The organism is Caballeronia sp. BCC1704, assembly GCF_902833455.1.
GTDB lineage: Bacteria > Pseudomonadota > Gammaproteobacteria > Burkholderiales > Burkholderiaceae > Caballeronia.
This window is the reverse complement of record NZ_CADFFT010000001.1, coordinates 1-230,686: the sequence shown is the minus strand read 5'-3', so window position 1 is coordinate 230,686 and position 230,686 is coordinate 1. Positions and strand designations below refer to the sequence as shown.

At 62.2% G+C, this 230,686-nt stretch carries 209 protein-coding genes, 1 tRNA gene, 2 pseudogenes and 3 riboswitches (1 of these 215 cut by a window edge); of the genes and pseudogenes, 113 read left to right on the top strand and 99 right to left on the bottom strand.

The window, feature by feature from the left end; all coding sequences use genetic code 11:
• Positions 1-134, top strand: the end of a protein-coding gene (locus tag HWX53_RS01070) for a primosomal protein N' (protein ID WP_175938641.1). The gene continues 2,110 nt to the left of window position 1, outside the view; 134 of the gene's 2,244 nt are visible here — the last part of the coding sequence; the start codon falls outside the window, past its left edge; its stop codon occupies positions 132-134.
• Between the two features lie 25 nt (positions 135-159).
• Here HWX53_RS01070 and HWX53_RS01065 read toward each other — a convergent pair whose 3' ends face one another.
• On the bottom strand, positions 160-321 hold the full coding sequence (locus HWX53_RS01065; protein ID WP_175938639.1) for a hypothetical protein: 162 nt from the start codon (positions 319-321) through the stop codon (positions 160-162).
• A 296-nt stretch (positions 322-617) separates the two neighbouring features.
• On the opposite strand from HWX53_RS01065, the gene putA reads away from it, so the two are divergent.
• Complete coding sequence (putA, locus tag HWX53_RS01060; protein WP_175938637.1) at positions 618-4,547, top strand: trifunctional transcriptional regulator/proline dehydrogenase/L-glutamate gamma-semialdehyde dehydrogenase; 3,930 nt, start codon at positions 618-620, stop codon at positions 4,545-4,547.
• Between the two features lie 98 nt (positions 4,548-4,645).
• The gene (locus tag HWX53_RS01055) at positions 4,646-5,794 is read left to right on the top strand and encodes a branched-chain amino acid ABC transporter substrate-binding protein (RefSeq protein ID WP_175938635.1); all 1,149 of its coding nucleotides are present in this window, start codon (positions 4,646-4,648) and stop codon (positions 5,792-5,794) included.
• Positions 5,795-6,248: 454 nt separating this feature from the next.
• On the opposite strand, the gene HWX53_RS01050 is transcribed toward HWX53_RS01055, so the two are convergent.
• On the bottom strand, positions 6,249-7,943 hold the full coding sequence (locus HWX53_RS01050) for a thiamine pyrophosphate-binding protein (RefSeq protein ID WP_175938634.1): 1,695 nt from the start codon (positions 7,941-7,943) through the stop codon (positions 6,249-6,251).
• Between the two features lie 309 nt (positions 7,944-8,252).
• On the opposite strand from HWX53_RS01050, the gene flhF reads away from it, so the two are divergent.
• The 3 genes from flhF to HWX53_RS01035 are packed head-to-tail and all read left to right on the top strand — an operon-like array spanning position 8,253 to position 11,684.
• On the top strand, positions 8,253-10,022 hold the full coding sequence (gene flhF, locus HWX53_RS01045) for a flagellar biosynthesis protein FlhF (RefSeq protein ID WP_175938631.1): 1,770 nt from the start codon (positions 8,253-8,255) through the stop codon (positions 10,020-10,022).
• A complete protein-coding gene (locus HWX53_RS01040) occupies positions 10,015-10,932 on the top strand; it encodes a MinD/ParA family protein (protein WP_175940553.1) in 918 nt (305 codons plus the stop codon). Before flhF ends, HWX53_RS01040 begins: the two co-directional genes overlap by 8 nt.
• Positions 10,933-10,952: 20 nt before the next feature.
• Positions 10,953-11,684, top strand: coding sequence for an RNA polymerase sigma factor FliA (locus HWX53_RS01035; protein WP_175938629.1), 732 nt, complete (start codon positions 10,953-10,955; stop codon positions 11,682-11,684).
• Between the two features lie 4 nt (positions 11,685-11,688).
• Here the strand turns inward: HWX53_RS01035 and HWX53_RS01030 are convergent, their stop codons facing one another.
• Positions 11,689-12,771 (bottom strand): GGDEF domain-containing protein, encoded by a 1,083-nt coding sequence (locus tag HWX53_RS01030; protein WP_175938627.1) that lies wholly within the window; start codon positions 12,769-12,771, stop codon positions 11,689-11,691.
• Between the two features lie 199 nt (positions 12,772-12,970).
• The gene (locus HWX53_RS01025; protein ID WP_175938626.1) at positions 12,971-13,201 is read right to left on the bottom strand and encodes a histidine kinase dimerization/phospho-acceptor domain-containing protein; all 231 of its coding nucleotides are present in this window, start codon (positions 13,199-13,201) and stop codon (positions 12,971-12,973) included.
• A 106-nt stretch (positions 13,202-13,307) separates the two neighbouring features.
• On the opposite strand from HWX53_RS01025, the pseudogene HWX53_RS27525 reads away from it, so the two are divergent.
• Positions 13,308-14,005, top strand: a pseudogene (locus tag HWX53_RS27525) (transposase); the annotation flags it as partial.
• A 31-nt stretch (positions 14,006-14,036) separates the two neighbouring features.
• Here the strand turns inward: HWX53_RS27525 and HWX53_RS01015 are convergent.
• Together HWX53_RS01015 and HWX53_RS27520 are read right to left on the bottom strand one after the other, a co-directional pair.
• On the bottom strand, positions 14,037-15,890 hold the full coding sequence (locus tag HWX53_RS01015; protein ID WP_244140032.1) for a tetratricopeptide repeat protein: 1,854 nt from the start codon (positions 15,888-15,890) through the stop codon (positions 14,037-14,039).
• A gap of 564 nt (positions 15,891-16,454) precedes the next feature.
• Positions 16,455-16,817: pseudogene (locus tag HWX53_RS27520) on the bottom strand (glycosyltransferase family 2 protein); the annotation flags it as partial.
• 345 nt (positions 16,818-17,162) lie between these two features.
• Between HWX53_RS27520 and HWX53_RS01010 the strand changes: the two are divergent.
• A complete protein-coding gene (locus tag HWX53_RS01010; protein WP_175938622.1) occupies positions 17,163-18,308 on the top strand; it encodes a DegT/DnrJ/EryC1/StrS family aminotransferase in 1,146 nt (381 codons plus the stop codon).
• A gap of 65 nt (positions 18,309-18,373) precedes the next feature.
• Positions 18,374-19,366 (top strand): ketoacyl-ACP synthase III, encoded by a 993-nt coding sequence (locus tag HWX53_RS01005; RefSeq protein ID WP_175938620.1) that lies wholly within the window; start codon positions 18,374-18,376, stop codon positions 19,364-19,366.
• 111 nt (positions 19,367-19,477) lie between these two features.
• Here HWX53_RS01005 and HWX53_RS01000 read toward each other — a convergent pair whose 3' ends face one another.
• The 6 genes from HWX53_RS01000 to HWX53_RS00975 form a co-directional block, all read right to left on the bottom strand.
• A complete protein-coding gene (locus HWX53_RS01000; protein WP_175938618.1) occupies positions 19,478-20,017 on the bottom strand; it encodes a hypothetical protein in 540 nt (179 codons plus the stop codon).
• Positions 20,018-20,103: 86 nt separating this feature from the next.
• Positions 20,104-21,276 (bottom strand): aromatic ring-hydroxylating dioxygenase subunit alpha, encoded by a 1,173-nt coding sequence (locus HWX53_RS00995; RefSeq protein ID WP_175938616.1) that lies wholly within the window; start codon positions 21,274-21,276, stop codon positions 20,104-20,106.
• 150 nt (positions 21,277-21,426) lie between these two features.
• Entirely contained in the window at positions 21,427-22,056 is a 630-nt protein-coding gene (locus HWX53_RS00990) for an acetyltransferase (RefSeq protein WP_279612482.1), read from the bottom strand.
• Between the two features lie 7 nt (positions 22,057-22,063).
• The gene (locus HWX53_RS00985) at positions 22,064-22,810 is read right to left on the bottom strand and encodes an SDR family oxidoreductase (protein ID WP_175938612.1); all 747 of its coding nucleotides are present in this window, start codon (positions 22,808-22,810) and stop codon (positions 22,064-22,066) included.
• Positions 22,807-23,844, bottom strand: a complete 1,038-nt coding sequence (locus HWX53_RS00980; RefSeq protein WP_175938610.1) for a ketoacyl-ACP synthase III — start codon at positions 23,842-23,844, stop codon at positions 22,807-22,809. Before HWX53_RS00980 ends, HWX53_RS00985 begins: the two co-directional genes overlap by 4 nt.
• Before the next feature lie 8 nt (positions 23,845-23,852).
• A complete protein-coding gene (locus tag HWX53_RS00975; protein WP_241269808.1) occupies positions 23,853-24,212 on the bottom strand; it encodes an acyl carrier protein in 360 nt (119 codons plus the stop codon).
• A 769-nt stretch (positions 24,213-24,981) separates the two neighbouring features.
• Between HWX53_RS00975 and HWX53_RS00970 the strand changes: the two genes are divergently transcribed.
• Both HWX53_RS00970 and HWX53_RS00965 read left to right on the top strand, forming a co-directional pair.
• Positions 24,982-26,313 carry an ATP-binding protein gene (locus HWX53_RS00970; protein WP_175938609.1) on the top strand — a complete coding sequence of 444 codons (1,332 nt, stop codon included), beginning with the start codon at positions 24,982-24,984 and terminating at the stop codon, positions 26,311-26,313.
• On the top strand, positions 26,313-26,963 hold the full coding sequence (locus HWX53_RS00965) for an RloB family protein (protein ID WP_175938607.1): 651 nt from the start codon (positions 26,313-26,315) through the stop codon (positions 26,961-26,963). Before HWX53_RS00970 ends, HWX53_RS00965 begins: the two co-directional genes overlap by 1 nt.
• A gap of 1,129 nt (positions 26,964-28,092) precedes the next feature.
• Here the strand turns inward: HWX53_RS00965 and HWX53_RS00950 are convergent.
• Positions 28,093-28,168: transfer RNA gene (locus HWX53_RS00950), tRNA-Arg, on the bottom strand.
• Between the two features lie 291 nt (positions 28,169-28,459).
• Between HWX53_RS00950 and HWX53_RS00945 the strand changes: the two genes are divergently transcribed.
• The gene (locus HWX53_RS00945; protein ID WP_175938601.1) at positions 28,460-29,365 is read left to right on the top strand and encodes a c-type cytochrome; all 906 of its coding nucleotides are present in this window, start codon (positions 28,460-28,462) and stop codon (positions 29,363-29,365) included.
• An 18-nt stretch (positions 29,366-29,383) separates the two neighbouring features.
• On the opposite strand, the gene HWX53_RS00940 is transcribed toward HWX53_RS00945, so the two are convergent.
• Complete coding sequence (locus tag HWX53_RS00940) at positions 29,384-31,471, bottom strand: UvrD-helicase domain-containing protein (RefSeq protein WP_175938599.1); 2,088 nt, start codon at positions 31,469-31,471, stop codon at positions 29,384-29,386.
• Between the two features lie 231 nt (positions 31,472-31,702).
• Here HWX53_RS00940 and HWX53_RS00935 point away from each other — a divergent pair, with 231 nt between their 5' ends.
• Positions 31,703-32,746: an oxidoreductase gene (locus tag HWX53_RS00935; RefSeq protein WP_175938597.1), complete on the top strand. Its 1,044-nt coding sequence runs from the start codon at positions 31,703-31,705 to the stop codon at positions 32,744-32,746.
• Positions 32,747-32,749: 3 nt separating this feature from the next.
• Here the strand turns inward: HWX53_RS00935 and HWX53_RS00930 are convergent, their stop codons facing one another.
• A complete protein-coding gene (locus HWX53_RS00930) occupies positions 32,750-33,076 on the bottom strand; it encodes a hypothetical protein (RefSeq protein ID WP_175938596.1) in 327 nt (108 codons plus the stop codon).
• A 151-nt stretch (positions 33,077-33,227) separates the two neighbouring features.
• A riboswitch (glycine riboswitch) is annotated at positions 33,228-33,331 on the top strand.
• A gap of 7 nt (positions 33,332-33,338) precedes the next feature.
• Positions 33,339-33,468: riboswitch (glycine riboswitch) on the top strand.
• A gap of 119 nt (positions 33,469-33,587) precedes the next feature.
• Between HWX53_RS00930 and gcvT the strand changes: the two genes are divergently transcribed.
• The 5 genes from gcvT (at position 33,588) to HWX53_RS00905 (ending at position 40,781) form a co-directional block, all read left to right on the top strand.
• On the top strand, positions 33,588-34,712 hold the full coding sequence (gene gcvT / locus HWX53_RS00925) for a glycine cleavage system aminomethyltransferase GcvT (protein ID WP_175938594.1): 1,125 nt from the start codon (positions 33,588-33,590) through the stop codon (positions 34,710-34,712).
• Positions 34,713-34,784: 72 nt separating this feature from the next.
• Complete coding sequence (gcvH, locus tag HWX53_RS00920; RefSeq protein WP_175938591.1) at positions 34,785-35,165, top strand: glycine cleavage system protein GcvH; 381 nt, start codon at positions 34,785-34,787, stop codon at positions 35,163-35,165.
• Between the two features lie 52 nt (positions 35,166-35,217).
• Positions 35,218-38,148, top strand: coding sequence for an aminomethyl-transferring glycine dehydrogenase (gene gcvP / locus HWX53_RS00915; protein WP_175938589.1), 2,931 nt, complete (start codon positions 35,218-35,220; stop codon positions 38,146-38,148).
• 194 nt (positions 38,149-38,342) lie between these two features.
• Entirely contained in the window at positions 38,343-39,371 is a 1,029-nt protein-coding gene (locus tag HWX53_RS00910) for an alginate lyase family protein (RefSeq protein WP_241269910.1), read from the top strand.
• 21 nt (positions 39,372-39,392) lie between these two features.
• A complete protein-coding gene (locus tag HWX53_RS00905; RefSeq protein WP_175938585.1) occupies positions 39,393-40,781 on the top strand; it encodes an L-serine ammonia-lyase in 1,389 nt (462 codons plus the stop codon).
• A gap of 338 nt (positions 40,782-41,119) precedes the next feature.
• Here HWX53_RS00905 and HWX53_RS00900 read toward each other — a convergent pair whose 3' ends face one another.
• Positions 41,120-41,449: a hypothetical protein gene (locus HWX53_RS00900; protein ID WP_175938583.1), complete on the bottom strand. Its 330-nt coding sequence runs from the start codon at positions 41,447-41,449 to the stop codon at positions 41,120-41,122.
• 56 nt (positions 41,450-41,505) lie between these two features.
• On the opposite strand from HWX53_RS00900, the gene HWX53_RS00895 reads away from it, so the two are divergent.
• Positions 41,506-42,213 carry a hypothetical protein gene (locus tag HWX53_RS00895; RefSeq protein WP_244140031.1) on the top strand — a complete coding sequence of 236 codons (708 nt, stop codon included), beginning with the start codon at positions 41,506-41,508 and terminating at the stop codon, positions 42,211-42,213.
• A 9-nt stretch (positions 42,214-42,222) separates the two neighbouring features.
• Here HWX53_RS00895 and flhA read toward each other — a convergent pair whose 3' ends face one another.
• From flhA to flgM, 4 genes are all read right to left on the bottom strand, one after another.
• A complete protein-coding gene (gene flhA, locus HWX53_RS00890) occupies positions 42,223-44,325 on the bottom strand; it encodes a flagellar biosynthesis protein FlhA (protein ID WP_175938579.1) in 2,103 nt (700 codons plus the stop codon).
• The gene (gene flhB, locus HWX53_RS00885) at positions 44,322-45,530 is read right to left on the bottom strand and encodes a flagellar biosynthesis protein FlhB (protein WP_175940551.1); all 1,209 of its coding nucleotides are present in this window, start codon (positions 45,528-45,530) and stop codon (positions 44,322-44,324) included. Before flhB ends, flhA begins: the two co-directional genes overlap by 4 nt.
• Positions 45,531-45,720: 190 nt before the next feature.
• Positions 45,721-46,155, bottom strand: a complete 435-nt coding sequence (locus HWX53_RS00880) for a flagellar protein FlgN (RefSeq protein ID WP_175938577.1) — start codon at positions 46,153-46,155, stop codon at positions 45,721-45,723.
• 84 nt (positions 46,156-46,239) lie between these two features.
• Complete coding sequence (gene flgM, locus HWX53_RS00875; RefSeq protein ID WP_175940550.1) at positions 46,240-46,560, bottom strand: flagellar biosynthesis anti-sigma factor FlgM; 321 nt, start codon at positions 46,558-46,560, stop codon at positions 46,240-46,242.
• A 1-nt stretch (position 46,561) separates the two neighbouring features.
• Between flgM and HWX53_RS00870 the strand changes: the two genes are divergently transcribed.
• On the top strand, positions 46,562-46,765 hold the full coding sequence (locus HWX53_RS00870) for a hypothetical protein (protein WP_175938574.1): 204 nt from the start codon (positions 46,562-46,564) through the stop codon (positions 46,763-46,765).
• On the opposite strand, the gene flgA is transcribed toward HWX53_RS00870, so the two are convergent.
• On the bottom strand, positions 46,741-48,090 hold the full coding sequence (gene flgA / locus HWX53_RS00865; RefSeq protein ID WP_175938572.1) for a flagellar basal body P-ring formation chaperone FlgA: 1,350 nt from the start codon (positions 48,088-48,090) through the stop codon (positions 46,741-46,743). The genes HWX53_RS00870 and flgA overlap by 25 nt on opposite strands.
• 289 nt (positions 48,091-48,379) lie before the next feature.
• Between flgA and flgB the strand changes: the two genes are divergently transcribed.
• The 12 genes from flgB (at position 48,380) to flgL (ending at position 61,228) form a co-directional block, all read left to right on the top strand.
• Positions 48,380-48,868 carry a flagellar basal body rod protein FlgB gene (gene flgB / locus HWX53_RS00860; protein WP_175938570.1) on the top strand — a complete coding sequence of 163 codons (489 nt, stop codon included), beginning with the start codon at positions 48,380-48,382 and terminating at the stop codon, positions 48,866-48,868.
• A 7-nt stretch (positions 48,869-48,875) separates the two neighbouring features.
• Positions 48,876-49,301 (top strand): flagellar basal body rod protein FlgC, encoded by a 426-nt coding sequence (gene flgC, locus HWX53_RS00855; RefSeq protein ID WP_175938568.1) that lies wholly within the window; start codon positions 48,876-48,878, stop codon positions 49,299-49,301.
• An 11-nt stretch (positions 49,302-49,312) separates the two neighbouring features.
• Complete coding sequence (locus tag HWX53_RS00850; protein ID WP_175938567.1) at positions 49,313-50,038, top strand: flagellar hook assembly protein FlgD; 726 nt, start codon at positions 49,313-49,315, stop codon at positions 50,036-50,038.
• Positions 50,039-50,085: 47 nt separating this feature from the next.
• Positions 50,086-51,303: a flagellar hook protein FlgE gene (gene flgE / locus HWX53_RS00845; protein WP_175938565.1), complete on the top strand. Its 1,218-nt coding sequence runs from the start codon at positions 50,086-50,088 to the stop codon at positions 51,301-51,303.
• A 47-nt stretch (positions 51,304-51,350) separates the two neighbouring features.
• Entirely contained in the window at positions 51,351-52,103 is a 753-nt protein-coding gene (gene flgF / locus HWX53_RS00840; protein ID WP_175938563.1) for a flagellar basal-body rod protein FlgF, read from the top strand.
• Positions 52,104-52,134: 31 nt separating this feature from the next.
• Positions 52,135-52,923, top strand: a complete 789-nt coding sequence (flgG, locus tag HWX53_RS00835) for a flagellar basal-body rod protein FlgG (RefSeq protein WP_175938561.1) — start codon at positions 52,135-52,137, stop codon at positions 52,921-52,923.
• A gap of 76 nt (positions 52,924-52,999) precedes the next feature.
• The gene (locus tag HWX53_RS00830; protein ID WP_175938559.1) at positions 53,000-53,683 is read left to right on the top strand and encodes a flagellar basal body L-ring protein FlgH; all 684 of its coding nucleotides are present in this window, start codon (positions 53,000-53,002) and stop codon (positions 53,681-53,683) included.
• Between the two features lie 2 nt (positions 53,684-53,685).
• Positions 53,686-54,813, top strand: a complete 1,128-nt coding sequence (locus HWX53_RS00825; RefSeq protein ID WP_175938557.1) for a flagellar basal body P-ring protein FlgI — start codon at positions 53,686-53,688, stop codon at positions 54,811-54,813.
• A 12-nt stretch (positions 54,814-54,825) separates the two neighbouring features.
• Positions 54,826-55,884 carry a flagellar assembly peptidoglycan hydrolase FlgJ gene (gene flgJ, locus HWX53_RS00820; RefSeq protein WP_175938555.1) on the top strand — a complete coding sequence of 353 codons (1,059 nt, stop codon included), beginning with the start codon at positions 54,826-54,828 and terminating at the stop codon, positions 55,882-55,884.
• A 228-nt stretch (positions 55,885-56,112) separates the two neighbouring features.
• Positions 56,113-56,865: a flagellar brake protein gene (locus HWX53_RS00815; protein ID WP_175938554.1), complete on the top strand. Its 753-nt coding sequence runs from the start codon at positions 56,113-56,115 to the stop codon at positions 56,863-56,865.
• A gap of 1,175 nt (positions 56,866-58,040) precedes the next feature.
• On the top strand, positions 58,041-59,978 hold the full coding sequence (flgK, locus tag HWX53_RS00810) for a flagellar hook-associated protein FlgK (RefSeq protein ID WP_175938552.1): 1,938 nt from the start codon (positions 58,041-58,043) through the stop codon (positions 59,976-59,978).
• A gap of 11 nt (positions 59,979-59,989) precedes the next feature.
• Positions 59,990-61,228 (top strand): flagellar hook-associated protein FlgL, encoded by a 1,239-nt coding sequence (flgL, locus tag HWX53_RS00805; protein ID WP_175938550.1) that lies wholly within the window; start codon positions 59,990-59,992, stop codon positions 61,226-61,228.
• Between the two features lie 759 nt (positions 61,229-61,987).
• On the opposite strand, the gene fliR is transcribed toward flgL, so the two are convergent.
• The 13 genes from fliR to fliF all read right to left on the bottom strand — a co-directional run bounded on the left by fliR (position 61,988) and on the right by fliF (position 74,756).
• The gene (gene fliR, locus HWX53_RS00800) at positions 61,988-62,782 is read right to left on the bottom strand and encodes a flagellar biosynthetic protein FliR (RefSeq protein WP_175938547.1); all 795 of its coding nucleotides are present in this window, start codon (positions 62,780-62,782) and stop codon (positions 61,988-61,990) included.
• Between the two features lie 7 nt (positions 62,783-62,789).
• Entirely contained in the window at positions 62,790-63,059 is a 270-nt protein-coding gene (gene fliQ, locus HWX53_RS00795; RefSeq protein ID WP_175938546.1) for a flagellar biosynthesis protein FliQ, read from the bottom strand.
• Between the two features lie 10 nt (positions 63,060-63,069).
• Positions 63,070-63,840, bottom strand: coding sequence for a flagellar type III secretion system pore protein FliP (gene fliP / locus HWX53_RS00790; protein ID WP_175938544.1), 771 nt, complete (start codon positions 63,838-63,840; stop codon positions 63,070-63,072).
• Positions 63,841-64,102: 262 nt separating this feature from the next.
• Positions 64,103-64,618, bottom strand: coding sequence for a flagellar biosynthetic protein FliO (gene fliO / locus HWX53_RS00785; protein WP_175938542.1), 516 nt, complete (start codon positions 64,616-64,618; stop codon positions 64,103-64,105).
• A complete protein-coding gene (gene fliN / locus HWX53_RS00780) occupies positions 64,615-65,049 on the bottom strand; it encodes a flagellar motor switch protein FliN (protein WP_175938540.1) in 435 nt (144 codons plus the stop codon). The genes fliO and fliN overlap by 4 nt, the downstream gene beginning before the upstream one ends.
• A complete protein-coding gene (fliM, locus tag HWX53_RS00775; RefSeq protein ID WP_175938539.1) occupies positions 65,042-66,043 on the bottom strand; it encodes a flagellar motor switch protein FliM in 1,002 nt (333 codons plus the stop codon). The genes fliN and fliM overlap by 8 nt, the downstream gene beginning before the upstream one ends.
• A gap of 33 nt (positions 66,044-66,076) precedes the next feature.
• Positions 66,077-66,568 (bottom strand): flagellar basal body-associated protein FliL, encoded by a 492-nt coding sequence (fliL, locus tag HWX53_RS00770; RefSeq protein ID WP_175938537.1) that lies wholly within the window; start codon positions 66,566-66,568, stop codon positions 66,077-66,079.
• Positions 66,569-67,801: 1,233 nt separating this feature from the next.
• On the bottom strand, positions 67,802-69,229 hold the full coding sequence (locus HWX53_RS00765) for a flagellar hook-length control protein FliK (protein ID WP_175938535.1): 1,428 nt from the start codon (positions 69,227-69,229) through the stop codon (positions 67,802-67,804).
• A 74-nt stretch (positions 69,230-69,303) separates the two neighbouring features.
• A complete protein-coding gene (gene fliJ, locus HWX53_RS00760) occupies positions 69,304-69,753 on the bottom strand; it encodes a flagellar export protein FliJ (RefSeq protein ID WP_175938533.1) in 450 nt (149 codons plus the stop codon).
• A 61-nt stretch (positions 69,754-69,814) separates the two neighbouring features.
• On the bottom strand, positions 69,815-71,341 hold the full coding sequence (fliI, locus tag HWX53_RS00755) for a flagellar protein export ATPase FliI (protein WP_175938531.1): 1,527 nt from the start codon (positions 71,339-71,341) through the stop codon (positions 69,815-69,817).
• Complete coding sequence (gene fliH / locus HWX53_RS00750; RefSeq protein WP_175938529.1) at positions 71,335-72,015, bottom strand: flagellar assembly protein FliH; 681 nt, start codon at positions 72,013-72,015, stop codon at positions 71,335-71,337. Before fliH ends, fliI begins: the two co-directional genes overlap by 7 nt.
• Positions 72,008-73,003, bottom strand: coding sequence for a flagellar motor switch protein FliG (gene fliG, locus HWX53_RS00745; protein ID WP_175938527.1), 996 nt, complete (start codon positions 73,001-73,003; stop codon positions 72,008-72,010). Before fliG ends, fliH begins: the two co-directional genes overlap by 8 nt.
• On the bottom strand, positions 72,993-74,756 hold the full coding sequence (gene fliF, locus HWX53_RS00740) for a flagellar basal-body MS-ring/collar protein FliF (RefSeq protein WP_175938525.1): 1,764 nt from the start codon (positions 74,754-74,756) through the stop codon (positions 72,993-72,995). Before fliF ends, fliG begins: the two co-directional genes overlap by 11 nt.
• A gap of 271 nt (positions 74,757-75,027) precedes the next feature.
• Between fliF and fliE the strand changes: the two genes are divergently transcribed.
• The 5 genes from fliE to HWX53_RS00715 all read left to right on the top strand — a co-directional run bounded on the left by fliE (position 75,028) and on the right by HWX53_RS00715 (position 78,304).
• Positions 75,028-75,396 carry a flagellar hook-basal body complex protein FliE gene (fliE, locus tag HWX53_RS00735; protein ID WP_175938523.1) on the top strand — a complete coding sequence of 123 codons (369 nt, stop codon included), beginning with the start codon at positions 75,028-75,030 and terminating at the stop codon, positions 75,394-75,396.
• 426 nt (positions 75,397-75,822) lie between these two features.
• Positions 75,823-76,242: a flagellar export chaperone FliS gene (gene fliS / locus HWX53_RS00730; RefSeq protein ID WP_175938522.1), complete on the top strand. Its 420-nt coding sequence runs from the start codon at positions 75,823-75,825 to the stop codon at positions 76,240-76,242.
• Positions 76,243-76,273: 31 nt separating this feature from the next.
• Positions 76,274-76,603, top strand: coding sequence for a flagellar protein FliT (locus HWX53_RS00725; RefSeq protein WP_175938520.1), 330 nt, complete (start codon positions 76,274-76,276; stop codon positions 76,601-76,603).
• A gap of 46 nt (positions 76,604-76,649) precedes the next feature.
• Positions 76,650-78,005: a flagellar hook-length control protein FliK gene (locus HWX53_RS00720; protein ID WP_175938518.1), complete on the top strand. Its 1,356-nt coding sequence runs from the start codon at positions 76,650-76,652 to the stop codon at positions 78,003-78,005.
• On the top strand, positions 78,002-78,304 hold the full coding sequence (locus HWX53_RS00715) for an EscU/YscU/HrcU family type III secretion system export apparatus switch protein (RefSeq protein WP_175938516.1): 303 nt from the start codon (positions 78,002-78,004) through the stop codon (positions 78,302-78,304). Before HWX53_RS00720 ends, HWX53_RS00715 begins: the two co-directional genes overlap by 4 nt.
• Positions 78,305-78,760: 456 nt before the next feature.
• Here HWX53_RS00715 and HWX53_RS00710 read toward each other — a convergent pair whose 3' ends face one another.
• On the bottom strand, positions 78,761-80,470 hold the full coding sequence (locus HWX53_RS00710) for an isovaleryl-CoA dehydrogenase (protein WP_175938514.1): 1,710 nt from the start codon (positions 80,468-80,470) through the stop codon (positions 78,761-78,763).
• 294 nt (positions 80,471-80,764) lie between these two features.
• Between HWX53_RS00710 and HWX53_RS00705 the strand changes: the two genes are divergently transcribed.
• Positions 80,765-82,495 (top strand): OmpA family protein, encoded by a 1,731-nt coding sequence (locus HWX53_RS00705; protein WP_175938512.1) that lies wholly within the window; start codon positions 80,765-80,767, stop codon positions 82,493-82,495.
• Between the two features lie 40 nt (positions 82,496-82,535).
• Here the strand turns inward: HWX53_RS00705 and HWX53_RS00700 are convergent, their stop codons facing one another.
• Positions 82,536-83,486, bottom strand: coding sequence for a LysR family transcriptional regulator (locus HWX53_RS00700; RefSeq protein ID WP_175938510.1), 951 nt, complete (start codon positions 83,484-83,486; stop codon positions 82,536-82,538).
• A gap of 112 nt (positions 83,487-83,598) precedes the next feature.
• On the opposite strand from HWX53_RS00700, the gene HWX53_RS00695 reads away from it, so the two are divergent.
• The 12 genes from HWX53_RS00695 to HWX53_RS00640 all read left to right on the top strand — a co-directional run bounded on the left by HWX53_RS00695 (position 83,599) and on the right by HWX53_RS00640 (position 96,037).
• A complete protein-coding gene (locus HWX53_RS00695; protein ID WP_175938509.1) occupies positions 83,599-84,069 on the top strand; it encodes a CidA/LrgA family protein in 471 nt (156 codons plus the stop codon).
• 8 nt (positions 84,070-84,077) lie between these two features.
• Complete coding sequence (locus HWX53_RS00690) at positions 84,078-84,800, top strand: LrgB family protein (RefSeq protein WP_175938507.1); 723 nt, start codon at positions 84,078-84,080, stop codon at positions 84,798-84,800.
• Between the two features lie 102 nt (positions 84,801-84,902).
• Positions 84,903-85,042: riboswitch (S-adenosyl-L-homocysteine riboswitch) on the top strand.
• Between the two features lie 32 nt (positions 85,043-85,074).
• Positions 85,075-86,496 (top strand): adenosylhomocysteinase, encoded by a 1,422-nt coding sequence (gene ahcY, locus HWX53_RS00685; protein WP_175938505.1) that lies wholly within the window; start codon positions 85,075-85,077, stop codon positions 86,494-86,496.
• Between the two features lie 84 nt (positions 86,497-86,580).
• Positions 86,581-86,934, top strand: a complete 354-nt coding sequence (locus HWX53_RS00680) for a phage holin family protein (protein WP_175938503.1) — start codon at positions 86,581-86,583, stop codon at positions 86,932-86,934.
• A gap of 27 nt (positions 86,935-86,961) precedes the next feature.
• Positions 86,962-87,801: a methylenetetrahydrofolate reductase [NAD(P)H] gene (gene metF / locus HWX53_RS00675; RefSeq protein ID WP_175938501.1), complete on the top strand. Its 840-nt coding sequence runs from the start codon at positions 86,962-86,964 to the stop codon at positions 87,799-87,801.
• A gap of 209 nt (positions 87,802-88,010) precedes the next feature.
• Positions 88,011-88,826 (top strand): glycosyltransferase family 2 protein, encoded by an 816-nt coding sequence (locus HWX53_RS00670; protein WP_175938499.1) that lies wholly within the window; start codon positions 88,011-88,013, stop codon positions 88,824-88,826.
• A 247-nt stretch (positions 88,827-89,073) separates the two neighbouring features.
• A complete protein-coding gene (locus HWX53_RS00665; RefSeq protein WP_175938497.1) occupies positions 89,074-90,705 on the top strand; it encodes an ABC transporter substrate-binding protein in 1,632 nt (543 codons plus the stop codon).
• 123 nt (positions 90,706-90,828) lie between these two features.
• Complete coding sequence (locus HWX53_RS00660; protein WP_175938496.1) at positions 90,829-91,839, top strand: ABC transporter permease subunit; 1,011 nt, start codon at positions 90,829-90,831, stop codon at positions 91,837-91,839.
• A 90-nt stretch (positions 91,840-91,929) separates the two neighbouring features.
• Positions 91,930-92,847, top strand: a complete 918-nt coding sequence (locus HWX53_RS00655; protein ID WP_175938494.1) for an ABC transporter permease subunit — start codon at positions 91,930-91,932, stop codon at positions 92,845-92,847.
• A 1-nt stretch (position 92,848) separates the two neighbouring features.
• Positions 92,849-93,880, top strand: coding sequence for an ABC transporter ATP-binding protein (locus tag HWX53_RS00650; RefSeq protein WP_175938492.1), 1,032 nt, complete (start codon positions 92,849-92,851; stop codon positions 93,878-93,880).
• Entirely contained in the window at positions 93,877-94,881 is a 1,005-nt protein-coding gene (locus HWX53_RS00645; protein ID WP_175938490.1) for a peptide ABC transporter ATP-binding protein, read from the top strand. Before HWX53_RS00650 ends, HWX53_RS00645 begins: the two co-directional genes overlap by 4 nt.
• On the top strand, positions 94,826-96,037 hold the full coding sequence (locus HWX53_RS00640) for a TraB/GumN family protein (RefSeq protein WP_175938488.1): 1,212 nt from the start codon (positions 94,826-94,828) through the stop codon (positions 96,035-96,037). The genes HWX53_RS00645 and HWX53_RS00640 overlap by 56 nt, the downstream gene beginning before the upstream one ends.
• A 21-nt stretch (positions 96,038-96,058) precedes the next feature.
• Here the strand turns inward: HWX53_RS00640 and HWX53_RS00635 are convergent, their stop codons facing one another.
• The 5 genes from HWX53_RS00635 to pxpB all read right to left on the bottom strand — a co-directional run bounded on the left by HWX53_RS00635 (position 96,059) and on the right by pxpB (position 100,337).
• Positions 96,059-97,015 (bottom strand): DUF979 domain-containing protein, encoded by a 957-nt coding sequence (locus HWX53_RS00635; RefSeq protein WP_175938486.1) that lies wholly within the window; start codon positions 97,013-97,015, stop codon positions 96,059-96,061.
• On the bottom strand, positions 97,012-97,731 hold the full coding sequence (locus HWX53_RS00630) for a DUF969 domain-containing protein (protein ID WP_175938485.1): 720 nt from the start codon (positions 97,729-97,731) through the stop codon (positions 97,012-97,014). The genes HWX53_RS00635 and HWX53_RS00630 overlap by 4 nt, the downstream gene beginning before the upstream one ends.
• Before the next feature lie 137 nt (positions 97,732-97,868).
• Positions 97,869-98,615 carry a 5-oxoprolinase subunit PxpA gene (gene pxpA / locus HWX53_RS00625; RefSeq protein ID WP_175938483.1) on the bottom strand — a complete coding sequence of 249 codons (747 nt, stop codon included), beginning with the start codon at positions 98,613-98,615 and terminating at the stop codon, positions 97,869-97,871.
• Between the two features lie 40 nt (positions 98,616-98,655).
• On the bottom strand, positions 98,656-99,687 hold the full coding sequence (locus HWX53_RS00620; protein WP_175938481.1) for a biotin-dependent carboxyltransferase family protein: 1,032 nt from the start codon (positions 99,685-99,687) through the stop codon (positions 98,656-98,658).
• Positions 99,684-100,337 (bottom strand): 5-oxoprolinase subunit PxpB, encoded by a 654-nt coding sequence (gene pxpB / locus HWX53_RS00615; RefSeq protein WP_175938479.1) that lies wholly within the window; start codon positions 100,335-100,337, stop codon positions 99,684-99,686. Before pxpB ends, HWX53_RS00620 begins: the two co-directional genes overlap by 4 nt.
• A 177-nt stretch (positions 100,338-100,514) precedes the next feature.
• Here pxpB and HWX53_RS00610 point away from each other — a divergent pair, with 177 nt between their 5' ends.
• The gene (locus tag HWX53_RS00610) at positions 100,515-101,027 is read left to right on the top strand and encodes a winged helix DNA-binding protein (protein ID WP_175938477.1); all 513 of its coding nucleotides are present in this window, start codon (positions 100,515-100,517) and stop codon (positions 101,025-101,027) included.
• 7 nt (positions 101,028-101,034) lie between these two features.
• Here the strand turns inward: HWX53_RS00610 and HWX53_RS00605 are convergent, their stop codons facing one another.
• Positions 101,035-101,655, bottom strand: a complete 621-nt coding sequence (locus HWX53_RS00605; protein WP_175938475.1) for a 5-formyltetrahydrofolate cyclo-ligase — start codon at positions 101,653-101,655, stop codon at positions 101,035-101,037.
• Positions 101,656-101,675: 20 nt separating this feature from the next.
• Between HWX53_RS00605 and HWX53_RS00600 the strand changes: the two genes are divergently transcribed.
• The 4 genes from HWX53_RS00600 (at position 101,676) to HWX53_RS00585 (ending at position 106,618) form a co-directional block, all read left to right on the top strand.
• On the top strand, positions 101,676-103,643 hold the full coding sequence (locus HWX53_RS00600; RefSeq protein WP_175938473.1) for a lytic transglycosylase domain-containing protein: 1,968 nt from the start codon (positions 101,676-101,678) through the stop codon (positions 103,641-103,643).
• A gap of 123 nt (positions 103,644-103,766) precedes the next feature.
• The gene (locus tag HWX53_RS00595) at positions 103,767-104,723 is read left to right on the top strand and encodes a complex I NDUFA9 subunit family protein (RefSeq protein ID WP_175938471.1); all 957 of its coding nucleotides are present in this window, start codon (positions 103,767-103,769) and stop codon (positions 104,721-104,723) included.
• A gap of 12 nt (positions 104,724-104,735) precedes the next feature.
• Positions 104,736-105,359: a glutathione S-transferase family protein gene (locus HWX53_RS00590; RefSeq protein ID WP_175938469.1), complete on the top strand. Its 624-nt coding sequence runs from the start codon at positions 104,736-104,738 to the stop codon at positions 105,357-105,359.
• Positions 105,356-106,618 (top strand): multifunctional CCA addition/repair protein, encoded by a 1,263-nt coding sequence (locus HWX53_RS00585; protein ID WP_175938467.1) that lies wholly within the window; start codon positions 105,356-105,358, stop codon positions 106,616-106,618. The genes HWX53_RS00590 and HWX53_RS00585 overlap by 4 nt, the downstream gene beginning before the upstream one ends.
• Positions 106,619-106,731: 113 nt before the next feature.
• On the opposite strand, the gene HWX53_RS00580 is transcribed toward HWX53_RS00585, so the two are convergent.
• Entirely contained in the window at positions 106,732-106,926 is a 195-nt protein-coding gene (locus HWX53_RS00580; RefSeq protein ID WP_175940549.1) for a DUF2905 domain-containing protein, read from the bottom strand.
• Positions 106,927-106,936: 10 nt separating this feature from the next.
• Complete coding sequence (locus HWX53_RS00575; protein ID WP_175938465.1) at positions 106,937-108,142, bottom strand: SAM-dependent methyltransferase; 1,206 nt, start codon at positions 108,140-108,142, stop codon at positions 106,937-106,939.
• Between the two features lie 13 nt (positions 108,143-108,155).
• Here HWX53_RS00575 and HWX53_RS00570 point away from each other — a divergent pair, with 13 nt between their 5' ends.
• From HWX53_RS00570 to HWX53_RS00540, 7 genes are all read left to right on the top strand, one after another.
• Positions 108,156-109,025 (top strand): SDR family oxidoreductase, encoded by an 870-nt coding sequence (locus HWX53_RS00570; RefSeq protein ID WP_175938463.1) that lies wholly within the window; start codon positions 108,156-108,158, stop codon positions 109,023-109,025.
• A 30-nt stretch (positions 109,026-109,055) separates the two neighbouring features.
• The gene (locus tag HWX53_RS00565) at positions 109,056-109,457 is read left to right on the top strand and encodes a dihydroneopterin aldolase (protein WP_175938461.1); all 402 of its coding nucleotides are present in this window, start codon (positions 109,056-109,058) and stop codon (positions 109,455-109,457) included.
• A complete protein-coding gene (gene ttcA, locus HWX53_RS00560) occupies positions 109,454-110,413 on the top strand; it encodes a tRNA 2-thiocytidine(32) synthetase TtcA (protein ID WP_175938459.1) in 960 nt (319 codons plus the stop codon). The genes HWX53_RS00565 and ttcA overlap by 4 nt, the downstream gene beginning before the upstream one ends.
• Positions 110,414-110,510: 97 nt before the next feature.
• Complete coding sequence (gene glmU / locus HWX53_RS00555; protein ID WP_175938457.1) at positions 110,511-111,872, top strand: bifunctional UDP-N-acetylglucosamine diphosphorylase/glucosamine-1-phosphate N-acetyltransferase GlmU; 1,362 nt, start codon at positions 110,511-110,513, stop codon at positions 111,870-111,872.
• A gap of 75 nt (positions 111,873-111,947) precedes the next feature.
• On the top strand, positions 111,948-113,765 hold the full coding sequence (gene glmS / locus HWX53_RS00550; protein WP_175938455.1) for a glutamine--fructose-6-phosphate transaminase (isomerizing): 1,818 nt from the start codon (positions 111,948-111,950) through the stop codon (positions 113,763-113,765).
• A 256-nt stretch (positions 113,766-114,021) separates the two neighbouring features.
• On the top strand, positions 114,022-114,864 hold the full coding sequence (locus HWX53_RS00545) for a hypothetical protein (RefSeq protein ID WP_244139976.1): 843 nt from the start codon (positions 114,022-114,024) through the stop codon (positions 114,862-114,864).
• A gap of 135 nt (positions 114,865-114,999) precedes the next feature.
• Entirely contained in the window at positions 115,000-115,344 is a 345-nt protein-coding gene (locus HWX53_RS00540; RefSeq protein ID WP_175938453.1) for a helix-turn-helix domain-containing protein, read from the top strand.
• Positions 115,345-115,372: 28 nt separating this feature from the next.
• Here HWX53_RS00540 and HWX53_RS00535 read toward each other — a convergent pair whose 3' ends face one another.
• A complete protein-coding gene (locus tag HWX53_RS00535; protein WP_347879138.1) occupies positions 115,373-116,257 on the bottom strand; it encodes a restriction endonuclease in 885 nt (294 codons plus the stop codon).
• A gap of 284 nt (positions 116,258-116,541) precedes the next feature.
• On the opposite strand from HWX53_RS00535, the gene HWX53_RS00530 reads away from it, so the two are divergent.
• On the top strand, positions 116,542-117,822 hold the full coding sequence (locus HWX53_RS00530) for an RES family NAD+ phosphorylase (protein ID WP_175938451.1): 1,281 nt from the start codon (positions 116,542-116,544) through the stop codon (positions 117,820-117,822).
• 212 nt (positions 117,823-118,034) lie between these two features.
• Here HWX53_RS00530 and HWX53_RS00525 read toward each other — a convergent pair whose 3' ends face one another.
• Entirely contained in the window at positions 118,035-118,649 is a 615-nt protein-coding gene (locus HWX53_RS00525; protein ID WP_175938449.1) for a class I SAM-dependent methyltransferase, read from the bottom strand.
• Positions 118,650-118,805: 156 nt separating this feature from the next.
• Positions 118,806-120,890, bottom strand: a complete 2,085-nt coding sequence (locus HWX53_RS00520; protein ID WP_244140030.1) for a heavy metal translocating P-type ATPase — start codon at positions 120,888-120,890, stop codon at positions 118,806-118,808.
• Positions 120,891-121,291: 401 nt separating this feature from the next.
• Here HWX53_RS00520 and cadR point away from each other — a divergent pair, with 401 nt between their 5' ends.
• Positions 121,292-121,723, top strand: a complete 432-nt coding sequence (cadR, locus tag HWX53_RS00515; protein WP_175940545.1) for a Cd(II)/Pb(II)-responsive transcriptional regulator — start codon at positions 121,292-121,294, stop codon at positions 121,721-121,723.
• Positions 121,724-121,789: 66 nt separating this feature from the next.
• Here the strand turns inward: cadR and HWX53_RS00510 are convergent, their stop codons facing one another.
• From HWX53_RS00510 to HWX53_RS00440, 15 genes are all read right to left on the bottom strand, one after another.
• On the bottom strand, positions 121,790-122,647 hold the full coding sequence (locus tag HWX53_RS00510; protein WP_244140029.1) for an MxaL protein: 858 nt from the start codon (positions 122,645-122,647) through the stop codon (positions 121,790-121,792).
• Between the two features lie 86 nt (positions 122,648-122,733).
• On the bottom strand, positions 122,734-123,288 hold the full coding sequence (locus tag HWX53_RS00505; protein ID WP_175938445.1) for an MxaL protein: 555 nt from the start codon (positions 123,286-123,288) through the stop codon (positions 122,734-122,736).
• Entirely contained in the window at positions 123,285-124,265 is a 981-nt protein-coding gene (locus tag HWX53_RS00500) for a vWA domain-containing protein (RefSeq protein ID WP_175940544.1), read from the bottom strand. Before HWX53_RS00500 ends, HWX53_RS00505 begins: the two co-directional genes overlap by 4 nt.
• 5 nt (positions 124,266-124,270) lie before the next feature.
• Positions 124,271-124,882, bottom strand: a complete 612-nt coding sequence (locus HWX53_RS00495; RefSeq protein ID WP_244139975.1) for a hypothetical protein — start codon at positions 124,880-124,882, stop codon at positions 124,271-124,273.
• 302 nt (positions 124,883-125,184) lie between these two features.
• Positions 125,185-126,048 (bottom strand): VWA domain-containing protein, encoded by an 864-nt coding sequence (locus tag HWX53_RS00490; RefSeq protein ID WP_175938444.1) that lies wholly within the window; start codon positions 126,046-126,048, stop codon positions 125,185-125,187.
• 4 nt (positions 126,049-126,052) lie between these two features.
• Positions 126,053-127,072: a MoxR family ATPase gene (locus HWX53_RS00485; RefSeq protein WP_175938442.1), complete on the bottom strand. Its 1,020-nt coding sequence runs from the start codon at positions 127,070-127,072 to the stop codon at positions 126,053-126,055.
• A gap of 469 nt (positions 127,073-127,541) precedes the next feature.
• Positions 127,542-127,847 (bottom strand): P-II family nitrogen regulator, encoded by a 306-nt coding sequence (locus HWX53_RS00480; protein ID WP_175938439.1) that lies wholly within the window; start codon positions 127,845-127,847, stop codon positions 127,542-127,544.
• 229 nt (positions 127,848-128,076) lie between these two features.
• On the bottom strand, positions 128,077-128,379 hold the full coding sequence (locus HWX53_RS00475) for a hypothetical protein (RefSeq protein ID WP_175938437.1): 303 nt from the start codon (positions 128,377-128,379) through the stop codon (positions 128,077-128,079).
• A gap of 127 nt (positions 128,380-128,506) precedes the next feature.
• The gene (locus tag HWX53_RS00470; protein ID WP_175938435.1) at positions 128,507-128,866 is read right to left on the bottom strand and encodes a hypothetical protein; all 360 of its coding nucleotides are present in this window, start codon (positions 128,864-128,866) and stop codon (positions 128,507-128,509) included.
• 68 nt (positions 128,867-128,934) lie between these two features.
• A complete protein-coding gene (dsbD, locus tag HWX53_RS00465; protein ID WP_175938433.1) occupies positions 128,935-130,749 on the bottom strand; it encodes a protein-disulfide reductase DsbD in 1,815 nt (604 codons plus the stop codon).
• A gap of 76 nt (positions 130,750-130,825) precedes the next feature.
• A complete protein-coding gene (locus HWX53_RS00460) occupies positions 130,826-131,176 on the bottom strand; it encodes a copper-binding protein (protein WP_175938431.1) in 351 nt (116 codons plus the stop codon).
• The gene (locus tag HWX53_RS00455) at positions 131,173-134,373 is read right to left on the bottom strand and encodes an efflux RND transporter permease subunit (RefSeq protein WP_175938429.1); all 3,201 of its coding nucleotides are present in this window, start codon (positions 134,371-134,373) and stop codon (positions 131,173-131,175) included. Before HWX53_RS00455 ends, HWX53_RS00460 begins: the two co-directional genes overlap by 4 nt.
• Positions 134,370-135,905: an efflux RND transporter periplasmic adaptor subunit gene (locus HWX53_RS00450; RefSeq protein WP_175938427.1), complete on the bottom strand. Its 1,536-nt coding sequence runs from the start codon at positions 135,903-135,905 to the stop codon at positions 134,370-134,372. The genes HWX53_RS00455 and HWX53_RS00450 overlap by 4 nt, the downstream gene beginning before the upstream one ends.
• Before the next feature lie 11 nt (positions 135,906-135,916).
• Positions 135,917-137,218 carry a TolC family protein gene (locus HWX53_RS00445; protein ID WP_175938425.1) on the bottom strand — a complete coding sequence of 434 codons (1,302 nt, stop codon included), beginning with the start codon at positions 137,216-137,218 and terminating at the stop codon, positions 135,917-135,919.
• Between the two features lie 92 nt (positions 137,219-137,310).
• Complete coding sequence (locus HWX53_RS00440; protein ID WP_175938424.1) at positions 137,311-137,673, bottom strand: hypothetical protein; 363 nt, start codon at positions 137,671-137,673, stop codon at positions 137,311-137,313.
• Positions 137,674-138,232: 559 nt separating this feature from the next.
• Here HWX53_RS00440 and HWX53_RS00435 point away from each other — a divergent pair.
• Both HWX53_RS00435 and HWX53_RS00430 read left to right on the top strand, forming a co-directional pair.
• Positions 138,233-138,484, top strand: coding sequence for a DUF2933 domain-containing protein (locus HWX53_RS00435; RefSeq protein WP_175938422.1), 252 nt, complete (start codon positions 138,233-138,235; stop codon positions 138,482-138,484).
• Complete coding sequence (locus tag HWX53_RS00430; RefSeq protein WP_175938420.1) at positions 138,468-139,124, top strand: isoprenylcysteine carboxylmethyltransferase family protein; 657 nt, start codon at positions 138,468-138,470, stop codon at positions 139,122-139,124. Before HWX53_RS00435 ends, HWX53_RS00430 begins: the two co-directional genes overlap by 17 nt.
• Positions 139,125-139,199: 75 nt before the next feature.
• Here HWX53_RS00430 and HWX53_RS00425 read toward each other — a convergent pair whose 3' ends face one another.
• On the bottom strand, positions 139,200-141,641 hold the full coding sequence (locus HWX53_RS00425) for a heavy metal translocating P-type ATPase (RefSeq protein WP_175938419.1): 2,442 nt from the start codon (positions 141,639-141,641) through the stop codon (positions 139,200-139,202).
• A 211-nt stretch (positions 141,642-141,852) separates the two neighbouring features.
• Between HWX53_RS00425 and HWX53_RS00420 the strand changes: the two genes are divergently transcribed.
• Positions 141,853-143,112, top strand: a complete 1,260-nt coding sequence (locus HWX53_RS00420) for a type II restriction endonuclease (protein WP_175938417.1) — start codon at positions 141,853-141,855, stop codon at positions 143,110-143,112.
• A gap of 957 nt (positions 143,113-144,069) precedes the next feature.
• Here the strand turns inward: HWX53_RS00420 and HWX53_RS00415 are convergent.
• The gene (locus HWX53_RS00415) at positions 144,070-144,384 is read right to left on the bottom strand and encodes a DUF4148 domain-containing protein (protein WP_175940542.1); all 315 of its coding nucleotides are present in this window, start codon (positions 144,382-144,384) and stop codon (positions 144,070-144,072) included.
• Between the two features lie 194 nt (positions 144,385-144,578).
• On the opposite strand from HWX53_RS00415, the gene HWX53_RS00410 reads away from it, so the two are divergent.
• Positions 144,579-145,337: a DUF305 domain-containing protein gene (locus HWX53_RS00410; RefSeq protein WP_244139974.1), complete on the top strand. Its 759-nt coding sequence runs from the start codon at positions 144,579-144,581 to the stop codon at positions 145,335-145,337.
• Between the two features lie 102 nt (positions 145,338-145,439).
• On the opposite strand, the gene HWX53_RS00405 is transcribed toward HWX53_RS00410, so the two are convergent.
• The 6 genes from HWX53_RS00405 to HWX53_RS00380 form a co-directional block, all read right to left on the bottom strand.
• Positions 145,440-145,766, bottom strand: coding sequence for a four-helix bundle copper-binding protein (locus HWX53_RS00405; protein ID WP_175938415.1), 327 nt, complete (start codon positions 145,764-145,766; stop codon positions 145,440-145,442).
• Between the two features lie 185 nt (positions 145,767-145,951).
• The gene (locus tag HWX53_RS00400) at positions 145,952-146,890 is read right to left on the bottom strand and encodes a CopD family protein (protein WP_175938413.1); all 939 of its coding nucleotides are present in this window, start codon (positions 146,888-146,890) and stop codon (positions 145,952-145,954) included.
• Positions 146,890-147,264 carry a copper homeostasis periplasmic binding protein CopC gene (gene copC, locus HWX53_RS00395; protein ID WP_175938394.1) on the bottom strand — a complete coding sequence of 125 codons (375 nt, stop codon included), beginning with the start codon at positions 147,262-147,264 and terminating at the stop codon, positions 146,890-146,892. The genes HWX53_RS00400 and copC overlap by 1 nt, the downstream gene beginning before the upstream one ends.
• A gap of 45 nt (positions 147,265-147,309) precedes the next feature.
• The gene (locus HWX53_RS00390) at positions 147,310-147,657 is read right to left on the bottom strand and encodes a copper-binding protein (protein ID WP_175938391.1); all 348 of its coding nucleotides are present in this window, start codon (positions 147,655-147,657) and stop codon (positions 147,310-147,312) included.
• 60 nt (positions 147,658-147,717) lie between these two features.
• Entirely contained in the window at positions 147,718-149,013 is a 1,296-nt protein-coding gene (locus HWX53_RS00385; protein ID WP_175940540.1) for a copper oxidase, read from the bottom strand.
• A gap of 2 nt (positions 149,014-149,015) precedes the next feature.
• Positions 149,016-150,506 carry a TolC family protein gene (locus HWX53_RS00380; RefSeq protein ID WP_175938389.1) on the bottom strand — a complete coding sequence of 497 codons (1,491 nt, stop codon included), beginning with the start codon at positions 150,504-150,506 and terminating at the stop codon, positions 149,016-149,018.
• 1,006 nt (positions 150,507-151,512) lie between these two features.
• Here HWX53_RS00380 and HWX53_RS00375 point away from each other — a divergent pair.
• From HWX53_RS00375 to HWX53_RS00355, 5 genes are all read left to right on the top strand, one after another.
• Entirely contained in the window at positions 151,513-152,184 is a 672-nt protein-coding gene (locus HWX53_RS00375) for a heavy metal response regulator transcription factor (RefSeq protein ID WP_175938387.1), read from the top strand.
• Positions 152,181-153,611 (top strand): heavy metal sensor histidine kinase, encoded by a 1,431-nt coding sequence (locus tag HWX53_RS00370; protein WP_175938385.1) that lies wholly within the window; start codon positions 152,181-152,183, stop codon positions 153,609-153,611. Before HWX53_RS00375 ends, HWX53_RS00370 begins: the two co-directional genes overlap by 4 nt.
• A 60-nt stretch (positions 153,612-153,671) precedes the next feature.
• Positions 153,672-153,872, top strand: a complete 201-nt coding sequence (locus HWX53_RS00365; RefSeq protein WP_041730772.1) for a heavy-metal-associated domain-containing protein — start codon at positions 153,672-153,674, stop codon at positions 153,870-153,872.
• Positions 153,869-154,858, top strand: coding sequence for a beta-propeller fold lactonase family protein (locus tag HWX53_RS00360; RefSeq protein WP_175938383.1), 990 nt, complete (start codon positions 153,869-153,871; stop codon positions 154,856-154,858). The genes HWX53_RS00365 and HWX53_RS00360 overlap by 4 nt, the downstream gene beginning before the upstream one ends.
• A gap of 254 nt (positions 154,859-155,112) precedes the next feature.
• Positions 155,113-155,508 carry a DUF305 domain-containing protein gene (locus HWX53_RS00355; RefSeq protein ID WP_175938381.1) on the top strand — a complete coding sequence of 132 codons (396 nt, stop codon included), beginning with the start codon at positions 155,113-155,115 and terminating at the stop codon, positions 155,506-155,508.
• A gap of 110 nt (positions 155,509-155,618) precedes the next feature.
• Here HWX53_RS00355 and HWX53_RS00350 read toward each other — a convergent pair whose 3' ends face one another.
• A complete protein-coding gene (locus HWX53_RS00350; RefSeq protein ID WP_175940539.1) occupies positions 155,619-156,848 on the bottom strand; it encodes an acyltransferase in 1,230 nt (409 codons plus the stop codon).
• A 1,294-nt stretch (positions 156,849-158,142) separates the two neighbouring features.
• On the opposite strand from HWX53_RS00350, the gene HWX53_RS00345 reads away from it, so the two are divergent.
• The 3 genes from HWX53_RS00345 to HWX53_RS00335 are packed head-to-tail and all read left to right on the top strand — an operon-like array spanning position 158,143 to position 160,111.
• A complete protein-coding gene (locus tag HWX53_RS00345; RefSeq protein ID WP_175940538.1) occupies positions 158,143-158,757 on the top strand; it encodes a LemA family protein in 615 nt (204 codons plus the stop codon).
• A gap of 23 nt (positions 158,758-158,780) precedes the next feature.
• Complete coding sequence (locus HWX53_RS00340) at positions 158,781-159,611, top strand: TPM domain-containing protein (protein ID WP_244140027.1); 831 nt, start codon at positions 158,781-158,783, stop codon at positions 159,609-159,611.
• Positions 159,612-159,613: 2 nt separating this feature from the next.
• Complete coding sequence (locus HWX53_RS00335) at positions 159,614-160,111, top strand: TPM domain-containing protein (RefSeq protein WP_175938378.1); 498 nt, start codon at positions 159,614-159,616, stop codon at positions 160,109-160,111.
• 563 nt (positions 160,112-160,674) lie between these two features.
• Here the strand turns inward: HWX53_RS00335 and HWX53_RS27515 are convergent.
• The 3 genes from HWX53_RS27515 to HWX53_RS00320 are packed head-to-tail and all read right to left on the bottom strand — an operon-like array spanning position 160,675 to position 162,023.
• Positions 160,675-161,073, bottom strand: a complete 399-nt coding sequence (locus tag HWX53_RS27515; RefSeq protein ID WP_244139973.1) for a hypothetical protein — start codon at positions 161,071-161,073, stop codon at positions 160,675-160,677.
• 42 nt (positions 161,074-161,115) lie between these two features.
• Positions 161,116-161,739 (bottom strand): hypothetical protein, encoded by a 624-nt coding sequence (locus tag HWX53_RS00325; protein ID WP_175938376.1) that lies wholly within the window; start codon positions 161,737-161,739, stop codon positions 161,116-161,118.
• A gap of 17 nt (positions 161,740-161,756) precedes the next feature.
• A complete protein-coding gene (locus HWX53_RS00320; protein ID WP_175938375.1) occupies positions 161,757-162,023 on the bottom strand; it encodes a BPSL0761 family protein in 267 nt (88 codons plus the stop codon).
• A 3,276-nt stretch (positions 162,024-165,299) separates the two neighbouring features.
• Here HWX53_RS00320 and HWX53_RS00315 point away from each other — a divergent pair.
• The 17 genes from HWX53_RS00315 to HWX53_RS00230 all read left to right on the top strand — a co-directional run bounded on the left by HWX53_RS00315 (position 165,300) and on the right by HWX53_RS00230 (position 187,023).
• On the top strand, positions 165,300-166,709 hold the full coding sequence (locus tag HWX53_RS00315; RefSeq protein WP_175938373.1) for a hypothetical protein: 1,410 nt from the start codon (positions 165,300-165,302) through the stop codon (positions 166,707-166,709).
• A complete protein-coding gene (locus tag HWX53_RS00310) occupies positions 166,706-168,145 on the top strand; it encodes a TnsD family Tn7-like transposition protein (protein ID WP_175938371.1) in 1,440 nt (479 codons plus the stop codon). The genes HWX53_RS00315 and HWX53_RS00310 overlap by 4 nt, the downstream gene beginning before the upstream one ends.
• Before the next feature lie 134 nt (positions 168,146-168,279).
• A complete protein-coding gene (locus HWX53_RS00305; RefSeq protein ID WP_175938369.1) occupies positions 168,280-169,668 on the top strand; it encodes a hypothetical protein in 1,389 nt (462 codons plus the stop codon).
• 10 nt (positions 169,669-169,678) lie between these two features.
• The gene (locus HWX53_RS00300; protein WP_175938367.1) at positions 169,679-170,725 is read left to right on the top strand and encodes a TnsA endonuclease N-terminal domain-containing protein; all 1,047 of its coding nucleotides are present in this window, start codon (positions 169,679-169,681) and stop codon (positions 170,723-170,725) included.
• Between the two features lie 66 nt (positions 170,726-170,791).
• Positions 170,792-173,179 carry a hypothetical protein gene (locus tag HWX53_RS00295; RefSeq protein WP_175938365.1) on the top strand — a complete coding sequence of 796 codons (2,388 nt, stop codon included), beginning with the start codon at positions 170,792-170,794 and terminating at the stop codon, positions 173,177-173,179.
• A 90-nt stretch (positions 173,180-173,269) separates the two neighbouring features.
• Complete coding sequence (locus tag HWX53_RS00290; protein ID WP_175938363.1) at positions 173,270-173,833, top strand: hypothetical protein; 564 nt, start codon at positions 173,270-173,272, stop codon at positions 173,831-173,833.
• Positions 173,834-174,574: 741 nt separating this feature from the next.
• Positions 174,575-175,360 (top strand): 2-dehydro-3-deoxyglucarate aldolase, encoded by a 786-nt coding sequence (gene garL, locus HWX53_RS00285; protein ID WP_175938361.1) that lies wholly within the window; start codon positions 174,575-174,577, stop codon positions 175,358-175,360.
• A gap of 52 nt (positions 175,361-175,412) precedes the next feature.
• Complete coding sequence (locus tag HWX53_RS00280) at positions 175,413-176,309, top strand: 2-hydroxy-3-oxopropionate reductase (protein ID WP_244139972.1); 897 nt, start codon at positions 175,413-175,415, stop codon at positions 176,307-176,309.
• A 721-nt stretch (positions 176,310-177,030) separates the two neighbouring features.
• Positions 177,031-178,029: a LysR substrate-binding domain-containing protein gene (locus tag HWX53_RS00275; RefSeq protein ID WP_241269909.1), complete on the top strand. Its 999-nt coding sequence runs from the start codon at positions 177,031-177,033 to the stop codon at positions 178,027-178,029.
• A 100-nt stretch (positions 178,030-178,129) separates the two neighbouring features.
• Positions 178,130-179,134: a transporter substrate-binding domain-containing protein gene (locus tag HWX53_RS00270; RefSeq protein ID WP_175938357.1), complete on the top strand. Its 1,005-nt coding sequence runs from the start codon at positions 178,130-178,132 to the stop codon at positions 179,132-179,134.
• A gap of 62 nt (positions 179,135-179,196) precedes the next feature.
• Complete coding sequence (locus HWX53_RS00265; RefSeq protein WP_175938355.1) at positions 179,197-179,664, top strand: cobalamin-dependent protein; 468 nt, start codon at positions 179,197-179,199, stop codon at positions 179,662-179,664.
• 50 nt (positions 179,665-179,714) lie between these two features.
• A complete protein-coding gene (locus HWX53_RS00260) occupies positions 179,715-180,779 on the top strand; it encodes an aspartate-semialdehyde dehydrogenase (protein ID WP_206467185.1) in 1,065 nt (354 codons plus the stop codon).
• A gap of 20 nt (positions 180,780-180,799) precedes the next feature.
• Positions 180,800-181,984: an aspartate kinase gene (locus HWX53_RS00255; RefSeq protein WP_175938351.1), complete on the top strand. Its 1,185-nt coding sequence runs from the start codon at positions 180,800-180,802 to the stop codon at positions 181,982-181,984.
• Between the two features lie 387 nt (positions 181,985-182,371).
• Positions 182,372-183,361, top strand: coding sequence for a hypothetical protein (locus HWX53_RS00245; RefSeq protein WP_208454771.1), 990 nt, complete (start codon positions 182,372-182,374; stop codon positions 183,359-183,361).
• 35 nt (positions 183,362-183,396) lie between these two features.
• Complete coding sequence (locus HWX53_RS00240) at positions 183,397-184,389, top strand: TauD/TfdA family dioxygenase (RefSeq protein ID WP_175938349.1); 993 nt, start codon at positions 183,397-183,399, stop codon at positions 184,387-184,389.
• A 38-nt stretch (positions 184,390-184,427) separates the two neighbouring features.
• Positions 184,428-185,699 carry an ATP-grasp domain-containing protein gene (locus HWX53_RS00235; RefSeq protein ID WP_175938346.1) on the top strand — a complete coding sequence of 424 codons (1,272 nt, stop codon included), beginning with the start codon at positions 184,428-184,430 and terminating at the stop codon, positions 185,697-185,699.
• A 97-nt stretch (positions 185,700-185,796) separates the two neighbouring features.
• Positions 185,797-187,023, top strand: coding sequence for an MFS transporter (locus HWX53_RS00230; protein ID WP_175938345.1), 1,227 nt, complete (start codon positions 185,797-185,799; stop codon positions 187,021-187,023).
• Positions 187,024-187,106: 83 nt separating this feature from the next.
• Here HWX53_RS00230 and HWX53_RS00225 read toward each other — a convergent pair whose 3' ends face one another.
• From HWX53_RS00225 to HWX53_RS00215, 3 genes are all read right to left on the bottom strand, one after another.
• Positions 187,107-187,934 carry a DUF72 domain-containing protein gene (locus HWX53_RS00225; RefSeq protein WP_175938343.1) on the bottom strand — a complete coding sequence of 276 codons (828 nt, stop codon included), beginning with the start codon at positions 187,932-187,934 and terminating at the stop codon, positions 187,107-187,109.
• A 104-nt stretch (positions 187,935-188,038) separates the two neighbouring features.
• Positions 188,039-188,305 carry a cupin domain-containing protein gene (locus tag HWX53_RS00220; RefSeq protein ID WP_175938341.1) on the bottom strand — a complete coding sequence of 89 codons (267 nt, stop codon included), beginning with the start codon at positions 188,303-188,305 and terminating at the stop codon, positions 188,039-188,041.
• A 91-nt stretch (positions 188,306-188,396) separates the two neighbouring features.
• A complete protein-coding gene (locus tag HWX53_RS00215; RefSeq protein WP_175938338.1) occupies positions 188,397-188,678 on the bottom strand; it encodes a hypothetical protein in 282 nt (93 codons plus the stop codon).
• Positions 188,679-188,976: 298 nt separating this feature from the next.
• On the opposite strand from HWX53_RS00215, the gene arsC reads away from it, so the two are divergent.
• The 3 genes from arsC to HWX53_RS00200 all read left to right on the top strand — a co-directional run bounded on the left by arsC (position 188,977) and on the right by HWX53_RS00200 (position 190,380).
• On the top strand, positions 188,977-189,399 hold the full coding sequence (arsC, locus tag HWX53_RS00210; RefSeq protein ID WP_175938337.1) for an arsenate reductase (glutaredoxin): 423 nt from the start codon (positions 188,977-188,979) through the stop codon (positions 189,397-189,399).
• A gap of 116 nt (positions 189,400-189,515) precedes the next feature.
• On the top strand, positions 189,516-189,830 hold the full coding sequence (locus HWX53_RS00205) for a hypothetical protein (protein WP_175938335.1): 315 nt from the start codon (positions 189,516-189,518) through the stop codon (positions 189,828-189,830).
• Between the two features lie 151 nt (positions 189,831-189,981).
• The gene (locus HWX53_RS00200) at positions 189,982-190,380 is read left to right on the top strand and encodes a RidA family protein (protein WP_175938333.1); all 399 of its coding nucleotides are present in this window, start codon (positions 189,982-189,984) and stop codon (positions 190,378-190,380) included.
• An 8-nt stretch (positions 190,381-190,388) separates the two neighbouring features.
• Here the strand turns inward: HWX53_RS00200 and HWX53_RS00195 are convergent, their stop codons facing one another.
• Complete coding sequence (locus HWX53_RS00195; RefSeq protein ID WP_175938331.1) at positions 190,389-190,988, bottom strand: alpha-ketoglutarate-dependent dioxygenase AlkB; 600 nt, start codon at positions 190,986-190,988, stop codon at positions 190,389-190,391.
• A gap of 132 nt (positions 190,989-191,120) precedes the next feature.
• On the opposite strand from HWX53_RS00195, the gene HWX53_RS00190 reads away from it, so the two are divergent.
• Positions 191,121-191,513 (top strand): response regulator, encoded by a 393-nt coding sequence (locus HWX53_RS00190; RefSeq protein WP_175938329.1) that lies wholly within the window; start codon positions 191,121-191,123, stop codon positions 191,511-191,513.
• An 8-nt stretch (positions 191,514-191,521) separates the two neighbouring features.
• Here HWX53_RS00190 and HWX53_RS00185 read toward each other — a convergent pair whose 3' ends face one another.
• Positions 191,522-192,331, bottom strand: a complete 810-nt coding sequence (locus HWX53_RS00185) for an endonuclease/exonuclease/phosphatase family protein (RefSeq protein WP_175938327.1) — start codon at positions 192,329-192,331, stop codon at positions 191,522-191,524.
• A 31-nt stretch (positions 192,332-192,362) separates the two neighbouring features.
• Positions 192,363-192,893, bottom strand: a complete 531-nt coding sequence (locus tag HWX53_RS00180) for a hypothetical protein (protein ID WP_175938325.1) — start codon at positions 192,891-192,893, stop codon at positions 192,363-192,365.
• 353 nt (positions 192,894-193,246) lie between these two features.
• On the opposite strand from HWX53_RS00180, the gene HWX53_RS00175 reads away from it, so the two are divergent.
• The 5 genes from HWX53_RS00175 to HWX53_RS00155 all read left to right on the top strand — a co-directional run bounded on the left by HWX53_RS00175 (position 193,247) and on the right by HWX53_RS00155 (position 197,722).
• The gene (locus tag HWX53_RS00175; RefSeq protein ID WP_175938323.1) at positions 193,247-194,224 is read left to right on the top strand and encodes an AAA family ATPase; all 978 of its coding nucleotides are present in this window, start codon (positions 193,247-193,249) and stop codon (positions 194,222-194,224) included.
• A 184-nt stretch (positions 194,225-194,408) separates the two neighbouring features.
• Positions 194,409-195,509 (top strand): NAD(P)/FAD-dependent oxidoreductase, encoded by a 1,101-nt coding sequence (locus tag HWX53_RS00170; protein WP_175938321.1) that lies wholly within the window; start codon positions 194,409-194,411, stop codon positions 195,507-195,509.
• 120 nt (positions 195,510-195,629) lie between these two features.
• The gene (locus HWX53_RS00165; RefSeq protein ID WP_175938319.1) at positions 195,630-195,944 is read left to right on the top strand and encodes a high-potential iron-sulfur protein; all 315 of its coding nucleotides are present in this window, start codon (positions 195,630-195,632) and stop codon (positions 195,942-195,944) included.
• Positions 195,945-196,110: 166 nt separating this feature from the next.
• Positions 196,111-197,400, top strand: coding sequence for an MFS transporter (locus HWX53_RS00160; RefSeq protein ID WP_175938317.1), 1,290 nt, complete (start codon positions 196,111-196,113; stop codon positions 197,398-197,400).
• 10 nt (positions 197,401-197,410) lie between these two features.
• Positions 197,411-197,722, top strand: a complete 312-nt coding sequence (locus HWX53_RS00155; RefSeq protein WP_175938315.1) for a cupin domain-containing protein — start codon at positions 197,411-197,413, stop codon at positions 197,720-197,722.
• Between the two features lie 7 nt (positions 197,723-197,729).
• Here HWX53_RS00155 and HWX53_RS00150 read toward each other — a convergent pair whose 3' ends face one another.
• Together HWX53_RS00150 and HWX53_RS00145 are read right to left on the bottom strand one after the other, a co-directional pair.
• Entirely contained in the window at positions 197,730-197,999 is a 270-nt protein-coding gene (locus HWX53_RS00150; RefSeq protein ID WP_175938313.1) for a hypothetical protein, read from the bottom strand.
• A gap of 74 nt (positions 198,000-198,073) precedes the next feature.
• Complete coding sequence (locus HWX53_RS00145) at positions 198,074-198,832, bottom strand: Mut7-C RNAse domain-containing protein (RefSeq protein WP_175938311.1); 759 nt, start codon at positions 198,830-198,832, stop codon at positions 198,074-198,076.
• 111 nt (positions 198,833-198,943) lie between these two features.
• Here HWX53_RS00145 and HWX53_RS00140 point away from each other — a divergent pair, with 111 nt between their 5' ends.
• From HWX53_RS00140 to HWX53_RS00125, 4 genes are all read left to right on the top strand, one after another.
• Positions 198,944-199,828, top strand: coding sequence for an NAD(P)-dependent oxidoreductase (locus tag HWX53_RS00140; protein WP_175938308.1), 885 nt, complete (start codon positions 198,944-198,946; stop codon positions 199,826-199,828).
• Between the two features lie 57 nt (positions 199,829-199,885).
• Positions 199,886-200,521, top strand: a complete 636-nt coding sequence (locus HWX53_RS00135) for a LysE family translocator (protein ID WP_175938306.1) — start codon at positions 199,886-199,888, stop codon at positions 200,519-200,521.
• Positions 200,522-201,496: 975 nt separating this feature from the next.
• Positions 201,497-201,931, top strand: coding sequence for a hypothetical protein (locus tag HWX53_RS00130; RefSeq protein ID WP_175938304.1), 435 nt, complete (start codon positions 201,497-201,499; stop codon positions 201,929-201,931).
• A gap of 7 nt (positions 201,932-201,938) precedes the next feature.
• Positions 201,939-202,301, top strand: a complete 363-nt coding sequence (locus tag HWX53_RS00125) for a response regulator (protein ID WP_175938302.1) — start codon at positions 201,939-201,941, stop codon at positions 202,299-202,301.
• 186 nt (positions 202,302-202,487) lie between these two features.
• Here the strand turns inward: HWX53_RS00125 and argC are convergent, their stop codons facing one another.
• From argC to HWX53_RS00110, 3 genes are all read right to left on the bottom strand, one after another.
• Entirely contained in the window at positions 202,488-203,441 is a 954-nt protein-coding gene (argC, locus tag HWX53_RS00120) for an N-acetyl-gamma-glutamyl-phosphate reductase (protein ID WP_175938299.1), read from the bottom strand.
• 328 nt (positions 203,442-203,769) lie between these two features.
• Entirely contained in the window at positions 203,770-204,369 is a 600-nt protein-coding gene (locus HWX53_RS00115) for a flavodoxin family protein (RefSeq protein ID WP_175938297.1), read from the bottom strand.
• A 199-nt stretch (positions 204,370-204,568) separates the two neighbouring features.
• Complete coding sequence (locus tag HWX53_RS00110) at positions 204,569-205,162, bottom strand: YbhB/YbcL family Raf kinase inhibitor-like protein (RefSeq protein WP_175938295.1); 594 nt, start codon at positions 205,160-205,162, stop codon at positions 204,569-204,571.
• 277 nt (positions 205,163-205,439) lie between these two features.
• On the opposite strand from HWX53_RS00110, the gene HWX53_RS00105 reads away from it, so the two are divergent.
• Positions 205,440-206,153 (top strand): response regulator, encoded by a 714-nt coding sequence (locus HWX53_RS00105; RefSeq protein WP_159837224.1) that lies wholly within the window; start codon positions 205,440-205,442, stop codon positions 206,151-206,153.
• A 79-nt stretch (positions 206,154-206,232) separates the two neighbouring features.
• Here HWX53_RS00105 and HWX53_RS00100 read toward each other — a convergent pair whose 3' ends face one another.
• Complete coding sequence (locus HWX53_RS00100) at positions 206,233-206,919, bottom strand: orotate phosphoribosyltransferase (RefSeq protein WP_175938293.1); 687 nt, start codon at positions 206,917-206,919, stop codon at positions 206,233-206,235.
• A gap of 306 nt (positions 206,920-207,225) precedes the next feature.
• On the opposite strand from HWX53_RS00100, the gene HWX53_RS00095 reads away from it, so the two are divergent.
• Together HWX53_RS00095 and HWX53_RS00090 are read left to right on the top strand one after the other, a co-directional pair.
• Positions 207,226-208,467 carry an MFS transporter gene (locus HWX53_RS00095; RefSeq protein ID WP_175938291.1) on the top strand — a complete coding sequence of 414 codons (1,242 nt, stop codon included), beginning with the start codon at positions 207,226-207,228 and terminating at the stop codon, positions 208,465-208,467.
• Positions 208,468-208,742: 275 nt separating this feature from the next.
• Positions 208,743-211,022: an NADP-dependent malic enzyme gene (locus HWX53_RS00090; protein WP_175938289.1), complete on the top strand. Its 2,280-nt coding sequence runs from the start codon at positions 208,743-208,745 to the stop codon at positions 211,020-211,022.
• A gap of 211 nt (positions 211,023-211,233) precedes the next feature.
• Here the strand turns inward: HWX53_RS00090 and HWX53_RS00085 are convergent, their stop codons facing one another.
• Entirely contained in the window at positions 211,234-211,512 is a 279-nt protein-coding gene (locus tag HWX53_RS00085; RefSeq protein ID WP_175938287.1) for a hypothetical protein, read from the bottom strand.
• Positions 211,509-215,081, bottom strand: a complete 3,573-nt coding sequence (locus tag HWX53_RS00080; protein WP_175938285.1) for an indolepyruvate ferredoxin oxidoreductase family protein — start codon at positions 215,079-215,081, stop codon at positions 211,509-211,511. The genes HWX53_RS00085 and HWX53_RS00080 overlap by 4 nt, the downstream gene beginning before the upstream one ends.
• Before the next feature lie 340 nt (positions 215,082-215,421).
• Here HWX53_RS00080 and HWX53_RS00075 point away from each other — a divergent pair, with 340 nt between their 5' ends.
• On the top strand, positions 215,422-215,628 hold the full coding sequence (locus HWX53_RS00075; protein ID WP_175938283.1) for a hypothetical protein: 207 nt from the start codon (positions 215,422-215,424) through the stop codon (positions 215,626-215,628).
• A 70-nt stretch (positions 215,629-215,698) separates the two neighbouring features.
• On the opposite strand, the gene hppD is transcribed toward HWX53_RS00075, so the two are convergent.
• Positions 215,699-216,799, bottom strand: coding sequence for a 4-hydroxyphenylpyruvate dioxygenase (hppD, locus tag HWX53_RS00070; RefSeq protein WP_175938281.1), 1,101 nt, complete (start codon positions 216,797-216,799; stop codon positions 215,699-215,701).
• A gap of 146 nt (positions 216,800-216,945) precedes the next feature.
• On the opposite strand from hppD, the gene HWX53_RS00065 reads away from it, so the two are divergent.
• Positions 216,946-217,449 carry an Lrp/AsnC family transcriptional regulator gene (locus HWX53_RS00065; protein WP_175938279.1) on the top strand — a complete coding sequence of 168 codons (504 nt, stop codon included), beginning with the start codon at positions 216,946-216,948 and terminating at the stop codon, positions 217,447-217,449.
• Between the two features lie 82 nt (positions 217,450-217,531).
• Here the strand turns inward: HWX53_RS00065 and HWX53_RS00060 are convergent, their stop codons facing one another.
• From HWX53_RS00060 to HWX53_RS00020, 9 genes are all read right to left on the bottom strand, one after another.
• The gene (locus HWX53_RS00060) at positions 217,532-218,170 is read right to left on the bottom strand and encodes a GNAT family N-acetyltransferase (protein WP_244140026.1); all 639 of its coding nucleotides are present in this window, start codon (positions 218,168-218,170) and stop codon (positions 217,532-217,534) included.
• Between the two features lie 206 nt (positions 218,171-218,376).
• Entirely contained in the window at positions 218,377-218,979 is a 603-nt protein-coding gene (locus HWX53_RS00055) for a TetR/AcrR family transcriptional regulator (RefSeq protein WP_175938275.1), read from the bottom strand.
• Positions 218,957-219,820 (bottom strand): DUF1835 domain-containing protein, encoded by an 864-nt coding sequence (locus tag HWX53_RS00050; RefSeq protein ID WP_175938272.1) that lies wholly within the window; start codon positions 219,818-219,820, stop codon positions 218,957-218,959. Before HWX53_RS00050 ends, HWX53_RS00055 begins: the two co-directional genes overlap by 23 nt.
• Before the next feature lie 96 nt (positions 219,821-219,916).
• Positions 219,917-221,005, bottom strand: a complete 1,089-nt coding sequence (paaE, locus tag HWX53_RS00045; RefSeq protein WP_175938270.1) for a 1,2-phenylacetyl-CoA epoxidase subunit PaaE — start codon at positions 221,003-221,005, stop codon at positions 219,917-219,919.
• 21 nt (positions 221,006-221,026) lie between these two features.
• Positions 221,027-221,530 carry a 1,2-phenylacetyl-CoA epoxidase subunit PaaD gene (gene paaD / locus HWX53_RS00040; protein WP_175938268.1) on the bottom strand — a complete coding sequence of 168 codons (504 nt, stop codon included), beginning with the start codon at positions 221,528-221,530 and terminating at the stop codon, positions 221,027-221,029.
• A 2-nt stretch (positions 221,531-221,532) separates the two neighbouring features.
• A complete protein-coding gene (gene paaC / locus HWX53_RS00035; protein ID WP_175938267.1) occupies positions 221,533-222,330 on the bottom strand; it encodes a 1,2-phenylacetyl-CoA epoxidase subunit PaaC in 798 nt (265 codons plus the stop codon).
• 9 nt (positions 222,331-222,339) lie between these two features.
• Positions 222,340-222,624 (bottom strand): 1,2-phenylacetyl-CoA epoxidase subunit PaaB, encoded by a 285-nt coding sequence (gene paaB / locus HWX53_RS00030; protein ID WP_159837210.1) that lies wholly within the window; start codon positions 222,622-222,624, stop codon positions 222,340-222,342.
• A 16-nt stretch (positions 222,625-222,640) separates the two neighbouring features.
• Positions 222,641-223,642 (bottom strand): 1,2-phenylacetyl-CoA epoxidase subunit PaaA, encoded by a 1,002-nt coding sequence (gene paaA, locus HWX53_RS00025; RefSeq protein ID WP_175938265.1) that lies wholly within the window; start codon positions 223,640-223,642, stop codon positions 222,641-222,643.
• Positions 223,643-224,639: 997 nt separating this feature from the next.
• Positions 224,640-226,121 (bottom strand): MFS transporter, encoded by a 1,482-nt coding sequence (locus tag HWX53_RS00020; RefSeq protein ID WP_175938263.1) that lies wholly within the window; start codon positions 226,119-226,121, stop codon positions 224,640-224,642.
• A gap of 176 nt (positions 226,122-226,297) precedes the next feature.
• On the opposite strand from HWX53_RS00020, the gene HWX53_RS00015 reads away from it, so the two are divergent.
• Positions 226,298-227,560 (top strand): TIGR03862 family flavoprotein, encoded by a 1,263-nt coding sequence (locus HWX53_RS00015; RefSeq protein ID WP_175938261.1) that lies wholly within the window; start codon positions 226,298-226,300, stop codon positions 227,558-227,560.
• Positions 227,561-227,815: 255 nt separating this feature from the next.
• On the opposite strand, the gene HWX53_RS00010 is transcribed toward HWX53_RS00015, so the two are convergent.
• A complete protein-coding gene (locus tag HWX53_RS00010) occupies positions 227,816-228,973 on the bottom strand; it encodes a class I SAM-dependent methyltransferase (RefSeq protein ID WP_175938259.1) in 1,158 nt (385 codons plus the stop codon).
• 144 nt (positions 228,974-229,117) lie between these two features.
• On the opposite strand from HWX53_RS00010, the gene HWX53_RS00005 reads away from it, so the two are divergent.
• Positions 229,118-230,404: an SGNH/GDSL hydrolase family protein gene (locus HWX53_RS00005; RefSeq protein WP_175938257.1), complete on the top strand. Its 1,287-nt coding sequence runs from the start codon at positions 229,118-229,120 to the stop codon at positions 230,402-230,404.
• The last annotated feature ends 282 nt before the right edge of the window (positions 230,405-230,686 follow it).

The window sequence follows — 230,686 nt, the reverse complement described above, 5'->3', positions numbered from 1 at the left end:
ACCGCGCGCAACTGCTGCTGGAAAGCGCCTCGCGCGCCGCGCTGCAAACGGCGCTGCGAGCGTGGCAGCCGGTGCTGCGCTCGCTCAAAGGCGTGCTGCGCTGGAACGTGGAAGTCGACCCGCTCGACGTGTAAAACGCGGCGGGCCGATCGGCGCTCGTCAGACTTTCGCGCGCGATGCCTCCGCGCCGCCGCGAACCGGCGTCGCCTCGTCGCGCGTATCGTCGACATGATGCGTGCGCGACGACGCCCCGCGCACGAACAGCACCATGCAAAGCGCGAACATCGCCCAAACCCCGACCACCACCATCCACGTGCTCATGTTGTCGTTCCCCGTAGCTGCTTTTGTAGCGCCGGACGGCGCGCATCGCTTTATATCGGCAGCGGGGACGCATTTACTTAGGGGTTGTCCCAAAAAAGAGTGGGTTAGGGAAACTACTAGGCTATTTCCGCCACCGGACAAGCATCTGAAAAACCACGGAGAAGCCCGCCCCGCAAGGGTTTCGACGCGGTGCAACCCTCTCGAAAATGCCGGTTGCACCTTTTATATCAGCGGAGTACGATTCGCCAACTTTTAGGTCCCTGGCCGGGTAAGCGTGACCGGCAAACGAAGGAAATATGGCGAGCACAACCCTTGGCGTGAAAGTCGACGATTTGCTGCGGTCCCGGCTGAAAGACGCCGCCACGCGACTGGAACGCACCCCACACTGGCTGATCAAGCAGGCGATCTTCGCGTATCTGGAGCGGATCGAGCACGGCCAGCTTCCGCCGGAACTCTCGGGCGCGAACGGCACCTCGGAGATGAGCGACGCCGCGACTGTCGAAGGCGACGAAGACGGCGCGCCGCACCCGTTCCTCGAATTCGCGCAGAACGTGCAACCGCAGTCCGTGCTGCGCGCGGCGATCACGGCGGCGTATCGCCGACCTGAGCCGGAGTGCGTGCCGTTTCTGATCGGTCAGGCGCGACTGCCGTCCACCGTCGCCGCCGACACCGAAAAGCTCGCGACGAAGCTCGTTGAAACGCTCCGCGCGAAAAGCAAGGGCGGCGGCGTCGAAGGTCTGATTCACGAATTCTCGCTGTCGAGTCAGGAAGGCGTGGCGCTGATGTGCCTCGCCGAGGCGCTCTTGCGCATTCCCGACCGCGCCACGCGCGACGCGCTGATCCGCGACAAGATCAGCAAGGGCGACTGGCGCTCGCACATGGGCCAGGCGCCGTCGTTGTTCGTCAACGCCGCGACGTGGGGCCTGATGATCACCGGCAAACTGGTGACGACGAATAGCGAAGCCGGCCTCTCGTCGGCGCTCACGCGCATGATCGGCAAGGGCGGCGAGCCGCTGATCCGCAAGGGCGTCGATATGGCGATGCGTCTGATGGGCGAGCAGTTCGTCACCGGCGAGACCATCTCCGAAGCGCTCGCGAACAGCCGCAAGTTCGAAGCGCGCGGTTTCCGCTACTCCTACGACATGCTCGGCGAAGCCGCGACGACGGAAGAAGACGCGCAGCGTTACTACGCGTCGTACGAGCAGGCCATTCACGCGATCGGCAAGGCGGCCGGCGGGCGAGGCATCTACGAAGGCCCGGGCATTTCGATCAAGCTGTCGGCGCTGCATCCGCGCTACTCGCGCTCGCAGCAAGAACGCACGATGAGCGAACTGCTGCCGCGCGTGCGCGCGCTGGCGCAACTCGCGCGGCGCTATGACATCGGCCTGAACATCGACGCCGAAGAAGCCGACCGTCTCGAACTCTCGCTCGATCTGCTCGAAGCGCTGTGCTTCGATCCGGAACTGGCGGGCTGGAACGGCATCGGCTTCGTGGTGCAGGCGTATCAGAAGCGCTGCCCGTTCGTGATTGACTATCTGGTGGATCTCGCGCGCCGCAGCCGTCACCGTTTGATGATTCGTCTCGTGAAAGGCGCGTACTGGGATACCGAAATTAAGCGCGCGCAAGTGGACGGCCTCGAAGGCTATCCGGTCTACACGCGCAAGATTTATACGGACATCTCGTATCTCGCGTGCGCGAAGAAGCTGCTCGGCGCGCCGGATGCCGTCTATCCGCAATTCGCCACGCACAACGCGTACACGCTGTCGGCCATCTATCACCTCGCGGGACAGAACTACTATCCCGGCCAGTACGAGTTCCAGTGCCTGCACGGCATGGGCGAGCCGCTGTACGAGGAAGTCACCGGCCGCGACAAGCTGAACCGTCCGTGCCGCGTGTATGCGCCGGTCGGCACGCACGAAACGCTGCTCGCGTATCTCGTTCGCCGTCTTTTGGAGAACGGCGCGAACACGTCGTTCGTGAACCGCATCGCGGATGAATCGGTTCCAGTGAAAGATCTCGTGCGCGATCCGATCGACGAAGCGCAAGCCATCACGCCGCTCGGCGCGCCGCACGCGAAGATTCCGCTGCCGCGTCAGCTTTACGGCAACGAGCGCCTCAATTCTATGGGCCTCGATTTGTCGAACGAGCATCGGCTGGCGTCGCTGTCGTCGGCCCTGCTCGCGAGCGCGAATCATCCGTGGCAAGCCGTGCCGATGCTCGAACGCGATGATCCGCAAAACGGCGTCGCGCGCGAGATTCGCAATCCGGCGGATCATCGCGATGTGGTCGGCACGGTGGTCGAGGCGTCGTCGCAACAGGTAAGCGCGGCGCTCGCGAACGCGGTGGCCGCCGCGCCGATCTGGCAGGCGACGCCCGTCGAAGACCGCGCTGATTGCCTGTCGCGCGCCGCCGACCTGCTCGAAGCGCAGATGCACACGCTGATGGGCCTCGTCGTGCGCGAAGCGGGCAAGTCGCTGCCGAACGCGATCGCGGAAATTCGCGAAGCCGTCGATTTCCTGCGCTACTACGCGTCGCAGATTCGCGCGGAGTTTTCGAACGACACGCATCGCCCGCTCGGGCCGGTGGTGTGCATCAGCCCGTGGAATTTCCCGCTGGCCATCTTCATGGGTCAGGTCGCGGCCGCGCTCGCGGCGGGCAATCCGGTGCTCGCGAAACCTGCCGAGCAGACGCCGCTGATCGCCGCGCAAGCCGTGCGCATTCTGCGCGAAGCCGGCGTGCCGGCGGGCGCGGTGCAACTGCTGCCGGGCGATGGCGAAACCGTCGGCGCGGCTCTGGTCGCCGATGCCCGCACGCGTGCGGTCATGTTCACCGGCTCGACGGAAGTCGCGCGCCTCATCAACAAGACGCTGTCGGAGCGCCTCGATTCCGACGGCCGCCCGATCCCGCTCATCGCGGAAACCGGTGGCCAGAACGCGATGATCGTCGATTCGTCGGCGCTCGCGGAGCAGGTCGTCGCAGACGTGATGCAGTCTTCGTTCGATTCGGCCGGTCAACGCTGCTCGGCGCTGCGCGTTCTTTGTCTCCAGGACGATGTCGCCGACCGCACGCTCGACATGCTGACCGGCGCGATGAAGCAGCTCGCCGTGGGCAACCCGGACCGCCTGTCGGTGGATGTCGGTCCCGTGATCGACGCCGACGCGAAGCGCAGCATCGACGCGCACATCGCAGCGATGCGCGAGAAGGGCCGCAAGGTCGTGCAGCAGCCGCTGCCCGATGCGTGCGCCCAAGGCACCTTCGTGCCGCCGACGCTGATCGAGCTGGAAAGCATCGACGAGCTGAAGCGCGAAGTGTTCGGACCGGTGCTGCATGTGGTGCGTTACCGCCGTGCGTCTCTTGATAAACTCCTCGACCAAATTCGCTCGACGGGGTACGGACTCACGCTCGGCATCCATACGCGGATCGACGAAACCATCGCGCATGTGATTCAGCGCGCGCACGTGGGCAATATCTACGTGAACCGCAACGTGATCGGCGCAGTGGTCGGCGTGCAACCGTTTGGCGGCGAAGGTCTGTCGGGCACGGGTCCGAAGGCGGGCGGTGCGCTGTACTTGCAGCGTCTGTTGGCCAAGCGCCCGACCGGCTTGCCGAAGTCGCTCGCGAGCACGCTGGTCGTCGATGAAACGCCGGCCGCCAACACGCCCGCCGCCGCGCTTACCGCGTTGCGCGACTGGGCCATCGGCGAACGCGACCCGCAGACGGCCGCGCGTTGCGACGGTTATCTGCAACACGTACTCGCGGGCGCGACGGCGGTGCTGTCCGGTCCGACGGGCGAGCGCAACACGTACACGTTGAGCGCGCGCGGCACGGTGTTCTGCGTCGCATCGACGGCGAGCGGCGCGCGAGCGCAATTCGCCGCGGTGCTGGCGACCGGCAACAAGGCGCTCTTCGCGGGATCGGCGGGCGAGCAACTGGTGGCATCGCTGCCGCCCGCGCTGAAGGCGCACGCGTCGGTGAGCAAGGATCCGGCAGCCGGCTACGATGCCGTGCTGTTCGAAGGCGACAGTGACGAACTGCTGTCGCTGGTGAAGGAAGTCGCGAAGCGCCCGGGGCCGATCGTATCGGTGCAGGGCGTCGCGGCGGGCACGTTCGCCGACGCTGGCCACGACGGCGAAGACTACGCGCTCGAACGTCTGCTGACGGAACGCTCGGTGAGCGTTAACACGGCGGCGGCGGGCGGTAACGCGAATTTGATGACGATCGGTTGAGACTTGCGGCGCCCGGTTCAGACAAATTCAAAACAAACGGCAGCAGGCACGGCGATCCCGGCAAAAAGCTGCCATCCACACTGGTATTAGGAGAAGCTATGAAGCACACGATGACCAAGCTGGCAGCCGCCATGACGCTCGCCGGCCTGTCGTTCGCGGGGACCGCATTCGCACAGCAGGCAGACGAGGTGAAGGTCGGCTTCGCCGGCCCGATGACCGGCGCGCAAGCCCACTACGGCAAGGACTTCCAGAACGGCATCACGCTCGCGGTCGAGGAATTCAACGCGACGAAGCCGGTGATCGGCGGCAAGCCGGTTCGCATCGTGCTGGATTCGGCGGACGACCAGGCCGACCCGCGCACGGGCACGACCGTCGCGCAGAAGCTCGTGGACGATGGCATCAAGGGCATGCTTGGCCACTTCAACTCGGGCACGACCATTCCGGCATCGCGCATTTACGCGAACGCCGGCATCCCCGAAATCGCGATGGCCACCGCGCCGGAATACACGACGCAGGGGTTCAAGACCGCTTTCCGCATGATGACGTCCGACACGCAGCAAGGCTCGGTCGCGGGTGAGTTCGCGGTGAAGAACCTGAAGGTCAAGAAGATCGCCATCGTCGATGACCGCACGGCTTATGGCCAGGGTCTTGCCGACCAGTTCGAGAAGGCGGCGAAGGCGGCGGGCGGCACGATCGTCGATCGCGAATTCACGAACGACAAGGCTGTCGACTTCAAGGCGATTCTGACTAAGATCAAGTCGATGAATCCGGACCTCGTGTACTACGGTGGCGCGGATTCGCAGGCTGCGCCGATGGTCAAGCAGATGAAGACGCTCGGCTTCCGCGCGCCGCTGATGGCGGGCGAAATGGTGAAGACCGACACGTTCATCAAGATCGCGGGTGAGTCGGCGGAAGGCACGGTGGCATCGCTCGCTGGTCTGCCGATGAATGAAATGCCGGGCGGCGCGGCGTACGAAGCGAGGTACAAGAAGCGCTTCAACGAAGACGTGCAGACGTACTCGCCGTACGCGTACGACGGCGCGATGGCCATGTTCACCGCGATGAAGGCGGCCAACTCGACGGACCCGGCGAAGTACCTGCCGGTGCTCGCGAAGACCGACATGCAAGGCGTGACGACGAACCACCTCGCGTACGACGCGAAGGGCGATCTGAAGAACGGCGGGATTACGCTGTATAAGGTCGTCGGCGGGAAGTGGACGACGTTGCAGAGCGTGGGTGGGAAGTAAGCGCTGTAAGTAGCTCAGGCTTCACTTGGACGGCCCGGCGCGCGCAAGCGCGGCGGGCCGTTTGCCATAGATAGCGCGAATTGCCGTCCTAGATTCGATCGCGTCGCCGACGGCGCATCAGGCAAATGCCCGCGAACAAGAATACGAGCGCACTGCCTACCGCGCTTTCAATTGCCGTCGCCAATGCTCGACCACCGCATTCATCGCCGCAGGGCGTGTTTGAATCCGGCAGCACGAGATACAAGCTGGTTATACCGGCGACGAGCGCGCCAAAGACCAACAGTCCGGCATAAAGAAGCGCGCGCTTCAATTTAGTTCCCAGAAAAGAATCGTCTTCGCCTGCGGGAGGTCCGCCTTCCGTATTAGCTTTAGACGTATCATCAGCCGTCTTACCTCGACTCTTCCCCAAGAGCCGGTGCAATGCCCGACGCTTGGGGCAGCCAAGAAGGCGATCTCACTTCCTCCCCTGCTCCCGCACCTGCTCCAGCGTCGCCCCGGGCGTGCTCTGATCCTGCGGAATACGAATCTCGATAACCGCCGGCAGCCCCGAACTCACCGCGCGCTCGAATGCCGGCATGAACTGCTCAGTCGCCTCGACACGCTCCCCGTGCGCCCCAAACGCCCGCGCATACGCGACAAAATCCGGGTTCGTGAGCCCCGTGCCATGCACGCGATGCGGATAATGCCGCTCCTGATGCATGCGGATCGTGCCGTACTGCGCGTTGTTCACCACCACGAAGATCACCGCCAGCCCATACTGCATGGCCGTCGCGATTTCATGGCTCGCCATCATGAAGCAGCCGTCGCCCGCAAACGCGATCACCGTGCGCTCCGGATACAGCGACTTCGCCGCGATTGCAGCCGGCACGCCGTAGCCCATCGCGCCGCTCGTCGGTGCGACCTGCGAGCGAAAGTGCCGGTACGCGTAATGCCGATGCAGCCACGTCGCGTAATTGCCCGCGCCGTTCGTGAGAATCGCGTCGGCGGGCAAGCGCTCCGAGAGCGTGCGCATGATTTCGCCGAGCTGTACGTCGCCGAGCATCGGGCGCGGCTTGCGCCAGTCGACATACGCGGCGTGCGCGGCGTCGGCGCTTCCGGCCCAGGTAATCTCGGCAGGCGGTTCCAATGAAGCCAGCAGCGACGCAATCTCCGGCATCCCCGAAACGATCGGCAAGTCCGCGCTATACACACGCCCCAGTTCCTCCGCGCCCTGATGAACGTGGATGAGCGTCTGCTTCGTCTTCGGGATGTCGAGCAGCGTGTAGCCGCCCGTCGTCGATTCGCCCATGCGCGGGCCGAGCACGAAGAGCACGTCGGCGTCGCGCACGCGGGCGGCGAGCGCCGGATTGATGCCGAGGCCCACATCGCCCGCGTAGTTCGGATGCTCGTTGTTCAGCGTGTCCTGGAAGCGGAACGCGCAGCCCGCCGGCAGTTGCCATCGTTCGATGAAACGGGCGAAATCCTGCGTCGCCGCCTCGGTCCAGCCGCTGCCGCCCGCGATCACGAACGGCTTCTTCGCATTCGCCAGCAGATCGCGCAGCCGCTCCATCTGCGCGGGCGCGGGCGATGCCGCGACGCGCTGGTAATGCGGCGCGGGCGGCACGGCTTCGCACGCTTCGGTCAGCATGTCCTCGGGCAGCGCGAGCACGACCGGCCCGGGCCGCCCCGCCGTCGCCACATGAAACGCGTGACTCATGTACTCCGGCACGCGGCGCGGATCGTCGATCTGCGCGACCCACTTCGCCATCTGGCCGAACATGCGGCGATAGTCGATTTCCTGAAACGCCTCGCGATCCATATGGTCGCGCGCGCATTGGCCGATGAGCAGGATCATCGGCGTCGAGTCCTGATACGCGGTGTGCACGCCGATAGACGCGTGCGTCGCGCCCGGCCCGCGCGTCACGATGGCGACGCCCGGCCGCCCGGTCAGCTTGCCGACGGCTTCGGCCATGTTCGCCGCACCGGCCTCGTGGCGGCAGACGATGGTCTGGATCTGCGCAGTCTCGTCGTGCAGTGAATCGAGGACGGCGAGAAAGCTCTCGCCCGGCACGCAAAAGACGCGCTCGACGCCGTGGTGCACGAGCGCATCCACGACAAGACGCGCGCCGGTGGTCTGGCGGGAAAGAGCGGAGGAAGCGTCGGAGGTCATGCGGTCAAGTCTCCTGTTGTGTTCCGGCCGAAGCCGGGCATTGCGCGTTGAGCCCTAGAGCTTACGCCGCCGCGCGGCCCGTTGTCCGCTAACAAGCGGAATACAAGCGGAATCTTTTCCCGGCTCGGCGCCCCGGGATCGTCCGGGCGTCGTCCATCAGTCGAAATACCCCTGTTTCCCACCCTTTATCCCGCGATAGGCCGAAGGGCATCTTCGCAATAATGGCTTCACTGAAAAGCGGGCGCTCCAAAACATCCGGCAGCGCCCGCCTCGCAAAGATCGCAGTCTCATACCTCATCGGGGGCAAGTTTGAACATTCGTAAATTCATTGGCGCGAACAGCCGCGACGCTCTGCGCCAGGTTCGTGAAGCGCTCGGCCCCGATGCCGTCGTGTTGTCGAATCGCACGCTGGACGACGGTTCGGTCGAGATCGTGGGCGTGGCGGATCGCGACATCGCATCCATTTCGCCGGCCGCGCACGAACAGGCGCCGGCCGCATTCCCGAGCGCCACGCCGCGCTCCGCGCTCGCGCAAGCCGCAGCCGCCGTGGCCGCGAAGCAACCGGCCGCCGCGAATCCGTACGCGAGCGGCGACGTGTTCTCGTCGGTTTTCGGCGCGAATCCGGAAGTCCATGCAGATGACCTCGATCACCACGACGCCCCGCGCGACGCCTTTGCCGACGAAGCACCGCGCACGATGGCCGAATCGAACCCGTGGCTGATCGAGCACGCGCGACGCATCGCCGAGCAGGCCGCAACGCCGTCGAATCGTCCGCTTTCGGCATCCGCTGCGATCGCGCGAGGTCTCGGCGTGCCGGTCCCGCCGAAGGCATCCGCGCCGAAAGCCGCCGACCAGCGTGCCGAGAAGCGCGCCGACAAGCCCGAGCCGAGCAACTACGCGCTGCGCGAGTCCGCGCAGCCGAAGATCGACACGCCCGACTGGGCGCGCGAAGCCGCGCAAGTCGCCGCGCGCCGCGCCGCCCACAAGATCAACGCGGGCGCGCCGCAAGCGGAAGCCTCGCCCGACAGCGCGCTCGAAGGTCTGCCCGCGAACGCGGCCGCCGTCGTGACCGACGCGATTCGCGCGCGCATGGAACAAGTCGTCAACGAAACGGTGATGCACGAGCTCTCGTCGATGCGCGAGATGATGGAAGAGCACTTCTCCGGTCTCCTGTGGGGCGAGCGCCAGCGCCGCAGCCCGGGCAATGCCGGCCTGACCAAGCGCCTGTTCGCGGCCGGTTTCTCCGCGCAACTGGTGCGCATGGTCGTGGACAACATGCCCGAGATGGAAAGCGCCGAGCACGCGATGGAATGGGTGCAGCAGGTGCTCGAATCGAACCTGCCGGTCATGGCGAGCGAAGACGCGCTGATGGAACGCGGCGGCGTGTTCGCGCTGATGGGCCCGACGGGCGTCGGCAAGACCACGACCACGGCCAAGCTCGCCGCGCGTTGCGTGATGCGCTTCGGCGCGAGCAAGGTCGCGCTGCTCACGACCGACAGCTACCGGATCGGCGCGCACGAGCAACTGCGCATCTTCGGCAAGATTCTGGGCGTCTCGGTCCACGCGGTGAAAGACGCCGCCGACCTGCAACTCGCGCTGTCGGAGTTGCGCAACAAGCACATCGTGCTGATCGACACCATCGGCATGAGCCAGCGCGATCGCATGGTCTCCGACCAGATTTCGATGCTCTGCGGCGCGGGTCATCCGGTGCAGCGCCTGTTGCTGCTCAACGCGACGAGCCACGGCGACACGCTCAACGAAGTGGTGCAGGCTTACAAGAGCGCGGCCGATCAGCCGCCGCTCGCGGGCTGCATCCTGACCAAGCTCGACGAAGCGACGAATCTCGGCGGCGTGCTCGATACCGTCATCCGCTACAAGCTGCCGGTGCATTACGTCTCGACCGGCCAGAAGGTGCCGGAGAACCTGTACGTCGCGACCAAGCGTTTTCTGATCAAGAGCGCGTTCTGCATTCCGCGCGAGGGTTCGCCCTTCGTGCCGCAGGACGACGAGGTGCCGGCACTGCTCTCCGCATTGTCCGCGCGCGCCACCACCGAACTGCATGAGGTCCGCTTTGGATAAGTTCGTGCTCGATCAGGCCGAAGGTCTGAGAAGGCTGCTCACGCGAGGCGGTTCGCGCGTGGTGGCGGTGGCGGGCGGGCCGGCGGGCATCGGCTGCACGTCGGCGGTCGTGAATCTGGGCGCGGCGCTGTCCGTGCATGGCAAGGACGTGCTCGTGATCGACGAGCGGGCGAACGCGGCATCCGCTGCGCGCCTCGCCGGAACGTCGGGCGCAGGAGCGCTCGCCGCGGTGATGTCGGGCCGCGAAGCGCTTCAGGACGCGGTGACGCGCACGCCGTTCGGCTTCTCGCTGCTCGCCGCGCCACGCGACGAACGCATCAGCCACGACGCCGCGCAGTGCCGCGCGCTGCTCGACGGTCAGGCGGACATCGTTCTGATCGACGCGCAGCTCGATCGATACGGCGCGCTCTCGTCGCTCGCGGCGCAGGCGCATGACTTTCTCATCGTGACGCGGGTGGCCGCGTCCGCGATCACCGAGGCGTACGCGTGCATCAAGCGTCTGCACTACGCCCATGCGATCGGCCAGTTCCGCGTGCTCGTGAATCACGTGCAGAACCCGGCCGACGCGGCGGTCGCGTTCGACAACCTGTCGGGCGTCGCGAGCCGGTATCTGGCCGTGTCGCTCGTGCAGGCAGGGTATGTGTCCGAGGATGCGCGCGTCACTCGGGCGAAGGAGCTCTCGCGCTGCGTGGTGGAAGCGTTCCCGGCGACAGCCGCGGCGCGCGACTACCGGCAGATCGCGGCGGAGCTTCTGCATTGGCCGATGCGTCCCGCGCCGTCAGGGAGCGAGACGCAGGTCCGGAATGACGCGCGGTTTTCGGTTGGCGAGGCTGACAAGGGCGGACGGGAGACGGGACGCATGGCGTCGATGTTTTCCAGTCATGCATTGACCAGTACGGCGTCGATGTGATCAAGATTAAGGTGACTCAGATGTACAACGCCCAAGGCAAACTCTCACAGTCGGACGTCCTGACTAAATATGCGCCGCTCGTTCGTCGGCTCGGACTTCAGCTCGTCGCCAAGATGCCGGCGAGCGTCGATCTCGACGACCTGATTCAGGCCGGCATGATCGGTCTTCTGGATGCGGCGAGCCGCTACAAGGAAGATCAGGGCGCGCAGTTCGAAACCTACGCGAGCCAGCGCATTCGCGGCGCCATGCTCGACGAACTGCGTGCGAACGACTGGCTGCCGCGCAGCATGCGCAAGACGTCGCGCGAAGTGGAATCGGCGGTGCACAAGGTCGAGCAGAACCTCGGCCGCGCCGCGAGCGAAGTGGAAATCGCCGAGCACATGAAGATGCCGCTCGACGAATATCAGTCGATGCTGCAAGACCTGCACGGCAGCCAGCTGATCTACTACGAAGACTTCGACCGCTCCGCCGACGACGAGCCCTTCCTCGACCGTTATTGCGTCGACCGTTCGGACCCGCTGTCCGCGCTGCTCGACGACAGCCTGCGCGGCGCGTTGATCGAAGCCATCGACAAGCTGCCGGAACGCGAGAAGCTGCTGATGAGCCTCTACTACGAACGCGGCTTGAACCTGCGCGAAATCGGCGCGGTGATGGAAGTGAGCGAATCGCGCGTGTGTCAGCTGCACAGCCAGGCGGTCGCCCGTTTGCGCGCGAAGCTGCGCGAGCAGTCGTGGACGAGCGTCGAGGCGTAATGCGCTAGCCGGCTTCGAAGTCTCGCGCTTCGGCGAACACCGTTTTGCCGATGCCGAGACTTTTCGCGCGATACATCGCGCGGTCGGCGGCGCGCAGCACGGCGTGGATGTCGGCGTGGCGAGCGTCGGCGGCGCTCGACAGCATGCACGCGCCGATGCTCGCCGAGACCGAAACCGGCCGGCCATCCACCGACGTGATCGAAGCGAGCGCCGTGTGAATGCCCTCGGTGATCGCGAGGACGGCCGTGCGGCTCTGCGCCTGAAGCGCGAGCACCACGAACTCGTCGCCGCCCAGGCGCGCCACGGTGTCGCTGTTGGACATGCGGCGGGCGAGCACGTTGGCGAATTGCTGCAATAGCAGGTCGCCGACTGCGTGGCCGTAGGTATCGTTGACTTCCTTGAAGCCGTCGAGGTCGATCAGAAGCAGGACGGTGTCCTGCGTGGCGTCGGACATCGTGCGATTGACGATGTGTTCCAGCGCGTAGCGGTTCGCGAGACCCGTGAGCGGATCGGTCGATGCCTGACGCGCGAGATCGCGATTGGCGTTGCCGAGACGATCGACGAGCACCGTCAGATACACCGATGCCGCCAGCACGCTCAACGCGAGCCCGAGCGCGGCGGACAGGTTAGCGTTCCACCACGGCTGCCAGAGCGCGAGCGCGCCGATGACGGTCATCGCGGTGGCGCAGGAAACGGCGAGCGTGCGCTTGCCGTAACGGCAGCCCGAGCCGATAAGAAACCAGAAAACCACCCACAAGAGCGGCAGCGCGATTTCGCCGCCTGCGGCGAGCGCGGCGCCGACGAGCGCCTGATCGGCGATGGTCGTGACGATGAGCCGCTTCTTCGATGGCGACGCCATCCGGCTGACGATCAGCAGCGTGACCGCGCCGTACACCACATAGAGCCCGACAATTTGCGCGACCAGCGACGCATCGCGCGAAGGGTTAAACCACGCGTACGCAGCATAGGCAAGCAGCACCGCCGCGCCGAGCACGACGCGCAGCGTGGCTTGCTCGCGTTCGGGATGCCGAAGCGCCGCCCATGCGAACGCATGAGGCCAGCGTGGCGGGTGGTGGGCCTGCTGCATGTGAACCCCTCGATTTTGTTTTTGTTCGATCGACGCGGTCGGAATGGGCGCGGTCGGCCGTAGGGTTAACGGCAAAGCGTTGCGTTGCTTGAGTTTCGTGGGGGATGACGACGAAGCGACAGATGTGCGACTTGCCGCGCCCGGCTGGGATCGAACCAGCAAACCTTTGTCTTTCACTATGCCGTTGTAGAGCGTGCAATCAAGGGCCTTCCTGTACGCCGAGCAGCGGTGAATCAGCATGGCCGGTAAAGCCGGTGCCTGTTTCGGCAGACCGGACCGAGCGAGTCAATCTCGATCGGGCGCGTCCGAGTTGCTTGGAGCGCACGCGGAAGCCAGCGCCGTGGAGCCTAACCGAAACCTCGTGTGTGGTGCGCAGCGGCGCGAGCGGATTGCGCAACTCATGCGCGAGCATGGCAAGGAATTCGTCCATGCCGTCATCCACGAGGCTTCACCACCCAGTTCGTCGGAAGCGGCACAGCCGTTATTTCGACGCGGCGATTCTTCGAGGCATGAACTGACGGCCAAGGAGCCTTGTTATGCCACGCAAACGTAAGAAAGAAACAACGAGCGAATCGGGCGAAGGACTGAGCCCCGACCCCGAGTTGATCCAGCGACTGGTGGCCGCAACGCTTGACCGCGCGAATGAGAGAGCAACTGGCCGCGCAAAAGAAGACGATTTCCGAGCGCGCGCTAGGCGGCGAGCAGACGCGCACCTCGGCTACGAGACGGGCTACGCGAAGACGGCGCGCACCTCGACAGCACGAGCCACGAGCGCTTCACGACAGACGACGACTTTCTCGACATCGAGATTCCGCGCGACCGCGAAGGGAACTTCCATCCGGTGCTCATTGCCAAGGGCGAGCCCCGCTTTGGCGGCTTCGACGGCAAGATCATCGCCACGTAGCGCGGGAGATCCGCGATTTCCTTCTGGCGATGCACGGCATCGAAGTAACTGCGGACTTCGTCAGCACGGTAACCGGCAGGGCGATCGACGAGGTGCGCGACGGTCAACAGAGACGGCCCGAGCCGATGTATCCCGTGGGCGTTCCTCGCGCTGCGGGACAAGATCCGCGACGAAGGCGTAGTCCGCAACAAGGCGATCTACGTGGCGCTGGGCGTGGGCCGCGACGGCCCGCGTGGCGGGCCGAGGCTCTGGGTGAAACAAACCGAAAGCGCGAAGTTCTGGCCACGCGCGGTTAATGACCTGAAGCCGCGCGGTGTGCAGAACGTCGTGCATGATCCACGACGCCTTCACGCCCGGCTGGCTATCCCGCCACAGCTTCGATGGCCGCGACGTGCGCCGCCCACATGCCATGCAACGCGTCTTCCAGATGCTTCGCGAAGCGGGGAGCGTCGCACAGCGGCGAAGCGACGAGTTGCGCGCGCAGGCCGCTGCGGAGCGCTTGCAGTTGCGACGCATCGGCGGCGAACTGCGTGGCTTTCGCGACATAGTCCTCTTCGCTTTGTGCGATCCAGTCGGGCAGACCGGCCGCATGCAAAATGCTTTCGCCGATGTGCGACAGAAACCGCTCGCCGCGCAGGCACAGCACTGGCGCGCCCATGAAGAGGCCGTCCGCCGTCGTCGTGCGGCCCGGATACGAGAACGGGCTCAACGCGATGTCCACCCGACGATACGCGGCCAGATACTCGGCACGCGGCGAACGGTCCTCCAGGATCAGGCGCGATGCATCGACGCCGTGTGCAGCGAAACGCGCGACGATCGACTCGCGGGCGTGATCCAGATCGAGATTCTGCGCCTTGATGAACAGACGCGAATGCGCGACGGCATGCAGCACGCGCGACCACAGCGTCACTGTCTGATCCGAAATCTTGGCGAGCTTGCCGAAATAGCCGAACGTCACATGTCCGTTGTCGAGCATCGGCAAGTTGCCTACGTCCAGCTGCTCGGCAGGCGGCGTGAAGCACAAATAGCTGTCAGGCATCCGCCACGCGCGCTCGGTGAAGTGGTGAGCCTCGCTCTCCGGCAACACGTAACGGTCGCCGAGCATGTAGTCGATCGCGCGCACACCCGTGCTCGCGAAGTAGCCGGGCCAGCTGACCTGCACAGGCGCGGGCTTGCGCGCAAACACGGGCAGGCGGTTGAACTGCGTATGACCCGATGCATCGATCAGCACGTCGATGCGATCGTCGCGGATGCGCGCGGCGGCGGCATCGTCCGTCATGCCGGCGAGGCTCGTCCACGTCGCAAAGCGCGAACGAATGCGCAGCGTCAGCGCATCTTCGACATCGCGCGTCGCATACGCGTGCAACTCCACGCGCGCTGCATCGACATGATTCACGACGCTTTCGAGTAAATAACCGACGGCGTGCTCCTTCAGATCGCCCGACACAATGCCGACGCGCAACGCTCGGCTGGTCGCGGGCGTCGCTTCGACGAGCCAGTCACGGTACGGCGTAACGCCCTGCGTGATGGCTTCGTCGAAACCTTTGGCTTCCTCCAGGTACGCGGCGGGCGTCACTTCGCTGTAGTAATTCGACGCGAACAACCGGTTGCTGCGCGGCGCCGGCAACTCGGGACGCAACGCAATGGCCGTGCTGTACGACTCGATGGCGGCATCCAGTTCGTCGAGCTCCATCATTGTCGTGGCAAGGCTGTTATAGGCTTGCGCGTGATCAGGTTTCAGCGACACGACCTTGACGAACGAATCGACAGCGCCGCTCAGGTCGTGCATCGCGCGCTGCGCAATCCCGAGGTTGTTGTACGCGTCGATATAGTCGGGCTGCTGCGCGATCGCCTGGCGGAAGCACTCGACGGCAGCAGCGGGCCGGTTGTCCGCCTGCATGACGTTGCCGAGGTTGTAATAGAACCCGGCCGCCGGTCGAACCGCGATGGCGGCCATGATCAGCTCGGAGGCTGTCGCGTATTGGCCGAAGGCGTGAGCAACGAGGCCCAGCAGATGCAGCGCTTCGGGGTGGTTCGGATCTGTCGCGAGGATCTCGCGATACAGCGTCTCCGCTTCGTCGAGCCGATCGGCCTGATGGCATTCGACGGCGCGCGCGAGCAGCGCTTCGACAGCGGGATTCGTCGTCGCGGGCTTCGCGGCAGCGGCCACATTGGCTTCCGGCGTCCGCCGACGGGCCGCCGCGCGCGCGTGCATCTTTTCGTTCGCCATTGCCGCGTCGGCGCGAAAGCGCGGAGACGCATAGAGTCCTGCAGTCGGCTGTTTGACCAGCTCGTCGAGGTTGTCACGCAATGGCTGCAATTCGACCATGCCGAGCGTGTCGATGCCATGCGTGTACAAGCGAGTCAGTTGCGCTTTTGCGCGCATCAACGCTTCCGCGGACATCTGACCCGCAGCCGCCTCGCCGCGCACCATCACTTCCCATTCGTAGTAGCCCGCAACGAGAATGGGACTCGCGACACCCGAATTCTGCGTACCGTGCCGGCGGAAACAGCTCAGATAGCCGCCCAGCAGCACGAGCGGTCCCTTCTCCGCGAGGTTCAGATACATGCTGACGTCGTTGAGGAACGTGATGTCCCAGCCGCGGTACAACATGACCGTCGACATGTCGACGGCATCGCGCACCATCATGATGTTGCTGGGCTCGCCGATGAAGTTGTTCGCCAGCGCGACCATGTGCTCGACGAGTGCCGGACGTTCGACCAACGCAATCTGGCCGGCCGGAACGAGGGGCGGTGGCGTGTGCAGGACGTTGTCGTCGGCGTCGATCAAGACGCGCTCATGAACGGCGATGGCCGAACCGGGATGTTGACGCAGCGCGTCGACCAACGCTTCCACGGAGCGCGGCATGAGCAGGTCGTCGTCGTAAAGCCACTTGATGTACTCGCCGCGTGCCTGTTCGAACAGCAGAAACGAATTGCGACGCGCGTCCCCGCTGGCATGATGGAAATAGCGAATGCGCGGATCGTCGAAGCTCTCGACGATGGGGCGCAAGCGACCGTCCGCCGTGTCGTCGCCGACCAGGATTTCGATGTCCGCGAAGCTCTGTGCCTGCGCGCTCGCGATTGCCTTCGCAAGATAGTCCGGCTTGAACGCGGGAATGAGGATGCTGACGGTGGTCATGGAAAAGCGGGTCCTGTTCGAGAAAGAGGGCGCACATCGGCAGCCTGAAGTTGCATGGCCGCGCCCGGGCATTCATGGCACGACGGCTTGCATACAGAATAGCGAGCAGTCATTCGACGCCATCCAGGGAACAGCGAGGCGTTTTCGTCCTTATTCGCAACTGATGTCGCGCCCGATGTCGCGCTGAATTTCGCTTGCTCATCCTCGCGCGCCCGCGCGAGCGAACCATCCCTTGAAATAGCAGCGTTTGGCCCGCTTGATCAGTCGATCAGATTGCCATGGCCGACGCTATTCTCGTTTCATTGGACGTGCGCCCATTGCGCATTCCGCTCATTCGCGTCTGCCATGCAAACACTCGTTCCGGTCACTCAGCCCTACCTGCCTCCCCTCGAGGAGTTCCTTCCGTATCTGCAGCAAATCTGGGACAGCAAGCAGGTGACCAATGGCGGCCCCTTTCACACGCAGCTCGAAGCGGCGCTTTGCGAATACCTGGGCGTCGAGTATCTGTCGCTGTTCTCGAACGGCACTCTCGCACTGATCACCGCGTTGCAGGCGATGAAAGTGACGGGCGAAGTCATCACGACGCCGTTCAGCTTTGTCGCGACGACGCACGCATTGCACTGGAACGGCATCAAGCCCGTCTTCGCCGACATCGACCCCGTGACGATGAACCTCGATCCGCGCAAGATCGAAGCGGCCATTACGCCGCAAACCACGGCTATCCTGCCCGTTCACGTCTACGGCAACCCGTGCGACGTCGAAGAGATCGAACGGATCGCCGACACGTATGGCCTGCGCGTGCTCTACGACGCGGCTCATGCGTTCGGCGTGCGCCGCTCGGGCGAGTCCGTGCTGAAGTTCGGCGACATGTCGGTGCTCAGTTTTCATGGCACGAAGATCTTCAACACGTTCGAAGGCGGCGCGATCATCTGCCACGATGCCAAGACCAAGCGCCACATCGACCATCTGAAGAACTTCGGTTTCGCCGATGAAGTCACCGTCGTAAAACCCGGCATCAACGCGAAAATGAACGAACTGCAGGCGGCCTTCGGGCTCTTGCAGTTGCAGCATATGGACAGGATTTCTGTCGCGCGCGCGCGGATTGCGGCGCGCTACGAGGCGGCGCTCTCAGGCGTGAAGGGACTGCTGCTGCCTGTCGCTCCCGTCGACAGTACGCGCAACCATTCGTATTTCCCGGTCCGCGTGACGGCAGATTTCCCCATCACGCGCGACGCGCTTTACGATGCGCTGCGTGCGGAAGACATCCTCGCCCGGCGGTATTTCTATCCCCTCATCAGCGAGTTTCCGAGCTACCGTGGACTGCCGTCGGCGGGATCGGCGAATCTGCCCGTGGCGACGGCTATCTCCCGCGAAGTGCTGTGCCTGCCCATCTTCCCGGCACTCGACAGCGACACGCAGGACAGGATCATCGAACTGGTGCTGGCGGCAGCGACGGTGCGTGATCGCGCCAACGAACTGGCGCACGCGTAAGCGGCCATGGCCTTAGCGCGCTGCCGTTGTACCGGGTCCGTGCGCCATTTATCAAGGTATCTTCTATGTCAAATGTGCTGTCCATGCCCGACGTCTACCTGAATTCGATCGTAGTCGTTCAGGGCGAGCGAATCGAGCAAAACGACGCTTCGACGTTGGGCATTGCCGATGCGAATTACGAGCGCATCGTGCGAAAAACAGGCGTGCACAGCCGGCCTGTCGCAGGTCCCGATCAATATACGAGCGACCTCGCATTCGCGGCCGCGCAACAGCTGCTTGCAGCGAGCCCCGCTACGGGCGTCAGCGCGTTGATCGTCTGCACGCAAACGCCCGATCATCTGATTCCGGGCGTATCCTCGCGCGTTCACGGTAGGGCGAAGCTGGCAAACGATTGCCTCGTCATGGACATCAACCAGGGCTGCTCCGGCTTCGTTCTGGGAACACAGACAGTCGTTGCGTTGCAGCGGTCGTTCCCGACAGAGAAGAGCGCGGTGCTCATCAACGCCGATACGTACTCGCGTCTGCTTCGGCGCGACGACATCACGACACGCGTGCTGTTCGGCGATGCCGCGACGGCATGCGAATTCTCGACGCGTCCGCAAGGATTGCGCTTCTTGTACTGCCGCACCTTCGCAGACGGCTCGGGATACGATGCGTTCGTCGCTCAGGGGTCCGCTATTCGACCGAGCGAGCACGCGCCCGGCATCTACATGGATGGCACAGCGATCTTCAATTTCGCACTGCGCGAAGTCCCGAAAGCGGTCGAAACGGCGTTGAGCGATACCGGGCTGAGCATCAGTCAGATCAGGAAGTTCGTTTTTCATCAGGCGAACGACTTCGTGACATCGCAGTTGGCCAAGAAGCTTCGGCTCAGTGACGAGCAGGTTCCGAACAATTGCGCGTATATGGGCAATACCGTCTCGGCCTCCGTGCCTATTCTGCTCGCGGAACAGATGGCATTGCTCGAGCCCGGCGATATCGTGATGACGGTCGGGTTCGGCGTCGGGTTGTCCTGGGGCGTTGCGCTATTCGAATACGCAGGCAATTTTCCGGCGTAATGGCAAACCGGCGTCAACCGAGTGACGCCAAAAAAGCAAAAAGGCACGACTGCGTAAGTCGTGCCTTTTTTGCAGCGGGAAAGCGTACGCCTTCTGCTTCAGCTTACGTCCTCACGCGTGACTGGGCAGCACGCGCACTGGGTTTTCGAATTGCGGCGAGATGAAGGTGTTGGGGGCAATCTTGCCCGCATACTGCCGCGGGATGTTCAGGTATGAATGCGCGCCGATCACAGACGCCCGTGCAAGACTGCTGTTCGCGCAGAGGGTGACGAAGTCGCCGATGGTCGCCCGTTCACGGACCGAGACATTGGCTTCGAGCGTCACATAGTCGCCGACCGTGACTTCTTCCGTCATCACGACGTTCGGACGCAGCACGCAGTGATGGCCGATTTTGCTGCCGGCACCGACGAAAGCGCCCGCGTGAATGATCGTGTTTTCACCAATGACTGCGTCCGAGGCTATCTGCGCACGGGGCGAAACAAGCGAGACCGCGCGATAGCCGAGCGCGGCTGTCGCCTCGTGGAGCGCGCGTCTCACATCGTTTATATAGAACTCGTTGACAGCGATGGCGATGTCCCACTCCTCTGGCGAGAAGCGTTGGAGTTCGCGCAGATCGAAGACGTAGTAGTCCTTCGACGGAATGTGCAGCATCGACACATTGCGTTGTGAATGCGTCTGCAATGCAAGAGCGTGGACGTCGCGCAGAGAATCGTCGAGACCGGCGATCAGCAGAGACTTCATGGCGTACCTTCTTCGTTCAGATGTTGCATGTACCACGTGCCCATCGCCGCGAGCGGCGCCTCGTGGTCGCCCAGCACGTTGATGGGCGAACCCGACTTCAGCGACTTTTGCAGCGTATTCAGCAAAACCACGTCTTCATCGACGACCCGTTTTTCCGCATGATGGATGCCCCACAGCAGATGCGGCTGCGGCGGCGTGCCGTCCTTGAGCTGTGTCGTGAAAACCCAAGAGTGGTACTCGAACTTGTCCGGCGCGACGGGCACATACTGCTGCAAGAAAAAGTGCTCGCCGTGGATTGAGCCGAAATTCACGTTGGGAAACAGCAGGCAGTTGACCAGCGCGCCTGGATCCGCCGCCCGCTCGAACAAGCCGGAATACCAGCGAGGCGCATAAGGCAAGCTGCACCGCCTGAGCTGCGAAAGATCCGCGAGCTCGACGGGACGCGCCGGTATTTCGCCCGAGTAGAATTCGACGTCCGCAAAAGGACGCCCTTCTCCGAACAATGGAGAAGTGATCGTCGACGCGCCATGCTGCGCACCGTCGCTCGAATATTCGAGCAGCGGCGCGAAGGTGTCCTTATGCACAAACGAAACGTGGTTCCAGTCGAGAATGTTCTCGAAGTTCAGCTTCCAGTTGTAATCGACGTTGAACGTCGTGTACGACACTTCGGGCGCGAAGTACGCCGATATGCCCTCGAGCACAAGCAGCATGTCGCTCGAGTATTGTTCGGTGATGGGTATCGGTTCCGCGCTCAGATTGACGAACAGGAAGTTGCCGACGACCTCCAGCGCGAACGTCTGCAAACGCAGTTCGCTTCGTTGACTTTTGCAGATCTGGTAGAGCTTGTCGTTCGGGATGCCGCGCAGGCTTCCATCGCCGTTATAGGTCCAGCTGTGATACGGGCAGATCAGCTTGCGTTTGCCGCAGTCGGCCTGCTGAATCGGCATGCCACGATGGGCGCAGGCGTTGCGATAAGCGCGCAGCTTCCCGTCGACCCTCTGTACGAGCACGGGCACGCCGCCCAGGTTACGCGCGATGAAGCTGTTCTCGTCTTGCAGTTGCTGCGTGAGACCGACGAGCAGCCAAAGTTCGCCGAAGATTTTTTTCTGCTCACGATCGAACCACGCTTGGTCCGTATAGCAGGCGGGTGGCAGGACAGGTTCAATCATGGCAAATATTCGTCACTGGGGTGAGTTCGATGCAAAGACGCACGCTTGCAGGCGGCCCGGTGCCTTTCGCGGAACCTAGCGCGACGCGCGTGCCAATCCGGCCGCGCAGCATCGGACGCGGCGTCGGAGTCGAGCCGCCTTTGGAAGCGTTCAGATCGTCCGTGCGGGGTTGCCGAAAACGGTGACGCCCGGCGGGACGTCCTTGACGACGACGGAGCCGATGCCGATCGTCGCCCCGGCCCCGATGGTGACGCCCTTCGCGATCGTCGAGCGCGGATTGACGGTCACGCCATCGCCGATATTCACGCCGCCCGCGATGAACGTCATTGCACCGATCATGCAATGCTCGCCGACCGTGACGTCGTGTCCGACGATCGTGTAGGTATCGATATAGGTGAACGCACCGATCACGCAGTCCGTCGAAACGACCGCGCCTGGCGTCACGAAAGTGCCTTCGCCGATCCGCACGCGCGCTGCCACGGAGGCGCCATTCTTGAAGCTGAAGAACGCCGCGCCTTGCGCCTGCAACGGCGCCACGAGCTTCTTGCGCCAAACGGGATCACCGACCGCGGGGATAAACAGATCGCCTTCCTGAACCTTGTAGTCGAGCGGATTGCCGACGACAGCGCAATCCAGGCCTTCCGGTATAGCGACGTCCGCGCGCGTGTCGAGGAATCCGCCAAGCTCGATTTCGTCGCGCAGCGAGGCGTCTTTCGACAGCACGTCGTGTACGATGCGGCCCAAACCGCCGCCGCCGATAATCAATAGCCTCTTACGCATGGCTGAATTACCCGACCGTGTGCCCGCCGTCCATCACGAGCGTGGTGCCCGTGATCCATCGGCTTGCGCTGGAAAGAAAAAAGATGGCGGTATAGGCAACGTCATCCGGCAGTCCCAATCCCAGCGGATAACGGGCGGCCGTTTCGTCGATGCTGTCCGTCGTGCGCCGCGCCGCCTGCAGCATGGGCGTCTCCACTGAGCCCGGCGCGAGACAGTTGACGCGAATCGCTCGCTTGGCAACTTCCATCGACAACACGCGCGCCATACTTTCGAGCGCGCCCTTGCTGCCGCCATATGCCCCGACACCCGCCACGCCGATATGTGCCGATATCGATGAGATGAACACGATCGAGCCACCGCGGTTCACCGCGTTGCGGACAAGAAGCTGCTGCGTCAGCAAAATCGGGCCCAACGCGTTGATGCGGAACTGGTCTTCGATGTGCGTGCGCGATGCAAGCCTCAACGGTGCCAGCGCAGCGATGCCCGCGCTGTGCACGATGCCGTCGAACTTGCCGACGTCTTGCGCCAGCTGCTTGATGCTATCGTCGTTGCCCAGGTCGCACGTGAAATAGCCGTGACCTTCGCCGCCCAGTTCGTCGATGAGGCTACGCAAGCGCGCCTCGTCGCGTCCAGTCGCGATCACCGTTGCGCCAGCCTGCGCGCAGCGCACGGCAATCTGCCGCCCGATGCCGGACGAAGCGCCCGTCACCAGTATGCGTTTGCCGCCGAGTGAGAATGCATCTTGCACGGTCATGCCTCTATCAGCGCCGGGAACTTGGCCGATTCGATGTCGACGATCGCGCCGCCCCATGACAGCCCGATGCCGAATCCGCACAGCAGCAGCCGATGCTTTGCGTCGTCGAGCGTGTCGTGAAGCCGCGCGGTCATCGTCACGGGCAGCGATGCGCCGCTCGTGTTGCCGAAGTCATGCAGCGTCGACGGCACTTTCTCCGCGGCGAGGCCGAGCTTCTTGCGGATCGTCTCGTTGATCATGCGGTTCGCCTGATGGAAGACGAAGTAATCGATCTGCTCCTTCTCCGCCTTCGCGTAGTTCAGCAGCGTGTCGACTGCGGGCGGCACGCGCTGCGTCGAGAAGCTGAGGACAGCCGTCCCGTCGAGGATCAGATCCATCGGCGAACGCATGAAGCCGTTCTCGTCCTGATACTTAAGCGTGTGTTGCGTCGTAACAGGCTCGCGATGACCGCCGACGGGCAGCATGATCGCCTTGTGTCCGCTGCCATCGCTGTTCAGGTTGAAGAACATCGGCGCGGCGTTCGCGTCGAACTCCAGCGCGGTCGCGGTGCCGGCGTCAGAGAAGATCGGATCCTTGATTGAACCGGCGCGGTCGCCGACCAGCAGCAGCCCCTTCTTGATCGCGCCCGACGCAATCATGCTGCCGAGCAGATGAATGCCGAACGGATAGCCGGAGCAACCCAGGTTCACATCGAACGCGATGGTCGTGTGCGGCAGGCCGAGACGGTCCTGCAGAATGATGGACGTGGCGGGAATGATGTAGTCAGGCGACTGCGAGACGACGATCAGTGCGTCGATCTCATCGCGTGACCATTCGAGGTCCGCCAGCAACTTCTCCGCAGCGACGAATGCGAGGTCCGAGAAACATTGCCACTCGGGGCACAGACGGCGTTGCCGGATGCCGATGTTGCGCACCAGCCGCTCGCGCTCCGAGCGGATCTGCGGCGGCGCGTCTTCGATGTTGTCAACGACGCGCTTGGGCACGCAGGTCGCCATGCCTGCGAAGCGCACGTTGTGCAGAGTGGAAAGGCCCATGATGTGTGTTATCCGAGCAGCTTGTGCAGGTCGGCCAGCGTCACGCACTTCTTGATGTCGTCGCCGGAGATGGTTTTGCCGAAGTCGGTGTCGAACATGACGATGACGCCGAGCGACGCGAGGGAATCCCACTCAGGCAGGCTGAGGAGTTCCGTTTCCGCCGTGACTTCGACGGGGTCCTGGAAATCGACGGCAATCAGAAATTGTTCGATGAACTGTTCGATCGTGAGTTGCGTGGTGACGGAAGACATCAATGACTCCTTGAATATCGCGACATAGGCGCGAAGGGTGATTCGCTCAGAATGGGCGGCTCGGCGGCGGTCGATGCCGCAGAACCATGCACCAGGATTGTCGGGAGCGTTTGTCATCGCAGCCTGCCAAGCCTGGCTGCCGGAAGTCCTGTCGGAGCGGTCGAACGACGTGGATGGTGCTCACGTCGCCCGTCATCGAGCGGGAGTGGCGGCAGATGATGGGACTATACCGACGCACCCGATCATCCAATTCGGTCAACAGAGGCCGATTCCCCCTCTAAATCAGGGCAATACGGGGAGGTGGACGGGAAGACAGCCCGACGACACGAGTGGGCTGAGGTGCAGCGATCTGGGAAGCGGCGGAAACGTGGGGACGGGAAGACGGCGGTGCGTGCGGTGGAAGGGACCTGCACTGACTGAACACCGACGATCTTTTTGGCGCGCCCGGCTGGGATCGAACCAGCAACCCCTGCCTTCGGAGCTTTACCCGCGCGCGATATTTCATTTATAAACCACCGACTTACGCAACTTGCAAACTGGCAAAACCAAGGCAAAACAAGGTCATTCAAGGCCGACCAAGTCCACCCCAACTGTATCTTCACTGTTCTGGTCGTAGGACCCGTTCGAGCAAGTCTCACCGCATTAACGAGAAGTATGGTTACAGCCAGGCAGCTGTATCAGCATGCCCACAGCATGAATTGTTGCCGGTCATCCTCTTCGCAGCGGAGCCGTCTGCGTGCACCCAGTGTGGCATCGTCGACGACCGCGCGGTTAACAAGCAGTTACCTTTGGTACATCCGACATGTGTTGGCCCCGAAAGCGGGGTATGATAGGGCTCATGTCGAGCTTTTCGACAAAAAGCTGCAAAACTGGCAAGGAAATTCCTATGTTGATTGAGTTCAACGTGACCAACTTTCGCTCGATTAAGCACCGGACGACTCTATCAATGGTCAAGGGCACCGGCGATGAGCATCTGGAAACTCACGTCATACCGCCAGGCGCTGCCGGGGTACCGTTGCTCCGCGTCGCTGCGATCTATGGTGCAAACGCGTCTGGGAAGTCGACCATCATTAAAGCGATTGACGCTTTGCAAGAGCTGGTGATTCGATCTTCCAGCAAGCAAAAAGGCGACGTTCTGAAGGAGATTGAACCATATGCGTTTGACTCTGCGTCGGCGTCCGCTCCTACTGAATTTGAGGTTACATTCGTTGCCGAAGATAGCGTCAGATATACGTACGGTCTATCCGCAACCAAGTCGGTTATACACGAGGAGTGGCTATTTGCATACCCAAAGGGTCGTGCACAGCGATGGTTCACGCGGACCCGAAATTCCGAGAGCGGTACGTTTGACTGGGATCTCGGAGATCAATTGAAGGGGAAGAAGAGCATATGGGCAGAAGCAACGCGTGAAAACGCGCTTTTCCTGTCTACAGCTGTTCAGCTCAATAGCGAGCAGTTGAAGCCCGCATATGAGTGGCTCAAGGGAAAACTAAATGTCTGGAACCACGGCTTCTTCCCGAGTGCGTTCAGTGCAGAGATCTCTATGCAGAAGGAAGCCACACGGATTCGCCGCACAATCCTGGCGTTTATGCAAGCTGCGGACTTAGACATTGTTGACTTCAAGGTCGAAGAGGCTGAAGACAGCACCAGAGCGGCGGTCATGCAGGACATCCTTCCCGAGCGGAGAAGTTTTTATGAGCAAGCACTAAAGACTCAGGATGCATTCAAGATCACGACCTATCACCGGGCAGGAAAATCTAAGGTCGGGCTCGACATCAAGGACGAATCGGACGGCACTCGAAAGCTATTTTCTTTGGCGGCCCCGCTTGCCATGATTCTCGCGCTTGGCGAGACTTTGGTCGTCGACGAATTGAGCGAAAATTTGCACCCGTTAATTTTCAAGCTCGTTGTTTCCCTGTTCGTCGATCCCGAGATGAACACTGGAAATGCGCAGCTTATCTTTACAACTCACGACACGTCAATCCTAACGCACACATTCCTGCGCCGCGACCAGATTTGGTTTGCTGACAAAGGCAAGGACCGGACAACCCGGCTCGTTCCGTTGAGTGATTACAAGGTAAGGAAAGGCTTCTCCAGACTGAAAGAGGAGTACCTTGGAGGAGCTTACCGAGGCGTTCCAGTCGTTCGAAAAGCAAAGCTAATGAGCGCTGCGCATGCGCAGGCCTTGGCACAGATCAACGAATCGATGGAGCCTTAATGGCCCGCACACCAAAATCGGCGGGAATGCTCGCACGGCGAAAAGCATCGAAGGTAGCGCTCAAGAGAGTTTTGATTGTTTGCGAAGGTATCAGGACAGAACCACTGTATTTCCGCGACATGATTGCAACACTAGAGCTAACATCGGCACAGGTCGATGTCGAACCGTCGACATCGACCTGCCCCGCAAACCTTGTGCGTTATGCAGAAAAAAGAAAACGGGAAGAAGATTTCGACGCGGTTTACTGTGTGTTTGACAAAGACACGCATGAGCACTTCCCCGACGCGATCGCTCGCCTTAAAGGCTTCAAGGGACGAAAGATTGCGTTGAACATAGAAGCAATTTACTCTATCCCGTGTTTCGAGCTTTGGCTTTTGCTTCACGACGGCTTCTCGACAAAGGCTTACCTCACAGCTACCGAGCTCATCAATGATTTGAAAAAAAGTGAACGGTTCGCCAACTACGTAAAAGCCAAACGCGGAATTTTCCAAGCTATGCGAAAAGATCTTAAGACTGCCTTGAAGCATGCCAGGAAACTCGATGGCTCCGGCGATGATTTCGGTTTGTCGAATCCTCTCACGAAGGTTTATCGCCTAGTCGAGGAGCTTTTCAATCTGTCGGAAGAGCAAGACAAGCTGCTCACGGACTAGAGCGACGACAATGGGGCGCGCTGCACCAATTGCATTAGTTCCTGCGGAGAACGATTCCGCCTTACCCTATACGCGGGGGTGGCGACGGGAGATTAAGCTTGGCATCAAAACACTCCATGCAAGCGGGCCGCAGGCGGAAAGGGGACTGGAATTTTCTCCTCGGACCTTTCGCTGGCGCACCGCGCCGGTTGTCAGTTTTTTCAAGGACCGCTCGTTACTTCGAAGCGTCGGTGTGATGTGGAACTGAAAGGTTCCGCTGCTCAGCGAATGAAAGCTGATTCGGAGCGGTCCGATCGTATACTGAAATTCAGAGGGTCGCTCGAAACGTGAGCAAAAAACATTTGGCACGCTCACGGACTTTAGAGTCACGATCACGCAGGCATTGCTGCAAAGGCGCGATCGCCGCGCTCGGTAAGCCAACATTCGACAACAACGCAATGGTGGTTAGTCGAACCCTCGCATCTCTATCTTGCAATCGTTCGATAATGGAGGAAATGACGTTGGGTTCGCGAACTGCCTAAAGAGCTTCAGGATCGCTGAGGTCCGCCCAGATGGTGCAGAGCCCTCATCCGTATTCTCGGCTTAGGATCACTCAGGCGTGTCAGAAGTCGTGCGGCGGCGGACTGACCTAACGCATTCAACAAAGTCTTAAAGCTTTAGAGTATTGAATGATCGAACTCGAGTAGCACGTCTACCTCGAAACCATCGCCAAGCGGGTGCATTTTTGAGAAACTTTCGTAACTATCACTGTCCGGAAGCTTTGTCGCACCTTCTAATGAGCGCTCGTCTGACTTCCGGGTCGCGGTCATTGATTCTGTCCTGCAAAATCGAACCCTCGAGCGGTGACGAGATGTGACCAAGACCAGTTACGGCCGCGGCTCGCGCCTGACTGTCGTCGCCTTTCGAGAGTTCGGACAGTATTTCAAGCGCTGCTCCGCCCTGGTAGCCCAGCGCTTGGACCAAATCAACGCTACGCGCACCTGTCGGCCGATCACCTGGCGCGCTGCGCTCAGCCGCACACGCAGGTCGTCGACCTGCAGACCGCGGCCAGCTGATTGGACGAACTGTATTTTCACTGTACTGGAGGGGAACGACGCAGCAGAGAAACCGCTGAAACCCTTATCAAGCTTGGCGCGCCCGGCTGGGATCGAACCAGCAACCCCTGCCTTCGGAGGGCAGTACTCTATCCATTGAGCTACGGGCGCTTCGGCGGAAAGCCTTGCGTGCGGGTGCCGGAAGACGGCTGCAAGGCCCATGCGAATCCGAGAGGATACCTGTTTTCCATGGATCCGTCCATCGCGCGGGGTTCGACGCCGCCCGCGAAGCATCACACGATTCGGGTAAACGCCCGCGCCACGGTGCCCGCCGCCTTGCGCCTTCCGGTAAGCGTTCCGTCTATAATCGACCGTGCCCTCGGCGACGCAGGGCGTCAAGCGCGGTAGCTGTCACGCTGTCACTGAACCGACTCACCTAAAAAAACGGGAGACGAGACAAGCATGAGCGAAGCCCCCCACGGAGCCCCGATCAAGACACCCGGCCAACTCATCGCGGCGGTCATCGCTGGGTTCGGCATTCCCGTCGCCATCATCGTTCTGCTTGCGGTCTACGTCGACAACACGACGCGCACCGGCGCCGGCACCAATCTCGACGCCTCCGTCGAACAAAGAATCGCGCCGGCCGCGCAAGTGAACATCCGCGACGCCAACGCGCCGCGCGTCTATAAAACCGGCGAGGAAGTCTTCAAAGCCGTGTGCTCGACGTGTCACGCCACCGGCACAGCCGGCGCGCCCAAGTTCGGCGATGCGGGCGCATGGGCGCCGCGTATCGGCGAAGGCTACGACACGCTCGTCCATAACGCATTGAACGGCAAGGGCGCGATGCCCCCGCGCGGCGGCACCAGCCCCGACGATTACAGCGATTTCGAGATTGCGCGCGCCGTCGTCTACATGGCGAACAACGGCGGCGCGAAGTTCGACGAGCCGGCGCAGCCGGCGCCGGGCGCTGCGGCATCCGCTTCGGCGCCGGCGGCGGCTTCCGGCGCGGAGGGCGCGGCGGGCGCAAGCTCGACGGAAAACGCCCAAGCCGCAGCCGCCGTCGCGGCACTCGCGTCGGTGCCGCAGACGGCATCGGCGCCGGCGGCGGGCGCCCAAAGCGCCGATGCGTCGCAGGCCGGCAAGGCGCTCTACGAGCAAGTCTGCCAGGCGTGTCACGCGGCGGGCGTGCTCAACGCGCCGAAATTCGGCGACAAGGCCGCGTGGGCGCCGCGTCTCAAGGACTCGATGGAGACCGTCTACAACTACGCGCTGCACGGCAAGGGCGCGATGCCGCCGAAGGGCGGATCGAACGCGTCGGATGCGGACGTGAAGGCCGCCGTCGATTACATGGTGAACGCGGCGAAGTAACGCGGGAACGCGGAAGCGTCAGTTCTTCTGCAACATCGCCTTCAACATCGCCATGCGATCCTTCGGCGAGAGCGGCGCTTCTTCGGGCGTCGGGGGCGGGGCGTCGTCGAGCAGCATCTCGGGGATGAAGCGCGAGGGCTCGCACACCACCGTCTCCCGCGCGCGCTTGCGCTTCTTGCACCAGTTCAGATGCAGGCTGCGCTGCGCCCGCGTGATCGCCACATACATGAGCCGGCGCTCTTCCTCGATGCGCGCGTCGTCGATCGGCGCGTCGTCGTCCGAGCCGCCGCGATGCGGCATGTTGCCTTCCTCCACGCCGACCAGAAACACGTGCGGATATTCGAGTCCCTTCGACGCGTGCACCGTCGAGAGCCGCACGGCGTCGGGATCTTCGTCCTTGCCTTCGAGCATCGACATGAGCGCGACGGTCTGGATCAGCCCGAGCAGATTCTTGCCTTCGTCGGCGAAACCGTCGGCCGTGTCGTAGCCGGTCTGTTCCGCTTCAGGCGACGCATCGGGCTTGGTGCCCTTGCGCTTGAGCCATTCGAGAAACTCCAGCACGTTCTGCCACTTCGATTGCGCCTGCCGCTCGTCGAAGGCATCGTAGAGATACGCTTCGTAGTGGATGGCTTCCATCATGTCGTCGAGCACTTCGGTCGCCGGATCGCGGCCCGCGCGGTCCGACAGGCGGCGAATCCACTCGCAGAACGTGCGCAACGGCTCGACCTGCCGCGCCGACAGCCGCGCCTCGATGCCGCCCATGAACACCGCTTCGAACAGCGACACCTTCGCCGCGCCCGCGAAGGCGCCGAGCGCCTCCAGCGTCGTGTTGCCGACGCCGCGACGGGGCGTCGTGATGGCGCGGATGAACGCGGGATCGTCGTCGGGATTCGCGATCAGACGCAGATACGCGATCAGATCCTTGATTTCCGCGCGGTCGAAGAACGACTGCCCGCCCGAGAGCACATACGGAATGCGCTCGCGCCGCAGCACTTGCTCGAAAATACGCGCCTGAAAGTTGCCGCGATACAGAATCGCGTAATCGCGAAACGCCGCGCGTCGCTCGAACTTGTGCGCCGACAGACGAAACACGACGGATTCGGCCTCGTGCTCTTCGTCGTTGCAGCCGGTCACGGTGATGGTGTCGCCCATGCCGTGCTCGGACCACAGCTTCTTCTCGAAGAGCTTCGGATTGTTCGCGATCACGTTGTTCGCCGCCGTGAGAATGCGCACCGTCGAGCGATAGTTCTGCTCCAGCTTCACCACATGCAGCTTCGGAAAGTCCTTGCTCAACTGCGCGAGGTTTTCGAGCGTCGCGCCGCGCCAGCCGTAGATGGCCTGATCGTCGTCGCCGACCGCCGTGAACGCGGCGCGCGGACCGGCCAGCAGCTTCAGCAGTTCGTACTGGCAGGCGTTCGTGTCCTGATATTCGTCGATCAGAAGATAGCGCAGGCGGTTTTGCCACTTTTCGCGCACTTGCTCGTTCTCCGCGAAAAGCTGCGCGGGGCGCAGGATCAGATCGTCGAAATCGAGCGCCTGATACGCATGCAGCGTCGCGGCGTAGCTGCGATAGACGATCGCCGCCTGATGCTCGTCCTCGTTGCTGGCGAGCACGGCGGCCTGATCGGGCGAAACCATCGCGTTTTTCCACAGCGAGATGATCGACTGAATCTTGCGGATCAGCCCTTTGTCCGTGGTGCCGAGTTGCTCCTGAACCATGCCGAAGCAGTCGTCGGCATCCATGATGGAAAACTGCGGCTTCAGGCCGACGTGCTCCGCCTCCTGCCGCATGATCTGCACGCCGAGCGAGTGAAACGTGCAAATAGTCAACTGATTGACCGGCACCTTGCGGCCTTCCTTGCCGGGCGTCGTCAGCGTCTTGCCTTCGAGCAGCTTTGCGGTGCGCTCCCGCATTTCGAGCGCGGCCTTGTTCGTGAAGGTGAGCGCGGCAATGTGCTTCGGCTCGAAGCCGCGCCCTTCAATCAGATGCGCGATTTTCTGCGTGATGACGCGCGTCTTGCCGCTGCCCGCGCCGGCGAGCACGAGACAGGGACCATCGAGATAGCGCACCGCTTCGCTTTGGGCGGCGTTGAGACCTGCGGACATCGTTCTGGACTTTGGCGAGTGAGGCGAGCGGCGCAGAAAGCCAAGCCGCGCCGCCGATTGAACTGCGAACACCGCCGCGCAACCCGTTGATCGCACGGCAAATTCGAGAGCGCGATGTTAACACGATAGAACGCGGCGGGTTTTGGCCCCTGTTCGCTGGCCGATGGCGCTTCTGGCGGCTCAGGCTCATGCCACAATATCCGACCGATTCACGACAGGATGATGCCTTCCATGAGTTCAGCACTGAAAGTCGGCCTGATGGGCTATGGCCTCGCCGGCGCGACGTTCCACGCGCCCGTCATCGAGCATTGCGGCCGCGCGAAGGTCGCCGCCATCGCGACGAGCCAGGCCGAGCGCGCGCTCGCCGACTATCCGGACGCGCGCATCGTCGCCGACTTCGATGCGCTCATCGCGCTCACCGACGTTCCGTGCGTCGTGATTGCCACGCCGAACGACACGCACTTCGACCTTGCGCACCGTGCGCTGTCGGCGGGCAAGCATGTGGTCGTCGACAAGCCGGTCACGCTGTCCGCCCGCGATGCCCGCACGCTCGCCGATCTCGCCGCCGAGCGCGGATTGCTCTTCGCGCCGTTCCACAATCGCCGCTGGGACGGCGATTTTCTGACGGTGCGCACGCTGATCGAAAGCGGGCGGCTCGGGCGCGTCACGCACTATGAATCGCATTTCGACCGTTTTCGCCCGAAAGTGCCGCAGCGTTGGCGCGAAGAAGCGGCGCGCGGCGGCGGTCTGCTGTTCGATCTGGGGCCGCATCTGATCGATCAGGCGCTCACGCTGTTCGGCGCGCCGCAGACGGTGACGGCGTTCGTGAAGGCGCACCGCGACCACGCGCACGCGCCGGACTACGTGCATCTTCTGCTCGGTTACGCGGACAAGGAAGTGGTGCTGCACGCGAGCGCGCTCGCGGCGCTGGAGCCGCCGCGCTTTTCGATTCACGGCACGCGCGGCAGTTATGTGAAGACCGGCCTCGACGTGCAGGAAGACCAGCTTCGCTCGGGCATGCGGCCGGGCAATCCGGAATTCGGCAAGAATCCGCCGGGGCTTTTGCGCGAAGTGGACGGCGATCACGATCTGCGGCATCAGTTCGCGACGCGCGATGGCGCTTATGTGGAGTTCTATCGCGCGCTGGCGGCGTCGGTGATCGACGGCAAGCCGTTCCCGGTGACGCCGCAAGATGCCGTCGACGTGATGACGGTCATCGAGCTCGCGATGCAGAGCGAGCGGGAAGGGCGGAGGGTGGAGTTCGTGCGGGGGTGAGTGTCAGCGCCTGTTGATGTTGCCGGACGTCGTGCTCACATTTCCGCCGGCGTCGCGGCACGCGACATTTCCCGACACCGTCTGCACCGACCCGCTCGCATCGCCGCACAAGACGTTGCCCGACACGACCGATACGGCCCCGGCTTTTCCGTGCACCGTGAGCTTGTCGCAGGTTTCGACCTCGATCCGCTCGACGTCGCCGTGAATCTCGATGGTGATGCGCGGCGAGTCCTCGCCGCTGACGACTTCGCCGTCCACGGTCACTTGCTTGCCGCGAATGGAGATCTCATTACCGGTGACCGTCCGGCCGTTAATGGTGACTGAAGCCATGATCGATTCGAAAGTGAGTCGGCGAACATCCGAGTGTAGGCGACGGCCGCGCCGCGAAAGTAACGATTCGTGCCAATCACGCCCGTCCGTTTCGGGCAATCGCCCCCGTCCGAATCCGTTTGACAACCCCATTCCCCTCGCGTAAATTCTGCCGCACGCGTCGGGAGAGCGCGTGGCCGCTTCATGGAAGCGAGAGCCGCGCCGCCGAAGGGGCACACCCACAAACTCTCAGGCAAAAGGACCGGCCGCGTCGAGGACACATTCCTCGCACTCTGGAGAGCGGCAACGGCACGCATCAGGCCAGTTGCCCACCGAAGGGGCGCGCGATGGACCGCCAGCACACGCTCGCGAATCCGCGCAATCTCTCAGGTACCGAGGACAGAGGGGTCACGCATCGCAACCGCATCGCGGGTCGGTGTCTTGTCTTGGCTGCATCGTGCGGCGAGCAAGGCGGCCATCCGCAGCGAAAGCGCGCTGCGTGGCCTTTTTTGCTCCGCGAACCGAGGCCCCGATGACCGAACTTCAACACACGCCCTTGCACGCCGCTCACCTCGCGCTCAACGCGCGCATGGTCGATTTCGGCGGCTGGGACATGCCCGTCAACTACGGTTCGCAGATCGACGAGCATCGCGCGGTGCGCACCGACGCTGGCATGTTCGACGTGTCGCATATGCGCGTCGTCGATTTCGAGGGCGACGCGGTCCGCGCGTTCTTTCGCCACGCGATCGCGAACAACGTCGACAAGCTGACCACGCCCGGCAAGGCGCTCTACTCCTGCCTGCTGAAAGACGACGGCGGCGTAATCGACGACCTCATCGTCTATTACTTCTCCGAGACGCACTTCCGCGTGGTCGTGAACGCGAGCACGGCGGACAAGGACATCGCGTGGTTCGGGAAGCTGAACGCCGACGGCAACTTCAACGTCGCGATCACGCCGCGCGGCGATCTCGGCATCATCGCGGTGCAAGGGCCGAACGCACGCGAGAAGGTCTGGAACGTGCTGCCGGATACGCGGGCCGAAACGGAAGCCGTCAAGCCGTTCAACGCGGTCATGTTCCCCTCCACGCAGTACGGCGAACTGATGCTCGCGCGCACCGGCTACACCGGTGAGGACGGCTTCGAGATCGTCGTGCCGGCCGCGAACATCGAAAAGCTGTGGAACGCGCTGCTCGCCGCGGGCGTGAAGCCCGCTGGCCTCGGCGCGCGCGACACGCTGCGGCTCGAAGCCGGCATGAATCTCTACGGCCAGGACATGGACGAAACGGTGTCGCCGCTCGACGCGGGTCTCGCGTGGACCGTCGATCTGAAAACGCCGCGCGATTTCGTCGGACGCGCGGCGCTGGAGGCGAACGGCTCGAAGGCGATTTTCGTCGGGCTCGTGCTCATCAAGGAAAACGGTCGTGCGGGCGGCGTGCTGCGCGCGCATCAGAAGGTCGTCACGCCGCACGGCGAAGGCGAGATCACGAGCGGCACGTTCTCGCCATCCATGCAGGAGTCGATTGCGTTCGCCCGCGTGCCGACGGCCGTCGCGCCGGGCGATACGGTGCAGGTCGTCATTCGCGACAAGCAAGTTCCCGCGCGCGTGGTAAAACTTCCGTTCGTGCGCAACGGCAAGGTGCTCGTCGATCTGGCGTAACGCCATCGAGCGCCGTCGCGCCCGTTTCCTCCGACCCAGAATCTCACGAACGAACCACGCAAGGAGCATCCAATGAGCATCCCGGCCGATCTGAAATACACCGAATCGCACGAATGGGTCCGCACGGAGTCCGACGGCACGCTGACCGTCGGCATCACCGATCACGCGCAAGAGGCGCTCGGCGACATCGTGTTCGTCGAACTGCCGGCGGCGGGCAAGTCCGTCGCGGCGGGCGACGCCATCGCGGTCATCGAATCGGTGAAGGCCGCCTCCGACATCTACGCGCCGGTTTCTGGCGAAGTCGTCGCGGCGAATGACGCGCTGACGTCGTCGCCGGATCAGGTGAACGGCGCGCCGTACGAAAGCTGGCTCTTCAAGATCAAGCCCGCGAGCGACGCGGGCCTCGACAAGCTGCTCGACGCCGAAGGCTACGGCAAGTCGATCGGCGAATAACTCTCTATCAGACGAGGGCGGCTCCATGCGGGCCGCTTTCGCAGGAATTCACATGAAGCTCGAACACCCGGATCGTCCGATGAACCGCACTTCCCTGTCACTCGCCGCGCTCGAATGCCACGATGCGTTCGCCGGCCGGCACATCGGCCCCGACGAGGCCGACCAGCGCGCGATGCTCGACGCGCTCGGTTTCGCGTCGCGCGCGGCGTTCATCGACGCGGTGATTCCGGACACGATCCGCCGCAAGGAAACGCTGCCGCTGGGCGCGTTCACGCAGCCGAAAAGCGAAGCCGAGGCGCTCGCGGCGCTGCGCAAGCTGGCGGACGAGAATCTGGTGTTTCGAACCTTCATCGGTCAGGGGTATTACGGCACGCACACGCCTGCCGTGATCCTGCGCAACGTGCTCGAAAATCCGGCGTGGTACACGGCTTACACGCCGTATCAGCCGGAAATCTCGCAGGGGCGTCTCGAAGCGCTGCTCAACTTCCAGCAAATGGTGATGGACCTGACCGGCCTCGCGATGTCGAACGCATCGCTGCTCGACGAAGCGACCGCCGCCGCCGAAGCCATGACGCTGCTGCAACGCGTCGGCAAGCCGAAGTCCAACGTGTTCTTCGTCGCGGACGACGTGCTGCCGCAGACCATCGAAGTGGTGAAGACGCGCGCGAAGCCCGCGGGCATCGAAGTGAAGGTCGGTCCGGCAGCGGATGCCGCCAGCGCGAACGCGTTCGGCGTGCTGCTGCAATATCCCGGCGCGAACGGCGACGTGCATGACTACCGCGCGCTCGCGGAAGCGGTTCACGCGGCGGGCGGCCATGTCGTCGCGGCGGCGGATCTGCTCGCGCTCACGCTCATCACGCCGCCGGGCGAATGGGGCGCGGATGTCGCCATCGGCAACACGCAGCGGTTCGGCGTGCCGGTCGGCTTCGGCGGTCCGCACGCGGCTTACATGGCCGTGCGCGACGAATTCAAGCGTCAGATGCCGGGCCGTCTCGTCGGCGTGACCGTCGATGCGCAAGGCAATTCCGCGCTGCGTCTCGCGTTGCAAACGCGCGAGCAGCACATTCGCCGCGAGAAGGCGACATCGAATGTCTGCACGGCGCAGGCGCTGCTCGCGATCATGGCGAGCATGTACGCGGTCTATCACGGCCCGCAAGGTCTGAAGACGATTGCGCTGCGCGTGAACCGCGTCGCGTCGATTTTCGCGGCGGGCGTGGCGAAGCTCGGCTACAGCATCGCCAACAAGACGTTCTTCGATACCGTCACCATCGAAAGCGGCGCGAACACGACCGCGCTGCATCAGGCCGCTCACGCCGCGCATATCAATCTGCGGCGCGTGAGCGGGACCCAGGTCGGCGTATCGCTCGACGAAACCACCACGCGCGACGACCTGCAGAAGCTCTTCGCGCTGTTCGCGGAAGTCGCGGGCAAGACCGAAACGTTCGATATCGACGCGCTCGACGCGTCCATCAGCGATTCGCTTCCGGCAGACCTCAAGCGCACGAGCGATTACCTCACGCATCCGGTTTTCAACCGGCATCACTCCGAGCACGAAATGCTGCGCTATCTGCGCAGCCTCGCCGACAAGGACCTCGCGCTCGACCGCACGATGATCCCGCTCGGCTCGTGCACGATGAAGCTCAACGCAACGTCCGAGATGCTGCCCGTGACGTGGCCGGAGTTCGCGCAGATTCACCCGTTCGCGCCGGCCGAGCAGACGCTCGGCTATCGCACGATGATCGACCAGCTCGAACAGATGCTCGTCGCGTGCACCGGTTACGCGGCCGTCTCGTTGCAGCCGAACGCGGGTTCGCAGGGCGAGTACGCGGGCCTGCTCATCATTCACGCGTATCACGAGTCGCGCGGCGAAGGGCATCGCAATGTGTGTCTGATTCCGGCGTCCGCGCACGGCACGAACCCGGCGTCGGCGCAAATGGCGGGCATGCAGGTCGTGGTCGTCGCGTGCGATGCGAACGGCAACGTCGATATCGACGATCTCAAGGCGAAGGCAGAGAAGCATTCCGCGAATCTCGCTGCGATCATGATCACGTATCCGTCGACGCACGGCGTGTTCGAGCGCAACGTGCGCGAGATTTGCGACATCGTGCATCAGCACGGCGGGCAAGTGTATGTCGATGGCGCGAACATGAACGCGATGGTCGGCCTGTGCGCGCCCGGCCAGTTCGGCGGCGACGTCTCGCATTTGAACCTGCACAAGACGTTCTGCATTCCGCACGGCGGCGGCGGACCGGGCGTCGGTCCCGTCGCGGTCGGCGCGCATCTCGCCAAATTCCTGCCGAACCAGGCTTCGACCGGCTATCAGCGCGACGAAGCGGGCATCGGCGCGGTGTCGTCGGCGCCGTACGGCTCGGCCGCGATCCTGCCGATTTCGTGGATGTATATCGCGATGATGGGCGCGAAGGGCCTCACCGCCGCCACCGAAAGCGCGATTCTCGCCGCGAACTATGTCGCGAAACGCCTCGCGCCGCATTACCCGGTGCTGTACAGCGGCCCGGGCGGGCTCGTCGCGCACGAGTGCATTCTCGATGTCCGGCCAATCAAGGAAGCGAGCGGCATTTCCGTGGAAGACGTGGCCAAGCGCCTGATCGACTACGGTTTCCACGCGCCGACCATGAGCTTCCCCGTGCCCGGCACGCTGATGGTCGAGCCGACGGAATCGGAATCGAAGGAAGAGCTGGACCGCTTCATCGACGCGATGATCGCCATTCGCAACGAAATCCGCGCAGTCGAAGAGGGCCGCGCCGATCGCGAAGACAACGTGCTGAAGAACGCGCCGCACACGGCTGCTGTCGTGACGGCGGACGAATGGAAGCACGCGTACACGCGTGAAGAGGCGGCGTATCCGGTGAAGACGCTGATCGCGCGCAAGTACTGGTCGCCGGTGGGCCGCGCCGACAACGCATATGGCGACCGCAATCTGATGTGCTCGTGCGTGCCGGTGTCGGAGTACGCCGACGCGTGACGCACGGCGCGCCGCGCCGCCCGAAAGCGTCAAGCTTTGTCGGGCGGTTTTGCGGTGCGTTCGAGAACGGCTAACATCTCACCCCGGACCAAGCCAATCAGGGAGTGCGTATGGCGCCGAAGGTGCGAAAGGGGAACGAGGCGAGCCGCTTCAGGGCGACACGCGCGACGCTGGCGACGCTTTGCGCGCTTTCGATGACCGCGCCTGCCGCGCATGCGGCGATGAACTTTTGCGCCGCGCCGGCCATGCAGACGAGCGAGCGCACGAATGCGGATCCCGGCGTGAAGGCGCTGGTGAACGCGGTGCAGGCGCACGTCAACGAGACGCCGAAGGCCCGCGCCACGCTGCACACCGAAGGCACGTTGCCGCACGAAGGCATCTATGACCAAAGCGTCGAAGCGGAGAAAGACCTCGACCTGATGCGCAATGCGGCGCTCGCCTGGCGCGCCACGGGCAACGAGCGCTATCTGCGCCTCGTCGACCGTTTCCTGCTGGCGTGGACCACGACATATCAGCCGAGCTTCAATCCGATCGACGAGACGAACTTCGAGTCGCTGATCCTCGCCTACGATCTGACGGCGAGCGCGCTGCCGGTGAAAACGCGCAACGCGGCCAATGCGTTCATCGCGAAGCTGGTGAACGGCTACGTCGCGGATATCGACAAGCAGGCGCGGCCGCTCAAGGGCACATACCGCAACAACTGGCAGAGCCATCGCGTGAAGCTGATCGCGATGGGCGCGTTCACCATCGACGACCGCAAGATGATCGACGCGGCGCAGCGGCTTTTTGTCGAGCATATCGGCGACAACATCGCGCCGGACGGTTCGACGGTCGATTTCGCCGAGCGCGACGCGCTGCACTATGTCACCTACGACTTGCAGCCGCTCGTGACGGCGGCGCTCGCGGCGCGGCGGCATAACCGCAACTGGCTGCCGGAGCGCGCGCCGACGGGCGCGACGCTCGCCGGCGCGCTCAACTGGCTGACGCCGTACGCGCTCGGCACGAAGACGCACGACGAGTTCGTGCATTCGAGCGTCGCCTTCGACGCGAAACGGCGCGAGGCCGGCTTGCCGGGCTACTCGGGCCAGTGGGACCCGAAGAACGCGGCGGAGCTTTTCTATCTGGCGGCGCGTCTCGACGGCCGTTATGCGCCGGTGGCGCTGCGGCTCGCGCCGACGCCGCCCGCGTGGCTCGCGGTCTGTCTGCCGCTGCCGGCGCGGTAATTTTCATTTGCAGGAGCAGTCATGGCAGTCAGCGTTTTCGATCTCTTCAAAGTCGGCATCGGACCTTCCAGCTCGCACACCGTCGGCCCGATGCGCGCCGCGCTCATGTTCGCGCAAGGGCTCGAACGCGACGCGCTGCTGGACGCGGTGGCATCGGTCAAATGCGAGTTGTACGGCTCGCTCGGCGCCACGGGGAAAGGCCACGGCACGGATCGCGGCGTCATGCTCGGACTCTTGGGCGACGCGCCGGACACCGTCGATGCCAGCACCATCGTGCCGCGGCTCGAAGCGGTGCGCGCAACGAAGACGCTCGCCTTGCTCGGCAAGCACGAAATCCCGTTCACGGTGAAGGACAACATCGCGTTCTATAGGCAGGCGCTGCCCGAGCATCCGAACGGCATGAAGCTCTATGCGTTCGATGCCAGCGGCCAGTTGCTACGCGAAGCGACGTATCTTTCGGTGGGCGGCGGCTTCGTCGTGACGGCGGGCGCGCCGAATACGGCGGTGCTCACGGCGCACGCGCAATTGCCGTATCCGTTCCAGACCGGCGACGAACTGCTGAAGATGTGCGCGGAATCCGGCAAGTCGATTGCGCAACTGATGTGGGACAACGAGTGCGTCTGGCGCAGCCCCGACGAGATCCGCGCGGGCCTCTTGCATATCTGGGAGGTGATGCAGGATTGCGTCGCGCGGGGGTGCGGCATCGGCAATCCGGATGCGGAAGGGCATCTGCCGGGGCCGTTTCAGGTGAAGCGGCGCGCGCCGCAACTTTATCGCGCGCTGACGGGCAGGCCCGAGCAGGCGTTGCGCGATCCGCTTTCGATGATCGACTGGATCAACCTGTACGCCATCGCGGTCAACGAAGAAAACGCGGTCGGCGGCCGCGTCGTGACGGCGCCGACCAATGGCGCGGCGGGCATCATCCCGGCCGTGCTGCATTACTACGACCGCTTCGTGCCGGGCTCGAATGCGCAAGGCGTGATCGACTTCCTGTTGACGGCGGCGGCTATCGGCATTCTGTACAAGATGAACGCGTCGATATCGGGCGCGGAAGTGGGATGCCAGGGCGAAGTGGGCGTCGCCTGCTCGATGGCGGCGGGCGGCCTCGCGGCGGTGCTCGGCGGCACGCCTGCGCAGGTGGAGAACGCGGCGGAGATCGGCATGGAGCACAACCTCGGGCTCACGTGCGATCCGGTGGGCGGCATGGTGCAGATTCCGTGCATCGAACGCAACGCGATGGGCTCGGTCAAGGCCGTCAACGCGGCGCGCATGGCCATGCGCGGCGATGGCTCGCACTACGTGTCGCTGGATTCGGTCATCAAGACCATGCGCGAGACAGGGGCCGATATGAAGACGAAGTATAAGGAGACGTCGCGCGGGGGGTTGGCGGTGAATATTGTGGAGTGTTGAGTTTTTGCTGTGTGCTGGCAGGCGTTCCATCCTGCGAGTGCAACATTTCTTGTACTGAGCGCGCGGCGTCGGTTGAGCGGCTAGCATGGTCGGAGCCAAAACGAATCTATCGACCGCATCCTCGATGCCTGTCTGACGATGACTGCGCACCGCTCAATGCGTCGGTAGAAATACCTGAGAGAAACGCATTGAAACCGAAGGACCTTGCCGCGCACAGGGATGCGTCTAAAACGCTCAGCGGTTCCCCGAAATTCCGGCCAATGGTCAAGCAGCGATGGCCGAAGCCCTTCAACAAGATGGCTCGGCCCCGCGTTCAGGCGACCGACCTCATTCCAGTTTCAGCCGATCACGCCGTGCTTTTCCTGTGGCGCGATGGCGATCAAATCGAAGACCGCTCGTTTTACGGACACCTGGTCTGCACAATGCCGCGTGGCGACATATACCCGCTCTTCGAACTGCATTACCATCCGAGTCACAAGGGGTTGCACTGCAAGCTGCCCTGCAATACGTCGAGCGATTACACAAATCGCTTGTTGCCCGGCGCACCCGAACTCGATCTGAAGTTGCCCAGACGCTTTGACCCGCGTGCCGCCACTGACCGTGCCGCGCTTATCGTATTCTTTTGCAACGCTGTAGGCATAACCATCTCCAACGATCAGGACGGACAAGGCGATCTATTGTGTTAGCAGACCCGCTCAAACAAACGCTCTGCTCTTTGTTCGAAGTGCACGCCGATACCAACGGCGTGCAGCGAATCGTGACGCCGTTGCAGTATCCGGGAACGGGGGATCATGTGGTCGTGCGCATTCGTCCGTCCCAGGGCGGCTATTCGATTGATGAAAACGGAGAAGCCTGCTTCAACGCAGGCATGATGGGCGGGGAAGTGGAATCGGGCGCCGTGGAACGCTGGTCGCAGGAAATCGCGCAGTGGAGTCCCGTTCGGCTGTGCGAGGACGAAGTCATCCGCGCCTCGACCTCAGACGAACGTCTTCTTGCGCCTTACGTCTTTCGTGTGGCCGAGGCGGCACAGCAGCTCTTCGCGGTCGCGACATCCCGCGTCGAGCGTCAGCAGTCGAGTGATTTCAAAGGACGGCTCACCCGCGCGATCGCGGATATCGCCGCCGAGTTCGGGCTCGAGCACCGGTCGGAAGTCGAATTGCCGATTTCCGGCGGGCTTGTTGCCGATCATGTCATTGAGACGCCGACGCCCTCCATCGTCATCGCCGCGACTTCAGCCAAGCGGCTGCTGGAAGGCGAGCTCATTCACCTGCAATACCGCGCCGAGAAACTTCCGGGCTCCGTGCTGGCGATCGCGGAAAGTCAGCTGGCGGTCGGCAAGACGGAGTTCGAGCGCGCCAACTACTACACGTGGAAGACGGTCGTCTTCGACGCGCGCAATCTTCGCAGTCTCATCGGCTCCGTCCTGCATTGAGACGGTTGCTCACGCCCCAATCAAATTAACCACCTTCACATTCCGCGTATCCGGCACTTCCGCATAAGACAGCACCTTCAGCTGCGGCAAGCTCCGGCGCAGGAACCGCGCGAGCATCGCGCGCAGCGAATGCTGCACGAGCAGCACCGGCGGCAATCCCAGATTCTGCTGACGCATGATCGCGTTCTGCGTCGAGTTCATCAGCGTCTGCGCGAGTCCCGGCTCCAGTCCCGGATTCGGCCCCGTCGATAGCGCCTGCGACAGCACGCGCTCCAGCGTCGGATCGAGGCCCATCACCTGCAAATCGTCGGCGCCCGGATACCACTGTTGCGTGATCGCGCGGCCCAGCGCGAGACGCACCGCCGACGTGAGTTCGTACGGATCCGAGATGCGCGGCGCGTGTTCCTGCAACGCGTCGAGAATGGTGCGCATGTCGCGGATCGGAACGCTTTCGTCGAGCAGGTTTTGCAGCACCTTCTGCAGCGTCGTGAGCGAAAGCGTCTTCGGCACGAGATCTTCCGTGAGCGACGGCGTGTCCTTGCCGATACGCTCCAGCAGCGCCTGCACTTCCTGTCGGCCGAGCAGTTCCGCGGCATGCGTGACGACGAGGTGATTCAAGTGCGTCGCGACCACCGTGCTCGCATCCACCACCGTATAGCCGTACACCTGCGCCTGTTCGCGCATGTTCGTCTCGATCCACACCGCCGGCAGGCCGAACGCCGGATCGGTCGTCTGCGTGCCCGGCAGCGCCGCCGATACCTGACCCGGATTGATCGCGAGCCATTGGCCGGGGAACGCCTCGCCCACGCCGACTTCCACGCCCTTCAGCGCAATGCGATACCCGTTCGGCCGCAATTCCAGATTGTCGCGAATATGGATGACCGGCGGCAGGAAGCCGATCTCCTGCGCGAACTTCTTGCGAATGCCCTTGATGCGCTTAAGCAGTTCGCCGTCCGCGTTGCGATCCACGAGCGGAATCAGGCGGTAGCCGACTTCGAGCCCGAGCGGATCGATGAGCGCCACGTCTTCCCAGCTCGCCTCGGCGTTCTCGGCCGACGCCGCCACGGCCGATGCGATCGGCGTGACATCCGTGACCGCGCTCGTCTTCTTGTTCGCGGCGCGCTTGTTCATCGTGCGCGCGGCGTAGATGAGACCGCCGCCCAGCAGCATGAACGCGAAGTGCGGCATGCCCGGAATCAGTCCCATCACGCCGATGATCACGCCGGTGATCATCAACACGCGCGGGTTCTGGAACAACTGGCCGGTCAGCTGCGTGCCGATGTCCTCATCGGTCGCGACGCGCGAGACGATCACGCCCGCCGCCGTCGAAATGATGAGCGACGGAATCTGCGCGACGAGGCCATCGCCGATGGTAAGCAGCGTGTAGTTGGTCGCCGCGTGCCCGAAGTCCATGTCGTGCTGAAGCATGCCGACGATCAGGCCGCCCACCACGTTGATGACCATGATGAGCAAGCCCGCGATGGCGTCGCCGCGCACGAACTTCGACGCGCCGTCCATCGAGCCGTAGAACTCCGCTTCCTGCGCGACGCTCTGGCGGCGCTTCTTCGCCATGTCCTCGTTGATGAGACCGGCGTTCAGGTCGGCGTCGATTGCCATCTGCTTGCCGGGCATTGCGTCGAGCGTGAAGCGCGCGCCGACTTCCGCGATACGTCCCGCGCCCTTCGTGATGACCATGAAGTTGATGATCATCAGGATCACGAACACGACGATGCCGACCGCGAAGTTCCCGCCGACGAGAAAGTGCCCGAACGACTCGATCACCTGTCCCGCCGCATCCGGGCCGGTGTGGCCTTGCAGCAGCACGATACGCGTCGACGCGACGTTCAGCGACAGGCGCAGCAGCGTGGAGAACAACAGCACGCTCGGGAACGCCGCGAAGTCGAGCGGCTTTTGCGTGTACATGCTGACGAGCAGCACCATCACCGACAGCGCGATGTTGAAGGTGAACAGCAGATCCAGCAGAAACGCCGGCAACGGCAGAATCATCATGCCGAGAATCATGCAGATCAGGATCGGGCCGGCGAGCGCCCGAATGTTCTGCGTGCCCAGCGCGTCGGGGCGTTTGGCGAAAAATCCTGCGCGCGCGTTCATGCTGCGGCTCCCTTGTCAGTGTTACCGTCGTTCAGGGCTTCGGCAGCTTCCTGATCGGCGTCGGCGTCGGATACGCCGCCTTTGTCCAGTTCCTTCGGAACGTCGAGATCGGTGGGATCGTCCGGCTTGATGCCGCCGTCTTCCTTGTAGCGCTTCAACTGGTAGACCCACGCCAGCACTTGCGCGACCGCGCCGTACAGCGCGCCCGGAATCTCGCGGTTGATCTCCACGTTGTGATACAGCGCCCGCGCGAGCGGCGGCGCTTCGAGCAGCGGCACGTTGTTTTCGCGGCCCAGTTCGCGGATGCGCGCGGCCACCAGATTCACGCCCTTGGCGACGACGCGCGGCGCGCGCATCTCGCCGTCCGTGTACTTCAGCGCGACGGCGAAGTGCGTCGGGTTCGTCACGATCACGTCGGCGGTCGGAATGGCCTGCATCATGCGGCGGCGGGCGGCCGCGCGCTGCTGCGCGCGGATGCGGCCCTTCACGTGCGGATCGCCTTCACTTTCCTTGTGCTCGCGCTTCACTTCTTCCTTGCTCATGCGCAGCTTCTTCGCGTACGACCACATCTGATACGGCACGTCGACGGCGGCGACCAGAAACAGTCCGCCGATGGCCATGCCGCAACACACGACGATGAGGTGCATGGCGTCGGCGAGCGCGAGACCAAGCGGCTTCGTCAGCAGTCCGAGCACTTCGGCCTTGCGGCTCCAGATTTCCCAGCCCGCCACGCCGCCGACGATGAGCGTCTTCAGAACCGACATGCCTAGCTGGATCGGGCCTTGAATCGAGAAGATCTTGCCGAGCCCGCTAATCGGGTTGAGGCGGCCGAAGTTCGGCGCGAGCGGCTTGGTCGTGATGAGCCAGCCGCCGAGCGCCATCGGCGCGGCGAGCGCGGCGAACGCGGTCATTGCGAGCACGGGCAGCACGGCGAGCATGCCTTCCTTGCTGGCGTTGGCCGCGCCGATCATCGTCTGGCGCGTGTCCAGCACGACGTCGTGATTGAACGTGAAGGCGTTGCGCAGAATCGACTGCAAGTGTCCGCTGATGGACCCCGACAGCGCCAGCACGCCGAAAAATCCCGCCGCCAGCAGCGCGAACGACGCGAATTCCCGCGAGCGCGCAACCTGGCCTTCCTCCCGCGCCTTTTCCAGGCGCTTGGGAGTGGCTGATTCGGTTTTTTCGAGATCGCTTTCTTCTGCCACTGCGTGCTCCGCTTCGTGCTTCGTTGCCCACGGCATGAAGCCGCTTTCTGATGCAAACGATTATTGCGGAAGGCGTCGAGTGGCTATCGGGGGATTAAGTCGGGGAAAGGGGGGTTAATCGACGGATAAACGAAAACGGCGCACGACCTCGTGCAAGGTCGCGCGCCGCGATGACGAATCGGCAAGACGATCAAACGCCCGGCACGCGCCCATCCGGGCCGTAGAACCCGGCCTTCGACGGCGCGACCTGCAAGGCGGCGAGCGCCTTGCGGTTGTATTCCATGCGCGTGCGGATCAACACGCCGTTGTTGTTGTTGCCCTGTTTCGCGCGCCGGGCGGCGGCGCAGAGCAGCTTCCATTGCTCGGCGATGCGGGCATCGACTTCGGCGGCGGCTTCCATGCCGGCGAATCCGCCCGGAAAACCGAGCGTGTTCAGATGCGCGTCGCGCTCTTTTTCGAGCCCGCTGATGCGCTCGGTCAGCGCCGTCTTCTGGCCGATGATTTCCGGCAGCGCGGCAAGCGGCTGCGCGGCGATCAGGGCTTTTTCCTCGTGCTCGAGGAGGGCTTCGAAGGCCTGAACGGCGGCGACTTCTTCGGTGACAGTGGCAAGCAGGGCGTCTCTCATTGCAGCTCGCTAAAAACGCGGTTCATAAGCGCCGCCCGGCTCCTGTCCACTTCGCGCGCCGGGACGTTGCCCGGGCCGTTGCGTTCAGCCGCCGGTCGGCGGGGTTCTCGTTTGCAGCAGGTCGCGCGCGGTGCTCAAAATGCCGTCGGCGATCTTGCTGGTGTCCATCTTCAGGCTGCCGTCGCGAATCGCGGCCTTGATCGATTCGACCTTCGCCGTATCGATGTCCGAGCCGTTCGACGCGCGCAGGTCCGACGACAAGGTCGACAGGCTGACCGTCGACTGGCCGGCGCTGCCGTTCGCTTGCGCGGTCGGCGCGGCAGTCTTCGCATCGCCTTGCGATGCACGTTGCAGCCCGTCTTGCAGGCCGCTCAAAGTGGTGTTGCTATTCGATTCGATTTTCACGATGTCCATTCCCGAACGTGTTGAGTCCTTTATCGGCGGTGGCTTTGAAAAACTTTACCCTGCCGGGGAAGGCGCAACCTGCTCGGTGCCTGGTCATCTGCCGCTTTGCCTTGTCCCACAAGGCTTCGACGGCTTTGCAACAAATTGCAACAAAACGTCTGGTGCCGCACACAAGCCCGCTTACATGCGGACTTCGACCGTCTGACTGTCCTTCACGATGCCCGTGATGATTTGTCCGCCGGCCGTCTTCACGCGGACTTGCTGGCCGGGCGCGGCGTTGTTCATCGCGCTGCCGTCGGCGGAAATCGAGAAGCCCGTGCCGTCGGCGACCACGTGCACTGTCTGACCGATCGCCACCGAACTCGCGGCGCGCAGCATGTCCGTGCGCAGCGGCAAGCCGGCGGGCACGCGCGACAACGCCACGGCGCCGACTGCCTGCGACGGATCGGTGACGACGGCTTGCGGCATCGCCGTGAGATCGCCGTCGCGGGCGATGAGATCGGCGCTCGCGAGCACTTCGCCCGGCGCGATGGCGCGCGCGGCGGTGTAGTACGTCGCGTTGATCGAGACACGCGCCTGCACATACAGCGTCCACGGCCGCTCGCCGACGCAGCGCACGCCCACGGTCACGCGGCCCCACAGACGCGCGCCGGTCGGCATGAACGGATCGAGCGAGGAGCAGGGCGCGAGGCCGCGCGGGAAGACAGGCGTGACCGTGATATCCACCTTGCCGGGCAAGCCCGCTGCCTGCTGCTGAAGGAACGCGAGCGCGGCGACGCGGATGGATTCGCCGTCCTGCGCGGTCGCGGCGGCTGACGGCGTTTGCGCGGCGGCCGTGGCCGGCGAGAAACTCACGCGTTTCATCGGCGAGGCGGCGGCAGCGGCGGCTGAATAATTGGCGGGGCGAATCGGCGATGCAGCGGCGGCCGCGATCGGGCGCGCGCCAGCCGCGCCGGGCGTCGCATCATCGCGCGTGACGACGACCGGCATCACGTCGCGCGATGCGATCTGCCGCGCGCCAGCCGCGCTGGCGGCGCTGGCATCGCCACGCGAGACGGCGACCGGCGCCTTCGCCGGCGCAGCCGCAGCGGGCTTCGCTTCGCCCGTCCCCGGAACCACGATCAGGCCGCTTGCGTCGTCCATGGCGTCGTCGGCGGCTTCGGCGCGCGCTTCGAGCGCGAGCGCGGCGTGGCGCATCGCGGCGTCGGCGGCGCTCGTCGCGGCGCGATAGCCGGATGCCCGCGCGATGTCGGCCACAGGAGCGGGCGTCGGCGCGGGCGCGGCTGCGGCCACGGCTTTCGACGAACCGAAACTCTTTGCCATTTCCGCGACGGCGGCGGGATTCGTCTCCGCGTTGCCCGGAATCGCGATCATGCCGTCGCTCTGCTGCGCGAACGCGCTTGCCGCGAAGCCGAGCATCAGCGACGCGCCCGCCACGCCGCGCGCCGCTGCACGCGCGCCGCGCTTCATCGCGCTCGCACGCATCGCACGCATCGCAACGTTCGACGACTGTCTGGCGGACCTGCTCATCACTGCTCTCCTCGCCGCCGCGTAGCTAGCGACTGCGTACCTGAAAAAGTAGGGCCGCGCGCTGCGGCCACTCCGTGAGTCGCTGCCATGAAAACGCCGCTTCCCACTCTCGACGCAGATTCTAGATACGCCGGGCCGCGCCCAAGCCTCGAATAGAGGCCGCGTTTCCCGGTTATTCATCGGATTAGTTATTGCGCGCCGCTCCTAAGATGCGTGTCATGCAAAAACCCCCCAGCGATCGGGCGGGGACAGGCGACAACCATCCCCGACGGGACCGGAGAAGAAACGAATGCTAGACAGACTCGACAAGGAACTCGCGTTCGGCCGTGAGGCGCTCGATGTGCGCGCTTACCGGCAGGAACTGCTGTCGTCGAATATCGCGAACGCCGACACCCCCGGCTACAAGGCGCGCGATGTCGATTTCTCGACCGCGCTCGCCGGGGCGCTGAAGAAGGACGGCGCGTCCGCCACGGCCTCGAACACGGCGACGCTCAAGATGGCGCAGCCGGTTTCGGTGAGCGCGAGCGGGTCGCTCGCCGTGACCGCGAAGGGCCACATGTCCGGCAACTCGACGCTTACCGCGTCCGGCGGCTCGACCGACGACTACGGCCGACTCGCGTATCGCGTGCCGAGCCAGCCTTCGCTCGACGGCAACACCGTCGATCTCGACGCCGAACGCGTGCAGTTCGCGGACAACGCGCTGCATTTCGAAGCCGGAATGACCGTGATGACCTCGCAGATCAAGTCGATGTTGTCCGCCATCACGTCCAACAGTTAAGAAAGCCATGCCTTCATTGATGAACATTTTCAGCGTCGCCGGTTCGGCGATGTCTGCTCAGGCGCAGCGCCTGAACGTGACCGCGTCGAATCTCGCGAACGCGGACAGCACGACCGGTCCCGACGGCCAGCCGTACAAGGCGAAGCAGGTCGTCTTCGCCGTCGATCCGCTCGGCGGCGCGAAAAGCGGCTCCGGCCAGCAAGTCGGCGGCGTGCAGGTGACGGGCGTCATCGACGATCCGAGCCCGATGAAAACCAGCTACGACCCGACCAACCCGGCGGCGAACGCGGACGGCTATGTGACGCTGCCGAACGTCGATCCGGTGCAGGAAATGGTCAACATGATTTCCGCGTCGCGTTCCTATCAGGCGAACGTCGAGACGCTCAATACCGCCAAGCAATTGATGCTCAAGACTCTGACCATCGGAACCTGAGGAACCCAACCGTGACGACGAACACCACCATCGGCAGCAACGGCACCACGGTGTCGCAGACGCTGCTGGACACCATGAACGGCACGTCGAGCTCGTCCAGCTCCTCGAGCAGCACCAGCAGCACGAGCGGCACGTCCGCTTCGGACTTGCAGAACACATTCCTCACGCTGCTCGTGACGCAGTTGAAGAATCAGGACCCGACGAATCCCGCCGACAGCTCGCAGATGACCTCGCAGCTCGCACAGATCAACACGGTGACGGGCATCGGTCAGCTGAACACGTCGCTCAGCTCGCTCGCCACGCAGCTTTCCGCGGGCCAGTCCACGCAGGCCGCCATGCTGATCGGTTCGAACGTGCTCGCGCCGGGAAGCAGCATGACGGTATCGAGCGGCGCGTCGTCGACGTTCGGCGTGCAGCTCGCCAACGACGTGAGCGACCTGCAGATCGTCGTGAAGGACAAGTCCGGCAACATCGTCAACACGCTGGATCTCGGCGCGCAAGGCTCGGGCGTCGTGCCGGTATCGGGCTGGACGCCGGTCGACTCGAAGGGCGCCACGCTCGCCGACGGCACCTACACGATCACCGCGCAGGGCACGATCAACGGCCAGCAGGCGACCGCGACGACGCTGTCGGCCTCGCAGGTGCAGAGCGTCGTGCAAATGACGGGCGGCACGCCGGGCCTGAAGCTGGCGAACGGTTCGACCGTCGCGCTGTCGAGCGTCGCTTCGATTCTTTGATTCCACTTTCCTTTGACGCCGGGATGCGCCCGGCGAAGAGATAAACCATGAGCTATCAACAAGCACTGAGCGGCCTCGGCGCCGCGTCGAGCGACCTCGACGTGATCGGCAACAACATCGCGAACTCGAACACCGTCGGCTTCAAGCAGGGCGCCGCGCAGTTCGCGGACATGTACGCCAGTTCCATGGCGACCGCCGTGTCGAACCAGATCGGCATCGGCACGCGCCTCGCGGAAGTCCAGCAGCAGTTCTCGCAGGGCACGATCACGACGACCAATCAGGCGCTCGATGTCGCGATCAACGGCAACGGCTTCTATCAGTTGTCGAACAACGGCTCGACCGTGTATTCGCGCAACGGCGTGTTCCATCTGGACGACAGCGGCAAGATCGTCAACTCGGCCGGCCTGCAACTGATGGGCTACGCGGCCGATTCGGGCGGCGTCGTCAACAGCGCGAGCACGGTGCCGCTTTCCGTCCCGACCGCGAACATCGCGCCGACGGCGACGAAGACGATTACCGCTGCGTTCAACCTGAACTCGCAGGACAGCAACAACGCGGCGAGCAGCTTCGATCCGGCCAATGGCAACACGTACAACGCGTCGACTTCGGTGGACGTGTACGACACGCTCGGCGGCACGCAGAAGGTGTCCGTCTACTTCACGAAGACCGGCACCGGCTCGTGGGAAGCATTCGCGGGCTACGGCGACCCGGTCACGCAAAAGACCGACCTGGGCGCCGTGACGTTCGATTCGTCGGGCAACCTGACGAGCGGCTCGAAGTTCACGTTCACCATTCCGAACGGCGCGGACCCGTCCGGCGCGACGACGCAATCGTTGACGCTCGATCTCTCCGGCACCACGCAGTACGGCGCCAAGAGCGGCTTGACGAACCTGCATCAGGACGGCAACAGCACGGGCGAACTGACGGGCTTCACCGTCGGCACCGACGGCATGCTGACCGGCAATTACTCGAACGGCGAAACGAAGGCGCTCGGGCAAATCGCGGTCGCGAACTTCAACAACCAGAACGGCCTGCAGAACCTCGGCGGCAACGTGTACGCGCAAACGGCCGCTTCGGGCGCGCCGCAAGTGGGCGTGCCGGGCTCGACGAACCACGGCACGCTGCAAGGCGGCGCGGTGGAAAACTCCAACGTCGATCTGACGAGCGAGCTCGTGAATCTGATCACCGCGCAGCGCAACTATCAGGCGAACGCGCAGACGATCAAGACGCAGCAGACCGTCGACCAGACGCTGATCAATCTGTAATCACCGTCCGCACGCACTAGACGCATCAGGAAAGAAGGAAGCGATTCATGGACCGTCTGATCTACACCGCGATGACCGGCGCAAGCCAGTCGCTGGAACAGCAAGCTGTCGTGGCGAACAACCTGGCGAACGCATCGACCACGGGTTTCAAGGCGCAACTCGCGGCGTTCCGTCAGGTGCCGATGTCTTTCGAGAACCAGTCCGCCGACGGCACGACGCGCACTTTCGTGCTCTCGTCGACGCCGACGGCGGATTACTCGGCCGGCCCGATCCAGCAGACCGGCAATCCACTCGACGTCGCCGTGCAAGGGCCGGGCTGGCTCTCCGTGCAGACGGCGGACGGCGGCGAGGCGTACACGCGCGCCGGCAACCTGCACGTGGACCAGAACGGCCAGCTCGTCACCGCGAACAACCTGCCGGTGCTCGGCAACGGCGGCCCGCTGTCGGTGCCGCCGGGCGCAGAAGTGACCATCGGCAAGGACGGCACGGTGTCCGCGCTGATTCCGGGCGATCCGCCGACCGCGATTGCGACGGTGGATCAACTGAAGCTCGTCAATCCGGACCCGGCCACGCTCTCGCGCGGCGACGACGGTCTTTATCGCACCGCGTCGGGCGACCCCGCCGATGCGGACCCGAACGTGGTCGTTGCCGGCGGCGCGCTCGAAGGCAGCAACGTGAACCCGGTCTCCGCGATGGTCTCGATGATCACCAACGCGCGCCAGTTCCAAATGCAGACGAAGCTCATGGAATCGGCGGACCAGAACGAACAATCGGCCAACAAGCTGCTCAACTTCTCCTAAGCGGCCTGCAAGACACTAGGACAACACAGACATGAATCGCTCTCTCTATATCGCCGCGACCGGCATGAATGCGCAGCAGGCGCAGATGGACGTCATTTCGAACAACCTCGCCAACGTGAGCACCAACGGCTTCAAGGGCTCGCGCGCCGTGTTCGAAGATCTGCTGTACCAAACCACGCGCCAGCCGGGCGCGAACTCGACGCAGCAAACCGAACTCGCCTCGGGCGTGCAGCTCGGCACGGGCGTGCAGCAAGTCGCAACGGAACGCCTCTACACGCAGGGCAATCTGCAACAGACCGGCAACTCGAAGGACGTGGCCATCAACGGCCAGGGCTTCTTCCAGGTGACCATGCCCGACGGCACCACGGCATACACGCGCGACGGCTCGTTCCAGACCAACGCGCAGGGCCAGCTCGTCACGTCGAGCGGCTATCAGCTGAACCCGGCCATCACCATTCCGACCAACGCGACGTCGATCACCATCGGCTCGGACGGCACTGTGTCCATCACGCAGCCGAACTCGACGGCCGCGACGAACGTCGGCTCCATTCAGCTCGCGACGTTCATCAACCCGGCCGGTCTGGAAGCGCGCGGCGAGAACCTGTTCTCCGAGACGGGCAGCTCCGGCGCGCCGAACGTGTCACAGCCGGGCCTGAACGGCGCGGGCACGTTGCAACAGGGTTATGTGGAAGCGTCGAACGTGAACGTGGTGCAGGAACTGGTCAACATGATCCAGACGCAGCGCGCGTACGAAATCAACAGCAAGGCCGTGACCACGTCCGACCAGATGTTGCAAACGCTTTCTCAGATGCAGGTTTAACCCTCTTTTCAACGGATGAAAACGCAAGGGATGGCGTCACACTAACGCTTCATTCAGCTTCATACGAGTCACCAAGATGTCGCCCACTCAAATCTTCACGCGTGCAGCGGTTGCCGCACTCGTCGCCGCGCTCGGCGCATGCGGCCTCGTGCCGAAGGAGCCGATCGTCCAGCAGCCGATGACCGCGCGTCCGCCGCAGCCGCCCAGCGGCGGACGCTCGCCCGGCGCGATCTACAACGCGGGCTACGCGGGCCGGCCGCTCTTCGAAGACCAGCGTCCGCGCAATGTCGGCGACATCTTGACCATCGTGATCTCGGAAAACGTGAATGCGACGAAGTCGTCCGCGGCGAACACCAACCGCGGCGGCTCCGGCTCGTTCTCCGTGCCGACGACGCCCGGCATCTTCGGCGGGCTCTTCAACAACACGAACCTGTCCGCGACCGGCGCGAACAAGTTCACGGCGGCGGGCGGCGCGAGCGCGGCCAACACGTTCAGCGGCACGCTCACCGTCACCGTCACCGAAGTGCTGCCCAACGGCAACCTGATGGTGAGCGGCGAAAAACAAATGCTCATCAACCAGGGCAACGAATTCGTGCGCTTCTCGGGCGTCGTCAATCCGACGACCATCTCGGGCAGCAACACCGTGTACTCCACGCAGATCGCCGACGCGAAGATCGAATATTCCGCGAAAGGCTATATCGACGAAGCGCAGAACATGGGCTGGCTGCAGCGCTTCTTCCTCAACGTGGCGCCGTTCTGATCATGAATCCGCTTCTTCGTTTCGTTTCGTTCTCGCTCGCGGCCGCGCTCGTGGCCCTGACCTCTGCGCAGCACGCGCACGCCGAGCGCCTGAAAGACCTCGTCTCGTTCCAGGGCGTGCGCGACAACCCGCTGATCGGCTACGGCCTCGTCGTCGGTCTCGACGGCACCGGCGACCAGACCATGCAGACGCCGTTCACCACGCAGAGCTTGACGAACATGCTCGGCAATCTCGGCATCACGGTGAACTCGGCGACGACGCAGAACATGCAATTGAAGAACGTCGCCGCCGTGATGGTGACCGCGACCCTGCCGCCTTTCGCGCGTCCCGGCGAGGCGATCGACGTCACGGTGTCGTCGCTCGGCAACGCGAAGAGCCTGCGCGGCGGCACGCTGCTCATGTCGCCGCTCAAGGGCGCGGACGGCCAGGTGTATGCGATGGCGCAGGGCAACCTCGTCGTCGGCGGCGCGGGCGCGAGCGCGAACGGCAGCAAGGTGCAGGTGAACCAGCTCGCGGTGGGCCGCATTTCGGCGGGCGCCATCGTCGAGCGCGCGGTGCCGGCAGCGTTGCAGCAGCAAGGCGGCGTCATGCAGATGGAACTGCGCGAGATGGACTTCGACACGACGCAGCGCATTGTCGCGGCGGTGAACAACCAGTTCGGCATGGGCACGGCGCTCGCGCTCGACGGCCGCACCATCCAGCTGCGCGCGCCGCAAGACGCGAGCGAGCAGGTGCAGTTCATGGCGCAGTTGCAGAACATCGATGTGCGTCCGGCGCAGGCCGCCGCGAAGGTGATCCTGAACGCGCGCACCGGCTCCATCGTGATGAATCAGATGGTCACGCTGCAGAACTGCGCGGTCGCGCACGGCAATCTCTCGGTCGTCATCAATACGCAGACGGCGGTGAGCCAGCCGAACGCGCTCTCGAACGGGCAGACCGTGGCGGCGAAGCAGTCGCAGATTCAGCTGAAGCAGGACAGCGGCGCGCTCAAGATGCTTTCGGCCGGCGCGAATCTCGCCGATGTCGTGAAGGCGCTCAACGCGCTCGGCGCGACGCCCGCGGACCTGATTTCGATTCTCCAGTCGATGAAGGCGGCAGGCGCGCTGCGCGCCGACCTCGAAATCATCTAAGGAGCCCGGCACATGAACTCGAACCTGACGAGCGGCATCGCCAACTCCGCCCTGGCATCGACCGATGGGAGCGGTGGCCTCGCGAATCTCTCGAACCGCTTCGCGCTCGACACGCAGGGCTTCGACGCGCTGCGCGCGCAGGCGCAGGCCAATCCGCAGCAGGGTCTGAAGGCGGCCGCCAAGCAGTTCGACGCCGTCTTCACGCAGATGATGCTGAAGAGCATGCGCGACGCGACGCCGTCCGACAGCCCGTTCGATTCCAACGATTCGAAGTCCTTCACCGCGATGCTCGACCAGCAGTTGTCGCAGCAGATGTCCTCGAAGGGCATCGGCGTGGCGGACATGATGCTCAAGCAGCTGATGCGCAACGCAGGCGGCAAGACCGACGCGGGCGGCATGGGCGGCGGCGCCAACGCGATGACCGCGATGAACGCGATGAGCGGGCTCTCGGGCGGCGGCGGCGATATCGAATCGAACGCGGGCAACATCGCCGCGATGAACGCGATGGCGAAAGCCTACGCGGCCGCGCAGGCCAACAAGAACGGCGCGTCGCTCTCGGAAGGCAAAGGGTATACGGCGGCTAGCGCGCTCGAACCGCCGGCCCACGGCGTCGGCTCCGACAAGGTGAATGCGTTCGTCGAGCGGCTGGCTGCGCCCGCGCAGGCGGCGAGCGCGGCGACCGGCATTCCGGCGCGCTTCATCATCGGCCAGGCGGCGCTGGAATCGGGCTGGGGCAAGCGCGAGATCAAGCACGCGAACGGCGCGACGAGCCACAACATCTTCGGCGTGAAGGCGACGCCCGGCTGGACCGGCAAGACGGTCGATTCGGTCACGACCGAGTACGTCAACGGCCAGCCGAAGAAGGTCGTCGAGCGTTTCCGCGCCTACGATTCGTACGAAGATGCGCTCAACGACTACGCGAGCGTCATTAAAAACAATCCGCGCTATGCGCCGGTGATCGAGGCGTCGCGCGACGTGGCGGGCTTCGCGCACGGCATGCAGAAGGCTGGCTACGCGACCGATCCGCACTACGCGAAGAAGCTGATTTCGATCATGCGACAGATCGCCTGACGACGCGCCGATAAGGTGCATCGCGCGGAAGATAACGGACCACGTGTCCAGCAAACGTTTTACGTCGGATGGGACGGCGCACCACATAAGAAAGTTGCGAGCGCCCCTAAACTTTCCAACAGGCATGCCGCTAACCCGAAGACGACAGTGCCGGATCGATAGCGGTCCGGCGAGCCGCGCGGCGTGGGCCGCAGGCGATGCGCGGGCAAAATGGACACGGCTAGCACCATGAATAGTTATCAGAAACACGACGTCGCCGAGGAAGACAGCGACCACAACGTGGATTTCGGACGCCGGAATCCGCTGGAAATCGGCGTAGCCCTGCGCAATCTGGCCAATCGCGGCGATTTCCTGACCGCGCAATATGGCGACGCGCAGATCGTCACGCGACTCCTCGATGTCGATGTGACGTCGCACCGCTTCACGTTCGACTGGGGCGGCGTCGCGGAGCAGAACCGCGATGTGCTGCAAGCGCCGAAGCTGATTTTCCACGCGGCGCCGGATGGCGTGCGCGTCGAGTTCACGACGGCCACGCCGCGCGAGACGACGTTTGACGGCCGTCCGGCTTTCGAGGCGGAATTTCCGTCGGTGCTGTATTACATGCAGCGCCGCGAATACTTCCGTGTGGAAGCGCCGGTGCTGGATCCGTACATTTGCAGCGGTTCCCTGCCGGGCGGCGACCGGTTCCGTTTCGAGGTGCATGATTTGTCGCTGGGCGGCGTGGCGTTGCGCACGACCGACGAGCGCGTGGCCGATATGGAACTGGGCGTAGAAATTCAGGATGCCGAACTGCACTTCACTGCGACCGGAAAGGTGACGCTCGATATGAAGCTGGTGTCGCATCGCGAGTCGACTACGCTCAAGGGCGACCGGCGGTTCACGCTCGGGTTCAAGTTCACTTCGATGCCGGGGTCGGCGGAGAATACGCTGCAGCGGCTTATCACTCAGCTTGAGATGAAGCGGCGGGCTTTAGCACGGTGATCTTCTGCGGTTTCTTGGAACCGCAATTGGACCGCTTTTCTTTCTTCGCCTGTGCGTTGCTGTGTCCCGACGCGTCGGTTCGCGGTCTTTCTTTCGTGGAACTTGTAGTCGCGTCGGTCTATTGGCGTTGCCCCTTCCTAGGGCGGGGCGCGCGCCAGTAACTCGCCGCTTGTTTCGCGAAACTTGTATTCGTGTCGGTCTATTGGCGTTGCCCCTTCCCGGGGCGGGGGTCACTTTCTTTGCTGCTGCAAAGAAAGTAACCAAAGAAAGCAGCTTTTTCGCCCGCGGTTTCGAATGAAGGTGCACTCCGCACAAAAGCATTGGCACTCAGCTTGAATCAGCCCTGAATCACCCTCCACGCCCGCTGTCCGCCACGTCCTCCGAGCCCCTTGGCTCGACAGAACCAGTGAAATGCTTCGCACCACTGAACGACAAATTCAACTGAACGTGTCTTAGGCGTGCCACGCCGCCCTAGGCCCAGCAGGCCGACGCCCGACACGTGCCCGCGCGTCGGCGCTCATTGCGACTTCTCTCTATCCCTGTCGCGTGTCCATTGGCTTAGCTTGGCTTTACATGGCTTTGGCTTTGGCTTTGGCTCTGGCTTGAGACTATCTCTACGCGGAGCCGTTGTGTCCTGTTGGTTTTGTCGAGCCAAGGGGCTCGGAGGACGTGGTGCTCAGTGGGCGTGGAGAGTGATTCAGGGCTGCTTCAAGCTGAGTGCCAATGCTTTTCTGCGGAGTAACCACGCTTTTGCTGCTGCGGGCCCACAGAAGCTGCTTTCTTTGGTTACTTTCTTTGCAGCAGCAAAGAAAGTGACCCCCGCCCCGGGTAGGGGCAACGCTAATACACCGACACGAATACAAGTTTCACGAAACGAGCGGCGAGGTGCTGGCGCAAACCCCGCGCTAGGAAGGGGCAACCCCAATAGACCGACACGAATACAAGTTCCACGAAAACGAGCGGCAGCAAAACAGGACCAAACCCGAGAATTAGCCCAAGAACCCCCCGTACATCGCCGCATAAGAAGCACGAACATCGAAGCAAAATGCAAGAACCCAAACAACGCCCGCCGCAGGCGAAAACCAGAAAGCATCAAAAAGGAAACCATTAAATTTCCCCGGCGAACAGCCGATATAACGTGCAATCAAGCGGCAGCGCCAGAAAAGGATTCGTGCATGTCCAACAACATCATCAACATCGGCTTGTCGGGCCTGAATGCGGCCCAGTGGGGCCTCACGACGACCGGCCAGAACATCAGCAACGCCGCAACGCCCGGCTATACGCTGGAGAAGGTCGCGTACCAGGAAGCGTCCGGTCAAAGCACCGGCTCCGGCTATCTCGGCAATGGCGTGCAGACCGTCACCGTCACGCGACAGTACAGCCAGTACCTGACGACGCAAGTCAACAACACGCAGTCGGCGAGCAGCGCGGCGAACACCTATTACACGATGCTCTCGCAGCTCAACAACCTCGTCGGCGATCCGACGTCGGGCATCGCGGCCGGCATCAGCAATTACTTTTCCGGCCTGCAATCGGTGGCGAACTCGCCGAGCAGCACGGCCTCGCGCCAGTCGCTCGTGAGTAGCGCGCAGACGCTCGCCGACCAGATGACCTCCGCCGGCGAGCAATACGACCAGCTGCGCCAGAGCGTCAACACGCAACTGTCGAGCGCCGTCTCGTCCATCAACAACTACGCGCAGCAAATCGCCGATCTCAACAAGCAGATCAACGGCGCGAGCGCATCGGGCCAGCAGCCGAACCAGTTGCTCGATCAACGCGATCAGGCCGTGACGAACCTCAGTTCGATGATCGGCGTGCAAGTGGTGCAGCAGGACGGCAACTACAACGTGTTCATCGGCAACGGGCAGCCGCTCGTCGTCGGCAATACGCAGTACGGCCTGCAAACGGTGACGTCGCCCTCCGATCCGAGCGAGCTGACCGTCGCGTTCAAGCGCACCGACGGCACGCCGCAGACGGCCGCGAACACGCAGTACATTGACAATTCCGCGCTGACGGGCGGTGTCGTGGGCGGCCTGATCGACTTCCGCACCCAGACGCTGGACCCCGCGCAGGCGCAACTCGGCGCCATCGCGACGAGCTTCGCCTCGCAACTGAATAGCCAGAACGCGCTCGGCCTCGACCTCAGCGGCAACGCAGGCGGCGCGCTCTTTTCGACCGGCACGCCCAACGTATATTCCGACGCGCGCAACAAGGGCACCGGCACCGTGGCCGTCTCGTTCGCCGACGCGTCGCAGCCTTCCACGGGCGACTACACCCTGACGTACAACGGTACGGACTACGAAGTAACCGATCCGACGTCGGGCAAGTCGCTTGGCAGCATCACGCCGCCCGCCAACAGCGGCACGTTCAACGGCCTCAACATCACCGTGTCCGGCACGATGCAGAAGGGCGACTCCTTCACCATTCAGCCGACGCGCGGCGCGCTCGACAACTTCGCGCTGACCACCAAGAGCCCCACCGCGATCGCGGCGGCATCGCCGGCGGTGAGCTCGGCATCGACCTCGAACACGGGCACCGGCTCGATCACGTCGGCAACCGTGGCGGCGGGCTACAGCATGCCGTCGAACATCTCGCTCACGTACGACAAGGCCGCAGGCGGCTTCACGTCGAACGTCGATGTGACCGTGAACGGCACGGCGTACACCGCGAATTCGACAATTCCGTACGACGCCTCTAAGGGACTCACGATCACGTCCAACGGCGTGAGCGCGACATTGAGCGGCGTTCCCGCCGACAAGGACGTGTTCAACATCGCCGCGAACAAGGGCGGCACGAGCGACGGCAGCAACGCGCTCGCGATGGCGAACCTCGTCTCGGCGAAATCGCTCAACGGCGGCACCGATACGCTGACGGGATCGTACGCGAGCTACGTGAACGACATCGGCAATCAGGCCAATCAGCTCAAGGCGACGAGTTCGTCGCAGACGGCGCTGCTCAATCAGGCGACAGCGGCACAGCAGTCCGTGCAAGGCGTGAACCTGAACGAGGAAGCGGCCAATCTTATCCAGTATCAGCAGCTCTATCAGGCGAACAGCAAGGTGATTCAGACCGCGTCGTCGCTGTTCCAGACGCTGCTCGGCATCTTCAACTGAGGCAACTCGCGATGCGTATTTCCAGTTCCCAGTATTTCAATCTGAACGTCGCTTCCATGAGCGACCAGCAGAGCACGCTGGCGTCCATGTATCAGCAGATCTCGTCGGGCAAGCGCATCATGACCGCGTCCGACGATCCGCTCGGCGCGGCGCAGGCCGTGCAGCTCACGATGCAGGGCAACGCGCTCACGCAATACGGCACGAATCAGACGAAGGCGCTCTCCTCGCTGCAACAGGAAGACTCCACGCTGAGCGACGTGAGCGACGTGATGCAAAGCATCAAGACGAAGCTCGTGCAGGCCGGCGACGGCTCGCTGACCGACGCGAACCGCTCAGCCATCGCCAATGCGATTCAGGGCTATCGCGATCAGCTCATGAACATCGCGAACACCACGGACAGCGACGGCAATTACATTTTCTCGGGCCTCAAGGGCGGCACGCAGCCGTACACGAACAACCCGTCGGGTGTCGGCGCGACCTATTCGGGCGATGCCGGCCAGCGCACGGTGCAGATCAGCGCGGGACGTTCGATTGCGGTGGGCGATCCGGGTCAGTCGATTTTCGGCAGCGTATCGCCGACGGAAAGCACGCCTGTTTCGAGCGCGGCAGCGACGAACACGGGCACGGGCACGATCAGCGGCGTAAGCGTTTCCGACCCGAGCAATCCGAATAACGGGAGCACCTACACGATCCAGTTCGCCGTCGATGCCACCGCGGGCACGACGAGCTACACGGTCACGGCGGTCCCGGCGGATTCATCGTTGCCGACGACGCCGACCGCATACACGGGCAGCGCCGACATCACGGTCGGCGGCCAGAAGGTGTCCGTTGCGGGCGCGCCCGGCAATGGCGACAGCTTCACGGTGCAGCCCGCGACCGCGGGCAACAACGATATCTTCGCGACGCTCGACAACCTCGTGAGCGCGCTGAAGCAACCGACCGGATCGGACAGCGCGCATGCCGCGCTGACCAACGCGCTGACGACCGCAGGCACGAAGATCACCAACACGTTCAACAACGTGCTGGCGGCGCAGACCGTGGTGGGCGGACGCGAGCAGCAGATTCAATCGACGCAGACGGCGATGCAGACGACGCAGACGCAGAACGCATCGGATCTGGCGAACCTGACGCAGATCGACCTGGTTTCGTCGATCAGCTCGTATGAGTTGACGCAGAACTCGCTTCAGGCGGCGCAGATGGCGTTCACGCAGATTCAGAAGATGTCGTTGTTTGATTATTTGGGCGGGTAAGCGCGGCGGTTTTGATAGAAGCGGTAGTAGGTTGCGGGGCATGGCTCGGGAGAGCTTTGCCCCGTTGTTGTTTTCGGCGTGGCGCGACGACAAAGGCGTAGCGTCGTTGCTGACGGTCGGTATGCGGTCTCGACTGTAGACGTTGAACCGGACGAATGAAGGCACGGGTCGCTGAAGCCGATAACAGTTTGCGGGGCGTTGCTCGGGAGAGCGGTGCCCCGTCGTCGTTTCCGGCATCGCACGAGGACGAAGGCGTAGCGTCGTTGCTGACGGTCGGTATGCCCTCTCGATCGCCGCGAGTGGATATGCGTGTCGAACGATTGATGAAGTCGGAGAGAAGTAGCACAGGCTGAACCGGAAGGGTTAGCGCGCGGTATTCGCGGGGTGTTGCTCGGCAGAGCGGCGCCCTGTTGCTGCCTCTGGCATCGCACAACGACAGTGGCGCAACTTCCTTGCCGAAGTCGGTCTGCCGTCTCGACCGCCGCAATCAGATACGAGTGTCGATCGACCGATGAGACGCTAAGGAAGTGGCAGACGTTTCGAACCGGGCGGACAAGCGCGCGGTGTTCGCGGGGCGTTGCGCGAAAGAGCGGTGCCCCGTTGCTGTCCCCGGCATCGCGCGACGACAGTGGCGCAACTTCGTTGCTGACAGTCGGTCTGCGGATTCGACCGCCGCGCCGAGATACGTGCGTCGACCAACCGATAACGTGGCAGGCAACAAACCAAACACCGAGGCGGCATCCCGTCGCCGCCCAAAGCTCAATAAAGCGCCCCAGCCACCCGCCCGACCTGCGCGATACCCGCATCGAAGATGCGCAAGAAGAACGGCATCAGGTTAGGCAACATGAGCTGCAAGAGCAGCAAGCCGACCAGCATCGTGATCGGGAATCCCACCTGAAAGATTCCGATCTGCGGCGCCGCCCGATTCAGAATGCCCAGCGCCAGATTAGAGATGAGCAGCGCCGCCACGATCGGCAGCGAAAGCAGCAGGCCCGTGCCGAAAATACTGGTCCCATAGCCGACAAGCACGCGCCAGCCCTGCGCATGCGATGCCGCCGCCACCACGTTCGCCTCGATCGGCACGTTCTGGAACGTCGTCACGAGCGCGCTGATCAACTGCAGATGGCCGTCGAACACGAGAAACGCGAGCATCGCGAGCGTGTTCAGATAGCGCGAGATGACCACCGCATTGCCGCCCTCGCGCGGATCGTAAAGCATCGCAAAGCCGAGGCCCATCTGCTGGCCGATGAACTCGCCCGCGGCATCGACGGCGGCGAATGCGATCTGCATCGTCATGCCGATGGCCGCGCCGATCAGAAACTGATTGACGATGATCCAGATGCCCGCCGCCGAGAACACCGTGGTTTGCGGCATCGCGGGCAAGGTCGGCGCGACGATCAGCGTGATGAACGCTCCAAGCGCGATCTTCACGCGCGCCGGTATCGCCATGTGGCTCAGCACTGGCGCGGTGGCGAGGAGCGCGAGAATGCGCACGAACGGCCACAGGAACGCGGTGAGCCAGCCGTTCAGTTGCGCGTAGGTGACGGAAAACATCGAACGCTCAGCCCGTGATCGCGGGCGTGATCGTGAACACGTGGCGCATGTAGTCGAGCAGCGTCGAGAGCATCCACGGTCCGGCGATCACGAGCGTCACGGCCACCGCGATCAGCTTCGGAATGAACGAGAGCGTCGATTCGTTGATCTGCGTGGCCGCCTGAAACAGGCTCACGACGAGACCCACGACGAGCGCGACCAAGAGCAACGGCGCGGCGAGCAACAGCGCGACGACCATCGCCTGATGCGCCATCGTCATGACGGATTCGGGTGTCATGCGCGTCTCCTTACGATACGAAACTTTGAGCCAGCGAGCCGATGAGCAACTGCCAGCCATCGACGAGCACGAACAGCATCAGCTTGAAAGGCAGCGCGATAGTCGTGGGCGACACCATCATCATGCCCATCGACATCAGCACGCTCGCCACCACCATATCGATGATGAGGAACGGAATGAAGATCGTGAAGCCGATCTGGAAACCAGTCTTCAGCTCGCTCGTGATGAACGACGGCACGAGCAGCGAAAGCGGCACGTCTTCCGGGCCGTTCATCGGCGGAGCCTTCGAAATGCGGGCGAAGAGCGCGAGATCGGATTCGCGCGTCTGCTTCAGCATGAACTGCTTGAACGGCGCGACGCCGCGCGTCATGGCCTGGTCCATCGCAATCTGGCCTTCGGAGAAGGGCTTGTACGCGTCGTTGTAGGCGCGGTCGAGCACCGGCGACATCACGAAGAACGAGAGAAAGAGCGCGAGGCCGACGAGCACCTGATTCGGCGGCGTGCTCGACGTGCCGAGCGCCTGGCGCAACAGCGACAGCACGATGATGATGCGCGTGAAGCTCGTCATCATCAGAACCATTGCGGGCAGGAACGAGAGCATCGTCAGCAGCAGCATGGTCTGCACGCTGAGCGAATACGTCGTGCCGCCGTTGGGGCCGGGGCTCGTGTTGAACGCGGGCAAACCCGCCGTGCTTTGCGCGAGCGCCGCGAGCGGTGACAGCGCGATGACAACCGGAAGCGCGAGCTTCACGCCGCGCACGATGAGACGACCGACCTGCATTACTTGCTCCCGCCGACGAACTGCATGAGACGCTTGAGCGCCTCGCCAAGCCGCTGACTCTGAAAAATGACGAATGTGATAGCCATGATGTCCTGCCTCTTTCGATAGCATGAATTGTTGACTATCCCGGTCGCAAACGATGGCGCGAACAGAAGGGCAATTCGGCGCCAACTCGTTCTATTGCGAAAGCACGCGTCGCCCAAAGCAAATCGGGCGTGGTCCTCGCGGAGCACGCCCGATGATTCGACTGGAACGGTCGGCTTTACTTGCCGGTACTGACGAACTTCTGAAGCCGCTTGTTCGCTTCGCCGGCGAGCGCATCGCGAAAGCGCTGGCCGAACGAACCGGGCAACGTTTGCGCGGGCGATCCCGCAACGCCGGCCGGCACTTCGGCTTCGGCGGAACCGGCGGGCATCGTGTGCAGAAGCCGCACGTTGCCGGGGCCTGCGCCGAGCACGAGCCACGTATCGCCGACCTCGACCACTGCCACGCGCTCCTTGTTGCCGAGCGATGCGCCGCCCACCACCTTGACGAGCCCGCTGCGCTTGCCGCCCTGATAGCCGAACTTGCGGGCGAGCCATGCGCAGCCGAACACGAAGCCGATCACGACGGCGAGCCCGAGCAGCGTTTGCAGCACCGCGCCGAAGCCGAGCGACGGCACCGCGCTGCCTGCGCCGACGCCCGAGGCGATCTGCGCGGCATGATTCACGGCGTTCATGTCGGCGGCATGGGCGAACATCGGCGCGGCCAACACGACAACGGTGGCGAGGCGTTTCATCGATTCAGCTTCCGGATACGTTCGGACGGCGTGATGATGTCCGTCAGGCGAATGCCGAACTTGTCGTTCACGACCACCACTTCGCCCTGCGCGATCAGACAGCCATTCACGAGCACGTCCATCGGCTCGCCTGCGAGGCCGTCCAGTTCCACGACCGAGCCCTGCGCCAGTTGCAGCAGGTTGCGGATCGCGATCTTCGTGCGCCCGAGTTCCACCGTCATCTGCACGGGGATGTCGAGAATCATGTCGATGTCGTTGCGCGTCGAGGGCGCCGCGGCCTTCGACAGCGGCTGAAACACGCCCGCCGATGCGACCGGCGCTTCGTTGCCGTTCTGCTCGGCGAGCGCGCTCGCCCAATCGTCCATCGAGAGTTCTTCGTCTTTCATGTCGGTCGCGCCGGGCTGGGTGCCTTCCTGCATCAGATCACTCATAACTACCTTCCTTCGTCGAATCGCTGGCGCTGCTGATCATGTTCTGGACACGCAGCGCATATTGACCATTGAAAATTCCGTAACCGCATTCCATCACCGGCACGCCGTCCACTTTCGCGACGACCTGCTCGGGAATGTCGATCGGCAAGACATCGCCCGCGCGCATGTTGAGCAGCTTCGCGAACGACGAGCGAATCTCGGCGAGATCCACCGTCAGTTCCACTTCGGCCGACTGCACCTGTTGCGACAGCACGCGCACCCAGCGGCGGTCCACTTCGAGCGCCTCGCCCTGAATCGGCGAGGAGAGCACGTCGCGGATCGGCTCGATCATCGAGTACGGGAAGCAGATGTGCAGCGTGCCGCCGATCGAGCCGAACTCGATGGTGAACTGCGTCACGATCACGATTTCGTTCGGCGTCGCAACGTTGGCGAACTGCGTGTGCATCTCCGAGCGCATGTATTCGAACTGGAGCGGGCGCACGCTGCGCCACGACGCCGCGTAGTGCTCGAACACGAGGTTCAGCAACTTGTGGATGATGCGCTGCTCGGTCTGCGTGAACTCGCGGCCTTCGACGCGCGTATGAAACCGCCCGTCGCCGCCGAAGAGGTTATCCACGACGAAGAACACGAGGTTCGGATCGAACACGAACAGCGACGTGCCGCGCAGAGGCTTCACATGGACCAGGTTGAGGTTGGTCGGGATCGGCAGATTGCGCGTGAATTCGCTGTACTTCTGCACCTTCACCGGGCCGACGGAGATTTCCGCCGAACGCCGCATGAAGTTGAAGATGCCCACGCGCATGAGGCGCGCGAAGCGGTCGTTGATGATTTCGAGGCCGGGCATCCGGCCGCGGACGATGCGTTCCTGCGTCGCGATGTTGTACGGACGCACGCCGGCTGGCTTGTTTTCGTCGGAGACCTGGTCGATCTCGCCGGTGACGCCCTTGAGGAGGGCATCGACCTCCTCTTGCGACATGAACTCTTCGTGGCCCATGACTCTCTCGTTCCTTGATTGGGTGCCGGGCGCTTACTGAACGACGAATTCAGTAAAGAGCACTTCCTGGATGTGGGCCGGCTGCTCGGGCGTGCTGGCGGCGGCTTCGACGGTTGCGCGCAGTTCGTCGGCGAGCTTGCGTTTGCCGTCGATGCCCGCGAGGTCGTCCGGATGCTTGGCGGAGAGCAGCAGCAGAATGCGGCTGCGAATTTCCGGCATGCGTTCGGTGAGCGCGGCTTGGCCCTTCTCGTCCTTGAGCTTGAGCGTGAGCCCGACGCGCAGGTAATGCATGATGCCGTCGTCGGCTTGCAGGTTGACTGTCAGCGACTCGAGCGGGAAGAACACGGGCGGCGGCAGCGGCGCGGGCTTCGCGGGGCCGTGCGCGGACTTGCCGACCACGAAGTAGGCGCCGCCGGCGCCTGCGCCGAGCAGAACGATCGCCCCGATGGCGATGATCAGAATGCGCTTGAGCTTGCCGCTCTTCGCGGGAACGATGGGTTGCTGGTTTGCAGTAGTGGTAGCCATGAATGCGTGCCTCTTTCGATAGGTTGAATTGTTCGCTATCGCGGCTTGTCGTGATGGGTCGAACAGAGGGGGTTTTTGGTGCCTTTTTGGGGTTCTCGGGCGGGGGGCGGGCTTTTGCGGTTGCCCGTTTCGCGGAAGTGCCGTTCGCGGTTTTTGCGCCGTAACGGTGGGGCGCTCGCTCGTTCTTTCTTTCTTCGTTGGTGGAACTTGTTTTCGCGTCGGTCTATTAGCGTTGCCCCTCCCCGGGGCGGGGGTCACTTTCTTTGCTGCTGCAAAGAAAGTAACCAAAGAAAGCAGCTTTTTTCTGGCCCGCAGCAGCAAGAGCGTGATCACTTCGCAGAAAAGCATTGGCCCTCAGCTTGAACCAACCCTGAATCACCCTCCGCGCCCACTGAGCACCACGTCCTCCGAGCCCCTTGGCTCGATAAAACCAGTGGGGCGCTTCCTACCACTGCCAATAGTCCCCGAATCTCCGGCTTAGGCACCGCCGGCCGAGCCAAGCCGAGCTCGGCGAGGGCGCGCCGCCACGGCGCGCGGCGCCCGCGCCCGTCGCTAATGACGATGCGTTCCTTGCACATCCGGTTGCTCGTCGTTGATTGGCTCAGCTTGACCTGCTTTGGCTTGGCTTGGCTCAATTTGGCTCGGCCACGCTCTGCATGACTTGGCTTGAGTTTGCTTGGCTTAACTTGGCTTGACTCGGTTTGGCTCAGTTTGGCTCGGCTACGCTCTGCTTGGTCAGGTCAGGTCAGGTCAGGTCAGGTCAAGTCAGGTCAAGCCAAGCCAAGCCAGGTCAGGTCAAGCCAAGCCAAGCCAAGCCAAGTCAGGCTCTGGCCTGCGTTGCCTTGGCTTCGCTGTGCTTGGCTCGACTTGTCATGTCTTTGTTTCAGGGCACAGCCGTTGCGTCCTGGTGGTTTTGTCGAGCCAAGGGGCTCGGAGGACGTGGTGGTCAGCGGGCGTGGAGGGTGATTCAGGGCTGATTCAAGCTGAGGGCCAATGCTTTTCTGCGGAGTGCACCTTCATTCAAGACCGCGGGCGAAAAAGCTGCTTTCTTTGGTTACTTTCTTTGCAGCAGCAAAGAAAGTGACCCCCGCCCCGGGGAGGGGCAACGCTAATAGACCGACACGAATACAAGTTTCACGAACAAAAGAAAGAGCGGAGCAACGCCAACGACCGAAGCCAAAGCAACGCCAAAGACCGAAGCCAAAGCAACGCCCATCGGGGAAAGAGAAGCCCTTAAGCAAAAGTATCCACAAGCCCCACGGTCCGCCGAACGACCGCTGCAACGCCCCCGCCAGCGGCCTCAAGACCGCCACCGCCAACACCCCGCCCTCCGCGAGACGAAGAAGAACCCCCGCCCTGACCATCCCCCTGCGACTGACGCCCAAACGCCGACCCATCCGAGACACTGGTACTGCCGAGACTGATGCCATTGGCTTCCATCGCCTCGCGCAGCTTCGGCATAGCAGCTTCCACCGCCTCACGCACCTGCGCATGCTGCGACACGAACAGCGCGTGCGCATGATTGTCGGCGACCTGAAGCGTCACTTGCAGCGGCCCGAGATCCTTCGGGTTCAACGTGAGCTCCGCGCTCTGCTGATCCGACTTCGACACGAACACGACCTTCTGGCTGAACGCATCGTCCCAGCCGGATGCGCCCACGTGCGGCGCAATCGCCGCGCTCGTCGCCGACGTCATCGCGCCTTGCGGGCTCGATACGCCCGCATTCGCTGATGCCGCCTGCAACGCCACCGCATGCGCGGCCGCATCGGCGGACTGCTTGTACGCAGCGCTCGCGCCGTCGGCCGCCGGCGTCAGCGCGTCCTGCGCCGTCGCAAGCGCGGCGGCGTTCGTCTGCGCCGCGCTCGCAGCCGCGTTCTTCGCATCGCCCGATGCGCCGTTCGTCAACGCGATGCCGCGCGCGCCCTTCGCGCCCGCGCCGAGCAAGGCGCCCTGCGTTTCGCTCGTCGTCCCGTCCGTCGCCTTGGCGCCGTTCGCGGCATTGCCGCCGGCATGCGCCGCCGCAGCCACAGCGGCCGCATTGGCCTGCGCGCCGTTCATCGCGGCGAGCGCGGCTTGCAGCGCATCCTGAGCCGAGTTCGCGTCGGTGCTCTTCTTCGCGTCGCCGGTCGCGGATGCGTCGCCGTCCGTCGATGCCGCCGTGGCCGCGCCAGTCGCCGCATCGGTGAGCGCGGCGAGGGTCGCGTCGTCGGCATCGGCATTCGCGGGGTCGGCGGCGTCGGCGCGCGCCTTTGCTTCGGCGGCCGCTTTCGCAGCGGCATCGGCTGCATTCGCAGGCTTCGCGTTCGCGTTGGCGTTCGCGCTCGCGGCCGCCTTCGACGCGTCCGCGCCGTCGCTCTTGTCCGCATGTTTCGGCGCGTCGTGCGTCGCGTCGGTCTTGCCGTTCGCGTCCGCCGATGTCGACGCCTGCGCGTCATCGCTCTTGCCGGCGTTCGCGCTGTCGTCGGGCTTTGGGGCGTCGTGCACGCTCGACTTGTCGCCGGACGTGAGCGCCTTCGCCGCGAGCGCGTCCGCGTTCGCGCGGTCGGTGATGCCTTGCAGCGTCTGCCCGAACGAAACGCTCGCGCTCGCCGCGCGCTTGGCCGTCGATGCGCTCGACGAGCTCGCGCCCGTGAGCGCGCCGATGGTTGAAACGGAGGACATGTTCGACCTCTGAAATCCTGTAATGAACTACACGCGGCGCTCGCTGCCATGACAGCAGCGCCGCTAAAAATCCGTCAGGCGCGCTCGGCTCGCATGCGCAGCACTTTCGCCGCGTGCTCGTCCGCTTCGCGCTGTTCGACACGCGCCGCCTTGCGCGCGAGAACCGCTTCGCCCCGTGCAGCCAGCACTTCGTAGCTGCCGACCTTCTGCTTCTTGAGCCGCCACTCCGGCTTTGCCGCCTCGATGCGCTGGTCGGCCGTCACGAGCAGCATGCGCTGCTGCGCGATCGCCGAATCAAGCGTATCGACGAACGCCTGGAAGTTGCGCAGCGTCTGCGCCGTCGTACCTTGCTGGGCAGATGCCGTGAAGCGCGCGTGATACTCGTCGCGGTAGGCAACGAGCGATTCGAGCTGTTTCTCGGCCTCGTTGCGTTCCTGCTGCAACTTCCCGAGCTTCTTGGTGGCGGCGTCGAGCTCTTCTTGCGCGAGTTCGATGAGCGTGTTGATCGGCAGATTCTTGGACATGACGTGGCGGTTCCTGTGGTCTTCAGGGCTCTACGTGTTCTTATGACGAATGGCTCGAATACTAGTCGAAAAGCTGATGCAACAAATCAAGACTCGGTTCGAAATTTGCCTGCTCACGAAAACCTTGCTGTAAAAACGACTCCATCCGCGGATACAGCGCGATCGCGCGGTCGAGCAGCGCGTCGCGGCCGCTCGAATACGCGCCCACGTTGATGAGATCGCGGTTGCGTTGGTAGCGCGACAGCATCTGCTTGAAGAGGCGCACGCGTTCCAGATGCTTGTCGTCGATAAGCGAAGTCATCGCACGGCTGATGGACTGCTCGATGTCGATGGCCGGGTAATGCCCCGCCTCCGCCAGCGACCGGTTCAGCACGATATGGCCGTCCAGAATGGCCCGCGCCGAGTCGGCGATCGGGTCTTGCTGGTCGTCGCCTTCGGTCAGCACCGTATAAAACGCAGTGATGGAACCGCCGCCTTCCGGCCCGTTGCCGGTACGCTCGACGAGCGCCGGCAGCTTGGCGAACACCGAAGGCGGATAGCCCTTGGTCGCAGGCGGCTCGCCGATCGCGAGCGCGATCTCGCGCTGCGCCATCGCGTAGCGCGTGAGCGAATCCATCAGCATCAGCACGTGCTTGCCCTGATCGCGGAAATATTCGGCGAGCGAAGTCGTGTACGCGGCGGCCTGCATCCGCAGCACCGGCGACACGTCCGCAGGCGCGGCCACGACGACCGAGCGCGCGAGACCGTCCTCGCCCAGAATCTGTTCGATGAACTCCTTCACTTCGCGGCCACGTTCGCCGATCAGCCCGATCACGATCACTTCCGCGCTTGTATAACGCGCCATCGTGCCGAGCAGCACCGACTTACCGACGCCGGAACCCGCGAACAAGCCCATGCGCTGTCCGCGCCCGACCGTGAGCAGCGAGTTGATCGCGCGCACGCCCACGTCGAGCACCTTGTGAATCGGCTCGCGATTCAGCGGGTTGATGACCGGCGCGGCGAGCGGCGCATCGACCTTCGCGCCGAGCGGGCCGAGCCCGTCGAGCGGACGGCCGGACGCATCGACCACGCGGCCGAGCATTTCCCAGCCGACCGGCAGACGCTTCGCGCCCGCCATCGGATCGTTGATCGGCGCGCTTTCCAGCGGATACACGCGCGCGCCGGGCAAGAGGCCGCCCATTTCGGTGGTCGGCATCAGAAACAGCTTGTCGCCCGCGAAGCCGACGACTTCGGCTTCCGCCGTCGGGATCGCGCTGCCGGGCGGCAGTTCGATCATGCATTCGGAGCCGACGCCCATCTTGAGGCCGACCGCTTCGAGCACGAGGCCGGCGGCGCGCGTGAGGCGCCCGCACGGACGCAGCGGCTTGGCGATGGCGTTGCGCGACTTCATCGCGTCGAGCTTGTCGCGCCACGCGTCGATGTGCGGATTGCCCGCGAGCTTCGCGAGTTCGGCGATGGTGTGCGCGGCGTGCGCGTCCGGCGCGGCGTCGCTTGCGGCTTCTTCGCTCGCGAGCGGTCCGAACGACGCCCGCGCGATTTCCTGTTCCAGCGCGGACAGCCCGTCCTGCGTGATGCGATGGTTCACCACGGCTTGTTCCTCCCGAGCGCGGCAGCGACGCGTTCCCAGCGCGACGCGTTGGTCGCGTCGATTTCGCCGGTCGCGGCGTGCGCCTTGCAGCCGCCGCGTTCGATGGCCGGGTCCGGACGCACCGTCCAGCCCGCCGATTCCAGTTCATCCTTCAGATACGAATCGACGATCGGCAGGTCGGCCGGGCTCACGATCAGCGTCGGCGCGCCCGACAGTTCCGGCTCGGCGGCGATCACTTCACGGGCAACGGCGACGAGCGCGGTCGGATCGAGCGCCAGATGCTGACGCACGACCTGTTGCGCGATATCGACGGCCAGCCCGGCCAGCGTTTCCGCGATGGCGGCGTCGGCAGCCTGAAGCGCGGTCTTGAACGCATCGGCGATCTGCGCGAGTTGCGCGGCCTGCGCGAGCGCTTCCTTGCGGCCGTCCTCGAAACCCTTCGCGTGACCTTGCTCGAAGCCCGCCTGATAGCCGAGCGCCTGACCGGCGACGTGCCCCTTGGCGACGCCGTGCGCGTGCGCGTCTTCCTCGATGCGGCGCAGATGCGCTTCGAGCGCCGCCTGTTCCGCCGCGCTGTTGTCGACGGTGACGGGATCGAACGACGCCATCTCCCAGCGTTGATACGCGGAGACGGGCGCCTTCTCGCCCCGGTTCTGGGTGGCGGCGTCAGACATACGCGTCCTCCGCCTTGCCGCCTAGCTGAATCTGGCCGTTTTCCGCCAGATTGCGGACGATCTGGAGGATCTTGCGCTGTTGCTGCTCGACTTCCGACACGCGCACCGGACCGCGCGAATCGAGGTCTTCGGCGAGCAGTTCGGCCGCGCGCTGCGACATGTTCGAGAGGAACTTCTGACGCAGTCCGGGCTGCGCGCCCTTCAGGGACACGATCAGCGTTTCCGACTCCACTTCCTTCAACAGCAACTGGATCGCGCGGTCTTCCAGGTCGAGCAGGTTCTCGAACACGAACATCTGGTCGATGATCTTCTGCGCCAACTCCGCGTCGTACTCGCGCACGTTCGACAGCACGCCTTCTTCGTGATTGCTCGACATGAAGTTGAGAATCTCCGCCGCCGTGCGAATGCCGCCCATCGGCGCGCGCTTCAGGTTGTCACTGCCGGAAAGCAGCGTCGTGAGCACATCGTCGAGTTCGCGCAGCGCGGCGGGCTGAATGCCGTCGAGCGTCGCGATGCGCAGGAGCACGTCGTTGCGCAAGCGGTCGTTCAGGAGCGACACGATTTCCGACGCCTGATCGCGATCCAGGTGCACGAGAATCGTCGCGATGATCTGCGGATGCTCGTTCTTGATGAGTTCCGCGACCGCGCCCGAGTCCATCCACTTGAGGCCCTCGATACCGCTCGTATCGCTGCCTTGCAGAATGCGGTCGATGAGCGCGCCGGCTTTGTTCTCGCCGAGCGCCTTCGTCAGCACCGAGCGGATGTACTCGCTCGAATCCAGCGAAAGCGCCGTGTGCTTTTCGGCTTCGCCGACGAATTCGGTCAGCACGTTGTCGAGCTGCTCGCGCGTCACGTTCTTGAGCGCCGCCATCGTGGCGCCGATCTTCTGCACCTCGCGCGGGGCGAGATACTTGAAAACTTCGGCGGCTTCTTCCTCTCCGATCGACATCAGGAGGAGCGCGGCTTTATTGAGACCTTCAGCGTTCATCGGACACCCAGTTCTTCACGACCGTCGCAACGATTCTCGGGTCCTGCCGCGCGACCATTCGCGCGTAGTCGAGATTTCGATCGAATTTGGCCTTGTTGCTTTCATGACCGAGGAGGCTGACCTCGGCATCCTTGTCTTCATCCTGCTTCGCTTCGCCGCCAAGCGTGGGACCGTCCAGCAGCGAGAGTTCGTCGGCTGCGGCGAGCGCGGGCGCTTCTTCCGGCGGCGGCGGGAACGCGCGGCGCATTGCGGGCTTCACCATGCTGAAGTAGAGGAACAGCGCGACGATGCCGATACCCACGTACTTCGCGAGCGAGATGCCGCGCGCAATCATGTCCGGCGTGCGCCACCAGGGCACCGCAGGCGTCAGGTCCGAGTCCGACGAGAACGCGCTGTTCACCACGTTGACCGAATCGCCGCGCTTCTCGTCGAAGCCCATCGCGTCCTTCACGAGCTGCTGCACTTGCGCGAGCTTGTCGGCGGCGAGCGGCTTCATCGTGACGTTGCCCTTCGCATCGACCTGTCGCTCGTAGTTGACGACCACCGCCACGGACAGACGCTTGATGCCGCCCGTCGCCTGCTCGTAGTGGCGCACGGTGCGATCCACTTCGTAGTTCGTCGTCGTGTCCTTGCGCAGATTAGTCGGCGTGGAACGCGTCGCGGTCGTGCCCGACGCGGCGGCGTCGATCGGCGCGGACGCCGGCTGCGGCGGCTGGTTCGAGAGCGCGCCCGGCACGCCCGAGGCGCCGCTGCCCGACGTTTCGCTCGATTCGCTCGACTGCTGGCTGCGGATCGCCGTGTTCTGCGGGTTGGCGTTCGGGCCGTAGCTTTCTGCGGTCTGTTCGAGCTTCGAGAAGTCGATGTCGGCGCTCACCTGCGAACGCGCATTGCCCGCGCCGAAGAGCGGCGACAGAATCGCGTCGATGCGCTTTTGCGTGTTGTGCTCGATCTGCTGCACGTACTTCAGTTGCGACGCGTCGAGACCGTTGACGGCGCTCTGGCTCGTGAGCAGGTTGCCGTCCTGATCGACGATGTTCACGTTCTTGACCGGCATGTCCGGCACGCCCGAGGCCACCATGTGCGCGATCGCGAGCACTTGGCCTTCGTCGAGCACGCGGCCGGGGTAAAGGTTCACCATCACGGAAGCGGTCGGCAGTTCCTTGTCGCGCACGAACACGCTCGGCTTCGGAATGGCGAGATGCACGCGCGCCGACTTCACCGACGAAATGGAACCGATGGTGCGCTCCAGCTCGCCTTCGAGCGCGCGCTGGTAGTTGATCTGCTCGGCGAACTGGCTGATGCCGAACTTCTGGTTGTCCATCAGTTCGAAGCCGACCGAGCCGTTTTTCGGCAGACCCTGGCTCGCGAGACGCAGACGCGTTTCGTGAACCTGCTCGGCCGGCACGAGAATGGCGCCGCCGCCGTCGGACAGCTTGTAGGGAATATTGCCCTGCTGAAGCGCGGTAACGATCGCGCCGCCGTCGCGATCCGACAGATTGCTGAACAGCACGCGATAGTCCGGCTGGCGCGACCACATCACGAGACCGGCGACGACCATCGCCAGAATCGCGACGGCGACGATCAGCGGCACGCGCGGGTTCGAGCGAAACTGCGAAAGCATTGGCACCCGCTGCGCGAAACCGCCGGCGGAAAGGCCCGCGCCCGCTGCGGGCGCGCCTGCCGCGCCCGGCTGCGCACCCGCCAGGCCCATTCTGGCGTCGGGCGTGATCAATGAGTTGTTGGGCGTTTCCATTAGCGTCGAAGCTCCGAATCTTGGCTTCTTCCCGCGCCGCAGTGTCGTCCGCGGTTGGGGAAGTCTTTTCACGAGATGGATTATCCGCACTACCTTGCAAGTCGATTCGGTGAATAGAGCGGGGTTTTCCCCGTTCTTCGTACGCTTCGAAACGGGGCCCGCTGCTAATCTTTTTCATACCCGGACGAGCCATTTTTACCGGCCCGTCCGAGCCGGCCAGACGCTGGCATTTCCACGGTCCTGCATCAATTTGCTGTCACACGGAGTCAATATGAACTTTCCGATCAATCCGCTTTCCGCCGCGATGAGCGCCATTCAGTCGATGTCGGCGCAGGCCGCCGGCGGCGCGGGCAGCGCGGCCACGGTGGCGTCCGGCGCGGTGACCGGACAAAGCGCGGGTTCGGGCGCGGCGACCGCGGGCAGCTTCGCGGACGCGCTCAAGTCGTCCATCGACAAGATCAGCGCCAACCAGACGACCGCGCTCAACGAGGCGCATGCATTCGAAATCGGCGCGCCGAACGTTTCGCTCAACGACGTGATGGTGGACATGCAGAAGGCCAACGTCGGCCTTCAGTTCGGTTTGCAGGTGCGCAACAAGCTCGTGAGCGCGTACAACGACATCATGCAGATCTCCGTCTAACGCCCGGCGAGCGCCGCCGACCGTCCGATCCTGCCTTCGAGCGTGGTTTTGTTCGTGGCCTGTTCGTGGTTTTCGCCCCCAAACCCTTGCGCCCTAAAGCTTTTGCGCGTTTCTCCGATAACCCCGTTAGCAGCCCGGCGAACGACGGTTCGCTCGCGAAAGCGAGCCGCGCCTTCGTATTTCGAGCCGGCGCGGACGTTCGCAGGCCGGCAAAGGCCGGGGCAGACGCGGGAGCGACACGGCGACATGCCGCGTGCTCCGCGTCGCGGGGATACAGGTTGCAGGCGGCGCGGGTGAGGGCTTTCGAGCCACGCTCGCCGGCTGCATGGATTTGCACGGGACGAGACGGGGCCGGGACACGCGCGAACGCGCGCGCCGGCTAACCGGGGCGAAAAGCCGTAACAGTCGTCGAGACAGGAGCCATCGATGTTTTCGCAGGGACAGGCGGGAGCCAACGCATATGCGCGCGTCGGCGTTCAGACCGGCGTCATGGGAGCCAGCCCGCACCGGCTCATCGTGATGCTCTATCAGGGCGCGCGGCAAGCCATCGCGCAGGCGCGCATGCATACGCAGCAGAACAACGTGGGCGCGCGCGGCCAGGCGATCGGCAAGGCAATCAGCATCGTCGAAAGCGGGCTTCAGCAGGCGCTCAACAAGGACGCGGGCGGCGAAATCGCGCAGCGGCTCGACGCGCTCTATTCGTACATGACGCGGCGTCTTTTGCAGGCGAACATGGAGCAGAGCGAGACGATGCTCGTGGAAGTCGACAATCTGCTGGCGACGCTCGAGGAAGCGTGGGTCGGTATCGGACCGGAAGTGGCGCAAATGACCGCCGCGGCCGTCTGAACGAAAATCGGTGGGCGACTGCCGCAGAAGAATGAAAACGACAGAAGAATACTTCGCTCACTACGAAGCCATTGCCGCGCTGTCCGCCCAGATGCTGAGAGCGGCGCGCGAAGGCGACCTGGGCGATTTGAAGGCGATGCAGGGCACGTATCGCGACCTCGTCGAGCAGTTGAAGGACGCCGATCACGCATCGGCGCTCGACGAGACCGCGCGGGCACGCAAGCTGGACCTCGTGAAGAAGATTCTCGCCGACGACGCCGCCATCCGCGACCTGACATCGCCGAGTCTCGCGCGTCTGTCCGCGCTCTTCGCGGTCAACAGTCCGGCGCGCGTGCTCAAAAAGATGATAGGACTGCGTTAGGCAGACACGCCGCGAGGCTTCGCGGACGTACTTGAGGAATCTCGGCATGACAGGATTCGACTCCGCGATAGCAACGCTCCTGGCCGGCCGCTCGGACCTCGTCCTTTCCGCGATCCGCGCAGCCGACGCGGTGAACGGCGCGGCGGGCGCGGCCGCGGGACGCACGACGACGCAGGCGGGCACGTCCGCCACGGTCGATACGCCCGACACGCCGGAATCCGGCGCGGCGGGCGCGGGCCCGGCGGCATCGGCGCAGACCGAGCTTTCCAGCGTCGCGCGCACGCTCGACGTGATCTCGCGCTTGTCCGGGACGGCGTCGGCGGTCATGGGCGACGCGCCGTTGTGGCCCACGCCGCCGCGCCCCGCGAGCGCGTTCGCCGCGCTCACCACCGGCCTTTTCGATACCGCTTTCTCTTCGAACGCTGCTGCCGTCGCGGCGGCGCGCGCCGCGAGCCAGAACTTGCCGCCGCTGCCGGCGTCGGTGCTGGCGGGCGAGCTGGCGAAGACCGTCGGAGAGAGCGGGCTCTTCTACGAATCGCATCTCGCGCAATGGCTCGCAGGCCAGCGCAGCGCAGCCTCGCTCGGCAACGAGCCGCAGGCCCGCGTCGATCCGCGCGCGTTGTCGCTGCCGTTCGATCTGGCAAGCGAAGGCGCGCCGGACGCGGCGCACGCGGCGCCGGCGTTTTCAGCGTCGCCCGCTTTCCCCGATCTACACGACGCCGACCCGCCGACGCCCGCGCGCGCCGTCGAGATGCCGCAGACGCCGCAGCAGGCGGCCGCGCTCGCGGCGTCGGTGCGCGACGCGCCCGCGTCGGCGCTTTCGAATTCTCAGAGCGGAACCGCGAGCGCGGGCAGTGCGAGCGCGCAGCCCGCGCCGTCCGGCTCGGGGTCGGCGATGCAGGCGTCGGTGGCGGCGGGCGTGCATCCGGCGACGCTCGACATCGTGCGCCAGCAGCTCGATCTTCTCGCAAACGGGCAGTTCCGCTGGCAAGGCGAGGCGTGGCCCGGCACGCGCTTCGAATGGGAAATCGCGCGCGAGCCGCGCGATGCCCGCACGTCGGAACCGTCGGCGGACGAGCGCGCGTGGCGCACCCGCATCACGCTGTCGCTGCCGGCGCTCGGCACCGTGGACGCCGAACTGGTCCTGAGCGGAGAGAAACTCGTCGCGCGCATCAACGCGAGCGACAAGGGCGCGGCCCGGCTCGCGGCGGATGGCGCGGCGTTCGCGCGTCAACTGGATGCGGCGGGCATCGCGCTGGCGTCGTTTTCGGTGCGTTCGATCGACGGCGCGGCGGGCACCGATGTCGCGCACGACGCAGGCCATGCGGCGCCGAAGCCGGTTCGGTCGCCGCTCGAACATCTGTTCCGAGCCTCGCCGCGTTCCGAAGGAGGCGCGACATGAGCACGCCGTATGGCCGCAAGCAGGCGACCGCGCTTACCTACGAAGCCGGCAATCGCGAAGCGACGCCGCGCGTCGTCGCGAAAGGCTATGGGATCGTCGCGGAGATGATCGTGCAGCGCGCGAAAGAGGCGGGCGTCTACGTGCACGAATCGCCGGACATGGTCTCGCTGCTGATGCAGGTGGACCTCGACGCGCATATTCCGCCCGCGCTGTATCAGGCGGTGGCGGAACTGCTTTCGTGGGTGTATCGGCTGGAGAACGAAGAGCCGCTGCGGGAGGCGGGGCGGACGGTGCGGTGAGGGCGCGCTGCGGTTGTCTGCGCTTCGGCGGCTGCCCGTTGCCGGCGAGAACGCATGGCTGCGTAGCCTCATTGCGTTGATTCGAGTGCGGCAACCGTGTGCTTTTCCGCTGCAAGCACCGCTGCCTGGACAAGCTGGGCGCCTTTCGTTGGGGGTCCGTCTCCCGCGCTTCCTTCATCCAAGCGATCTTGAAATGTCATTGCCCGTGCGGCGCACTGTCCGGCGCGCGGCATTTCGCGCAGCTTGGTCGCGTGGACTCTGGCGGTGAGCGTCTCCGTCGGTCGCTTTTTGATATCGACGGCCTGGCGGCGCAGAGCGGCGGCTCGGCCGCTTCTCCTTGCAGCGCGGCCTTATGAGCAGGGCGTCGCTGTTGACTCAGTCCATTTGTTCGCATCACTGCGCGCCCCCCCGGGGGCAGCAGGAACGCCCCCTTGCGCGGTTCTGCCCGCCGTCGCGCTAGCTTCCAAACGCCCGCGCCACGATCCGCGCATGGTCGAACCGCGCCGGCAGTGTGCCGTAGACGCGCCCCGTTTCGCCGCGTGCATCGCCGAGACGGGTCTCGATAAACGCCTGCGCCACGTCCTCCGGCGCATGACGCGCGAGCAACACTCCCTGCGCACATAAGACCAACTGCTGCGCGATGCGCCGCGCCGACGCTTCTCTTTCCGATGCATCGCCCGTCAGCATTCCGATGAGCGCGCCGAGCGCCGCGCCCAGCGCCGGATGCGCGGATGCGGCATCGCGCCAATCGTCGAGGAGCGCGTGAGCCGCGTCCTGCTCGCGCTCGAACGCGCGCAGCACGTCCAGGCACATCACGTTGCCCGAGCCTTCCCAGATGGAATTGACCGGCGCTTCTCGATAGAAACGCGCCATCGGGCCGGATTCGACATAGCCGTTTCCGCCCCAGACTTCCATGGCTTCGCCGGTGAATTCGAGCGCGCGCTTGCAGACCCAGAACTTCGCGGCCGGCGTCACGATGCGCCGCCACGCGCGCTCGGACGGCGCGCTGCCCGCCGCCGCGCTGCGTTCGAACGCGCCCGCGAGCCGCATGAACAGCAGCGTCGCGGCTTCTGATTCCAGCGCGAGATCCGCGAGCACGTTGCGCATCAACGGCTGATCGACGAGCCGGGCGCCGAACGCGCTCCGATGCCGCGCGTGATGAATCGCCTGCACGAGCGCCGCGCGCATCAGCGCCGCGCTGCCGATCACGCAGTCGAGCCGCGTGAAGTTCGCCATTTCGATGATCGTCGGCACGCCGCGACCTTCCTCGCCGATCATGACGCCGTAGGCATCGAAAAATTCGACCTCGCTGCTCGCATTCGAACGATTGCCGAGCTTGTCCTTCAGACGCTGCACGTGAACCGCGTTCTTGCGGCCGTCCGGCGCGAAACGCGGCACGTAGAAGCACGACAGCCCGCCTTCGGCCGACGCGCGCGCGAGCACCAGATGCGCGTCGCACTGCGGCGCGGAGAAAAACCATTTGTGGCCGACGAGCCGGTATTCGCCGCCGCGCCCGCCCGCGCCGAGCGGCTCGGCGCGCGTGCGGTTGCTGCGCACGTCGGAGCCGCCCTGCTTCTCGGTCATGCCCATGCCGATCATCATCGAACGCTTGCCGGCGTCGAGCGGAATGTCGCGCCGGTCGTGCTCGCGCGACAGCAGCGGTCCGGCGAGCCGCGCGTACAAAGCCGGTTCGTTGCGCAATACCGGAATGCTGGCGAACGTCATCGTGATCGGACACAGCGAACCGGATTCGAGCTGGCCGTGCAGAAAGTAGCTGGCGCAACGCGCGGCCATGGAGCCGGCGCGGGCGTGCGGTTCGAACGGCAAAGCGTGCAGTCCCTCGTGCCGCAGCCGGCGCAGCAGTTCGTGCCACGCGGGATGAAATTCGATCGCGTCGATGCGCTCGCCGCGCGCATCGTGTGTCGCCAGTTCCGGCGTATGGCGGTTGGCCAGATCGGCGAGCGCGAGAACATCGGGCTGCGTGAGCGCGCAGCCGTCGCGCGAGAGGGCGTCGGCGTGCCAGCCGGCGCCTTCACGCTCGACCGCCGCCGCCAGCGCGCAATCGGTGGCAAACGCGTCGTAACGCTCGAGCGGCGGCGCCTGATTCGTGACCTCGTGCGTCTGACCGAACCGGCTGGCGGGTGCATCGGCGGATGAAGCATTCATACAGCGGTCTCCTGTCTCGGGCGGCGTCGGAGCCATCTCGAATTCATGAATCATAGGCCGGCGTTTCGGCGCACGGGTAGAGGCATCGCTCTCTTCATTTGCGGCCGGGCGAGTGCGCCCGGTTGTCACAACGACGACAAGTTTTCTGAGGCGCAGTCCTAAAGGCACGAGAGCTGAGACAAATCCGATTGTTCAGTCCGCCATGCCGACTTGCAGGACCCCGAACCTATAATCGTTCGGCCTGAATCGGGCGCTCGGGCCCGGTGCAACAACGCTTTTCTGGAAGTCTTCTCAATGAGCATCAACCTCAATCAGTCGGTGCAGGGCGCTTTGAACGAAAGCGTGTTGCAGCATCTCGCCGCGCGCGTCGGCTGCGCGCCCGAATCCGCCAAGCGCGTCGTGTCGCTGTGCGGGCCCGCGCTCATCGGCTCGATGATGAACAAGGCGTCGTCGCTCGACGGCGCGCGCAATCTGTTCAACGCGGTCATGTCGCCGGCCGTCAACACGCATATCGCCGAAGAACTGCCGCACTTCGTGCTGAACGAGGACGGCATGCAAACGCTGCTCGCCACGAGCGCATCGGTGGACGGCGCGGTGGCGTCCCACGACAACGTCAACGCGCTCTCCGAACGCATCGCCGAATATTCGGGCGTGCCCGCGCACGTCACGCGCGTCTTGGCCGGCGTGGTCGGCGCGACCATTCTCGGGCTGCTCAAGCGCCACTTCACGCAGCACAACGGTCAGGTCGGCCAGTTGCCCACGCTGCTCGGGCACCAGTTGCCCGTCGTTCGCGCAAACATGACGGACGCCTTCGCGCAGGCGCTCGGCCTCGGCTCGGTCGGCGCGTTTCTGGCCGGCGTGGCGTCGCGGCTGAAGGCGGTGTCGTCGCATCTGGAGCATCCGTCGACGCAGGAAGCCGCCGCGTTCCCGATCCATAGCGACCTCTACCCCGCGCCCGAGAGCGAGGAAACGAAGGACAAGTCGAGCAAGCGCAAGTGGCTGTGGGTGGCGAACGCCGCCGCGCTCGCGCTATTGGCGGCGCTCGTGGCGCGCGGCTGCTCGACGGAAGACAAGCACAAGGACGCCGCGCAGGATGCGCAAGCGGACGCGTCGGCTTCGGGGGCTGCTTCCGATGCGGCGGGCGCCCCCGCGTCGTCCGACGCCGTGGCGAGCGGCGCGGCCGTGGCCAGCCAGGCGTCCATGCCGACGCTGCTGCCGGGCAAGAACGCGCTCGCCGCGATCACCGTCGATGCGTCGGGCGTGCCGACCGTCAAGGCGACCGTCGGCAGCGACGAGGAGCGTCAACGGCTGATCGACCTGATGTCGGCCAAGTTCGGCGCGGACAAGTTCCACGCGAACGTGTCGGTCGACCCGGACACGAAGCCTTCGGCATGGCTCGACAAGCTGGACACCCTCGTGCCCGTGATGACGCTGCCGGGCGCGCGCGTGCAGATCGACGGCGACAAAATCGAACTGGCCGGCAAGGCCGCCGACGTCAAACTGGGCTGGCTCGAAAAGCTGAAGGCGCTGTTCGGCTCGGGCTGGAACATCGGTCTCGCGTCGGCGCAGGCGGACGCGGCGGCCTCCAATGCGGCGGCGGCATCGGCGGCATCGGCGGCTGCGCCTGCATCCGCTGCGGCAACTGCGGGAACCTGTTCGGCACCTGCCATCGCGCGAATGCTGAACCTCAAGCCCATCCACTTCCGCACCGGTTCGAACACGCCGCCCGCTAGCTCGATGGCCGCGCTCGCGAAGTCCGCGCAGGCACTGAAAGACTGCGACGCCCACGGCGCGCCCATCATGCTGCGAATCGCCGGTTATTCGGACAACACCGGCAGCGCGGCGCTGAACGTCGAATTGTCGAAGAAGCGCGCGGAAGCCGTGCGCGGCTATCTGGTGAAGCACGGCATTCCGGCCAGTTCGTTGAAGGCCGAGGGTCTCGGCGAAGTCAATCCGATTGCCGACAACTCGACGCCGGCGGGTCGCATGGCGAATCGCCGCATCGAGTTTACGGAAGTGAACTGACCGGGCCGGGCAATGCGGGCGCGTTGCTTCGCAACGAGGATCAGCCGCCCGCGTCCGCCTTTTTGCCCCGCGTGCGGGCGAAACCATCGGCCATGAAGTCCTGATCGAGGTTGGCGGGCAGCACTTCCCGCGCAACCTCGATCCACGCTTGCGCCGCATGCGACAGATAGCCGTTGCGCCGCCAGCCGAGCGCCATGTCCCAATGAATCTCCGGCGCGACAACCGGCCGGCACGTGAACGCGTCGGTGTCCAGGCGTCGGCAATACGGCGCAGGCAGCAGCGCGATGCCGATTCCCGCCTGCACCAGCGCCGCCATGAAATCCCAATGCCCGCTGCGCCCGACGATGGTCGGCGTGAAGCCCGCCGCGCGGCACGCGTTCATCACAATGTCGTTGAGCGCCAGGCTTTCGCCATAGAAAACGAACGGCTCGGCGGCAAGATCCGCCAACGGCACTTCGCGCACGTCCTCCCAGCGCGCGCCCTTCGGCGCGACGAGCCATAGCAGCTGACGGCTGACAGGCAGCACGTCGAACATATCGGTATCGACGGGTTGCAGGACGCCGCCCAGTTCCAGTTCGCCATCCATCAGCGCGGCCTCGATCGCCTTCGATCCGCGCTCAAACAGCTTCAGCTCGACTTTCGGATACCGCCGTCTGAATGCCGCGATGGCCGGCGTGAAAAGCGCGCCGCCCATCGGCGGGATGCCGATGGTGAGCGTTCCCCGCCCAAAGGTGCCGAGGTCATTCAGTTCCGCCTCCAGCCGCGCGTGCGCCGCGAGCACATCCACGCCGCGTTGGTAGACGATCTGCCCGGCATCGGTCAGCACCATCTGACGGCCTTCGCGCAACAACAGCGGCGAGCCGACTTCGTCTTCGAGCGCCTTCACCATCTTGCTGATGGTCGGCTGCGTGACGAACATGTGCTCGGCGGCAGCGGTAAAGCTCTTCTGTTTGACGACTTCGACGAAATACCGCAACGCGCGCAGTTCCATGATCGGCCTCAGATTCCGGATTGGAATGAACTGGATAAGGTTAAGTCATTTTTATTATGGAAACGACGGCTCTATACTCGGCTACAGGTTAACCCTAATCGCACACCACGCCATGTCCGTCGTCCTTTCGAATGCAAGCACCACGAACCCTGCTCGCGCCGCTATCAGCCGGTTCGCCCGCGTCGCGGTGCAGGCCGGCGGCATCGCGGTGATCTGGTTCGTCGCCGATTTCGTCGCGCGCAAGCTCGCGTTGCCGGTGCCGGGCGGCGTGGTCGGTCTTGTCGCGTTGCTCGCGCTGCTGTTTTGCGGCGGCGTCGCGCCGCGCTGGGTGAAGGCGGGCGCCGACTGGCTGCTCGGCGACATGCTGTTGTTCTTCATCCCCGCAGCGGTCGCGGCCGTGCAGTACGGCGGCCTGTTCATGGAAGACGGCTGGCGGCTCGCGCTCGTCGTGGTCGCGGGCACGCTGATGGTGATGGTCGCCGTCGCGTTCGCCGTGGATCGCGCCGCGCGCCTCGAACGCCGTCTCGCGTTGCGCCGCGCGCTCGTCGCCCGTCACGCGGCGCGCGCCTCGGCACACGCCTGATCACGGCCATGCACCACTTCTACGCCTCGCTCCTCGCCGACGACGCCGCGCGCCTCATCGCCGCCGGCTGCTTCGTGCTGACGGTCGCGCTGTACTTCGCATCCAAAAGTCTCTACGCGCGATTCCGTAGCCCGTGGCTCACGCCGATGCTTTCCGCGCCGGCCGTGCTCGCGCTGATCGTCGTGACCGCGCGCATTCCATATTCGGTCTACTTCGCCGATACGCGCTGGCTCATGTGGCTGCTCGGCCCGGCCACCGTCGCGTTCGCGGTGCCGATCTACGAATACCGCGCGCTTCTGAAGCGCCACTGGATCTCGCTGACGGTCGGCGTCACGGTCGGCATTCTGGTTGCGGTGGGCGGATCGCTCGCGCTCGCGAAGCTCTTGCATCTGTCGCCGGAATTGCAGCGCAGTCTCGCGACGCGCTCGGTGTCCACGCCGTTCGCGCTCGCCGTCTCCGACAAGATTCACGCGCCGAAAGACCTGACCGCGCTCTTCGTGATCGCGACGGGCGTCTGCGGCATGCTCTTCGGCGAGATCGTGCTCGCGCTCGTGCCGCTGCGCACGCGGCTCGCGCGCGGGGCGCTGTTCGGTGCGGCGGCGCATGGCGTCGGCACGGCGAAGGCGCGCGAATTGGGCAGCGAAGAAGGCGTGGTCGCGAGCCTTACCATGATGATCGCGGGCGTCGTGATGGTGCTGCTCGCGCCGGCGCTCTCCGCGCTGCCGTTCTAGGCGCGCGCATCGGTAAAATGCGGCTCACGCGGCGTCGAAGATTTGAATCAGCGTGTGCTGAAACGCAAACGATCCAATAAGACTTTGCTACAATCGTCACTCGCCCCCGAGGAGCGTTGCGACGGTTGAGCGGCTTGCAATAAGCCTCATCCGCCAGGCTCGGTGGCATTCAATCCGGACGGTTCCAAAGCGCCCTAAAAAGCGCCTGCTGAGCCACCGCATTCGAACGGCGCTCACGTCAACATTTCTAGTCTTTTTTAGAAAGGAGGGCGTGATGAACGCCGCAGTTCTCGATTCCAACACCACCCAGGATTTCGTTGTCGCCGACATGTCGCTCGCCGCATGGGGCCGCAAGGAACTTGACATCGCCGAGACGGAAATGCCCGGTCTCGTGCAAATCCGCGAAGAATACAAAGCGCAGCAACCGCTCAAGGGCGCGCGCGTCGCGGGCTCGCTGCACATGACCATCCAGACCGGCGTGCTCATCGAAACGCTGAAGGCGCTGGGCGCGGACGTGCGCTGGGCGTCGTGCAACATTTTCTCGACGCAGGATCACGCGGCCGCCGCGATCGCCGATGGCGGCACGCCGGTGTTCGCGTTCAAGGGCGAATCGCTCGACGAGTACTGGGAATTCTCGCATCGCATTTTCGAATGGCCGAACGGCGAATTCGCCAACATGATTCTCGATGACGGCGGCGACGCCACGCTGCTGTTGATTCTCGGCTCGAAGGCGGAGAAGGACCGCTCGGTCATTGCCAAGCCGACGAACGAGGAAGAAGTCGCGCTGTACAAGTCGATTGCGCGTCACCTCGACGCCGATCCGACGTGGTACTCCACGCGCCTCGCGCACATTCAGGGCGTGACGGAAGAAACGACCACGGGCGTGCATCGCCTGTATCAGATGGAAAAGGACGGCCGCCTGCCGTTCCCGGCCATCAACGTGAACGATTCGGTCACGAAGTCGAAGTTCGACAACCTGTACGGCTGCCGCGAGTCGCTCGTGGACGGCATCAAGCGCGCGACCGACGTGATGATCGCGGGCAAGATCGCGGTCGTGGCCGGTTACGGCGACGTGGGCAAGGGCTGCGCGCAATCGCTGCGCGGTCTGGGCGCAACGGTCTGGGTCACGGAGATCGATCCGATCTGCGCGCTGCAAGCCGCGATGGAAGGCTACCGCGTCGTGACGATGGAATACGCCGCCGACAAGGCCGACATCTTCGTGACGGCGACCGGCAACTACCACGTCATCAACCACGACCACATGAAGGCGATGCGCAATAACGCGATCGTCTGCAACATCGGTCACTTCGATTCGGAAATCGACGTTGCCTCCACGCGCCAGTACACGTGGGACAACATCAAGCCGCAGGTCGATCACATCATCTTCCCGGACGGCAAGCGCATCATTCTGCTGGCCGAAGGCCGCCTCGTGAACCTCGGCTGCGCGACGGGCCATCCGTCGTTCGTCATGTCGAACTCGTTCACGAACCAGACGCTCGCGCAGATCGAACTCTTCACGCAAGGCGACAAGTACGAAAACAAGGTGTACGTGCTGCCGAAGCATCTGGACGAGAAGGTCGCGCGCCTGCATCTGGGCCGCATCGGCGCGGAACTGACCGTGCTGTCGGACGAGCAGGCAGGCTATATCGGCGTCGACAAGAACGGCCCGTTCAAGCCGAACCACTACCGCTATTAATCGCACGCGGCGGCGGGGCCGGCGCGGGTGCGCAAGCATCCGCGCCGCGCTTCGCCCGAACGACGACAACCCGGAGAACCCTCGATGACCGTGCTGCTGACATGGCTGATCAACGCGCTCGCGCTTCTGATCATCACCTATCTCGTGCCGTCCATTCACATTCGCAGTTTCGGCACGGCGCTGATCGTCGCGGTGGTGCTCGGGCTGATCAACGCCGTGCTGCGCCCGGTACTCATCATTCTGACGCTGCCGGTGACGATCCTGACGCTCGGCCTCTTCATCCTCGTGGTGAATGCGCTGTGCTTTTGGCTGTGCTCGTCGCTGCTGAAGGGGTTCGAGGTCTCGGGTTTCTGGTCGGCGTTTTTCGGCTCGATTCTGTACAGCATCGTGTCGTGGCTTCTGTCGGCGCTCGTGTTCGGGCAGCGCAACTTCGGCTAGCCGCCGCGCATCTGCGCACTCATCATCATGAAACCCATCGAACTCTCATTCGAGTTTTTCCCGCCGAAGACGCAGGAAGGCGTGCAGAAGCTGCGCGCTTCCCGCGCGGAGCTCGCGAAGCTCGCGCCGAAGTTCGTCTCCGTGACGTTCGGCGCCGGCGGCTCAACGCAGCAAGGCACGCTCGATACCGTGCTCGAAATGGCCGCCGAAGGCTTGCAGGCCGCGCCGCATCTGTCGTGCATCGGCTCGTCGCGCGAAAGTCTGCGCGCGATTCTGGGCGCGTACCGCGAGCACGGCATTCGCCATATCGTCGCGTTGCGCGGCGACCTGCCTTCGGGCATGGGCGAATTCGGCGAACTACGTTATGCGTCGGAACTGGTCGCGTTCATTCGCCAGGAGCACGGCGACTGGTTCCATATCGAAGTGGCCGCGTATCCGGAGTTTCATCCGCAAGCGCGTTCGCCGCGCGCCGATATGGAGAACTTCGCGCGCAAGGTGAAGGCGGGCGCGAACGCCGCGATCACGCAGTACTTCTTCAACGCGGACGCGTATTTCCGGTTCGTCGGCGAAGCGAAGAAGCTGGGCGTGGACGTGCCCATCACGCCGGGCATCATGCCGATCACGAACTTCTCGCAGCTCATGCGCTTCTCCGACATGTGCGGCGCGGAAGTGCCGAGGTGGATCGCGCGGCGTCTGGAAAGCTACGGCGACGACCGCGAGTCCATTCGCGAGTTCGGTCTCGACGTGGTGACGGGCCTGTGCCGCCGCCTGATCGACGACGGCGCGCCCGGACTGCATTTCTACACGCTTAACGGCGCGGCCGCGACCAGGACCATCTGCGAACGGCTCGGTTTTCAAAGCGCCTGAATCTCGCGTTTCTTGCATCACCCGCGCGGCGCTCGCCGCGCGGTTCATTCTTTCCCTCCGTTGTACCGATATCGACGTGGATCGGCACCGGCGCACTCGCGATCGAAACAATCAATGCTATTCAGTAGCTTCGGATTTTCGGAATCTTCAGATTGGGTCGCAGCCGCGTTGATGCGATAAAGGACAGATTCAACGAATCGGAGCGTGTGATGCTCGAATGGTCCAAGACGCAGTGCGTTTCAGTCGTCGTTCCTTGCTTTAATGAAGTGCGAACGCTGGGTCGCGCGCTGGAAAGTTGCCTCAGGCAGCCGGAGGTCGGGCAGGTCATCGTCGTGGACGACGGCTCGCAGGACAACTCCGTTCACGTCGCGCAATTCTTCGCAATGAAGGACTCACGCGTCGAACTACTAAGACTGCCTGAAAACTTCGGCGCGGCTCGGGCGCGGAATCTCGGCGTGCAGCGCGCCACGCTGCCTGTGCTCGCTTTTCTGGATGCCGACGACGAATACCTGCCATCGGCATTGACCTCCGCCGTCAAGTATCTCCGCGAGCATCGCCAAATGCCCGCCATCAGGCTCAGAGTGCATCTCGCCGGCTATCCCGCAGAGGTCTACGCTTTCGCGAATTTCAACGCTATCGCGTTCAACATGAGCACCGGCATAACGAGTAGCCTGGTGATTCGCCGCGATATGTTCAATCTGATGGGCGGTTTTCCCGAAGACGAGGTTTATCGCCGTTATGGCGGCGAAGATCACGCGCTGCAGTCGGTGATTGTCGAATTGTTCGGATGCGAGCATATGTTCGACCGCCCTCACGTGCGCAACTACTGGCATCCCGAAAGCCACGTGGGGCGATACTTCATCCGAGAAATCAGAGGACTCGAAACACCGGAAGAAAATCAGGAGGTGGCCATCGCGACCGCTGCATTTTCTGAACAGGTGCGTCTCAGGCTGGCAGCGGCCGACGCGATCAAAAGCGCGTCGAATGCCGGGACCGCTCCGTCCGCTCGCGACTCAGCGCTATAAGCCCGCGCCACGTTTCCTCCTTCTCCCGCAACGCTTCGCGCTCTCCTTCTTCGCCCTGCATCCGTGGCGTGACGCGCTTCCTCGCAGAAGCTCGATCCGCCCGCACTGTGGGGAAAACTGTCTACCCACGTCATATTTGTTCGTGCTAGTGTTGCGCCCGGCATTTTCGTCCGCTAACAAAGCGGAGGACGCGATCAAGTAAGATCGCGCTACGCCGGCCAAAAGTCGGCACTGACTTGGAGGAAACATGAAGAAAAATGGCCTGTTGCGAGTCGCCCGCATGTCGGCGCTCATGGGCGCCGTCGCCACGGCAACGCTTTTCGCGGCGAGCGCCGCGAACGCGGCAATCCCGAACAAAACGCTTGTTTACTGCTCGGAAGGCAGCCCCGCCGGTTTCGATCCCGCGCAGTACACCACGGGCACCGATTTCACCGCGAACACCTTCACCGTGTATAACCGCCTCGTCGAATTCGAGCGCGGCGGCACGAAAGTGGAACCGGGTCTCGCGGAAAAGTGGGAAGTCTCGTCGGACGGCCTGACGTACACGTTCCATCTGCGTCACGGCGTGAAATTCCAGACGACGTCCTACTTCAAGCCGACGCGCGAATTCAACGCGGACGACGTGCTCTTCACGTTCAACCGCATGCTCGACCCGAACCAGCCGTTCCGCAAGGCGTACAACGTGCAGTTCCCGTACTTCACGGACCTGGGCCTCGACAAGCTGATCTCGAAGATCGAAAAAGTCGACCCGTACACCGTCAAGTTCACGCTGAAGGAAGTGAGCGCGCCGTTCATTCAGAACATGGCGATGGAGTACGCCTCCATTCTCTCCGCTGAATACGCGGACAAGCTGCTGAAGGACGGCAAGGCCGCCGACATCAACCAGTATCCGCTCGGCACCGGCCCGTTTATCTTCCGCAGCTATACGAAGGACGCGACCATCCGCTTCGACGGCAATCCGGACTACTGGAAGCCGAACGCGGTGCAAATCTCCAAGCTGATCTTCTCGATCACGCCGGACGCCGCCGTGCGCGTGCAGAAGTTGAAGAGCAACGAGTGCCAGGTGATGAGCTATCCGCGCCCGGGCGATATCGCGGCGCTGAAGTCGGCATCGAATGTGGATACGCCGTCGCAGGCCGGTTTCAACGAAGGCTACGTTGCGTATAACGTGACGAAGAGCAATCTCGGCAACGCCGACGTGCGCCGCGCGCTCGACATGGCGATCAACAAGAAGGCGATCATCGATTCCGTGTATCAGGGCGCCGGCCAGCCGGCCACCGCGCCGATGCCGCCGACGCAGTGGTCCTACGACAAGAACCTGAAGGCGAACGCCTACGACACCGCGAAGGCCAAGCAACTGCTCAGCAAGGCGGGTTTCCCGAACGGCTTCGAAATCACGCTGTGGGCCATGCCCGTGCAGCGCGCCTACAACCCGAACGCGCGTCTGATGGCCGAAATGATTCAGGCCGACTGGGCGAAGATCGGCGTGAAGGCGAACATCGTGTCGTATGAGTGGGGCGAGTATTTGAAGCGCGCGCACGCGGGCGAACACGACGCGCTGTTGATCGGCTGGACGGGCGACAACGGCGACCCCGACAACTGGCTCGGCACGCTGCTCGGCTGCGACGCGGTGAAGGGCAGCAACTTCTCGAAGTGGTGCTACAAGCCATTCGACGATCTCGTCGTGAAGGGCCGCTCGACCACGGATGTCGCCGCGCGCACGAAGGCCTACACCGACGCACAGCAGATCTTCGCGCAACAACTGCCGTTCTCGCCGATCGCGCATTCGACCGTCTATCAGCCGGTCAGCAAGAAGGTGACGAACATGAAGATCGAGCCGCTCGGCTACGTGCGTTTCGATGGCGTCGGCCTGCAGTAAGTCTTGCTGGCGGAATGCTTTTTGCACTAAACCTTAACTAGTCGAAACACGTCCGGCGGCGCGGATCAAACGATCCGGCCGCCGGTAGCGTATTTATCCCCAAGAACGAACCAAAGGGCGATCATGTTCCGATTCGTTTTGCGACGCATAGGAATGGTGATACCGACGTTCATCGGCATTACGATTCTCGCGTTCGCGCTCATCCACCTGATCCCGGGCGATCCCATCGAAGTCATGATGGGCGAACGGGGCGTGGACCCGGCGGCCCACGCCGAAGCCATGAAGCGCCTCGGGCTGGACCAGCCGCTGCCGCTTCAATATTTCCACTATGTCGGCCATGCGCTCAAGGGCGATCTCGGCACGTCCATCATCACCAATACGAGCGTGATGGGCGAATTCATGGCGCGCTTTCCGGCGACCGTCGAGCTCTCCATCTGCGCGATGATCTTCGCGCTCGTCGTCGGTTTGCCGGCGGGCGTGGCGGCGGCGCTCAAGCGCGGCACGGCGGTCGATCACGGCGTCATGGGCACCGCGCTCACCGGCTACTCCATGCCGATCTTCTGGTGGGGCTTGATCCTCATCATGTTCTTCTCGGCGAAGCTGGGCTGGACGCCCGTGTCAGGTCGCATCGCGGTGGAATACGACATCCCGCACGTCACCGGCTTCATGCTGATCGACTCGCTCTTTTCGAGCGATGAAGGCGCGTTCACGTCGGCGCTCTCGCATCTGATTCTGCCGACCATCGTGCTCGGCACGATCCCGCTCGCGGTCGTCGCGCGCATGACGCGCTCGTCGATGCTCGAAGTGCTGCGCGAAGACTACATCCGCACCGCGCGCGCAAAGGGCCTTTCGCCGTTGCGCGTGGTCGTCGTGCATGCGCTGCGCAACGCGCTGATTCCGGTCGTGACCGTGATCGGTTTGCAGGTCGGCACGCTGCTCGCGGGCGCGGTGCTGACCGAGACGCTGTTCTCGTGGCCGGGCGTCGGCAAGTGGCTCATCGACGCCATTTCGCGCCGCGACTATCCGGTCGTGCAAGGCGGCATTCTGATGATCGCGACGCTCGTGATCGTCGTGAATCTGGTCGTCGATCTCTTGTACGGCGTGTTGAATCCGCGCATTCGCCATACTCGCTGAGGAAACATGGTCCCCTACGCTCACACTTGTTCGCTGCCCCCCAAGGGGGCGCATGCCTCATTCGAGGCGGCTCGGCGCGAGGCATAACGAATGGCTGACGTTCAAAACAATATCCCGCCCGGCGCATTGACGCCGCCGTCCGGCCGCATGGTCGCGGCGCGCGAGTTCTGGGCGAACTTCTCGCGCAATCGTGGCGCGGTGGCAGCGGGCATCATTGTGCTCGTGCTGCTCTTTATCGCGATTTTCGCGCCGTTGATCGCGCCGCATAGTCCGATCGAGCAGTATCGCGAGTACGTGAAAATCCCGCCCGCATGGCTCGACGGCGGCAACCGCATGTTTCTGCTCGGCACCGACGAAGCGGGCCGCGACATTCTCTCGCGCCTCATGTACGGCGCGCGGCTGTCGTTCTGGATCGGCTTCGTGTCCGTGGTGCTCGCGCTGATTCCGGGCGTCGTGCTCGGGCTGATGGCGGCGTTCTTCCACTGGCTCGACACGCCGATCATGCGCGTGATGGACGTGCTGCTCGCGCTGCCTTCGCTGCTGCTCGCGGTGGCTGTCGTCGCGATCATCGGGCCGGGTCTCGTCAATACGATGCTCGCGATCGCCATCGTCGCGCTGCCGGGTTACGTGCGGCTCACGCGAGCCTCGGCGCTCGGCGAATTGCAGAAGGAATACGTGACGGCATCGCGCGTGGCGGGCGCGAGCACCGCGCGGCTCATGTTCTCGCAAGTGCTGCCGAACTGCGCCGCGCCGCTCATCGTGCAGGCGACGCTGGGCTTTTCATCGGCGATTCTGGATGCCGCCGCGCTCGGCTTTCTCGGCCTCGGCGTGCAACCGCCCGCGGCGGAGTGGGGCGCCATGCTCGCCTCGGCGCGCGATTACATCGAAAGCGCATGGTGGATCGTGACGATGCCGGGCCTCTCGATTCTCGTCTCGGTGCTCGTCATCAACCTGCTCGGCGACGGGCTGCGCGACGCGCTCGATCCGAAACTGAAACGGATGGCATGACATGACCGATCTACTGACTATCCGTAACCTGCAAGTGACGTTCGGCGGCACGCAAGCGGTCGATCGCATCAACTTATCCGTGAAGCCGGGCGAAGTCGTCGGCGTCGTCGGCGAATCCGGCTCGGGCAAGAGCGTGACGATGATGGCGCTGATGGGCCTCATCGACCATCCCGGCAAAGTCACCGCCGATCAGATCACCTTCGACGGCCACGACTTGCTGAAGGCATCGGCGCGCGCTCGCCGCAAGATCATCGGCAAGGACATCGCGATGGTGTTTCAGGACGCGCTCACGAGCCTGAACCCGAGTTACACCGTCGGCTATCAGATCAAGGAAGTGCTGCGCCTGCACGAAGGCTTGCGCGGCGATGCGCTCAACAAACGCGCGCTCGAACTGCTGGACCAGGTCGGCATTCCGGACGCGAAGAACCGCATCGACACGTTTCCGCATCAGTTGTCCGGCGGCATGAACCAACGCGTGATGATCGCGATGGCGGTCGCGTGCAATCCGAAGCTCCTGATCGCGGACGAACCGACCACCGCGCTCGACGTGACGATTCAGGCGCAGATCATGGAACTGCTCGTGCGATTGCAGAAGGAGCGCGGCATGGCGCTTGTGCTGATTTCGCACGATCTCGCGGTCGTCTCCGAGGTCGCGCAGCGCGTCGCGGTCATGTACGCGGGCGAGATCATCGAGACGAACCACGTGCCGGCCATTTTCAGCGAGCCGCATCATCCGTACACGGAGGCGTTGCTCGCCGCAATTCCGGAGCACAGCCGCGGCGCGGCGCGGCTCGCGGCGCTGCCGGGCATGGTGCCGGGCCGCGACGACCGGCCGAGCGGCTGTCTCTTCGCGCCGCGCTGCAAGTATGTGGTCGATGACTGCTGGAAGGGCAGGCCGCATCTGTATCAGCTCGACGCGCGGGATGCCGCCGTGCGCGCGCGCTGCATCAAGCCGCTGAATGTGGCGCAGGAAGTCGCGCAAGCGGTGCGCGCCGAACGCGAGGCGCAGATTGTCGAGGAGGGCGCGCGATGAACGCGGTACCGAAGGAAAAGACGCAGGACATCGTGCTCGCCGCCGACCGGCTCACGAAGCACTACACCGTAAAGCGCAGCATGTTCACGCAAGGCACGGTGAAGGCGCTCAACGGCGTGTCGTTCGAATTGCAGCGCGGTCGCACGCTCGCGGTCGTCGGCGAATCGGGTTGCGGCAAGTCCACGCTCGCGCGGCAATTGACGATGATCGAAGCGCCGACGTCCGGCCGGCTGCTGATCGAAGGCGAAGACGTCGCGGGCGCGAGCAAGGCGAAAATCGCGGAACTGCGTCAGCGGGTGCAGATGGTGTTTCAGAACCCGTTCGCATCGCTGAATCCGCGCAAGACCGTCGAGCAGACGCTCGGCGAGCCGCTCGCGATCAACACGAAGCTCTCGTCGACGGAACGCGCCGAGCGCATCGCGCAGATGATGCGCACGGTCGGCTTGCGCCCCGAGCACGCGTCGCGCTATCCGCACATGTTTTCGGGCGGGCAGCGTCAGCGCGTGGCGATCGCGCGGGCGATGATTCTCGATCCGCAGATCGTCGTCGCGGACGAACCCGTGTCGGCGCTCGATGTGTCCATTCAGGCGCAGATTCTTAATCTATTCATGGATCTGCAGCAGCAGTTCGGCACGAGCTACGTCTTCATTTCGCACAACTTGTCGGTGGTCGAGCATATTGCCGACGACGTGATGGTGATGTACTTCGGCGGCATTGCCGAACTGGGCGACAAGAAGACGATCTTCGCGAATCCGCGGCATCCGTACACGCGCTCGCTGATGTCCGCGACGCCCGCGATCTTCGAGGAAGACCGGCGCATCAAGATCAAGCTGCAAGGCGAGATGCCCTCGCCGCTCAATCCGCCGTCGGGCTGCACGTTCCATCAGCGTTGCCCGTATGCGATCGAGCGGTGCCGCGTCGAGGAGCCGGCGCTGCGAGTGGTCGATGGCCGTCAGGTCTCGTGCCATCGCGCCGAGGAGGTCGGTGAAGGCGACGCCTGAATCGCAGGCGGCGCGGCCGGTCGCTGACCGGGCGCGCCGCGTTGCATCGAGTGCGGCGGCGCTCGCGGTCTGCGCGGCGCTGTGGGTCGCGGCGTTGTCCGCTCGCGCTCGATGCATGGTTCTGGCGTCAACGATGGCGTTTGCAATCGGCCTCACCGTTTCGCCCGCGAGTTTCGCCGTCACCGGATCGCGTGCGCCGCCGGGCGGCACGCCGCAGCCCGCCGGCGAGGCCAGCGCGACCGACGTGCCCGATCCGCCCGCGCAGCCGTCGCGCGTGGATCGCAGCAACGGCACCACGGCAAGCGGCCCCGTGCGCGCGCAGCCGCCGCACATGCCGTTCTACGTCGCGACGAAGGGCGCGACGACGCTCTACGTGCTCGGCACGCTGCACGTCGGTTTCGCGAGCGACTATCCGCCCGAGCAGCCTTTTCGCCAGTCGATTCTCGCGGCGCTCTATGCGTCGCCGACCCTCGCGCTCGAAATCTCCCCGGACGAACTGCTGTCGTCGCAAGACGACGTGAACCGCTATGGCATGTGCCATAGCGAATGCCTCATCGACTATTTGCCGGATTCCATGTGGAAGAAAGTCGAAGCGCGCATGCGCAGCAATCCGGCGGCGCTCAAGGAACTGCGGCATACGCGGCCGTGGCTCGCGTCGATGCTGATCGAAACCTACGACACGCTGAAGGCCGGCTTCCAGAGCGAGTACGGCACCGAGGCGCAATTGCAGAACGTCTATCTGCGCGTGCGCGGGAAGATCGTCGGACTGGAGACGTTGAACGAGCAGATTTCGACGTTCACGCGGCTCACGTCCGCGCAGCAACGCGAGATGCTCGCGGAAGATCTGGTGCAGACGCCGGCCGAGAACATCGCCGACGTGAAGGAACTGCATCGGCTATGGCGTATTGGCGACGCCGACGCGCTCAAAGCCTGGGACGACGCGAAAAGCAGCAAGCTCGCGCGGTCGAAGGCACTCGCCGCGCAAGTGGACAACCGCGTGGTCTACGAGCGCAACCGGCGCTTCGTCGCGCGGATGGTGCAGCTCGCCGCGCCCGACAAGCCGGTGTTCGTGGCCATCGGCGCGCTGCATCTGGGCGGGCCGCGCGGCGTGCTTGAGTTGCTGAGAAAGCGCGGGTTCGTGGTCGCGCCTTCCTGACAATCGAGCGCGACCGCCGCATCAGATGAACATCAGCCAGTTCAGCAAGAAGATGTTCACGATCAGCAACGTCAGCGCGGTGGGCACCTGCACCTTGATGACCGCGTTCTTGTCCGGCAATTCCAAAAGCGCGGCCGGCACGATGTTGAAGTTCGCGGCCATCGGCGTCATGAGCGTGCCGCAGTAGCCCGAGAACATGCCGATGGCGACCATCGTCGCGGGATTGCCGTGGAACACGCCGACGAGAATCGGCACGCCGACGCCGCCCGTCATCACCGGAAACGCGGCGAAGCCATTGCCCATCACCATCGTGAAAAGCGCCATGCCGATGCAGTACACCGCCACCGCGACGAGCCGGTAATCCATGTTCACGTAAGCCGTCGTCACGTGCGCGACCGCCTTGCCGACGCCCGCATCCGAGAACACGAGCCCGAGCATGCCGAGCATCTGCGGCAGCACGGCGGCCCACGACAGCGCGTCGATCAGGCGGCGCGTTTCGCGCATCGACTGGCCGACGGTATCGCGCGTCATCACGCACGCCACCGCCAGCGCGATCACGCAGCCGATGCCGAAGCCGATCAGCGTCACGTTCTTCAGTTCGATCAGCGGCTTGCCGCCGAACACGAGATGGCTCGCGCCGAGCGTGAGGATCACGGTGACGACGGGAATCGTCAGCGCGGGCACGAAGAGCTTGTTGCCGAGGCGCATGGCGCTCTGGCGGCGCGTTTCCTCGGAGAGCATCTTCGGCTTCGCGCCGGTGACGCCGCCGAAGCCCGCGATCAGCGCCATCGCCACGACCAGCACGCCGACGACCGACACCGGCAGCCAGTCGCCGATCAGAAAGATGAGCGCATAGACGAGCCAGAACGTGCCCGCCGAAAGCCGCCGCGGATGCGACTTGTCCGTGAGAATCATGCCCGAGACGACCACGAGCACGATGCCGACGAGATAGAACAGATAGTTGATGGTGAGCGTCATGCCTTTTCTCCCGCGACGTTGCGCGTCAGTGCGTCGAGTTCGCGCGTCAGTTGGCGGTCGAGCAGCCACAGCCGGAAACCGTGGATCAGGAACGCGCAGATGGCCGTGGGGATGCCCCAGACGGCGACGTGCATCGGCTCCACCACGATGCCCGCTTCCTTCAGGAACGTGACCATCAGCACGATCGCGCCGAACGCCACGAAGATGTCTTCGCCGAAGAAGAGGCCCACGTTGTCGGTCGCCGCCGCATACGCGCGCAGCTTGAAGCGCACGGCGTCCGAGAGCTTGCCGTGACGCGCTTCGGTCGCGCCTTCGGCCATCGGCGCGAGAAGCGGCCGCACCATCTGCGGATGACCGCCCAGGCCCGTCAGACCGACGGCCGCCGTCAGCTCACGCACGAGCAGATAGACGATCAGAAGACGCCCGGCCGTCGCCGCGCGAATGCTCGAAATCCAGATCTGCGCGCGCTCGCGCAGCCCGTGGCGTTCGAGCAGGCCGATCACCGCGAGCGGCAGCAGGATGATGAGCGGAATGTTGCGCGTCTTCAGAAAGCCGCTGCCGATGGCGGTGAGAATGCGCTCGGGCGGGAAGTGCGCCGCCAGGCCGGTGACGATCGCGGCGGCGGCCACGATCAGCATCGGATTGAAGCGCAGCACGAAGCCCACGATGATGACGGCCACGCCAATGAGCGGCCATAAATTGACTGCGGTTGCCATGAGATCTCCAAACGGTTTGTCGATTCAAACATCGCGCCTCGATGCGGGCGCGTGGTGACAGCGAACGACTATCGGCTCTTGCGGCCGCTTGCTAAAACGCCCCGGCAAGGCGGGGCGTTCGATGCTTCAAAAAAGGCTCAGGCGGCTTGAGCGGCGCGAACGCCGATGCCCGCATCCGCGAGCGCGCCGCGAATGCGCCGGGCGAACGCCAGCGCGTGCTCGCCGTCGCCGTGCAGGCAGATGGTCTGCGCGTTGAGCGGCACCCAGTCTCCCGAAACGGCCTGCACGCGCTGGTCGCGGACCATCGAGAGCGTGCGTTCGAGCACGGCGTCTTCGTCGTCGAGCAGCGCGCCCGGCTCCTTGCGCGGCACGAGCGAACCGTCCGCGCGATAACCGCGATCCGCGAACACTTCTTCGATGGCGACGAGCCCCGCGCGCCGTGCCGCGTCGATGAGTCCGCTATTCGCGAGACCGAACACGAGCAGCGACGGATCGAAGTCGCGCACGGCGGCGGCGATGGCATCCGCGATTTCGGGCGTCCTGGCCGCCTGGTTGTAGAGCGCGCCGTGCGGCTTCACATGCGCGATGCGCCCGCCTTCCGCCTTCGCGATCGCCGCGAGCGCGCCGAGTTGATACAGCACGCCGGCGTAGATTTCGTCGGGCGGCAGGTCCATTTCCTTGCGGCCGAAGTTCTCCGGATCATTGAAGCTCGGATGCGCGCCGATCGCGACGCCCTTTTGCACCGCCCAGCGCACGCAGTCGCGCATGGCAGTCGCGCCACCCGCATGCCAGCCGCACGCGATGTTCGCGGAGCTGACGAGGTCGAGCAGGGCTTCGTCGGAGCCGCAGCCTTCGCCGAGATCGGCGTTCAGATCGATCTGCATGATGATGTCGTTTGAAGTAGTCGTTGCGTTGCGTTGTCCTTCATCGCCCGATGCGTTCTTCGTGCATGGCGATGGCCGTTTCCACCTGGCTCACGTACTGGCGTTCTTCGGCGAGCGCGTGGCGCGCTTCCTCCACCGATGTCTCGACGAAGCGCACGCCGCCGTTCAGCCGCACTTGCGCGAGCTTCCACAAGTCGGCCTTGATGACCGCCCCGATCTTCGGATAGCCGCCCGTGGTCTGCGCGTCGCCCATGAGGATGATCGGCTGGCCGTTCGGCGGAACCTGAATCGTGCCGGGCAGCACCGCGTGCGAGAGCAGTTCCGTCTTCGCGCGGCGCTCGAGCGGCGTGCCGGCGAGCCGGAAGCCCATGCGGTTGCTATTCGGCGTGATGGTCCATTCGTCGTCCCAGAAGTCGCGCTGCGACTCGTCGGTGAAGCTCGCGTACTCCGGGCCGCGCAGCACGCGGATCGGCGCGGCCCACGCGAGGCCGGGCGCGTGGCGGCCGCGACGCACGGGTTCATCGACGAGAACGAACTTGCACCACGCGGGCGCTTTCACGCCGAACGCGGGTTCTTCCGGCGAGAACGCGATGCCTTTGTGCGGCTGCGGCACGCCAACCGGCAAGCGATCGCCGTCGCGCAGCGCGCGTCCGCCGAGTCCGCCGAAGCACGCGCCGAGATCGGTGCTGCGCGAGCCGAGCATCGGCAACACGTCGATGCCGCCCGCGATGCACACGTAGCAGCGCATGCCGCGCTTGGCCGCCCGCAGCGTCAGTTCCTGGCCCGCGCGAACAGGCAGGCTCCACCACGAATAGACCGGCACGTCGTCGAGCGTCGCGCCGAAGTCCGTGCCCGTGATGGCGATGCGCGTCGCGCGCTTGAAGCGCAGCACGGTCGGCCCGAACGTCACTTCGATGCCCGCCGCATCCGGCCGGTTGCCGACGATGCGATTGCCGATTTCGAGCGACAGCGCATCGAGCGCACCGCCCGAACTGACGCCGAGATGCCGGTAACCGGGGCGGCCCAGGTCCTGCACCGAGGAGAGCACGCCCGCGCGAATCACGTCGATCATGCGCGCACCTCCACCGCGGTGAAGCGCACACGGTCGCCGGGCTGCATCAGCGTCGGCGGATTGCGCGCCGGGTCGAAGAGCTTCACGTCCGTGCGGCCGAGCAGTTGCCAGCCTCCCGGCGACGTCGCCGGATAAATGCCCGTCTGCGCCCCGCCGATGCCAACCGATCCCGCCGGCACTTCGAGACGCGGCTCGCGGCGGCGCGGCATGTGCAGCGCGGGATCGAGCCCGCCGAGATAGGCGAAGCCCGGCTGGAAGCCGAGAAAGAACACGATGTATTCGGCTTGCGTATGACGCTTCACGACTTCATCGACCGACAAGCCGACGTGCTCGGCCAGCGCCACGAGGTCGGGGCCGTCGTCGCCGCCGTAGCGCACCGGAATGTCTATCTGCGTGCCTTCCGTGTCGGCGTGGCCCGCGACGTCCCATTGCGCGTCGAGTTGCGCCGCGAGGCTGTCGTAGTCGGCCTCGAGCGGATCGAACACGATCGTCAGATTGTTCATGCCCGGCACGACTTCCACGACATGCGGCAAGAGGCGCGCGTAATCCGCGAGCGTCCAGATGCGGCGCTGGCAGTCGATCGTGGCGGGCGGCGCGACGTCGCAGACGAGCGCGCTTTCGCCGAGCGGATAGATTCGTGGTCTGGTCATGCGTTCGAGTATGTCCTTCGAGCACGGCGGCGTTTTCGTGGGAGACCGCTTTCGCCACGCCGTCTCAGAATGTTACATTGTCAATAAATTATCAAGAAATTATCAATACGCGTTTGTCTGGAGTGTGGCGCGAACGCATTGCGCTACACTGCGACGCACTTTTCTACGGTCATCGCCATGTCGCGTCAGCCAACCAAGATCGTGTCGTCCGAGCACCTCGTCTCCGAAACCAGCGCGGAACTCTCCGAATTCGAGTACGCGCTCATCATGGCGAGCAACGCGTTCAACCGATGGATGGTGCGCTGCATGTCGGCGGCGGGCGCGAAAGACATGACGGCGGTGGAAGTGTCGCTGCTGCATCACGTGAATCATCGCGACCGCAAAAAGAAGCTCGCGGACATCTGCTTCGTGCTGAATATCGAGGACACGCATGTGGCGACCTACGCGCTCAAGAAACTCGTGACGCGCGGCTATGTGACGAGCGAAAAGGCCGGCAAGGAAGTGTTCTTCACGACGACGCCGGCGGGGCGCGAGCTGTGCGGCAAGTACCGCGAGGTGCGGGAAAGCTGCCTGATTTCCGCGCTGCGCGAAAGCCGGCTGACCAACGAACAGATCGGCGAGGCGGCGCAACTGATGCGCAACGCATCGGGCCTCTACGACACCGCCGCGCGCGCGGCGGCGTCGCTCTAAGCGCGGCTCAGTAACGCGCCGCTTCGGTGACGATCGCATCGAGCGGCATGTCGTGCGATTCGCGCGGCAAGGCGCCGAGCTTGCCCATTTCATACGCTATGCCGATGGTCGCCGGCTTCTTCGCGACCGGCCACGCCGCGAGCGTGCGGTCGTAATAGCCGCCGCCGTAGCCGAGGCGATACCGGTCCACATCGAAACCGACGCACGGCACGAGCAGCAATTCCGGCACCACGACTTTTTCTTCCTCCGGCACCGGAATGCGATAGCGGCCGGGCTTCATCGGCGATTGCGCGTGCCATGCGTGAAAGGCCATCGGCGCATGCGGCTGCACGACGACCGGCAGCGCGGCCTCGCGATCATCGTCCGATGCGAGCCATTGCGCGATGACCGCGCGCGCGTCGAATTCGCCCGCCACCGGCCAGTAAAAACCGATGCGCCTTACCGCGCGCTCATCGAGCAGCGCGCGCAGCCGCTCGGCCAGCGCCGCGTTGCGCGCCGCTTGCACCGGGTCTTCGGCCTGCGCCTCGCGGCGCGCGAGCAGCGTGGCGCGCAGGGCGCTCTTCGGCTCCGCGCGGACAGGTTCCGCGCAAACGTTGCGTGCTATGCTTTCAACCGATCTTTGGACCACCTCGCGCTCCAGTAATAACGATGTCAAAACGCTTCAACCGAGTATATCTTGCGGTCGGTTACGCCCTTGCCGCCGCGACGCTCGTCGCCTGCGGAACGGCCTCGGCCGTGCGCCCGGACGCCGACTTTTCGCCGTCCGCCGACGACCGCGTCTTCATGCAGTTGCGCGAGGCGGCCCGGGCGAACGACGCCGGCCGTGCCGCCGCGCTCGCCGCGCAAATTCCGAATTATCCGGCGCCGGGTTACGTCGAATACTTCACGATCAAGCCGCAGCTTTTCGATGCCCAAGGCCACGCGCGCCCCGACGCACCCGACGCGCCGGTGCTCTCGTTCCTGCAACGCTACGACGGTCAGGCCATTGCCGACCGCATGCGCAACGACTACCTCGTGGTGCTCGGCGGCCGTCACGACTGGCGCAACTTCGAGCAGCAATATTCTCGCTTCGTGCTCAATGACGACACGCAGGTCAAATGCTATGCGCTCGAAGCGCGGCAGTCGCGCGGCGAGAACATTGCGGAGGCGGCGCGCGCGCTGCTCGTCGATCCGAAATGGTACGGCGACGGCTGCGTCGATCTGATCGCGGCACTCGCGGAGTCGGGCCAGTTCACGAGCGACGACATCTGGCAGCAGATCCGCCTCGCCTATGAGCAAAACTACACGACGACCGGCGCGAATATCGTCGATGCGCTCGGCCAGGAACGGCCGAAGCCCGAACTGCTCGACAACGCCGTCAACAAGCCGCCGCTGTATCTCGCGCGCGGCGTCATGCCGAACACGCCGGCGCATCAACTGACGCTGCTCGCGGTCACGCGCATGGCGCGCAACGATCCGGCGATGGCCGCGGCCACGTTCAGCTCCGTCGCGCCGAGTCTCACGCCGGCCGAGCGCGCGATCGGCTGGGGCACCATCGGCTATCAGGCGGCGTTGAAGCGCATGCCGTCGGCGGCGGACTGGTATCGGCTGTCGGCGAATGCGCCGTTGTCGAATCCGGCGTACGAATGGCGCACGCGCAGCGCGCTGCTCGCGGGCGACTGGAACATGGTCCGCTGGTCCGTCGAGCAGATGCCGCCCACGCTGCGCAGCCAGCCCGCGTGGGTCTACTGGCATGCGCGCGCCGTCAAGCAGGCGGGCGACGCGGCCACGGCGAATCAGGAATTTCAGAGCATTGCGGATCAATACAACTTCTATGGCCAGCTCGCGCTGGAAGAGCTCGGCCAGAAGATCACGCTGCCGCCGCGCACGACCGTCTCGGACGCCGAGATCGCGCAGATGCAGTCGGTGCCGGGCTTCGCGCTGTCGCAGCGTTTCTATGCGCTCAACATGCGGCTCGAAGGCAATCGTGAGTGGAACTGGCCGCTGCGCAGCATGACTGACCGTCAGTTGCTTGCCGCCGCGCAATATGCAAAGCGCATCGAGCTGTACGACCGCACGGTGAACACCGCCGACAAGACCAAGACCGAGCACGATTTCACGCTGCGGTATCTGTCACCGTTCCGCGAGATCGTCGAGCGCGACGCGCAAAGCACCGGGCTCGACACCGAATGGGCGTACGGTCTGATTCGCCAGGAATCGCGCTTCATCATCAATGCGCGCTCGGAAGTGGGCGCGGGCGGCCTCATGCAGTTGATGCCCGGCACGGCGCAACTCGTCGCGAAGAAGATCGGTCTCGGCTCGCTCTCGCGCGCGCAGATGAACGATATCGACACCAACATTCTGCTCGGCACGAACTACCTGTCGATGATCTACAATCAGTTCGACAACTCGCCGGTGCTCGCCACCGCCGGCTACAACGCCGGTCCGGGCAGGCCGCGTCAATGGCGGCAGGACTTGCGCGCGCCGGTCGAGGGCGCGGTTTTTGCTGAAACCATTCCGTTTTCCGAGACGCGCGATTACGTGAAGAACGTGCTGTCGAACACCGTGTATTACGCTGCGCTGTTCGAAGGCCGTCCGCAATCGCTGAAGGCGCGGCTGGGTTATATCGCGCCGTAAGCGCGCTTCACGCCGCGCCGCGCTCGGCCATCCGTTCATCGGAAGCACGCGCGGCGGCTCGTCCTTACCTCGTAGCCCCGCATTCGTCAGCGCAAGCGGACAGCCGCGACACAAGAGGCGAACATGCAACATCAGAACGTGGCGATCATCGGCGGCTCCGGCTTTATCGGCAGCCATCTCGTCAACGCGCTGGTCGATCTCGGCAAAAACGTGCGGATTGCGACACGGCGTCGCTCGAACGCCGCGCATCTCACGTTATTGCCGGTGGACGTGCTCGAAACCGATGTGCACGATCCCATCAAGCTCGCCGCGTTCGTCGCGGAAGCCGATGCGGTCATCAATCTCGTCGGCGTGCTTCAAGGGCGGCGCGGCGATCCGTACGGCCCCGAGTTCGCGCGAGCGCATGTCGAACTGCCGCGCAAGATCGTCGCGGCGTGCGCGGCGAAGGGCGTGCGCAGGCTCATTCATATGAGCGCGATCGGCGCGGACTCCGAAGGTCCGAGCATGTATCTGCGCTCGAAGGGCGATGGCGAGAAGCAGGTCCGCGAATCCGGCCTCGACTGGACCATCTTCCGCAGTTCGGTGGTCTTCGGCCCCGAGGACAATCTGCTCAACCAGTTTGCGTTTCTCGAACGGCTCTTTCCGGTGATTCCGCTTGCCTGCGCGAACGCGGAATTCCAGCCGGTTTTCGTCGGCGATGTCGCGAAAGCCATCGTCAACGTGCTCGACCTCGATGCGGCGAACCGCATGGTCTACGAACTGGCGGGCCCGGCCGTCTATACGCTCGCGGAACTCGTGCGCTTCGCGGGCGCGACCATCGGCAAGCATGCGCGCATCGTGAAGCTGCCGGAGAGTCTCGGCCGTCTTCAGGCGATGACGCTCGAAATGGCGCCCGGCGAACCGCTGATGTCGCGCGACAACCTCGATTCCATGAAGACGCCGAGCATTGCGAGCGGGCCGCTCGCGCCGGAACTGGGCATCGGCGAGCCGGCGAGCATCGAGGCCATCGCCCCGCTGTATCTCACCGGCATGTCGCCGCGTTCGCGCTTCAATACTTTCCGCGCCACGGCGCACCGTTGATTCCCCGACCGCATGAAACTCGTTATCGGCGACAAGAATCTGTCATCCTGGTCCATGCGTCCCTGGGTGCTGCTCAGGCATTTCGGCATTCCGTTCGATGAAGCGCTTATCCGGCTCGGCCAGCCCGGCACCAAAGCGAAGATTCTCGATGTGACGCCGTCGGGCAAGGTGCCGTGCCTCATCACCGATAGCGGCGAGACCGTGTGGGATTCGCTCGCCATCATGGAAACGCTCGCCGAACGGTATCCGCAGCATGCGCTCTGGCCGCGCGATGCCGCCGCCCGCGCGCACGCGCGCAGCATCAGCGCGGAGATGCATGCGGGCTTCGCCGACCTGCGCCAGAACATGCCGATGCAGATCACGGCGCGCGAGCCCGGCATCGGCGCGACGCCCGGCACGCTCGCGGATATCGCGCGGATCGATGCCATCTGGACCGGCTGTCTCGCGCAGTCGGGCGGGCCGTTCCTGTTCGGCGATTTCTGCATAGCGGACGCGATGTTCGCGCCCGTCGTCATGCGCTTCAACTCGTACGCGCCCGCCATCAGCGAAGGCGCGCGCGAGTACGGGGCTCGCGTGACGGCGCTGCCGGCCGTGGCCGCGTGGATCGACGATGCAAAGAAGGACAACGCGCGATGAATATCTACGCGGTAGGCGGTGCGATTCGCGACGCGTTGCTGGGCGTGCCGGTGGTGGACCGCGATTACGTGGTCGTCGGCGCGACGCCCGAGCAGATGGTCGCGCAAGGGTACAAGCCCGTCGGCAAGGACTTTCCGGTGTTTCTGCATCCGGTCACGCACGAGGAATACGCGCTCGCGCGCACTGAGCGCAAGACGGCGGCGGGCTATCACGGCTTTCAGTTCTACTATTCGCCGGATGTGACGCTGGAGGAGGACTTGGCGCGCCGCGATCTCACGATCAACGCGATGGCGCGCGAGGTCAACGCGGCGGGCGAGCTGACGGGCCCGGTGATCGACCCGTTCAACGGACAGAGCGACCTGAGCGCAAAGCGTTTCCGGCATGTGGGCGATGCGTTCATCGAAGATCCGGTGCGCATACTTCGGCTCGCGCGTTTTGCGGCGCGTTTCGCGGATTTCACCGTCGCGCCGGACACGGAAGCGTTGATGAAAAAGATGGTCGAAGCCGGCGAAGTCGATGCGCTCGTTCCCGAGCGCGTGTGGCAAGAGATTTCGCGCGGGCTGATGGAGAAGCGGCCGTCGCGCATGTTCGAAGTGCTGCGCGGCTGCGGCGCGCTCGCGCGGATTCTGCCGGAAGTGGATGCGCTATGGGGCGTGCCGCAACGCGCCGACTATCACCCGGAAGTGGACACGGGCGTGCATGTGATGATGGTCGTGGACTATGCGGCCTCGCAGGGCTACGCGCTGCCGGTGCGCTTTGCCGCGCTCACGCACGATCTCGGCAAGGCGACGACGCCGGACGATATCTTGCCGCGGCACATCGGGCATGAGGGACGCAGTGTCGACTTGCTGAAGCCGTTGTGCGAACGCCTGCGCGTGCCGAACGAATGCCGCGATCTGGCGCTGCTCGTCGCGCGGGAGCACGGCAATATTCATCGCGTGATGGACATGGGCGCGGCGGCGCTCGTGCGGCTTTTCGAGCGCACGGATGCGCTGCGCAAGCCGGCGCGCTTTGCCGAGGCGCTTCAGGCTTGTCTCGCGGATGCGCGGGGGCGGCTCGGGCTCGAGCACAAGGCGTATCCGCAGGCGGAGCGGCTGCGGGAGGCGCTTGTCGCGGCGCGGTCGGTCGATGCCGGGGCGGTGGCGCAGCGGTTCGCGCATGAGCCTTCGCGGATCAAGGATGCGGTGCATGAGGCTCGGGTGGAGGCGGTCGGGCGGGTTTTGAGCGGGGGGCGCTCGGGGGCGCTTTCTTCTTCTTGAACGTTGGGTTCTTGTAGGATTGGTGCGCTTCTTTTTTCGTGGAACGAAGGAAGCGGCAGATGACCACCAAGCGCCATTGCCGAGCTAACCGCGCCGCGCCGAAACGCAAACAATCAAAGCGCCCGAGCAATCAAAGAAAGCAGAATAGAAATCACCACCGTAGACATAAACGGAAACGAATACTCCCGCCCAAAAATCCGCAAAGTGAAATCCCCGGGCAGCCGTCCAATACCAAACTTCCTAAGCCAAGGCATCGACCCGGAAAGAATCGCAAGCGCGATGAACGTCGTGACTACCCAGCGAATCATGACCGCAGCCTCATAACGCGTGCGAACGATCGCCTGCAGCGAATGCATCGAGCGTCCCTTCGATGCCGCGCGAAAACGCGATTACCTTGAATAGCTCGCCCATCTCCGCTTCCGAAAGCAGCTTCTGCACCGCATTCGCCGCAGGCAGAAATCGCTTCACGTCCGAAGGATCGAGCGCGCTGAGAACATCGGTGATGCCCGCATTCATCAGAAACCGCGCCTGCGACGTGAATCCGAGCAAATCCGCGCCCGTTTCCACACCAGCCTCCGCGATGCCCGTGAACTCGACGTGCGCCGTCAAATCCTGCAATCCCGGATAAAGGAACGGGTCCGCATGCGCGCGATGCCGGTAATGGCACATCAACGTGCCCGTCGCGCGCTGCGCGTGATAGAACTCGCGTCGCGGAAAGCCATAGTCGATGAAAAACGCCGCGCCGCGCGTGAGCATCGTGCAAACCGTCTTCGTGAACGCGAGCGCGGCCTCGTGCGTCTCCGTCAGGTATTCGGTGAATGGCTCGTCGTCGTTCGCTTCGTCGATGGCCGCGTCGATCAACTCGATCTGCGCATCCGCCGTAACCGCGCGATCGTCGAAAGCGAAGCCTTCGCTCTGAATCACCACGCCGCGTTCATGCCACGCGCCCAGCTTGCGCACGACGAGGCGCACCGGCATCGCGTCCAGCACTTCGTTGCCGATCACCACGCCTTCGAACGCATCGGGCAGCGCGTCCAGCCATTCGACCTTCGCGGCGAAAGCAGGCGCTTGCGCTTCAATCGTCGCGCGCTGACGCTCGCGCAGTTCGCCGGACAGATCGACGATCGCGTAACCGTCAATGTCCACGCCGAGCTCGGCGAGCGCCGTCAGCAAACCCGCCGCGAGCTTGCCCGTGCCCGCGCCGAATTCCATCACGCGGCGGGTGCCGCTCGCCTGCAAGGCCTGGGCGATGGGGCGCGCAAGCGTCGTCGCAAAGAGCGGCGACAACTCGGGCGCGGTGATGAAGTCGCTGCCATCGTCGGCGCGGCGGCCGAATTTCATGGCGCCGCCGCTGTAGTAGCCGAGGCCGGGCGCGTACAGCGCGAGCTCCATGTACTGGTCGAACGGCAGCCAGCCGCCCGCCGCCGCGATGCGTTCGCGGATCACTTCAGTCAGCGCCGCCGATTGCGCGAGCGCGTCGGGGCCGGGAGCAGGTAAACTATCGGTTGGTCGATTCGGATTCATCCCAGTATTGTAAATGAGCGCCTCCACGCCGCTTTCTCCCGCCAATTCGCCGTCTTCGGGCGTGAATGCGCCGCTCTGGCCGGCGTCCTCCACGCAGCGCAAGCGCGCCGTGCTCGTGACGGGCGCGGGAAAGCGCATCGGGCGAGGCATCGCGCTGGAATTCGCGCGGCAAGGCTGGGACGTCGCCGTGCATTACGGCCGCTCGGAGCAGGAAGCGCGTGAAACCGTCGCGCAAATCGAGTCGCTCGGGCGACGCGCGGTTGCGCTGAACGCGGATCTCGGCATCGAAGCGGAAGTCGCGCGGCTCGTGCCGGCGTGCGTCGAAACCTTCGGCGGTTTGCATTGCGTCGTGAACTGCGCATCGCGTTTCGATGAAGACACCGCCGCCGATTTCGGCTACGCGAAGCTCATGCAGATGACCGCCGTCAACGTCGCCGCGCCGCTCACGCTCGCGCGCACGCTGCACGAAGCCACGCCCGATGCCGCCGAAGACGACGAATCGCTGCGCGCCGTGGTCATCAACGTGCTCGACCAGAAGCTCTACAACATGAACCCGGATTACCTGTCGTACACGCTGACGAAGGCGGCCCTCGACACGGCTACCGTCGCGCTCGCGCAGGCGCTCGCGCCGAAACTGCGCGTGGTCGGGCTCGCGCCGGGGCTCACGCTGATCTCCGCCGCGCAGACGCCCGAATCGTTCGAAGCGGCGCATCGCGTGACACCGCTCAAGCGCGCATCGACGGTTGCGGACGTGGCGCAGGCCGCGTGCTATCTGGCGAACGCGCACGGCGTGACGGGCACGACGCTCGTTGTCGATGGCGGCCAGCATCTCGTGCCGAGCCCGCGCGACGTGATGTACATGATCGGCGCGGAAAAAACCTGAACCGCGCCGCGATAACTATTGGATAACGCCATGCTTGCCGCACTTTCTCATCCCCGGCTGACCGATTGCCGGCGGCTCTTTCTGCGCAACTACGAAGTGCGCATCAATATCGGCGTGCACGACTTCGAAAAGCGCGGCGAGCAGCGCGTGGTGTTCAACGTCGAGCTGTTCGTGCCGCTCGCGCTGTCCACGCCCGTCGCGGACAAGCTCTCCGAAGTCGTCGACTACGACTTCATGCGCTCGACCATCGCGGCGCGCGTGAATCGCGGCCATATTCATCTTCAGGAAACGCTGTGCGACGACGTCGCCGCCGCCTTGCTCGCGCATCCGAACGTGCGCGCGGTCGCGGTATCGACGCAAAAGCCCGACGTCTATCCCGACTGCGACGCGGTGGGCGTCGAAGTCTTTCGCATCAAAGAGGAACGAGCATGAACGCGCGTGAAGCCATGGAACACGCAGAAGAGCAAAAGCCCGCGCGCGAGGCGTTGACCAAGCGCCAGCAGAAGGAAGCGTACGAGAACAACAAGCTCTTCAAGCGGATCGTGCGTCAGGTCGGGCAGGCGATCGGCGACTTCAACATGATCGAGCAGGGCGACAAGGTCATGGTCTGCCTGTCCGGCGGCAAGGACAGCTACGCGATGCTCGACATTCTCATGCGCCTGCGCGAGCGCGCGCCGATCGACTTCGATATCGTCGCCGTCAATCTGGATCAGAAGCAGCCGGGCTTTCCCGAGCATGTGCTGCCCGAGTATTTAGCCAAGCTCGACATTCCGTTTCACATCGAGAATCAGGACACGTACAGCATCGTCAAGCGGCTCGTGCCGGAAGGCAAGACCACATGTTCGCTGTGTTCGCGGCTGCGGCGCGGCATTCTGTATCGCGTGGCGGGCGAACTGGGCGCGACGAAGATCGCGCTCGGGCATCATCGCGACGACATTCTGCAAACGCTTCTGCTCAACATGTTCTACGGCGGCAAGCTGAAGGGCATGCCGCCCAAGCTGCAATCCGACGACGGCAAGAACGTCGTCATTCGTCCGCTCGCCTATGTGAAGGAAACGGACCTCGAAAAGTTCGCCGAACTGCGCGAATTCCCGATCATCCCGTGCAATCTGTGCGGCAGCCAGCCGAATCTGAAGCGCGCGGAAATGAAGGCGCTCATTCGCGAGTGGGACAAGCGTTTTCCGGGGCGCGTCGAGAACATGTTCAATGCACTCTCGAACGTGGTGCCGTCGCATCTGATGGATCCCGCGCTCTTTCCGTTCGCGAGCCTGCGCGCCACTGGCGAGGCCGATCCGCAAGGCGATATCGCGTTCGACGAAGAACCGTGCGCAAGCGAACCGTCAGCATCGCGAAACGCCATTTCAATTGTTCAGTTCGACGATCTGTGAAAGCCTGTAGAACGAGACGCGGCGCGGCTTTCGCGCGCGTTTTCGAAAAAGTTCGCATGCTATATTGGCGCGACCTGAACCCTGCAAGACTCAAGCGATGAACATCGTGATCCTGGCTGCCGGCATGGGCAAGCGCATGCGCTCCGCCCTGCCGAAAGTCCTTCATCCTCTGGCGGGCCGGCCGCTCCTCGCGCATGTCATCGACACGGCGCGCACGCTGTCGCCCACGCGCCTCGTCGTGGTGGTCGGACACGGCGCCGAGAAGGTGCGCGAAGCCGTCGGCGCGCCCGACGTGCAATTCGCCGTGCAGGAGCAGCAGCTCGGCACCGGCCACGCTGTGCAGCAGGCGCTGCCGCTTCTGGATTCTTCCGTGCCGACGCTCGTTCTGTACGGCGACGTGCCGCTCACGCGCGCCAGCACGCTGAAGCGTCTGCTCGATGCCGCCGGGACCGAACGCTACGGCGTGCTGACCGTGACGGTGGACGATCCGACCGGCTACGGGCGCATCGTGCGCGACGCGGGCGGCGCGGTGCGAAAGATCGTCGAGCAGAAAGACGCGAGCGAAGCTGAGCGGCGCATCACCGAGATCAACACGGGCATCGTCGTTTCGCCGACGCGCACGCTCGAACAATGGCTCGCGTCGCTGAAGAACGACAACGCGCAGGGCGAGTTCTATCTGACGGACGTGGTCGAGCGCGCCATCGAAGCGGGCGTCGAAGTCGTCACCGCGCAGCCGGACGCCGAATGGGAAACGCTTGGCGTGAACAGCAAAGTGCAACTGGCCGAACTGGAGCGCATTCACCAGCGCAACGTCGCGTATGCGTTGCTCGAAGCGGGCGTGACGCTCGCCGATCCGGCGCGCATCGACGTGCGCGGCACGCTCGAATGCGGCGCGGACGTGACCATCGACGTCAACTGCGTGTTCGAAGGCCGCGTGACGCTTGGCGACAACGTGAGCATCGGGCCGAACTGCGTGATTCGCGATGCGTCGATCGGCGCGGGAACGCGCGTCGAGGCGTACACGCATATCGAAGGCGGCACGGCCGGCGCGAACGTCGTGCTCGGACCGTACGCGCGGCTGCGTCCGGGCGCCGTGCTCGGCGACGAAGCGCATGTCGGCAATTTCGTCGAAGTGAAGAACGCGGTGGTGGGCCGCGGTTCCAAGGCGAATCACCTCACGTATATCGGCGATTCGGATATCGGGGCGCGCGTGAACGTGGGCGCGGGCACGATCACTTGCAATTACGACGGCGCGAATAAGCATCGCACCGTGATCGGCGACGACGTGTTCATCGGCTCGGATACGCAGCTCGTGGCGCCGGTGCGCGTGGGGCGCGGCGTGACCATCGCGGCGGGCACGACCGTCTGGAAGGATGTCGGCGAAGGCGAACTGGTGCTGAACGAGAAGCGCCAGGTCAGCAAGACGGACTACATCCGGCCCACCAAAAAGAAAGTGTGAAGCGCGCGAGGCCGGGCCGGAAGGCTCGGCTTTTTTTCATTGTGCGTTCGGTTTTGACATCAAAGGAATAACGACATGTGCGGAATTGTCGGCGCGGTTGCGCAACGGAATATCGTCTCGGTGCTCGTCGAAGGATTGCGGCGGCTCGAATATCGCGGCTACGACTCGTGCGGCGTGGCCGTGCTGAGCAACGGCGAGCCGCGCCGGGCGCGTAGCGTCGCTCGCGTGTCGGATCTCGACGCGCAAGTGCGGGAAACGGGCATCGGCGGCATGACCGGCATTGCGCATACGCGCTGGGCGACGCACGGCGCGCCCGTCACCGACAACGCGCACCCGATCTTCTCGCGCGATACCGTCGCGCTGGTGCATAACGGCATCATCGAGAACTACGAGTCGCTGCGCGCGATGTTGCGCGACAAGGGCTACGAGTTCGTGTCGCAGACGGATACCGAAGTCATCGCGCATCTGATCCACAGCATGTATCGCGGCGATCTGTTCCAGACCGTGCGCGAGGCAGTCAAGCAACTGCACGGCGCGTACGCCATCGCGGTGATGCACAAGGATCAGCCGCATACGGTCGTGGGCGCGCGCCAGGGTTCGCCGCTCGTCGTGGGCGTGGGCGAAGGCGAGAACTTTCTGGCATCGGATGCGCTCGCGCTTGCCGGCAGCACGGACCGCTTTGCGTTTCTGGAAGAAGGCGATGTCGTCGAAATTTCGCTCGATGGCGTGAAAATCGCCGACCGCGACGGCCTGCCCGCCGAGCGCGAAGTGCGCGTCGTGACGGCTTATGGCGGCGCGGTGGAACTCGGCCCGTATCGCCATTTCATGCAGAAGGAGATTTTCGAGCAGCCGCGCGCGATCACGGACACGATTCCGCAAGCCGACAGTTTCGAGCCGCGTCTCTTCGGCGACGGCGCAGCCGACGTGTTCTCGGGCATCGACAGTCTCCTGATTCTCGCGTGCGGCACGAGCTACTACTCGGGGCTGACGGCTAAGTACTGGCTGGAATCCATCGCCAAGATTCCGACGCAAGTCGAGATTGCGAGCGAGTACCGGTATCGCGAGTCTGTGCCGAATCCGAAGGCGCTGGTCGTCGTGATCTCGCAGTCGGGCGAAACCGCCGATACGCTCGCCGCGCTCAAGCACGCGCAATCGCTCGGGCACGCGCATACGCTCGCTGTCTGCAATGTCGGGACGAGCGCGATGGTCCGGCAGACGGAACTCGCTTTCCTGACGCACGCGGGGACCGAGATCGGCGTGGCGTCGACCAAGGCGTTCACGACGCAGCTCGTCGGCCTGTTCGTGCTGGCGGTGACGCTGGCGAAGATGCGCGGCCGCGTCGATGCGAAGCAGGAAGCGGCGTATCTCGGTCAGTTGCGTCACTTGCCGGCGGCGTTGAATAGCGTGCTGGCGCTGGAGCCGCAGATCATCGCGTGGTCGGAAGAGTTCGCGCGCAAGGAGAATGCGCTGTTCCTCGGGCGCGGCCTGCATTACCCGATCGCGCTCGAAGGCGCGCTGAAGCTGAAAGAGATCTCGTATATCCACGCGGAAGCGTATCCGGCGGGCGAACTAAAGCACGGGCCGCTCGCGCTCGTGACGGAGGCGATGCCGGTTGTGACCGTTGCGCCGAACGACGCGCTGCTGGAGAAGCTGAAGTCGAACATGCAGGAAGTGCGCGCGCGTGGCGGCGAGCTTTATGTGTTCGCGGATGCGGATACGCGCATCGTCAGCGAGGACGGGATTCATGTGATCCGGATGCCGGAGCACTACGGGGCGCTGTCGCCGATTCTGCACGTCGTGCCGCTCCAACTGCTCGCGTATCACACGGCTTGCGCGCGGGGTACAGATGTCGACAAGCCGCGCAATCTGGCGAAGTCGGTGACGGTGGAGTGAGTTGGTAGCGTCGGCTTTCTAGCTTAGCCACTTCTATCAGTTTCACTTAAACGCCCACCGAAAGTTTCACTTACGCGGGCACCAAGTTTCGCTTAAGCCATATGCAGCAAGGCTTAAGCGAAACTATTAGAACCTCCGCCGGGTGCGTTCACCGCCTCCCGGCGACTGCGAAAACGCTCGTAGATTTCAACCAAAAAGCCTCATCTATAATTAGCGCCACATCGAATCTGACTCCGACGCCAGAGCCTCCAATCACATGACCATTTTGGAAACGAACGAGAGGCTGGCCGAGACCTATAGCGAAGCTTGCTACTTCTTGCGTCTGGACCAAGTCGCGCGCGTGGACTCCGATTGGTTCAAGGGTTTCCTGGCCTATCCCAGCGTACGCAGCTTCTTCAAGCAATCCGTCTTCGGCAAAGGCACTGTGCTGCAGGTGGCTGCCGTCACGCAAATCGCGCACGCGTATGTGGCATGCTTCGAACGCGAGCCTTCCGAGCCACTGCCCACAGCTGCTGCAGTTCGCGGGCTGATGAGGAAAGCAGGTGCCTTTGAGTCCGAGCTTGCGGCTGAAAGCTCGTCTTGGGTTCCGTCGGAATTGGAGAAGAGCTTTCGCGGCTCGTTGAAGAGCCTTCGGGACGCTGCATCGACCGTCGAACGCCGGTCGGCGGGGCGTCCGGCATTCAGCGAGAGGCGCATCTTCGTGTTGCATCTTGCTCGCGCGCTCTACGGAATGTGTGACGACTTTCCGGGCAGGTTCATTGCCACGGTCGCTGCTCGGGTATGGGAGGACACGGACGACCGCACCGTCCGGAAAATACTGACCGACGACGAGCGGGACGCCATCAAGCGGCACGCCGCGGAGAACCGCCGGCTGGTTGCAGAAAGCGAAAACACTACGCAATTGCTGCTGAACCGCGCCAGCATCCCACCGAAGGCTGCCCTCCAGGCCCGAGAGCCGCAGACGACCAGCGAGATATTCGAAATGATGCTGGCGCTCGCGAAGCGCATTCCTGACGAGACGACTTCAATCTCCGCCGTCAATCTCATGCACATGCTTCGCGATGAAGCCGGAATTGAGCCCGACTTGCCAGCAGAATGAGGCGGCCGAAATAGGCGTCAAAATCTGCCGAATTTCGGCCGGATGATTCTCTGGTCGGTTTGCGGGGTATTTCGGTAGCAGTGTTTCGAGGCAGAAGGCGAACAATACGCCTTGTCTCAACTACCACTGCTTCGAATGCACAATTTCCTGTCCTTCAGCCGCATAATCGACAACTGGCCGGATAACACCGCCGCGCATCAGCGTGCACGCCTGCTTCTGGCTATGAGGTTTCGCGGAGGGGTGACGACGCTCGAGGCAATGCGGTTTCTCGACATCGTCGACCCGCGGGCGCGTATTGTTGAGTTGCGCAAGGAGGGGTACCGCATCAACACGTCCTGGGTGCATCAGCCATCCGAATGCGGCCGGATGCACGTTGTGGGCTTGTATACCCTCACGGGCAACGTTGAGGGCGTCGCAGTCACCGCGACCTCGAAGGCGCCTCGCGACCTGGCAAGCCAACAGATGAGGCTCGCGCTCTAGCATCGGAGCCAGCGCGCCCATCGCATTCTCACGCGAAAAGGTCCCTAACGCGCTCGAAGGGAAGTCCCGACTCCGCCGCGCGTCGAACCTTCCGTTCGAGCACATGGTTCAAGGGCAGTTGTCTGTCCAGCGCGTCGAACAGGTCGAGTCCATCCATACAGATGACTCGCTTGCCTCGACCGAAGGCAGCTAACCCGTCCGCCGTGAACCCGCTGTTGCTCACAAACAAGCCTCGCGCCCATGCGGCTTTCTGCTCAAGCTTCCCGTGGAACGCATGCAAATCGGCCGCTCCAGTGAGTTCGGACTGCCACTTCGCTTCGACAAGATAGGTTTCTCCCTGCAGCACGAAGCTGCCGTCTATCTGCTCCCCGCGATGGCGAAAGGGTTCTCGCGCTTCGAGGCCGAAACAGTCAAACGCGTCCTTGAGCCACGCCTCAAACGCGTAGCCTCGTGGCTGAGGTGCCAACGACGACAGTTCAAGAAGTTTGCTCTTGAGTCCCGCGATTCGTTGGACATCCAGCGCCGGCTTGGGGGGAGGATTTGTTCTACCGGTTCCTTCCGGCTTGCCCTCGAGGCGGTTAATCAACGAAAGGAACTGTCCTTCGGCGTTGGCTACCCAGTCTTCCCGCCCCTGCGACTGCCGAACGGCTTCGCGATATTTCCACAGAACCTTGAGCGTCTTAACGGCGGTACCCAAGTCCACCTTGTTCAAAAAGCACCTTAATCGTTTCGCTTTGGAGGGGCCGTTATCGCGGTAGGCTGGGTCGTCGATGTCGACGTCGAGCTCTTCCAGAAAGAATATGCCCATGGTTCGGTCAGAGAAATTGAGCACATACCCGCCATTCATTTCAAACAAGTCATCGACGAGTTTCATGTCGAAGGTTCGAATATTCGGCGTCTTCATGCGTTGCATAAGGTCTCTGCGTGGTGGGTAATCATGCCGGCATCATTCTTCCGCCTGTACCGCAGGCTGCCGCTCTTCTGGATTCCAGTCTTGGGAACGAAGAAAGTATGCCTGAACATGAGCCAAGCATTGCACCCGTGTGAAGCATCGACGAAGGCGGCCAACGACACGTAACCGTCCGCGCGCATCGTTACGAACTCAGCGTAGTATCGACAACCCTACGGACCGCCTCTTCGTATTATTCTGCGCAAGCTCTGCGTTTCATCGGCGCGTCCGAACATCAAGGAATTATCTTGACTGACCACATTTGCTACGCCTGCTTCGAAGATTCCGTCCTCCGTGAAAGAGTACAACGGGTCGGGGGTGTTGACGAGTGCAGGGTCTGCGAGGAACGGCGGGAAGGTATATCCGTCGAACAACTCGCCGAATGGCTTGAGCCCGTCATGCGCGAAAACCTGGGTTGGGGCCGTGAGGTACCTTATTTCGGTGAGGGCGACAGCGACAGCGTTAGTTACCGCCGCCTTGGCGACCCGCTCGAACATTGGGTGCAGAACTTTCTCGGACAGTATTTCGACTTCCAGAACGAAATAATCGACGCCGTTATAGAAAGCGAATTCTTCTATCCCGGCGATGGCGGAGAGCCTTTCTGGGATGAGACGATGGATTACGAGGAGGTCAGGCACAGTGGAGGGGAGTTCGGGCTCGCGTGGCAGGAGACCCTCCAGGACGTGCGGCATAGAAGGCGCTTCTTCAGCGAAAAAGCCCGCAAGTTTTTCGCCGAGCTGTTCGCCGATGTCGAGCACATGCACTTACCCGGCAAGCCGCGGTCACCGGTCGTACGTACGCTCCGAACGGGTACGCGAATCTTTCGAGCACGGGTGGTTACAAGCTCCTCACTGCTTAACGAGATGGTCGACGACCCTTTGGCGCACATCGGCCCACCGCCACCGCACCTTGCGCGGGCCGGCAGGATGAACGCGGAAGGGATTTCTGTCTTCTACGCGTCGCTGGAGTCGCCAACTTGCCTGGCAGAAATGCGCCCCGCGATTGGCAATGACATCGCGCTTATTGAACTGCGAACAACCAGGCGCCTGCGCGTTTTGGATTTCGAGCGGCTTGAGACTGCGCGTTCAAGCAGGCCGCTTAGCTATTTTCAACCGGACTATCAAAAGCAACTGAAGCGCCGGAACTTTCTGAAGATACTTCATACTCTGATTGCCCAGCCCGTCACGCCTGGTCACGAGTCTGACTATCTCATCACCCAAACGATGGCGGAATTCCTTTCCCACGTCGCCGCTCCGTCGTTCGATGGCATCTTGTTCAAATCGACCCAGCGCCAGAACGGGACGAACATCGTGCTGTTTCCGAATGCGATGCTCAACGAGTTTGGCGAGCCTCTGGACTTGCCAGTGTCTCTCGCCGACGAAAAGGTGAACCTGTTTCGAACCCAATCCGTCTCTTATGCGCACGTGAAGCTGGACTTCTATCGGCCGGACGACGCAAATGACGTTATCGTCTTTCAAGAAAGCGAGCCGCATCCGGATGACGCGTATTCGGACAATTGGCCGGATTAAGAACGTCTCGATATGCTGCGTGCGGCATCTCATGATGCTTGGGAATGTGTCTGAAGGCCCCGCTCAGGATAAGGCGGGGCTCCTCTCCACCAAGGCGCATTCGAAAAACGAAGCATGTGCACGTAGCGAGATGCTCAATCAAAAGAAGAAACAAGTATGGGCTATGCGTATGCAAGGGATGGTAGTCATCGTACGTCGCCGCTGTCCCGGTTTCAGTTTCGTCTGAATGCGAGACGCGTCCAGGTGACACCTTGGTTTCGATTCGACTCTTGGATGGAACCTTTCGTTTCGCTGTACACACAACGTAGGCCGCAGTCAGCAGCTAGCTGCATTGTTTCCTCGGCTGCCACCTCGAACATGTGACGTCCCGCGGGGACCAGACCATGCCGTATCGTCATCAGGACATGTCCTCCGGTAAGTAAAAATGAACTCAGGTGGCGCATCGCGTGTACGCGCTCTGGCGTATCAAGGTGCATCCCTACGGCGGTCAGCATGGCCACGTCGAACGCGAGATTCATTGAATGCACAACGTTGAGGTCCGGAAGACTGTCGTCGACCCACTCGATTCGGCTTGACCTCTGGCGCGTCGAGCCGAACTTTCGAAGCCCATCTACTGGTTCTACCGCAACAGTGCTGTGGCCCATTTCGGCTAGCGCTGCCGCGTCTTTTCCGCTTCCGGCTCCGACGTCGAGAATGAGCGAGGGCACTTCTGGAAGGAGGTGTGCCACGTCGCCATGAAGGTCGAAGAATGACATGCTTTCCCAGCGCTCAATTAGTTGAGCGGCATTTTCAGCGTAGCCCTCAGTTCCAAGAACATTGCTCGACATATCAGTTCCGGCTCTAAGGGATAGGCCGACGCTTCCGTTCGACTTCCCGGAACGCTCATAATGACTGCTCGTCTCCCCGTGTGACCGACTGTGGTCGCGGTCGACAGATATTCGCGCAACCCAGCTTATTCTGTCTTCTCTGGGAGCTTACTCAATCTACTTGTGCAGCAGCCGCAAGCCGTTCGCAACGACGAGCAGGCTCGCTCCAACGTCAGCGAATACGGCCATCCACATCGTCCCGAGTCCGCCGATGGTCAGTCCAAGAAATATCGCTTTGATGCCAAGGGCTAACGTGATGTTCTGGACTAAAACCGTGTGGGTCGCCTTCGAAAGACGGATGAACGCGGGAATCTTGCGCAAATCGTCATTCATCAGGGCGACGTCAGCCGTTTCTATGGCGGTATCTGTACCCATCGCACCCATGGCGAAACCGATGTCGGCGCGCGCGAGTGCCGGTGCATCATTGATGCCGTCACCCACCATGCCGACCATCGCGCGGTCACCCGACAGACTTTCGACGACGCGCAATTTATCCTCGGGGAGCTGGTTACCCTCGGCGCGGTCAATGCCAACTTCCTTGGCAATCGCGGCCGCAGTGTGTGCGTTGTCGCCCGTGAGCATCGCGGTTCGCACGCCGAGCGCGTGAAGCTCGGAGATTGCTTCGCGGCTCGATTCCTTCACCGTGTCCGCAACAACGAACAAACCAAGCACACGCTCGTTATCAGCAAGCATGACCACAGTCTTGCCGTCTCGCTCGTAACTTTGCAGTCGGGCCTCGAGCTCCGCCGAACAGCGGCCAAGCTCTTCGACGAGCCTATGATTACCGAGAAAGTAAGGGCGGCCATCCACGCGTCCGGCGATACCCCGTCCGGGAATCGCCTCGAACGCCTCGACGGAGAGCCGCGCCGCGCCGTCGGCATCTCCCGCTCGCGTGATGGCCGTCGAAACTGGATGGTCGGAGAGACTTGACAAGCTGGCCGCGACAGAGCGCACGAACATGCTTTCAATGTCGGTCGCGTGGAGTTCGAACGCGACTTGCACCGGCTTACCGTGGGTGATGGTGCCAGTCTTGTCGAGTGCAAGCCAACGAAGCAGCCGGCCTTGCTCGAGGAACGTGCCGCCCTTGACCAGAATGCCTTTGCGGGCAGCGGTGGCAAGACCGCTAACTATCGAAACCGGCGTAGAAATCACAAGTGCGCAAGGGCATGCAATGACGAGTAGCACAAGCGCCTTGTAGACCCAGCTAAACCACGCGCCGGCAAAAAGTAGCGGAGGGATGAGGGCAACGCCAAGCGCAATCACGAAGACAATCGGAGTGTAGACCTTGGCGAACTGGTCGACGAACCGCTGCGTCGGAGCTCTGGTGCCTTGAGCTTCCTCGACCGCGTGGATGATGCGCGCAAGCGTCGAGTTGTTCGACGCAGCGGTAACTTGAAACTCGAACGAACCCGATTCGTTGATGGTGCCTGCGAAGATGTTGTCGCCGGGACCTTTGTCCACCGGCATGCTCTCGCCGGTAATCGGTGCCTGGTTGACCGTGGAACGCCCCTCAATGACAGCCCCGTCAAGGGCGATGCGCTCTCCAGGACGTACCCGGACAATTGCGCCCAAGTCGACGCGTGCCGCCTCAACGTCGAACCAGGAACCATCGGCCTGCTTGACCGTCGCGGTTTCGGGTGCGAGCTTCATCAGGCCTTCAATTGCATTGCGAGCTCGGTCGAGCGAATTCGCCTCGATGAACTCCGAAATCGTGAACAAGACCATCACCATAGCAGCCTCGGGCCATTGCCCTAACGCCAACGCGCCTGTAACTGCGATGCTCATCAGCGCGTTGATGTTCAGATTGAGGTTCTTGATGGCGACCCAGCCCTTCTTGTAGGTCCCAACTCCGGAACACGCAACGGCCACTAAGGCAAGCCCTGCGACGACCCAGACGGACGCGCCGAGCAAATCGGCTGCCTCGGCACCCAAGGCGGCGCAACCGGCAATGGCCAGTGGCCACCAGGAGTTCTTGACTTGCGCCGGAGCGCGGCTGATTGCGACCGCCTCTTCGTCGAGTTGGGGCGTGAATCCGATGGTCGAGAGCGCCTTGATTACCGCCTGAAGTCCGTCGGGACGATGAACTACCGTAAGGACTCGCTGCATGAGATTGAACTGCATCTCGGCGACTTCCGTCATTCCGCCGAGCTTCTTGCGAATGAGCGCTTCCTCCGTCGGGCAGTCCATCTGCAATATCCGCATTTGAGTGCGGACCAAGCCTCCGACCGCAACAGACTGGGTCAGCGGGGCGAGAGCGGGCTGCGCTTCAATAGTCCCACCTTGCGATGTACGGTCGGGCCCGTCGAAGTCGCAGCACTTCGCGTCCTGGCGATGGTCATGCTGCTGTTGATGGACCTGACTATGGGTCAACTGCCCAGCGTCGTCGTCCACCCCTCCTGTCGCATCTGCACCGGGTATATCTGTGCACGCATTTCCACGGCAACACCCGTCCTGCGTCTCGCGCTTTTCTTTTGCCGGTTTCGACGCGAGGTCCGAAGTTTTCTTGCCGCAACAATCTTCCATGTCTGCTTTCCGCTTGGTATATGCTGACAGTAGACACCTTGGAGGAACTCCAAGGTCAAGCGTATTTTGAGGGTCAGAGCATGAGAATTGGCGAACTGGCAAAGGCTGCCAACTGCACAACAGACACGGTTCGGTTTTATGAAAAGGAAGGCCTACTGCCGCCGGCCGAGCGGACAGCCGCAAACTATCGTAGCTACACCCACACCCATGTCGAACGTCTACGCTTTGTACGGAACTGTCGCGCGCTCGACATGACGCATGATGAAGTTCGAGCCCTCCTGTCCGCGTCGGACAAGCCGGGCGTCGGGTGCGGCACCATTAACTCGTTGTTGGATGAGCACATAGCGCATGTCGACGAACGCATCGCGGAACTTATGCACTTGCGGGAACAACTGGGTCGCCTGCGAGCCAGCTGCTCGGGCGGAGCAGCAGTCAATGAATGCCGAATTATGCAAGGTCTGACTACGATGGAAACCGCGCTTGAGAATCATCGAGGAACCCATCTGGGCTAGGCGCAGCGTTTCAGCGCGGGCAGAGTGATGAAGATGTTGGATTCTCGTCGCAAACCCGGACGCATTTCAAATGTCCGCCGACGTCGGAACGCGCATTAGCACGCGCGCAAACTGGCGCTCCGGGAGGAAGCGCCAGACTAAAAGCAGTAATGCGAGCGCCGCCGGGATTTCATTCAGATTGGTGAGCACCCGTTCTTGGTGCGCGAAGCGGGTATCCAGCAACGCTCCAACCAGGTCGTGGGGAAGACGAAGACGTTGATATTCGAATCCGATTTGCTGCGCGAGCGATGCAAGATATTGACCACGCAACTCGGAAAGTTCCTCGTGACTTTCAATGGGGACGCTCCCTTCGTGCTGCGGGGGCACTTGTATCACTTCGTCAGCTCGCCAATAGCCGATGCGATTGCCATCTCCGTCTGCCCGAGGAATGGGTGCCGGTTGGTCGCCGCCGACTCCAACCAGCCAACCTTTTACCTCACCCGGCGGAATATCGCGTACGCGCCTGTCAGAAGGCAAGACTGGCGGAGCTTCCTGCCCATCTGTCAAAAAAACGACCTCAGTGTTGTGCCCCACGCTAGCCGCTGTGCGGACAGCAGAGTAGACCCCACCCTCGGCTATGCGGCTCCAGTTAGCCCAACGCATCTGACCGTCAATACTGTCAAGCGAGGACAGTAGCGCATCAAAATTACTGCACACCTCGACGGGAGGCACCAAAAGCAGAGTGGTCTGTCCTGTAAAGACGCTCCAACCGATTTTCGAACCGCACGGCAGCCGCTCCAAGCTTTCCCGCATTGCGTTTCTGGCAAAGGCCAATCTGCTTATTGGGGGGCCATTCAAGCTGACGTCCTCGACGCTCATACTCTGCGTTATATCGAAGGTGACGATGTAGCTGAACACGCTCCTTTGAAGCATTAAACCAGGCATCCAAATGGAAGCCAGCAGCAAGGGCGCGGCGGCGACGACAGCCCAATTCCGCCGATTGAAAAGTCCTAGCGCATATACGACAGGGTTCACGGCAGGTCCTCGCTTTGCGCACCTCGCACCTTCACGTTCGTCTGCTTTTTGACGTCCGCAGTCTCCAGGTCGTTCTGCGTCTCCGGTGCAAGCCATAGAGCTCGCTCAAGGTTGTAACGTGCATCCCAGTCGTCGGGCGCGACACGCAGAACCGAGCGGTAGCGTTCTTTGGCCAGTTCGAGCGTCGGCAGTGACCTAACAGGACCTGCACCGTCGCTTCCCGCCGCCTCTCGAAGGTACATATTGCCAAGGTCAAATAAAGCGGCAATCTGAACAGCTTGGTCGTTATCCTCATTTACCAATGTGTCGAACAGCGCTTGAGCGCCTGTAAAGTCACCCGACTTCGACAGCGACACCGCTCGAGCAAGTTGTATCTCGGATACCTCGTTCGAACTTCGCTTCACTCTCGCAGGGCTATTGGCTGCGGTCACTGCTGACACGGCGTGCGCGACATGCCGCGCGTACATTAGCGTCGACCAGTCGTACAGCGCTAAGGCCGCGAAGCAGAACGTCGCGCTTGCAAACGCAGCATGAAAGAAAGCTCGCTTCATGGCCAATTCCGAACCTGAGCAAGACGAAGCAGGAGGAGAGCCAAGCAAAGTGCGAGTGCAGCGGCGAAGCACAAGACGCTTCGGTCTTGTCGCGGCAACCGTTCTTCGAAGGAAGTAACGAGGTTTTCTTGCTTGTTAATCTCCGACATTGCGGCCGCCATCGCCGCAGCGTCGTCAGCTTGATACAACCGGTAGGGCGTAGCGAGTGTTTGGAAATAGCGATGCAATGCCGCCTCGGCTGACGTGTCGTCGGCCGGCGACAGTTTGGTCAAATCGGGACTGTAGACTCCGCTTCGCAAATACACGAAGTAAAGCGATATGTGTCTTTGGGACAGCCCCGCGCTAATTGCCTCACGCGCCCGAGCGTCTAAATGCGCTCCTCCGTCCGATACAAGCACGATGGCTCGCCGCCCCGCATTTTGCTGAAGACTGAACTGTTTGATTGCTGAGACCATGCCACGGTCCAGTTGTGTATCCGGCATGCCACGACCAATTGCTGTTCCCTCAATTGCCTCGTTGATTATTCGGTGATTGGATGTGAAGGGGACAGCAAGGACGGGGCTGATTCCAAACATCAGAAAGGCAAAGCGGTCATACGGGCGTTCTTCGACGAAACGCTCTAGCGAGCGGCGCGCCACAGCATTCTTCGTTATGCCGCTTGACCCAATGACGGGAGACTTCCCCATGGCAGCGTCCATGCTCGCGCTTCGGTCCATCAAGATGAGGACTTCCGCAGCATTGCTCCTCCGTATCACGTGGAGATGAGAGCTTCCAGGCGCCGCCAGGCCCACGACAATTGCGAGCAATCCCAGTGCGGCACAGGCGCGTCGCAGATACTCGATTGCCGTGCCCAAGGTGTCGGGTGGTATCCAATCGACGAAAGAAAATCCGAACACTTCACTCGGTCTCGGCACCAACGGCAACGCCGCAAGCGGAAGCAAGAGTAGTAGCCACGGTCGGAGGAAATCAATCAGCATGATATTCACTGCCGTCTTTCGGCGCGATAGAGCGCTTGCGCGAGTTCGCGCAATGCAAACGACTCAGGAGGAGTGCCACAATCAAAGAAGCGCTTTCGAGACCGCGCATAAAAATCTTCTAATCGAGGCTTCAACGGCTGGAGGTATGGCGCGCGCAGGAACAGGGCCTGAAGCGACGTTCCCTGAACAACTTGACCTGCAGCCTCGTTGAGCGCGTGGTGAACCCTGAACCAAGCCTCATCGTTCGAGTCGACTTCGGCGGCTTTTTGTTTCTGTATTGCACTCCACGCGCGCGCGAACGGGAGTTGCTTTGCATCACGAGCGTTGCGCCAAAACCGCCAGATACCCCAGCTCGTCAGGGTAGCAAGCATCAGAGAGAGCATAACAACGAGTCGGCGATGAGTTGACACATCGTTCGACGGAACCACCAATCGGTCTGGTCTGCGTGCTTGAAGTTCGCCGGCACGAAAGGGTGCAAGCGGTGTCAACGGCGCCGCACTGATGGGCCATGCGGCAACGCGCAAGACTGCGCCGGTCGCAGTTGCCAGCTCAACGCTAGGCAGCTCGATTTCAGTCAGATTCGGAGCGGCGTTAGTTATCTGATATTCAAGGACCATCCACCGACGACCTTCAGCATCTTTAGTGATTCGAGGCTGGCGTCGTTCAACCCATAGACCGACTCGTCCGGTCGATGGCAATGGGACCTCTCCTGCGTCGCGGCCGTCGACGGATAAAAGTATTCGCTGACTGAGCACGTCGCCCAAAACGTGGCCAAATGCTCGGGGCTGGATTACGGTTGCGTTCACCGTGCGTGCGGCGCTGACGGGGCACGGCAAAGTCAAAACGCTACCAATCAAAACTAGAATGGCGGCTCGGTTCGCTAAGGATGGCTTTAACCGGTCGGACCCATTGCTTGGCCTCATACAGCGGTTTCCACGAAATGACGGGACAGCGATTCGCCGTCGAACGTTCCTTCGACAAAAAATGGGTGTGCTCCGTGTTTCGCAAACAGGGTCGTCAAATCACGACGACGCTTCGCCACGTTCTCCCCCCATTGTTTCAACACCTTTGGACGCAGCCATACGGTGCGACTTCGGCCAGACTCAAGGTCTCGAACTGCTAAGAGTTTCCCCTCGCTCGGAGGCTCGATTTCCGCCTTGTCCCACACGACCATTGGCACCATGGTCGCGCCAGTCAATCGGTCAAGGGCAGCCTCGAGTCGGCCCAGTGACCAATGAAAGTCTGAGACAAGAAAGAGGAGGCTGCGCCGCCCGGCAAGACGGTCAAATGCTTGTTCTATGCCAGCATGTCCTGTCTTCTTTCGCGACGAGGCCGAAGCACCTCGAAGCAGCGCCGCCATCTCGTCGCCAACGCCGCGACCATGCCGCGCCGGAACGAAGAGGTCGTTGCGCTCACTGTCATCGAACGCGAGCATGCCAACCTGGTCGCCTGCTCTGAACGCGCTATAACCCAAGGACTCTATGAAGTCGGCCGCCACATCGAGCTTGGTTCGTTCACTTCCAAAAAACATAGAGGTGGAAACGTCCACAACGACATACACTGGAATGGCGACGCGCTGAAGATGCAGGCGCACCAGCCACTGCGGTGGTACGGCGCGCTGGCTCGCGCGCAAATCGAGCCGCCGTGGGTCTGGATAGTCGAACAGCCGAGCGTGTAATGCGAATTCTTGGCCGGAGCCGAAGCTCCTGCCGGGGTGCGACCCGGGATGAGAACCGCCAGTGCGAGTCGCCAAGCGATAGTGAAATTCGACAGGGCCCCTCATGTCCTTAAGGTACCGCTATCCTCTGGATAATCATCTCGCTCAAAGTTTCGGCGAGCTCTTGTCGGCGCAACTCGTAGATAGGCGTGAAGAACACGCGGTGACTCAGTGCGGGCAGCAGCACCTCGTGGACGTCTTCAGGGATGAGGTGCGTACGTCCGGAGAGCCACGCAACCACCCGCGCAGCCCGGACCAGTGCGCTCATGCCGCGCGGGCTAGCGCCTGCAAGAATCAGTCGCTGCATGTCCACGCCATCTAGTTCGACGCCGAACCGCAGGGGCGTCTCGGTTGCCTCCCAGATGTTCAATATATACCGCTCGATGCTTGGACTTGTGGTCACGCTTCGCTGAACCGCCGCGCCAATCTCGTTCATTCTTGTCGAATCAATTACGGCCGGCGGGACGCGTTCGATGAGCGCGTCGACGTCATGGAAGATTGGGTCGAAAACGAGGGAACGACGAATCTCCGATGTCGCTGGCGTCGGCATGTTCAATTCAAAGAGGAATCGGTCTCGCGCTGCGGAAGCCAGTTCGAACGTCTCCTCCTTCTCCACTTTGTTTCTATCCGCGAAGACCGTCATGTGTGGAAAGCGACATTCCCGACCGAATGCGGACACCGAGCGCTCGGCCATCGCGCGAAGCAGCAGCGATTGGACTTGCGGACGCGAACGATTTATCTCATTGAAGAAGAACGTGGTTAGACCCTCGCCATACCGTAGCAAGGGACCGGGGTCGATTCTCGGCTTCCCGTCGGCGTCGACGAACGTGTGATAGACGAGGTCGCCAGGCATCAAGTCAATGGTGCCCTCGACGCGTTCGAAATCGCCGCCGGTAGCTCGTGCGAAAGCGCGCAGCAAGGTCGTCTTGCCGACTCCGACGCCGCCTTCCAAGAGAACATGCCCTCTGGCAAAAAGGGCAACGTTAATGAGATGAATGACTGCTCTCTGGCCAATAACGGCGTTGGCGACCGCGTCCTCTACTTTCAAGGCGTCGCGTCGCCAGTCTTCCAGAATTGCTTCCGATGCCATAGTCGTCGTTCAGCCGCGCGCGGCAAATCCGAAGTGCACAAGGCCCCTGCACGAATCAAATCCGGGACTCGAAGGGAGCTTGCGGTTTCGGTCATCCAAGATGCACAAGATACGCCGACACTCGACCACCAAGGCCATGGGGTTTCAACTGAACGACTCGCCGAGCGGCCGTACAGACGGAGCAGAGTGTCACCGGACTGATTACATACTGTGACAATGCCGAACCAAGCTAGGACTACGGCCCCTTGGTTGCGCTTCTGGGCACCGGATTTCGTTCACAATACACAAGGGTCGTGCCAGGGTTGCAGACTTTCCCCCTGCGCCTTCCCACTGTGGGACGCTATCGAAATCTGGAGAGAAGCCAGCCAGTCGTTCGAACGCGGCTCTTAGGTGTCGAAGCACTGACGGCCCGAAGCGACGAGCCACGCTCGTCCTCTCCGGGCGTAAGAGGCACGACACAAGAACACGCTCAAGGTGCGTCGGCGACGCGAAGCAGCTTGTCCACGGGAATGACGCCGACCACGCCATCGGAACCCGCTTCATTGCGGGCCACATCAGTAATCGTGTTGACCAGCGCATCGACAGTTTCCGTCCCGGCGAAAATTTCGATTTTGATGTGTTCGGTCGTCCAATCGTCAGCGAAAAGATTGGGATGCGCGCCGAATCCGCGCACGCGGGTTACGGTCATACCGTGCACATGAACTGCGCTGAGCCTCCGCTCAAGTACGGGCAGGACGTCTTGTCGCACGATGGCGACAACACATTTCAGCTCCATAGTGGCCTCCCATTAATTCACTGAGCGGGCGCGAGGCGCAATCGCATCGCACCTTTCCTGTCGAGATGACCTGCTCTCCCGCATCTAAGTCGAAGCAGCCCGCCCACCAGATTGACGGGCTGCTTCTTCGGGCGTGCTAAGCCTGCTTACGGGAGTGCACCATGTGACCTCGTTTCAATCTCACTTCATCATGGGTCTTAGATGGACAGGACGTTCGACATCAGAGTCATTACTTCGATGGGGGCGTCCCAGCCTGGTCTGCATACTTGCTCATGATGTCGCTCATTGCACGCATCATCTCTGCATGCATGCGCATCGCGGTCTTCGGGTCGAGACCCATGTTTCCTCCCATCATCGGGCAGCTTCCCATCATCCCTTGCATGCCCATCATTGAGCCGTGTTCATGCTCGTGAGCCTGTCGAGTTGATGGCTTGGAGGAGCTGCTGTCAGTACCTGCAGCGGCGAGCGTGACGGCGGTCGTCGTCAACAGCAACGTCGATACGACGGCTGCTCTAACCAGTTTCGCGTTCATGTATATCTCCGGAATCAGTAAATCGCGTGAGTCGATGCATGTTGTTGACACCGAGTCCGCTCGTTTCACATTTGCCGCGCACGCGTGCGCTACGGCATCAAAACGTTCGAACCGGTCAATCGGAGAATTACAAGAAGCGCGGAGGAGGCGCGGGCAGCTCAGGAATGAACTGCTTCCAAGGGGCTTCGGCGATGGCGCGATAAACGCGCGAAGAAGAAACGGCAACGACGGCATGCGTCACCGGTATCGCAGCCATTCCGCAGATGGTGCCGCCCGCGTTGCCGTGACAGGGCGGCTGGACGTCGGTCCGGTGGTGGTCGCCGTCTTGCGTGCACCCTGCCTTGCCAGTCGGATGCACGGTATCCGTCTGTTGATGGCCGTTCGCCATCAACGACATCTCGGGACAAAGCGTCACCTGCGCCGCGTAGCCAAGTAACGGCAACCACGCAATCAGAAAGCACGCGATGACTTTGACCCAGACTTTCATGGATTCCAGTATATGCGTCTGTACATGCGGTTGCCACGGCGCGCTCGGGACTGCGGTGATGTGCCACGCTACTTCCCCCATTGCTGCAGATGCGCCAAGAAAGCATTTGCGCCGACAAACCCGCTTAATTGCGCGTCAGGTCGCTGCTGACCAGCTCGGTCATAGAAAATCAGTGCCGGCGGTCCGAAGAGGCCAAAGCGTCGCAGCATCGCCGTGTCCTCTGTCGTATTCTTCGTCACGTCGATGCGCAGCAACTTCCAGCTAGAGAACTCGCTGAGCACGCGCGGGTCGGTGAACGTGAAGCGCTCAAGTTCCTTGCAGCTGATGCACCAGTCCGCATAGAAGTCGACCATGACCGGCTGTCCTCTGGCCCGAGCGAGGGCCGCGTCCAGTTCGGCGTTCGACCGTATCGCTTCAAATCGAGCGTCGTTCAATGCGTTCGCCTGAGACGAGGTACGCATGACACCGTCCAATGGTTGCAGGATGTCGAAATTCCCTGACGCGGCGCCAACGAACTCAGCTACCCCCGCCACGAGCAGCAATATGCCGAGCGCCTTCGCGACGCGCGAGCCGCCGGGCGCGTTTCGTGGCAGCCGGTCCACGGCGTGAAGCATCACGCCGGCAGTCGTAAGCAGGAACGCGACCAGCATCATCATCAACCAGTCCGGCAGCAGCGAGTAGGTGAACCACAGCGCGGCGGCGAGCAACATGAACCCAAGCAGGTTCTGAACGCCCGCCATCCACGGACCTGCCCTTGGCAGCACTTGGGCGCCGAACGTGCCGACAGCCAGCAACGGGAGTCCGAGTCCCGTCGCCATCACATAGAGCGCGAGAGCGCCGCCCAGCAAGTCCCAACTGTTCGCGATATAGAGCAGCGCGCCTGCCAGCACCGGAGTGGAGCACGGCCCGACAACTAGCGCGGAAAGCATGCCCATCAGGAACGCGGATACGACCCGACCGCCAGGCAACCGGTTGCTCCACGCGGCGAACCGGGACTGCCAGCCGACCGGCAACTGAAACCGGAACACACCAAACATGGCCAGTGCAAACAACACCATCAGCGCCCCGAAAACGGCAAGCACCCAAGGGCGTTGCGTCATGGCGACGAGCGGAATTCCGAGCAGCGCCGCGATGGTTCCCGCAACGGCATATGTGAGCGCGAGACCCTGGACGTAGGCCAATGACACACCAAAGCTTCGATAGACGGTCCGCCTCTCCTTGCCGCCGGCAATGACTGTCGCCACGATGGGCACGAGCGGATACATGCAGACCGTGCCGGCCATCAGCAGACCGGCCAACAAAAACCCAAACAACTCCGGTAATGAGACGCCATTAGCCGGATGCAGTCTGATTCCGAAAACCGAGAGCGAGCGGCTGGCCCCTGTGTCTCGAAAATCGACAGCGGCCGCCGTGTCGCTATTTGCAGCCACAATGGGCGTGACACCGCCGTTCGCCGCTATCTCGTAGCTACGCGTCTGCGGCGGATAGCAGACGCCGACGTCAGCGCAGCCCTGCGAGGTGACGGACACCACGACACTGGTGGAAACGCCATGCGGCAATGGTAGCTGGATTTTCACCGGCCGGTGATAGACCGTGACCATGCCGAAGGTCGCGTCGCTCTTCAGTTCTCCAGGGGGCATGCTGTCGGGCTTAACGGCCGCTCCGTCAACAGTAAAACTGAAGCGGTCTCGATAAAGGTAATAGCCCGAGTGAGTTTGGAAGTCTAGGACGACCCGCTGCGAGTTTCCGAGCGTTACCTTCAATGGGAAAGCCAACTCGGGAGGCAGCAGGTCGGTGTCGCTGACCGCGTGGGCTGCGCGAAATGCAAACACGAACAGCAGGCATAGCGCGACACGCAGGAACGGGACTGATTTTCTCCGCATTGCTGACCTCCTTCGGAGCAACAAGGCGCAGCTTGACCGTGCGCGGTCAGGCTGCGCTTGACGAGCCGTCAACGTATCAAGATTGCTTTTCCATTTTCACGATGGTCATCGCGCCGTTGACGTTCTCGACACGCACCTTGACCTTGTCGCCCTCGTGAACTCGTTTGAGCATGTCAGCATCCTTCGCCTTGAACGCCATGGTCATGGGCGGCATGCCAACGTTATCCAGCGCACCGTGCTTCAAAGTGACCATGCCGGTCGCGGTGTCCACCTTTTTGACCTCCGCGTCCGTCAGCGCGTTGTTCGACGTCGCTTTCGTGGCCGACGGCTTTGCGGACATGTTCATGCCCGCCATATCGTCGCCAGCAAATGCGGGGACGGCCACAACACTGGCAAGGGCGGTGACAGCAACAATCAGGTTCTTCATTGGGTTTCTCCGGTTTGAACAGAAGGCACTTTCGTGCCGGAAGGGACTGCATAAGGAAATTGCGCATGTTTCCTGAGGTGGCGACGCTGTAACAGGAACCATGCGGCGGGAATAACAAACATCGAGAGAATCGGCGCAGTGACCATGCCGCCAACCATCGGGGCGGCGATGCGCTGCATCACTTCGGAGCCGGCACCATGGCCAACCATGATGGGAATCAGCCCGGCAAGGACGACAGCAACCGTCATCGCCTTCGGGCGTACGCGCAGCACAGCACCTTCGCGGATGGCCTCGATTAGCGTGCCTTCGGTCAATGGCTCACCCAGTTCTAACCGTCGGTTGAGTGCCCCCTTCAGGTACAGCAGCATGACGACGCCGAACTCGGCCGCGACGCCGGCGAGCGCGATGAAGCCGACCGAGGTCGCGACGGACACCGCATGACCCAGTATCCAAATGAGCCAAAAGCCGCCGACCAGCGCGAACGGCACCGTCGACATGAGCAGCAGCGCGTCCGCCGCCGAATTGAAGGTGAGAAACAGCAGCACGAAGATGACGACCAGCGTCACGGGAATGACGGTGCGCAACTTCGCCGCTGCGCGTTCCAGGTACTCGAACTGTCCTGACCACGCAATCGAATAGCCGGGCGGCAACTGAACCTTCTCGGTGACCGCGTGCTGCATCGCCTGGACTGCCGATTGCAAGTCCACGTTTCGAATATCAACGTAGACGTATCCAGACAGCCGAGCGTCTTCGCTTCGAATCATGGGCGGACCGTCAGCGACGCGGATGTCAGCGACATCGCCCAACCGGATTTGAGCACCACGGTCAGTCAGTACCGGCAGGTCGCGGAGGTTTTCAAGCGAGTCGCGGACTTCGCGTGGATAGCGGATGTTGATAGGAAACCGCTCGCGGCCCGCAATCACTTCCCCGACGTTATCCCCGCCGACGGCGGTAGAGACGACCGACTGAATGTCGCTAACGGACAGCCCATATCGTGCTGCCGCCTGCCGGTTGATGTCGACGTCGATGTACCGGCCGCCGTTAAGCCGCTCTGCTAGTGCTGAGGTCACGCCGGGAACATCTTTCACCGCCGCTTCGACCTTTGTGGCTATCCGGTCAATCTGCGAGAGGTCGGCCCCAGAAATCTTCACTCCCACTGGAGTCTTGATGCCGGTAGACAGCATGTCCAGGCGGTTTCGGATAGGCGGCACCCAGACGTTCGACAGACCCGGCACCTTCACGGTCCGGTCCAGTTCGTCAACGAGCTTCTCGGACGTCATCCCGGGTCGCCACTGACTTTTTGGCTTGAACTGAATAGTCGTCTCGAACATCTCCAGTGGTGCTGGGTCCGTGGCTGTGTCGGCACGACCTGACTTGCCAAAGACCGACGCAACCTCGGGTACCGTCTTGATGAGCCGGTCGGTCTGCTGCAGCAACTCGGACGCCTTTTCGGCCGAGATTCCGGGAAGAGCCGTCGGCATGTAAAGCAGGTCGCCTTCGTCGAGCGGCGGCAGGAATTCGCCACCGAGCCGTGACACTGGAATCGCGGTCAGCGCCAGCGCAAGCACGGCAAGGGCGATGATGAACCACGGACGCCGCAACGTCGCTTCGAGCAACGGCCTGTAGAGCCGCACCAGTAGACGATTGATGGGGTTTGAGGCTTCATGGGGAATGCGCCCGCGAATCAAATAGCCCATCAGAACCGGCACCAACGTCACGGACAGGCCGGCTGCAGCGGCAATCGTGTATGTCTTCGTGAAGGCCAGCGGCGAGAACAACTTGCCTTCCTGCCCTTCGAGCGAAAAGACCGGGATAAACGACAGCGTGATGATGAGCAGCGAGAAGAAAAGCGCCGGCCCCACCTCGGCTGCTGACGTTGCAATCAGCTCCCATCGCTGCGTGGTTGTGATGGGCCTGTCTCGATGCGCGAGTTCATATGCCTCGAGATGTTTGTGAGCGTTCTCAATCATCACGATGGCTGCGTCTATCATCGCGCCGATGGCAATCGCGATGCCGCCGAGCGACATCAGGTTCGCGTTGACGCCCTGATAGCGCATCACGATGAACGCGGCGAGCACACCGAGCGGCAGCGACAGGACCGCAACCAAGGCGCTACGCAGATGGAACAGGAAGACCGCGCACACGAGCGCGACGACGATGAACTCCTCGATAAGCTTGTCCTTGAGGTTATCCACCGCGCGTTCGATAAGCTGCGAGCGGTCGTAGGTTGTCACCACTTCGACGCCCTGCGGCAGCGAACGCTTCAGGTCGGCCAGCTTCGCTTTGACCGCGTCAATGGTTGTCAGCGCGTTCTTGCCGGAACGCATGACAATAACGCCGCCAGCGACTTCGCCTTCGCCGTTCAACTCAGCAATGCCGCGACGCATTTCCGGGCCAATCTGAATTCGCGCGACGTCGCCGAGCAACACGGGCGTGCCCGCATCGTTCGTGCGCAGGACGACGTTGCGAAAATCGTCGAGCGAACGCAGATAACCTGACGAGCGGACCATGTATTCGGATTCAGCCAGCTCAACTACCGAGCCACCGGATTCCTGGTTGGCCTTTCCCAGGGCGTCCGTTACCAGCGCCTGCGTGATGCCATACGCGCGCAGCTTGTCCGGGTCGAGTACGACCTGGTACTGACGCACCATGCCGCCGATGCTCGCCACTTCCGACACGTCCGGCACGGATTTAAGTTCGAACTTTAGGAACCAGTCATTGAGCGCGCGCAGTTGACCGAGGTCGTGCTTGCCTGTGCGGTCAACGAGCGCGTACTCGTACACCCAGCCCACGCCCGTTGCATCAGGTCCAAGGGAAACCGTCGCGCCCGGTGGCAGCCGGCTTTGCACCTGGTTGAGATACTCGAGGACGCGGGAGCGGGCCCAGTATTGGTCAGTCTTGTCATCGAAGAGGACATAGACGAACGCATCGCCGAACGACGAATATGCACGGATGGTTTTCGCGCCCGGTACGCCGAGGAGCGTCGTCGTTAGCGGGTAGGTGACTTGGTCCTCGATGACCTGAGGCGCCTTGCCCGGATACGACGCCTTAATGATGACCTGTGTATCCGACAAGTCCGGTAGCGCGTCGAGTGGCGTCTCCTTAAGTGAATAGACGCCCCAGGCCGTGACCAGGGCGGTCGCGAGCAACACTAAGAAGCGGTTATGAATGGACCAGCGAATAAGGCGTGCAATCATTTGGCGCCTCCCGCCGGCTCAACCTTCGTCAGTTGGTAACCGTCATCGGACTGTTTGAAGACAAAGTGCACCGTCTGGCCGGGCTTAACGTCCGGGAACGCGTCGGGCGCCGGCTTGCCGAACGACATCGTCATCGGACCCCAGCCGAGCGCCGGCACCGGTTGATGCGAGAACGTGATGTCGTTGGGTGTCACCTTCTCGACCTTCCCGGTGGTCTCGTAAGCCTGCGCAACAGAGGACGACGACGCCGCATCAGGAGCACTCGCGCCCGCGCCGCTACCCTCGAGTCTCGGCAGCACGGATTTCAGACTGGCCTCGGAGTCAATCAGGAACTGGCCCGAGGCGACGACCGCTTGACCATCGTTCAGTCCGCTGCGGATTTCGGTGAAATTGCCGACGTCATTCCCAACGGTCACATTCACGGGCTGCAGACGGCCATCAGCGTTTTTGGCAATGACGACCGACCGCTTGCCCGTCGTGATGACAGCTTCGGACGGCACCAGCAGTCGGGAGACGGGCTTTTGCGCCGCAACGCGAACACGCATCAGCATCCCGGGGGTCAGCTTGAGCGCCGCGTTATCGATTTCCAGGCGGGCTTGGACTGTACGGCTTGTGGTACTGACGCCGGGTAGGATTTCGCGAATCTGCCCCTTGAAGTGTTGCGATGGGTCGCCGCTGAAAGTCGCATCGACGGTCATGCCCGGTTGCACGGTCAACGCGAGGCTCTCGGGGATTTCGACGATGAGCCACAGCTTTGACAGCCCCGCGACTTTCGCCAGCGTTTGTCCAGGCGTCACCATCGCGCCGTCCCGCACATTCAATTCGCTCACGACACCCGCCTCGGGCGACGAGAGGACAATATGTGTCTGTGCCTTTCCGGTGCGGTCGAGCGCCGCAATAACGTTTTCTGGGATAGACAGCGCCCGCATACGTGCGCGCGAGGCTTCCAGCAATCCCGCATCCATCGCACCGCGCTTGAGCGACAAATATTCTTCCTGCGGCGCCAGCCAGTCCGGCACATAGAGCGACGCAATCGGCGCCGCTTTTGCGATGCGTTGCATCGGGGCGCTTGCGTACAGGCGGTCGATGTAGCCTGTGACCCGTGTCTGCACGACGTCAACCTTTGACTCGTCAAATTGGGTGGTCCCAACGGCGTCGAATTCTTCCGTTGTTTCCTCGCGCTTCACGGTCGCGTAACGGATGCCGAGATTCTGCTGGAGGCCTGGGTCAATCTTGATGCCGGTCGAACCGCCGCCTTCGTCGGCATAGACGGGTTCGAGCTGCATATCCATGAAAGGCGACTTGCCCGGCTTGTCGAAGTGCTGGTTCGGCACCATGGGGTCGTGCCAGTACAACACCTTTCTGCCGGTTTTCGGGTCAACCCTGTCGCCCGGTGCAGCTTTCGCAGCCGGACTCATGGATGCATCGGCTTTGGTCGCAGCGTTGCGTGTGCCGGCGAAGTAGCCTGCGCCGGTCAGGACGGCGCCCGCGAATATCAATAAAACGGCACGGACCAGTGGTTTATTCATCATCGCTTTTTCCTTCACTGCGCAGCGGCCATCGTCGGTGGCACGACCTGGTATTCCAGCTGGGCCCACGTCTGTGAAACCTCGCGTCGGAGGTCGAGTACCTGAAGCTGCGCCTCGAGTTGCGCGCGTCGCGCCGCGAACGTGTCGGCAAGTGAGCCGGTGCCGCCCTTGTAGGCAGCAGTCGCAAGTCCGACGCGCTGGTCGGCGGCCGGCAGCAGGCTCTGCGTGAGATTCGCGATACGTTCGCGACCACTCGCAAGCGTGGCGGACTCAGTGCGAATATCCGCCTGTACCTGCCGCAGCGCGTCTTCATAAAGCAGGCGTGCTTTCGTGCCGAGTTCAGCCTTCTCGGCTGCGTCGCGGTCCTGGCGGTTCTTCCGGTTGAGGGGCAGCGGAATACTGACGCCCACCGACACCATGTTCGAATACGCGCCACCGCGCTGCTGGTAGGCAATCTCCCACGTCCAATTCGGGCTGCGCTCGCTATTCGCCACGGCCGTGTCGGCATCGGCGACCGTAATGTCACCGGACGCCGCGACGAGCGCTGGCTGGACCCGTTGAAGCTCCTCGGGCGGTAATGAGGGAACGTAAGACTCGGGCGCCGGCGGTTCGCCCGTCACATCCGAAACGGTAAATGCCGTCCAGCGCGATAAGCCGATGAGCGCGGTCTGGTAGGTCTGCTGTGCCTTGAGCAACTGGTCTTGAGTCTGAGCCAGCATGGCCTGGCCTTGAACGACATCGAAGGCTGTCGCCTTTGCACCCCGGTAGGAGGCTTTAGTCGCGGCGAGCTCGTGGCTCATATGGTCGAGCAACGCCTGCTGAAGCGAGAGCGCCTTTTTCGCATAGATGGCGTTGAGCCAGGCTGAAGCGGTTTGCTGGCGGACGTTGGTCACCTGAGCGAGATAGCCGGCCCTTTCGCGGCTGACCGTCTCGTCGGCCAAGGACGAGCGCAGGTGCCGCTTCTCACTTGAAACCCATTCCTGTTCAATGCCGATGCGTCGCATCGTCATGAAGTCCTGGCCGACGGTGAATTTCTGCGGCCCCGTCACCGGCAGGTTATCGACGCCCGCCTTGAGCATCGGGTCTGGTAACTGGCCGGCTTTCACGGCAGCCTCGGAACTAGCCCGGACGGAGGCCTGTGCGGCCTGCATGCCGGCAGAGCGGTCGGTTGCAAGCTGCAACGCGGCATCAAGCGTGACAGCCACTTCCTGGGCGTAACCAACCGGGCTGGCCAACGAAAAAAATAGGGCAGCGCAAATCGAAGGCGCGCGGAGGGATGCAAGCCGGCATTGCGGCTTGCCAATCGGTGAATTCATGTTCTAACCCCAGCAGCGGAATGCCATAGACATTCCACGTCCTGAATGCAGGACGACCTCGCCGCAAAGGCGGCGAACCAGTCAGGCGAGGATTAGATTGCTCGAGGAGGTCGCCAAAGCCCGCCCGGTTCGCGACCGGTAAACGACTCGGCGTAATGGAAGACGACCTGATTGCTGACAGGCATCGGGCGGCTGAAAGTCGCCTGTTCGGGAGGGTAGTAAATACTTGCGAACTGGCACTGAGCCGTGGTCTTACAGAACCCGCCCTTAGCCTTGTTCGCCGTCGAAGACTTCGTCATGTCGCAGCCAGGCATCTCGACGGACATCGAGCCGTCGTCGTGCATCGACATCGACTGCTGCATCGGACATTCACCCGCCAAGCCGGTCGCTGCCAGCCCGGTAAAGGGCAGCATCGCGCACAGCAGCAAAACGAGGAGGGTCCGGAAAATCTTCATGGTCACAATTCTAGCGCGAGCATTTTATCCTGTTTCTCATACTGGAATGCGTCGCGTTGGCAGCAGCAAAAAATCATGGGTACGCCGAGGGCGCCGGTGATGTCTGCAACGCGATGCCCGCTCCTCTACTCCCAAGATTGACCAATTAGTGCGTCGCCAAAAAAGGCACACGTCCCCACCGACCGGCGTCCGACTCTCGAATGGGACCGAGGGTTACGCTCTGCCAGCATCGCCCGCGTCAGTTGGGGCGTGTCTCAGAGTCATCCGACACTCAAGATAATGAGTCGACAGGCAAGGCTTACCTAAATGACAGGATTCTGAACGGATTGTCACGCAAAGGAACGGTGCGTCAATGGACCGTGACATGACCCGGTCGTGTTCTGCTTGGGCGGTGAATCTGCGACGCGTGTCAACTTCATCAAAGACGAAGGCACTTCACAATTTCTTGCGCTAAGTCAAGCGCTCGGCGGAGGACATCGATACAGTCAGTTGCATGCCATCTTAAGTGTCTGACTGCTACGACCGCAATCGTGGCGTCGACTTGCCAAGGAGCACCGCGATGAGGTCAATATCCCACGACGCGCCGTTCTGGAAATCGCGCGGCGCGCTTGCGCTTGTTGTCTTCGGGGCTATAGCCGCTTTCTTCATGTTTTCGGAGCACCGTGCGCATTTTCTCGGCTTCTTACCGTACATGCTAATCCTCGCGTGCCCGCTGATGCATCTCTTTATGCATCACGGGCACGCCAGTCATAGCCACGGCGACGCACGCGCCGCAGAGAAAAAGGGAGGTCAAGATGAACGAGCAAACTAGCGGATACGGGTTGTGGGGGTTGGTTGCCATCAACTCCCTCATATTCATCATCTTCGCCTTCAGTTTCTTTAAACCGAACACGCCCCGCGACTGGCGAACGTTTGGTGCCTTTAGCGCGTTCGTCGTAGCGCTGTTTGCGGAGATGTACGGCTTCCCGCTCACCATATATTTACTTGCCGGCTGGCTGCAGACGAAGTTTCCGCAAACAAACCTCTTCTCGCACGACGCCGGTCACCTATGGTGGATGTTGACAGGACGACACGGAAACCCTCATCTAGGGGTTCCTCACCTAGCGAGCATTGCCCTTATCTTCGGCGGCTTCTACCTCCTCTCGAAGGCTTGGCACGCGCTCTACACCGCGCAGCGCAGCGGTCAGCTGGCTACAACGGGACCGTATGCCCGCATCCGCCACCCGCAGTACGTTGCGTTCGTCATCATCATGGCAGGCTTCCTTCTGCAATGGCCAACATTAGTCACGTTGGTCATGTTTCCGATACTCGTCGTCATGTACGTGCAGCTCGCACGTCATGAGGAACGGGATTCCGAGAAAGAGTTCGGAAAGGCATGGCTCGATTACGCTGCTCGCACGCCGCGCTTCGTGCCTCGACTCTCTGGGGCGGATGCCGCACCCGTTCACTAGCGACCGTCGGCGTGGTGCTGCCAGGGCGATGTCGCCTACAGGATGACATCGCCCTTTAACCATGAGATGACGTTACTAAACCTTCGCGTTGCGCAACCGCAGGGCGTTGGTTATGACAGAGGCTGAACTGAGGCTCATAGCGAGCGCCGCAATCATCGGCGATAGTAGTAGGCCCGTGAATGGGTAAAGCACGCCTGCTGCCAGTGGAATCCCCAATGCGTTGTAGACGAAGGCGAAGCCAAGATTTTGCTTCATGTTCCTGACCGTGCTCTCGGACAGCTCTCGGGCTCGAGCGATGCCGCGCAAATCACCCTTAACCAAGGTGACCTGCGCGCTGCTCATTGCGACGTCGGTTCCCGTGCCCATCGCGACTCCGACGTCCGCCTTAGCGAGCGCTGGCGCGTCGTTTATACCATCGCCGGCCATCGCGACCACTTTGCCCGCTTCCTGGAACCGAGTGACGAGCGCAAGCTTGTCGGCGGGCTTGACCTCACCGTAGTACTCGTCAATGCCCAGCTTGCCAGCTACTGCCTTGGCAGTCACCACACCGTCGCCAGTTGCCATCACCACGTGAATGCCGTCATCAGCAAGACGAGCCAATGCCTCTGGCGTCGTCGCCTTTATCGGGTCCGACACGGCCAGAAGGCCTGCCAGCTTCGCGTCAACGGCCAAATACATGACGCTTGCGCCTTGAGCCCTTAGCGAGTCGGCGTCACTTGCTATCAGTCCAGCGTCAATGCCCTCTGCTTGCATCAGCGTGGTATTGCCTAGGGCAAGATTGCGGCCGCCTACAATTCCTCGCACGCCGATACCCGTGCTGGACTCAAATTCTTCAACTCTATCGAGCGTCAGGCCCTGCTCGCGCGCTGCAGCCACGATGGTTCCGGCGAGCGGGTGTTCGCTACCTTGGTCAAGGCTTGCTGCGAGACGAAGAACCTCTTGCTCCGAGAAGCCGTTGACGCCGACACAGCGTTGAAACGCTGGATGTCCCTCCGTGAGCGTGCCCGTCTTATCAACGATAAGCGCGTTGACTTTGCGCAGGTTCTCAATAGCCGCAGCATCCCGAAAAAGCACACCGTTCGTAGCAGCCTTACCGCTTGCGACCATGATAGACATCGGTGTTGCAAGTCCAAGCGCGCATGGGCATGCAATGATGAGCACGGCAACTGCATTGATGAGACCAAATACCCAGCTTGGTTGAGGTCCGAGCAAGCCCCATACAACGAACGTCAGGACAGCGATGCCAACGACGGCTACGACGAATACACCCGCGACCTGGTCTGCCATCCGTTGCATAGGCGCGCGAGAGCGCTGAGCTTGCGCGACCATCTGGACGATTTGCGACAATACTGTTTGGGAACCGACCTTCTCGGACCGGATAACCATGGTGCCTGTGGCGTTCATGGTCGCGCCAATTACACGGTCTCCGGGTCGCTTGGAAACAGGAATTGGTTCGCCAGTAATCATGGACTCATCGAGTGAGCTGGTTCCATCCGTGACGACACCATCCACCGGCACCTTTTCACCCGGCCGCACGCGCAAAAGGTCTCCAACATGGACGTGTGTCAGCGGAACATCCTCTTCGGTTCCGTCTGCATTGATTCTTCTGGCTGTCTTTGGCGCCAACCCCAAAAGCGCCTTGATGGCAGCTGATGTTTGCGAACGCGCCCTTAACTCCAGCAGTTGCCCCAGCAGCGTGAGCGATATAATGACAGCCGCAGCCTCAAAGTAGACCTCGACACGACCGTGTGCGACGAAGGTCGCGGGAAACACGCCTGGTGCCATGACAGCAATCACACTGTAGGTATAGGCCGCCCCAGTTCCTAAGCCTATGAGCGTCCACATGTTCGGGCTGCGATTGATGAATGACTGAACACAGCGCTCGAAGAATGGAAACCCCGCCCACAACACGACGGGCGTTGAGAGCACGAACTCAAACCAACTCAGCGTCGAAGCCCCTATCCAATGGAAGCGGTGGCCGAACATTGCGAGGACAAACACAACGGCGGTGAGCGGCAGCGTCCACCAGAACCTGCGACGAAAGTCCGCGAGCTCGGGATTCTCATCGTCTTCGAGGCTTGGCAGCAAAGGCTCTAGGGCCATGCCGCATATCGGGCAGTTTCCGGGATGGTCTTGCCGAATTTGAGGGTGCATCGGGCAGGTGTAGATGGTGCCCTCTGGCGCCGCCTGCGCGTCCGATTCCGCACTCCCGCTAATGTACTTCGTTGGACTGGCGACGAACCTGTCCTTGCAGGATTGGCTGCAGAAGAAGCACCGGTCTCCGTCGTGGTCAACGTGATAGTGAGAGTCCGCAGTGACTGCCATCCCACAGACCGGGTCAGTCAGCGGAACGGCGGCGGACTCTCGGGCGTCGGCCGAGCGATGCCCCTGGCCTTGATGGCGATGTTCGGCGCCGATACCGGAGCCCGCGTTGTGGTCGTGATGATGTTCGCGCTTTGCTTTCGCTGCGCTCGACGACTCGCCGCGCTTCTTACCGCCGTTAGGTTGCACGCTCATGTTAAGTGCTCCTTTTTCGGTCGTGCCATGCACGTGGTTCTTGCCGACGCGTCGTCAAATGCTCTTTTGCGCCGAGCTGGGACACCAGACAGCGAAGCGTCAAGCGCCCGAAATTCATTGTCAACCTTACGACGGTGGGAAGGTCAACGCAGCCTTCCAGATGTCCGTTGCATAGGTGATAGACTCGCTAACAATAAAACGTACGACAATAATGAACACCCTGCACACGCTTATCGAGCATTGGAAGGAAGACCCGGCAGGCACCTTTCAGACGTGGTTCCTTTGGCCTGAGCGGCTCAAGAACTTTCGTTCCATCCGGCAAGGCATCCGCCAAGTCGTCAAGGAAATCAATGCAGGGACGTTCGGGAACGCCTACCGAGGCTCTTCTTTGGAGACCGTCGTAAGCTCCATCGCTGAGCAGCGGCAGATTTTTCGAGGCGCAGACCACGCATTCCTCTGGAAACCCAAGCTCAGAATTCCGGACATCTACGAAAACCCGGCGAATCAGCGGGCCTTCGCCAAACTACTCGATACTTGCGACTGCTGTGACGAGGCGGAGGGCGTCCTCGCGGCGATACGAGCGCTCGACTCCCATGCTGTCAAGGGCCTTGGGCCCGCAGCAGCCAATTTGCTTTACTTCATTCACCCAACCCTCGTTTGTCCGTTCAACACGGCCATTGTCAAAGGCTTTAACGCGATAACCAGGGCTAACGTGAAGCTCGGGCGTTGGGACCACTATCTCGCAATGCGAAAGGGAATCCTTGAGCTAAATCATGAGCACCGCGCCCTCCTGTCGAACGACCTAGGCGCGGTCGCGGGGTTCCTCTTCGATGTCGGCATGGACCGCTACCCGTTGCCTTCGTCAAACGACGATGCGGCGTCCAACGATGCCTGGCTGCAGGACCTAGATGCTGTTCGCCAGCAATCCGTGACGCTCGCACGACAGCTCGAAGCGAGCCGACAGCAGGACGCGACACATACCGAGGTGCAGGGATGGTTGCGCGACCTCGGGAAATCGCTTGGCTATCAAGTCTGGATTGCGACCAATGACCGTTCGCGCCCTTACGGCAATGGAAAGCTGGCCGACGGGTGCGTGAGCGAGCTGCCGACGTCACTGAACATCAGCGGCGCGGACACCGTCCCATTGATTGACGTCATCTGGCTGAACGCCGACAAGTCCGTCGCGGCAGCGTTCGAAGTCGAGCACACGACATCTATCTATTCGGGCATTGTTCGTCTCCTTGACCTGGCTCTTGGCTCCGTCACGGCCGTACAGAAGCATCTATACCTGGTCGCTCCCGATAGTCGACAAGAGGACGTGCGCAGCCAGTTGGCGAGGCCTGCCTTCTCCCGTGTAACCGAACTCGGCATCAGATACCTCTCGTACGGTGCGCTCAGGGAGCACCGCGAAACCATTGCCCGTTTTGGCAGCGGTATGAAGCCAATCGAGGCCATCGCAACAGCACTATAGATTCAAGATTTCGCACGTCTTTGCAACGAACATGCAGCGTCGACGTCACGTCGAGTTGGCGGCCGGCAAGTATCGGCGTCCTTCCGGTGTGCCGCTGGACTTGCTTTCGCCTCGGCTCACTTCGCGCGGACTTCACTTCGAAGGATTCGTCGCACTTGCAGCTAAGGGTACGTCGAGGGCGCGCTTCGCGGCATACCGCTTCTTGTTGCGCTCGAGCGTCGCTTGAGCGGGCGGATACTCGGAGCGCCGAAAAGGTAGCCATCCATCTTTCCAGGCGGTTTGAAGCTCGACGTCCGCTTGTTGCTTGGTCTTTGCTGGTTGCGAAAGTGGCGGCTGTCCCGCAACACACGCGGAAACCCAAACCGCTAACGCGAAGAGCATTGCTAAGCGCCGCATAGGTTCCCTCCCAACGCATGGACAGCTTTCCTCACGCGTAGATTCTGCCGGGGCGCTGGTGCGGGAGAGTGACGGACAGATGAAACTTTTGTCATCTACGAGTCATGATGCCGACGGCCGCCATTCTCAATTCTATAAATAGACTCAGCGTGCATGGGATACGTTGACTCGGCGGTGCCGCCGGCGATGCGCCCTGTTACCGACGGGGCAAAACGCGCCCGGAATATAACCGCACTTCACTACAGATGTCTTTAACTCCTTGTTCGATACAGAAGCTACTTCAGACATCAAGCCATCTGATGGGTGGCAGTGTTTTTGGCAAGGGCGACGGTCCTTCTGACCGTCTACGCAAGAGATTTTCCAGTAATCGGACGCCCAGTCGGGGCCTTAAATTACCTTGGCTGTTCGGTAGGGGCGGAAGGCCGATTTGAAGGGGCCGCAGCAAGAGCAAGAGCGCCCCGGGATGCGTTAAAGCCAAGCTAACTCTGAGCGTGATGGAGGCGACTCGCCACGCAGCGTCGAATGATGCACGCGTGGCCGTCGGCATATGTCGTTAACCATCTACCGTTTCGGACCGTCGGACTCAAAGCGCGCGCGATTTCGTTCAATGGTCGCTTCGCTAGGAGGATAGTCCGAGCGGCTGGTCGGAACGAGGCCGGCTCTTTGGGCTTCAATCAATTCCTGCATGACTTGGGCGCGTGTTTTGCCCCGAGCTGCCACCGGCATATCAGTCGCTTGGGCACTGCCGTCTGCGACGGAATTGTCACGTGACGCCGCATGAGTCGTTGCGGGAGGAAAGTCATGCCCGGCGTCGGCAAACGAGCTACTCGCTACTGCGGCCAGCGTCACAAACAGCGAAACATATCGAAATTTCATTGGGACTCCATAGGTACATTGCGCGTCATCAGTGTTGATGAACAGCGCCATTCTGGATGGGCGCCCCTGAACGTCCCGTGACGACCGCGTGAAATATTCGTCATCTATTGCGCACGGGCGCACGGGATGCTGACCGTCACTCGCTGTACTGGGATGCAGACACACATAGTCATGGCCTTATGACGGAGGACGCCGTGGAGAATCGTAAAAGGAAGGAAGCAAGAGGGGCTGAAGCCTGCCAAGGATTCGCAGGCCGAGTGTTGCGTGCCGCTATCACGGCCGGTTCGGCCTTGGCAGTGTTCACTGCCATACCCGCATATGCGGACGAACCGGGTCGCGGGCTGACGGCGAACTTCGAAGTAGCGCTGATGGAGACAATCATTGACCACCATTTCTCAGCGCTGCGGATGACTGAACTCGCCGCCGGCACGGATGCACGAAGGAACGGTAACTTATCTCCCAATGAAGGAACGTCGCCTTCCCCGGGCTTTCCGCCGACGCAAGCTAAGGCCACTATCGATGAAATCAAGTCGAATGCGCGGATGGAAAATCGCACACAACGCGAGCAGATTATCCATTTGCAATCGCTTTTGCGCGACTGGTATGGAATCAACTATCAGCCGCAATTGCGGTCGCAACAAGAGGCAGCCATCGGGATACTTGAGCATGCGCAGCCGGGAAAGGCGTTCGACAGGGCCTATCTTGAGGTCTTCTCCCATCACCATTATCAACTCTTCAAGCCATTGAACGGATGCATGACTGGAGTAGACCGGCGCCACGGCCAGCTCATTCGCCTCTGCAATCAAATGTGGCACGCCCAGACGAGTGCGGTCGATGAGATGAAGCAACTGCTAGAGAGGAACTTCGGTATAGGCGACTATCAACCGTTCTCCGATACAAGCCCGTTGCAACCTGAGGGTGGAAGTCTGCGTGGTCAGCACAGCGGCGGTTAGCGGAGCGACCGACCCAGCACCTCGAGGTTTCCAAGGCTCCCGCCATTCATCGTCTGCGGGAGCTTCGGTCCGCTCAGCGAAAGCCGAGCGGACATGAGATGCTTAGGCCATCGCCCGACACTCTTTAGCGCACGCGCGGCATGCTTCAGCACATTGCTTGCAGTGCTCGTGCTCATGCTTCTCACACTCGGCAGCGCAAGCTTCACATAGCGATGCGCAAAGCGCGCATATGTCCTTGGCGTGCCGGCTGCCACGGGCCATCGCGGCGGAAGCAAGTCGGCATGCATCCGCGCAATCCATGTCCTGCCTAATGCATTCGGCCATTTCAGCGACGTTGCTTTCAGACAGGCAGGCAGTTGCACAATGGTCGCATGCGGCGGCGCAAGCGTCGCATGCGTCAATACATGACTGATGCTGTTGGTGAGCCATATCGTCCTCCTTGAACATTGAATGCTGGATGAGCCAGCCCAGGAGCTACGCATTCAACGTGCCCATAAGAAAAAAAAAGCCCGCAGGTCGCGCGGGCAGAAAAGACAGTCCTACTGTGACGCGGCTAGACGCTACGGATTCACCAGCAGGACCATCCGCGTGGACGAACAATGTGAAGGCGTTGATTACGCTGTGCCTGGCAACGGACTTGAAACAAGAACCGCCGCAGCGATGAGAACCGCCACCAGAACGATTGACTCGACATGCAACACCCGCGAAAAGCGCTTCAACGCGGGCTCAGCTCCACGCATGCTGTCTTGCTGGAGGGCGGCCAGCAGCCGAGGCATTTCGAAGAATCGATTGTGGCCACCCAGAGCGGCCGCGACCAGGACAAGGCCTAGCTTCAGCATGAGAATCTGCCCATAACCCGATGCGACAAAGCCTGCCGGGGTGTCCACACTGCGCAAGCCGTTATATGCGCCGGTCGCGAAGAGGACGAGCAGCGCAACCGTCGCGGTGTCAGACAGCGACTGAATGAACGACGCGCCGTTCTCGCGGTCCGTGTCGCCAGAGAGAAGGCGAGGAGCGACAACATAGCTGGTTGCGACGACAAGTCCAACCCAGACGCTAATGCTAAGAAGGTGAATCCAATCGGCCCAGACGGGCAGCGAGAAGAAGCCTGTCTCGACGGAGTGCCCTGTATTGCTTCTCCCGAGCGCGACCCCGGCAATACACAGCCAGGTGACCGGCATCAGTCGGCCGCGCGCCGATGTTGGCAAGGACAACAGAACCAAGGCACCGAGCGTGAGCAACGCCCCAGCAAGCCACGCATGGCCATACCCGGTTTCCCTCAGCATCGAGTAGACCGCCGGTCCGGCTTCGGCAACTGTCGACTCGCTCATAAGTGCGCAGTGAGTCCAGAAAGCCGCAATACTGGACAGTAGCGATGCGAAGCTTGCTAGCCGAGCGGTCAGCATCAGCCGTTTGCTCACGCTTGCCTGCCAGTGCGACGTCCTCCGGACAAGCCACCTGTCACATATGAGTGCACCGACCAGCGCCGCGAAGCTTATGTTCTGTAGGGCGACCAGCGTCAGTCGTAGCACGCCGAGGAAACCGTCGTTCATCACTTCACCGTGAAAGTGTAGGTGCCCTTGGTCTTGTGGGAGTCGCTCGTCATTACGCCCCACTGCACGGTGTACAAGCCCGAATCAAGTTTCGGCAAGGAGATTTTGAGCACCCGCGGGTTCGTCGAGTCGACCGTCGCCTTCTCTTTCGTCGCCGGTGCACCAGCCGCGTTCAAGACCTTGATGGTGCTGAATGAGGACTCGATGTTTTCGTTAAACGTCAGGCGCAACGCGTCGGGCGTGGCATCGACCGTGCTGCCTGCGGCTGGCGTTGCGCTTTCGAGCTTGCCATGGGCCGACGCAGCAACGGATACGAGACTCAGTGCAACCGTCGCCAATAGAGGCGCGAGGCCCTTGTTAATCCTGTTTTTCATGCTTGTCTTCCAGAGCGATGTCGGTTATTGCGTAGTGGTTCGTTGTTACTGCTTCTGCAACTTCGTGACCGTAAGAGCGCCATTTACCTCTTCGGCAACGAAATCAATCTTGTCACCCACGTTTACTTGCGACAGCATCGCCGGGTCTTTCACCTTGAAGGCCATGGTCATGCCTTCCATGCCGAGGTTCTCGAGCGGGCCATGCTTGATAGTCAGCTTGGCGGCGGCGTTGTCTATCTTCTTCACCTCGCCATGCGACATGCTGTTCTTCGCGTCACCGCTTTGCTGGGCGCCGCTCATCATGTTCATGTTGCTCATATCGCCCGCCGCATACGCGCTGGCGGACAGCGCTGCCGCGCAACCAAAGACCATCGAAGCAATTGCGTTTTTCATCAATTTCTCTCCATCAGTTAAACGAACATCCAGCCGTGCGCCTGCACGGCATTTCCTAAATCAGCCTTCCGGCAGGTCGCCGGTGTACTCGTATGCGACGGTGCCCTTGGGATGCTTGAACCAGCCCGGGTCCCGGTAATCGTTTCTGCCAAGGCCTTGCCGCACCTTGACGACAGTGAACATCCCGCCCATTTCTAACGGACCGAACGGACCACTGCCAGTCATCATCGGCAGCGTGTTGTCGGGAAGGGGCATTTCCATTTCCCCCATCGCCCCGCCCGTGCTGCCCATGGCCATGTAGTCGGGAACGAGCTTGTTGATGCGCTTGGCCAGGTCTTTCTGAGGCACGCCAATCATGTTCGGCACCTGATGCCCCATTGCATTCATCGTGTGATGGGACTTGTGGCAATGAAATGCCCAGTCACCTGGACGGTTCGCCGTGAACTCAATTGCGCGCATCTGTCCCACAGCGACATCAGCGGTAACTTCTGGCCAGCGCGCAGCTGGAGGTATCCAGCCGCCATCCGTGCCGGCGACCTCGAAGCTGTAGCCATGCAGGTGAATCGGGTGGTTCGTCATCGTCAGGTTGCCGAAGCGGATGCGCACTCGGTCACCCGCACGAACAGGCATGGAGTCAATTCCCGGAAAGACCCTGGAATTGAAGGTCCACATATTAAAGTCCGTCATCTCGTTGACGCGCGGTGTGAAGCTGCCAGGGTCAATGTCGTAGGCGGCGAGCAGAAAGACGAAGTCGCGGTCCACAGGCATGACATTGCGGTCCTTCGGATGCACGATGAAAGTACCCATCATGCCCATGGCCATTTGAACCATTTCATCGGCATGGGGGTGATACATGAAGGTGCCATGCTTCTCGAGTTGGAATTCGTAGACGAACGTCTTGCCTGGCGGAATATGGGGCTGTGTCAGTCCGCCAACCCCGTCCATCCCAGAAGGCAGCAGCATCCCGTGCCAATGAACGGTCGTGTGTTCGGGCAGCTTGTTGGTCACAAAGATGCGTACCTTGTCTCCCTCGACTGCTTCGATAGTCGGGCCAGGCGTCTGACCGTTGTAGCCCCAAAGGTTCGCGTTCATGCCTGGCGCCATCTCGCGTACCACCGGCTCTGCAATGAGGTGGAACTCCTTCCATCCGTTCTTCATGCGCCATGGCAGCGACCATCCATTCAGCGTCGCAACTGGCGTATACGGACGCCCGTTGGGCGGTGCGAGAGGCGGCTGCGTGACGGCGTTAGCCATCGTTGGTGCTTCGGGCAGCGACGCCGCGCCGGCCTTGCTCACCAGGGCTGCACCTAGCAAAGCAGCGCCGGAACCGCCGAGAAAAGTTCGACGAGAGACCATCTTCATTTACCTTCAGTATGTGTTTGCGGCACCGACTGCGCCGCGGACGCCGGCGACGGCGCGCCTTCGGCTGGTCCGTGTGATGCGGCATCCGTATCGTGCGTAGCTGGCGCTCGCACCGGTGGGTTCGGGGTTGCCGGAAGTCGTCCGCCCAGCGACTGCTGTAGGTCGGTTTCAGCAAGCCAATAGTCTTTCAGTGCGTCGATGTAGCCGTTGACCGCACTGACCTGGTCGCGCGAGTCGGAGAGCAATTCGAAAACGCTTGCAAGCATGCCGTTGTAGCGAAGCAGCATCTCATCAGAGATGGTCTTGCGCACAGGGACGACCTCGTCACGGTAGTGCTTGGCGACGTCGTAGCTGGTCACGTAGGCGGAGTACGATTCGCGGACTTCCGACCTCGCGTCAATGGCTGTCTGTGCGAGGCGGTTGGCCGACTGCATGTAGATGGCTTCCGCCCGGGCCACCTTTGCGCTACCCCAGTCGAAGATGGGAATCTCAACGCTTATTTCGTATCCACGCTCTTTGCCCTTGTCGGTTTCGAAGTTGTTCTGGTATCCGACCTCCAACGCATTGACGAAGCGAGTCGCCTTGCCCAGACCCAGCGATGTCGCGAGCCCTTGCACTTGGAGCGTCCCCGCCTGAATATCTAGGCGGTTCTGCATCGCGAAGGTCTCGAGCTCATTCAACTGAGGCCTGTCTTTCGGCAGTTCCGGCAAGCGGTCGGGGAGCTGATACTGCGCGCCGGAACCCCAAAGGCCCATCGCGCGGGTGAGCTTTTCGCGCGCGGAAATTTTCTGCTGTCGAGCCTTGGCCAACTGTGCAGCGGATTCAGCATAGAAGGCTTGCTCTCGCGCGTAGTCGAGCTTGCTGAAGTTGCCCGCCTGGCGCATGCGCGAGGCGAGTTCAGCGCCAGCCTCAGCAGAATCCTTGACCTGCTCGGCGTACGTTGCGGCCTGTTCTGCAGCGACAGCGTTGACGTACGCCTTACGCGCGTCAGCCGCCACAGTCAGCATGGTGTTCGCGGTCTCGAGCTTTGTCTGCTCGAACCGACGGCTTTCGATACGCGAAGCGACAGGGAGCGTCAGCACACCGAGAACCGCCATTGAGAATGTTCGGCCGATGCCAATTCCATCGCTCCAATGTGTCCTGCTGAAGGTAAAGCTTGGATTGGGTAGGCGGCCCGCTTGGACCAGGTCGGCTTCGGAAATGCCGAGCTCGCCATACGCGGCTTGGAGCCCACGATTGTTGAGCAGCGCAACCTGCACGGCATCGTCCATCCCAAGCGGTTTGGCGAGAAGCTCCTGCGTACGCTTATACGCAGCGTCCCGGTCTCCATCGGTCTTGATGTAGACAGCATCCTTGCCAAGACGGTCGGACGCGACCGAAGAGACGCTGCTGAAGCCGCCATCTTTCGAAAAAGTGGTGCACCCAGCGAGAAATACCGCAGCGATTGCAACGCAAGTTGCACGGGTATGTGCAAGATGTCGCGTCATTTCGTGTGGCTCCCGTGCTGGTGTGTATTTGCCTCGGCGGGAGCGGCTGTGGTAGGCGCGGAGTGTTGCATCGCGCCGTTGCGCTTAGGGGCAACGTCACGGTTCAGTTGTTGCCAGCTCGGGCTTTCGCCGTCTTTGAAAGATGCGTACTTATCGAACGCCGACGGTACTTCGATTGCCGGTGCCGACGCGCTAGCATCGGTAGGGTCGGGGATTGTCGACGTGGCTGCCTGAGCAAGCGACGGCAACGTGCAAGCGGCTACGAACGCCGCAAGGAGTTTTCGCATGAATTGTTCTCGTCATGAATCGTCAAAGTCGGTGGTCGACTCCGACTAATGCCTGCCGCAGCTGGATGCTGCGAGTTTGCGGACTAGACGAGACGCGGCCTGGGCGGTCGCTCGATGCCGCCAGTCAGAAACGAAACGACCGGAAGCGGCATTGACGGAAGAACGATGGTATGGGCAATCTCAGTGAAGTTGGACGGCGCCGAGACCCCGACAGCGGCCGCGCCGAAACAGCAAGACGCGCAGCTCGAGCAGGCGTGATGATGGCCGTGCGAGCCGGTTGATTGACCGGTCGCGTGCGTCCCCTGAGCCTCTACAATCTTGTCATCGCCCGTGATGCTTGCCGAATGATGGTGGTGGGTGTGAGATGACGCGTTGCTTCCATGACCTACCCCGAGGCCGCAAATCATCGACGCGGCCGCGAACGACTGAGCTGGAAGGCTCAGCGCCAAGACGACAACGAGGATGAATTTGCGCCAGTAGGGCATGGCTCTGGAACCTAGCATACGGTTGAGAATTGTAAGCCGCAGTTGCCTAACTGACTAGCTGACACGGCGAAGCAAGCTTACCGCTCTGCGCCTGACAGTAAGATGCGCGCGACATGACAGTTTTTTCATCTTCAACATGAAATTTTTTTCATCTCCCCGTCATCCGCCGCGCATGAACAACCCGGTAAGCTGCAAGACGAAGCCAATGGCTCCAGTCGTCAATCACCGTAGACCATGCGCATTCTGCTAATAGAAGACGAGCCGAAGATGACGTCCTATCTTCGGAAGGGGCTTACTGAGGCCAGCTATACCGTCTACATTGCTGACAATGGAGAAGATGGTCTCTTTCTTGCGCTCAACGAGGACTTCGACCTTGTGGTCTTGGACATCATGCTGCCCGGTATCGATGGCCTGAAGGTCCTGAAGGAACTGCGCAAGCAGAAAGAAACGCCTGTGTTGCTGCTGACAGCGCGCGACACGGTCGATGACAAAGTCGAGGGACTAGAAGCCGGCGCCGACGACTATCTATCCAAGCCCTTCGCGTACGCCGAGCTACTGGCGCGCATACGTTCCCTGCTTCGCCGCGCACCTCGCGCAGTGAAGGACATTCTCCGCATCGGAGACCTCGAAGTCGACCTTATCAAGCGGCGCGTGCGACGCGGGGATGCGCGGCTGGAATTGACTGCGCAGGAGTTCGCGTTGCTCCAACTTCTCGCCGAGCGGCAGGGGGAAGTACTGACGCGACAGTTCATCACCTCCCAAATCTGGGACATGAACTTCGACAGCGATACGAACGTCGTCGATGCTGCAGTTAAGCGCTTGCGCGCCAAAATCGATAACACATATAGCAACAAGCTCCTGCACACCGTACGGGGCATGGGTTACGTACTCGAGGACCGGTCGTGAACAACCCTGCGCCCGACAAGTCGCCATATCTGCTGCTTCTGCGATTGGCGGGCGCGTTTGCAGTAGCCGCACTCCTCGTATTTTCCTTGATGGGGGCGTACCTCTACCGCTCGCTCGCCCATGAACTCGAACGGCGCGACGATGTGGAAATAGCTGGAAAGCTGGCCCAGTTCCGGCAGTTAATTACAGAGGCTGGCGCATTCGACGCTGTGCGTCGCGACCAGTCCGTGTTTCATGAAGTTCTCCTGTCACACCCCGGCGTGTACCTAGCCGTCCTCGGGGAACGCGGGGAAGTGTTAGCGCAGCACGGACTGACCACAGGGGTGGATTTTCAGACCCTTCTGCGCCAGGACCACTCGCCGAGCGTCCCATACAGCTGCGACTCTGCCGCAATAGGACAGGCGCGCTGCGTGGTGGCAGCACAGAAGCTTCGCTCAGGCGAGGTCGCGCAGATTTTGCTTTCGCGCAGCGCGGCAGACAGGCAATCGCTTCTCAAGAGCTACCGAATTGACATCTTGCTAGCCGTAGCAATCGGTTCCTTGCTTGTCGGCGCTCTCGGCTACCTAATCACAAGGCGCGGGCTTGTACCGGTAAAAGACATCGGTCGGCAAGCGTCCCGAATTGAAGCTCACAACCTGAGCGAAAGGCTCGACATCGAGGGCGGACCTGTCGAACTGCAGGAGATAGCGACTTCCGTAAATCGAATGCTTGACCGGCTCGAGCGGGCGTTCGTTCGTCTGTCGCAGTTCTCCTCGGACCTCGCGCATGACATGCGCACACCGCTTGCAACGTTGCTGAGTGCATCGCAGATAACGCTTTCGCGAACGAGAACCATCGAAGAGTACGAAGCGCTCATCGAGTCGAACATAGAAGAGTACGAACGCCTGCAGCGCATGATTGAGAACATGCTCTTTCTCGCTCGAACCGACAACGCACACCCGTTGCTCAATGCGTCGACAATCGACGCGAAGAGCGAACTTGGGCGGCTCGCATCCTACTTCCAAGGACTCGCGGAAGAATCGCACATTGTTATCAACGTCGAAGGTAACGCCGCAGTGGAAGCGGACACCAACCTCTTTCGTCGCGCCGTCAGCAATCTCATTTCGAATGCTCTGCAACACGCAGCTCCGGGCTCGACCGTAGAGCTGCGTGCTATCGAGACCTCACAACACGCGTCCATTGAGGTCGTGAACGCCGGGAGAGACATTGCGCCCGAACATCTGCCGAAAATTTTCGAGCGGTTCTACAGAGCCGACGCGTCAAGGCACGGGTCGGCTAAAAACACCGGGCTGGGACTCGCGATAGTGAAGTCGATTATGCAGCTGCATCGTGGCACCGTCGACGTCCAGAGCGCGGCGGGCCGAACTTCATTCTTGCTGCACTTTCCTCGAGCCCAAACGAAATCGGAAAGAACGCAAGCGACTTGACGTTCCCACGATGGGACGGTTGAAACTCCTGTGACTACATTTCTCTTCTTGGAGACGACGATGAAGTTCTATGTCAAGGAAATAGCATGCGGCGGCTGCGCCCAGACTGTCCGCAGGGCCATCGCACAGGTGGACGACGTCGCGCAAGTGAATGTCGACGTCGCCTCGAAGACGGTCGAGGTCGAATCGACCGTGTCGGAGCAAATGATAAAAGATGCACTCGAATCAGCCGGCTACAGTGCGACCGAGGTTCGGGCATGAGCAGAACTGGACTACGGCGACTTACCGTTGCGCAACTTATCGGTGTTGCAGTGCTTTGGTTCGCACAGGCAACCGCGCATGCTGACGATGTCATCGTTCTGAATTCGGCCGATGCCAGCATCAGCGTCATTGACCAAGGCAGTCAAAAAGTCATCGATACGTACCCGGTCGGCAAGGAGCCGCACCACCTGATGGCGACGCCCGACAACCGGTCGTTGATTGTCGCCAATTCTGTGGCGAACAACCTAGTCCTGCTGGACCCAAAGAGCGGGAAAGTTCAGAGGTGGATTCCAAACATCGAGGACCCGTATCAACTCGGTTTCTCGAGCGACCGAAAGTGGTTTGTCACGAACGGATTGCGGCTCGACCGCGTCGACATCTACCGGTACGACGGCAAGGATTTTTCGTTGGCGAAGAGAGTTCCTCTCGCGAAGATGCCGAGCCATATGATTTTTACGGCCGACAGCAAAATCGTTTTTGTTACTCTCCAAGAGTCCGGCGAAGTGGCGGCCATTGACCTCGCCACGCAGACGGTGCTTTGGAAAATGCCCGTCGGCAAGGCACCTGCTGGCCTTTGGCTCACGCCCGGCGACAAGTATCTGCTCATCGGCATGACCGGTGCGGACTATGTGGCAGTGGTCGACTGGCGCGAGCGCAAAATCGTCAAGACCATTCACACCGACAAAGGCGCGCACAATTTTCGGTCCCTTGCCGACGGTCACCACGTCCTTGTGAGCAATCGCGTAGGCAGCACCATCAGCATCCTCGACCAGGACAACCTGACCACTGTCGGAACCATTACCGGATTGTTGCCAGGGCCCGACGACATGGAGCTGAGCCAGGACAAGCGGTATCTGTGGGTCACGTTTCGTTTCACACGCTATGTAGGGGTCATCGATATGAAAACGTTGAAACTCTTGAACACTATAAAGGTAGGCAAGTCGCCGCACGGCATTTACTTCTACAACCGCGCACCGCTAATGTGAAGAGGCGCTACGGCGGTCAGACGAGTTGGCTCCTTGACGGCCGCAGTGGGAACCACTGACGTCTGACGCTGGTTGGTCCGCAAGATAGAGATGAAATCCAGTAGTCACATTGACATAGGTCGCGGTAGCTAAAGGGCCGGACGCTGGAAATATTCACAAGCAGCATACCTAGCCGATTGACAGCAGTTGCCGCGGAGCTGAGCGATGTCGGCGACTTTCCTACGTACGAAGTTTGCCGCAAGGAGGGAGATGATATGAAAACGCGCGTATTAGTTGCACATTTCGTCGTCAGCGCCGTGACGACAATCAGTTTTGTTGGGACGACATGCGCCCAAGAGGCTGCGTCGATGCCGGGTATGAACATGGGCGATTCGGGGAGCTCCAGCGCAGGAGGTTCCACGCAGGCGTTCCAGTCAGCCGACAAGAAAATGATGCAGCAAATGCAGTCTCAGGCCTACACCGGTGATGCCGACAAAGACTTCGTCGAACGCATGATTCCGCACCACCAGGGTGCCATTGACATGGCTGAGGTCGAGTTGAAGTATGGAAAGGACCCGCAACTTAGAAAGCTCGCGCGCGACATTGTGAGAGCACAGCGCCAAGAAATTTCGACCATGAAACGTTGGCAGTCGGAGCATGGCAGCAAGTAATGCCGGTACGGTCAGAAGCAAAATTGTTGTAGGCGTCTGCCATTGAAACGCTCTGCGGCGAACCGGGTCCTTGCGGCCCGGCCACTGCGTGTCCCTATCCGTAAGGACCGCTACGTCCTGTGTCTTGACGCGGCGCTCCCAGAGTCCCTCGGCGATTTATCGAGAAATTGTGCACGCAGCAGCGTGCGGAACGGAACGAGGAGACGTTCCTGAAAGTACACCGCCGCGATAACCGTGACCAAAAGGTACAGCGGATACGTGGCCATACTGGGTACGACTTGCTTTGACGCTGAGACGCACGCCGAGAAATTAGACATACACCATAGAGGCGACTCCCCTAGGGAGAAGAGCTTCAGTGCCTTCATCATTATGAAGAACACTGGCACGTGAATAGCGAAGATTGAAAGCGCTGCATTTCCCAGCCGCACGCAACTTCTCTCGAAACGTTGAGGCACCGCGAGGTCGGTGCAAACGATGACGAGCAACATCTCAGCTGGCATCAGGCCGCCATTGTGGATGATGTAGCGCAGACGAAGGGGGCCATGGGACTCCAGCCATGCACAGGTCACGAACGAGCCGGCAATGAAAAGCATCGCAAGAGCGACCTTGCGCCGACGGTCGAGGACTTGAGCGAACTGCGCTTCCCGGTAAATGCCGAAGAGCAAGATTCCGGCGAGGAATTCGGGCAACCGCATAATGGGATTTCGCGTGATGACGCCAACGGCAACCGGGCCGTACCACTGCATCGTGGCGGCAATTACTGGAGGGGCGAGATAAAGCACCCATAGGACAAGGAGCAGGCGCTCTTTATGGCCGGCCTTGAGAAGCCGTGGACCGAGGACTGGGAATGCAATGTAGAAGAACAACAGAGTCGAGAGAGACCAGGAGGGAGGATTGATTGACGCATACAACGGATTCCAGACCTGAAGCAAGAACAGATTCAGCAAGAAATTGAATGCCGCCGCGACATGTCCGAGCGTTACGACAGGGTCCCCGTCGTCCAGCGACATAAGCGAGAAAGTGTCCAGTGTTCTAGTTCCGGCCGCTGAGACTACAAGAAGTAGAGCCAGCGAAACAAGATGAACCGGGTATAAGTTAGACAGACGCTTCACAAGAAAGTCACGCGTCCCTCCTCTTAGCTCCGCAGTGCGGCCAAAGTACACATGCGAGAGAATGAACCCTGAAAGGATAAAAAAGGTACTCGTGGCGAACCCGCCAAGGTTTGTCAGCTCCATCAGAGGAAGGTCTACGTTCTGTGGATACTCGCGTATCGTATGAAAGACCATCAGATAGACGGCTAGGCCAAATCGGAGGAGGTCCAGGCCAACAAACTTCTTCATCACGTCTCTCGCTCTAGCGGTAAGCGGCGTCACGCAGCGGTGACCTGTTACGAACAGCGATTGAACGTCTGTGGGCTCGGCATAGCCGACGTTCGTGCTTTCGTAAACCGCGTTCATTAGGTGCCTCGGCGTCAGGAATGAAGATGCACGTCGCACGCCGTCTACGCGGTCGCACTGTTCGACGCCTACTAACATCTGACACACGAATGTTGCCGCGAGCTCCGTCCGCACAATGGCGCCTCTAAGACGCCATAGTTACGCTGGGTCGAAAGCCGGCGACGTGCGTGCGCACGCATGGCTTGCCGCCCCGATGAAGCGATACAGCTCGCGGAATACCAGCAGTTCGGGATTACTGTCGCGGCGGACGCTCTATGCCGCCGGTAATGAACGAGACGGTTTGCTTCGTAGGGCTTGCAGACCCGGCTGGGCGAAGAAAGCCGCGAGTGCCGATGGACGTCTCGTTGCCCGGCAGAACTGCACTGAGGCACGACAGCTCGCAGGGGCAGGACTTAGCGCGGCACGTACCGCAATGACTGTTGGAGCTGAGAGCTGCCCGAAAGCTTTGAACTGAAGGATGCGCAGGGTTGCCGTTTTCCGCTGGGAAGTTGCTGCCCATTTCAATTGAGGTCGACGCGCCGCATCCAACATATCCCCACGTCAAAACTGCGGCCGACGATGACTGAGCCACCACACTAAGTGCTACTAAGAAGAACGCAGCTAGTCGGCGCCACTTTGACATGATTGAGAAGCCCAATGCTCAGCTTATTGGATACGAGGTTCGGGGGAGACGCACTGGTGCCTCTTATCCCACATCTAGCGATGCCAACCTTCTCGGAACTACACACGGACAGGATAAACGAGAATGTAACGCTTAATGCGTACGCATCGCGAGATTCTAGGTATTGGCGCTTCTGTCGGCACCGGGAGTTTGTCGGGTAAGGCGAATGAATCGCCCATTCAATAGGTGCAGCCTAGGGCCCGAGTCACCATTGCATAAACGCTACTCATTCTTGTGTGGCCACCTCTCGCATCCGAAATTACCACGCGCGACGGAATGGGACTTCGCCGAGAGGGAGTTAGCTCTTTTGGGACATATCGGTACCGGCGATGGCCGAGGTGATATGGCCGCTTATTGAGTTGACTAAGGTCAACCAGTTGTGCGCATGCGTCGGTACGATGGGACGAACTAGAGCGCGCACCGGAGCGGCGCGACCTATCTGCTAAGTCGTCGACGGAAAGGTGCCCTATGCCAGACAACCTGCGATTTCTAAACGCGACGCGACGAGCTGCTCGGATGGGATGGAACACTGCGCTCTTCGCGCTGATTTTAGGGCTGGCCGGATGCGGCTACAACTCGATTCAAGCCGAAGATGAACAGGTGAAAGCAAGCTGGGCGGAAGTTCTAAACCAGTATCAACGGCGCGCTGATTTGGTGCCCAATCTGGTCAACACGGTTAAGGGATACGCCAATCAAGAAAGAGAAGTCCTGACGAGAGTCACGGAAGCCCGCTCAAGGGTTGGCTCCATTCAGGCGACCCCAGAGGTGCTCTCGGACCCACAAGCGTTTGCACGATTCGAGTCGGCGCAGGGTCAACTCACCTCGTCGCTGTCTCGCCTGCTGGTGGTGTCGGAGAACTACCCGCAACTGAAGTCGGACGCGAACTTCCGCGACTTGCAGGCGCAGCTCGAAGGAACTGAGAATCGCATCGCCGTGGCACGCAACCGATACATCAAGTCGGTTCAGCAGTACAACTCGACTGTACGGTCGTTTCCCAACAACCTGACAGCCAAAGCTTTTGGTTATCAGCAGAAGCCGAATTTTTCTGTCGCGAACGAAGCGGAAATCACGAAGCCGCCTCGCGTCGATTTTGGTGCAACGCCTGCGTCTGCCAGCGGAGTCAACAATTGAAGGTCTTTGGTGCGCTTCTCGTAATCGTCGTTGCAGCACTGACTTTTGCCGGGGCGGACGCGTATGCCGACGTGCCCGTGCCGCCGCTGACTGCACGGGTTATCGATGAAACCGGGACGCTTACGGGTGAGCAGCGGTCGTCGCTCGAACAGACCTTGAAAGACTTCGAAGCCCGCAAAGGAACTCAAATTTCGGTACTTATCGTCCCCACCACGCAGCCTGAGACAATCGAGCAGTATTCGATGCGGGTTGTCGAAAAGTGGAAGTTGGGTCGTGCAAAGGTTGACGACGGCGCAATGCTGATTGTCGCGAAAGAGGACCGCGCGCTCCGCATCGAGGTGGGATACGGCCTGGAAGGCATACTGACCGATGCGACCAGCAATCGGATTATCCACGACATGATTGTCCCTAGGTTCAAACAAGGCGACTTCTATGGGGGCATCGCCGCTGGAGTGGCCGGAATCATCCGTGTCCTAAGCGGAGAGCCGCTCCCCGCACCAGCGCAACGTCGAGGGGAAGCAGACGGCATAGGACAGCTCTTGCCGGTATTGTTCGTAATGGCCGTTGTCGCTGGCGGTGTGCTGCGTGGCATGCTTGGTCGGCTACCCGGTGCCGTTGTAACTGGCGGCATCGTGGGCGTACTGGCTTGGTTCCTTTCGGGTGCAGTCATCTTGGCCATCATCGCCGGGGGAATCGCGCTGGCGTTCACCCTCGTCGGCAGCGGCATAGGCGCATACGCAGGCGGCCGATATATCGGCGGGCGGTCGGGCGGCGTAGGAGGTCGCTCCAGTCGCGACATCTTCAGAGGAGGCGGCGGCGGATTCGGCGGCGGTGGCGCCTCCGGGAGGTGGTGATTTTGGACCTGAAGCGCATTGTCCGGCATCTCTTGATGACCCAGCGGCAGCTCAAAGCGGCGTTTCCCGTTCAAGCGCTCGCGGTCATCGAAAATGCCATTCAAGAGAGCCACAAAGCCCATGTTGGTCAGGTGAGGTTTGTGGTGGAAGGTGCGCTCCATAGTTCGGCCCTGTTCGAAGGACAGACGGCGCGCGAACGTGCTATCGATGTGTTCTCCCAACTCCGTGTCTGGGATACGGAGCACAATAACGGAGTTCTGATTTACCTTCTGCTAGCGGACCGCGACGTTGAAATCGTTGCGGACCGAGGAATACATCTGAGAGTCGCGGGTCGAGAATGGGAAGCAATCTGTCGAAAGATGGAATCGGAGTTTCGGCTCAACAAATTCCAATCCGGTGCCGTGCAAGGGGTCGAGCAAGTTACCGCGCTCCTTAGGACGCACTTTCCGGCGCTTCAGCCGCCGCTGGAAGACTTGCCCTCTGCGCCGGTCATCATCTGACTCTCGGGCTCGTCGCTCGTGCTGAGGCCTTCCATGGCATCGCGCACCGACCCGGACGCGATTTTCCGGTACCCTGCTTGTCTTCTTTGCCATCGAAAAAAGTTGACGAGCGAGCCACTCTAATCGGGACCGCTGCAATGCACATTGAGCAAGAAAACTGGACGCATCGACCAACGGGAGCCGTGTGACGAGTTCTGATGGTCGACGACTATCGCGCTGCCGCCATCGCTGTGGCCGATTACCTGGCGTTGTTCGGCATTTAGTCTCGCGTTGCCGGGGGATGTGGCGACGCCCTCGAAATACTTCAAAGTCATAATCCGGACGTGGTATGGCGCGACATCATGATGCCACAACGCTACGGCTTCACAACTGCTCGTGCAATCAGATAAACACCGTCGACGTCAGGTGCCTTCATTTGTGCCTACATGGGAGAGATGACGTTCTCATTGCTCCAGTGCGGAGGGAAACTTGCTCGATGGGTACGTCAGGAAGGGCACTTCGCCGCCCAGCCCTCTCTCCTAACTCAATGAGTTGCAGCGTGGAGTGTAATTTCCCGTCCTTCTCTACGATGACGACTTCGATAGTCTCGCTCGGCATTCCAGGAGTTCACGCCTCAAAGAGTCGATTTCTGCTTGCATGGTGGCGGCACGCTTCAGCAACCGACCAACCTCGTACCAATATTCATACCCAGAATCATCTTCAGTTGCGGCAAGGTTGTGGATTGTTCGAAGGGCCACCTCTAGGTCAACTTGATTTTCTCCGAGCACCTGGCTCGGCAAAACGTCGGTCGAAAGCGGTTCGTGTGGCGGCGGTGTGGCTCGACGCCCGAAGATGAAACCGTCTTCTATGTATCGCTTTTTGAGACGCAGCAGAACAAGCGTGATGACGAGTGCACATGCCGGCAGGACCAACAAGGCTGGATTGTCAAGCGCGAATTGCCACATTGATGCGATGATTTTCATGCTTGTGTGCTTGTCACGTTTGTACGCCGACGAAAGAGGTGCTCACCGCTCAACGAATGCCGCGGCAGCACGCAACACTTGTTTCTTGGCGCCATAAACTAGCGCTTGTAGTGGCGATAGATTGCCTAGGGCCGCGTTGGGCGTGGTGAAGAAATCCCACTTGCACCACCCGGGTAGTTCCCGAAGCCTTCGCGCTGCCTTCGCTAGGGCTCTTTGGTCGAGCTGTTCGACCAAGAAGAATGTCGGAAAATATGGTTCGCCGTCGATGTCCACGTTGAAGATGCGACCGGCGGAAACATCCTTGCGAAGCGCCTTCTGGCTGATACCTCGGGCTTCACGGAAATTGGACTCGCGGATTAGCTTCGCCCTGGCTACCAGGGAGGCCGGTGTTGGGCTTTGACGATTCGCATTTGACGCTTTCCGTCGGGGCTCGCTTTCATCGCGAATCGAATCTAGGTCCAAGTTCAACGCAGTGGCTAGGCCGGCAGTTCGAACAAGCGCAAGCTTGAAAAGCCGTCCTAGCTCAGCATCCGAAATATCGAGAAGCGCGCACGCGGCGATAGGGTCAAACAAGGTCATTGCGACCGCGGCCTGGCGCATGATTTCGTCTATGCTTGCCTCACGACGTCGCGGCTTATCTAGTGAGTCGTTTGGAGGTCGTGGCATGGTTTCCTCCGTTGAAGCTACTCGTCCGTCCGCGTCCTGAACAGCGGAATGACGTCGGCGCATCCATCCCGCTCTTCATGTCTCTCAGCAGTCGGATGAGTCCAAACTCCTGGAAGCGCCAACGCCGATACCTCCAGGTCGACATTCAAAGGGTAGTGCCGGAGAAGGCCAATCGCGACCGATTGCACCAGGCCGCGAATCGTGACCTCTTCTGCATTGCTCAGCATCAACAGAAAATCTCGCGCATCGACCACAGCTTTCGTACGTTCCGCTGGCGTTGTCATGTCTTTCCCTCCAGGAGCACATCGGTAGTGACGTCGGTGTACGAAGTTACTCCGTTGACGGCGCACCAACGCCCCCAGATGTATTGACCGTCGCCAGAGCAACCTCGAGGGCCGACCAGCTGATAGACGCGACCAGAAGAGGTGACGCCACGCAGGAGAGTTAGGTCGAGCTCCTGAATCGCAGTGCTGACTCGCCCTGTGTCGTCACGAATGTTGCTGCCCACAAAGTGTCTTGAGCCATGCTCTGTCTCAAAGATTTGCCAGTCAGAAATGGAAATATCCGGTTCGGCGCTTACGTCGGGAACACTCCAGACAGGCATGACTGCCTCCGTTTTGACAGCCGAGAAGTCAACGCCAACTGGCGGAAGCGTTCAACAGAGCCAGCATCCACGGTTCGGATGTCAGTTCTGACCAAGCCAGGTAGCTCGTCAGGTATCGCGTGATTGGAAGTCGGTGAGCGGGTTCAGAGGTCGGCGATTCGGCCGAAAACATGCGCTGCGACTAGCAATGGGACGTGTACCGAGCGAAAAACGTCATTGACTCTCGATGTTCGTAACCGTGGCCCGCACTTGTCATCCAAGTGCCGGCCGTAGACGACGTAGACCTTATAGTTCTGCTTGGTATGGTCTAGTTGAAGTGCGAAATTTTTCGCACACATTCAGTGTAGTACAGCAACTGAAATCTTCAACCTTCGTCAACGAAGCTACCTTAATCCGTCCGCACTGCACTTCTCGCTGCCTCAGCGAGGTCATCCTGGTCTATGAATTTTTCGAGCGAGTTTGAGTTCAGCAGGTACAGCAACTGAAGAAACAAACTGAGCGGGAGCGAGCCGTTTTGAATTTGCGAGTCCAAGGCCTTCGCCGGCATCACCGTGCCTAGTCTTGATAGGCTCGCGGTGAAGTCTCTCTCAAGCTCTGGCGGCTGGCTGGACATCTCGGCCCATGCTACAGCGCTGGCTCGTCCGTCCCAATCTTTTTTGCTGCGAAGTGCGTCAACCCATCGTTCTGGGGGCCGCGCTCCCGTGACCGACAAGATGTGAAGGAACAGGCTCAACCTGAGCGTCCCACGTGAGATGCGCGAGACGATTGCTCTGTCTCCGCCGGACTCACCGTCTTTGGTCAATGCCTCGACCAGCGACGCGTAAGTGTAGTCTTTCCGAGCGAGTGCTACGCGGGTGACCCGCGATGCAAGACGAGCCCAAGGAGTGTCTGCTTCGCTCATGAGAAAGTTGGCGCAACGTAAAAATATCTTGCGTTTCGAAACATGTGGGCTATCCTTAAGTGCGAAATATTTCGCACTTACTTTGGGGCTAAACAGAAGCACTAGAGCCAAACGATGCGGCAAGCCCCACCTGTTGGAGATAACTTCGAAGTTCGTTACGGAGTATATCGCCAGCTCTGGCGTGCTTACACGCGTACTTTCTAAAGGGGGTCCAAATGGCCCCACGGTCCATTCTCTATGTCACGGTCGAGGGCGTCCTCGTCCCGAGCGCCGCTAGTGTGCGTCGACTCGTGGACGGCGAGTCTTCCTCACTTGAGGCAGGCGAGCACGTCGAACGGCTCGAAGACTTACTCGCGCACAACGAAGACTTCGGGATTGTTCTGAACTCGAGCCTGATAATTCAGCTTGGCTTCCGCGCCATCTGGCAACTCTTTCCGAGCGCGCTTCGCGGTCGGATAATCGGTGCGACCGTTCCGGGCAATAGGCTCGTCCGCCGATGTAGGTTCGGGCGACAATCCGGAAGGCGTACCTTGCTCTCGTCGGACGTGGAACGAAGGCAGCCAGAGCAACTAGCAGTGTTAGAGCAGGACCCCCGATTTGTTCCAGTGCCGCTTAGAGACCGAACCGTCATCGTCCCGAATGGGCTTTGGGCTGCGACGCTTGACGACTGGAACCGGTTGCGGCAGTTGCTCGCGCATGAGGCCTGCACAAAATAACGGGTCACAAAAAACGAAAGCTGTTTAGCGCCATGCATTAATGCCGCATTTCAAGTTATACAGTTTCGACTAACACTTAGTGTGTTAGGTCTGAATATAGTTTTAAATACGACACAGCGCAAAACCATGCAACAAATATATCGTCTGATAAATTAGTATAAATAAAACAGTATTATTGTCAAATTTAGGGTCGCTTCACTCGCATTTACAGCAAAAAACATCGATTTTTGGTTGAAACGCTATTGACGGGTGCCGATTCATGGCTACTATGTCGGCAGGCCTCTTGTGGATAAACTAAACAGAGTCAGGTTGTAGAGGTACGAGGAGAGAAGTAGAAGTAGAAGTGGAAGTAGTAAAGGTAGAAGAAGTAAAGGTAGAGGTAGTAGTCGTAGCAGGCGAGATTGCGGGTCAGTTGAAATGATTCGTCGTCTCGCGGAGTATGCGGCAGCTATGAGTAGCTCGCCCGCTGGAGTCTCTCCTTGGGGAGTTCTGTCGCCATACGGCGATGAGACTTCCGATTGAGAGGCGTCAACTCAACCGGACTGCGCTCACTTCGAAGTGGCGCGAGAGGAACTGCTCATGTTGTCAGCCGTCGACCAACTGATTTCTCGACCTTCGCGGCCCGGTCACTCCCCACCAGCGTTCGCCTGGTGGCCCAGATGCACTGACATCAGTGCGCTAGCGCCTTCGACTCACGCTCCCAATCCGTCCGGCCAATGATTCGTCATTAGTCTGGCGGAGGGACAGTCGCGGCTGATTGTTTCGAGTTGCTTTTGCACCGACGGTCGTCGGGGGAGCGCTCGCGTTTAAAGCCGTGAATCCGCCGGCCTTTTGTTTTAACGAGGCGACCTGCTTAGGAGGAATATGGAATAACCGCTTAATTGAATCGGTCAGAGTGCGTTGAGCTGACCATAAAAAATAAATGGGACGGTTACCAGCCGCCCCATTTACCCGGATGCGCGTTATCAAAAAAACTACGCCCCTCACACGCGCGTAGTTTCTCAAACGATAGCGCCGCTGTCAACGCTCGCTCCTCCAAAAATTGGTTTAAAAACCAATCCGTAGGATTTCGGCTATCTATCGTATGAGGTAATGCAATGTATCTCCAATCGGAATTATCTAACTGTAACCCTCCAGTACCGCCGAATTGTCTGTCTCTCGGCATTAGTCCGTATCAATCAGACAATTTGGTCGGAGGCGCCCAACCGACATTTTTCCCGAGTCGCTTCCAAACCGAACGCTTCGCACCGGGAAGACATCTCTTACAGCAGCCTATGTTTCGCGGCCGGCGCACGTCTTGCGCGTCGCCTGTTCCCGCCCCATTACGCGGAGGCGAATAATGGGAACGACCGCAACGGCCATTGAACGGATAACCGAAAGCAGGCTGGGCTCAGCGCCAATCGAGGTCAGCCGCGAACCTGTGGCATTAGGCAAGCGCACAGTCACGCCGGCACAAGCGCGAAAGGAGTTGGAGTTGCTCCCGGTGGGAAATCAGCTGTCGACCACACCGGATGACCACATCTTGATAACAACTGGAGTCATGGGGCAACTCGGAGCGGACCTGAGCGTTTCTTGCCGGGAAAGTGCGGGAGAGCGGGACCTTTCCAATCCCGCCTATCGAGCAAAGGTCCTGACGATGAACCGCCTGCTCAATTACCGGAAAAACCGCCACGGACATCCTGTCAACGACCACGAAATCGTAGTGACGGGGACCCAACCGCGTGTTCATTTCGTGGTCGGGACTGCCGGCGTTGGGCTGCGCGCTCTCGTCCATTCCCTGCAGAAGTTTCTCGGTCACGACTTGAGACCGGTCGACGTGACGGTCGACTCCGGTCAGGTGATGCGCTACTTCCGGCTCGAATCGCTGGTCATTATTCCCGCGCTGACAAGCGGTCCGAAAGCTATCGCCCGATATGTCGCTCGGTATATCGGCGCAAAGCTTCACCCGGGCTTGGCCAGTCGCGGCCGGGGCACGCTGTTCAGCACCGAGGAAGAAGCCACTACGTCGACCCAGGCGATTCTGCTTGCGGCGAACGTCGGCGCAATTATTGTCGGGCCGCTTCATACCCGCGAAGCGGAGCCGCATCACGCCAGCCGAGGATGGCGAATGCTCGCGAGCATAGCTGTGGCAACTGGCATCCCCATCGTCATTCTCGGCACTGCGGGCATGGCCGTTGGCCTGGTTGAGCAGTCGGCGGCGCTGAGCACCCTCACATCGCGAGGTGTATACGTCATTGAACCATTCGGCCGTTTCTCTGGGGCATGGCGCAACGTCGCACAGTTCATTTGGCTCAAGTACATCGCATCGGGCACAAAGGCGCCCGACTGGTTCATCGTCGAACTCTGGAGACTGACGTTCGGCCGCATCGAGCTGGCGGTCAAGCTTGGCGCCTTCATATCTGCAGCCTGGGCGGTTGACGGGAGGCAGGAGCTTACTGCGGCATTGCTGGCAGGCTACGCGAGCAACGCTCTGGTCCTTGAACAACCCTTCCTGGGTGCCGTTGAGCGTGCTGAACGTGGAGGAGCGTTCAAGCGCGGCCACGTGTTGCGGTACGCTGACTGGCTGCCGCTGAGGACTGTTCTCAATTCCTTCCCCACTCTCGATTTGGAAGACGACTACAGCAAAACGAAGGTTTTTCCAAAGCTCCTGGAGCCCGCACCTGTCCCGTATGGCATCTCAACATCGGAGGTCCACCGAGCTACGCTGCCTCAGCCACCCGAGACACTTCTCCAGGGAGCCGCTCCATGAGCTTCTTCACCTTTCCAGAAGCACTGAAGGGGCAAAGCGCGGCTTCAATTCTGCGGACGGTAGCCGAATGCACGAACTGCGCTCGGGCGCGGGACCTTCATGCGGCCAGTTTGCGCCGGTGCGCGCCGCTCATCAATTCGCTGCCTTGCCGAGCGAAGCTTTTTTGCCAGATAACCGAAGGCGTCTATGGAGACGCTGAGCATATCCTGAGCGACTACAGTCTTCGTGCGTGGCAAGCGCTCGGCATGTCGGAAGCAAGCTTCAACTGTCTGACTGCCTCGCTCATCAACGGCCGGTATCGCACACCGTGCACCAGGCTGTTACCGCTCTTCCAATGTCAGAACCGCACGGAACTGGTCTGCCCGGAGTGTGCTCTTAACGACTGGCAGGAGCACGGACACCCGGTCCAATACTGCGCGCATTGCATTGACTACGTGACACGCTGCTATCGAGATGGGGCGCTGCTCGAAAGCGATGGCGAAGGCAGTACCTATGAAGGTCTCTTCTGCAAGGAAGGCACGACCTGCGCCCGCCGCAACTCGCTTCTCTATGCGCGAACGGCTATCGAGCTTTGTGAGAAGTGCCATTGCATTGATACATGGCCGGCAATCGTTGCCATGCTGACCGAAAAGGGCTACGTCCGGGAATCAGGTCGCTGGGCCATTGCAACGTTGCAGCGTGAATCAGAGCGGTTCTTCGCTGAGGGGTTCGAGGACCCGCGGCTGTCAGAAATTGCTCGCCTCGGCGATTTTTGGGTCTCCGCGATTCGAGCTTTCTCGCGCGGTAGACCCATTCATCCGGCAACCATCGAGCTGGCATATATCTTCGCAACCGAAGCCGACGATGCCCCAGTGCGGAAGCAGATGGGGCCACACGAGCCGACATCCAGGCCTGGCGATGATGTGCTCTCTGCAAAACGATTGTCGTGGCTGAACCTCCTCGACGACTCGAGCGATTGCACGCGGAAAGGTCTTCGGAAGAAAGCTGCTGCGTTATGGAGCTGGCTGTATCGCAACGACCGTGACTGGTTTGTCGAACATCAGCCGCAGCGCTCCCGCCGGGTCGGTGGCCGGCGAGTTCGGCCTTTGCCTGCTTGCGTCGAAGACGCCATCTACAGCGACCACGTCGACCCGCGGAGCTCTGCATATGGTCGCGCGCCGTTGCCATCCGCCTATCAGATGCGCGTCGCACACGGGATGACCGAATTCGCCTTTAATCGCGCCGTAGCGCAGTTCGGTGGCGTCGGCGCCGCGGCGGTCACGCCAGCCAGCAAAGAGGTGTTTGTCGCGCGTCGAATCCAGAGTTCAGTGAACGATTTCGCAATCAGCTGTTCTGCCGCGCCCACCGTGATTGCTCGCGCGGCTGCACTCAGACCGGTGACGGTAGAACGTCAACTTTCCCGCTGTGGTCTCGTGAACCTTGAGGAGGTCCTATGATGCACGCGCCGCTGCTCCAAACGTCCTTGCCACCAGAAGAGATGTTATCGACATACTTTACGAGGTTAGCAGGACTGACTCCGCACGAAATCCGGACCTTTGGGTGGTTCGCCCCGAGCGGTCTGGATGCGCTCATGGCTCCCTTCCGCGATTTAATCGGTACGTTCGAGCAAGTGTCGGCAACGAACACTCTTCTCCCATTGCAAACGAGAGTGATGACCTCAGAGGACATTGGTGTCTATTTGGCCCACTGCAAAACCAAGTACAAGGGTGGCATCTTGGCCTTGTTGGGGATGAATGGGCAAGGCAGCGGATGGGCTACCCCCATTCTGGCGTCGTGTCCGGATTGTGTGACGGTCAACATCGCGGCTTGCAAGACGCCCTTCTGGAATCGGAAGAACCTTGTTCCTGGCCTGCTGTATTGCTCCTCACATACTCGGCCGCTGGAGACAGCCTGCGGAAGGTGCCGCGAAGACTTCAAACAGAATCCCGAGCGATGTTCGAGTCCCGGCAAACACTGCGGTTGTGGTCTCCGGCCCCTCTACGGAACCTCTGGCTTGTCAAGCAGAGAAGAAGCGGCAGAGATTGAGCTACATCGAGTTTCCACGCTCCTGCTGAACGTCGACTATCGGCCTGACATCCAACGCGATGCGGTCTCATGGGCCGCTTCACAGAAAGCGAGCGAACTCGGTTTGGTTATCGACAACAGCCCAAACATGGAGCGCGTGTCAGAATTGTTGCACGAGCATCCAATGCGTTCGCTACTAAACAGGACGAGAGTCCTTGCGGACAAGTCATCGGTTCCCGACCTCCTGACAGGCAAGCGCGTCTACGCAAATCCTGTCCAGACCATTGGACTGCTTTCACTATTGCATGGGACGTGGGCGAATTTCGAAGAATGGCTAACCAAAAACCCTCCTCATCGTGAGTGGACCGACCGAGTGCACGAAGCCGTGCCAAAGCCTCCAGAGGCGACGCGTAAGGATAAAAATCGCGTTGCCAAGCACGAAGACAGGATTTTCGCGAAGATTTGCGCAAAATATGTGAAGGAACGACAAGCCAACCCATGTCTGGTTCACTCGGAAATCACAGCAAAGTTTCCGAAGAGATACGGGCCGCTTTTCACCAAAGCTAGGCTTCGGGAGGCTGGAGTTGACGTCCCTGACCTTAAACGTGCCCACCGAAATAAGGACTACGAAAAGATTGATGCATCGCTGAGCTCTCATGTTCATGAACGGGCACGATTGCTCGTGGAGGAGGGCTTCCCCAAGGCGATTACGAGAACTGTCCTAACGCGGGGACACGAGCTCGCTGGCCATGTTGGTCACTTAAAAGCGCATCTACCACGCACGAATGACGCACTGAAGGCATCTGTTGAGGACCGCACCGCATGGCGCCGCCGAGTTGTTGGTTTAGATGTGTCGACTCCTCGTGCGCAAAGAAAGCAGCAAAACCGGGAGGCCAATCGGGAGGCTTTTTCTTTTGTTCAACCCGTGGCCGACGTGGAGTCGGTCCAGCCATAGGAGCAACAACATGAGACAGCATCACGAAATTTCCAATCCCGCTCGACCTGTCAATGGTCGCAAATCTGCACCTCCCAAAGTGCGTACGCGCGCGATTCGAGACGTTGTCGCCCCGAGTTGGAGTCTCAAGGATAACAAGCAGCATGCGGGAGTCGAGCACGCGCCAGAGACGCAACGCCGGTCATTCGTGCCGATTGAAATCAGACGTGAGTGGACTGATGTCAACTTGCGCTCAAGGCCGGATAAGGTCAGAAGCAAGCCCGCGCACTTTCATCTTCGCGATTTGCCTCTACCGTTTGAGACTCCACCCAACGTCATGCTGCCGCCGGTTGACGACTATGGATGGCCGACAGGCGAGGATTACGAGCCTATGCTGGAAGCGCGTACGCCAATGTCTATCGGCACCCGGGCGACGATGCGGGGAGTCAAATATCGCAGGCGATATGAGATGTTGTCGATGGGTGAACTCGCCGTTCAAGTCGCGCACATGTTCAACCCGTACGTGATTGACCTGCGCGAGCAGTATCCAGTCTACGACCCCGCGGACTTCTGGCGTGCGAACGCATCGGGGGAGCGCATGCTGAGACGACAGGTGATGACCATTGACCTGGTCCTGACTTACATACTCCCCGGCGGCAATACGCCTCGCTATCACGCTATCTCAGTAAAGCACGCCGGCTATGACCCTTCGCCAAAGGACCGAGAGCGCGAAGACAGAGAACGAGCGGCGATGGCCGTGCGTGGTTGGACCTGGGAACTCATTCGCGCCAACGAGATTCCGCGCATCGAGGTTGAGAACTATATGTTGCTGCACTCCTGCATGCGGTATACCGACGCTCCATCCTCTTACGAGTCGGCACGCATCTTCGCTCGGTGTCTGAATCAGAGCAGCGCGAAGGGAAAGATGGCCTCGGTCGTCAAGCGTATCTCGAAGCGATTGTGCATTGAACCAGATGAAGGGTTCAGGCTCTTCGCGGTCGCGGTGGCATACGGGTTCCTCACGTTAGACCACAGCAGGCGTCTGAAGCTTCATGAGCCCATTGCGCTGATTCGTTGAGCAGTCACCAGGCATGTTGTTCTCCGCAACAGCATGCCTGGCGTCAACCTTCCTAGGAGAACGCAAATGCCAGATTCACAATTTGCGCCGGCGGTACGAAACGTGACCGACACAATGCTGGGCCGGCGGATACTCGACCTTCATCATCTTGGTGCCTGGCCAGGCAACCTCTTTAGATTCGCTCTGTTCCGCCGTGCGCGCGACCGCGGAAGTGTGGCTTACCGTGCAGTCACGTGGGACCCGCAGAGTCGCCTCATGCACGTTCTCAGGATTGTGGCCGACTCTACGCCGACTGGAGTGGGAGCGTGGGAAAAGTGGGAGTTATCCGGGCCTAAAGCTGCACTAGAAGATGCGTACCAGATTCAGGACACAATCACGCCTGTCGAGGTAGCAGACCCCAGTAAGGAGCTGCCAGATTCGAGCTTGGTAGGTGCCGAGCGTCGCAAATCAATCGTCGAATCCTTCTGCTGTGTCGACACTGCACATGAAGGGCACAACCTCCGCCTTTTCAATCCCTTCGTTCAAACGGACCTTGGCGAACGGGCTGCTGCGCTGACATACGTCTGCAAAAGTCTGAAGCAACCTATGGGGTATCAGACATATGTGCTCGAACTGTTCTACCGCTACGTGTATTTCGGTGGAGTAAAACGCGCGATGGTGAGGCTGACGCAGCGCCAAGGGGGGCCGGGGGCCTCGCGCGTTGGCATCAATGTCAGGCGGCCGGGGCCTCTGACGTTTCAAGAAGAGCAAGACAAGATGCGGTCCAAAATCACCGGGGAAGAATGTTCTCAACGGCACGGGCCTATCCGGCCGTCGGACATCGTCAAGTTTGTCTTTGCAGTCGTCACCTTTCATATTGAAGATAAGCAGTCGCTACCCATGACGTATGCCCGCATGGTCGAGGAGCAATACGGGCGCTACCCCAAGCGACTACTTCCCGGCGAAAGTCGGTTCCTGTACTACTGCAGGGAGCATATTCTCGAGAAGAACGATGCGGAGAAAAGAAGGCTTGGGCCGCGTCTCACGGAGCAATACGCAAAGTCGAGGACAGGTCAGTCGAGCTGGATGACATTCGGATTCAACCTCGAAGTGGTCGACGTCGACGGCTTCGTTGCCAAGATTCCAGTACGCGCCATGATTGCTGGCAAGCCGCAGGATGTGTATGTAACCATCATGTTCGCGGTGTCTCGGCGTACCGGAGCGGTCGTTGGCTATGAAATTGAAATGCGACACGAGAGAGCTGAATCATTTCGTCGATGTATCGCATCTGTCTACATGCCAAAGGCTGAACGTGCGCAGCAGCTCGGCTTGAAAAACGCGCGCGGACTGCTACACGGAAACATCGACGCTGTCTTTTTCGACAATGCTGGTATGACGAAGGACGTCATCGCGACCGCTTGCGAGGAAATGGGCCTCACGCAGTTTGTCGCTCCTCCCGCACGGGGCGACTTGAAGTCGGTGGGAGAAAGCCTCAATAACGTGATGGTGCATCTTTTTCTCGAGTTGAAGGGAGCATTCTCACGACAGAGAGACATCTTCTCGCGCGAAATGCGGCGCATCAAAGCTGGCGACGAGGCCATTACGGTCGAACAATTAGAGACGTTCCTTCTGATGGCGATTCAGCATGTGAACCTGTACGCGAATAAACGTCATCTGCGCAGCAACGATATGAGAGAAAAGGGCGTTCTAATCCACCCCTATTCGCTTTGGGCCTTCTACCAGCGTCCAGAAAACCGAGCCGGCGACCAGCGGCGTGAGTGGGACCCCTTTGACATCTGGCTGCGGTTCATACCCTGGCGAAAAGCGAGCGTGCGCGCCGGCAAGATGAAATACCTTGGCAGACGTTGGAGTTCTACCGAGCTCAAAGCTCTCTACAACGAACATATGCGGAGACCGGCGAAGACGCGAGGGGCGCTTTCAATCGAGTTCAAACGGGTCGGTCCTTACGCCGACCGCCTTCAATGGCGCGCGGATGATGGAAAGATTGGAGAGCTTGAGTTAGTAGGGGAAGACAAGTTCATGATAGGCGTCATGGCGTGGAAGGCGTTGGAGCTACGGAACTTCGACGACAGAACGCAGGTGGTAAAAGCAGCACCGAAACAAAGCCGCAGCCGTGCGCTGCTGCAACACAAACCGAATAAGAAGATTGAGAAGGTCGAAAAATCCCGGCAGGCATCGGCGGAAACGGTGTTCCACGGCCCTACTGTTCCGCTAGCTCGCGAGGCCGCACAGGCTCGCCGCGACGCGCAGAGGCTAGCAAACCTTCAACGGGCGCACGGTAGTCCGGACGGCCGGCCAAACGACATCACCGTCGTAGGGACAGTCGTCGAGGAAAGCCTCAGCATCGTAATCCAGCCGTTTCCTGGCTCGTTTGCCGAGCAGGCGTATGACGACGACCTCGAGGCTCGGCTGCTGGAGATTGCTCAATCGCAAAGTCGCATCGCACTACCCTGACGTGATTGCGTCATGCGGCGGAGCGATGAGTACATCGCTTCGCAATCTTGGCGCACACCGCGCGGCGCCATCACCGACAAGGAGCCTGACATGGCTACAGTAGACTGGAATCGTCCGTCATCCTCCGAAGACACTGTCTTCTTCTTCCCGCCATTTCTTGATTCCGTCAAGAGGCATGGCAAAAGGCTCCGGAAGCTGCGCGGCAAGGAAGCGTTGTCTTTGAGTCACTCATACGACCTCGCAGCGAGGCTTTGCGGGTATGGAGGCTACACCGCCATACGCCAAGCATATCTGTCAAATCACGTTCGCCTCACCGTCTGGGACCACGAGCTCAATGAATCTCAATTGCACGAACGGCGGAGAGTTCAAGCTCAGGTGCTGATGACCGGGATGCAGATATGCGAGGAGGATGCTCTCCATATTCTCGAGGTTGGTTCGTTCTCGGCTCGAAAAGCAAACGTAGTGGACGAACAATCGCTTCCTGAGGAAACATGCGCTCGAGTTTGTGGTCGTGCTATCAGCGACGCTGGCGACGAACCGGCATCGACTCCAGGGGTACAGTCGACCAACATTGACGGGCCGGCTACCACCGAGCAAATCAATCAGGTGAAGGTGGTCTATCGGAAGCGCAGGCAGGTGCAGAAGGGGCTGTAACTAGGGTCTGGGGAAGCGGGCATCGCTTCCCCAGACCGTCCTTAAGTGAAACTATTCCAAGTTCGCGTCGCCAACGTCGCAATCGGAAGCGAGGGGCAAAATAACAGGGGATGTTGAGGCGTCCTCGACCGGGCGCCTCATAAGTCTTTGATTGTGCTACGAAAATCTGTCGGCTTAAGTGAAACTTCGGAGCTTAAGTGAAACTAATAGAAGTGGCTAAGCTCGGAAGCGTCTCTTCGGGGGCGCTTTTTTTCTGCCCGTCGAGCGCGTCGCTGTGGACAACCCTGTGACCACCGCAGCGCGAAACCTGTTCGCCGTTTCTGCATAAGTCTGCGCCCCGTAGAAGGCGCTGAAAGTTGTCCTCTCGTCGCGCCGTAAACTGCGCTGCCATACCGAAGTTGTTTACTTCGCAAGTGTCTGAAGCGAAACGCGAGAAGCGGGTTATCCACTGTTTCATGGGAGGCTTGTTAACTACTACCACGTATACATATGCGATTCTTTTGTTTACTTAGACGCGGGGTTGGGCTGCTGGGAATCGAGGCTTGTAGCAGAGAAGCGGGAACGGTATAAAAATAAGACGTCGTATGACGTGTAGGCGACAGAAACGCCGTGCAATGGTACGTATGCGGGTTAACTCGGCTGTTCTTACCCACATCAACGACGGTACGCTAGATAAGACGTCAGACAACTAACCGCCAGACGCCAACTTCCCGAAGCGCGCAGCCACCTCAAGGAGGCACCATGCCGTCGTCGACCCCGTACCAACCGTTGCCCAACGCCTTCAGGACTTCACTACGCGCCCGCGAGAAGCTCATCGGCTGCTGGGCGTCGCTGGCCAGTCCGATCGTCACGGAACTGCTCGGCGTCGTCGGCTTCGACTGGATGCTGCTCGATGCCGAGCACGCGCCCAACGACACGCTCACGCTCATCCCGCAACTGATGTCGCTCAAGGACAGCGTGAGCGCGCCGGTCGTGCGGCCGCCCGCGAATGAGCCCGTCGGCATCAAGCGGCTGCTCGATGCCGGCTTCGTCAATTTCCTGATCCCGTTCGTCGACAGCGCCGCGGATGCGACCCGCGCGGTCGCCGCGACGCGCTATCCGCCCGAAGGGATTCGCGGCGTGTCGGTCGGGCATCGCGGGAACCGCTATGGCACGGTCGCGGACTACTTCAAGATGGCGAACGACAACATCAGCGTCGCCGTGCAGATCGAGAGCCGTGCAGCCGTCGATGCCATCGACGAAATCGCGGCCGTCGACGGCGTCGATGCGCTCTTCGTCGGTCCGTCGGATCTCGCCGCCGCGTACGGTCAGCTCGGCAACTCGAATCATCCGGACGTGCAGGCGGCCATCGCGCATGTCTTCGAGCGCGCGCACGCGGCCGGCAAGGCGAGCGGCATTCTCGCGCCCGTGCAGCAGGACGCCGAGCGCTATTTGTCGATGGGCTGTACGCTCGTCGCAGTGTGCGCCGATCTCGGCATGCTCAGAAACGCGGCGCAAGCCGTGAAAAAACACTTCATCGCAGAATAGGGCGCGAGCGGCACGCTGGCCCGACTGGAACCCGAACACAAGGAGCAGATTCATGACGACGAAAGCAGGCTTCATCGGACTCGGCATCATGGGGCATCCCATGGCGGCGAATCTCGTCAAGAACGGCGTGGAGCTGGCCGCGTTCACGCGCAGCGGCGTGCCGGCCGAGCTGACGCAGGCGGGCGCCACCGCGTGCAACAGCCCGGCAGAAGTGGCCGAGAAAGCCGACATCGTCTTCCTGATGGTGCCGGACACGCCCGATGTCGAGCGCGTGCTCTTCGGCGAGAACGGCGTCGCGCAATCGCTGCGCGCCGGTCAGATCGTCGTGGACATGAGTTCGATTTCGCCCATCGCGACGCGCGAGTTCGCGGCGAAAGTTCGCGAGCGCGGCGCGGATTATCTGGATGCGCCCGTGTCCGGCGGCGAAGTCGGCGCGAAAGCGGCATCGCTCACGATCATGGTCGGCGGCGCGCAGGCCACGTTCGACAAGGTCAAGCCGCTCTTCGACATGATGGGCAAGAACGTCTCGCTGATCGGCGATGTCGGCGCGGGACAGGTCTGCAAGGTCGCGAATCAGGTGATCGTCGCGGCGACCATCGAGGCGGTCGGCGAGGCGCTCCTGCTTGCGTCGAAAGCAGGCGTCGATGCGGAAAAGGTCCGCACGGCGTTGATGGGCGGCTTCGCGTCGTCGCGAATTCTCGAAGTTCACGGCGAGCGGATGACCAAACGCACCTTCAATCCCGGCTTCCGGATCGAACTGCATCAGAAGGATTTGAATCTGGCGCTCTCGACGGCGCAATCGCTCGGCGTCTCGCTGCCGAACACGGCGACGTGCCAGGCGCTCTTCAACGCGTGCGCGGCGCACGGCGGCAAGGCGTGGGATCACTCGGGGATGGTGCGGGCGCTCGAGCTTCTGGCGAACCACGAGATCGGGCAGGGGGCGAAGTAAGGGCGGTTCGCGCTTGCATGCGTGGGAGGCGTTCAACCGGACGGCGCGGAACCACGCATCCCGCTGTCGCAACGCGGGCAGTAGGATCCTAAAGCCGGCCGGTCGCAAGGCCAGCGGCGCGAGCGGCCGACGACTGGGAGCGCCTGCGCACGAAGAGGCGATGACGCCCGGAGCAGTCGTGGTCTCCCAGAAGCGGCGTAAGCGTGTTACGCCTTCAACGACTCAAGATGAGCGGCTTGCTCTCATGCGAAGCCGAAATGGATGCGGCACCCCGCTCGCAGAGCGTTTTCCGAGTGCGCGCGTGACGCTCGATACCCACGGCGCGTGGTCGCTTGCCGAGCCTTCGGTCTGTGCCGCGAAAGAACCGCGTCTCGGTCTACGCGGGCGATCCGTGCGGTGCGCAGAAAGGCTACTTGGAGCTGTGCACTATCGAATTCCGAACTCGATTACGACAACGGACCGCCTTGTCAGTTTCCAGTCTTTAAGAATTTTCGACTGTCGCCGAGCCGGCCGACTGTTTAAGATTGGCGGATTTCTCCCTCCACGCGTGTTCGACAGCGGATCTCCCACGAGCTCGGACGAGCCGCCTCGGCAGAAACGGTCACCGCAAAGGACCTCTGAAATTAAACAAAGAAGATGCTGGGGCCCGTATTAACTCATCCGAAAGACCGGCCGCAACTCGGCGCGTAGTAGGGTTTCACCAGTTCGAGGCAATTCCTTGGTGAGAAAAATCGGTGGCGCGCACGACGGCAAGGAAGCGCAAATAGATTCGACACACGATGGGATGCGCAAGCATCGCCTGCGCTTGCCACCGTTGAATGCTGTGAAGGCATTCGAGTCTGTGGCACGTCTCGGATCACTCGCGCAAGCAGCGCATGAATTGAATGTTACGCCGTCCGCAGTTAGTCAACAGATCAAAACACTTGAGGACTATATCGGTCGAAGGCTGTTCGTTCAAAGGAAACAGCGGCTCGATTTGACTGAAACCAGCCGGATGGCGGTTGCTGATATTTCACATGCGCTTGACCTCATCATGCGAGCATTCCAGCCGAAAGAGGAGCGTACGTCGCGTGTGGCCGTCAGCGCGCTGCCAGCATTCGCGAGCCGCTGGCTCAACCCGAGGCTGCCAGCCTTTCTGAAGGGGAATCCTGAGATAGAACTGTACGTGGACGGTTCGCAACGCCTTGTTGACTTCTCGAACGAATCATTTGATATGGCCTTTCGATTCGGCGCAGGAAAATATGAAACTTTAAGCGCTGACCTTCTGTTCAAGGAGCGATTCCAGGCGGTATGTGCCCCGTCAGTCAAACGAGAGATAGAAGAATTCATCGCCCAAGGACGGCTCAATAAGATCTGCTTCATACTGGACGTCGGTATGCGATCCGGAGAGCAGGTTACTTGGGATGACTGGTTCGAAAGGCGAGGGTTTCCGCCGATCACGCTTGAGCGAAAGATGGTTTGCACTGATGCCAACGCTTCGATAGAAGCAGCTGTCAGCGGCTGTGGACTGTTGCTTGGTCGTCACTTGCTCATTGGTAATTTGCTCGAGCAAGGCGCCCTAACGCCGCTCGACGAATATAGCTTCGAAACAGAACTGGGCTATTTTCTTGTCTATCCCTCCTTTGTCGGTTTGTCGCCTATGGCCCGCGCGCTGCGCGATTGGGTGCTGAGTCAAGCCGTTCAGACGCATCAGAAACTGGACCGGCTCGCAGGATATTGAGATACGGAAAATTTCTAAGTATCCCGAAGAAAAACTAAATTCTCAGCAGACTTCGACGCTCCCATAATCGTGCATATCGGCAGTCGACTGCGAGGCACGAATGAACGAATGGGCGTTTATCAAAGAAGGGTCGCTAATACGCGAGGTACAGAGACGCGGTCACTTGTTAGCGGGGGTTAGCAAGGGGATCGTTGGCCTTTCTTATTGCGACGATTCGAATCCGTCGTCGGCGCATTGGCGTGGCTTCGATGTCGACCTCGCCCGTGCTGTCGCTGCCGCAGTCCTTGGAGACGCGACGGCCATCCAGTTCCAGCCAATTACTCCGGATCAGCGGTGCGTCGCGGTGGAGACGGGGCGGGTGGATATTGGAACATTCAACGCCAGTGCGACGTTAGGCCGAGAGTTGCGCTATGGGGTCGTCTTTCCACAAGCCATGTTGTACGACGGCGAAGCGCTTATGGTTAAGGCGTCAGACATGGTTGACGTTGCTCCCACCGTGGGTGTCGCTGCGCTGCGCAGGCGCGTCGTTGCGGTGCAACGCGGAGCCACGACGGAAGTAAATCTTGAACGCTACTTTGGCGCGCGTGGGCTCGCATACACGATGCGGCCTTACGCGACGCCAGCTGAGGCGCTCCGGGCGTATGCCGAGGGCGAGTGTACGGTGTACGCACTCGACCGCATTCCATTGACGGGGGAGCGCCTGCGTCTTCCCAACCCGCGCGGTCATATCATCCTCGATCACCAGATCTCCAAGGAAGCGATGGGCCCGGTGGTTCGCTACGGCGATCCGGCGTGGCAGCGCGCCGTCACATGGATCATGCGTGTCCTAATCGAAGCCGAGGAACTCGGAATCGATAGCCGGAACTGCAATCAACTTGCGGCTAGCGGGCCGGCTTACATTCGTGATTTTCTACATCCCCTCAGGGAAACGTCTCAGGCGCTCGGACTGCAAGACAGCTTTCCGTTGCGCATCGTCCAGCAGGTCGGGAACTACGCCGAGATTTTCGCGCGCAACCTCGGCGATAGGTCTGCCCTGAACCTGCCCAGGCATATGAACGATCTATGGTCGCGAGGCGGGCTGCTAATGTCGCCAGACTTTCACTAGCGGCAGGATCAAGGCCGCGATGGCGGTGTGGCTAACTTGAGGCAAAAAGCAACGAGACGAACATGACGACAGTCCAGAGAGCAGACCAGCCTGTTGACGACCGTTCTAGCGTGTCGCCAAACCGAGGAACTATCGTGCTTGGAGTCGCCGCCAGCGATCCGCATGTGGTCGCCAATCATCTGATTGCGATGTATCTCCGTCGTCAACGATTCAAGGTGATTAATCTCGGTGCATGTACTCCGACCGAGGAGTTCATGAAAGTGGCGAGCGAGGTCGATGACCTGGTTGCCATTTTGATCGGCAGTCTGAATGGCCATGCCAGGGCAGATCTCGCCGACTTGCCTGAATGGCGCGCTCGCTACAACGTCTCAGCGCCGGTCATGGTCGGCGGGAATTTGTCCGTTGGTGCGATCAAGAATGACCGAGTTATCGATGACTTGCATGCGCTTGGAGTTGACATGGTGCTTCGCCATCCGAGAGACGTCATGCATGTTCTATCTGATCGGACGCCCGCGCAACTGTCGCGGTAGATCAAGGTGCAAGCATAGTAGGCGAATAAAAATATGAAAGGAGATTGAGTGTGAGATATTCCCCCGTCAGGATCGCTATCGCTGGCGCGACAGGCGCCGTAGGAAAGGAATTGTTGCGCCTCATGGAGGAGCGCAATGTCGATGCGGAGCTGGCAGGCGTCGCGGCGTCGAGCCGATCAGCCGGGCAAGAAGTGCGTTGCCGCGGTGAGAGCCTACGTGTCGCTGATCTAGAGCACTTCGATTTCAGCAAGGTCGACCTCGCCTTCTTCTCGGCGGGCTCCGCTGTAAGCCGAGTCCATGCACGGCGCGCGGCCGCGCAGGGCGCGTTAGTCATCGACAACACCAACGCCTTTCGCATGGACGACGACACGCCGCTCGTGGTGCCACAAGTCAACGCCCGGCGCTTAGCGACGCGTCCGCAATCGAACATCATCGCGAATCCGAACTGTTCCACGATACCGGTTGTGCGTTTGCTGGATCCGGTTCACAAGGTGAATCCTGTGCTCAAGGTCATCGCGTCGACCTATCAAGCTGCTTCAGGTGCGGGACTCACGGGACTTGACGAACTCGACGAATCCATCAAGGAGGTTCTGGACGACTCACCGGGGCAACCAGTGCACCGGCGCTTCGTCGCTCCGCTGGGTTTCAACGTAGTTCCGTCCATTGATGTTCTGGAGGAGGACGGGTTCACGTTGGAGGAACGCAAAATGGTGCAGGAAACACGCAAGATCCTCGATGCGCCGGCAATCCATCTGAGCGCAACCTGCGTACGTGTGCCTGTGCGCAATTGCCACAGCGCAGCGGTCTACGTCGAATGCGGCGGGCCGCTTGATTTGGCGGACTTGAAGAGACTCTGGCGTGACGCTCCCGAGATTCAAGTGTACGACGGCGTTGACGCGGCTGACTTCCCCTCACCGCGCGTGATCGGCTCGTCTGATCTTGTGCATGTTGGTCGGATTCGTCGCGATCCGGAAAATCCGAACGCCTTCTGGTTTTGGGTCGTCTCCGACAATATTCGTATCGGCGCAGCGCTCAACGCTGTGCAAATCGCCGAAACGCTGATTAGTCAGCAGCGGTTCGACATCCGTAATCCCAGCCGCCTCATCAGCGTTTGAGTCACCGAATCGATCTCGGCATGAGGAACAATCATCTTTTCCGCGTTATGAAGTTTGGCGGCTCGTCGTTCGCTGATGAAGGGCGCATGCGTTCCGTCTGTCAGTGGGTTAATCGCGAACTCGCTCATAGGGGTCCCGCGCATAGGATCGTATGCGTGGTGAGCGCGCCAACCGGGCTGACCGAGCAGTATCGAGACACCCTGCTTGGCCTCAATGCAGCTACGCCCGATCGCTTGATCGACGCAGGGCTTCCCCTTGCGGATAGCATTGGTGCCGTTCTTTTCGCCGCTGCCCTGCACGCTTCGGGTCTCAGGGCAACGGTCTTGCTTGGCAGTCAGATCGGATTACGGACAGATTTGAACTACACGCGCGCTCGCCTGCTCTCGGTCGATGTCCGGCGTCTGGCTGATTCGTTCCAAACGCACGACGTCATCGTAATTCCGGGAGGCCAGGCGTCTGCTCAGGAGACCGGTGAGACGACCTGGATGGGAAAGAACAGTTCCGATTTGTCGGCTATAGCACTCGCCGCCGCTTTCGGTTGCGAGGAAGTTGAGATCTGCTCTGATGTTCCCGGCGTCTATAGTTGCGACCCCAATCTCGTAGCAGATGCGCATCTATTGCCAACACTGTCTTATCGACAAGCGAAGACGATGTCACTCTGCGGAGCCAAGGTGCTGCATCACCGAGGCGTGGAATATGCCGATGAACATGGCATTCGCATCGTCTGCCGAGCGAATCATGGCGACTTTGGCGTTGGCACAGTCATCGATGCACACTCGCCGTTCATACCTGCGGTCATTCCCGATACACGCTCTCGCGCCTTCGCTGGCGCACACGATGAGCGGAAAAGAGGCGCTGCCGCTCTTGTGCAAGCTGACGTACCGCATCTCAGTCTGGAGGGTGCCGACGGTGACGGCAAACTCGTCGTGACATGTGGGTTCTTCGACTCGCAGCGATTTCTTATTGAAGACCTTGGTCTGGCACTGAAACCGGACGATGCTCGGCTTCTCACCATCGCAATGGCTGACGGAAGCGTTTCGCACGAATTAGTCGCGTCGCACGTATTGGCTGGTCGCACTCTCGCACAGCACATGCGCCACTGCTCGCAGGAGACCGGCAACAGTTTGTTGGCTTCCAGCCGAGCTGTACCGTTCGACAGAAGACTTGCAGTGTGGGGGCAGACGGAGCACGAGCGTCATGTTTGACCAACATCTTCAATACGCAACGCACTTGCAGCTTGAGACGCCCGATGCGGATGAGGTCATCGATTACCTGCACCGCCTGCCCAAGCAAACTGTTCACGCCCGGCTGCTGGAAGCGCGTCGCCATAACCGCATGTTGGTTCAACCCCGATGTGGAGTTGGAAGTCACGAAGGTATGCGTGGTTTGATCGGGGGGGCTCGAGGCTATTGCTGCGCCGGATATCGCGACGATCACCATCGATGCGCACACTCGGCTCAAGCGATTCGAAATCGCCGCTCGTCTAGCCCGTGAAGAGCCACAAGAATTGAACGGCTATCCGCTGGTCGCACATGGATGGCGCCTTGGCAGGGAGCTTAACGAACTCGTCATTGCTCCCGTGCAAGTCCGTCATGGCTCCCCGGATCCCCGGTTGCTATTTGAGGTCGCCGTGGCCAGGTTTCAGCGCGTTCGAGGGCGGAGGTATCGGGTACAACATTCCGTATTGCAAAGACGTGCCGTTGCGCGATTCGCTCAATTGGTGGGCCGATGTAGATGCGAAGTGCGGTGAGCTCGCACGCCAGGGCGTGATAGTGGACCGGGAGTTCTTCGGCACCTTGACGGCAGTCTTGATGCCACCGTCCATTCAATTGGCCATGGCTTTCCTGGAGGCGACCATGGCGCACACAGCGGGCGTTCGTTGTCTCTCCATTGCTGTGTGCCAAACCGGTCACATCGTTCAGGACATCGCGATGTTGCGCGCAATCCCCCGCCTAGCCGCAACGTTATTGCCCGACTGCGTGGACTACGTGTTTCCGGTGTTTCATCAATTCATGGGTGCGTTCCCTCACGAGAGGCACGATTGCGATGCGCTCATTCTCCGAGGCGCGATGGTTGCCAAGGCGGGTGGCGCCATCAAGACAATCAACAAGACTTATCAGGAGTCGGCAGGTGTGCCTTCGCTCGAGGCTAACGTGAGCGGAGTGCTGATGAGCAAGGCAGCGAATAGTTGGATTCTTGACTTGGTCGATACTTGCAGGGATTCTGTCGAGGAAGAATTGGCTTGGATACTCGATGAAGTCACTGCGCTGCTTTCGCCAGTGCTCGAGGCAGACGATTTGATTACGTCAATCGTTGACGCCTTTCAAAACGGTCGGCTGGATGTACCGTTCAGTGCTAGTCGACACGCGCTTGCGCAAGTCGTACCCATGCGCGCACCCGACGGCGCGATCCGTTTGTTCGATTTTGGAAAGTTGCCTATTCCGTCGCATTTGAAGCGGCGTCATCGCAATGCGCTAGACCATGTGAACGACGACGACATTTTCCACAAACTTGAAGCCGACATCATGTGGTTCTGCCGCCATCAGAACCACGAGCTAATCACCCCTGCGGGCGTCGCCTGACTTCATATTTTCCCTTATTGCCTGGAGCATTGCCTTTGAAGACACATCGCCTGACAGAAGCGCAAAAAGCGGCGCTTACCTCTGCGTATGCATCGATTGCATTACCTCACGAAAACTATCCCAAAGCGCTCGCTAGTCTATATCGGGTATTTGCCGGATTATCCGACGATCTGATAGAAGACATTTTCCGATTTGCGCGCGATCCGTCGAGTCCCGGTGTCATGCTGATCGACGGACTTCCTATTGACGAATCCCTGCCTGCCACCCCGGTCAGGGGACAGCCCGGGAGTACGCTCGCGGACACCTCCGAAAAGTCTTTGCTAGGACTGGCCCAACTGATCGGAGTTCCGGTCGGTTATATGTCGGAGAAGTCTGGACAGATTGTTCACCATGTCGTTCCGATGCCAGGTGGTGAGTACACGCAATCCAATCGCAGTTCGAAGATCTTCCTGAATTTCCATAACGACTCAATGTTCGACGAGTCGATGGTGTTCAATTCGCATAATCCGGACTTTCTATTGCTGCTTTGTCTGCGCGCGGATAAGGCCGGCACTGCGCGAACGCTATATGCGGATGCACGAGACGTGACGACCCTTCTGGACGCGCAGGCGCACGCGATCTTGCGTCAACCGCGTTTTCGGATGGCGGCGCCCAGCAACTACACGTTGTTGATCCGCGGTGCGGCTGACGGCGAAAAGGTCTGGTCGGCACCCGTCCCGGTCCTATCGGGGCCGCATACTCACCCGGAAATCTTCATCGCCGCTAATGGAGTTCAGCCCCTCGATGCAGAAGCGGAGCGTGCCTTGAAAAAGCTGCTCGACGCCTGTCAGCGAATCGGTGAAAGCAACGGCATTGGACTCAAGCCAGGACAAGCGCTGTTGATCAATAACCGAAAAGGCGTGCACGCGCGAAGCGCTTTTTCGGCGTCATACGACGGTTCGGATCGGTGGCTCCTGCGGGCAAACATACGTAACAACCTGTGGGATATACGCGATCGTGCCACCGAAAACAGCTTGGTATTCGCGTGATCTGGGCCACGGCGAAGCAGTTTGAGAGGAGTAAATCAATGAGTGAACAACACGAACCCTATATTTTGATTCTTGGCGGCGAGTTCCCACTCCGAGAAAGAGTGCTAGCTGGAGCGCTGCGCGCAGGCAACGGATTTCGTGTCTTTACCTTGGCCAAGGCGCGCACTTCCAACACCATCAAGTTTTTTGACGGATTCATTGCTGGCGATGTGTCCGATCCCGAAGGCGTGCTTTCGGCAGTGCTGCTGTTCGAAAGAGAGCACGGGGCTCGCCCGGCAGCTGTCATTCCGATGAACGATTTCACGGTGCGTAGTGCCCTTGAGGTTTCGCGCCATTACGGACTCAACTACAACTCAGCCGAAACCGTAAATAGATGCCGCGATAAGTACCTCATGAAACAGGTGCTGGCCGGAGCTGGCTTGCCGGTGCCGCGTTTCGGCGCGTTCAGGACGCTCGACGAGTTGAAGGAGCTGGCGCGTGAGTTCGGTATGCCTGTGGTCATCAAGCCTCGCGAGCTCGCGGGAAGTGTCGGCGTGATAAAGGTGACGAGCTTCGATGCACTCGCATCTGCGTTTGAGCAGTGCGTAGCAGATGTCAAGGCGCTCAACGGAGCCTACATGACGCCCGAAGACGTCTTCGTGGTCGAGGAATATATCTCTTCCCGTAATGAGGTGAGCGTCGAAGTATTCAACCAGGGCGACGTGCATCGCGTGATCGCGGTGACGGACAAATATCTCGGGCCGGAGCCTTATTTTGTCGAGACCGGCCACTCCGTGCCGTCCGTCCATAGCGACAACGAGAAACTTCGCGATGTGGCGGAACGCGCGTGCGAGGCGCTTGGTATTCGCTACGGCATTGCGCACTTCGAGGCGCGCATCACCGAGGCCGGCGAGGTGCGAATCATCGAAGTTGGGGCGCGCACAGGCGGCGATGCGATCATGGATCTGGTTGAGCGTAGTTATGGAATCAATCCGTATCAATTACACGTGGCCTCATACCTTGGAATACCGGTGAATCTGCCGGAAAAACTGCCGTCGCGTGGGCTTGCCGCAATTTCGTTCCTCAAAGCCCAAGAAGGCGTGATCGCGCACGTGAAGAGTCCAAAGGAACTCCCGGAGATAGTCGTCAACATGCAAATCACCGCAAAGCCTCTGGATGTTTCAGAGAAGCCGCTATCGTGGCGAGCCCGCGAGGGGTCGGTCGAGTTCTTCTGGAAGGGAAGGGAGCCAGAGCAGAGGTTCTCTGACCACCTGCGATTCGCCCAGCGACTTTCTCAAGAGATTTTCTCTGTCAGGCAGCCCGGCGGGTAGGACAAGCGAATCAGGGTCTCGCGCTCACTCGCGAGACCTGCGATTTTCGAAAAACGGAATCTTCCCCGAAATCACTTACGGATAAACCACTGGTGCCATGCCGCATGCCACTCTCCGATTGAAGCGCTTCGTCGCCGCACGATTCTTGAGTGCCCTCGCTGATCAGTTTCTCTTGTTCGCGGTACCGCTGACGATTTTCAAGAGCACGGGCGATCTCAAGTATTCCGGGCTTGCATTCGTGATTGAATGGGTTCCAAGAATCATCTTCTTCCCGCTGGCCGGATTCGTCGCTGACCGATTGAAGCCGAGCCATCTCTTCTCCGGCATCGAATTCGGACGTGCGTTCGTCCTAGCGGTGGCGCTTGCGCTGATTGCAAGCGGCGTGAGCAAGTTCGCCGTTCTTTCGGTCATGATGGCGATTCTTTCTATCGCCTATATTCTTTCGTTCGTCGGCTCGGAAGCTATGCTTCCACGCAATCTCGATGCTTCGGAATTGCCCAAGGCGCATTCTATGCTCCAGGCAGTCGAGCAGATTACGCAAGTGGCCGGACCAGCGCTTGCTGCACTCATTTCCGTTTGGGACGGATTGAATCCGCTTCTCCTTATCGGCGCGGCGATGTTCGGCGGTGCATCGCTAATTCTATTCGGCTTCGAAACTCAATCCCTTCCGACTACGCAATCCTTCTCTTTGCGGGCCTTACGACATTCAAACCGGCAAGCCTTCGGCGTTCTGATGCAGAACAAGGTGCTGTTCTATCTCTCTGCATTGACATGGGTGGTCAATCTTGTCTACGGTGCAGCCTTGGTTGTGAGTGCCGCGGTTGTCGTGAAGGTCTTAGGGCTTCCGGAAAGCAGCTTCGGCATGCTCCAGACGGCGGCGGCGGTTGCATCGATCGGTGCGTGCGCAGTCGTGCCGCGAATTGCCCGAAAGTTCGGTTTACCCGTGCTCGGAATCACGTCGTTCTGTGCGATGATCTTCGCCGGTCTAGTGCTCGCGTTGTCCAAGGAGTATGTGGTTTACCTTGTTGGATACAGCGCATTGATGGCTTGCGATGGAGCTTTCAGCATATACATTCGTACGGTGCGCAGTCAGCTCATTCCAAAAGAGCACCTAGGAATCACGACCGGTCTTATCGGTCTAATGAATATGTGTTCCATCCCATTGAGCGCGGCGCTCGTCACAGCGTTATCGGCACACTTCTCGCCATCCGGGATTTTTGGAATCATTTTCGCGGTTGCCGCGACGCTTGGAATCGTATTGGTCGTCCTTGGTCGGACGGTGTTTGGTTACGACACGCTGCTTCCACCTGTTGAGGTCAATTGATGGATGCGCTCGTACAATGTCTCTGCCGCAATCAGAGTAGATGCATCTTCGCAATCTGTCGACAAACAGTAAGTATGAATTCGCTAGCGCTCAGGCTTGAGCCGATCACATAGCGCCATCGCGGCGGCAGGATTAGCGGCCTTGTGTCCGCTGATGACGTAGAGATAAACATCGCGCGCCGACGCCTTCGACGGCGCCTTGCCGACCATCTGCAAATCCTCCGGCGCGCCGCCCGCCGCCCATTCCGTCGCGCGCGCGGCCCAGCGATCGAGCGCCGCCTTCGAATAGCCGAGCTTCTGCTTTTCGGTCGTGCCCATGATGCGCGCATAGACGAACGGCGCGGTGATATCCGCGATCTGCGGATACGTCGAATCGCCCGCCACGACCACCGCGATACCGTACTTCTTGAGCAGCGCGACGAACGCGGCATCGGCGAAACTCTCGTGCCGCACTTCCACGGCATGACGAATCGCGCGGCCTTCGACGGTGGCGGGCAGCAGCTTCAGAAAGCGCTCGAAGTCCTCGGGATCGAAGTGCTTCGTCGGCGCAAACTGCCAGTTGATCGCCCCGAGCTTGTCCTGCAATTCGAGCACGCCGCTCGCAAAGAACCGTTCGATGGAATCGCCCGCTTCGGCCAACACCCGGCGATTCGTGGCATAGCGCGGCGCCTTCAGCGAGAACACGAAGTCGTCGGGTGTTTCGTCGCGCCACTTGGCGAACGTGTCGGGCTTCTGCAAACGGTAGAACGTGCCGTTGATCTCGATGCTCGTGAGCGCGCGGCTCGCGTACTCGAGCTCGCGCTTATGCGTGAGACCTTCGGGATAGAACGTGCCGCGCCACGGCTCGAAATCCCATCCGCCGATACCGACACGAATGCGTGCCGCGTTCTCCGTCTTCTTCTTCGCCGCCATCGGGCCTCTCCGGTCTCATGCAAGATCGCTGGATGACACGAGTGTAGCGAACCCTCGGCGAACCGGCATCGAAGCGGCACGAGCGTGCGCCGCGCGGCTTGGCGCTATTTGCGACCGACGAGATAACTCACGCCTTGCGGCCCGTATTGTTCGGAATGCTCGACGTTGGCTTGAAGATGAAAGACATCGCCCGCGCGATACAGCCGCGCCTCGCCGCCGACGCGCAAGGTGATTTCGCCTTCGACGATGAGCGCCTTCGCTTCGAACGGATGTGCGTGAAGGTCGAGCGAGACGTCCGGTTCGCGCGTGACCGTCACGACTTCGTGAAAGCCTTCGGCGGAAAGCTGAGCGAGGAACGTGTCGCGATGCATGAGGTGGCCTTGGGAGGGAGAGTGAAAAGGGGCGCGTCCGCGCGGACGGAAAGACGCGCCCTCGATGCAGCGATGCGAACGCAAGTGTTTATCAGTTGCCAAAGAAGATGTCGCACTGCGGGCCGCGCACGCACGGCTTCGAGATCGGGTCGCGGCGCATGGCGGCCGAGCCCATATCGCTGCGCGTGGAGGAAACGCCGCCGTAGGACATGTCGCCGGTCTGGCTCTGGGTGTCGGCGGACTGCGTCCACGTGTCGGGCGTGGCCTGGCCCGGCACCTGTGCGGTCCGATAGTAGCTCTGCTGCGCCGAGGCGACGCCTGCCGCAGCAAGCAACGAGGCGGCGACGGCCGCCATGACGAGACGTGATTTCATGTTGTGCTCCTTGATAGTGACGCGCTGGCGCGCGGGCCGCGCATCGGTATCGCGCGGTGCCGGCGCTGACGCAATGACTCGCGGCACGGTGTCATGTCGCTGCATCGCGTTCAGCAACCTGCGCGCCGCACGCAATTCAAGTTATAGGCCGCGTTTCTGCAATGAACAGCAGATTCGCTTATACGCTCGCGATCCGGTCGGCGACATGACACGACGCAGGCGCGCGCGACATGCGCCGTGTACGCACCGCGCCGCGCGGCCCTAGAATGCGAGCATCCACAGTCACACGGAGCGCGCCATGACCGTCACCATCTATCACAACCCGAAGTGCGGCACCTCGCGCAATACGCTTGCGCTGATCCGCAACGCGGGCATAGAGCCGAACGTCGTCGAATATCTGACGGCGCCGCCGAGCCGCGAGACGCTCGTCGCGCTGATCGCCCGTTCAGGCCTCAGCGTGCGCGAAGCGTTGCGGGAAAAGGGCACGCCGTACGCCGAACTCGGACTCGACGATCCATTGCTGAGCGACGACCAACTCATCGACGCGATGCTCGCGCATCCCATTCTCATCAACCGGCCGTTCGTCGATACACCGCTCGGCGCTCGGCTGTGCCGTCCGTCGGAACTGGTGATCGACCTGCTGCCGTCGCCGCAGAAGGGACCCTTCGCGAAGGAAGACGGCGAAGTGATCATCGATGAGACCGGCAAGCGCGTGCGCTAGCGCTCCATGCCGTTACGTCGCGTTACCTTTCTGGCATCGCTGTTGCACCTGTGTCAGGCGTCGCTCTCTAGACTGCATCTGACTCACACGGCACTCGGTGCAGGGAGGAAAGCGAAATGAACAAGAAACTTCTTGGTACGGTTATCGGGCTCGCAGGCATGGCGGCGCTGGCTGCATCCGCATCGGCGTCCGCGCATGTCGATGTCGCAGTGGGAATCGGCGTGCCGGCCTATGGGGTGCCTTACTACGCGCCGGCGCAGCCGGTGTACGTGCAGCCGGCTGTGCCCGTTGCCTATGGATACGGCTACGGCTATGGCAATAGCGGCGACCGCTGGCGCGAGCGCGAATGGCGTGAGCGGCGCGAATGGCGCGAGCACGAATGGCGGCGCGAGCGGCGCGAAGAGCGTTGGCACGATCGCCACGGCTGGTAATGCAAGACGCTACGGGAAGACGCGGCGAGCCGAAGGGTTTTCGCCGCGTTTTTTTTTGCGGCGCGTCGGCAATCCTTCGAGCCAATCCTTCGGGTAAGCCGCGCCAATTTTGACGCGCTAACGTAGCGGACCCTGCACTCGATACCACGCCATGAGCCATCCACCCAAATTCTCGATGATCGACGGCGCGCCGACGCCCGTCGGCCCGTTCTCGCACGCGGCCGAAGCCGACGGCTGGGTGTTTCTCACCGGCCAGATGCCGACCGATCCCGACGACGACAGCGCGCCGCTGCCCGAAGGCATCGCGGCACAAACGCGGCGCGTGATGAACAACCTGATTCTCGTCTTGACCGGCCTCGGCCTGACGCTCGATCACGTCGTGAGCGCGCGCATCTTCCTGACGGAATTCAAGCGCGACTACGACGCGATGAACGCCGTCTACCGGTCGTATTTCCTCCCGAAGCCGTTGCCGGCGCGCACCTGCATCGGCGTGACGGGGCTCGCGCGCGATGCGCTCGTGGAGATCGACTTCATCGCGCGGCGGCCTTGATTCGACGGCTACTTGCGGGCTTTCGACGCGTCCACCCAGCGAAACGTGAGATTGATGCGCTCGCCGCGCGCGCCCGGCTCTTTCGGCACGCGATGCACCCATTCTTGCTGCGTGCGTCCGCGCATGACAAGCAGGCTGCCGTGCGTCAGCGAAAGCGCGTGCGTGGCGTGCGTGCGCGCGTGGCGGAATTCGAATGTGCGCGTCGCGCCCAGACTGACCGAAGCGATCACCGGCTCCGGGCCGAGCTCGCGTTCCTTGTCGGCGTGCCAGCCCATGCTGTCCTGTCCGCCGCGGTATCGGTTGATGAGTACGCTGTTGAAGCGGGCGCCGCACGTGGCCTGCGCGGCGTCGCGTAACTGCGCGACGGCGGGCGTCCACGGCTGCGGCACGTTGCGGATGCCCGAATAGACGTAGACCGCGTCGGGCTCGCCTTGCCACGCGGTGAGGCGCGGCAGCGGCACGCGGCCGCCCGGCGTGTTCATCGTGTCCTGCTGCCAGCGTACTTCGTCGATCAGCGCGGCCATCAGGTCGGAGCCGGCGTCCGCGTCGATCCAGTCCGGATGCCACGCGATATCGGGCTTGGGAATGTCGTCGAAGAGATCGAACATGGCAGTGCGGGTGCAGCCGAAAGAATCACGATAGCAGAGCCGTCGCGCGGCGGCATTGCGGTCTCCTCCTGTCCGACCGTGCGGCATGTGCTACAGTCGGCCGATCATCTCAATAAAGTGCGAAGACTGCGCATGACTTTCAACGCCGAAACGAATCACGGCGCGCTGGGCCGCCGTATCCTCCTCGTCGATGACAGCGCCGATGCGGCCTTCGCCCTGTCGATGCTGCTCGAGGCGCTCGGCCACGAAGTGCGCACCGAGTCCGACGGCGTGTGCGCGCTCGACTCCATCGACGACTTCCGGCCGGACGTCGTGGTGCTGGACATCGGCTTGCCGGGCATGAACGGGCTCGACGTGGCGCGCGAGATGCGCAAGCGCGATGCGACCCGCGACGCGCTTCTGCTCGCGCTCACCGGCTACGGCAGCGCGGAGGACCGGCAGACCGCGCTCGACGCGGGCTTCGATCATCATCTGACCAAGCCGGTTTCGATCAACGATCTCGAGGCGCTGATCACGCGCCCCTGAGTCGCGCTTCAATCGGCTATGCGCAGCTTCGCCATATAGGGCAAGTGATCGGAGAGCCACGCGGTATCCTGCGTCGGCACGATCCACTGCACCGGCTTCAGACCGCGCACGAACATCTTGTCGAGCGCGAGCGCCGGCGAAAACGCCGGAAACGTGCGCCCCGATTCACCGAGCATCGTCGCCACTTCGTTCATGCCGAGTTCGCCGAAGAGCGGCACGGAATCGTTGCGCCAGTCGTTGAAGTCGCCCGCCAGCACGAGCGGGCCTTCGGGCGCTTCCTTCGCGATCCAGTGCGCAATCCAGTTCATTTGACGCAGCCGGGCGGCGCGCGTCAGCGCGAGGTGCGCGCACAAGAGCGTGATCGCGTGTCCCGCGAAGGCCGCGCGCGCGACGAGGAGCCCGCGCTTTTCGAACCGATGCGCCGAGATATCCCAGCGTCCGGATAGATCAAGTGGATGCGGCGAAAGAATCGCATTGCCGTGCCGCCACGACGGCTTGAAGACGTTCGGCCCGAGCGCGATCTGCAATTCGAGCGCGGTGGCGATTTCGGTGGCCTGGCAATGCCAGACATCGTCGAGCGGCGCGGAAAGCGGCTTGCCGAAGCCGCTTGCGAGCACCGGCTGCGGCAGCCGCCGCGCCATGGCTTCCTGTAGAAAATAGACGTCCGCGTTGGTGGTCTGCACCCAGCGCTGCATGGCGTTCCATGCGCGCAGGCCGAGCGGCGAGCGGCCCTTATGCAGATTCCAGCTCACCGCCGTGAAATCCGGCGTGACCGCATTCGCGGACGGTGCTGGCGGAAGATGTTCTGGATTTCGCATGCGTTCGTTTTTGTGTGCGTGGTGCGCTGGCTTACTGCGCCGGCGCGGACGAAGCCAGGCTCGCGCGCACGCGGTACAGCAGCGACGGATTGCTGTCGATGATCTGCCACTGCGCCCATTCGCCCGGTTTCAACACGAGGCCGGGATGCGACGCGGCCACCTGACGCGGCGTCGGCGGCACCTTGCAGCCCGAGGCCGACGTCTGCGAGGCGTCGCTCTCAAGCGTCTCCTGCGCCTCGATGGCGAGCGTGATGTCGTCGGCGCTCGCGTGCGTCGGCGAAACGGTGAGCGTGCGTTGCAGGTCGATGTCGCCGGCCGGCTTGTCCGCGCAACCGACGCGGTTCTGCACGATGTTGTGATGCGTATCGGTTTTCGCCTGGCCGACGTTCGTGGTGGCAGAGAAAGAGTCGATCTGCTGGCCGTCGCGCACCACTTGCAATTCCCAATTGACCGGTTGCGGCGTGCCTTGCGCAAAAGCGCCATGGCTTGCGGCGAGGCACGCGCAGGATATGAGCGCGGATCGGATGAGACGCGGAAATGCGATGCGATTCGTTTTAGTCATTGAAAGCTTCTCCGGCGCTCGGGCTAATCGGATGGCAGCCGACGCGCGCAACTCACATGGCGCGGCGGCCGCCGAACGCGTGTTGCCCGGCGACTTCGTTCTGACAAGACGGACGGGGCGCGGTTCAGCGCATCAACGGATCATGTGAGGCCGCGTCCCGTCGATTCCAACCTCGCGGCTTGATGAGCACGTTCCGAACCCGCCCGCCGCGGCATCGCGACGATGATACTCGCGTGCGCCGTGCGCGCTCCGCTTTCTCAAAATTGGCAGCAGACGCCCGCGACTGCTCGCTTGCGCGTGATTCTTTCATCGATACACTGAACTCGTCGAAGCGAAAAAAGACGGGGTGCGACATGACGACGGCCGTGGTCAAACAAGAACTGGCAGTGGCGTCGTTCAGCAAGGTCTACAGTCTCGACGACGTCGAGACCGCGCTGAACGATCTCTCCGAGGGCGCGAGCGAAGCCTTGCGCGCGACCTACGAAAAGATGCTGAAGGTGGGCAACCTGCGCTTCTGCGTGAAGCCCAACCGCATGCCTTCCATCGACGATCTCGCGGCATCGCTGCCGAATTTCGAGGAACCGCTCGACGATATCCGCAAGCAGATCGCGCTGTGCCTCGAAACCGAGGACCGCCTCGAACTCATGCCGATGCTGCTGCTCGGGGAGCCGGGCATCGGCAAGACGCACTTCGCGAAGCAGCTCGCGCGGCTGCTCGGCACGTCCTGCCACTATGTCGCGATGAGCTCGCTCACGGCGGGCTGGATTCTGTCCGGCGCGTCGTCGCAATGGCGCAATGCGAAGCCGGGCAAGGTCTTCGACGCGCTCGTGAACGGCAGCTACGCGAACCCCGTGATGACCGTCGATGAAATCGACAAGGCCACCGGCGACGCGCAATATGATCCGCTCGGCGCGCTCTACGCTTTGCTGGAACACGATACGGCGCAGAGCTTCATCGACGAATTCGCCGAGGTACCGATCAACGCGGGCAATGTCGTGTGGATCGCCACGGCCAACGACGCGCGCGCGATTCCGGAGCCGCTTCTCAACCGCATGAACGTGTACGAGATTCCGGCGCCGGACCGCGAGGGCGCGCGGCGCATCGCGCAGGCCATCTACGCGGAGATTCGCGAGGCGCACGCGTGGGGCAGCCGCTTTCCCGAAACGCTCGGCGACGCGCCGCTCGATGCGCTCACGCAGGCGTCGCCGCGCGGCATGCGGCGCGCGATGTTGAACGCGTTCGGCAACGCGCGCATCGACGGCAGGCACCACGTCGAGGCGCGCGACATCGAACTGGACCGGCAATCGCGCCGCAAATTTATGGGCTTCTAACCAGCCGCGGTTTCGCGATTCGCGCGAAACGCTGTCGAACCGCGCTATTTTCAGCATCTGGCGGCCAGATTCTTGCCTTTTTCCGAATTGCACCGGGAAACGCTGCTCGCTGCGTGCGTTATTGTGCGACGCGCAATAATCCCGCACGTAGAATAGGTCGCATCGAGAAGGCGCGGGAAAGGACATGGATCGGATCGAATGCGTGGTAATCGGGGCGGGCGTCGTCGGGCTCGCCATCGCGCGGGCGCTCGCGTTGCGCGGGCGCGAAGTGATGGTGCTGGAAGCGGGCGAAGCCATCGGCATCGGCACGAGTTCGCGCAACAGCGAGGTGATACACGCGGGCATCTACTATCCGCGCGGCTCGCTGAAGGCGGAACTGTGCGTGCGCGGGCGCGAAATGCTGTACGCGTTCTGCGAGGCGCACGGCGTGCCGCACCGGCAGTGCGGCAAGCTGCTCGTCGCCACGGCGCGCAATCAGATTCCGCAGCTCGCGGCGATCGAGCAGAAGGGCGTCGAGAATCGCGTGGAAGGGCTCGTGCGAATCAGCGGCGCAGAAGCGAAGGAAATGGAACCGCAACTGCAATGCGTCGAAGCGGTGTATTCGCCGCGCACGGGCATCGTCGATAGCCATCAGTACATGCTCGCGCTGCAAGGCGACGCGGAAAATCACGGCGCAGGCGTGGTGTTTCATACGCCGGTTGTGAGCATCGAGGCGCGCGAAGGCTGCTTCATCGTGGAAACGGGCGGGGAAGCGCCGGCGCGCTTCCGGGCGTCGTATCTGATCAACAGCGCGGGGCTGCATGCAAACGACATCGCGCGGCGCATTCGCGGTCTCGACGACCGTCACGTGCCGCCACTCTACTTCGCGAAGGGCAACTACTTCAGCGTGAGCGGACGCGCGCCGTTCGAGCGCCTCATTTATCCGATGCCGAACGAAGCGGGACTCGGCGTGCATCTGACGATCGATATGGGCGGGCAGGCGAAGTTCGGCCCCGACGTGGAATGGGTGCCGTCGATCAACTACGACGTCGATCCGCGTCGCGCCGATTCCTTCTATGCAGCCATTCGCGCGTATTGGCCCGGCTTGCCCGACGGCGCGCTGCAACCGGCGTACGCCGGCATTCGGCCGAAGCTCTCCGGTCCCGGCCAGGCGGCGGCGGATTTCATGATCCAGGGCAAATCGGCGCATGGCGTGCCGGGGCTCGTGAACCTGTTCGGCATGGAATCGCCGGGGCTGACGGCGTCGCTCGCCATTGGCGAACGGGTCGCCGACATGTTGCGCTGAGCGTTCATTAGCGCTTATCTCCGACATTTGTCGCCATCGAAACGCTTGTGTGTTGTTATGCTCGGGCATCGCCGTCGCCAGAACGGCGCTTTCCCCCAATACAACATGGAGCGAGTCACCATGAAGACATCCCGTCGCACATTTCTGATGACGAGCGTAGGCGTTGCGTCGACGCTCGCGCTCGGCTCGCGCGTCGCTTTCGCCGATGCGCCGAAGGTCGAGGAAAGCGATCCGACCGCGCAGGCGCTCGGCTACAAGCTGGACGCGAGCAAGGTCGACAAGGCCAAGTTCCCGAAGTACGCAGCGGGCCAGGATTGCGGCAATTGCCAGTTCTATCAGGGCAAGGCGTCCGATCCGTTCGCGCCGTGCCCGATGTTCGGCGGCAAGCAGGTCGCCGCGAAGGGCTGGTGCAGCGCCTACGCGAAGAAGGCCTGACCTAGAACCGACGACCACGACGAAGCGCGCCCGGCTGCGAAGCCCGGCGCGCTTTTCTTCGTTGCTTGTCGCTTGATAAGGCCACGCGCGGTCTTTACACTCGCCAAGGAAAAAATATCCCGGCCGCGCAAGCCCGGCGCCGATCGATCAATCTACAGGGATTTGCATGGCAGACAGACCATTAAATGCCCGCGCGGTGAGCGCGGCGGTGATCGGCAACGCGTTGGAATGGTACGACTTTGTCGTATTCGGCTTCATGACGGTGGTGATCGCGCGGCTCTTCTTCCCGAGCGACAACGACTACTCGTCGATTCTTCTCACCACGGCCAGTTTCGGCGTGGCTTTCGTTATGCGGCCCGTGGGCGGCATCGTGCTCGGGCTGTACGCTGACCGCGCCGGGCGCAAACCGGCGCTCACGCTCGTCATCGCGCTGATGACGCTCGGCATTCTGCTGCTCGCGATTGCGCCGCCGTACTCGGCCATCGGCATCGGCGCGCCCATTGTGATCGTCGTCGCGCGGCTGTTGCAGGGCTTCTCGGCGGGCGGCGAGTTTGGCAGTTCCACCGCGCTGCTGATCGAGGCCGCGCCATTTTCTAAGCGCGGTTTCTACGGCAGCTTCCAGATGGCGAGTCAGGCGGCGGCCCTCTTGCTCGGCGCGGTCGTGGGCGCGGCGATCTCGCGCGGGCTGTCGCCGCAAGCGCTGGAGTCGTGGGGCTGGCGTGTGCCGTTCATCATCGGGCTCGTGATCGGGCCGATCGGCTTGTATATCCGCCGCAACATGTCGGACACGGAAGCCTTCATGCACGTGAAGAAGACCGCGCGCCGCGCGACGCTCGGCGAGGTCTTCCGCACGCATGGCCGTGAAGTGCTGTGCGGTCTCGGCGCGGTGATCGCGCTGACGGTGACGGTCTATGTACTGATCGCGTATCTGCCGACCTTCGCGGTCAAGCAACTCAAGCTGCCGTACGGCCAGTCGTTCACGGCGCTGATCGTCGGCAATCTGCTGTTGACGGTGCTCTCGCCGGTGGCGGGCGCGTGGTCCGACCGCATCGGACGCAAGGCGCTCACGCTGTGGTCGCTCGGGATCACGCTCGTGATTATCTATCCGCTCTTCGCGTGGCTCGCGGCGGAGCCGAGCGTGATGCGCCTCGTGATCGTGCAGGCTGCGCTCTCGATCGTGCTGTCGGGCTACTACGGGCCGTTCGGCGCGCTGCTCTCGGAGCTGTTTCCCGCGCACCTGCGCTCGACCGGCCTTTCACTCGCATACAACATCGCGGTGATGATCTTCGGCGGCTTCGGGCAATTCATCGTGACGTGGCTCATTCGCGTCACCGGCTCGCAACTCGCGCCGACGTTCTATGTGATGGGCGGCGTCGTGCTTTCGCTGATCGCGGTGGCGGCGATTCCCGCGACGCGCCACGCCGACGTCGACGAAGCGCGCGAATTCACTCGCTAGGCGGCATCGCATGAAAGTGATCGAAAGCGGCAAGTTCACGGCCGAGCGCGCGTGGGGCGCGCTCGATATCTGCGTGATGAACGGCACGTCGTGCCGTCTGCACTGGACGGATGCGCCGTACAAATGGCACGTGAACGACGGCGAAGAAGTGTTCGCCGTGATGGACGGCGTGGTGCGGATGCACGTGCGCGACGCAGAAGGCGAGCGCACGCTGACGCTGAAGGCGGGCGATATCTTCTACGCCCAGGCCGGCGACGAGCATTACGCCGAGCCGGTCGGCGCGGCGCGCATTCTCGTGATCGAAAAAGAAGGCAGCGTCTGAGCGACGCTCAGCGTGAAAGGCCGGCTGCGACCAGCAGTTCGGCGAGCGCCTCGGTCATGCCGCCTTCGTGCGTTTCGGCGCGTTCCTTCAGTTGCTTCACGAGCTTTTCGTCGAGCTTGCACGCGAAGGGAACGAGCCCTTTCGCCTGATCGAGCTTGCGCTGCTCGCGTCGGTCGGCTTTCGGCGCGTCGGCCGCGCCCACGCGTGCGCGCCCGCCTTGCTTGAGATCGTTGGCGAGTTTGAACGCCTTGTTCTGTTCCAGCTGAAATTTGTTCACGTGATGCTCCGGAGCCGCAGTGTCGATGGAGCCGTATTGTACTGGCCCGGCTGCCGCGCTTGCCCGTGCTCGCTTCAGGCCGGACCGGTTTCCGCCATCGCGTCGATGCGCGCGCGCATGCGCCGCCAGTGCGAGCCTTCCCAAAAGACGCGCCGGCAGACATCGCAGGTGACGAAGCGCGTGTGGCGTTCCCGCACGCCGTCGGGCACGCGGCCGGCGATCTCGTCGGGCGCGGCGGCGCGCAGCGGCGCGTTGCACATCAGGCACAGGCGAAACGCGCGCACATGGGCGGCGAGATTCAGCCGGTCCGCGACCTCGCGCCATTGTTCGTCCGGTTGCAGCGCGCGCACGTAGCAGCCGTGCAGCACGGTGCGGCGCTTGAGCAACTCGCGGTCGCGCGTCAGCACGACGCGCGATTCTTCGTGCGCGAGGCGCTCGATTTCATCGTCCGGGAAGTTGTTGTCGTAGCGCGTGTCGAAGCCCGCGAGCCGCAGCAATTGCGCGAGCCCGCCAAGATGCGCGTCGGCGATGAAGCGCAGATTCGCCGGCTGCAAAGGCGGGCGCAGCAACGAGCCGCCATCCGCGACATCGGGCGGCGCGTGGCCCGCCGGATAAACCTCGATGCAATCGCCCGGCTGGATCTGCGCGTCGAAGCCAGCGGGCACGCCGTTACGCACGATCAGGCCGACTTCGGTGTGCGGCACGCCGAGCGCTTCGATCATGTGCTTCGTCGACGATGTCGGCGGGCACGCGCACTCGAACGTTCGCCCTCGCTGCGGCCGGGCGAGGAAGTCGTTCAGTTCATCGTGAAAATGAAAGCGCGCGTTGACCATGCGAGCAAGTATGGCATCGCGCGCCGCTGCGTGCTGCCGGGCGATGTGCTCTACTGGCGCACGGCCGCGCGCCGTGGGCGCGACGGGAACTCAATGAAAGGAGCACAGGCAATGGATATCGGCTTCATCGGATTGGGCGAGATGGGCGGCGCGATGGCGAGCAACGCGCTGAAGGCAGGGCACTCGGTGCGCGTATGGAACCGCTCGCGCGACAAAACCCGGGCATTGGCGGACCAGGGCGCGTCCGTGGTCGATACACCCGAGCAGGCGTTTTCCGGCGATGCCGTGTTCTCCATGCTCGCCGACGATAACGCGCTGCGCTCCGTTCTCGTCGAAGGCGGCTTGCTCAAGCATGCTTCGAAGGATGCTTCGAAGCGCCTCGTGCACGTGAACATGGCGACGATCTCGACTGCGCTCGCCGTCGAACTCACGCAGTTGCACGCGCAGCACGGCGTCGGCTATGTAGCGGCGCCGGTGCTCGGCCGGCCGGATGTCGCCGCGGCGGGCAAGCTCAACATTCTCGCGGCGGGCGCGGACGCGGACATCGAACGCGTGCAGCCGGTGCTGGACGCAATGGGGCAGAAGACGTGGCGCGTCGGCCAGCAGCCGGAGCACGCGAACGTGCTGAAGCTCGCGGCGAATTTCATGCTCGGCTCGGCGATCGAGACCGTCGGCGAAGCGGCGGCGCTCGTCACGGGACACGGCATCGAGGCGCAGACTTTCCTCGATGTCATCACGAACTCGCTGTTTCCGGGGCCGGTGTATCAGGGCTACGGGAAGATGATTGCGGAGCGCCGCTATGAGCCCGCGCTGTTCAAGGCGCGTCTCGGGCTGAAGGACGTGCGCCTCGCGATTGCAGCCGGCGAAGCCGTGAACGTGCCGTTGCCCGTGGCGAGCGTGGTGCGAGACAACCTGGTCGACGCCCTTGCTCACGGCGACGGCGAGAAGGACTTTGCCGTCTTGGGGCAAGTGGCGGCGCGGCGCGCCGGGCAGTGATCTCCAGAGGAAAAGACGCGGCATAATCGCAGTCCCATTCTTCTTAGGTAGGCCGCAATGAGTCTGCATGTCTGGTGGATGTTCGTCGCCACGGTGTTTGTCATATCCGCGATTCCGGGGCCCAACATGCTGCTCGTGATGACGCACGGCGCGCGCTTTGGCCTGCGCCGCTCCGTCGCGACGATGGCCGGCAGTCTCAGCGCGCTCGTTTTGATGCTGTCGGTATCGGCGGCGGGGCTGGGCGTGTTTCTCGAAGCGTGGCCGGGTTTCTTCGATGCGCTGCGCCTCACGGGCGCGGCGTACCTTGTCTGGCTCGGCGTGAAGAGCTGGCGCGCGAAGGCGAGCGCGATGGCCGTTCGCGAGAGCACCCCCGACGCGCGAACGCGTTCCGCGACACCCGCCGCGCTTTATCGCAACGGCTTCCTCGTGGCGGGCAGCAATCCGAAGTCGATCCTCTTCGCAGCGGCGCTGCTGCCGCAATTCATCGACGCGGCGCGGCCCGTGCTGCCGCAGTTCGCCGTGCTCGTCGCGACGCTCGCGGTGATCGAGGTGAGCTGGTTCACGGTCTATGCGGGCCTCGGCGCGCGCATCGGCGAGAAGCTGAAAAGCGCGGCGGTCGCGCAGGCGTTTAATCGGCTGACGGGCGGCCTGTTCGTAGGCTTCGGCGCGATGATGGCGCTGCTCCGGCATTGAGCTTTCACCGCCGATGTTATGTGCGCTAGCGCTCGAAGCGTCGAGCGAACGGGCGCACAGTTTGCTCGATTTGTGTTGGAGTTTGATTCGATGCCGAACATACGCGGGCAAGCGAGCGATGGATAGTGGCCTCAGTCATCGGTCTTATGTTTGCGGCGAAACCGTTCGCAGGCTCGTGTTTGGCGGAGCAGTTTAGGCGGACTTCGATAAGGGTTCGCGTTGCAGCGGGCGGCGGACCGCGCGGTGGGAATGCCGAGACGCTGAAAGCGCCTGATGCTTTTCCAACGCACGCCGTGTCTGCGCTCAACGGTTTAACCGCGGCGCACGAGGTTTGCGGGAGCCGCGATGCATGGGCTGGCTGCACGTGCGTAGGCGCGGACTGTGAGGCGTTGGCTTCGGACGGAGTTGAGTTGCGGAAAACGGCGGAACGCGATGCATGGGGCTGCACGAAAGGCTAAAGCCTAAGTACGGCCGACCGCGATGCATGAAGCCGCACCACGGACTACAACCCTGACTGCGGCCGACCGCGACGCATTAAGCAGCACGAAGAGCGAAACCCTAATTGCCGCCCGACCGGGATGCACGGAGCTGTAAAAAAGGCCGAACCCCCAAAGCGTCAGACGGCGATGCATGAAGCAGCACTAAGAGCTAAGGCCCTAAGCGCAGCCGACCGCGATGCATGTAGCCGCACTGAGGCCAAAGCCCTAAGTGCGGCCGACCGCGATGCATGGGACCGCACTAGGACCAAAGCCCTAAGTGCAGCCGACCGCGATGCATGGGAGCGCATTAAAGGCCAAAGCCCTAAGTGCAGCCGACCACGATGCATGGGGCCGCACTAAGGGCTAAAGCCCTAAGTGCGGCCGACCGCGATGCATGCTGCCGCACTAAGCGCTAAAGCCCTAAGTGCGGCCGACCGCGAATGCATGGGGCCGCACTAAGGGCTAAAGCCCTAAGTGCGGCCGACAGGAGACACGGATGCAAGCGAAGATTTCAGGCGTCGCGCTCGCCGCACTTTATTGCGGTGTGCTGACGACCACGACCGCCGCCCGCGCCGGCGATACGCCCAGCCCCTGCGATGCGCTCAAGCACATCGTCGCGGCATCGCCGACATTCTCCTCGCTCACGGCAAGCGACGGCCGGCCGCTCGCGTTGCCTTACGGCGACGACGCGCAGTGCGCCGCTTCGCAGGCGAACTATCGCTGCACCTGGACTCCCCACGGCGGCTCCAGCGCCGACGCGCTGCAAGGCGTGGCCGCTGACATCGCCTCATGTCTGCCGGACGCGACGCACGATCAAAACTCGCCCGCGCGGCAGCATTTCTATCTCGGCGCACGCGGCGCGCGCACGGAAATCACGGCGGCATCCGCCGGTTCCAACAAGCTGAAGCTCGAAATCTCCGCCAACCGGTGAGGCCATCATGACCAAGCGCATCCTGATAGCCGATGACGACGACGCGCTCGCCGGCCTCGCGCATCTGCTCAACGGCATGGGTCACGAAGTGGCGCTCGCCGCCAACGGCGCGCAGGCCGTGGAAGTGGCGGCGCAGTTCGCACCCGAAGTGGTGATTCTCGATCTCGGCATGCCGCTCGTCGACGGCCTCGCCGCCGCGCGGGCGCTGCGCGAATCGCCGAACGGAGCCGCGATGCTGCTCGTCGCGCTAACCGGATGGGGGCAGCCGCAGCATCGCGATATGACGCTGGAGGCGGGCTTCGACATCCACCTCGTCAAGCCTATCTCGGCGGATCAACTGCAATTCATCCTGTCGATGACACAGCCCTAAGCGCTTGTTGCAATGCATCAAATTTCTTGCTACAGTGGTCCCTGTCTCCTCCATGTCTCCACTGATATGGATTCAGCCCGCCGACCTAGGCGGGCTTTTTTTCGTCCGTCGGTTTCATGTTGCGGCGCATGAAAAAGCCGGCCCGCAGGCCGGCTCGTCCTCGACACGGTGTCTGAATCAGCGCACTCAGCGCGCCAGCCCCGTCGCTTCGTCGGCGCCGATGGCGAGGTTCATGCACTGAATCGCCGCGCCCGACGCGCCTTTGCCCAGATTGTCCAGCCGCGTCACGGTGACAAACCGCTCGTCGTTGCCGAACACGAAGACGTCGACGCGATTCGTGTCGTTGCAGGCTTGGGCGTCGAAGAAGCCGTTGTCCAGATTGCTGTCCGCGTCGAACGGCATCACGCGCACGAACGGCTCGCCCGCATAGTATTCGGCGAGCAGGTCGCGCACGTCCTGCGGCTTGGCGGCGCGCGCGAGCTGGTCGGGCGAGAAGTAGGTCGTGACCGCGAGACCCTTCAGGAACGGTCCGACGATCGGCGTGAAAATCGGCGCGCGCGACAGACCGGTGCGCACGGACATTTCCGGCAGATGCTTGTGCGTCAAGCCGAGCGCGTAGGCGCGCGGGCTGTTGAGGCGCGCGTCGCCGCCCGCTTCGTATTCCGCGATCATCTTCTTGCCGCCGCCGCTGTAGCCGGTGATCGAATAGGCGTGCGCGTGGAAATCGGCCGGCACGAGCCCGCCTGCGACGAGCGGCTGCATGGACAGCACGAACGCCGACGCGTGGCAGCCCGGCACCGCGATGCGCTTGGCCGTGCGCAGCCGTTCACGTTGCGCGCGGGATAGCTCGGGCAGGCCGTACGCCCAGTCTTCGTGCGTGCGAAAGGCGGTGCTCGCGTCGATCACGCAGGTCCGGTCGTTGCCCGGCTCGACCAGCGAAACCGACTCGCGCGAGGCGACATCCGGCAGGCACAGAAACGTCACGTCCGACGCGTTGATCAGGCGGCGACGCTCCTCGACATCCTTGCGCTTCGCCTCGTCGATGCGCAGCACTTCGATGTCACGGCGCTGCGACAGATATTCGAAAATCTTCAGGCCGGTGGTGCCTTCCTGTCCGTCGACAAATACTTTCGTGGTCATCTCGATCTCGCTGGTTCGTGGCCGCCGCGCGTGCGCCGCCGCAAAACTGCCATTTTAAGTCGATTTCGCGACCGGTTGATGTCGATTCCTGCGCGGAATTCGAAGGAAAAGTCGCTAGCGGAATAGCGGGATTCATCGAAGCGGGCGCACGCTCTTAGACTTGAGGAGACTAGCCGGGCAGCGCAGCGTGCGTTTTAGCCCGGCCCGGCCTGGCCCGTTCCTAAGCGGTCGGCGGCACCCGAAGCGTAGGCATCGTCGATCCGGACGGGCGCGTCCGCGGAATTAGGAGACTAGCCGCCGACCGCGCGTAGCGGCGGCCGCTGACGCGTCACGGCGTGACCGGCGCCGCGTCCGCTGCGCCCGCACGGTCCGCCCACCGCGCGGCGACGGCGGCGATGCGCGCGCCGAAGGTCTTCGCCGTCTCGATATCGCCGGGCGGCGGCGCTTCTTCCGGCGACGCATCCGCGGGCGCTTGCGTAAGCAGCCCCGTGAAGCCGCCGACGAAATTCAGGTCGTTGCGCGTGGCGGCTTTCGTGTTCGACGGCATCAGGCCCGCGCCTACCCAGATCATGCCGTGCTGCATCGCCAGCGTGACGAAGTAGGAAATGGTCAGGAACTTATCGCCGTTCATGTGCGCGGAGTTGGTGAAGCCCGCCGCGATTTTGTCTTTCCACTTCTGCTCGAACCAGGGTTTGGAACTGGCGTCGGCGAATTTCTTGAAGTCGGCGGACGGTCCGCCCATGTAGGTCGGCGCGCCGAAGACGATGGCGTCGGCGGCTTCTAGCTCGGCCCACGCGGCGTCGTCCATCTCGCCGACGGGCATGAGCCTGCCGTTCGCGCCGGCGTCGGTGGCACCGGCGAGCACGGCTTCCGCGACCTTCTTCGTGTGACCGTAGCCGCTGTGATAGACGATGACGATGTTCGGCATGATTCCCTCTTGCCGCGCGTGGCGGCGCGCGCGAGCGACGCGCGTGTTGCATGGTGAGCGGCGGTCGTGTCCGGATGCGCGGTTCGCGGCGATGCTTGGCGGGTGGACGCACGGACGCAGTCAGTCTAGCGCAGCCAATTTCCGTACTACCGGGGCTACCGCACGCTCACACGCACGCGGCGAAACAATCGCGCGGGCGCTATCGTCCGACGGAAAAGGTCAGTTGCGCGCTCGCGATGGCGGTCGCGCGGATTTCGTGATCGAACATGAGCGCGGGCGTGCCCTGACGCAGGCGCAAGTCGTCGCGGTTCAGCGCGTACACGGTCACGATGTAGCGGTGCGGCTTGCCGGGCGGCGGGCAAGGGCCGCCGTAGCCGTCCGTGTCCCAGTCGTTGCGCGCTTCGACCGCGCCGATCTTGCGCAGCGCGCCCGAGGCGCTCGCATTCGCCGGCAAGTGGGTCACGGTCGGCGGAATGCCGGCGACGGCCCAGTGCCACCAGCCGCGTCCCGGCGCGTCGGGATCGAAGATCGTCACGGCGAAACTGCGCGTCTGAGCGGGCGCGCCGCGCCACGAAAGCTGCGGCGAGCGGTTGCCGCCCTTGCAATCCGAATCGTCGAAAAGCAGTTCGTGCCGGATGGTCTTGCCCAGCGCCAGTTCCGGGCTCGTCACGGAAAACACGTCTTGCGCGACTGCGCCGCGCGCATGACATAGAAGCGCCGCCGCACTCGCGACCCCGAGCGTGAATGCAGTGACAGCGTGACCGGAACGCACGATCCGACTTGCGACGCGCATGGCTGACTCCTGGCAGCGGCTGGAACTCATATAGCAGCGTTTCGCCGGCTGCAACGATGTTTTTTGTCTCAGTGATGCGCTTCGTAGGAGGTTGCAGTTTAACATTGCAACAAAGCATTAAAAGCTTGATCCTTGGGGCCAAACCTATGGCGCGAAATCAGTCGTCTTTCTTTGTGCGCGCGGCTGATGGTGAAGACTCAAACTCGTAGATCAACATATGAACCATTTGAACTTGATTCGCGTGGCAGTCAGTCGACCGGATTTGGGAGAAGAATAAATGAGCCAGCGAATTCAGGTCATCATTGCAGACGACCATCCTGTGATTTTGTTCGGTGCCGCGCAGGCGCTCAGCAAGTTTCCGGAAGTCGATGTCGTTGGCCAGGCGCGTCAATCCACTGAACTCGTCCAGCTTTTGCAGAAAACGCCGTGCGACGTGCTGGTGACGGATCTCGCCATGCCCGGCGGTTCATACGGCGACGGCATGCCGCTGCTCGGCTACATCGGCCGCCAGTTTCCGAAAGTGCGGCTCGTCGTGCTGACCATGCTCGAAAATCCGGCTTTGCTCAAACGTTTGCGTGAAGTGGGCGTCGTGTCGATCATCAACAAGGCCGACGACATGAACCACATCGGCTGGGCCATCCAGCATGTGATGCGCGGGCAGGAATATCTCGGGCCGTCGGTGAAGGCGGCGCTCGACAGCATGGGCATCGGCGCGTCCGGGCAGCAGCGCGGCGTCATTTTGTCCAAGCGCGAACTCGAAGTAGTGCGTCTTTTCGTGTCCGGCATGACCATCACGGAAATCGCGGGGCAACTGCGGCGTAGTATCAAGACCATCAGCACGCAGAAGAACACGGCAATGCGCAAACTCGGCATCGAACGAGACTCGGAATTATTCCAGTACGCGCAAAGCAACGGATTAATGAACCTTTCCGCCTATACAGGCGACGGTTCGCTCGAAGATACACCGCTGTCGGATTCGAAATCGTTATAGACGCGACACTGGCAAAACAAAAAAGCCGCTGACTGAAATCAGCGGCTTTTCGTTTTAATGGCTTGCTAGCAATGATTATTTATTGCGGCGTGGCAGTGGCTCCGCCATGAGCGGCTGACCATTCGGCCGGCGCGTGCAGGAATTTCTCGACTTCATCGAGCGTCTTGGTCTCGAAATAGCCCTGTTCCTTCGCGACGCGCAAGACGTCCCACCACGTGGCGAGCGCGTGGAGATCCACGTCGATGTCCTTCAGCACGGACACGCTCTCCTTGAAGATGTTGTAGTGGAAGAGCACGAAGCAGTGGTTCACCGTCGCGCCCGCCGTGCGTAGCGCGTTGATGAAGTTGATCTTGCTGCGGCTGTCCGTGGTCAGGTCCTCGACCAGCAGCACGCGCTGGCCTTCGGTCAGCAGACCTTCGATCTGCGCGTTGCGGCCGAAGCCCTTCGGCTTCTTGCGCACGTACTGCATCGGCACCATCAGGCGATCGGCGATCCACGCGGCGAACGGGATGCCGGCGGTCTCGCCGCCCGCGACGGCGTCGATCTGCTCGTAGCCGACATCGCGCAGAATGGTCGCTTCGGCCATTTCCATCAGGCCGCGGCGCACGCGCGGATACGAGATCAGCTTGCGGCAGTCGATGTACACCGGGCTCGCCCAGCCGGACGTGAAGATGAACGGTTTTTCCGCGTTGAAGTGCACCGCCTGCACTTCGAGCAGCATTTTGGCGGTGGTGTCGGAGATCGTCTGGCGATCGAAGCCTGTCATGGGCGAATCCTTGGACTGATGTGGCGCTTCTGGAAGCGGAAGGCGGCCGCGAGGGCCCTGGCGCATGAACCGGACGCCGACGAGCCGTCTTTCGAAGGGCTGTCCGGCGTTTTTCTGCGCGCGTGTCGACGGGACCCGGCGCTGAAAGCGCCTGCGTTGTCCCATGCACAGCTAACCCGCGATTTTACCCGAGCCTGCGCGGCGGGGCGAGCAGCGCGGCGGCACGCGTCCCGAGCGACTTTTTTCCGGTTGTGACGGCGGGCCGCTCGCCAGTACACTCGCCGCGCCTTCCGATTCATTTTCGCGATGAGACCCGCTTCCCGCCCGACCGATTCTTCCGATTCTCCCGATACCTTGCCTCGCCACGCGTGGCATGCGCTCGCCGCATCCGTGCTCGGCTACGCGATGGACGGCTTCGACCTGCTGATTCTCAGCTTCATGCTTCCCGCGATCGCTGCCGACTTGCACCTGACGCCCGCGCAATCCGGCGCGCTCGTCACGTGGACGCTCGCGGGCGCGGTGGCGGGCGGCGTCGTATTCGGCGTGCTGTCGGACTACTTCGGGCGCGTGCGCATGCTCACGTGGACCATTCTGGTGTTCGCCGTCTTCACGGGCCTCTGCGCGCTCGCACGCGGATACGGCGACTTGCTGTTCTATCGCACGATGGCGGGCGTCGGACTCGGTGGGGAGTTCGGCATCGGCATGGCGCTCGTCGCGGAAGCGTGGCCCGCGCGGCAGCGGGCGCGCGTGTCGTCGTATGTCGGGCTCGGCTGGCAACTCGGCGTGCTCGCCGCCGCGCTCCTCACGCCGCTGCTTCTGCCGATGATCGGCTGGCGCGGCATGTTCGCCGTCGGCCTGATGCCGGCCGTCGTCTCGTTTCTGGTGCGGCGGCGCGTGGCCGAACCCGCGCTTTTCACCGCGCGCCGCACCGAAAACGCCGCGCGCAAGTTGCCGCTGAAGCGCCTGTTCAACAATGCGCGCACCGCGCGCGCGAGCCTCGGCGTGATCGTGCTGTGCTCGGTGCAGAACTTCGGTTATTACGGTCTGATGATCTGGCTGCCGAGCTATCTGTCGAAGACGTTCGGCTATTCGCTCACGAAATCCGGCGTCTGGACGGCCGCGACCGTGCTCGGCATGGCGCTCGGCATCTGGCTGTTCGGCATCGCGGCCGACCGCTTCGGACGCAAACCCGCGTTTCTCGCCTATCAGATCGGCGCGGTCGCCATGGTCTTCGTCTATTCGAATCTGACGAGCCCGGCCGCGCTCCTGATCGGCGGCGCGGCGATGGGCGTGTTCGTCAACGGGATGATCGGCGGCTACGGCGCGCTGATTTCCGAGATCTATCCGACCGAAGCGCGCGCCACTGCGCAGAACGTACTGTTCAACATCGGGCGGGCGGTCGGCGGACTCGGGCCGGTCGTCGTAGGCGCGCTCGCGGCGCGCTATACGTTCGCGGTGGCGCTCGCGTTTCTCGCCAGCATCTATCTGCTCGATGTCGCCGCGACGCTCTTTCTGATCCCCGAAAAGCGCGGCGCGGAACTCGACTGAAAGGCGCGGCGTGCGTCTTCTTCCGACGAAACGCACGCCCAGCAACGCTTTGCGCGTGAAATGCTGCGTCGCGCCATTTGGGATACGCGGTGTACACTGAACAACCAAAAACAAGGCTCCGTTCGCCCGCTTCATCCCTGCCGGGCGGCACGCTGCGTCTATCCGACGCGCCGGGTGACAACAACATCGCTCCATTAATCACATCCCGCCCACAGTGCCGAGCGGCCGCCGGCTGTGAACCCTGTTCAAAAAATTTCTAACGTCTCAGGCTAATCATGGACGAACAACTGAAGCAAAGCGCTCTCGCGTACCACCAGAATCCGCGTCCCGGCAAGATTTCCGTCACGCCGACCAAACCGCTCTCTAACCAGCTCGACTTGTCGCTCGCGTATTCGCCGGGCGTCGCGGCTGCGTGCATGGCGATCTACGACGAACCGCTCGACGCGCAGAAGTACACGTCGCGCGCGAACCTCGTCGGCGTGGTGACGAACGGCACGGCCGTGCTCGGGCTCGGCAACATCGGCCCGCTCGCGGCCAAGCCGGTCATGGAAGGCAAAGGGTGCCTGTTCAAGAAGTTCGCGGGCATCGACGTGTTCGACATCGAACTGAACGAGACGGACCCGGACAAGCTCGTCGACGCGATCGCGATGCTCGAACCGACGCTCGGCGGCATCAATCTGGAAGACATCAAGGCGCCGGAATGCTTCTACATCGAAAAGAAGCTGCGCGAGCGCATGAAGATTCCCGTCTTCCATGACGATCAGCACGGTACGGCGATCATCGCGTCGGCGGCGATTCTCAACGGCCTGAAAGTGGTCGGCAAGACGCTCGACAACGTGAAGCTCGTCTGCTCGGGCGCGGGCGCCGCGGCCATCGCGTGTCTGGACCTGCTTATCGATCTGGGCCTGAAGAAGTCGAACACTATCGTCGTCGACTCGAAGGGCGTGATTTACGAAGGGCGCGGCAATCTGGATGCGTCGAAGGAGCGGTATCAGGCCAGCACCGACGCGCGCACGCTCGGCGACGCGATGCACGGCTGCGACGTGTTCCTCGGCTGTTCGAGCGCGGGCGTGCTCAAGCCGGAAATGGTCGCGACCATGGCCGACAAGCCGCTGATTCTCGCGCTGGCTAACCCCGAGCCGGAAATCCGGCCGGAAGAGGCGAAGAAGGTGCGCCCGGACTGCATCATCGCGACGGGCCGTTCGGACTATCCGAACCAGGTGAACAACGTGCTGTGCTTCCCGTTCATCTTCCGTGGCGCGCTCGACGTCGGCGCGACGACCATCACGGAAGAGATGAAGCTCGCGTGCGTGCGCGCGATCGCGGAACTGGCCGAAGAAACCGATCAGGGCGATGAAGTCGCGAAGGCCTACGAAGGCCATTCGCTTGAATTCGGTCCCGAGTATCTGATTCCGAAGCCGTTCGATCCGCGTCTCATCATCAAGATTGCGCCGGCTGTCGCGCAGGCCGCGATGGATTCCGGCGTCGCGACGCGCCCGATTCAAGACATGGACGCGTATCGCGAGACGCTCGGGGCGACCGTGTATCGCACCGGCATGGTGATGCGCCCGGTGTTCGCGGCCGCGAAGGCAGCGCCGGCGCGCATCGCGTTTGCGGAAGGCGAAGACGAGCGCGTGCTGCGCGCCGCGCAGTTCGTGCTGCTGGAGAAGATCGCGAAGCCGATCATCATCGGGCGGCCGGCGGTCGTTGAAATGCGTCTGCAGAAGATGGGCTCGAAGCTGAAGCCGGGCGTCGATTTCGAGATCGTGAATCCGGAAGACGACCCGCGCTATCAGAAGAGCTGGCAGGCGTATCACGAGATCGCGGCGCGTCAGGGCGTGACGCCGGAAAGCGCGAAGGCGGCGCTGCGCAAGTTCAACACGCTGATCGGCGCGATCCTCGTTCATACGGGCGATGCGGACGGCATGATCTGCGGCCTCATCGACACGTATCAGGATCACCTGAAGTTCATCGATCAGGTGCTCGGCAAGGCGGAAGGCGCGGACAACTTCGCGGCGATGAACCTGCTGATGCTGCAAGGGCGCAATATTTTCATCAGCGACACGTACGTCAATGAATTGCCGACGCCCGAGCAACTCGCCGACATGACGATTCTCGCGGCGCGCGAAATCGAGCGATTCGGCATTCAGCCAAAGGTCGCGCTGGTGTCGAACTCGAACTTCGGCAGCGTGCCGAGCGCATCGAGCAAGCGCATGGCGGAAGCGCGCAAGCTGATCGCGGAACGCGCGCCGGACCTCGAAGTCGATGGCGAAATGCACGGCGATGCGGCTTTGTCGGAAACCGTGCGTAAGGCGGCGTTCCCCGGCACGACGCTTTCGGGCGAGGCGAATCTGCTCATCATGCCGAACGTGGAAGCGGCGAATATCACGTACAACTTGCTGAAGATGGTGAGCGGGGAAGGCGTGACTGTTGGGCCGTTCCTGCTCGGCGCTTCGAAGCCGGTTCATATTCTGACGCCGGCGGCGACCGTGCGGCGGATTATTAATATGACGGCGGTGGCGAGTGCGAATGCCAGCGTGATGAAGGCGAAGTAAGGCGACTTAGCGTAGAAGTAATGGACGGCGATTCGGGAGACTGGGTCGCCGTTTTTTTTTAGACGTCTTATCCTGAACAGTCGAATCTTTACGGTCTCTCCCGTGATTCAATTCGGGATACGAATCAATTAATGGAGCGGTCGTTGGAGATCATCGTTGCGACGTTCCGTGCGCGGGGCGAAAATTCGGCGTCACCGTGCGCGTGCGCCCGTTAGCGGGCCAAGGGTTCAGCACTGATCTCCGCGTCGAGTGCAGCAAAAGCATGCGTGCGCAGTATCCGATCGGTACGCTCTTTCGCCTGGACGTGAGGTTGATTCATCGTTTGGGAACGCCGTTGCTGTACGCGCATCACGCAGCGCCGTTCGAGCGAGTCGGCCTCGACGAAGGGTGCCGATTCATCGAAACGATGTTTGGTAACGCGGGCGCATCGAAACAAAAAAGGCGATTCGCTTTCGCGAACCGCCTCCGAGCGTGAAGTGGCGAGAATCAAGCCACCTGCCGCTTCTGCCCACCTTCGTTCGAACGCCACCGCGCCAGCAGCTTTTCCCACTTGACCTTCGCCGCCTTCACGTTGTTCTCCTTGATATGCCCATATCCGCGCATGGAATCGGGAAGACTCGCCAGTTCGACAGCCAGCGGCAGCTTCTGCGGCGTCAATCCAGCGATCAGTTCCTTCACCAGCGCCTCATACTCGCCGATCAACGCCCGCTCCATCTTCCGCTCTTCCGTGCGCCCGAACGGATCGAGCGCTGTCCCGCGCAGGAACTTCATTCGCGCGAGCACGCGCATCGCGGACATCATCCACGGACCGTACTGCTTTTTCACCAGATGCCCATGCGCGTCCTTCTTCGACATCGACGGCGGCGCGAGATGGAATTTGATCTTCCAGTCGCCTTCGAAACTCCCGCGAACCTTCTCGATGAACGCCGAATCGGCATAGAGACGCGCGACTTCGTACTCGTCCTTGTAGGCCATCAGCTTGTGCAGATTCTTCGCGACGGCCTCGGTTAGCAGGAAATCGCCGGTGCCGACTTCCGCCTCCGCCGCACGGACCGAAGCCACGAGCCGCCCGTAACGCGCGGCATAGGCAGCGTTCTGATACTTCGAGAGATAGTCGAGGCGCTTGTCGATCAGCGCATCCAGCGCCTTCGGCGTATGCAGCGCGATGACCTTGCTCGGCGTCGCATCCTGCGTCCCTTGCGCGAGACGCGTGACAGCCGGGAGATCGTGCGCGGCGCGGCGGCCCCATTCGAACGCGGTGAGATTCTTCTCGACCTGCACGGCGTTCAGTTCGATGGCGCGCACGATCGACTCATGCCGCAGCGGCACCCAGCCCATCTGCCACGCATAGCCGAGCACGAACGGATTCGTGTAGATGGCGTCGCCCATCAGCGCGACGGCGAAGCGGTTCGCATCGACGAGCGCGACATGCTCGCCCGCGGCCGCGCGGATATCGGCTTCCGCGCTCGCGCCCGGGAAGCGCCAGTTCGGGTCCTTGATGAACGCGGCCGTCGGCGTCTGCGCGCTGTTCACGACCACCCGAGTGCGACCCGGCTGCATCCGCGAGCCGCATTCGTCGCTTGCCGTGACAATGGCATCGCAGCCGATGACGAGATCCGCCTCGCCCATCGCGATGCGCGTCGCGTGAATGTCGGTCGGGCGGTTGGCGATCTGCACGTGGCTCATCACGGCGCCGCCTTTCTGCGCGAGGCCGGTCACGTCCAGCACGGTGACGCCCTTTTGCTCCAGATGCGCCGCCATGCCGAGCAGCGCGCCGATCGTCACCACGCCCGTTCCGCCGACGCCCGTCACCAGCACGCCGTACGGCCGGCCGATGTCGGGCAGTTCGGGCGTCGGGACGGGCGGCATCGCGTCGCCAGCCACGCTCGTCGCCTTCGGCTTCTTCAACTGGCCGCCTTCCACCGTCACGAAGCTCGGGCAGAAGCCGTTCAGGCACGAGAAGTCCTTGTTGCACGTCGACTGGTTGATCTGCCGCTTCGTGCCGTACTCGGTGTCGAGCGGCTCGACCGACAGGCAGTTCGACTTCACCGAGCAATCGCCGCAGCCTTCGCACACGGCCTCGTTGATGACGACGCGCTTCGCCGGATCGGGGAACGCGCCGCGCTTTCTGCGGCGGCGCTTCTCGGTGGCGCAAGTCTGGTCGTAGATCAGAATCGACGTGCCGGGAATCTCGCGCAACTGGCGCTGAATGTCGTCGAGCTGGTCACGATGATGCACGTCGATACCCGCCGCGAGGCCGACATCCGGCGTGTATTTCTCCGGCTGATCCGTGACGATGACGATCTTCGCTGCGCCTTCCGCCGCGAGCTGATGCGTGATCTGCGGCACCGTCAGCACGCCGTCGACCGGCTGGCCGCCTGTCATCGCGACGGCGTCGTTGTACAGAATCTTGTACGTGATGTTGACCTTCGACGCGATCGCCGCGCGAATGGCGAGCAGGCCCGAGTGGAAGTACGTGCCGTCGCCGAGATTGGCGAACACGTGCTTGTCGTTGGTGAACGGCGCTTGGCCGACCCATGCGACGCCTTCGCCGCCCATCTGACTGAACGTGCTCGTGTTGCGGTCCATCCAGACCGTCATGTAGTGACAGCCGATGCCCGCCATCGCGCGCGATCCTTCCGGCACGTTCGTCGACGTGTTGTGCGGACAGCCGGAGCAGAACCACGGCTTGCGCTCCGCTTCGACGCGCGGGCGCGCGAGCGCCTTTTCCTTCGCCTCGATCACGGCGATGCGCGCCGCGATGCGCGCGCGCACGTCGGCGGGCAGGTCGAACTTCGCGAGCCGCGCGGCAATGGCTTTTGCGATGATTGCGGGCGAAAGCTCGTAGTGCGCGGGCAACAGCCAGTTGCCCATCGGCACAGACCATTCGCCGCCTGCGCCGTCTTTTTCGTCGAACTTGCCGAAGACGCGCGGACGCTGCGCATCCGGCCAGTTGTATAGCTCTTCCTTGATCGCGTATTCGAGAATCTGGCGCTTCTCTTCGACGACCAGAATTTCCTTGAGGCCGCGCGCGAATTCCTGCGCGCCTTGTGCTTCCAGCGGCCACACGCAGCCGACCTTGTACAGGCGAATGCCGATCTGCGCGCAGGTTTCATCGTCGAGGCCAAGATCGGTCAGCGCCTGACGCACGTCGAGGTACGCCTTGCCGCCCGTCATGATGCCGAAGCGCGCGTGCGGCGCATCGATCTCGATGCGATCCAGCTTGTTCGCGCGCACGTAGGCGAGCGCGGCGTACCACTTGTAGTCGAGCAGACGCGCTTCCTGCACGAGCGGCGTATCGGGCCAGCGGATGTTCAGGCCGCCGTCGGGCATCGCGAAATCGGTCGGAATCACGATTTGCGTGCGATGCGGGTCGATATCGACCGACGCCGACGATTCCACCACGTCGGTCACGCATTTCATCGCGACCCAGAGGCCCGAGTAGCGGCTCATCGCCCAGCCGTGCAGGCCGAAGTCGAGATATTCCTGCACGTTCGACGGAAACAGCACCGGCAGCCCGCAGGCCTTGAAGATGTGCTCGGACTGGTGCGCGAGCGTCGATGACTTCGCCGCGTGGTCGTCGCCGGCGAGCACCAGCACGCCGCCGTGTTGCGACGATCCGGCGGAATTGCCGTGCTTGAAGACATCGGCGGATCGGTCGACGCCGGGGCCTTTGCCGTACCACATGGAGAAGACGCCGTCGTACTTGGCGCTCGGGTAGAGGTTGACTTGCTGCGATCCCCAGACGGCGGTGGCCGCGAGATCTTCGTTCACGCCCGGCTGAAACACGACCTGATGCGCGGCGAGATACTTCTTCGCCTTCCAGAGCGACTGGTCGAGACCACCGAGGGGAGAACCGCGATAGCCGGAGATGAACCCGGCGGTGTTGAGGCCTGCGGCTCTGTCGCGTTCTTGCTGAAGCATCGGCAGGCGAACCAGCGCCTGGATGCCGCTCATGTACGCGCGGCCGCGTTCGAGGGTGTACTTGTCGTCGAGCGTGACGGATTTCAGCGCGGCTTCTAGCGAAGCTCTTTGTTCTGCGTCTAGCGGGGCGTTCATTCTGTGTGCTCCTCCACCCGGAGTTTGGGATCGCCAAAGCATGATTCGGGCCGTTGCGTCTTGTGAACGCGCAGGCCGGGACTTCAAGTTTGCCGATGCCCGCGCTTTCGAGACAGTGGTAGAAACCCGTTAAAAAATCCTCACTTAGGTGCAGTTTGCGTCAAAACGATGAAGCGCGGCGCGGGGCGTCGAGACGTTTGTTACAGGGTGTAAATGTGACCGATGCGCGGAACCCCCGGTCGCGGTTCTGTCTAAACGGGCGCTTGCGCAGTTTCGCGTACGGTTTTCGAAAGCGCGGAACGGCGGGCAGCCGTACACACGCAGTCAGAAGGAGAAAAGAATGAAGCAACGCCACATCCAGAGTTTCCTGATGGTCTCGGCGGCCTTTTTCGCGATCAGCGCGCCGATGGGCGGCGCGCGGGCGAACGGCGCGCCGCTCGGGGCCACGTCAGTTCCGCCCGTCGCGCAAGTGCGCACGCAGACGCCGCAGACGCGCGGCGGCGAGCGCCGCGAGGCCGAGCGCAGCAACGACGAGAACGCCGCCTGAAAGCATCGCTAAAAAACGAAAGGGACATGAACGCTGCGTTCATGTCCCTTTTTTTGCGCCTTTTCGGTTCTTACGCGCTCGTGTCTTTCAATACGCCGCGCCGCATCTGGTCCAGTTCGATGGATTCGAACAGCGCCTTGAAGTTACCCTCGCCGAAGCCCTGATTGCCCTTGCGCTGGATAATCTCGAAGAAGATCGGCCCGATCTGATTCTCCGTGAAGATTTGCAGCAGGATTTCGTCGCGAATGCCGTCGATCAGAATCTTGCGCTTTTTCAGTTCCGCGACCGATTCGCCGTGATTTGGCACGCGCCGGTCGACGAGTTCGTAATACGTGTCGATGGTGTCCAGCAGCGCAATGTTCGACGCGCGGAGGCCGTCCACCGTCTCATAGATATTGTCGGTGCCGAGCGCGATGTGCTGGATGCCTTCGCCGCGATACGCGTCGAGATATTCCTGAATCTGGCCGGCGTTTTCCGAGCCTTCTTCATTGATCGGAATGCGAATCTTGCCGCACGGCGAGGTCATCGCTTTCGACTTCACCGCCGTCACCTTGCCTTCGATGTCGAAGTAGCGCACTTCGCGGAAATTGAAGAGGCGCTCGTAGAACTCGGCCCATTCGATCATCCGGCCGCGATGCACGTTGTGCGTCAAATGGTCGATGTACGTCAGTCCGTGGCCGACCGGATTCGGATTCGCGCCGGGAATCGGCTCGAAGTCGACGTCGTAAATGCTGATATCGCCGATGCTGCCCGGCTCTGCGCCGTTTTTGCCGCGCCAGCGGTCCACGAAGTAGATCAGCGAATCGCCGATGCCCTTGATCGCCGGAATGTTCAGTTCCATCGGGCCGGTCTTGTTGTCGAAGCCCCACGCGCCGAGTTCGAGCGCGCGCTTGTACGCTTTCGCCGCGTCCGCGACGCGAAACGCGATCGCGCAGATCGACGGTCCATGCAGGCGCGCGAAGCGTTGCGCGAAGGAATCCGGCTCCGCGTTGACGATGAAGTTGATTTCGCCCTGCCGGTACAGCGTCACGTTCTTGTGCCGATGCCGCGCGATGGCCGTGAAGCCCATCTGCTCGAACAGCTTGCCGAGCGCGACCGGATCCGGCGCGGTGTATTCGATGAATTCGAAGCCGTCGGTGCCGACGGGGTTCTCCCAGGTCGTAGTGCTCATGCGTGTCTCCCGTTTTCTATGCGGCGCTTTGCCGCGACGTGGAGAGAAGTTTAGCCAGCGAACGGCGGCAAAAACTTGCGAAAGAAATCACGCGTTCCTAAGATGGCGCACGAAACTGCCACCGATTCGCAGAATGGAGACCGAAAATGGCCGAGCCCGAACTCGATACGATCGACCGCAGAATCCTCGCGATTCTTCAGGAAAACGGGCGCCTGTCGAATCAGGAGATCGCGGATCGCGTGAATCTTTCGCCGAGTCCGTGTTTGCGGCGAATCCGGCGGCTGGAGGAGACGGGCGTGATTCGCGGCTACGTCGCGCTGCTGGACGCGAAGAAGCTCGGTTTGGGCCTGCTGGCTTACGTGAACGTGCGGCTGGAGAAGCGCGGCGGCATGCCCGCGTCGGCCGGCACGCCGAATCCGCCGACGCACGGCGATCTTTTCCGCGAAGCCGTGCGGTCATGGCCGGAAGTGGTGGCCTGCGACGCGATGACCGGAGAGATGGATTTCCTGCTGCGCGTGCAGGTGCGGGACATGGACCACTTCTCGCGCTTCGTGCAGGATCAATTGCTGCATCACCCTTCGGTGATCGACGTGCGCTCGAGTTTTTCGCTGGAGCGCATCAAGGAGACGACCGCGCTGCCGCTGCGTTGAGCGCGTTCCGACAACGAAAAGGGCGGCCTGAGCCGCCCTTCGCATGGTGTCGCTCGCGGCGTCAACCGCGCTGCCGATGAACTCAGGCCGCGTTGGCCGTCGGCATGAACGCCCGGAAAACTTGCGACGCGCGATGCGCCTGGCGCTTGATCGCGTAGTCGAACACGGCGGCTTGCTCTTGCAGCATTTCAGCCATGATGCTCGTCTGATCCGCAGGCGGCAGCGAGAGATACGCATCGGCTTCACCGTAGGCGTATTCGATCTTCATGCCTGATTTGCGCGCGATGTGCATCATCCGCGCGTTGCGTGACAGGCAATGCATGTACAACACGGAAACGCGCGTGTTGCGGCTGCGCATGGCGGCGCGCTCGAACAGCTTGCTGCCGATGCCGCGACCGCGCGCGCTTTCGAGCACCGAGACGCCGAATTCGGCAGTGCGCTTCTCGCCTTCCGCCGGCAGATACGCCAAATGACCGACGCCGAGCAGTTCCAGCGAATTGCCGAACACGCCGAACACCGTGTCGTTCGTGAAGTTCAGGTTCTGAACGTAGTTTTCGATGACGTGGTCCGGCACGATTTGCCCGAAGCGGAGCAAGCGGTCGTCTTCGTCAAGCGCGAGGAAATGAGTGAGCAGGCGCTCACGATCGGCGGAGGACAACTCGCGAACGAGAACCGGCAAGCGCGCGGCGTCCGGCAGCGGCCGATCAGCGGCGGCGGCGATCTGCGGCGCGGGGCGGTTGAAGGTCAGTTCCACGGTGTTCTCCTTGTTCGTATGCTGCAAAGCAAAACGAATTTTATCCCTTCCAAGGAAAACGCGTACGGGAAAACCCTTAAAAGTAGTGGGGGAGGCGTTCTAGGTTTGCGTTTTTGTCCTCAGAATCAGCCGGTTAGACGGCAGCGGACAGAGTGACGCAGCGCAGCACAAGGCTAATCTGCGGCGAGTCCGTGCTCGATCATCTCGACGACCTGTTCCGCGAAATCGCTATAGCCGAGCTTGCCGCCCGGCTTCAGCCACGTGAACGTCCAGTTGATCATCCCGAACACCATCATCGTGAGCGCGGTCTGATTTTCCTTCGTCACGCGCTTCGGATAAGCGCGGGCGAGTTGGCGCGTGAACGCCGCGACGATATCCCGCTGACGGTCGAGCACGACTTCGCGCTGCGCGTCTTCGAGATACTTCACGTCGTTCAGCAGCGCGACGTGCCGGCTATGCGACGTCTCGTATTCCGCCAGGAACGCGCGCACGAGTTCCGCGAAGGCTTCGCGCTCGCCCAGGCCGCGCCGCTGGCTCGCGCCTTCCACTTCCGCGATGATCAGCATGAGCCGCTTCGTGTAGCGGTCGAGCAGGTCGAAGAGGATCGCCTCCTTGCTCTCGTAATAGTGATAGAGCCGCGCCTTCGAGGTGCCGCTCGCGGCGGCGAGGTCCGACATCGACGTGCTCGGATAGCTGGTCTGCGCGAATTTGGCGGCGGCGAGTTCGAGAATCTGTTCGCGTTGCGTGTCGTGGTCAGGCGCTTTGGTGCGGGCCATGTGTCGGAAGCGTTCTTTCGGCTTGTTCGGACGGAGTCGATGAGCGTCGCAATTCGGCGTGAGCCATATCCGACGGCGTGCCGCGTATTTTAAGCCGGCCCGCCGTGACCAGTTCCCGACAGCGCCAGAACGCGACGGAATCGCTCATCAGAAAGTCGAAGCGCCGCGCCATCGCGCCCGCGGCGATGCGCGTTGCCGGCTGCCAATCGGACGTGGCGAGTTCGAGCAGCGTGTCATCGACATCCAGCCATGTCCCCGACACCAGCATGTTGTCGCGCAGCCGACGGTTTTCCGCGCTCGAATGCTTGGCCTCCTGCCATTCGAGCGCGAGCCGGCTGATGCGCAGCACGGATATAGGCGCGGCTGTCCGCAGCTTCGCGAGAAGTTGCCGAGGCGAGAACATGCCGACGGACGTCGCCCGGTCCGCCCGGCGCACGGTTTCGGGATGCGCGTCCGGCGCCTCGATGGCGAGGTCGTCGAAGGTCAGTTTCGCTTCGTTCAGACGCTGGGGCGCATTGCGCAGGAAGTACGCCACGCGCCGAAGCGTGAGTTGATCCGCCGCGCTTTGGCCGTGCCAGACGACGACTTGTCCGTCGCCGCGCGCAAGCCGTCCGAGCAGCGCAAGCTGGCCCTGCAACTGATCTTCGATATCGGCAGGCGTGTTGGACACCTGACGCCAGAACGCCGCGCGCGCGACAGGCGATTCGTCGATGTCGCGCAACGGCCCGACAGCGAGATCGTCGCGCAGCGCGATGACCTGTTCCGTGCGTTCGGCGAGCCGCAGCGCATTGGAGAGAGCGTCGGCCGCGCAGTCGCCATTGGTGACGTGAATCGTATTCATGGGTGTCGGCTTGCCGGAAAGACGAAGGACCGCTCGAGAAGAGCGGTTCCAGTTTAGCCAATCCGCAAACGCGCCGGTGTGGGTTGCCGCGCGGAATCAGCGTTCGTCGAAACTCACGACCACGCGCTCGCTCACCGGATGACACTGGCACGTCAGCACGAAGCCGTCGTCGATTTCGTGCTGCTCCAGCGTGTAGTTCTTGTCCATTTTGACTTCGCCTTCCAGCACTTTCGCGCGACAGGTGCAGCAAACGCCGCCCTTGCACGCGTACGGCAGCGCGAGCCCCGCTTTCAGGCCGACGTCGAGCACGCTCACGCCTTCATACGGCAGGCGCAGCTTGCGCTTTTTCCCGTCGATGACGAGTTCGAGATCGGCCGCGGGCGTGCTTTCCGTGATCTCGATTTGCGGCGCGCCCGCCTGCGGCAACGGCGTGCCGAATCGTTCGACGTGAATGCGCTCCGGCGCGACGCCCGCTTCCTTTAGCGCGGCTTCGGCGGCGTCCATCATCGGGCCGGGGCCGCAAATGAACGCTTCGTCGATCGCGCCGGGCGGCAGGAGCGATTCGAGAAACGCCTTGCACTTGGCCTTGTCGAGCACGCCGTTAAAAAGCTCGACGTCCTGCAAATCGTCGGAGAGCACGTGATACAGCGAGAACCGGCTCATGTAGCGATTCTTCAGGTCTTCGAGTTCCTCGGCGAACATGATCGCGTCCACGCTGCGGTTGCCGTACACGAGCGTGAAGCGGCTCGTCGGCTCCATGTCGAGCGTGGTCTTGATAATCGCCAGCACCGGCGTGATGCCCGAGCCGCCGGAAAACGCGACGTAATGTTTCGCGTGGTCCGCGTTCAGATGCGTGAAGAAGCGGCCATCCGGCGTCATCACGTCGATTTCGTGGCCGGGCTTGAGCGTATCGAATGCGAAGTTCGAGAAGCGCCCGCCGCGCACGCGCTTGATGCCGATGCGCAGTTCGCCGTCGCGGTCGTAGTCGGTCACGCCGACGCAGATGGAATACGAGCGGCGCGTTTCTTCGCCGTCGATATGCGTCTTCAGCGTCACGAACTGGCCCTGCGTGAAACGAAACGCGTCGCGCAGTTCGGGCGGCACGTCGAAGGACACCGTGACCGCGTCGGCCGTCTCGGGGCGCACGTCGCGGATACGCAGCGGGTGAAATTGCGGAGTCGCCATAGGAGTCGTGTCGTGGAGAGGTCAGTACGGCTTGAAGTAATCGAACGGCTCGCGGCAGTCCAGACAGCGATAAAGCGCCTTGCACGCCGTCGAGCCGAATTGCGCGAGCTTCTCCGTGTGCGTGGAGCCGCAGCGCGGACAGGCGATGACTTCCTTCTTGTACGGCACGAAGCGCATCGGCTTTTCCGTGCTGCTGCATGCGCCCGCCGGCGGCGCGATGCCGTAGCGGCGCAGCTTGTCGCGCGCTTCGTCCGTGATCCAGTCGGTGGTCCACGCCGGCGCGAGCACCGTTTCCACGCGATGCGCGCCAAGTTGCGCCCGGTCGATCGCCTCGGCGATGTCTTCCGCGATCTGCGACATCGCCGGACAGCCGGAGTACGTCGGCGTGATGACGACTTCGAGCACGCCGTCGTCGCCGTGGCGCACGTCGCGCAAAATGCCCAGTTCGCGGATCGACACCACCGAGATTTCGGGGTCCGGCACGGCTTCGAGCACGGACCACGCGCGTTCTATCGTCGCGTCCATGATTACCAGCTCGCGCCCGGATGCTGCCGCGCGAGGCTTTGCATTTCCGCGAGCAGATAGCCCATGTGCTCGGAGTGCTCGCCGAGCTTGCCCGTGCTGACGTGCTTGACTTCGGCGGGCGCTTGCAGCGTGGCTTCGGCGAGAGCGGATTGCACGTCGTCGCGCCAGACGGCTTCGAGATCGCTCGCGAGCGGCGCGATGCCGGCTTCTGCCACTGCGCGCTCGACGGCATCCGGATGAAAGAACTCGCGCGTGTACGGCATCAGATAGTCGAGCGCCGCTTGCGCACGGCGATGCGATTCCTCGGTGCCGTCGCCGAAACGCACGAGCCAGTCGCGGGCGTGATGCACGTGGTATCGCGTTTCCTTGATCGACTTCGCCGCGATGGCCGCGAGTTGCGTGTCCGACGAAGCCTGAAGCGCAGTCCAGACGTGGGCCATGAAAGCCGAGTACAGAAAGTTGCGCACGATCGTCACGGCGTAATCGCGCTCGGTGCGCGCCGTGCCCGCGAGCGGACCGAAGTGCGGCAACTCAACGAGTGTGTAATTTGCGAACTCCCGTTCCGTGCGGAAGTAGGCGTAGTCGTCTTCGGTCTTTGCCGCGCCCGTCAACGCTGATTCGAGCGAAGCCGCGTGCGAGTACAGCAGCCGCGCCTGTCCGATCAAATCGAGGCTGATGTTCGCCAGCGCGATGTCCTCTTCCAGCGCGGGACCGTGGCTGCACCATTCGGCGTTGCGCTGACCGAGAATCAGCGCGTTATCGGCGAGGCGCAGCACATACGCGAGATGTTCGGTGCTCATGGCGCGCGCTCACATGTGGTTGATTTCGTCGGGCAGCACGAAGAACGTCGGATGCCGGTAGATCTTGTCGCCTGCCGGTTCGAAGAATTCGCCCTTGTCCGCCGGGTCGGACGCCGTGATCGCCGACGACGGCACCACCCAGATGCTCACGCCTTCCTGACGCCGCGTGTAGACGTCGCGCGCCATGCGCAGCGCGGTCGCGGCGTCGGCGGCGTGCAGGCTGCCGCAATGCTTGTGATCGAGTCCCTGCTTGCTGCGCACGAAGACTTCCCAGATCGGCCATTCCTTGCTCATATTCGATGTCTCCCGTTCAGGCGGCTTGCTTGTGCGCGCGCGCCTTCTGTTTTTCGGCGTAAGCGAGCGCGGCTTCGCGGACCCACGCGCCCTCGTCGTTCGCTTTCACGCGCGTGGCGAGACGCTCCTTGTTGCACGGACCGTCGCCGTTGACGACGCGCCAGAATTCGTCCCAGTCGATCTCGCCGTAGTCGTGCGCGCCGCGCGCCGCGTTCCACTTGAGGTCGGGATCGGGCAGCGTGACGCCGAGAATCTTGGCCTGCTCGACGGTGGCATCCACGAACTTCTGGCGCAGGTCGTCGTTCGAAATGCGCTTGATGCCCCACGCGAACGACTGCCCGCTGTGAATCGAATCCTTGTCGCTCGGGCCGAACATCATCAGCACGGGCCACCACCAGCGGTTCACCGCCTGTTGCACGAGGTCCTTCTGCGCCTGCGTGCCTTTCATCATGGCGAGCAGCGCGTCGAAACCCTGGCGTTGGTGGAACGACTCCTCTTTGCAGATGCGGATCATCGCGCGGGCGTACGGCCCGTACGTGCAGCGGCAGAGCGGAATCTGGTTCATGATCGCGGCGCCGTCGACCAGCCAGCCGATCACGCCGACATCCGCCCACGTGGGCGTCGGATAGTTGAAGATGCTCGAATATTTGGCCTTGCCCGCGTGCAGCGCGGCGACAAGTTGATCGCGCGAGACGCCGAGCGTTTCGGCGGCGCTATATAGATAGAGCCCGTGGCCGCCTTCGTCCTGCACCTTGGCGAGCAGGATCGCCTTGCGCTTGAGACTCGGCGCGCGGCTGATCCAGTTGCCTTCCGGCTGCATGCCGATGATTTCCGAATGCGCGTGCTGCGAGATCTGCCGGATGAGCGTCTTGCGGTACGCCTCGGGCATCCAGTCCTGCGGCTCGATTTTGCCGTCGGCTTGCATGACGGCGTCGAAGCGTTGCTGCTGCGCGGAGGCGTCGGCGGGCGCGTCGGGCGCGGTCGGCTGGCCGGGGAGGTCGAGAGATTGGGTGTACATGGCGGACACTCGCTCTTAGGAAAGTCGCTGTGCGCCGATTATAAACCGACCGGCCGGTCGGTGAATCGCATTTTTCGGGATGGGCGGGTTTTTCCTGAGGCGATCAAGCGGCGGAAAAAACGGCGCGGCCGTTCTCGGGCGCACCGCCTTCGTTGAAGGCGAATTCATCCTGTCCTGTTCGCCTTCTCGGGCGCTACGGCGGTTCGCCGATGCATCGAGGCGCGAGAAAAAAGCGGCGCGGCCGTTTCCGGGCGCACCGGTTCGCTGAACCAAAGAGCCTGCTGTCTTGTTCGTCTCGCGCGCTGTCTCTCGGAGCAGGGCGGTTGGCCGATGCGTCGAGGCATCAGAAAAAAAGCGGCGCGGCCGTTTCCGCTCGCACCGCTTCTTAACAGCCAAATTGCTCCGAACGCGCGCTACTCGACGCGTTTCCCTCGAAGTCCTCGGCGTCCACGTCATAGCCCGACGGTTTCCAGCGCACCGCCATCTACCGGGCGCGTTGTCTCTCGAAGCTAAAGGCGGTCGACCAATGCATCGAGGCATTGAAGAAAAAGCGGCGCGGCCGTTTCTGGTCGCACTGCTTCCTTTAGCCAGATTGCTCCGAACGCGTTACTCGACGCGTTTTCCCTCGAAGTCCTCGGCGTCCACGTCATGGCCCGACGGTTCCCAGCGCACCGCCATCTACCGGGCGCGTTGTCTCTCGAAGCTAAAGGCGGTCGGCCGACGCGTCGAGGCATTGCAGATGAAGCGGCGCGGCCGTTTCCGGTCGCACCGCTTCCTGTTAGCCAGATTGCTCCGGGCGCGTTACTCGACGCGTTTTCCCTCGAAGTCCTCGGCGTCCACGTCATAGCCTCGACGGTTTCCAGCGCACCGCCATCTACCGGGCGCGTTGTCTCTCGAAGCTAAAGGCGGTCGGCCGACGCATCGAGGCATTGAATAAAAAGCGGCGCGGCCGTTCCGGGTCGCACCGCTTGTTCATGGCCAGATTGCTCCGAGCGCATTACTCGACGCGTTCTCCCTCGAAATCTTCGGCGTCCACGTCATAGCCCGACGGTTCCCAGCGCACCGCCATCAGCGCGACGAGCCCGGCGAGCGGCGCCACCGCGATGATCCAGAACACTTTCGTTCCGAGCGCCGCCGACAGCACCGGAAACAGGAAGAGCGAGACGGTCGAGCTGGCGCGCATCAACGTCTGGTTGAAGCCGACGCCCACGCCGCGCAGCGACGTCGGATAGCTCAGCGAGGCGAACGTCATGCTGTGCGAGCCCGGCCCGACGCCTTGCCCGAGCAGGAACGCGGCGAGCAGCGCAATCGCGATGACGACCTGCGCGCCCGTCGCCGGCTTGCCGACTACCGCCAGCCCGACGAGCGCCACAAGCTGGAACGCGTAGCCGACAACCGTCAGCTTCCACGCGCCGAACTTCGGCACCGTGCGCACCGCGAACAGCCCGCCCGCGAACGCGAAGCAGAGATTCAGCGCGAGCGAGGCGAGAATCGTCGTGAGCATCGACTGCGCGAGGAAACTCGAGATGATGACCGGGAGACCGAACGCCACCGCGTTGTACGCGAAGGACGACGCAATCGCGATAACCGTCGCCAGCACGGTGCGCCGCAGATACACGCCGCGCAGCAGCGCGCCGTAGTTGCCCCACGTCGCGCCGCGCGGTTTCGCCGCTTTCGATGCCGCCAGCACGTCCGGATCGACGCGGGCATCCACGCCATAGGAGCGTTTCAGGATCGCGGCGGCGGCCGGCAAATCGCCCTGATTCGCGGCCCAGACGGGCGATTCGCTCATGTAGCGGCTCCGAATGGCGATGATCGCGATGGCCGGCACCGCGCCGAAGCCGAGAATCAGCCGCCACAGCCAGCCCGCGTTGTGCGCGGGCAGCGCCGCGTACAGACCAAGCACAAGCAAGTACGAGATGCTGATCGCGGCGTACCACGTCGGGCACCACATCGCGACGCGAGCGGCCTTGTTCCCGCGCCCTTGCAGCCGCGAGAATTCCGCGAGAAACGCCATCGCGACGGGCAAGTCGATGCCGACGCCGAGTCCCATCACGAAGCGCGCACCGCCCAATACCCACGCGTTCGGCGCGAGCGCGCAGGCGATCGCCGCGACGACGAAAAAGAACATGTCGGCCATGAAGACGCGGTAGCGGCCGATCTTGTCAGTGAGATAGCCGCCGAAGAACGCGCCGATGATCGCGCCGAACGTGATCGCCGAGGCGACGAAACCGGTTCCGGTCGGCGTCAGCGAAAACTCGCGGGCGATGTCCTTGACGCCGAATGCGAGCGCGCCGAGGTCATAGGCATCGAGGAAGATGCCGCCGAGCGCGATGGCGACGACGATGCGCGCATCGCTGCCGATGGCCGCGCCGCGATTGACGAGATTCGAGACGTCGGCGGCGCTGCGGATGACGGGACGCGCATCGGCGGCGCCGGCCCGGGAAGGTGTTCGCTCGGGCGCGATAGAGACGGACATGATCGACGGAATGTAGAAGTTTGTGGACGCAAGGAATCGCCGGATCGTATCCGGCTGGCGGGCGGCGACCAAATTCTTTTTTGTTATTTAATGACTTACGGCCGGGCGCGCGCCTTCGTCCGCCAGCCATCAAACGCGATGCGACAATGTCGCTCTTCGTTTACTCGCGACCTAGCATGACCTCAGTTGAAAACATCGAATCCGTGCAAGTCGCGGTCGTCGGCGGCGGACCGGCCGGGCTCATGGCGGCGGAGGCGCTCGCGGCGGGCGGCGTGAGCGTCGATGTGTTCGACGCGATGCCGTCGGTCGGACGCAAGTTCCTGATGGCGGGCAAGGGCGGGATGAATCTGACGCACTCCGAGCCTGCCGACGCGTTCATTGCGCGCTACGGCACGCGTCGCGCGGACATTGCACCGCTGCTCGCGCGCTTCGACGCTGCCGCGTTGCGCGAATGGGTCCACGGGCTGGGCGTGGAAACCTTCGTGGGAAGCTCGGGCCGTGTGTTTCCGACGGACATGAAAGCCGCGCCGATGCTCCGGGCATGGCTGCATCGACTGCGCGCGTCGGGTGTCCGGCTGCATATGCGGCATCGCTGGCTCGGCTGGACGGACGCGGGCGTGGGCGAATCGCGGTTCGCGACGCCCGACGGCGAAAAGCGCGTGCGCCACGATGCGCTGGTGCTGGCGGTCGGCGGCGCGAGCTGGCCGCAACTCGGCTCGGACGGCAGCGCGATGACGCATCTGGCGGCGCGTGGCGTCGACGTGCGGCCGTTTCTGCCGTCAAACTGCGGTTTCGACGTGGACTGGTCGCCGCAGTTTCGCGGACGCTTCGCGGGCGAGCCGCTGAAGTCGGTCGCGATCGGGCTGGAACGGGCGGACGGCGCGGTGGACTGGCGGGTCGGGGAGTGCCTGATCACCGAGCATGGCATCGAAGGCAGTCTGATCTACGCGTTGTCGGCGCAGATCCGCGATCGTCTGATGGAGCAAGGCGACCCCGGCGCGCGCATTCTCGTCGACCTCCTGCCGCAGTTGTCGGCCGGGCGCGTCCGGGCGGAAGTGCTGCATCCGCGCGGCGCTCGGTCTCTGTCGAGTCATTTGCAGAGCCGGCTGCATCTGGCGGGCGCGAAGGCCGGCCTGTTGCGCGAATGTCTCACCAAGGACGAATTCGCCGACGTGGAAACGCTCGCGGCGCGCATCAAGGCATTGCCGGTGCGCGTGCGACGTCCGCGGCCTATCGCGGAAGTGATAAGCAGCGCGGGCGGCGTCGCGTTCGAATCGCTCGACGAGCGCTCGATGCTCACCGCGCTGCCCGGCGTGTTCTGCGCGGGCGAAATGCTCGATTGGGAAGCGCCGACCGGCGGTTATCTGTTGACGGCGTGCTTTGCGAGCGGGCTCGACGCAGGGGAGGGCGCGCTTGCGTGGCTGGGCGGGCGAGCGTGACTAGCGGACGCGAGCATGCGGTGCGAGGTGGACGGTCAACGTTCGGGCGGTGAAGTGGCTTCTGACGCTCGTTCGGCAACGGCCGCGATGCGTCGAGCTACGTGCACGAAGCGGCCGGGTTTCTGGCGTCGAACCGTCGCGATTCACGTCCGAGGAACGCGATCTAGCGTCGCGCAGGACCAAGCGCACGCCGGATGCAACGAGGCCGAGCCGCAAACATCATTCAGTAACAAGCCGAATCTCGCATCCCGCGCCTCACGCCGCAACCAGCCGCCAAAGCGACGTCACCTCCGCCGATCGCGCCGCGTGCAGCGGGTCCGACTTGTCCGTAGAGCGCGGATGATGCGGTTTCACGTCGATGCGGCCATCGACCTTCAACCCGGCTGCGTCGATCCATTCCTGAAGCTGAGCGCGCGTGCGCAGCCCGAGATGCTCGGCAAAGTCGGACAAGATGAGCCAGCCTTCTCCGCCGGGCGTCAGATGCGCGGCGAGGCCGCCGAGAAAACCGCGCAGCATGCGGCTTTCCGGATCGTAGATCGCGTGCTCGATCGCCGAACTCGGGCGCGCCGGCAGCCACGGCGGATTGCACACGACGAGCGGCGCGCGTCCTTCCGGAAAGAGATCGGCCTCAACGACTTCAACCTGCTTGCGCAGTCCGAGCCGGTCGATGTTCTCGCGAGCGCAGGCAAGCGCTCGGGCATCAACATCCGTGGCGACGACGCGCTCGACGCCGCGCCGCGCCAGCACCGCCGCGAGCACGCCCGTACCGGTGCCGACGTCAAACGCGAGCGATGTCGACGGCAACGGCTGATTCGCGATCAGATCGACGTACTCGCCGCGCACCGGCGAAAAGACGCCGTAGTACGGATGAATCCGGCCGCCAGTCGCCTTGATTTCGACGCCTTTCTTGCGCCACTCGTGCGCGCCGATCAGACCGAGGACCTCGCGCAAGGAGACCACCGACGGCTCCTGCGCCGGGCCGTACGCTTCCTCGCACGCTTCACGCACGTCCGGCGCGCGGCGCAGCGGAATGACGTACTGCTCGTCGAGCGGAAGCACGAGCATCGCGAGGGTGCGCGCCCGCTGCGACTGCGCGAGACGGTGCAGGTTGAAGGTATCGACCGGGGAGGTCGGTTTATTTTTGTCCGACGCCGCTTTCTTTGCCTTGCGCGGCTTGTTGTCGATTCGCCGGGCCATCGCCTGCAAGAGCTGCCGCGCGTTTTGGAAGTCGCCGCGCCAGAGAATGGCCGTGCCCTCGCAGGCGAGGCGGTAGGCGTGATCCGCGGTCATCTGGTCGTGACCGATGACGATACGCTTCGGCGGCTGATTACCGCTTTCGGAGCGCCAGCGGGCAGAACGGCTTTCGCCGTCCTCTTCCCAATGGAGTCGGGGCGTGGAGCTTTCGGGTTGCATAGAGGTACGTCGTGAAAGGATTGGCTGCATTGTGAGGCCAATCGATGCGGGCGGGTCGGTGACGCGCGTTTTCTTGCTGATTCGGCGGCGCGTTTGATGTGCCGATCGGGCACAATTTAGACTTTTTCCGAACGCCACCGCCGAATGAAGCTCAAGTTTCTCGCCGCACTCAGCGCGGCCGCGCTTGCTTTCCCGTTCACCGCCGCATCGCTGACGCTTGCAGCCGAGACGGCCGGATCGCCGGTCAACGACCATTGGGTCAGCGCCTGGGGCACGGCGCTTCAATCGATTCCGCAACTCGCCAACCTTCCGCCGCTTTATCGCGCGCCGGAAGTCGGGGGCCGAACGGTCCGGCAAGTGATCTATCCGCAGCTTGCCGGCAAGCAAATCCGCTTGCGCATTAGCAATGTGTACGGAACGGCGCCGCTCGTCGTCGAGTCGATGAGCGTTGCGCGCGCCATCAGCGGCAGCAGCCCCGCGATTCAGGGCGGCAGCGCCCGGCCCGTTCTTTTCGCCGGCAACAAGACGGTGACGGTCGCGCCCGGCGGGCAAGCCACGAGCGATCCACTCGCGTTCGACGTGGCCGCCGGTCAGCCGCTTGCCGTCAGCATGTTCATGGGGAAGGAGCAAAAGCTCGTCGCGTGGCATCGCGTGGCAAGCCAGGTCAATTACGTCTCGACGCCCGGAGACCGCACGGACGACGCTTCTTCCGCAGCCTTCCGTACGCGATTTACCCAGTACGCCTGGCTCACGAACGTGTCAGTCGAGAATCCGACGGCGCGGGCAGTCGTGGCCATCGGGGATTCGATTACCGACGGCATGCGCTCGACGCTGAACGCCAATCGGCGCTGGCCCGACGCTCTCGCACGCGAAATCGCTCAGAAGAACGGCGTGCAGGCGGCGGTCGTCAACGTGGGCATCAGCGGAAACCGGCTGCTCAGCAATTCGCCTTGCTACGGCGAGGCGCTCGTGAGCCGCTTCGATCGCGACGCGCTGCGGCAGCCGGGCGTGCGCGCGGTAATCGTGCTGATCGGCATCAACGACATCAATTTCGCGGCGATGCCGGCGCACGGCGGCCTCGACTGCGATGCGCCGCATACAGAGGTCAACGCCGACGCGCTGCTGCGGGGGTATCAACGACTCATCGCGCAGGCGCACCAGCGCGGGCTCAAGATCTACGGAGCCACGCTCACGCCGGCGTCGCTGCCGCCGGAACGCGAGGCGATTCGCACGGCGGTCAATGCGTCGCTCCGCGCGAGCCGGGCGTTCGATGGCGTCATCGACTTCGATCAGGCGCTGCGCGATCCTGCCCGACCGAGCGCGCTGCACCGGCGTTTCGACAGTGGCGACCACATTCATCCGAGCGACGCCGGATACGCCGCGATGGCGGCTGCGGTGCCCGTCGAGGTCGTCCTCGGAACGGCGAAATGAGCATCCGGAAAGGGGCCGCAAAAAAACTCGCGTCATCACCTTGTCATCGGCGTTTGCTTGGCCTAGAATTCCGCTCCTCGTCGCAAGATGAGCGCCGCCAGAGAAACAGGCGGTCTCCGAAGTCCTCAGTTTTGAAAGCGAAAGCAGAAAAAAGCTGTTGACAAGGAGAAAAAGATTCTTCATAATCTCGTTTCTCTGCTGCTGATGCAGCGACGCAAGACGAAGCGGTTGAGCCCAGTGCTCGATGCGGCGAGGTGAAAAGTCTTGGCGGATTGCTCTTTA

Coding starts and splice junctions, on each gene's coding strand:
- pxpB (WP_175938479.1), bottom strand. CDS start 100,337: ATGACCAGACCACGAATCTATCCGCTCGGCGAAAGCGCGCTCGTCTGC.
- HWX53_RS00160 (WP_175938317.1), top strand. CDS start 196,111: ATGGCAGACAGACCATTAAATGCCCGCGCGGTGAGCGCGGCGGTGATC.
- HWX53_RS00435 (WP_175938422.1), top strand. CDS start 138,233: ATGAGGTCAATATCCCACGACGCGCCGTTCTGGAAATCGCGCGGCGCG.
- fliO (WP_175938542.1), bottom strand. CDS start 64,618: ATGAAACGCCTCGCCACCGTTGTCGTGTTGGCCGCGCCGATGTTCGCC.
- HWX53_RS00590 (WP_175938469.1), top strand. CDS start 104,736: ATGAAACTCGTTATCGGCGACAAGAATCTGTCATCCTGGTCCATGCGT.
- HWX53_RS00670 (WP_175938499.1), top strand. CDS start 88,011: ATGCTCGAATGGTCCAAGACGCAGTGCGTTTCAGTCGTCGTTCCTTGC.
- flgA (WP_175938572.1), bottom strand. CDS start 48,090: ATGAGCAGGTCCGCCAGACAGTCGTCGAACGTTGCGATGCGTGCGATG.
- HWX53_RS00195 (WP_175938331.1), bottom strand. CDS start 190,988: ATGTTCGATCTCTTCGACGACATTCCCAAGCCCGATATCGCGTGGCAT.
- HWX53_RS00140 (WP_175938308.1), top strand. CDS start 198,944: ATGGATATCGGCTTCATCGGATTGGGCGAGATGGGCGGCGCGATGGCG.
- HWX53_RS00310 (WP_175938371.1), top strand. CDS start 166,706: ATGAGCTTCTTCACCTTTCCAGAAGCACTGAAGGGGCAAAGCGCGGCT.
- HWX53_RS00245 (WP_208454771.1), top strand. CDS start 182,372: ATGGCTCCCCGGATCCCCGGTTGCTATTTGAGGTCGCCGTGGCCAGGT.
- HWX53_RS00600 (WP_175938473.1), top strand. CDS start 101,676: ATGTCAAAACGCTTCAACCGAGTATATCTTGCGGTCGGTTACGCCCTT.
- HWX53_RS00450 (WP_175938427.1), bottom strand. CDS start 135,905: ATGATGAATAAACCACTGGTCCGTGCCGTTTTATTGATATTCGCGGGC.
- HWX53_RS00145 (WP_175938311.1), bottom strand. CDS start 198,832: ATGGTCAACGCGCGCTTTCATTTTCACGATGAACTGAACGACTTCCTC.
- HWX53_RS01015 (WP_244140032.1), bottom strand. CDS start 15,890: ATGCACGCGCGCGCGGCGGCCCGTCGGCGGACGCCGGAAGCCAATGTG.
- gcvP (WP_175938589.1), top strand. CDS start 35,218: ATGAAGCTCGAACACCCGGATCGTCCGATGAACCGCACTTCCCTGTCA.
- fliL (WP_175938537.1), bottom strand. CDS start 66,568: ATGGCTACCACTACTGCAAACCAGCAACCCATCGTTCCCGCGAAGAGC.
- HWX53_RS00815 (WP_175938554.1), top strand. CDS start 56,113: ATGAATAGTTATCAGAAACACGACGTCGCCGAGGAAGACAGCGACCAC.
- HWX53_RS00020 (WP_175938263.1), bottom strand. CDS start 226,121: ATGTCCGTCTCTATCGCGCCCGAGCGAACACCTTCCCGGGCCGGCGCC.
- HWX53_RS00520 (WP_244140030.1), bottom strand. CDS start 120,890: ATGCGGATATTGCAGATGGACTGCCCGACGGAGGAAGCGCTCATTCGC.
- HWX53_RS00905 (WP_175938585.1), top strand. CDS start 39,393: ATGGCAGTCAGCGTTTTCGATCTCTTCAAAGTCGGCATCGGACCTTCC.
- HWX53_RS00095 (WP_175938291.1), top strand. CDS start 207,226: ATGAGACCCGCTTCCCGCCCGACCGATTCTTCCGATTCTCCCGATACC.
- HWX53_RS00135 (WP_175938306.1), top strand. CDS start 199,886: ATGAGTCTGCATGTCTGGTGGATGTTCGTCGCCACGGTGTTTGTCATA.
- fliE (WP_175938523.1), top strand. CDS start 75,028: ATGAACTTTCCGATCAATCCGCTTTCCGCCGCGATGAGCGCCATTCAG.
- HWX53_RS00510 (WP_244140029.1), bottom strand. CDS start 122,647: ATGCCTGGTTTAATGCTTCAAAGGAGCGTGTTCAGCTACATCGTCACC.
- HWX53_RS00380 (WP_175938389.1), bottom strand. CDS start 150,506: ATGACGCGACATCTTGCACATACCCGTGCAACTTGCGTTGCAATCGCT.
- HWX53_RS00225 (WP_175938343.1), bottom strand. CDS start 187,934: ATGGCGGCGAAGAAGAAGACGGAGAACGCGGCACGCATTCGTGTCGGT.
- HWX53_RS00325 (WP_175938376.1), bottom strand. CDS start 161,739: ATGCCACGACCTCCAAACGACTCACTAGATAAGCCGCGACGTCGTGAG.
- HWX53_RS00080 (WP_175938285.1), bottom strand. CDS start 215,081: ATGAACGCCCCGCTAGACGCAGAACAAAGAGCTTCGCTAGAAGCCGCG.
- HWX53_RS00700 (WP_175938510.1), bottom strand. CDS start 83,486: ATGGAACTGCGCGCGTTGCGGTATTTCGTCGAAGTCGTCAAACAGAAG.
- HWX53_RS00695 (WP_175938509.1), top strand. CDS start 83,599: ATGTCCGTCGTCCTTTCGAATGCAAGCACCACGAACCCTGCTCGCGCC.
- HWX53_RS00720 (WP_175938518.1), top strand. CDS start 76,650: ATGACAGGATTCGACTCCGCGATAGCAACGCTCCTGGCCGGCCGCTCG.
- pxpA (WP_175938483.1), bottom strand. CDS start 98,615: ATGCAGATCGATCTGAACGCCGATCTCGGCGAAGGCTGCGGCTCCGAC.
- HWX53_RS01065 (WP_175938639.1), bottom strand. CDS start 321: ATGAGCACGTGGATGGTGGTGGTCGGGGTTTGGGCGATGTTCGCGCTT.
- flhA (WP_175938579.1), bottom strand. CDS start 44,325: ATGAACGCGCGCGCAGGATTTTTCGCCAAACGCCCCGACGCGCTGGGC.
- HWX53_RS01030 (WP_175938627.1), bottom strand. CDS start 12,771: ATGCAGCAGGCCCACCACCCGCCACGCTGGCCTCATGCGTTCGCATGG.
- HWX53_RS00620 (WP_175938481.1), bottom strand. CDS start 99,687: ATGATCGACGTGATTCGCGCGGGCGTGCTCTCCTCGGTGCAGGACCTG.
- HWX53_RS00175 (WP_175938323.1), top strand. CDS start 193,247: ATGACGACGGCCGTGGTCAAACAAGAACTGGCAGTGGCGTCGTTCAGC.
- HWX53_RS27515 (WP_244139973.1), bottom strand. CDS start 161,073: ATGAAAATCATCGCATCAATGTGGCAATTCGCGCTTGACAATCCAGCC.
- HWX53_RS00235 (WP_175938346.1), top strand. CDS start 184,428: ATGAGTGAACAACACGAACCCTATATTTTGATTCTTGGCGGCGAGTTC.
- HWX53_RS00505 (WP_175938445.1), bottom strand. CDS start 123,288: ATGAAGCGAGCTTTCTTTCATGCTGCGTTTGCAAGCGCGACGTTCTGC.
- HWX53_RS00290 (WP_175938363.1), top strand. CDS start 173,270: ATGGCTACAGTAGACTGGAATCGTCCGTCATCCTCCGAAGACACTGTC.
- flgL (WP_175938550.1), top strand. CDS start 59,990: ATGCGTATTTCCAGTTCCCAGTATTTCAATCTGAACGTCGCTTCCATG.
- HWX53_RS00825 (WP_175938557.1), top strand. CDS start 53,686: ATGAATCCGCTTCTTCGTTTCGTTTCGTTCTCGCTCGCGGCCGCGCTC.
- HWX53_RS00130 (WP_175938304.1), top strand. CDS start 201,497: ATGCAAGCGAAGATTTCAGGCGTCGCGCTCGCCGCACTTTATTGCGGT.
- HWX53_RS00485 (WP_175938442.1), bottom strand. CDS start 127,072: ATGGCATCGGAAGCAATTCTGGAAGACTGGCGACGCGACGCCTTGAAA.
- garL (WP_175938361.1), top strand. CDS start 174,575: ATGCCGTCGTCGACCCCGTACCAACCGTTGCCCAACGCCTTCAGGACT.
- HWX53_RS00360 (WP_175938383.1), top strand. CDS start 153,869: ATGAGCAGAACTGGACTACGGCGACTTACCGTTGCGCAACTTATCGGT.
- HWX53_RS00595 (WP_175938471.1), top strand. CDS start 103,767: ATGCAACATCAGAACGTGGCGATCATCGGCGGCTCCGGCTTTATCGGC.
- HWX53_RS00705 (WP_175938512.1), top strand. CDS start 80,765: ATGAGCATCAACCTCAATCAGTCGGTGCAGGGCGCTTTGAACGAAAGC.
- HWX53_RS00300 (WP_175938367.1), top strand. CDS start 169,679: ATGAGACAGCATCACGAAATTTCCAATCCCGCTCGACCTGTCAATGGT.
- HWX53_RS00470 (WP_175938435.1), bottom strand. CDS start 128,866: ATGAAAGTCTGGGTCAAAGTCATCGCGTGCTTTCTGATTGCGTGGTTG.
- HWX53_RS00055 (WP_175938275.1), bottom strand. CDS start 218,979: ATGGCCCGCACCAAAGCGCCTGACCACGACACGCAACGCGAACAGATT.
- HWX53_RS01010 (WP_175938622.1), top strand. CDS start 17,163: ATGCAAACACTCGTTCCGGTCACTCAGCCCTACCTGCCTCCCCTCGAG.
- hppD (WP_175938281.1), bottom strand. CDS start 216,799: ATGAGCACTACGACCTGGGAGAACCCCGTCGGCACCGACGGCTTCGAA.
- HWX53_RS00940 (WP_175938599.1), bottom strand. CDS start 31,471: ATGTCCGCAGGTCTCAACGCCGCCCAAAGCGAAGCGGTGCGCTATCTC.
- flgK (WP_175938552.1), top strand. CDS start 58,041: ATGTCCAACAACATCATCAACATCGGCTTGTCGGGCCTGAATGCGGCC.
- HWX53_RS00205 (WP_175938335.1), top strand. CDS start 189,516: ATGAACAAGAAACTTCTTGGTACGGTTATCGGGCTCGCAGGCATGGCG.
- fliJ (WP_175938533.1), bottom strand. CDS start 69,753: ATGTCCAAGAATCTGCCGATCAACACGCTCATCGAACTCGCGCAAGAA.
- HWX53_RS00580 (WP_175940549.1), bottom strand. CDS start 106,926: ATGATTCGCTGGGTAGTCACGACGTTCATCGCGCTTGCGATTCTTTCC.
- HWX53_RS01055 (WP_175938635.1), top strand. CDS start 4,646: ATGAAGCACACGATGACCAAGCTGGCAGCCGCCATGACGCTCGCCGGC.
- HWX53_RS00975 (WP_241269808.1), bottom strand. CDS start 24,212: ATGACAAACGCTCCCGACAATCCTGGTGCATGGTTCTGCGGCATCGAC.
- HWX53_RS00660 (WP_175938496.1), top strand. CDS start 90,829: ATGTTCCGATTCGTTTTGCGACGCATAGGAATGGTGATACCGACGTTC.
- flgB (WP_175938570.1), top strand. CDS start 48,380: ATGCTAGACAGACTCGACAAGGAACTCGCGTTCGGCCGTGAGGCGCTC.
- HWX53_RS00690 (WP_175938507.1), top strand. CDS start 84,078: ATGCACCACTTCTACGCCTCGCTCCTCGCCGACGACGCCGCGCGCCTC.
- HWX53_RS00610 (WP_175938477.1), top strand. CDS start 100,515: ATGTCGCGTCAGCCAACCAAGATCGTGTCGTCCGAGCACCTCGTCTCC.
- HWX53_RS00125 (WP_175938302.1), top strand. CDS start 201,939: ATGACCAAGCGCATCCTGATAGCCGATGACGACGACGCGCTCGCCGGC.
- fliF (WP_175938525.1), bottom strand. CDS start 74,756: ATGGAAACGCCCAACAACTCATTGATCACGCCCGACGCCAGAATGGGC.
- HWX53_RS00630 (WP_175938485.1), bottom strand. CDS start 97,731: ATGGCAACCGCAGTCAATTTATGGCCGCTCATTGGCGTGGCCGTCATC.
- HWX53_RS00355 (WP_175938381.1), top strand. CDS start 155,113: ATGAAAACGCGCGTATTAGTTGCACATTTCGTCGTCAGCGCCGTGACG.
- glmU (WP_175938457.1), top strand. CDS start 110,511: ATGAACATCGTGATCCTGGCTGCCGGCATGGGCAAGCGCATGCGCTCC.
- HWX53_RS00390 (WP_175938391.1), bottom strand. CDS start 147,657: ATGAAAAACGCAATTGCTTCGATGGTCTTTGGTTGCGCGGCAGCGCTG.
- copC (WP_175938394.1), bottom strand. CDS start 147,264: ATGAAAAACAGGATTAACAAGGGCCTCGCGCCTCTATTGGCGACGGTT.
- HWX53_RS00545 (WP_244139976.1), top strand. CDS start 114,022: ATGACCATTTTGGAAACGAACGAGAGGCTGGCCGAGACCTATAGCGAA.
- HWX53_RS00995 (WP_175938616.1), bottom strand. CDS start 21,276: ATGATTGAACCTGTCCTGCCACCCGCCTGCTATACGGACCAAGCGTGG.
- flgC (WP_175938568.1), top strand. CDS start 48,876: ATGCCTTCATTGATGAACATTTTCAGCGTCGCCGGTTCGGCGATGTCT.
- paaD (WP_175938268.1), bottom strand. CDS start 221,530: ATGGACGCGACGATAGAACGCGCGTGGTCCGTGCTCGAAGCCGTGCCG.
- HWX53_RS00990 (WP_279612482.1), bottom strand. CDS start 22,056: ATGCGTAAGAGGCTATTGATTATCGGCGGCGGCGGTTTGGGCCGCATC.
- flgJ (WP_175938555.1), top strand. CDS start 54,826: ATGAACTCGAACCTGACGAGCGGCATCGCCAACTCCGCCCTGGCATCG.
- HWX53_RS00230 (WP_175938345.1), top strand. CDS start 185,797: ATGCCGCATGCCACTCTCCGATTGAAGCGCTTCGTCGCCGCACGATTC.
- HWX53_RS00420 (WP_175938417.1), top strand. CDS start 141,853: ATGAACACCCTGCACACGCTTATCGAGCATTGGAAGGAAGACCCGGCA.
- HWX53_RS00570 (WP_175938463.1), top strand. CDS start 108,156: ATGAGCGCCTCCACGCCGCTTTCTCCCGCCAATTCGCCGTCTTCGGGC.
- HWX53_RS00935 (WP_175938597.1), top strand. CDS start 31,703: ATGAGTTCAGCACTGAAAGTCGGCCTGATGGGCTATGGCCTCGCCGGC.
- HWX53_RS00315 (WP_175938373.1), top strand. CDS start 165,300: ATGGGAACGACCGCAACGGCCATTGAACGGATAACCGAAAGCAGGCTG.
- cadR (WP_175940545.1), top strand. CDS start 121,292: ATGAGAATTGGCGAACTGGCAAAGGCTGCCAACTGCACAACAGACACG.
- HWX53_RS00405 (WP_175938415.1), bottom strand. CDS start 145,766: ATGGCTCACCAACAGCATCAGTCATGTATTGACGCATGCGACGCTTGC.
- HWX53_RS00415 (WP_175940542.1), bottom strand. CDS start 144,384: ATGAAATTTCGATATGTTTCGCTGTTTGTGACGCTGGCCGCAGTAGCG.
- flgG (WP_175938561.1), top strand. CDS start 52,135: ATGAATCGCTCTCTCTATATCGCCGCGACCGGCATGAATGCGCAGCAG.
- fliH (WP_175938529.1), bottom strand. CDS start 72,015: ATGTCTGACGCCGCCACCCAGAACCGGGGCGAGAAGGCGCCCGTCTCC.
- HWX53_RS01050 (WP_175938634.1), bottom strand. CDS start 7,943: ATGACCTCCGACGCTTCCTCCGCTCTTTCCCGCCAGACCACCGGCGCG.
- flgE (WP_175938565.1), top strand. CDS start 50,086: ATGAGCTATCAACAAGCACTGAGCGGCCTCGGCGCCGCGTCGAGCGAC.
- HWX53_RS00500 (WP_175940544.1), bottom strand. CDS start 124,265: ATGCTGATTGATTTCCTCCGACCGTGGCTACTACTCTTGCTTCCGCTT.
- HWX53_RS00665 (WP_175938497.1), top strand. CDS start 89,074: ATGAAGAAAAATGGCCTGTTGCGAGTCGCCCGCATGTCGGCGCTCATG.
- gcvH (WP_175938591.1), top strand. CDS start 34,785: ATGAGCATCCCGGCCGATCTGAAATACACCGAATCGCACGAATGGGTC.
- argC (WP_175938299.1), bottom strand. CDS start 203,441: ATGACCACGAAAGTATTTGTCGACGGACAGGAAGGCACCACCGGCCTG.
- HWX53_RS00280 (WP_244139972.1), top strand. CDS start 175,413: ATGACGACGAAAGCAGGCTTCATCGGACTCGGCATCATGGGGCATCCC.
- HWX53_RS00385 (WP_175940540.1), bottom strand. CDS start 149,013: ATGGTCTCTCGTCGAACTTTTCTCGGCGGTTCCGGCGCTGCTTTGCTA.
- HWX53_RS00490 (WP_175938444.1), bottom strand. CDS start 126,048: ATGAGGGGCCCTGTCGAATTTCACTATCGCTTGGCGACTCGCACTGGC.
- HWX53_RS00830 (WP_175938559.1), top strand. CDS start 53,000: ATGTCGCCCACTCAAATCTTCACGCGTGCAGCGGTTGCCGCACTCGTC.
- glmS (WP_175938455.1), top strand. CDS start 111,948: ATGTGCGGAATTGTCGGCGCGGTTGCGCAACGGAATATCGTCTCGGTG.
- HWX53_RS00155 (WP_175938315.1), top strand. CDS start 197,411: ATGAAAGTGATCGAAAGCGGCAAGTTCACGGCCGAGCGCGCGTGGGGC.
- fliM (WP_175938539.1), bottom strand. CDS start 66,043: ATGGGCCACGAAGAGTTCATGTCGCAAGAGGAGGTCGATGCCCTCCTC.
- HWX53_RS00010 (WP_175938259.1), bottom strand. CDS start 228,973: ATGCAACCCGAAAGCTCCACGCCCCGACTCCATTGGGAAGAGGACGGC.
- HWX53_RS00930 (WP_175938596.1), bottom strand. CDS start 33,076: ATGGCTTCAGTCACCATTAACGGCCGGACGGTCACCGGTAATGAGATC.
- HWX53_RS00220 (WP_175938341.1), bottom strand. CDS start 188,305: ATGCATCGCGACACGTTCCTCGCTCAGCTTTCCGCCGAAGGCTTTCAC.
- HWX53_RS00270 (WP_175938357.1), top strand. CDS start 178,130: ATGAACGAATGGGCGTTTATCAAAGAAGGGTCGCTAATACGCGAGGTA.
- HWX53_RS01025 (WP_175938626.1), bottom strand. CDS start 13,201: ATGGACGAATTCCTTGCCATGCTCGCGCATGAGTTGCGCAATCCGCTC.
- HWX53_RS00460 (WP_175938431.1), bottom strand. CDS start 131,176: ATGAAGAACCTGATTGTTGCTGTCACCGCCCTTGCCAGTGTTGTGGCC.
- HWX53_RS00075 (WP_175938283.1), top strand. CDS start 215,422: ATGAAGCAACGCCACATCCAGAGTTTCCTGATGGTCTCGGCGGCCTTT.
- dsbD (WP_175938433.1), bottom strand. CDS start 130,749: ATGCGGAGAAAATCAGTCCCGTTCCTGCGTGTCGCGCTATGCCTGCTG.
- HWX53_RS00350 (WP_175940539.1), bottom strand. CDS start 156,848: ATGAAGAAGTTTGTTGGCCTGGACCTCCTCCGATTTGGCCTAGCCGTC.
- HWX53_RS00455 (WP_175938429.1), bottom strand. CDS start 134,373: ATGATTGCACGCCTTATTCGCTGGTCCATTCATAACCGCTTCTTAGTG.
- HWX53_RS00345 (WP_175940538.1), top strand. CDS start 158,143: ATGGGATGGAACACTGCGCTCTTCGCGCTGATTTTAGGGCTGGCCGGA.
- HWX53_RS00050 (WP_175938272.1), bottom strand. CDS start 219,820: ATGAATACGATTCACGTCACCAATGGCGACTGCGCGGCCGACGCTCTC.
- metF (WP_175938501.1), top strand. CDS start 86,962: ATGAAACCCATCGAACTCTCATTCGAGTTTTTCCCGCCGAAGACGCAG.
- ttcA (WP_175938459.1), top strand. CDS start 109,454: ATGAACGCGCGTGAAGCCATGGAACACGCAGAAGAGCAAAAGCCCGCG.
- HWX53_RS01005 (WP_175938620.1), top strand. CDS start 18,374: ATGTCAAATGTGCTGTCCATGCCCGACGTCTACCTGAATTCGATCGTA.
- HWX53_RS01000 (WP_175938618.1), bottom strand. CDS start 20,017: ATGCTGCACATTCCGTCGAAGGACTACTACGTCTTCGATCTGCGCGAA.
- HWX53_RS00090 (WP_175938289.1), top strand. CDS start 208,743: ATGGACGAACAACTGAAGCAAAGCGCTCTCGCGTACCACCAGAATCCG.
- ahcY (WP_175938505.1), top strand. CDS start 85,075: ATGAACGCCGCAGTTCTCGATTCCAACACCACCCAGGATTTCGTTGTC.
- HWX53_RS00650 (WP_175938492.1), top strand. CDS start 92,849: ATGACCGATCTACTGACTATCCGTAACCTGCAAGTGACGTTCGGCGGC.
- HWX53_RS00365 (WP_041730772.1), top strand. CDS start 153,672: ATGAAGTTCTATGTCAAGGAAATAGCATGCGGCGGCTGCGCCCAGACT.
- paaC (WP_175938267.1), bottom strand. CDS start 222,330: ATGAGCACCGAACATCTCGCGTATGTGCTGCGCCTCGCCGATAACGCG.
- HWX53_RS00985 (WP_175938612.1), bottom strand. CDS start 22,810: ATGACCGTGCAAGATGCATTCTCACTCGGCGGCAAACGCATACTGGTG.
- HWX53_RS00005 (WP_175938257.1), top strand. CDS start 229,118: ATGAAGCTCAAGTTTCTCGCCGCACTCAGCGCGGCCGCGCTTGCTTTC.
- fliN (WP_175938540.1), bottom strand. CDS start 65,049: ATGAGTGATCTGATGCAGGAAGGCACCCAGCCCGGCGCGACCGACATG.
- HWX53_RS00065 (WP_175938279.1), top strand. CDS start 216,946: ATGGCCGAGCCCGAACTCGATACGATCGACCGCAGAATCCTCGCGATT.
- HWX53_RS00180 (WP_175938325.1), bottom strand. CDS start 192,893: ATGACTAAAACGAATCGCATCGCATTTCCGCGTCTCATCCGATCCGCG.
- HWX53_RS00635 (WP_175938486.1), bottom strand. CDS start 97,015: ATGACGCTCACCATCAACTATCTGTTCTATCTCGTCGGCATCGTGCTC.
- HWX53_RS00680 (WP_175938503.1), top strand. CDS start 86,581: ATGACCGTGCTGCTGACATGGCTGATCAACGCGCTCGCGCTTCTGATC.
- HWX53_RS00200 (WP_175938333.1), top strand. CDS start 189,982: ATGAGCCATCCACCCAAATTCTCGATGATCGACGGCGCGCCGACGCCC.
- HWX53_RS00115 (WP_175938297.1), bottom strand. CDS start 204,369: ATGCCGAACATCGTCATCGTCTATCACAGCGGCTACGGTCACACGAAG.
- HWX53_RS00540 (WP_175938453.1), top strand. CDS start 115,000: ATGCACAATTTCCTGTCCTTCAGCCGCATAATCGACAACTGGCCGGAT.
- HWX53_RS00320 (WP_175938375.1), bottom strand. CDS start 162,023: ATGACAACGCCAGCGGAACGTACGAAAGCTGTGGTCGATGCGCGAGAT.
- paaB (WP_159837210.1), bottom strand. CDS start 222,624: ATGAGCAAGGAATGGCCGATCTGGGAAGTCTTCGTGCGCAGCAAGCAG.
- HWX53_RS00015 (WP_175938261.1), top strand. CDS start 226,298: ATGACCTCAGTTGAAAACATCGAATCCGTGCAAGTCGCGGTCGTCGGC.
- fliG (WP_175938527.1), bottom strand. CDS start 73,003: ATGAACGCTGAAGGTCTCAATAAAGCCGCGCTCCTCCTGATGTCGATC.
- HWX53_RS00880 (WP_175938577.1), bottom strand. CDS start 46,155: ATGAGAGACGCCCTGCTTGCCACTGTCACCGAAGAAGTCGCCGCCGTT.
- HWX53_RS00970 (WP_175938609.1), top strand. CDS start 24,982: ATGTTGATTGAGTTCAACGTGACCAACTTTCGCTCGATTAAGCACCGG.
- HWX53_RS00110 (WP_175938295.1), bottom strand. CDS start 205,162: ATGCGCGTCGCAAGTCGGATCGTGCGTTCCGGTCACGCTGTCACTGCA.
- HWX53_RS00965 (WP_175938607.1), top strand. CDS start 26,313: ATGGCCCGCACACCAAAATCGGCGGGAATGCTCGCACGGCGAAAAGCA.
- HWX53_RS00945 (WP_175938601.1), top strand. CDS start 28,460: ATGAGCGAAGCCCCCCACGGAGCCCCGATCAAGACACCCGGCCAACTC.
- HWX53_RS00495 (WP_244139975.1), bottom strand. CDS start 124,882: ATGGTCCTTGAATATCAGATAACTAACGCCGCTCCGAATCTGACTGAA.
- HWX53_RS00585 (WP_175938467.1), top strand. CDS start 105,356: ATGAATATCTACGCGGTAGGCGGTGCGATTCGCGACGCGTTGCTGGGC.
- HWX53_RS00255 (WP_175938351.1), top strand. CDS start 180,800: ATGAGGAACAATCATCTTTTCCGCGTTATGAAGTTTGGCGGCTCGTCG.
- HWX53_RS00375 (WP_175938387.1), top strand. CDS start 151,513: ATGCGCATTCTGCTAATAGAAGACGAGCCGAAGATGACGTCCTATCTT.
- HWX53_RS00475 (WP_175938437.1), bottom strand. CDS start 128,379: ATGAACGCGAAACTGGTTAGAGCAGCCGTCGTATCGACGTTGCTGTTG.
- gcvT (WP_175938594.1), top strand. CDS start 33,588: ATGACCGAACTTCAACACACGCCCTTGCACGCCGCTCACCTCGCGCTC.
- paaE (WP_175938270.1), bottom strand. CDS start 221,005: ATGGCGACTCCGCAATTTCACCCGCTGCGTATCCGCGACGTGCGCCCC.
- HWX53_RS00295 (WP_175938365.1), top strand. CDS start 170,792: ATGCCAGATTCACAATTTGCGCCGGCGGTACGAAACGTGACCGACACA.
- HWX53_RS00565 (WP_175938461.1), top strand. CDS start 109,056: ATGCTTGCCGCACTTTCTCATCCCCGGCTGACCGATTGCCGGCGGCTC.
- HWX53_RS00165 (WP_175938319.1), top strand. CDS start 195,630: ATGAAGACATCCCGTCGCACATTTCTGATGACGAGCGTAGGCGTTGCG.
- HWX53_RS00910 (WP_241269910.1), top strand. CDS start 38,343: ATGACCGCGCCTGCCGCGCATGCGGCGATGAACTTTTGCGCCGCGCCG.
- HWX53_RS00305 (WP_175938369.1), top strand. CDS start 168,280: ATGGCTCCCTTCCGCGATTTAATCGGTACGTTCGAGCAAGTGTCGGCA.
- HWX53_RS00265 (WP_175938355.1), top strand. CDS start 179,197: ATGACGACAGTCCAGAGAGCAGACCAGCCTGTTGACGACCGTTCTAGC.
- paaA (WP_175938265.1), bottom strand. CDS start 223,642: ATGTACACCCAATCTCTCGACCTCCCCGGCCAGCCGACCGCGCCCGAC.
- HWX53_RS00725 (WP_175938520.1), top strand. CDS start 76,274: ATGAAAACGACAGAAGAATACTTCGCTCACTACGAAGCCATTGCCGCG.
- HWX53_RS00980 (WP_175938610.1), bottom strand. CDS start 23,844: ATGGGCCTTTCCACTCTGCACAACGTGCGCTTCGCAGGCATGGCGACC.
- HWX53_RS00575 (WP_175938465.1), bottom strand. CDS start 108,142: ATGAATCCGAATCGACCAACCGATAGTTTACCTGCTCCCGGCCCCGAC.
- HWX53_RS00185 (WP_175938327.1), bottom strand. CDS start 192,331: ATGCGAAATCCAGAACATCTTCCGCCAGCACCGTCCGCGAATGCGGTC.
- putA (WP_175938637.1), top strand. CDS start 618: ATGGCGAGCACAACCCTTGGCGTGAAAGTCGACGATTTGCTGCGGTCC.
- HWX53_RS00870 (WP_175938574.1), top strand. CDS start 46,562: ATGTCCATTCCCGAACGTGTTGAGTCCTTTATCGGCGGTGGCTTTGAA.
- HWX53_RS00640 (WP_175938488.1), top strand. CDS start 94,826: ATGGCCGTCAGGTCTCGTGCCATCGCGCCGAGGAGGTCGGTGAAGGCG.
- HWX53_RS00400 (WP_175938413.1), bottom strand. CDS start 146,890: ATGAACGACGGTTTCCTCGGCGTGCTACGACTGACGCTGGTCGCCCTA.
- HWX53_RS00715 (WP_175938516.1), top strand. CDS start 78,002: ATGAGCACGCCGTATGGCCGCAAGCAGGCGACCGCGCTTACCTACGAA.
- HWX53_RS00190 (WP_175938329.1), top strand. CDS start 191,121: ATGACTTTCAACGCCGAAACGAATCACGGCGCGCTGGGCCGCCGTATC.
- HWX53_RS00215 (WP_175938338.1), bottom strand. CDS start 188,678: ATGAAATCACGTCTCGTCATGGCGGCCGTCGCCGCCTCGTTGCTTGCT.
- fliR (WP_175938547.1), bottom strand. CDS start 62,782: ATGTTTTCCGTCACCTACGCGCAACTGAACGGCTGGCTCACCGCGTTC.
- HWX53_RS01035 (WP_175938629.1), top strand. CDS start 10,953: ATGTACAACGCCCAAGGCAAACTCTCACAGTCGGACGTCCTGACTAAA.
- HWX53_RS00525 (WP_175938449.1), bottom strand. CDS start 118,649: ATGTCGAGCAATGTTCTTGGAACTGAGGGCTACGCTGAAAATGCCGCT.
- HWX53_RS00710 (WP_175938514.1), bottom strand. CDS start 80,470: ATGAATGCTTCATCCGCCGATGCACCCGCCAGCCGGTTCGGTCAGACG.
- arsC (WP_175938337.1), top strand. CDS start 188,977: ATGACCGTCACCATCTATCACAACCCGAAGTGCGGCACCTCGCGCAAT.
- HWX53_RS00105 (WP_159837224.1), top strand. CDS start 205,440: ATGAGCCAGCGAATTCAGGTCATCATTGCAGACGACCATCCTGTGATT.
- HWX53_RS00765 (WP_175938535.1), bottom strand. CDS start 69,229: ATGTCCTCCGTTTCAACCATCGGCGCGCTCACGGGCGCGAGCTCGTCG.
- HWX53_RS00100 (WP_175938293.1), bottom strand. CDS start 206,919: ATGACAGGCTTCGATCGCCAGACGATCTCCGACACCACCGCCAAAATG.
- HWX53_RS00535 (WP_347879138.1), bottom strand. CDS start 116,257: ATGCAACGCATGAAGACGCCGAATATTCGAACCTTCGACATGAAACTC.
- HWX53_RS00645 (WP_175938490.1), top strand. CDS start 93,877: ATGAACGCGGTACCGAAGGAAAAGACGCAGGACATCGTGCTCGCCGCC.
- HWX53_RS00445 (WP_175938425.1), bottom strand. CDS start 137,218: ATGAATTCACCGATTGGCAAGCCGCAATGCCGGCTTGCATCCCTCCGC.
- HWX53_RS00425 (WP_175938419.1), bottom strand. CDS start 141,641: ATGAGCGTGCAACCTAACGGCGGTAAGAAGCGCGGCGAGTCGTCGAGC.
- HWX53_RS00480 (WP_175938439.1), bottom strand. CDS start 127,847: ATGGAGCTGAAATGTGTTGTCGCCATCGTGCGACAAGACGTCCTGCCC.
- fliS (WP_175938522.1), top strand. CDS start 75,823: ATGTTTTCGCAGGGACAGGCGGGAGCCAACGCATATGCGCGCGTCGGC.
- fliP (WP_175938544.1), bottom strand. CDS start 63,840: ATGCAGGTCGGTCGTCTCATCGTGCGCGGCGTGAAGCTCGCGCTTCCG.
- HWX53_RS00170 (WP_175938321.1), top strand. CDS start 194,409: ATGGATCGGATCGAATGCGTGGTAATCGGGGCGGGCGTCGTCGGGCTC.
- HWX53_RS00655 (WP_175938494.1), top strand. CDS start 91,930: ATGGCTGACGTTCAAAACAATATCCCGCCCGGCGCATTGACGCCGCCG.
- HWX53_RS00440 (WP_175938424.1), bottom strand. CDS start 137,673: ATGAAGATTTTCCGGACCCTCCTCGTTTTGCTGCTGTGCGCGATGCTG.
- flgF (WP_175938563.1), top strand. CDS start 51,351: ATGGACCGTCTGATCTACACCGCGATGACCGGCGCAAGCCAGTCGCTG.
- HWX53_RS00430 (WP_175938420.1), top strand. CDS start 138,468: ATGAACGAGCAAACTAGCGGATACGGGTTGTGGGGGTTGGTTGCCATC.
- fliQ (WP_175938546.1), bottom strand. CDS start 63,059: ATGACACCCGAATCCGTCATGACGATGGCGCATCAGGCGATGGTCGTC.